The following is a 222,578-nucleotide window of genomic DNA, read 5'->3' as shown; positions in this document are numbered from 1 at the left end:
CCGAGCGCGGCGCCCTGCTACGGCGGCTGTTCACCCATCCGGTCACGGGGGAGCTGGTGGCGGGCGAGTCCCGGGCGCGGCTGTTCCCGAGGTCGATGCGGCGGTTCCTCCACTGGTGGGACACGACCTGCCGGGCCCCGTTCTGCGACGCCCCCGTGCGGCAGTACGACCACATCCTGCCCGTCGCCGCCGGCGGCCCGACCACCCTCGCCAACGGGGAGGGCCTGTGCGCACGCTGCCAGCGGAAGGAGGAGGACGCGGTGTCGGTCGAGCGGGAGCCCGACGAGCACGGAGTCGTGGATGCCGGCGCCGGGCACCAGGTCACGTGGACGAGCGCGAGCCTCGCCCGGCGCACCACCACGCCCACGCGGTTCACGGCGCCTGCGCGTGGGGTCGGGCTCAGCTCATCTCCTCAGCTCAGCCCGCCCCCTCCTCCTCCGCGAGGCGCAGGGCGATCTCCGCGGCCGAGTCCATCTCGCCGGCCTCCTGGACACAGCGGGCGAACATCCAGTCCCGAGCGCGGTGCGGGTCCAGACCCGTGCGCCGCGCCAGATCCCTCACCAGTCCCGAGGGGTCCGTGAGCAGACGCTGCTCGTGGTTCAGCAGGTACTGCAGCAGGTCGTAGTGCGGATCGCCCACGTAGGGCTTGGGGTCGATGAGCACCCAGTCGCCGTCCTCGCCCGTCCCACCGTGCTCGCGCCGCAGGATGTTGTGGGGGTGCAGGTCGGTCGCGAGCAGCACCGGCTCGCCGTCCCACTCCCGGGGCAGCTCGCGGAAGAGGCGGAGTCCCTGGGCCACCAGGTGCGCGGGGAGCAGGCCGGGCATGCGGTCCAGGCGCTCCTGCGCCTCGTCCGCCCACCACGCGCACATGTCGGCGAGGGGGCGGAACGGGCCGCCCGTCGGCGCAGGGACGTGGAGCCGCGTGACGAGTGCGGCGAACGCCTCGTCCTGCGCGGCGGGATCAGGGAGCTCGGCGAGCGGTGTCCCCGGGCGCACCTCCTCCATGAGCAGCAGGGTCGTCGAGCCCCGCTCCTCGCTGCGCAGCACCGTCGCGGCGCCGTGCCCCTGCCAGGCGGTCATCCCGGCGGCCTCGTCCCGGGCCTCGTCATGGGACATGGTCACCTTGAGCACCAGACGCCTGCCCTCGGCGTCCCGCACGGGCGCGACCCAGGAGGCGGAGCCGCCCGGGAGGTACGGATCCCCGGCGCTCAGCGACCACTCCTCGAGCGCGGCGGGCACGAGCGTGGGCAGGCCCTCGCGCCAGGCGGCCACCGGGGCGTGGGTGTTCGCGGCGAGCAGCGGCGGCAGCGGCCTGCCCAGCACGAGCAGCTCCGACGGGCTCATCGGCGTCCCTCCCCAGGTGGCCCCTGCCCCTCCTCGGGCCGGGTGACGCGCTCCGGCATCGTGAACTCGGCGCTCGCGGTCTGCAGCTGGCCGCTGCGGATCAGGCCGCGGCAGCGGAGCGTCGGGGCGCCGTCGGTGCCTTCTCCCGGACCGGGCCCGTCCACCGTCTCGAGCCGCACGAGGATCGGCTCCGCCCAGGTGCCGTAGCCCGGATCTCCCCAGGTGCGCAGCGCGATCGTGCGCGCGCCGGGCTCGTATGGGTCCGCCGCGCCGCCCGCGGTCGCGAGCTCGAGGGCCCCCGCGGCGGGGTCGAAGGCCGCGTCGTCGAGCGCGAAGAGCCGCCCGCCCAGGCGCGCCACCCGGGTGCGGCCCCACAGCGAGTCGTAGGTCCCGGCCGCGAGATCGGCGACCTCCCCGGCGGTGAGGGACCCGACACCCTCCTGCTCGGCGTCCTCCTGCTCGGCGAGCGGGAGCGGGCGCGGCCGGCCCGAGCCTCCGCCGCCCTGCGCGCCGGGCGCCTCGGCCGCGTCGGCCTGCGGGGCGGGCCGGCCCGCGGCGAGGGCGAGCAGGCCCAGCAGCCCCGCCGCGATCTCCGAGGCGGGGGCGTCCACGGCGGTGCCGATCACGGAGACGGCGAGGCGCTCCGAGGGCACCGCCCAGGTGCGCGACAGGCCGGTGGGGAACCCGCCGGAGTGGCCGACGGCCTCGAAGCCGTGCAGGCGTCCCTGCTGCAGGCCCAGCGCGTAGTGCCGCCCCTCGGCGACGGTCCACACGCGCCGCCGCATGGCGCGCCGCGCGTCCTCCCCCAGCAGCGCGTCGGTGGTGAGGGCGCGGCCCGCGACGGTCGCGATCGCGCCGGCCGTCGCCCAGAAGCCGGTCGCGGCGGCGAGCGCGCCGGTGGGGACCTGCTCGACGATCCGCCGCGGCCCGTGGAGCAGCGAGGTGTGCCCGGGAGCGAAGCCGTGGGGCGTCTCGGGGCCGGGGGCGTCCGCGGGGAGGTCCGGGCCGATGTCCTCGACGCCGAGCGGGTCGATCACGAGGCGGGTGACGGCTGCGGCGAAGTCCTCCCCGGTCACTGCCTCGATGACGAGCCCCACGAGCCCGTAGCCGATGTTCGAGTACTGCAGGTGCGTGCCGGCGGGGGCCGCGAGGGGCTCGGTGCGGGCGATGGCGAGCAGCTGCTTGCGGTCGGGGAAGGGGCGTCCGAGCCGCCACCAGCGGGCGTCGGCGCTGTCGCGGGACAGTCCCGCCGCATGGGCGAGCAGGTCGCGGAGGGTCGCGGCGGCGACGGGGGAGCCGGCGAGCTCGGGGACGTGCGCGCCGAGCGTGTCGTCCAGGCGCAGCGCGCCCTCCTCGGCGAGCCGGAGTACGGCGAGCGTGGTCATCGTCTTGGAGTGCGAGGCGATGCGCAGGCGGTGCGTGGGCAGCAGGTCGATGCCGGCCTCGGCGTCCGCCGGGCCCACGGCGACCTCGGCGACGAGCTCGCCGTCGTGCCAGATCGCCGCCTGGATGCCGGACTGCCGGTGCAGGTGGCGCACGGTCTCCAGCCACCCGGGGAGGATCGCGGCGACGTCCCGCACGGCGTCCCTGCTCAGGGACGGTGCGGTCGTGCCCTCGGGGGCGGGGGAGAGGGACGGAGGGGTGCTCTCCGGCACGGCGGGCTCCTTCGGCGCGGGGGGTGGGTCAGCAGGCGGGACGGCGGCGGGGCGGGGCATGCCGCCGTCGGGTCTAGCATTCTTCCGTGAAACCGTTCGTGCTGATCTCCACCCGCCCCGAGGACGACGTCGCCGAGCGCGAGCACGAGTCCGTGCTCCGCTTCACCGGCCTCGACGAGCGGGACCTGCGCCGCGTGCGCCTGGAGAAGGAGGAGGCCCCCGTGCTCCGCGCGGACGAGGTCTCCGGTGTCATCCTCGCCGGCAGCCCCTTCACCGTCTCCGAGCCCGCCGAGACGAAGTCCGCGCTCGAGCTCGCGACCGAGCCGAAGCTGTTCTCCGTGCTCGACCAGGTCATCGCGCAGGACCTGCCCTTCCTCGGCGCCTGCTACGGCGTGGGCGCGCTCGGCACCCACCAGGGCGCGCGGATCGACCGCACCTACGGCGAGGAGCTCTCCGCCGTGGAGGTGGCGCTCACCGAGGAGGGCCTCGCCGATCCGCTCGTGCGCGCCGCGGGGCTGCCGCCGGTGTTCACCGGGCTCGTCGGCCACAAGGAGGCCGTGCACACCCTGCCTGCCGCGGCGACGGTGCTGGCCACGGGCGAGGCGTGCCCCGTGCAGATGTTCCGCATCGGCACCCGCCAGTACGCGACCCAGTTCCATCCCGAGATGGACGTGCCGCTGCTGCTCGAGCGCGCGGCCCGCTACCAGGAGCACGGCTACTTCGACCCGGAGCAGATGGACGAGCTCTTCGGGGCCCTCGGCCAGCAGCACGCGGACGATGCGCCGCTGCTGCTGCGCGGCTTCGCGGAGCACTTCGCCCGCTGAGACCATCCTGTCCGTGCCCACAGGGTCCCCGATCGAGGCCCTGACCTCGGGTAGCGTCGACCCGTGCCCCGGTTCACTCGCGAGCAGGTCCGGCGGCGTCGGCAGATCGCCGCGGCGATCGTGGCCGTCGTCGCCCTGGTCCTCGTCGGCGGATGCACCCGGCTGGTCGTCGGCGCGCTTCGCGGCGGTGACGAGGAGGCGGCGAGCGTCCCCGTCCCCTACACGGCCGACGACGCCGCCATGACCGTCCCCGCCACCGCGCAGGACGCCGCCGCCCTCGCGCAGCTCCCCGGCGACCTCGAGCTCGGCGAGGACGAGGTGCTCGGCGTGGACGTCTCCGCGCACCAGGGCGAGATCGACTGGCAGGCCGTCGCCGGGGACGGGATCGGCTTCGCGTACATCAAGGCCACCGAGGGCGCCGGATTCACCGACTCGCGCTTCGCGGAGAACTGGGCGGGCGCCCGCGCCGCCGGGGTGACGCCCGGCGCGTACCACTACTTCACCCTGTGCTCGCCTGGCGCGGACCAGGCACGGGACTTCCTCGCCGCCGCCCCGCCGGACGATGCCGCGCTCCCGCCGGCCCTGGACCTCGAGTTCGACGGCGCTTGCGAGGAGCGCCCCTCGGCGGAGGACGCCCAGCGCGAGATCGACGCCTTCACCGCGGCGGTCGAGAAGGCATGGGGCCGGAGGCTCGTCATCTACTCCTCGAGCGACTGGCGCCGCCACTACGGGCTGCCCGTCACCGACGCGCGCCCCGACTGGCTGTTCTCCGACTCCGGCCGCCCCGACCAGGAGGACTGGTCGCTGTGGCAGCTGCGGTTCGACGGGAAGGTCGCCGGCATCGACGGCCGCGTCGACATGGACGTGGCCCGGATCGAGTCGCTGCGCGAGCACGCCGAGATCGCCGACGGCGAGGGGGCGCTCACCCACGCCCCGGCCGCGGAGGGCTAGGCGCGGAGGGTCAGCCGCGCAGGTCCTGGCTGGTCCCGCGCTCGGCGCGCAGCTGCACCACGAGCGCGTCGAGCATCGTCGTCCAGTGCTCGAGCAGCGCCTGCCGCTCCGCCGCGCCCAGCAGCCGCTCCTGATGGACGGCGAGCACCGTGCCCTCGCCGGCCTCCTGCAGCGTCACCTGGAAGACGGTCTCGTGGTCGAGGGTGCGCGGCGTCCAGCGCACCCGCACCCGGCGGCCCACGTGGCAGCCGACGATCCGCCCGTGCAGCGAACCGCCGCTGCGCAGCGGGGCCCCGACCATCTGCGGGACGGAGTCGACGCCCAGCCAGGCGGGGAGCCACTCGGAGAGCAGGCGCCGCCACACCTCGTCGACGTGCGCGGGGACGGTGCGGCGCACCCCGAGCTGCCAGCCGGCGTCGCGGGTGAGGCCGGGGGGCGTGGGCTCGAGCTCGGTCTCCATGGCTCCGACACTAGGGGCGCCCCCGGGGCGCGGCGAGGGGCGACGGGGAGGCGTCGACAGGTGTTCGAGCAGGTGTCGCCGAGGCTTCACCCCCGCGTCGTGATGGGAACGCGCGCCGGTAGCGTGAGCGTATGAGCAGCTGGACCACGCGCCCCGAGGACCCTGCCGATCCCCGTGAGGCCGCGGCGATCCGGGAGGTGCTCCTCGCCGCCTTCCCCACCGCGGAGGAGGCGGACCTCGTGGACGCGCTGCGGGCCGACGACGCCGCCTGGATCCCCGAACTGTCTCTTGTCGCCACCGGCGAGGACGGAGCCGTCCTCGCGCAGGCGCTGCTCACCCGCTGCACCGTGGGCGGGGAGCCGGCGCTCGCCCTCGCGCCCTGCGCCGTGGTGCCCGCGCACCAGCGGCAGGGCGCCGGGAGCGCCGCGATCCGGGCGGCGCTCGCCGCGGCGACCCGGCGGGCGGAGCAGGGCGGGGAGAACCTCGTCGTCGTGCTCGGGCACGCCGAGTACTACCCGCGCTTCGGCTTCACCCCTGCGGCCGATGCCGGGGTGCTCGCCCCGTTCGACGTCCCGCCCGAGGCGTTCATGTCCCTGGCCCTCGCCCCGGCGCGCCCGGTGCCGCAGGGCCTCGTCGGCTATCCGACCGCCTTCGGGATCTGAGGGGCCGCGCTCAGGGCTGCAGGCGCTCCCGCGTCCAGCCGCCCGCCCCGCGCTCGTAGGCGATCCGGTCGTGGAGGCGGCCCGAGCGGCCCTGCCAGAACTCCACGCGCTCCGCGGTGATCCGGTAGCCGCCCCAGAAGGGCGGGCGCGGCACGTCGGTCCCCTCGAAGCGCGCGGCGGCCTCCGCGAGCTGCGCCTCGAGCTCCGCGCGCGAGGCGATCGGCGCGGACTGCCGGGAGGCCCAGGCGCCGAGCTGCGAGGCGCGCGGGCGGCGCGCGAAGTAGCCGTCCGAGGCGTCGTCGTCGAGCTGCGCGACGGTGCCCTCGATCCGCACCTGCCGCTGCAGGGCGTACCAGGGCAGGAGCAGCGCCGCCCGCGGCACGGCGGCCAGCTCGCGGCCCTTCGCGGAGTCGCGGTTCGTGTACAGCGTCGCGGTGAGCGCTTCGCCGTCCTCGCCGAGGCCCTTCACGAGCACGGTCCGGGAGCGGGGCCGCGGGGAGCCGTCCGCGTCGAGCGCGACGGTGGAGAGCACGGCGGCCGTCGGGTCGGGGAGGTCGCCCTCCTGCTCGTGCCGGTCGAGCGCCTCCTGCATCCAGGTGCCGAGCAGGGCGGAGGGGCTCGGCGGGGCGTCGTCGGCGAGGGCTCCGGCGAGGTAGTCCGTGCGGGAGTCGGCGAGCGGGTCGGTCATGCCCGGGATACTAGGCGTGCCGGTGGCGGGGCTGCAGCAGCGCACCGAGCGGGTGGGCCCCGCCGCCCCGGACCTCGCCGCCGCGGGAGGTGCTCCGGTCCCGCCGGGGCCGGCGGGCCGGGCGCAGCGCGTCCACGTCGACCTCGACGAGCGAGGGGTCCAGGCCCGCGGCCTCGGCGCGGCGGCGGGCGCGGCGCACGGCGCGCAGCAGCGCGGCGTCGCCGTAGGACTCGGGCAGCGGGCGGTAGGTGATCAGGGCGCCCTGGTCGCGGGTGGGGGTGCGGCTGGTGGCGATGCGTGCGGTTCTCATGGGTCCCACCCTCCGCCGTCGGCCCCGGTCGTCGCGTCCTCCCGGCGGGGCGGACCGCTCCACCCGGGGTCTGATCCCGGGGCGGCCCCTGTCCCACCCCGTCCCGTTCGCCCGCATGTCATGAACGGCCACAGGACGTCACGATCCGGAAACAAGGTGCCGCAGGACGCCGCCGCGGTCTCCCGGGCCGCGCTCCGGTGCTAGCGTTCCCCACCACCGATGGCGTGGGACCCACGTCACACGGTCATCTGCCCCGCGTGCGTCATCCCCGCGCCACGGTCCCCTGGAGGAAACCCCATGTTCGATGCCCTCACGCCCCGCCGACGTTCGATGCTGATCGCGATGGGAGGCGTGCCGCTGCTGCTCGCCGCGTGCGCGAAGACCACGGAGTCCGGCGGCAGCGACGGGGGAGGGGCCGGCGGCTCCGCGCTCACCGTGGGCACCACCGACAAGGTCACCGCCCTCGACCCGGCCGCCGCGTACGACAACGGCTCCTCCGTCGTCTGGACCCAGGTCTACGGCTACCTGCTCAACACCAAGATCGGCTCGACGGACGGCAAGCCCGAGCCGGACCTCGCCGAGTCCGCCGAGTTCACCTCGGACACCGTCTACACCGTGAAGCTCAAGTCCGGCCTCACCTTCGCGAGCGGCAACGAGCTCACGAGCGAGGACGTCAAGCACACCTTCGACCGGCAGGTCGCGATCGCCGACCCGAACGGCCCCTCGAGCCTGCTCGCGAACCTCGACTCGGTGAACGTGGTCGACGAGCTCACCGTCGAGTTCCACCTCAAGGAGCCCGACGACCAGACCTTCCCGTACATCCTCTCGAGCCCCGCCGGCCCGATCGTCGACTCCGAGGTCTTCCCCGCGGACAAGGTGCTCTCCGACGACGAGATCGTCTCCGCGAAGGCGTTCTGCGGCCCGTACCAGCTGACCTCGTGGAAGCTCAACGAGCTCGCCTCCTTCCAGGCCTTCGACGGCTACCAGGGCCTGTACGGCACGCCCAAGACCTCCGACGTCGCGATCTCCTACTACGCGGACCAGAACAACATGAAGCTCGACGTGCAGCAGGGCAACGTCGACGCCGTCTTCCGCTCGCTCTCCGCGACCGACGTCGAGGACCTCAAGAAGGACGACGCGGTCGCCGTGCACGACGGCCCCGGCGGCGAGATCCGCTACATCGTCTTCAACTTCGACACCCAGCCCTACGGCGCGAAGACGGAGCAGGCCGACGAGAAGAAGGCGCTCGCCGTGCGGCAGGCGGCGGCGGACCTCATCGACCGTCAGGCGATCGCGACCTCCGTCTACAAGGACACCTACACCCCGCTGTACTCGTACATCCCGGAGGGCCTGCCGGGCGCCGGCACCCAGTTCCAGGACCTCTACGGCGACGGCTCCGGCGGGCCGGACGCCGCGAAGGCGAAGAAGCGTCTCGAGGACGCGGGCGTCGAGATCCCCGTGCAGCTGTCCCTGCAGTACAACCCCGACCACTACGGCTCCTCCTCGGGCGACGAGTACGCCGCGGTGAAGTCGCAGCTCGAGGCCGACGGCCTGTTCGCCGTGGACCTGCAGTCCACCGAGTGGGTGCAGTACTCCGAGGACCGCACCGCCGACGTCTACCCCGCGTACCAGCTGGGCTGGTTCCCGGACTACTCCGACGCCGACAACTACCTCTCCCCGTTCTTCATCAAGGACAACTTCCTGGTCAACCACTACGACAACGCGGAGGTGCAGGACCTCATCGCGAAGCAGCGCGGCATCGCCGACGCCGCCGAGCGGGAGAAGACCTTCGTCGAGATCCAGGACAAGGTCGCCGCGGACGTCTCGACCCTGCCGCTGCTGCAGGGCTCGCAGATCGCGGTGTCCACGAAGGACCTCCAGGGCGTCACCCTCGACTCCTCCTTCAAGTTCCGCCTCGTCCCGCTGTCGAAGTGACCGCGGCCGCCGAGACGCAGCCCGGGCCCGCCGCCTCCGCCCCCTCCCGCTCCTCCCGACGGAGCGGTGGGGGGCTGGGGCGGTACGTGCTGACCCGTTTCCTGCTCATCATCCCGACCGTGCTCATCCTCATGACGGTCGTCTTCTTCCTCATGCGGATCACCGGCGACCCGATCACGGCGGCCCTGGGCGGCCGCCTCACCCCGGACGAGCTCGCCGCCCGCCGCGCCGAGGCCGGCTACGACCGGCCGCTGATCATCCAGTACCTCGACTACCTCGGCGGGGTGCTGCGCGGTGACTTCGGCACCAGCTACACCGACGGCCGGCCGGTCTCCGCGATCCTGCTGCAGTACGGCGGGGCGACGGCGGAGCTCGTGCTCTACGCGATCGTCGTCGCGCTCGTGGTGGGCGTGCCGCTGGGCATGATCGCCGCACGGAACCGTGACCGCTGGGGCGACCTGGCCCTGCGGGTCCTCGCGATCCTCGGCTACGCGACCCCGGTGTTCTTCGTGGGCCTGCTGCTCAAGCTCGTGTTCTCCGTGGGCCTCGGCTGGTTCCCCGTCGCGGGTCGTCTCTCCACGGGCGGCGAGCGCACCATGGGCTCGATCCTCAACCCCAGCCCCTTCTACCTGCTGGACGCGATCCGGCTGGGGGACCCGGCGCTGATCGGCGACGTGCTGCGCCACGCCGCGCTGCCCGCCGTGGCGCTGGGCCTGCTCACCGGCGGGATCTTCCTGCGCCTGGTGCGCACCAACATGATCGGCACGCTCGAGATGCCGTACGTGGACTCCGCCCGCTCCCGCGGCGTCGCCGAGTCCCGCCTGACCACCCGGCACGCCCTGCGCCCGGCCCTCATCCCCATCATCACCGTGATGGGCATGCAGGTCGCGATGATGCTGGGCGGCGCCGTGCTCACCGAGACCACCTTCGAATGGCGGGGGCTCGGCTACCAGCTCGCCGAGTACATGGCGGCCCGCGACTACGTGGCCGTGCAGGGCATCGTCATGATGCTCGCCGTCATCGTCGCCGTCTCCAACTTCCTGGTCGACGTGATCGCCGCGCTCATCGACCCCCGCGTGAGGTACTGACATGACGATCCCGAACCCGGCCCCTCCCGGCGCCGACGGCGGCCTCCAGGGCGACGAGTCCGTCGCCGTGCAGGCCGGCGCGGTCGCCGCGACCGCCCACGCCCCCTGGTACCTGCGCCTGCCGATCGTCTCCCACCTGCGCCGCAGCGTCGGCCTGCAGCGGGGGATGCTGATCGCGGGTCTCGTGCTCGTCGCGGGGCTCCTGCTCACGGCGCTGCTCGCCCCGCTGATCGCGCCCTACCCCTTCGCGGCGACGTCGGCGGACGGGACCGCCTTCGGCACGCAGCAGCCGCCCTCGGCCGCGCACCCGCTCGGCACCACCGTCGCCGGATACGACGTGCTCTCGCGCGTCGTCTTCGGCACCCGCACCGCGGTCGCCGTCATGGCCTGCGCGGTCGTCGCCTCCCTGTTCCTCGGCGTGCTGCTGGGGCTGATCTCCGGCTACGTGGGCGGCTGGCTCGACCGGATCCTCGTCATGCTCGCGGACGCGATCTACGCCTTCCCGTCCCTGCTGCTCGCGATCGTCATGTCGATCGTCATCTCCGGCGGCCAGTCGAGCGCCTGGGGCGGCATCCTCGCCGCGGCCCTCTCGATCACTGTGGTGTTCGTGCCGCAGTACTTCCGCGTGATCCGCGCGGAGGTGGTGCGGTTGAAGGCCGAGCCCTTCGTCGAGGCCGCGAAGGTGATCGGCACCCCGCACCGGCGGGTCATGGGCACGCACCTGCTGCGCAACGCCACCCGCACGCTGCCGCTGATCTTCACCCTCAACAGCTCCGAGGCGATCCTCACCCTCGCCGCGCTCGGCTTCCTCGGCTTCGGCATCGAGCCGACGAGCGCCGCCGAATGGGGCTACGACCTCAACCGGGCGATGGCGGACGCCACCTCCGGCATCTGGTGGACCGGCCTGTTCCCGGGCCTCGCGATCGTCGCCGCCGTGCTCGGCGTGACCCTCGTGGGCGAGTCCGTCAACGACCTCGACGACCCGCGCCTGCGCTCCCGCCGGCGACGGAAGGGAGCCCGACGATGACCGCCGCCACGCCTCGCGCCGAGGACCGCGCACGGGTCGAGCCGCGGCTCGCGATCCGCGACCTCGACGTGCACTTCGCGACCGACGCCGGCGACGTGCACGCCGTGGACGGCGTGAGCCTCGAGGTCGCCTCCGGGGAGATCCTCGCCGTGGTCGGCGAGTCCGGCTCCGGCAAGTCCGTCACCGCCCGCTCGATCCTCGGCCTGCTCCCCGAGACGGCCGACGCGACCGGGGCCGTGCTCGTCTCCGGGACCGACGTCGTGGGCCTGCGCGGCGCCCGGCTGCGGGCCCTGCGCGGCGAGGACGTCTCCATGGTGTTCCAGGAGCCCTCGAGCGCCATGAACCCCGTCTACCCGATCTGGTGGCAGATCGGCGAGGGGCTCCGCGCGCACCGCCCGAAGCTCACCCGCAGGCAGATCCGCGCCGAGGCCGTCGAGGCGCTCGCCTCCGTGGGCGTCCCCGACCCGGAGGAGCGGATCGACCGCTACCCGCACGAGTTCTCCGGCGGCCAGAAGCAGCGCATCATGATCGCGATGGCGCTCGCCCTCGGGGCGGAGCTCATCGTCGCCGACGAGCCCACCACCGCGCTCGACGTCACCGTGCAGGCGGAGATCCTGGGCCTGCTGCGCGACGTGCGGGACCGCTTCGGCACCTCGATCATCCTCATCACCCACAACATGGGCGTCGTCGCGGACCTCTCCGACTCCGTCGCCGTCATGCGGCACGGGAAGGTGATCGAGCGGGCCGCGACCCGCGAGCTGTTCGCGAGCCCCCAGCAGGACTACACGAAGCAGCTGCTCGCCGCCGTCCCGCACCTGGGACGGAACAGCGCCTGGAGCGCGCTCCCGCCCGAGCGGCAGCAGGCGATCGAGCTGGCGGAGCCCGTCGTCACCGCGAAGGACCTCGTCATCGAGTACCCGGGGCGGCTGGGCCGGCCCGCGTTCCGCGCCGTCCATGGCGTGGACCTGCAGATCCGCGCCGGCGAGGTGTACGGCCTGGTGGGGGAGTCCGGCTCCGGCAAGACGACCATCGGCCGCGCGATCGCCGGGCTCGAGCGCACGAGCGGCGGCAGCCTGCAGGTGCTCGGCCACGAGATGAACGGGATCCGCGAGAAGGCATTCCGGGCCGTGCGCCGGCGCATCGGGTTCGTGTTCCAGGACCCGGCCACGTCGTTCAACCCGCACCTCACGATCGCCGAATGCATCGCCGAGCCGCTCGTCGTGCACGAGAAGGGCCTCGGCGCCGCGCAGCGCGAGGCGAAGGTGCAGGAGCTGCTGGACGCCGTCGAGCTGCCCGGCGCCTACGCCCGCCGCTACCCGCACGAGCTCTCCGGCGGGCAGCGCCAGCGCGTGTCCCTCGCCCGCGCCCTCGTGCTCGGCCCGGAGCTGCTCATCGCCGACGAGCCGACGAGCGCGCTGGACGTGTCCGTGCAGGCCACGGTGCTCGAGCTGTTCCGCGAGCTGCAGGAGCACCTGGGCTTCGCGGCCCTGTTCATCTCCCACGACCTCGCCGTCGTCGACTCCCTCGCCCACCGCATCGGCGTGCTCCTGCGCGGCGAGCTCGTGGAGCAGGGCCACGGCCCGGACGTGCTCCACGACCCGCAGCACCCCTACACGCGCCGCCTCATCGCCTCCCTGCCCGTGCCGGACCCGGTCGAGCAGGCGCAGCGGCGGGCGCGCTACGCGGAGGAGTTCGGCGGCACGGCGCGGTGAGACGGCGGGAGAAGCGCATCCCGCGCTGGAAGCGCGCCGAGGCGCTGCATCTCGTCGACGTGGACGAGCGTCACCGGGAGCATCCCGAGACCTTCGGGATCCTGCCTCTCGAGCAGCGTCGTGGTGCCGCGGTCGGGGACGCGGTGAAGCTCATCTGGGAGGAGCCGCTCTCCGACCGCGGCGAACGACTGTGGGTGCAGGTGACGGCGAAGGAGGCGGATCGTCTCACCGGCTACATCGACAACGATCCGGTGGACCTGGCGGGGCTCCTCAGCGCTGATCAGGTGGTCGAGTTCGGTCCCGAGCACATCGCCCAGATCTGGGAGGGGTGAGCCGACCCGGGAGACCACCGCGTTCACGCTCGCCTCCCGCGGCGCCGCCCCCGTGTTCGCCCTGCTCGGGGGACTGGTCGCGACCGGGATCGGGGCGCGCGGCGGTCTGCTCGTCGGCGTCGTCGGCCTGATCCTCTCCGGCCTGTTCCTCCCGTGGCGGGTGAGCCGACGGCAATCCGCTTGACCCCTGCCGCTCGCCCTGGTGGTCTGCTCCGATGATCACCGTCCCCGCCGCCTTCCGCGAGATGCCCCGCTGGTGGCACGACGTTGCCGGCCGGGAATGGCTGGACCGCCTCCCGTCCCTTGTCGCGGAGCAGTGCCGACGCTGGGACCTGCAGGTCGACGGCGGCCCGCTCCACGGCTCGAACGCCCTGGTCGTGCCCGTGCGGCGCGGCGCCGAGGCGGCCGTGCTGCGCCTGGCCCCGCCCGGGGACGACGTGTCCCGCGAGGCGGAGGCGCTGCGCTGGTGGGACGGGCGGGGGACCGTGCGGCTGCTCGAGGCCGACGTCCCGGCCCGCGCGATGATCCTGGAGCGGCTCTCCGCCCGCAGCCTGCAGTCGGTGCCGCTGGCGGAGGCCGTGCCGGTCATCGCGGACCTCGCCGCGCGGATGGCGGTCCCGGCGCCGCCCGGCGCGACCTCGACCGCCCGGATCGCCGCCGCCCACCTCGAGGAGTTCCCGCGCGACTGGGAGCGGCTGGGCCGCCCCGTGCCGAGGCGTCAGCTCGAGATCGCACTGGGCATCGCCGCCGAGCTCGCCGCCCTGCCGCCGGGAGGGGACGCCGTGGACGGGGACCTGCACTGCGAGCAGGTGCTCGCGGGGGAGCGGGAGCCGTGGCTCGTGGTGGACCCGGTGCTGCTGCGCGGCGACCTCGAGCACGACCTCGCCCGGGTGCTCTGGTCCCGGCTCGACGAGGTGGCGGACGACCCCGAGTTGCGCCGCCTCGTGGACCTCTTCGCGCGCCGCACCGGCGTCCACGGGGAGCGGGCCCGTGCCTGGATCGTGCTCCGCTCCCTGTCCTACCTGCTGTGGGGCCTCGACCAGGGGCTCACCCGGGACCCGCCGAAGTGCCGCCGCCTGCTCGACGTGTTCGCCTGAGGGACTCGCTCCTCAGATCCCCACGAGGTGCCCGACGTCGCTCACGCCGAGGACGGACCACTCGCCCGTGGTCCGGCGCATCAGCTCGGTGAGGCTCGCGTGCGCGATCGGCAGCTGCATCCAGGCGGCCGGCGGGGCGCCCAGCTCCCGGGCCACGAAGGAGCCCACCACGAAGGCGCGCGGGGCGAGCGGCGGGTCCTCCCCGTCGTGCCGTTCGCCTCCGCATGCCGCACCAGCAGGATCGTTTCCATCGGGTCAACGTAGCGGAGCCCCGCCCGGCGGGCCGTTGGCGCGATCCGTGCGGTGGGCGTCCGCGCGGCACATGGTGCACGGCGGGGAGCCGTAGTGGGATGGCGTCATGGACCTCGAACGCAGCGCGACGACCCCCGGCCAGGCCCCCGACGGCAGCGCCGGTGACGCCGACTACGGCCGGATCGGCCCCGGCTACTCCCGCTACCGTCGCCCCGAGCCGGCCTTCGCCGCCGCGATCCGGGAGGCGCTCGGGCCGGCGCGCACCCTCGTGAACGTCGGCGCCGGCGCCGGGTCCTACGAGCCGGACCATCTCGAGGTCACCGCCGTCGAGCCGAGCGCCGCGATGCGCGCACAGCGCCCCGCGGGCTCCGCCCCGGTGGTCGACGCGGTCGCCGAGCAGCTCCCCTTCGCGGACCGCGCCTTCGACGCCGCGCTCGCCTCCTTCACCGTGCACCAGTGGCAGGACCTGCGCGGCGGCCTCGCGGAGCTGCGGCGCGTCACCCGCGGCCCCGTCGTGGTCCTCACCTGCGATCCCGCGGCCCTGGACCGCTCGTGGATCACCGAGTACGCCCCGGAGGTGATCGCTACGGAGGCCGGTCGCTACCCCGCGATCGGTGCGCTGCGCGAGGGCCTCGGCGGGAGGGTCGAGGTGCACGCGCTGCTGATCCCGCTCGCCTGCGTCGACGGCTTCTCCGAGGCGTACTACGGGCGCCCGGAGATGCTGCTGGACCCCGGGGCGCGGCGCGCGAACTCCGCGTGGAGCTTCGTCGGCGCGGAGGTCGAGGAGCGCTTCGTGCGCACCCTGCGCGCGGACCTCGACTCCGGGGCCTGGGACGCCCGGCACGGGGACCTGCGCACCCTCCCCGCCTTCCCCGGGTCCCTGCGCCTGATCGTCGGCCGCCCGTGACCGGCGCCGACCACCGGGTGGCGGTGCTCGTCCTCGACGGCGCGAAGGCGCTCGACGTCGGCATCGCCGCGCACGTCTTCGCGAAGCGGCCCGGCATGCCCTACGAGGTGGAGGTCTGCGCGGAGCGGGCCGGCACCGTCGAGGGCTGGAACGGCCTCGCCTACGCCGTCGGCCACGGGCTCGACGCCCTCGAGCGGGCCGGGACGATCCTCGTCCCCGGGTTCCGCGACCCCGCCACCGTCACCACCCCGCCCGCCGTGATCGCGGCCCTCCGCGCCGCCCACGAGCGCGGCACCCGCATCGCCGCGATCTCCACCGGCGCCTTCACCCTCGCCGCCGCCGGGCTGCTCGACGGCCGGCGCGCCACCACCCACTGGCACTACACGCACGCCCTCCAGGAGCGGTACCCGCAGGTCGAGGTCGACGGCGACGTGCTCTTCGTCGACGCCGGGCAGGTGCTCACGAGCGCGGGCGCCGCGAGCGGCATCGACCTGTGCCTGCACCTCCTCCGGCGCGACCACGGCGTCGCCCTCGCCAACCAGGTCGCGCGGCGCCTCGTGAGCGCCCCCTACCGCAGCGGCGGGCAGGCCCAGTACGTGCCCCGCAGCATCCCCGAGCCCCTCGGCGACGACTTCGCCCGCACCCGCGCCTGGGCGCTCGAGCACCTCGACGGCGACCTCACCCTCGCGGCCCTCGCCCGGCGCGCGAACGTCTCCCCGCGCACCTTCTCCCGGCGCTTCACGGCCGACGCCGGCCTCACCCCGCTGCAGTGGGTGCTGCGTGCCCGCATCGACCGCGCCCGCGAGCTCCTCGAGGCCACCGACCTCACCGTCACCCGGATCGCGCAGGCCACGGGCCTGGGCACGGACACGAACCTGCGGCGGCACTTCGGCGTGATCGTCGGGACCTCCCCGACCGCCTACCGCGCGACCTTCCGCGACGGCGGCGGCGAGGCGGGGTGAGCCCTCGCGGCTGTCGCCTGCCTGCTCACAGGTGGAGCGAGGGTTTCCGCCCTCCGCGCGGGTCCGAGTCGGTCTCGGCGATCTTGCCGGCGATGAAGGCATCGACGTCGAAGGGCTCCGCCTCGCCGCTGTTCTCCCCGGCCTCGAGTGCGGAACGGAGTACGGCGCGGAGATCCTCGGGGCGGCTGGGCGTGCTCGTCGGTGCCATCACCTGAAACTACCGACGATGAGCGGTGCGGTGAAAGGGGTGCCGGAAGGCAGTCTCAGCAGGCGCTCACGACCGGTCCGACGTTCCCTCCGCCTCGGAGGCGCGGTGACGGGCCGGGACCCGGTCCCGGTCGTAGGTGATCTCGGTGAAGCCGTGGGGCGCGGGGCGGCCCTGCTCGTCGACGTGCACGAACACCATCTCCTCGATCGTGAGGATGCTCTTCTGCGTGAACAGGTTGCGGGCCTCCGCGCGCATCGTGAGCGAGGAGCGGCCGAAGGCGGTGGCGACGAGGCCGATCTCCACGATGTCGCCCTCGCGGGCGGAGGAGACGAAGACGATCTCGGACATGTACTTCGTGACGACGCGCTGCTGCCCGAGCTGGATGATCGCGTAGACCGCGGCCTCCTCGTCGATCCAGCGCAGCAGGCTGCCGCCGAACAGCGTGCCGTTCGCGTTGAGGTCCTCGGGGCGCACCCACTTGCGGGTGCGGAAGGACATGACGGGTTCGGCGGAGGCGTCGTTCATGGTGCCGGAGCGTAGCGCCGCCGAGGCTGTCGCGGGGCGCCGGTGTTGCGCACGGAACGTGTGGTGACCAGCACGTTCCTCCCAAGTTGAGGCTTCATCGGCCTGCTTCGAAGAAGTCCTCCCATCGCTCCACGAGGTCGCCGGGCCCTTCGAGGGTGAGGACGAGGGACTCCTCGTCGTCGGACCACCAGGCCACGGCGAACGGTCCATGCGGGGAATCCACTGTCACACGATCACCGGCACTGGTCGGCGTGTTCGCGATCTCCCGGCCAAGAGCACCCGCGCAAGGGCTGGTGATCTCCGGAGCGAGGCGTTCTCGCAGCGTCCTCCAGAAGTGCGGGACCTCATCGGCGTCAACGTTCGTGGACCACTCCGCCATCCCGTGCACATGAGGAGGGGTCCGGCGTCCCTCCAGCCGCAGACGCCGAGTCCGGGCGCGGTCGTACTCCGCCTCCCGTCGTCGTCGGCGTCGCTCCGCGTCCTCACGGATCCGGCGCACGAGGTCCTCTGGAGGGCCGACCCGCCCGGGGTCGAATGACGCATGGTGCTCCAGCGAGGGCATCGTGTCCCGCTCTTCGAGCGAGATCAGGATGACGTCCTCGCCGAGGGCGGAGAGCAGAGGAGCTCGCCACTCCCCGTCGAGCGGACTGCCGGAGTTCTCGAGTGAGTGTTCGGGTTGCTCCGTCGCACGGTGGATCACCGCTCCTCGCGGTGTCGTCGTGGAACGCTCGAGCTGCGCCAGGGCCGGGCGTCGTTCCACGAATGCCGGCCCGAGGTACTGCATCCAGTAGACGCTCCCCAGCCCCCAGGAGAGATCGGGACGGGCTGGTCCGTCCGCGTACCAGCGATTGAGCTGTTCATAGGTAGCTTCGGGGAAGATGCAGCCGTAGGCGCCTCCGATCGCGTCTCCGATCTCGCCGAGGAAGATCTCGAGGCCGTGAGCCCCCAATGCGGCGGCCCGCTCGGGGCCGATGACGATCGTCAGGGAGCTCACCGGGCGAACGACCTCCCCTGCGTCGCCTCTCCCACCGACCACGATCCATGCGGGTTCGAGCTCGAAGATCCAGGTGGCGCTCTCCTCGGTTCGAGCGCCCTCCCCGCCGAAGAGGAACAGGGGGAGGTCCGGCTGGGCGAGGTGGGGAACGAGTGTCGAGCCGACTCGTGTCCTCGGCGGGTCCTGGCCGACCTTCCCTGGCCGGAGGAGGGGGTGGGCGTCGACGACCGTGCCGATCTCCGCCCGTCTCTCCGGCGAGAGGTGCTCGACGCTCAGGAGGATGAGCACCAGTGGGGAGGAGGAGTTGGGCATGGTGCATTCCACCATGGGGTGCCGCTCAGGAGGCGAGCAGCACCCATTCGCCGTAGAACAGCCCGAGCCCGGCGGCGACGCACACCGCGGAGATGATCCAGAAGCGCACGGAGACGGTCACCTGGCTCCAGCCGAGCTGCTCGAAGTGGTGGTGGATCGGGGTGATGAGGAACAGCCGCTTGCCCACGCCGCCGTTGCGGCGCTTGGTCGCCTTGAAGACGCTCACCTGCAGGATCACAGTGACGGTCTCGAAGACGAAGAGGCCGCCGAGCACGATGAGCAGCAGCTCGGTGCGGCTGAGGATCGCGAGGCCCGCGAGCGCCCCGCCGAGGCCCAGGGAGCCGGTGTCGCCCATGAACAGGGCCGCGGGCGGGGTGTTCCACCACAGGAAGCCGATGCACGCGGCGCCGAGGCAGGCGGCGACCACGGCGAGGTCCAGCGGGTCCCGCACCGCGTAGCAGCCCGGCGCCACGGCGCTCGCGCAGCTCTTCAGTGCCTGCCAGATGCCGATCAGCGTGTATGCGGCGAGGACCATGGCGCACGCGCCCGCGGCCTGGCCGTCGAGCCCGTCGGTGAGGTTCACGCCGTTGCTGGTCGCGGTGATCATGAGGACGATCCACACGATGAGCAGCGCCGTCCCGGCGACGGCCCCGAGCACGCCGAGGTCGATCGCGGTGTCCCGCACCACCGAGATGCGATGGCTCGCAGGGGTGATCCCGTCCCGGGCGAACTGCGTGGCGAGCACGCCGAAGACGATCGCGACGAGCGTCTGCCCGAGCAGCTTCTGCCCGGAGCGCAGGCCGAGCGACCGCTCGCGGCGGATCTTCGTCCAGTCGTCGAGGAAGCCGATGAACCCCAGCCCCAGCATGAGGAAGAGGACGAGCAGCCCGGAGACCGTGGGCGGGGACCAGGTCGCCAGGTGCGCGGCCGCGTAGCCGACGAGCGTGGACGCGAAGATCGCGATCCCGCCCATCTGCGGGGTGCCGCGCTTGGAGTGGTGGCTGACGGGTCCGTCCGCGCGGACGTACTGCGCCCAGCCCTTGCGCTTCGCGAGCGCGGTGTAGGCGCGGGTGCCGACGATCCCGACGAGCAGGGCGACCATGCCGCCCACGAGCACCGGGATCACGGGCGCCGCTCCGTCCGCGCGCGGCGTGACGGTCGGGTGGGCGGCGGGGGAGTCGTCACGGGCGGGTGTCCTCGGGTGGTCGGGGGAGGGGCCGGCCGACGCGGGACCCTCCGGGCAAGGCTAGGTCACGGGGACCCGGACTCCGCGCAGGGTCCGGTGTCGTCGCCTCTTGCACGGTTATCTAGAACCGCTAGTATCGGGTACATTCGCGGTGCCCGACGGGCCCCGCGCCCGTCCAGACACCGTCGTCGAAGGAGACCCTCGTGCCCGAGGCCGTCATCGTGTCCGCCGCCCGCTCCCCGATCGGCCGGGCCCGCAAGGGCTCCCTCAAGGGCGTCCGCCCGGACGACCTCGCCGGTCAGATGATCCGGGCGGCCCTCGACCAGGTGCCCGCGCTGGACCCCGCCACCATCGACGACCTCCAGCTCGGCTGCGCGATCCCCGAGGGCTACCAGGGCGGCAACCTCGCCCGCACCGTCGCGATCCGTCTGGGCCTGGACACCGTCCCCGGCGCGACCGTCACCCGCTTCTGCGCCTCCTCGATCCAGACCACCCGCGCCGCCTTCCACGCCATCCGCGCCGGTGAGGCGCACACCGTGATCTCCGCGGGCGTCGAGTCGATCTCCACGAGCACCGGCAAGCTCATGGAGGAGGACGCCCGCGACCCGCTCTTCCAGGAGGCCTGGGAGCGCACCGAGGCCCGCGCCTCCCGCGCGATCCCCGCCCCCTGGCACGATCCGCGCGAGGACGGCCAGCTGCCCGACCCGTACATCCTCATGGGGCAGACCGCCGAGAACGTCGCCGAGCTGCGCGGCGTCTCCCGGAAGGAGCAGGACGAGTACGCCGTCCGCTCCCAGAACCGCGCCGAGGCCGCCCGCGCCGCCGGGTTCTTCGACCGCGACATCACCCCCGTCACCCTCGCCGACGGCACCGTCGTCTCCGCCGACGACTCCCCGCGCGCGGGCGTCACCTATGACGCCGTCGCCGGGCTCGACCCCGTCTTCCGCGAGGGCGGGACGGTCACCGCCGGCAACTGCTGCCCCCTGAACGACGGCGCCGCCGCCCTCGTCATCATGTCCGACGTCCGCGCGAAGGAGCTGGGCCTCACCCCGCTCGCTCGCATCGTCTCCACCGGCGTCTCCGGCCTCAGCCCCGAGATCATGGGCCTCGGCCCTGTCGAGTCCACCCGCCGCGCCCTCGACCTCGCCGGCATGAGCATCGACGACGTGGACCTCGTCGAGCTCAATGAGGCCTTCGCCGCCCAGGTCATCCCCTCCGCGGAAGATCTCGGCATCGACCACGACAAGCTCAACGTGCACGGCGGCGCGATCGCGCTCGGCCACCCCTGGGGCTCCACCGGCGCCCGCATGACCACCACCCTGATCCACGGCCTCCAGGAGCGCGACGCGAGCCTGGGCCTGGCCACCCTCTGCGTGGGCGGCGGCCAGGGCATGGCCCTCATCATCGAGAGGATGTCCTGATGACCACCGCCGAGCAGAGCACGAGCATCGGCTCCGCCCCCGTCGTGAGCGCTCCGGACCCGGCCGCCGCGACCCCCGCCGAGCTGCTCCCGCCGCCCGCGGACCACGTCGCCCTCTTCCAGCAGGTCGATGGTGAGGACCTCGAGGCGTGGGCCGACGCCCGCTCCTTCGCCGTGCACCTCGACCGCCTGAACCAGGCGTGGGAGGACTACGAGTACCCCACCGAGCTGCTCGCGGCGCTCGGCGAGAAGGACCTCTTCACCGACGGCCTCGAGCTCCCCGGCCACCGGCACCTGAGCCCGCTCGCCACCGGCCTGGTCAACATGGAGCTCTCCCGGATCGACGGCTCGCTCGGCACCATGGTCGGCGTCCAGGGCGGCCTCGCACTGCGCTCGATCGCCCTGCTCGGCTCCGACGAGCAGAAGGCCCGCTGGGTGGACCCCCTCGCCGCCGGCACCGAGCTCGGCGCCTTCGCCCTCACCGAGCCCACCCACGGCTCCGACTCCGTCTCGCTCGAGACCATGGCCCGCCGCGACGGCGACCAGTGGGTGCTCAGCGGCGAGAAGCGCTGGATCGGCAACGGCGCGGGCGGCCACGTCTCCGTCGTCTGGGCCCGCGTCCAGGACCCGTCGGACCCGGCCCTCGACGGCCAGGTCTCCGGCTTCCTCGTGGACCAGTCCCTGCCCGGCTACGACGCGGAGATCATCCGCGGCAAGGTCGCCCTGCGCGCCATCCACCAGGCGCACATCCGCCTGACCGACGTGCGCCTCCCGCTGGACGCGCGCCTGCCCGGCGCCCGCTCCTTCAAGGACACCTCGCGCGTGCTCTTCGCGACTCGCGCCGGCGTCGCCTGGGGCGCCCTGGGCCATGCGACCGCCTGCTACGAGGCCGCCCTCGAGCACGCGACCACCCGCGTGCAGTTCGGCCGCCCGCTCGCGAAGGCCCAGCACGTACAGGTGCGCCTCGCGGACATGCTGCAGACCCTCACCTCGATGCAGCTGTACTGCGTGCGCCTCGCCGAGCTCGAGGCGGCCGGGACCCTGCTGCCCGAGCAGGCGTCCCTCGCCAAGGTGCACAACACCCGCGCCGCCCGCGAGATCGCCGCCGACGCCCGCGACCTCCTCGGCGGCTCCGGGATCCTGCTCGAGAACCGCGTGGTGCGCCACCGCAGCGACCTCGAGGCCCTGCACACCTACGAGGGCACCGACACCATGCAGTCGCTCATCGTGGGCCGCCGCATCACCGGTGTCAGCGCGTTCGTGTGAGCGGTCGGGGAGCGGAGCGGGGCCGTCCCGGCCCGCTCCCTCCGTGACCCGAGGTCAGGCGGGGACGACGGGCAGCGCCGATTCCAGGTGCCGCAGCCAGGGCGCGAGGTCCCAGCCCTGCGCGGCGACCCAGTCGTCGTCGAAGTAGGTGCCCGCGTAGCGGTCGCCGCTGTCGCACAGCAGGGTCAGCACGGAGCCCTGCTCGCCCCGCTCCCGCAGCTCGGTGACCAGGCGCGCGACGGCGACGAGGTTCGTCCCCGTCGAGGCGCCGACCCGGCGGCCCAGGCGCTCGGAGAGGTGGCGCGCCGCGGCGACGGAGGCCGCGTCCGGCACCCGCATCATCCGGTCCACGACGCCCGGCTCGAAGCTCGGCTCCATGCGCGGCCGGCCGATGCCCTCGATCCGCGAGGATGCGTCCGTGGCGGCACCGCGGTCCGCGTCGCGCCAACCGGGGAAGAAGGCGGAGCCCTCGACGTCGGCGACGCACAGGCCCGTGGGCAGGCGCCGGTAGCGCAGGTACCGGCCGAAGGTCGCGCTCGTGCCGCCGGTCCCCGCGCCCACCACGATCCAGCGCGGCACCGGGTGCGGCTCGAGGCTCATCTGCTCCATCGCGGAGACGGCGATCGAGTTGTTGCCGCGCCAGTCGGTGGCCCGCTCGGCGTGCGTGAACTGGTCGAGGAACAGGCCCCCGCGCGCGACCGCGAGATCGCGGGCGGCGTCGCTCATCTGCTCGGCGTGGTCCACGTAGTGGCAGCTGCCGCCGGCCGCCTCGATGAGCGCGACCTTGCGGGCGCTCGTGCTGCGCGGGACGACGGCCACGAAGGGCACCTCGAGCATCCGCGCCACGTGCGCCTCGCTCACCGCGGTCGAGCCGGAGCTCGCCTCGATCACCGGCATCCCCGGACGCAGCCACCCGTTGACCAGTGCGTACGTGAACAGCGAGCGGGCGAGGCGGTGCTTGAGGCTCCCGGAGACGTGGGTGGACTCGTCCTTCAGATACAGGTCCACACCCCACTCCGCCGGCAGAGCGAGCCGCAGCAGGTGGGTGTCCGCGGAGCGGCGGTCGTCCGCGTCGAGCCGCCGCACCCGCTCCGCGACCCAGTCCCGCAGCGCGGGATCGCTGCGGTCCGTGTCCTCGAGCGTCGCGAGCGGATCCGGGGCGGGGGAGGGGGAGGCCATGGCGCGAACCTATCGCGGGCTTTTGGGGCCGTCGGCCACTACGAGGACGTCGCCGCCGGCGTCTCCGGCGCCCTCGCATCGAGTGGGCGAGAGTTCAGCTATCTCGCGCCGTCGCAGTCCGTGACGGAGGACGGCGGCACCTGTCTGTACCGGGCCGGCCAAGGGGAGTCGGGACAGTCGTTCGACGGGGACCTCACCGAGCGCGACCCCTGGGACGAGTACGCGGAACCGGTCGAGGAGGTCCTCGCCGAGCACGGCTTCACCGACCTGGGCCGCGTGCACCGACATGGAGCACTGCACCACCTCGTCGCGACCGACCAGCACGGTGCGCAGTTCGAGCTCGATGGGCAGGGACGCTTCTCGATCGCGGACGCTCGCGTCGACGCCGATCCGTGCACCGCGTAGACGCTCGGCATCGGCTGAGAGCGGGAGCGGCGCCCCACGCCTGCTATGCTCCACGGCGAACTCTTCGTTCACAGGATTGTCATCCACCGTGATGGTGGAGCAAGACCTGGACCGCACTGCGCGGTCCGGGTCTTTTTTTGTGCCCCGGGTACGGCCGGCGTCGTCGCCGGCACGTGCCCACGACCCGCGAAGGATGCGAGGACGCATCATGAACACCCCCAGCTCGAACACGTCGGAGGCCGAGGACATCGTCCGCGGCGTCGGCGGACCCGCGAACATCGAGAGCCTCACCCACTGCGCGACCCGGCTGCGCTTCCAGCTGCACGACGCCGAGCAGGTGGACCGCACCGCGCTCGACGCCCTCCCCGGCGTCATGGGCACCGTGCCGCAGTCCGGCGACCGCTTCCAGGTCGTCATCGGAGGCGCCGTCGCCGGCGTCTACTCCCAGATCATGAACCTGCCCTCCATGAGCGGCGGCCCCGCGCCCCGCCCGCAGAGCGACGCCGAGGTCAAGGCCGCGATCCGCGCCAAGGGCCGCGGCCGCTTCGCCTGGCTCGACAACGTCTTCGAGTACCTCTCGGACTCGTTCCGGCCGCTCATGGGCGTGCTGCTCGGCGCTTCCCTGATCGTGGCCATCGTGTCCGCACTGGACGCCTTCGGGGTCATCGACTACTACGCGGACGGCAAGTCTGCGACCTGGGTCTTCGTCGATGCGATGTGGCGCTCCGTGCTCTACTTCCTGCCGATCATGGTGGCCTACAACGCCGCGAAGAAGCTGCAGATCGACCCGTGGGTGGGAGCGGCCGTGATGGCGGCCGTGATGACGCCGAACTACACCGGCATGCTCTCCGGCGCCGGCACCATCCCGGGCGTCACCTGTACCACCAACGCGACGCTCGGCACCGAGCAGTGCACGGCGACGGTGTTCGGCCTGCCCATGCAGCTGAACGACTACGGCGGCCAGGTGTTCGTGCCGCTGCTGATGGTCGCCCTGCTCGCCCTCGTCTACAAGGGCCTGGCGAAGATCTTCCCCGCGAACGTGCAGCTCGTCTTCGTGCCGTTCTTCTCCATGCTCGTCATGATCCCGGTGACCGCGTTCCTCATCGGCCCCCTCGGCATCTGGGCCGGCAACGGGATCGGCGCGGGCCTCGCCTGGCTGAACGGCAACGCCCCGATCGTGTTCGCGGTCGTCATCCCGCTGCTGTATCCGTTCCTGGTGCCGCTGGGTCTGCACTGGCCGTTGAACGCCCTGATGCTACAGAACATCAACACCCTCGGCTACGACTTCATCCAGGGCCCGATGGGCGCGTGGAACTTCGCCTGCTTCGGCGCGACCGCCGGCGTGCTCCTGCTGTCCCTGCGCCACCGCGAGCCGGAGATGCGGCAGACCGCCACCGGCGCGCTCGCCGCGGGCCTGTTCGGCGGCATCTCCGAGCCCTCCCTCTACGGCATCCACCTGCGCTTCAAGCGGATCTACCCGCGCATGCTCGTAGGCTGCCTCGTGGGCGGCCTGATCGTGGGCCTGCTGGGCGGCGTGGACACGAGCGCCTTCGCGTTCACCTCGCTGCTGACGATCCCCGTCTTCGATCCGATCCCCGTGTACGTCATCGCGATCGCGGCGGCCTTCGTCACCGCGATGGTGCTCGTCTACTTCTCCGACTACATGCCGCGCGAGCAGCGTGCGGCGGCGAACGCCGCGCGGGACCTCCGCGAGGCCGACGAGCGCGCCGCGGCGACCGCCGCGTCGGAGTCCTCCGGTTCCGCGACGAGCACGACCTCCGCGACGACGACCGCCCCGGTCGTCGGCGCCGCCACCGCCACGACCGACGGCGCCGACGCCGCCGCCGGGACCGCGGGCGGTGCGGCCCCCACCGCGACCCTGCTCGCCGAGGCCGATCTCGAGATCGTCTCCCCGGTCGCGGGTCGCGTGCTGGACCTCGACGACGCCGGCGACCCGGTCTTCGCCTCCCGCGCCCTCGGCGAGGGCGTGGGCGTCGAGCCGGCCGACGGCACCGTCCTCGCCCCGCTCGACGGGGAGCTCATCACCGTCGCCGGCACCGGGCACGCCTTCGGGATCCGCGGCGCGGGCGGCGTCGAGGTGCTCGTGCACGTCGGCATCGACACCGTGCAGATGAACGGCGAGGGCTTCGACGTGCGCGTCGAGGCCGGCCAGCAGGTGCGCGCCGGGGACCTCCTCGCCGAGGTGGACCTCGGGGCGATCCGTGCGGCCGGGCACCCCGCCCTCACCCTGGTCACCGTCATCAACACCGCGAGCCTCGCCGAGGTGCGTCCGCTCGCCGTGGGCGAGCAGGTCGCCGCGGGCGCCCCGGTGGTGGCCGTCCGCCGCTGAGCGGTCGGGCCGGGCGCGCGCCGCTCCCCGCGGGGGGGCGGTGCGCGCCCGCGCCCGTGCTGGGAGGATGTGTCCCGAGCGCGAAGGAGGTGAGCGGGCATGAAGGTGCTGAGGGTCCTCAACAACAACGTCGTCATCTCCCGTGACGGCCAGGGCCAGGAGGTCATCCTCACCGGCCGCGGGATCGGTTTCCGCGCCCGCCCCGGCCAGGAGGTGGACCCGGAGCTGATCGTGCGGGTGTTCGTCCCCTCCGACGGCCGCGACCCCGATCATCTCGCCGAGGTCTTCGCGATGATCGACCAGGACGTCCTGCGCGGCGTCGTCATCGCCCTGCGCGCCGCCGGGATCGAGGGCCGCGAGTCCACCCGCCCCACCCTCGCGATCGCCGTCGCGGACCATGTCGCGGGCGCCCTCGAGCGGGCCCGGAAGGGCCAGGAGATCGAGTACCCGCTGCGCGCGGAGGTGCAGACCCTCTACGGCACCGAGTACGCGCAGGCGGAGCGCCTGCTGGAGGAGATCAACCTCCACGTGGACCCGCCGCTCGCGGCGGGGGAGGCCACGGCGCTCACGCTGCACCTGGTCAACGCGGGCTTCGCCTCCGGTGACCTGTCCTTCACGTACACGATGACGGGGGTCATCCAGCAGCTGCTCGCGGTGATCGGTGAGCGCTACGGCGTGGACGTCTCCCGCAGCTCGATGACCGCCGCCCGCTTCATCACGCACGTGCGCTACATGTTCGTGCGCATCCACCAGCACCGGCAGCTCGACGGTCAGGAGTCGACCATCGGCCGCTCGATCCGGGAGAGCTACCCGGAGGCCGTGCGCACGGCGGAGCAGCTCGCGACGATCGTCCAGCTGCGCCTCGGGGACCGGCTCACGCCGGACGAGGTCGCCTACCTCGCCCTGCACGTCGCGCGGATGACGATGGACCGGGCCCCGGAGGTTCCCTGAGCGCAGGGGACCTCCGGGACCGACGGCCGACGGGGATCAGGCGAAGGGCTGCGAGGCGTCGTCCAGCGCGGTGACCTCCGCGGCGTCCAGCTCGAGCGTCGCGCCGGCGATCAGCGCGGCGACCTGCTCGGGGCGGGAGGCGGAGGCGATCGGGGCGGTGACGCCCTTCGCGCGCAGCCACGCGAGGGACACCGAGGTCACCTCGACGCCGTGCGCCTCGGCGACCGCGTGCAGCGCCTCGAGCACCGCGGGGGTCCCGGGCTGGCCCAGCAGCTCCGTCGCGGCGCCGCCTCGCGGGGCGCCCTCGGCGTCCGCCGCCGTGCGGTACTTGCCCGTCAGCACACCGGAGGCGAGGGCGTAGTAGGGGAAGGTCGCGAGCTCGAACTCCGCGGCGATCGGTGCGAACTCCTGCTCGAACTGCGCGCGGTGCAGCAGGTTGTACTGCGGCTGGTGGGCGACGGGCAGCGTCACGCCCTGCTCGCGGGCGGTCTCGAGGAAGGCGCGCAGGCGCTCGGGGGAGTAGTTCGACAGCGCCAGGTGACGCGCATTCCCGGAGTCGAGCACCTCGCGCGCGGTCGCGACCTGGTCCTCGATCGAGACGTTCTCGTCGTCGAAGTGGAAGTAGTACAGGTCGACGTGGTCGGTGCGCAGGCGCTGGAGCGACTCGTCGAGCGCGGCGAGCACGTTCTCGCGGGAGAGGCCCTGGCGGTCCGGCTTCGAGGCGACCTTGGTCGCGAGGACCACCTCGTCGCGGTTGCCGCGAGCCTCCATCCAGGCGCCGAGGATCGTCTCGGACTCGCCGCCGGAGTTGCCGGGGACCCATGCCGAGTAGCCGTCGGCCGTGTCGATCGCGCTGCCGCCCGCCGCGACGAAGGCGTCGAGCACGGCGAAGGAGGCCTGCTCGTCGGAGGTCCAGCCGAAGGTGTTGCCGCCGAGGACGAGGGGCAGGATGTCGATATCGGTGCGGGGGATGCGGGCCATGGGGGCTCCTTCTGGTCGTGGTGCGTGGCGACCGCGGTGTGACGGCGCGGTGCCTTACCGTCCCCCCAACGCCTCGCGGCCCGCGGTATTCCGTCCTCTCGGGCACGGGACCCGGCCGCGTCGCCGTAGGCTGGCACGGTGACCCCCGCCGCTCGCCGTCCCACCTCCGCCGATGTCGCCGAGCGTGCCGGCGTCTCTCGGGCGACGGTCTCGATGGTCCTGAACGGCCGCACCGAGGGCACCGTCTCGACGGTGAACCAGGAGAAGGTGCTCGCGGCCGCCGCGGAGCTCGGCTACACGCGATCCGCGGTCGCCATGTCCCTGCGCGAGCGGCGCACCCGCACGATCGGCCTGATCAGCGACGAGATCGCGACATCACCGTGGGCGGGCCGGATGGTCCGCGAGGCCTCGATGGCCGCGGCCGAGCGCGGGTACATGGTGCTCACCGCGGATCTCTCCCTGCGCGAGGCGACCGTGGAGGGCGCCGTGCGGATGCTCGCGGAGCGCCAGGTGGACGGCCTGGTCTACGCGGCGATGGGCCGCACCCGCATCACGGCGCCCACCCCGCCGCCGGGCATCCCGCTCGTGCTGCTGAACTGCGACGCCCTGCCCCAGGAGGAGGCGGCGGCCCCCGTCGCGGTGGTCCCGGACGACCTCCAGGGCGCGCGCCGCGCCGCGCGGCGCCTGCTCGAGGTGGGGCACCGCCGGATCGTCTTGCTCTCCGGGGACGACGACTCCGTCGCCACGCGCGAGCGGCAGCAGGGCTTCACCGAGGTGCTCGAGGAGGCCGGGCTCGCCCCGCGGATCGTGCGCACGGGCTGGCAGATGGACGACGGCTTCCGCGCCGCCGCGGAGCTGCTCGCCGAGCCGGTACCGCCCACCGCGCTGTTCTGCATCCGCGACCGGGTGGCCGCCGGCGCGATCCATGCGGCGGCCGTCGCCGGGGTCGCGGTGCCGCGGGAGCTCTCGGTGATCGGCTTCGACGACGAGGACTTCTTCGCCGAGGTGCTCACCCCGCCGCTCACGACGATCGCCCTGCCGCACGCGGAGATGGGCCGCACCGCGATGACCGCCCTGCTCGACCTCGTCGACGCGGGCGCGGAGGAGCAGGACGGGGCCGACGGGGCCGATGCGGCCGCTGCGGCCGGGACGGTCGTCGTCGCGTGCCCGCTCGTCGAGCGCTCCTCGGTGGCGCGCCCGCCGGCCGGCTGAGCCCCGCGCCCCCGGCCTCTCCGGCGCGGTCCGGACAGGGTTCCGTCGGCCGGCCTTGACACGTGTGAAAGCTGCGCCGCATACTCATCCCACCTCACTTCGACACGTGAAGAAGTGTGGTTCCGGATCACCCCCCTGTGCCGCTGCTCGACGAAGAGGACCGCATGGCCACCCGATCACCCCTCACCCGCCGCGCGCTGCTCGGCGCCGCCGGTCTCGCCGGCGTCGCCGGCACCGCCGCCGCGTGGCCGCGCCTCACCGGGGCCGACATCCCCGGCCGCGGCGACGACGCCCTCACCGTGCTCATCCTCGGCACCGCCCAGGACGCCGCCGGCCGCCAGCAGATCGCCGACGCTTTCACGGAGGAGCACCCGGACATCCCCGTGCGCATCCAGTCCGTGCAGGCCACCGACTGGGGCGACTTCTTCGCGAAGATCCTCACCATGGTCGCCTCCGGCACCCAGCCGGACGTCGTCTACACCGCCACCGAGGGCGCCCAGCTCTTCGCCGAGCGCCTCGCCCTGCCGCTGGACGACTACCTGCTGCGCGATGCCGACGCGGTGCGCGACTACTTCGAGGACGTCCACCCCAGCCTCATCGAGGCGTTCATGTACAAGGGCTCGCTCTACCAGCTGCCCCTCGACTTCAACGCCGCGAACATGTACCTCAACCTCGACGTCCTCGAGCGCAACGGGCTGGAGATGCCGGGCGAGGACTGGAACCGCGACGACTTCACCGAGCTGCTGCGCGGCATGCAGGGCGACGCGACGCCGTACTACTGGACCAACCGCCTCTTCGGCGGGATCGTCCCCTGGCTCTACGTCAACGACACCTCCTTCCTCACCGAGGAGAGGGCGCAGGGCGGCGAGCAGCTGTGGTCCACCTTCTATCCCGGTGAGGAGCGCTCCGGCGGCTACCTCTGGACCGGCTCCAACGCGACCCACGAACGGGTCCACGAGAGCGTCGAGTACCTCCGCACCCTCGTCCAGGACGGCCTCGCCGTGCGCCCCGAGGAGGGCGGCGGCAACACCCTCGTGGGGCTCTTCGCCTCCGGCCGCATCGGCTCCACCCCCGCCGGCGGCTACTGGGTCCAGGGCCTCGCCGAGGGCGGCATGACCGCCGAGCAGTACGACGTGCAGTTCTTCCCCCGCTGGCGCACCCAGCGCCACCAGTTCGGCGCCGCCGGCTACGCGGTCATGAAGACCACGGAGAAGGCCGACCAGGCCTGGGAGTGGATCAAGTTCACCGCCTCGAAGCAGGCCATGCAGCTCGCCTTCCCGACGCCGTCGACCACGCCCACCCGGCGCTCCATGGTCACCGACTCGCTCTACACGGGCGTGGGCCCCGAGCACTGGTCCCGCTTCTACGACACCCTCGACCGCTTCCCGACCTCCGGCCCGATCCCCGCGCCGCCCCAGCAGGCCGCCGTCGAGACCGCCCTCATCCGCAACATCTCCACCGCACTCTCCGGCGGGGCCGGCGGCGTGGCCCGCGCCCTCGCCGCGCTGGACCGCGACCTGCGCGCCGTCTTCACCGAGGAGGACGCATGACCACCGACTCCCGCGGCACCCTGCTGCGCTGGATCTTCCTGGCCCCCACGATGCTCGGGGTGGGCCTGTTCGTCCTCGTGCCGATCGTCGGCTCCCTCGTCCTGGCCTTCTTCCGCTGGGACATCATCACCTCGCCGCGGTTCGTGGGCCTCCAGAACTTCACCGACCTCGCCGCGGACTCCACCGTCGCCGTCTCCTTCCTCAACACCGCCGTGTTCGTGGTCGTCGCGGTCGCCGCGCAGCTCGCGATCGCCATGCTGCTCGCGGTGCTCGTGCAGTCGCGGATGCCGGCCTGGCTGCGGGTGTTCTTCCGCTCCACCTTCTTCTTCCCGCTCGTGCTCTCCGCGGCGAGCGTCTCGATCCTCATGAAGTACCTCTTCAACGAGAGCTACGGCGTCATCAACTGGGCGCTGTCCCTCGTCGGGATCCCCGCGGTGCCCTGGCTGACCAGCCCGCAGTGGGCGATGGTCGTCGTCATCGCGGTGTACGTCTGGCAGAACTTCGGCTTCTCGTTCCTGCTGTTCATCGGCGGCCTCGCCGCGGTGCCGCAGGAGGTCTACGAGGCCGGAGCGATCGACGGCGCGACCGGGTGGCGGCGCTTCCGGCACCTCACGCTGCCGCTCGTGAGCCCCACGGTGCTCGTCGCCTCGGTGATGGCGATCATCTCCGCGCTGCAGGTCTTCGACCAGCCCTACGTGCTCACCCGCGGCGGCCCCGGCGACTCGACCCGCACGGTCGTCATGGTCATCTACGAGAGCGCCTTCCGGGAGCTCGAGTTCGGCCGCGCGAGCGCGATCGGCCTCGTGCTCATGGTGCTGATCATGCTGGTCACCGCCGCCCAGTTCCGCCTCGCCCGCCGCTTCGTCTTCTACCAGTGAGGAGCGTCCCGCCCATGACCCCTCACCCCTCTCCGTCCGGAGGCGTCCGATGACCCGCAAGCTCCCCTCCCTCGCCCGCTACGCCGCGCTCGCCGTCGCCGCGGTGCTCACCCTGGGGCCCGTCTGGTGGACCTTCACCACCTCGCTGCGGCCCGCCGCGGAGTCCTTCTCCCTGCCGCCGAGCTTCTTCCCGCTGAGCCCCGACTTCTCGAGCTACGCGGCGGTGTTCGAGCAGATCGGCGTGCCGCTGCTCGTGCTCAACAGCGCCCTGGTCACCGGGGTCATCGCCGTGGGCCAGATGATCACCGCCGCGATGGCCGGCTACGTCTTCGCCCGCATGGAGTTCCGCGGCAAGAACGCCCTCTTCGCGATCGTGCTCTCCACGATGATGGTGCCCGCGCAGGTGACGATCGTGCCCGTGTTCATGCTGATCCGCGGGATGGGCCTCTCCGACACGCTGCTCGCGCTGATCCTCCCGGCGATCCCCACGGCCTTCGGCACCTTCCTCATGCGCCAGTACTTCCTGGGCCTGCCGCTCGAGCTCGGCGAGGCCGCCGCGATCGACGGGGCGAGCCCCTGGCGCACCTTCTCCTCGATCTACGCGCCGCTGGCCCTGCCGGGCATGGCGATCGTGGGGGTGCTCGCCTTCAACTTCCACTGGAACGAGTTCTTCCGCCCGCTGATCTTCATGATCTCCGAGCAGAACTACACGCTGCCCTTGGGTCTGGTCACGCTCCAGGGCAACCTGGGCACGGGGTCGATCTCCGTGGTCCTCGCCGGGGTGGTGCTGTCGATGGTCCCCGCGGTCGTCGTGTTCCTCTTCGGCCAGCGTTACCTCCGCGAGGGCCTCACCGCCGGCGCCTCGAAGTGACCTCTGCCCACGCCGATCCCCCTCCGCCCCGCGAGAGAGACGAGACCCCCATGACCGCCCTGCACTTCCCGTCCCTGCACCGCGTCCACCCCCGCGGTTGGCTCAACGACCCCAACGGGATCCTCCACCACGACGGGCGCTGGCACGTCTACTTCCAGCACCACCCCGAGGAGCCCCGCCACCGCGACATCCTCTGGGGCCACATGTCCTCCCCGGACCTCGTGCGCTGGCGCGAGGAGCCCCACGGCCCCGTGCCCCGTGCCGGCGAGGCGGACCGCGGCGGCTGCTGGAGCGGCGTGGGCCTCGTGGACACCGCGGAGGACGGCACGGCGCTGCCCACCCTCGTCTACTCGGGCGTGGACGGCGTGCGCAACGACCTCTCCCAGGTCGTCGTCGCCCGCACCGACGCGCAGCTGCAGGGCGTCACCCGCTCCGTCGTCGCCGCCCCCGTGCCCGAGGAGCTCGACCTCGAGGGCGTGCGGGACCCGTTCGTGTTCACGCTCGACGGCCACCGCTGGGCGATCCAGGGCGCCGGGATCCGCGAGGGCGAGGACGTGGTCCCCGCGATCCTGCTCTACGACGCGACGGACCTCGAGCACTGGGAGTACCGCGGCACCCTGCTCACCGGGCACGATCCCGTCGCAGCCCAGCACGTCCACGCGGAGATCTGGGAGTGCCCGCAGCTCGTGCGCCTCGGCGACGAGTGGGCCCTGCTCGTCTCGCTCTGGTACCGCTCCGAGCGCGTCCCCGGCTCGATCACCGAATCCGCCTACCTGCTGGGCTCGCTGACCACGGGCGAGGACGGCCTGCCCCGCTTCGCGCCCCGCACCGGCGGCTCCGTGGACACGGGCCCGGACTTCTACGCGCCGCAGGCCGTCGTCGATGCGGAGGGGGATCGGGTGCTGCTGTGGGGCTGGTCCTGGGAGCACGCCGGCCGCACGCAGGAGCAGACCGACGCCCAGGGATGGGCAGGCTGCCTCACCTTCCCGCGCGAGCTGGGCCTCGACGGCGACCTGCTCGTCTCCTCCGCGCCCGCCGAGCTCACCGCCCTGCGCGGGGAGGAGATGACCGTCCAGGAGGGCACGCTCGAGGTCACCGCGCCGCTGCGGGCGGAGGTCCGCACGGCCGGCCCCGTCACCGTCACGCTGCACTGGGCGGGCGGCGCCGAGGAGGCTCTGCTCGCGCACGCGGGCGGCCCCGCGACGCTCCTGCTCGACGCGGGCATCCTCGAGCTGCTGCCCGAGGCCGGCACCCCGTCGACCGTGCGCCTCTACCCCGAGGGCGGGGACGCGGTGCGCTTCCGCGGCGAGGTCGAGCAGGCCTGGGAGCTGCGCCTGCCCTGAGCGGAGAGCGGGGCAGCGGCGGGGCTCAGGGCGTGCGCACGCCGCCGAAGACGAGCGTGCGCCGCAGCGCGAAGCCGAGCTTCTCGTAGGCCGCGATCGCGCCGGTGTTCGCGGCGCTCGCGTGGAGCAGCGCCCGGTCGCCGCGCTGCTGCACGGCGTGGGCGACGTCGAGCACGAGCGCGGAGGCGAGGCCCTGGCGGCGCTGGGAGGGGTCCACGCACACGGCGCTGATCTCGGTCCAGCCGTCGGGGTGGAGGCGCTCGCCGGCCATGGCGACGAGGCGGCCCTCGCGGCGCACGCCCACGTAGCGGCCCATCTCCACGGTGCGGGGGAGGAAGGGGCCGGGCTTGGTGCGCTCGACGAGGGCGATCATCTCCTCGGCGTCCGCGAGGCCCAGCTCCTCCGCCTCGGCGAAGGGACGCGGGGCGAGGGCGTCGGTCTGGACGAGCTGCACGCCGGGCACGCGGTACTCCCAGGTCCAGCCGTCGGGGATGACGGGATCGGCATGGGAGACGCCGACGACGGCGTCGTGCCCGAAGACCTCGAGGATCGCGCCCCAGACGCCCGGGTCCTCCCAGTCGCGGACCCCGACGAAGGGGGAGACGTCCGCGGGGTAGTGCTTGACGAGCTCGTTGCCGATCGCGAGGTGCGCATGGGCTCCGGTGAGCGCGGACCAGGCGGGGCGGTCCAGCACACTCTCCTCGGCGTACGGGGCGTCGCTCGGCGACGGGTCCTGCTGCGGCTGCTTCGGCTGCGCGACGTTCTCGATCGTGGCCACGGATCGCCCTCTCTGCGCGGTGGTGCGAGGAGCTCACCGTAGGTCCGTCCCGCGCACGCGGTCACGCGCGCGGGACGGTATGTGACGAACGCTGACCGCGGGGGGCGCCGGGTCATCGCCCGCGGGGAGCCGCTCGGGGGTCGAGCACGGCCTCGGTGCTGCGGCTCCTCGACCGGCGGGGATCTGTTCGGTGACGGGTCGGTAGCACCGTGCGAGGCGGACGGCGTCGGAAGAAATGCCCTGTGGCCTGCGCTGATGGACGCGCGTCAGAGATGTGACGATCTTGTAAAGAGACTGGCAAAGATGTTCAAGACTTCGTAAAGTTCTTTCGCGCCCGCCTCTCGGCAGGCGCACCGCGGGTCCCGGCCGTCGGCCACGGATCCCGATCCAGGGGGAACAGTCATGCATCACACCATCAGCCGCAGAGCAGGCGGCCGCCGCACCAGGATCCTCGCCCTCGCCGCCGTCGGCATCCTCGCCGCGGGCGGCGGGACGGCCGCCGGGCTCGCCGGCGGGGTCGGCGCCGCCGCCGCTCCCGCCGACGTCGCCGCCGGGACGGGGGACGTCGCCGGGGGCACGGGCGACGCCGCCGCCCCCGTCGTGGACGTCCCCGACTCGTGGGACGGCACGATCTCCGCGAGCGAGATCGGCAGCTCCTACTCCTACGTCGCCGTGGACTACCTCTACGGCGCGAGCCGTGGGGCGAGCTCGATGAGCGCCGCGACGATCGCCGGCCAGGAGTTCTTCGCCGGCTCCGACGCCGTGTGCTCCGGGAAGGCCGTGCTCGACGGCCGTGCCTCCCGCTGCACCTTCACCGACGACGACTCGGGCGAACAGCTCCGGGCGACCGTCCGCCTCGTGGCGACGCCCTTCGCCGGCCGTGCCCTGATCGTCGCCGCCGATGACCAGGACGCCCCTCGGGCGACGGTGCCCGAGGGTGCGCAGGTCGGGTACTGGGGCGCCGACGCCCCCTCGCCCGCGAGGGTCACGGCCTCCGACCTCGAGCACACCGTCATCAACGCCGTGATGATGGGCTCCAACTCCGACGGCGACCTGCCGGAGGACCTCGCCGCGGGCTGCACCGTCCTGGATCGCGGCGCCCACGGCACCTGCACGATCACCGGCTCCGGCGGCGGCGACGGCACCTACTACCTCACCCAGCAGACCGCGATCGACGGCGGGCCGGGATACGTGGTCACCGCGCTCGACGCGGGCGGCTCCGGCGTCACGCTCCCCTCGAGCTGGGCGGGCACCGTCTCCACGAGCCGGGTCGGGAACGAGGGCGGGGGCGTCGGCCTCGAGCACCTCTACCAGGATCGCGCCGTGACCTCGGTCAGCGCGAGGTCCATCGCCGGCGGTGAGTACTTCGGCGGCTACGACGCCGTCTGCACCGGGAAGGCCGTGCTCGACGGCCGCGCCTCCCACTGCACGTCCACGAACCCGGACACGGGGGAGAAGGACACGTCCACCGTGCGCCTCGTGCGGACCCCCTTCGGTCGGGCGCTGCTCGTCCTCGAGGACCCGGACGCGGCGCAGAAGCTCCCGGTCGCGAAGGGCGCCGAGATCTCGCTGTCCTGGGCCGACGCGCCCTCCGCCTCGGAGGCCACCGCGGAGGACATCGAGGAGGCCTCGATCAACGCGGTGATGCTCGGCCGGGCCGCGGACGGCGACCTGCCTGCGGGCATCACGAGCGAGTGCACCGTGCTCGACGAGGGCCACCACGCGGTGTGCACCCTCGACGGGACCGACGGCGCGGACGGCACCTACTACGCCACCTCGCAGGTCAACGAGGACCTCACCTACGTCTTCACGGCGCTGCCGGAGGACTGACACGGCCGTCGGCCCACGGGCCGGCGGAGCGGGCTCCGTCCGTACCGGGTGCGGGACGGGAGCGGAAGGGGACGGATCAGGGGGCGCGGTCGGGGGACCGCGGGATCCGGCCCCGGCCGGCGCCGACGACGAGTCGGCGCCGGCCGTGCGTCCGGGCCTAGGATCGAGGCCATGTCCGAGCGTCCCGCGCCGACCGACGCCGATCCCCTCGGGGTCCCGTCGCCGTCGGACGAGCCCGCAGGGCAGGACGGGACCGCGCTGCCCGATTACGCGGCACGCGACGTGCACGCCGCACCCGCGCCGGCGCCCGGCTTGGAGTGCGACGAGGCGGAGGCGGGGGACCGGCCCTTCCCGCCCTGGGCGATCGTCAGCGTCGTCGCCCTCCTGGTGATCGGGCTGCTCGCCGGCCTCGTGATCGTCGCCGGCGCGCTCGACACCGCCGAGCGCCTCCGCGCGGCGCCCACCACGGCCACGACACCCACGGATCCCGGCCCGCGCTCGACGCCCGCGACCGGCGACCCGTCGCTGCGTCCCGGCAGCGTCGACCGGGCGGGCGGCGGCGCCGCCCCCGACGGCAGCTTCTCCGATCCCGCGACCGTCGGCGAGGACACCCTGAGCTGGCCCACCTGGGACGGCGGCACCGTGCACGTCCGGGCCGCCGAGGTGGACCCGGACGCCGAGCTCCCGCACGCACCGGGCACCGATGTCGTCGAGGACGGCCACCAGCTCGTGCTCGTCACCCTCGAGATCTCCTACGAGGGGCCCGGGCAGTTCCAGCCGCTCTCCGAGATGTGGTTCTCCGCGCAGACCGACCTCGGCTACGCGACGGACGTCCTGCCCGGCATGGCGCCGGACGCGATCGACACCGTCGGCGCGATCCGGGACGGCCAGCACGCGAGCGCCCGCTGCGCCTTCGTGCTCGTCTCCACCCAGATGGACGGCGCACGGATCGTGCTCCAGCCCTACGACGGGGAGCCGCTGCACTATGCGCTGGGCTGATCCGGCCCGCCCCTCGCAGAACCCCATCTGACCTGCGCGCACGGTGACCGAACCGTGACTTGTGGACGGGTGTGCGCACCCCTAGCATCCGGATCATGAGCCTGCCGTCCTCCCGCGCCCCCCATGAGAGCGCCCCGCCCCTCGCGCCTGCCGTGCCGTCGGCCCCCGGAGCCGTCGCCCCGCCCTCGGCGCCCCGCGGCGGCCGGCCCGGATGGGTGCTCCCGGTGATCACCGCGACCGTCGTCGTGGGGCTGCTGCTCGCCCTCGGCATCGTCGCCGGCACCGTGCTCGTCGCGCTGCGGCTGAGCCAGGGCGACGACCTCGCCCTGGACACGTACTCCGGGAGCGACGAGGTGGGCGGGGTCGTCACCGACTCCTCGGGCACCGTGGTCGACGACGGCACGGGCGGCTACGACCACCCCGGAACCGTCGGCGAGCACACGGTCGCCTGGGGCACCTGGGACGGCGGCACCATGAGCGTGGGCATCGACAGCGCGGAGGTCGGCGGCACGATCCCCGGCCACGAGGACCTGCCGCGCACCGGCTTCACGCTCGTGAGCGTCGAGGGGACGGTGGCCTACGAGGGTCCCGGCAGCCTCGTGCTCACCGACGAGCTCTGGCTGGGCGCCGAGACCGATCTCGTCTACGTGGACGACATGTCCCCCGGGGTGGTCCAGGGCTCGCTCGGCGAGCTGCCGCCGCTCGAGGACGGCGGGACGGTCGCCTTCACGGCCGTGTTCGTCGTCCCGGCGGGCGAGGAGGACGGCGTGATCATCGATGCGTCGAGCGGCGAGGGGGACTTCTCCTGGGAGCTGCCCTGAGGCCACGGAGGGGCTGAGCCGCGGCCGCGGTGGACAAGCGGCCCGGCCGCGCGGCATGATCTATGTGAAACCCGCGGTACTACACATCCGTGGCGCACGACCTCGACGACGAGTCCGCGAAAGGCACCCCCTGATGAGCAGCTACACCGAGCACGTCACCCGCGTCCTGACGGAGGACCTCGACCACCCCGCCCTCGGCACCGTCGCCGTCCTCACGCTCGCCCCGCCGGAGGGCGAGGAGCGTCGCCCCGCGACCCTCGGCCCGCAGTCCATCGAGGCCGTGACCGGCGCGATCGACACGGCGCTCGACCGCGCGGAGGCCGGGGAGATCGGCGCGATCGCCCTCACCGGCACCGGCCGCGTCTTCCTCGCCGGCGCCGACCTCTCGATGTTCGCCGACGCGCAGGCCGCCGGCAGCGTCCCCGCCATGACCGAGCGCGCGCACGCCCTCCAGGTCCGCGTGCGCACGAGCCCCGTCCCCGTGCTCGCCCACCTCAACGGCGCCGCCCTCGGCGGCGGCCTCGAGGTCGCCCTCATGGCCGACGTCCGCACCGCCGTCCCCGGCGCCCGCGGCATCGGCCTCCCGGAGACCGGCCTCGGCATCCTCCCCGGCTGGGGCGGCACCACCCTCCTCCAGAGCGTCGTCGGCCCCGAGACCGCCGTGCGGATGGTGCTCGAGGACCCCGCCCGCGACAAGCAGCTCTCCGCTGCGCAGGCCCTCGAGATCGGGCTCGTCGACGAGCTCGCCGAGGACCTCCCCGCCGCGCTCGACGCCTTCGCCGCGATCGTCGCCGCCCATGACGACGAGGAGGCCGAGGACGGCGCCGGGAGCACGACGGCCTGGGCCGGCCGCATCTCCCCGCTGCCCGCCGCCGGCAGCCCCGAGGCGGAGGAGCTCGCCGACGCCCTCGACGCCCCGCACACCTCCGCGGAGACCCGCCGTCAGTGGGCCGCACGCCTCGAGGCGCAGGGCGCGCCGTCCGTCTCCCGCGCCCTCGACCTGCTCCAGCAGCTGCCCGGCTCGACCCTCGAGGACGCCCTAGCCCGCGAGGCGACCGCCCTCACGGAGCTCGCCGCGACCCCCGCCGCCGCCGGGGCGATCCACGCCGCGGAGCTCCTGCGCCACGGCAAGCCCGGCCGCCGGCCCGTCGAGGGCGCGCGCGAGATCCGCTCCGTGGGTGTCGCCGGCGCCGGCCTCATGGCCTCCCAGATCGCCGCGCAGCTCGCCCTGGGCCTGCAGGTCCCCGTCATCATGCGCGACCTCGACGCCGCCATCGCGGAGAAGGGCCTCGCGCACGCCCGCGAGGTCGTCGCCGAGGCCGCCTCCCGCGGCCTGCTCGACGAGAGCGCCGCGAGCGCCGTCGCCGCCGGGCTCTCCGTCACGACCGACGTCGCCGACCTCGCCGGCTGCGACCTCGTCCTCGAGGCCGTCCCCGAGGTGCTCGCGATCAAGCGCTCCGTGTTCCAGGAGCTCGAGGGCGTGCTCTCCCCGGAGGCGCTGCTCGTCTCCAACACCTCCTCCCTCTCCGTCGCCGCCATGGCGGAGGGCCTCGCGCACCCCGAGCGCGTGGTCGGCCTGCACTTCTTCAACCCGGTCGCGAAGATGCCGCTCGTCGAGGTGATCCACACCGAGCAGACGGACGACGCGACCCTCGCCACCGGCCTCGAGGTGGTGCGCCGCCTGCGGAAGTTCGGCGTGCGCAGCGCCGACGCCCCCGGGTTCATCGTCAACCGGCTCCTGTTCCGCGTGCTCGGCGCCGTGCTCGCCTCCCTCGACGCAGGCGCCGATCCCGCCGAGGTCGACGCCTCCCTGCACCCGCTGGGCCTGCCCATGCGGCCCTTCACCCTGCTCGACCTCGTGGGCCTCAAGGTCGCCGACCACGTGGGGGAGGTGCTGCGCGGCGAGCTCGGCGAGCGGTTCCACGCCTCCCCGGGCCTGCACGAGATGGCCGAGCGCGGCGGCCGCTTCACCGACCGGGTCAAGGGCGCTGTGCACGCACCGGTCTCCGCGGCCGTCGGCGAGGTCTTCGGCGCCGGCGGGGCGAGCGGCAGCGCGCCCGTGGGCGATGCCCTGCTCGAGGTGGTCCAGGACGGCCTCGCCGAGGAGATCGGCCTCATGCTCGACGAGCACGTCGTCGAGAGCCCCGACCAGATCGACCTCGGGATGATCCTCGGCGCCGGCTTCCCGCGCCATCGCGGCGGCATCACGCCGTACCTCGACCAGGTGGGCGCCTCCGAGCGCGCCGCCGGCCGCCGCTTCCACGGGGACCGCTTCGCCCGCTCCTGAGTCCCCGGAGCAGGAGCGGCACGGCCGCCGGGGCCCGCGGGCCCCGGCGGCCGTTGTCATGTCGTGACCGTGCGGGCGCGGCCTGACGGGGTGAGGGAGGTCTCCCGCCCCTTACGATGTGGCGATCGGGCCGCGGCCCGACGTCCAGGCATGACACGAGGAAGGGGACGGCGCCGTGGCATCGGCGTCGGCAGGAGCATGTCGCAGCCACCGCAGAACCCTTGGGGGCAGCCGCCGTCGGACGACGGCCTCGGCGGGCAGGACCCCGCAGGCCAGCAGGGCAGCTGGCAGCAGGATCCGGCCGCCGGCCAGGGGGACTTCGCCCAGCAGCCCGGCCAGTACGACGCCCCGGGGCAGTACGACGCCGCCGGCCAATACGGCCAGGCGGGCGGGTACGGCCAGCCGTCCGCGAACGGCTACGGCCAGCCCTCGGCGAACGGGGCGGGTCAGCCCGCCTACGGGCAGGGCAGCCCGGCGCCCGGATTCGGCGACCCGCAGAGCCCCTCCTTCGCCCCGACCTTCGGCGGCGCGCCCCAGGGCGGCGAGCCGCCCAAGAAGGGCAACGGCGGGAAGATCGCACTGTTCGTGTGCATCGGCTGCGCCGTGCTCGCGGTGCTCCTCGTCCTCGTGGGCGGCGGCATCTTCCTGTTCTCGAACAGCGGCGGCGACGATCCGACGGATCCGCCCAGCACCACCACCTCCGAGCCGGAGACCACGGACCCGACCACCGAGCCCGAGACCACGGATCCCACCACGGAGGAGACCACCACCGAGGAGCCGACCACCCAGGCCGCCGGCGACAAGGGGACGAAGGACAACCCGTACTCGATCGGCGAGACCTTCACGATGGACGACGGCAACGGCGGCACGGTCGACGTCACCATCGGGGAGATCAACTGGGAGGCCTCCGACGAGGTCAAGAAGGCCAATCAGTTCAATGAGGAGCCGGGTGACGGCAACACCTACATCCTGGTCCCGGTCACCGTGACGTACCACGGCAGCGAGAGCCTCGAGCCGATGTTCTCCGTGAGCGGCGAGTACGTCACGAAGGACGGGAACTCCTTCACCGACAACGGCACGGTCACCCCCAAGAGCTCGATCGACGTGGGTACGCTCTACGACGGAGCCTCGGGTGAATGGCAGGAGGGGATCGTCATCCCCAGCGACCAGGCCAAGACCGGCTCGTTCAAGTTCACCGTCTTCACGGACTTCACCTCGGACGGCGTCTGGGTCGCCGCGATCTGACGGCCGCGGCCCCCACAGGTCACCGTGCGGCGGCCCGCCCTCCCCTCGGGGACGGCGGGCCGTCGTGCGTCCGGCGCCCGAGCTCAGCGGCGCGGGGCCGCCCAGGCGTCGAGCCGCTCGAGGGCCTGCTCGATCGTCGGCACGTCCTTGCAGAAGGCGAGCCGCAGGTACGCGCGGGCGTCCCCACCGGGCGCCTGCGCCGCTGCGCCCTCACGGTAGAAGGCGCTGAGCGGGATCCCCACCACCCCGGCCTCCGCCGGGAGCCGCTCCGCGAGGGCCGCGGCGTCGGCCTCGCCGAGCGGGGCGGCGTCGGCGACGACGAAGTAGCCCGAGGCCGGGACGGCGACGCGGAAGCCGATCTCGCGCAGGCCTCCCACGAGCAGGTCACGGCGCGCACGGAGGTCCTCCGCGATCGCGGTGAAGGCCTCGTCGGGCAGGCGCAGGCCCTCCGCGACCGCCCCCTGGAAGGGCGCCCCGGAGGTGTACGTGAGCCACTGCTTCACGCCGGTGATCGCGGTGAGCAGCTCCGGCCGCGCCGTCACCCAGCCGATCTTCCACCCGGTCACCGAGAAGGTCTTGCCGGCGGAGGAGATCGAGACGGTGCGGTCCTGCGCGCCGGGCAGCGCGGCGAGCGGGGTGTGCACGGCGCCGTCGTAGGTGAGGTGCTCGTAGACCTCGTCGGTCACGAGCACGGCGTCGACCGCCGCGGCCTCGTCCACGAGCCGCTGCAGCACGGGGGAGGGGAGCATGAGCCCCGTCGGGTTGTGCGGGGTGTTCACGAGCACGAGCCGTGTGCGCGCGGAGAACGCGGCGGCGACCGCGGCCTCCTCGACCTCGAGCACGAGGTCCCCGCGCTCGTCCGTGCGGGAGGAGACGGGGATCGTGCGGTGCACGCCGCCCGCGAGCGCGATCACCGCCGCGTACTGGTCGTAGAACGGCTCGAGCGTCACGACCTCGTCGCCGGGCCGGACCAGCGCGAGCAGGGTCGCGGCGAGCGCCTCGGTGGCCCCCGTCGTCACGAGCACCTCGCTCGCGGGATCCCAGACGAGGCGGTGGAAGCGCTGCTGGTGCTCGGCGACGGCCTCCCGCAGCACCGCCTCGCCCGCCCCCGGCGGGTACTGGTTGCGGCCGGCCCGGATCGCGGCGACCGCTGCCTCCGCGACGACCTCGGGCGGGTCCGTCTCAGGGAAGCCCTGACCCAGGTTCGCGGCGCCCGTGCGGGCGGCGAGCGCGGACATCCGCGCGAAGACGGTGGGGCGGGCCTGCCCGTCCACGAGCAGTCCGGCGGCCTGCGAGGCCCGGGTCCAGGGTCCGTTCACGTCCATGCCCGGCAGTGTCGCAGAGCCGTCGCGCGGCGGGCCTCAGCGCTCGCGGGGGAAGACGAACCGGCCGTAGGTGACGTAGCGGAACGACGTCGAGACGACCTGGCCGATGAGCGTGCCGGAGATGTTGTCCGCGAGCGGGGAGTCGAGGCCCAGCACGTAGCGGGAGAAGCCGAGGCACGCGAGCTGCAGGCCCGCGGCGATCACGTTGACGATCACGAAGGCGAGGATCGAGCGGGTCGTGTGCGGCGCCGGCCGGTCGCCGAAGGTCCACAGCCGGTTGCCGACGTAGGTGAAGCACGAGGCGACGGCGATCGTGAGGATCTTCGCGGGGATCGGGTGCGCGTGCAGGACGCCCTCGCCCCAGCCGCCGCCGGGCGTCCAGAACACGAGCAGGTTGTACATCGCGGCGTCGAGCAGGAAGACGATCCCGCCCACGGTGAGGAAGGCGAGGGACGGCCGCAGGTGCGAGAGCAGGAACGCCCCGAGCCGTGCGGAGCGGGAGGCGGGCGGGGCCGACGGGGCCGCGGCCGGAGCGCTCTGGCTGTTCCCGGCCGGCGCGCTCTGGCGGGTCCCGGGCTTCGACACGCACGGCACTGTACCGGAGGGCGCGCGCTACCCTGGGAGTCCTGCCGCTGCGACGGGACCGGAACGGACGTCCCTGGGAGCGCGCGGCAGATCCGCAGCGACGGGACCCCGTCCTGCCGGCGCCGGTCATGACCGCGCGCCCGGCGGGGACGCGGCTCCCTGGGAGCGCGCGGACACCCGGACCAGGGGCCCGCCACGGGCCCCGGAGGCCGGGGACCACCTCTTCACGGAAGGCCACCATGACCCACGTCGCCCTCGCCATCGCCGGATCCGAGGCCACCGGAGGCGCCGGCGCGCAGACGGACCTCAAGACGTTCCACCAGCTCGGCACCTTCGGCACCGCGGCGCTCACCTGCATCGTCTCCTTCGACCCGAAGAACGACTGGGGCCACCGCTTCGTCCCCGTCGAGCCGCAGGTCATCCGCGACCAGATCGAGGCGACCACCGCGGTGCACGACATCGACACGGTGAAGATCGGCATGCTCGGCACGCCCGCCACGATCGACGCGGTCGCCGCCTCCCTCGCGGAGCGCGACTTCACGAACGTCGTCCTGGACCCGGTGCTCATCTGCAAGGGTCAGGAGCCCGGCGCCGCGCTGGACACGGACAACGCGCTCAAGGAGAAGATCCTGCCGCTCGCCACGTTCGTCACCCCGAACCACTTCGAGACGCTCTCCCTCTCCGGCATGGAGTCGATCGAGACCGTCGAGGACCTCACCGAGGCCGCGAAGCGCATCCACGACACGTACGACGTCACCGTCCTCGCCAAGGGCGGCGTGGTCCTCCCCGGCGTCGACGCGGTGGACGTGTTCTACGACGGCGAGCAGATCGTCCAGCTGTCCAGCCCCAAGATCGGCGAGGAGCGGGTCTCCGGCGCCGGCTGCACCCTCGCCGCCGCCGTCACCGCGGAGCTCGCCAAGGGCGCCAGCGAGCTCGAGGCCGCGCGCACCGCGAAGGCCGTGGTCACGAGCTCGATCGAGAACCGCCAGGGCGGCCACGCCCCCTTCGAGGCCGTCTACCAGGGCGCCTACCGGGCCTGACCCGCCACGGCCCGGCGCGGCCCGCCGGCCCGAACCGGCCCGCCGGCCCGGCGACCGGCCACGGGACGTCTTCGCGCAGGTTCCCTCGATTTCGGGGACATCTGCGCGAAGACGTCCCGTCGTCATGTCGGGAACCCGTCATGCCCGCCCGCGGCCCAGCCCGGCCTTCCCCGCGCTCCCGCCCACCCCGCCGTCGGGGCCGCGGGACGTCCTCGTACGGGTCCCCTCGTTTTCGGGGGTGACCCGTACGAAGAGGTCCCGTACCCCTCTGCCCGCCCCTGCCCGCCCCGCCGCCTCCCCGCGCCGGCCCGCCGAGGTCACGGAAGCGTCCCGGATCCCGGCCATCCGGCCACACAAGTGGACAAGCGCCCTCGAACTGCCCAGGATCGGGACATGGATCACAGCCTCCCCGACGCCGATCCCGCCGCCCAGGGCGCGGGCCCGGACCCTGCGCCGCCGCTGATCTCCGTGCGCGGCGTGAGCAAGCACTTCGGGGACTTCGTCGCGCTGAACGACGTGGACCTCGACGTGCGCCGCGGCGAGGTCGTCGCGGTGATCGGCGCCTCGGGCTCGGGCAAGTCGACCCTGTGCCGCTGCATCAACCGCCTGGAGACGATCACCTCGGGCGAGATCCGCATCGACGACGAGCTGCTGCCGGAGGAGGGTCGCGAGCTCACCCGGCTCCGCTCCGACGTCGGCATGGTGTTCCAGTCCTTCAACCTCTTCCCGCACCTGCGCGCGATCGACAACATCACGCTCGGCCCGCGCAAGGTGCGCGGCGCCTCGAAGGCGGAGGCCGAGCAGCGGGCGCGCGAGCTGCTCGAGCGGGTGGGCCTCGCGGACAAGGCGCACAGCCTCCCCGCGGAGCTCTCCGGCGGGCAGCAGCAGCGCGTCGCGATCGCCCGGGCGCTCGCGATGGACCCCAAGGCGCTGCTCTTCGACGAGCCGACGTCGGCCCTGGACCCCGAGGTGATCAACGAGGTCCTCGACGTCATGGGCTCCCTCGCCGAGCGCGGCATGACGATGCTCGTGGTCACGCACGAGATGGGCTTCGCCCGCCACGTGTGCGACCGCGTGGTGTTCATGGACCGCGGCGAGATCGTCGAGGAGGGCGAGCCCGAGCAGTTCTTCACCGCCCCGCGCACGCAGCGGGCCCGGGACTTCCTCTCCACGATCCTCCCGCACTGACCCCACCCGATCCCTCGACCCCAGGAGCCCCTCATGACCCGCAAGATCCGTCCCGGCCGCCGTTCCCTGCTCGCCGCCGCGGCCGCCGTGCCCGCGGTCGCCGCCCTCGCCGCCTGCTCCTCCGACTCGACCGACGCCCCGTCCCTGGGAGGCTCCGGGGCGAGCGACGGCGGCGCGGCGAGCGGCGAGTACGACGCCGTCATCGCCGGCGGCCCCGTCGCGGAGGACTCCGCGATCTCCGGCAGCGCCTGGGCGACCGCGATCAAGGAGAAGGGCAAGCTCGTGCGCGGCGGCACCACCGCCAACCAGGTCTTCTCGATCATCGACCCGGCGACCGACAAGGTCACCGGCTTCGACGCCGGCATCACCCAGCTGCTCGCGCGCTACATCCTCGGCGAGGGCGGTGAGGAGAAGGTCGAGTACATCGACACGACCGTCGAGACCCGCGAGACGATGGTCCAGAACGACACCGTGGACTGCGTCATCGCGACGTACTCGATCACCGCCGAGCGCCTCGAGAAGATCGACTTCGCCGGCCCCTACTACCTCTCCGGCACCTCCATCCAGGTGCGCACCGAGGACAAGGACTCGATCACCGGCCCCGCGGACCTCACCGGCAAGAAGCTCGTCACCCAGTCCAACTCGACCGGCATCCAGGCGATCGAGGACAACGTGACGGACCCGGGCGACGTCGAGACCCTCGCGGACAACGAGTCCTGCGTCGCCGCGCTCAAGCAGAAGCGCGTGGACGCGTACGTGCTGGACCAGGGCGTGCTGCTGGGGAACTCGAAGGCCGACCCGGACGTCACCGTGGTGGGGGAGCCCTTCACCGAGGACCCCTACGGGATCGGGCTGAACAAGGAGCACGCGGACGCCCTCGAGCTCGTCAACGCCTTCCTCGAGGCGATCGAGTCCGACGGCACCTGGAAGAAGCTCTACGAGGCGACCATCGGCCAGGTCATCGAGGGCGACGCCCCCGAGCCGCCCACCGTCGGCGACCTCCCCGCCTGAGGCGACCCGGATGCAGATCCTCGTCGAGAACTGGCCCCTGCTGCTGCAGGGCATCGGCACCACGATCGCCCTGACGCTGCTCGGCTACGCCTTCGCGCTGGTCCTGGGCACCGTGGTCGCGGTGTGCCGGGTCAGCCCGATCCCGCCGCTGCGCTGGGCGGGGACGGTGTACGTCGAGATCTTCCGGAACATCCCGCTGCTGAGCCTGCTGATCCTGCTCGCCTTCGGGCTGCCGGACGCGGGCCTCGTGCTGCCGTACTTCTGGTGCGGCGTGCTGGGCCTGACTCTCTCGAGCGCCGCGTTCGTGGGCGAGAACATCCGCTCGGGCATCAACACGGTGCCCGTGGGCCATGCGGAGGCGGCCCGCTCGATCGGCCTGGGCTTCTTCGGGGTGCTGCGCTTCGTGGTGCTGCCGCAGGCGTTCCGCACGATGGTCCAGCCGCTCGTGAACGTCTTCATCGGCACGCTGATCGGCTCCTCGCTGTGCGCGGCGATCTCCGTCGGCGAGACCACGTACGTCACGCAGCAGCTGAACATCCGCTCGGCGGAGGCGGTGCTGCTGTTCCTCGTGGCGGGCGTCGTCTACCTCGCGCTGTCGCTGCTCGCGGCCTACGGCGGGCGCCGCCTCGAGGCGCGCCTCGCGCCGGGCGGCTCGGGCCGGCTGCGCCCGTCCGTGCGGCTCCAGGGGGCGGCGCAGGCATGAGCACCCGCAGCGCGAGCGCCACCCAGGTGCTCTTCGACGCGCCCGGCCCCCGCGGCCGGGCCAGGATCCGTCTCCTCTCCGTCCTCTCGGTGCTGGCCATCGCCGCCGTGCTCGGGCTGGGGCTGTGGCAGTTCGGCCGCAACGGGCAGCTCGCGGCCGACAAGTGGCTGCCGTACCTGCGCCGCGACTACCTCGCCTTCCTCGGTGAGGGTCTGCTGGGCACCCTGCGGGCGACGGCGGTCGCGGCCGTGGTCGCCTTCCCCTTCGGCCTGCTGCTCGCGCTCGGCCGGCTGTCCCGGCTGCGGGTGCTGAGCGCGGTCGCCGCGGCGTGGATCGAGTTCTTCCGCGGCATCCCGATGCTGCTCGTGGTCTACGCGTTCCTGCTGGCCCTGCCCGCCTACGGGGTGACCTTCCCGCGCTTCTGGATGCTCGTGATCCCGATGATCCTCGTGAGCTCCGCGACGACGGCGGAGGTGTTCCGGGCGGGGATCCGGGCCGTGGACCGCGGCCAGCACGAGGCGGGCGCGGCGATCGGCCTGACCTCGGGGCAGACCATGAGCGCGGTGATCCTGCCGCAGGCGGTGCGGCTCGTGCTGCCGAGCCTCGTGCTCGCGCTCGTGAGCCTGCTGAAGGACTCGACGCTCGGGTACGTGGTGAGCGTGAACGAGCTGCAGTTCCAGGGCAAGACGATGGTCTCGATCACCCGCTATCTCGTGCAGACGTATCTTGTGGTCTCCGGGATCTACATCGTGCTGAACATCCTGCTCACGCGCGCAGCGCACCTGCTCGACGCCCGTATGCGGCGCCGTGCCGCGACGGGCTGACCCGGCCTGACGGAAGGACCTCCCCATGTGCCGACTCCTCGGCGTCGTCAGCTCCACCCCGCGCCCGCTCGAGCGGATCGTGCCGGCGGAGCTGCCCCTGTTCACCGCGCTCTCCGAGCGGCACAAGGACGGCTGGGGCGTGGCCTGGTACCCGGATCCGCACCGCTCCCGCACGCCGGAGCTGCGCAAGGGAACGGACACGGCGCTCGCCTCGAACGCCTACGGGGACGCGGTCGCGGAGGCCCACGGCGAGGTGATCGCGGTGCACCTGCGCCGGGCGAGCGTGGGCCTCGCCCTCGAGCTCACGAACACGCATCCCTTCGTGGAGGGGGAGGTGACCTTCAGCCACAACGGCCAGTTCGACCTCTCCCCGGAGCTGCGGGAGCGGATCCTCGCGCGCGGCGGGCGCCGCCCCGAGGGCACCACGGACTCGGAGCTGTTCCTCTCGCTGATCACCGCGCACGCGCGGGAGGTGGGGGCCGACGGTCCGATGCCGCAGGACTGGGCGCTCGCCGTGCAGCGCGCCGCGGCGGAGCTCACCGCCTGGCTCGAGGAGATCGCGGGCCGGCCGCCGGAGTCCCTGAACTGCCTGCTCACGACGCCGGACGCGCTCATCGCCTACGCCCAGCACGATCCGGCGCAGGCCCCCGCGGATCAGCCCCGCGAGGTGTACGACCTGCGCTGGCGCCAGGACACCGAGCGCGTGCTCGTGAGCTCCACCGGCTACGAGCAGGCGGACTTCGCGACCCTGCCGCAAGGCGGGGCGCTGAGCATCGGCCGCACCACGCTCGCCGTCACCGAGCACCCGCCGCTCTGAGCCCGTCCCCACGGCGCAGCGCGACAGGTGGATCAGCGGCCCCGGGCGAGGCGGTACACCGCGGAGTCGTCGCCGGCCATGTCCTGCCGCGAGGGCGACGATGCAGTAGTGTCGGCTGCGCACGTCCCTCGAACATCTGTACGACGCCCTGAACCGCACCCCGCACGGGAGGCCCCGTTGATCGCCTTCGAGAACGTCGGCAAGACCTATCCCGACGGGACCACTGCCGTCGAGGACTTCAGCCTCGAGATCGCCTCCCACGAGGCCGTCGTGCTCGTGGGCACCTCCGGCTCCGGCAAGACCACCCTGCTGCGCATGATCAACCGCATGGTCGATCCCAGCAGGGGTCGCGTCGCGATCGACGGCGAGGACGTCGCCGGCCTCGACCCCGTGCGCCTGCGCCGCTCGATCGGCTACGTCATGCAGGCCTCCGGGCTGCTCCCGCACCGCAGCGTGCTCGACAACGTCACCACCGTCCCCGTGCTGCGCGGCACCTCCCGGCGCGAGGCCCGCTCCCGCGCCCTCGAGCTGCTCGAGACGGTGGGCCTGGACCCGGCCCTCGCCCGCCGCTACCCCTCCCAGCTCTCGGGCGGCCAGCAGCAGCGCGTGGGCGTCGCCCGCGCCCTCGCCGCGGATCCGAACATCCTGCTCATGGACGAGCCCTTCGGTGCGGTGGACCCGATCGTCCGCGCGGACCTCCAGCAGGAGATGCTGCGGATCCAGAAGGAGCTGCACAAGACGATCGTCTTCGTCACCCACGACATCGACGAGGCCTTCCTGCTCGGCGACCGCGTCGTGCTGCTGCGCCCCGGCGGCGTCGTCGCCCAGCAGGGCACCCCGCAGGAGATCCTCGCCGCCCCGGCGGACGACTTCGTGCGCAGCTTCGTCGGCGCGGACCGCGGCACCCGCACCCTCCACGTCGAGGAGATCGAGGGCCGCCGCATCGTCGTCGACGCCGACGGCCGCGCCGCAGGCGTCCTCGAGCCCCCAGCCGGCGGGGCGGCCCGCGCATGACCTGGGTCCTCGAGAACCTCGACCTGCTCGGCTCCCGCCTGCTCGCCCACGTCCTCCAGGCGATCCCGCCGATCCTGCTCGCCTTCGTCCTCTCGCTGCCGATCGCGAAGCTCATCGCCGTGCGCGGCTGGCTGCGCACCTCCCTCACCGCGGGTGCCGGTCTGCTCTACGCGATCCCCTCGCTGCCCCTGTTCATCGTGCTCCCGCTGTTCCTCGGCACCTCGATCCGCAGCCCCCTGAACATCGTCGTCGCGCTCACGATCTACGGGCTCGCCCTCATGGTGCCGAGCGCCTCGGAGGCCCTGCGCGCCGTCAGCGGGGACACGCTGCGCGCCGCGACCGCCCAGGGCTACGCCCCCCTCCAGCGGTTCTGGCAGGTCGAGCTGCCGCTCGCCGGTCCCGCCCTCGTCGCCGGGCTGCGCGTCCTCGCCGTCTCCACCGTGTCCCTCGTGACCGTGGGCGGCGTGCTCGGCGTGCCGAGCCTCGGCATGCTCTTCATCGACGGCTTCCAGCGGGGCATCCTCGAGGAGATCCTCTCCGGGATCGTGCTCACCGTGGCCCTCGCCCTGCTCCTCGATCTGCTGATCGTCCTCGGCGCCCGGGTCGCTCTGCCCTGGGCGCGCACCCCGCGCCGGAAGGGGGCGCGAGCATGACCCAGCTCCTCGAGGCCCTCGCCTGGATCGCCGACCCCACCCGCTGGTCCGGCCCCGGCTCGATCCCCGTGCGCCTGCTCGAGCACCTCTGGTACACGCTCCTGGGCGTCGGCATCGCCGCGCTCGTCGCGATCCCGGTGGGACTGCTTGTCGGCCACACCCGCCGCGGCCGCGGTCCCGTCGTCGCGCTCAGCGGCGCCGCCCGCGCCCTGCCCACCCTGGGCCTCGTGACCCTCTTCGGGCTGTGGCTCGGGATCGGGCTCACCGCGCCCGTGCTCGCCTTCGTGATCCTCGCGATCCCCTCGCTGCTCGCCGGCGCCTACTCCGCGTGCGAGGCCGTGGACCCGCGCACCGTGGACGCCGCCCGCGCCCAGGGCATGACCGAATGGCAGATCCTCACCCGGGTCGAGGTGCCGCTGGGCCTCCCGCTGCTGATCGGCGGGGTGCGGCTCGCGGCCGTGCAGGTCGTCGCGACGGTCATGCTCGCGAGCTACATCGGCAACGGCGGCCTGGGTCGCTTCATCTTCCTGGGCCTGAACCTCTCCGACTACCCGCAGATGCTCGGCGGGTCGATCCTCGTGGTCGCCCTCGCGCTCGTCATCGACCTCGCCCTGCGCCTCGTGGAGCGGCTCACCGCCCCGCGCGGCGCCGCCCGCACCTGACCCGGCTCCACCCGCCCCTCACCCGATCCGCACCGCCCGCGTCCAGGAGGACACCATGACCGCATCCCGCACCCCCCGTCCCTCGCGCGGCCCCGCCCTGGGCCGGCGCTCCTTCGCCGCGCTCGCGGGCACCGGCCTCGTTGCCGCCGGCGCCGCGGCCTGCTCGAACGAGGACCCCCTCGCGAAGGAGTCCGGCTCCGCCTCCGGCGGGTCGTCCGACGGCGGCGGCCCCGCGACCGGCGCCCTCGTCATCGGCTCGCAGCAGTACTACTCCAACGAGATCATCGCCGAGCTGTTCGCGCAGGTCCTCGAGGACTCCGGCGCGAGCGTCGAGCGGCAGTACCAGATCGGTCAGCGGGACGTGTACATGCCGGAGCTCGAGTCCGGGGCGATCGATCTGCTCCCCGAGTACCTCGGGAACCTCCTGCAGTACCTCGACGAGTCCGCCGCGACCGGCACCGCGGACGATCTCGCGACCGCCCTCGGCGAGGCCCTCCCGGACGGCCTGCGCGTGCTGCCCCACGCGGAGGCCACCGACCAGGACTCCTACACGACGACCAAGGACTTCGCCTCCCAGAACCAGCTCGCCGCCATCGGCGACCTCGCCGGGGTGGAGGACCTCAGGATCGCCGCGAACCCCGAGTTCGAGGAGCGCCCCTACGGCCCCCAAGGCGCGAAGAGCGTCTACGACGCCGACATCACCGTCGTCCCCGTCTCCGACTCCGGCGGCCCTCTCACCCTGCAGGCGCTGCTCGACGGCACCACGCAGCTCGCGGACATCTACACCGCGGACCCGTCCATCGCCGCGAACGACCTCGTCACCCTCGAGGACCCGGAGTCGATGATCCTGCCGCAGAACGTCGCCCCGCTCGTCTCCGAGCGGATCGACGAGGACGCCGCCGCCGCGATCAAGACCGTCACCGACGTCCTCACCACCGAGGAGCTCATCGCGCTCAACACCAAGAGCGTCACCGACAAGCAGGACTCCGCGACGATCGCGAAGGCCTGGCTCACCGAGAAGGGTCTGCTGGGCTCATGAGCACGCCGGGCACCACCGGCACGGACGACGGCGCGGGCGACGGCGCGGTCGCCGGGACTGTCGACGGCGCCGCGGCGCCGGTGCACGCGCGGATCGCCGTCACCGGCGCGAGCGGGCAGCTCGGCGGCCGGGTCGCGGCGCTCCTCGCGCAGGCGGGGCTGGGCGCCGACCTGCGGCTCGTGGTCCGCGCCTCCGAGCGCGCCCCGCGGATCGACGGGGCCGAGATCGCCGTCGCGACCTACGGGGACCTCGAGGCCTGCACCGCCGCCTTCGCCGGGGTGGAGACGCTGCTGCTCGTCTCCGCCGGGGAGAGCGCGGACAGGGTCGACCAGCACCGCACGGCGGTCACGGCCGCCGCGGCGGCCGGCGTGCGCCACCTCGTCTACACCTCGTTCACGGGCGCGTCCTCGGACGCCGAGTTCACCCTCGCCCGGGACCACGGCGCCACCGAGGACGCGATCCGCGAGGCGGCGGAGGCCACCGGCATGCGCTGGACCCTGCTGCGGGACTGCTTCTACCTCGACGTGCTGCAGCCCTGGGCGGGGGAGGACCGCACCCTGCGCGGCCCCGCCGGCGAGGGGCGCTGCGCCTTCGTCGCGCGGGAGGACGTCGCCCAGGTCGCCGCACGGATCCTCGCGGCCCCGTCTGCCTTCGCGGGGAGGGTCCTCGAGCTCACGGGCGCCGAGGCGCCCACCCTTGGCGAGGTCGCCGCGCGGCTCACGGCCGCGACCGGGCTCGAGCACCGCTACGTCGACGAGACGATGGAGGAGGCCCGCGCCTCCCGCGCGCCCTACGGGGCGCCGGACTGGGAGGTCGATGCCTGGATCAGCACGTACACCGCGATCGCCTCCGGCGCGCTCGCCGCGGTGAGCGGGCACGTGGCGGAGGTGCTGGGCCGCGAGCCGCTGCGCCTCGAGGACGTCGTGCGGGCATGAGCCGGTGACCCCCCGCTGACCAGCGAGAACGACCTGGTGGTCGGGATTCGTGTGACAGCGACCGGGGACTGCGGCAAGGTGGGGGTATGACGACCTCCGACACGCACGTGACCGTCTCCCGCATCATCGACGCCCCCGCGAAGGACATCTTCGCGCTGCTCACGCTGCCGGCGAAGCACCCGTCCTTCGACGGCTCCGGCAGCGTCCGGTCCTCTGAGGACACGGAGCGCATCACGAAGTCCGGCGAGAAGTTCGTGATGAACATGCACCGCGAGGACCAGGGCGGCGACTACCGCATCCACAACCACGTCACCGCCTTCGACGAGAACAAGATGGTGGGCTGGCAGCCCGCGAACGACGACGCCCCGGACGCCCCGAAGGGCTGGGAGTGGCTCTACGAGCTGCGCGCCCAGGACGCCTCGACCACCGAGGTCGTGCTCACCTACTCCTGGGACAAGGTGACCGACAAGAAGCTGCTCGAGAAGGTGGGCTTCCCGCTCATCACCGAGGCCGAGCTCGAGCAGTCGCTGAACCTGCTCGCGGCCGCCGTCAGCGAGGCCTGAGCCGCCGAGGAGCCCGTAGTGCAACAAATGGGTTGCACTACGGGCTCCGTCATGCCACGCTGAGGTCACGCGGGACAGGTCCCGCCCGACCGAGGAGCTCCTCATGACCGGATCCGACCCCACCGCGCTCACCGCCGAGGACGTCCCCGACGAGATCGTCCGCTCGATCGCGATCGCCGCGAGCGCCGAGCGCGTCTTCGTCCTCGTCAGCGAGCCCGGATGGTTCATCAACGACGGCACCTACCGCGAGCACGAGCTCACCGACCTCGGCGGCGGCCGCACCCGGGTCCTCGATCCCGTGCACGGCGCCTTCGTCATCGAGACCGTGACCCTCGAGGCGCCGCACCGCGCCGAGTTCCGCTGGATCGACGGCGACGGCGAGGGCGAGGCAGGGGACGCCGAGTCGGCGAGCACCACCGTCGAGTTCACGATCGCCCCGCACGCCGACGGCGTGGAGCTCACCGTCCGCGAGAGCGGCTTCGCGAGCCTCCCCGGGGACGCGGCCACCCGTCGGCGCCGGTTCGAGGAGAACACCGACGGCTGGATCGAGGAGCTGGGCGTCGCCCGCGCCGTGTGCGAAGCGGCCGAATGAGCACCCCGTCGGCCGCGCTCGCGCTCCTCGACCCCGCGGCGGACCTCCTGCTCCCCGCCCTCGCGGACCGCACCCGCCGCCGGATCCTCGTGCGCCTCGCCGAGCGGCCGGACGACGCCGGCGCCGTCGCCCGGGACCTCGAGCTCACCCGCCAGGGCGTCGCCAAGCACCTCACGGTCCTCGAGCAGGCCGGGCTCGTGCGCGCCGAGCGCAGCGCCCGCCGGCGCGTCCACACCGTGACCCCGGAGCGGGTGCGCGAGGTCTCCGACCTCCTGGGCCTCGTCGCGACCGGCTGGGAGGGCCGCCTCGCCGGACTCAAGGCGGCCGCGGAGCAGACGGAGGGTCGCGAGGGCCCCGCCTGGATGTCCCCCTGACGTGCCCGCCGCGACTATCCTCGAGGGATGGGCAGGGTCACCGACACCGCGCGCGTGCGCACCGTCCGCGTCCGCGACGGGAAGCTGTACGCCGGCCGCAAGGGCGACCACGTCGCCGTCGAGGAGCCGCTGGACATCCGCCTGAACGGGCAGCGGCTCTCGCTCACGATGCGCACCCCGGGCCACGACGTCGAGCTGATCCACGGCTTCCTCCACGGCGAGGGGCTCATCGAGCGCCGCGAGGACGTCGCCGAGGCCCGCTACTGCGACGGCGCCGTCGTCGAGGACGAGACCGGCCTGCCCCGCAACACCTACAACGTCATGGAGTTCACGACCGCGCGGCCGCAGCTGCTGCCCGTCGCCTCCCGCGCCTTCACCACCTCCTCCGCGTGCGGCGTGTGCGGGGCGGAGAGCATCGAGGCGGTCCGACGGCGCGGCCGCTTCACCCTCGGGGCCGACTGGCGGATCGACCCGCGCGTCGTGCTGCAGGCGGCGCGTGAGCTGGGGGAGCGCCAGCCCGTCTTCGCCCGCACCGGCGGAGTCCACGCGGCCGCGCTCGTGGGCCGCGACGGCGAGATCCTCGTGGTCCGGGAGGACGTGGGCCGTCACAACGCGGTGGACAAGGTCATCGGCTGGGCGCTGCTCGAGGACCGCCTGCCGCTCGCCGACTGCTTCCTGCTCGTCTCCTCCCGTGCGAGTTTCGAGATCGCGCAGAAGGCCGCGCTCGCCGGGGCGCCGCTGCTGGCCTGCGTCTCCGCCGCGAGCTCCCTCGCCGTGGACACCGCCGAGGCCTTCGGCATGACGCTCCTCGGCTTCACCCGCGCGGCCGACGACGGCGACGGCCGCCTCAACGTCTACACCGGCGAGGACCGCCTCGACCTCTCCGCCGTCGAGGGCTGAGCGCACCTTCTCCCTCCCCCCTGATGGTCCGAGTTCGTTCCATCTCTGGCGTCGATCTGGAACGGAATCGGACCATCGTGGGCGTGGGCGTGGGCGTGGGTGCGGCGTGCAGCGCGCCTCTCCTCCCCACCGCGCCTTTCTCCACAGCCGCAGCCCCCGCCGGCGCGGAGCCCTGGTCCGCACATAGCGTCGGCCCATGCCCCCTGCCCTGAGTCGCTTCGCCGGCGTCCTGGAGCACCGCTCCGTCTGGATCTCGCTCGGCATGCACCCGCGCGATCTCGCCTCGGACTCCTTCACGACCGTCTTCCCCGGCTACCTCACGCCCACCGCGTTCCCGTGCTCGCTGAACGCGATGGCCTGGGTGCTGCAGAACAGAGCGCTGCCGGGGAGCGTGCCGAGCCACACGACGGCCGCGCTGCTGTGGGGACTGCCGCTCCCGGCTCGGGTCCAGGGCGGGATCGGGATGCTCCCGGTGACGGAGCGGCCGGACGACGGGACCCTCGTGGTCCCCGCCGTGCCGCCCGGCATCGCCCGCGGTGACGATGCGACCCTGCCCGTGCTGCACTGCCTCCTCCCTCGGGGCGGGCGCACTCGGATCGGGCGCGGGGCGGTGGTCCATCGTGGCGGCCCGGTGGCGACGTCCCAGGTGGGCAAGCTTCGCCTCCCGGTCCAGGGCGAGGTGCTCCGGCAGCTCGGGACGGTGCTGCGTCCGTGGGACCTCGTCGCCGTGGCCGAGGCGATGATCGGACCGCAGGCCCGCTTCCCGGGACAGAGCGTCGAGGCGCTGCGGGCCGTGCTCGCGTCGACACCCGGTCGAGCAGGGACGCCGGCGGCGCGCCGTGCGCTCGGGATGGCACTGCCGGAGGTTCGCTCCCCGGGCGAGACGGTGATGCGCCTGGTGATCGCGGCCGTCGGGCTCCCTCGGCCGGTGCCGAACCTGCGTGTCACCGATCCCCGCGACCGGAGCGTGCGCTACATCGACCTGGCCTGGGAGGAGGTCCGGCTCGGGCTCGAGTATGACGGCGACGGGCATCGGACCACGAAGGGGCAGTGGCGCCGTGACGAGGAGCGGCGGGACCAGCTGGCGGGGTTGGGGTGGACGCTCATCCGCGCGAACGGCGATGACCTCCGGCGGCCGCTGCGGATCCTGCTGCGGGTCCGGGACGCCCTCGCGCGTCACGGCGCGGCGGTGCCCGACGCCGCGCGGATCCGACGCCGGCTCGCCGCGGTCATCGCGACGCACCCCTCGGCACGCATGGATCGGTGACGGCAGCGTGGCCCGGCTCCTGCTCCGGTGCGCGCGCCCCGGAAAGCGACCCGCCTCTCGTGGCCGATGGTCCGATTCCGTTCCAGATCAGAGCCCGCAACGGAACGGAATCGGACCTTCGCGGGAGCTTCCCTAGGATCGCGGGGTGACCTCCGACGGCGCTGCTCCCGCCTCCGCCTCCGACTCCGTCTCCGCTCCTGCCGCTCCTGCCGCGGCTGGCGCCGACGCCGGTGCCGTCCCCGTCGCGTCGGACGCCGCCGTCCGCAGCTTCTGGGCCGAGGCTCGTGCCGCCCACCCCGAGCTGCCGGCCGATCCGCCCGAGGCCTGGGCCTTCGGTGCGACGCCCGAGCATGCCGACGGCCTGCTGGCCCTCGTGCTCGACGGGACGAAGACCGCCACCGCGAGCTCCCTCGCGGACTACGACGAGCCGGACAGCGAGCCGTTGCCCGTCGTCGGCCTCCTCTCCGTGATCCTCGACGGTGCGGGAGCGCCGCGTGCGGTGCTCGAGGTGACCGGCGTCGACGTGGTGCCCTTCGACGAGGTGACGGCCGTGCACGCGCACGCCGAGGGGGAGGGGGACCGCAGCCTCGCTGCCTGGCGCGAGATCCACGAGCGCTTCTGGCGCGACTACTCGGCCGCCGGCTTCGCGCCGGACATGCCCGTGGTCTGCGAGCGCTTCCGCGTCGTGCATCCCGCCCGTCCGGAGAGCTGACCCCGATCTCGTCACGGCTCGCGCACCCTGCCTATCCGGCGCTGCTCGCCGGGCTCACGGCCTGATCGCTCCCCGTCCGGCTCACGGATGGTCCGATTCCGTTCCAGATCGGTGCCCCGGATGGAACGGAATCGGACCATCGACGGAGGAGCGGCGGGACAGGGGCGCGAGGGCGGGCCGGCGATGCGGAGGACTGCCGGGCTGCGCCGGCCCCGCCCGCTCACCCCAGGGCGAGCAGGCTCTGGGCGGTGACCTCGTCGACGACGAGGTCGGTGGCGACGCCCGCGCGGAGGGCGGCGCGCAATGGCACGGCCTTCCGGCTGCCGGCGGCGAGGAGCAGGCGGCGGGGGATGCGGGCGAGCTGGGCGGGGCTCGGGCCGGTGCCGCGGTTGTTCATGCCGATGCCCTTCCAGGTGCCGTCCGCGCGGAGGAAGACGGTGCACACGTCGCCGACGGCGCCGTCGGCGCGCAGGGAGCGGCGGTCCTCCGGGGTGAGGTAGTTGTTCGTGTAGACGTGGCTGGGGACCTCCGCGTCGAAGGCGCCCACGCTGAAGACGGCGAGCGTGCACTGGCGCTGCACGTGGAGGACCCGCTGCACGGAGCGCTCCTGCCACATGGCCTGGCGGGTGGAGGCGTGGTCGAAGAAGGCGGGCACGGGGAAGTGGTGGACGGTCGCGTCCCAGAGCCCGGCGGCCTTCGCGAGCACCGAGGACACGTAGGTCATGCCGGAGCCCTCGGTGTTGATGGCACCGTTGAGTTGGACGATGCGCAGTCCGGGGGTGGGGGCGGGGCGCAGGCGGGCCACGAGGTTTGAGGTGGTGGTGCCCCAGGCGAGGCCGATGGTCATGTCCGGCTCGAGCATCTCCTCGAGCAGCGCGGCGCCGGCCTGGGCGACGGCGGCGAGGCGCTCGCGCTCGCCGGGCTCGGGCGCGGCGACCACGTGGGCGCGCACGCCGTAGCGCTCGGCGAGGCGGTGGCGGAGCTCATCGGCCCGGTAGGCGCCGGGCGGGTGGAGGGAGATGGTGACGAGGCCTTCGTCGCGGGCGTCGCGCAGGAGGCGGGAGACGGTGGAGCGCGAGACGGCGAGGGACTGGGCGATGGTCTCCATCGTCTGGCCCTCGTCGTAGTACATCCGTGCAGCCGCGAAGGCATGCTCGAGGCGGTTCCCGGCGCTCATGGCACCAGTCTTGCACGTTCGTGCACCGCGCTTGCCAACGCTGCACGACAGTTCCACGATGGTCGGCGAACACGGCAACAGCGAAGGAGCTCCTCGAATGTCCGCACTGCAGCGGTCCGCCCTCACCCCCGAGAACCGTGCCGAGCACCTGGCCCGGCTCCGCGCCGCCACCTCCGAGTCGCCGCTGGACGTCCTCGTCGTGGGCGGCGGCGTCAACGGCGCCGGCGCCGCGTTCGACGCCTCGACCCGCGGACTCTCCGTCGGCCTCGTCGAGCGCCACGACTGGGCCTCCGGCACCTCGTCCCGCTCCTCGAAGCTCATGCACGGCGGCCTGCGCTACCTGCAGATGCTCGACTTCAAGCTCGTCGCCGAGGCCCTGCGCGAGCGCGACCTGCTGCTCGAGACGACGGCCCCCCACCTGGTGCGGCCCATCAAGTTCGTCTTCCCGTTCTTCCGCAAGGTGATCGACCGCACGTACATCGGCGCCGGCGTGACCCTCTACGACGCCATGCAGTCCGTGGGTCGCAAGCGCGCGGTGCCCTTCCACCGCCACCTCATGCACGAGAAGATGCTCGAGGTGTTCCCGGGCCTGGACGGCGAGAAGATCGTCGGCGCCCTCGAGTACTTCGACGCGCAGGTGGACGACGCCCGCTTCGTCATGATGCTCGTGCGCTCCGCCGCCCAGCACGACGCCGCGGTCGCGAACTACACCTCCGTCGTCTCCTACCTCCACGAGGGCGAGCGAGTCGTCGGCGTGCGCGTGCGCGACGAGGAGACCGGTGAGGAGTTCGACGTCCACGCCCGCGAGGTCATCCTCGCCGGCGGCGTCTGGACCCAGGACCAGCAGGAGCTCGCCGGGGCCGACGCCGGCCTCGAGGTCCTCGCCTCCAAGGGCATCCACATCACCGTCGCCCGCGACACCATCCGCGCCGTGCCGGACACCGGCATCATCACGCAGACCGAGAAGTCCGTCCTCTTCATCATCCCGTGGGACGAGTACTGGGTCATCGGCACCACGGACACCCCGTGGAAGGAGGACCCGACGGCCGTCGGCGCGACCTCCGACGACATCGACTACGTGCTCGAGCACGCGAACGCGGTGCTCTCCCACGACCTCACCCGCGAGGACGTCATCGGCGTCTACACGGGCCTGCGGCCGCTGCTCCAGCCGGTGAAGAAGGGCTCGGACGGCTCGACGTCCACGAAGGTCTCCCGCGAGCACACCGTCATGGAGGTGGAGCCGGGCCTCACCGCGATCGCGGGCGGCAAGTACACCACCTACCGCGTCATGGCGGAGGACGTCGTCGACTTCGCGATCCGCTCGAGCTTCCCGGGCCGCCCGAGCCTCACCCGCACGGTCCCCGTGATCGGCGCGCAGGGCCTCGCGGAGCTGAAGCGGGACAAGGGCGCGATCGCCGTGCAGCACGGCTGGGAGGAGATCCGGATCGACCGCCTGATCTTCCGCTACGGCACCCTGCTGCGGGACGTTCTCACGCTGATCGACAAGGACCCCTCGCTCGCGACCCCGCTCGAGCACGCCCCCCGCTACGTGCGCGCCGAGGCCGTCTACGCGGTGCGCGCCGAGGGCGCCCGCCACCTGGCCGACGTCCTCCAGCGCCGCACCCGCCTGGACTACGAGACCCGGGACCGCGGCGTCGCGGCGGCCGAGGAGATCGCCGCCCTCATCGCCCCCGAGCTCGGCTGGGACGAGGCCACCGCCCAGCGCGAGGTCGAGACCTACCGCGCCTACATCGACGCCCGCCTCGCCGGCGAGGCGACCCATACCGACGCGGAGGTCGCCGCGGCGATCGCCGCGGTCCCGGAGGTGCCCGTCAGGGCCTGATCCGGTCGGCGCCGGGGACACCCCTCCCCGGCGCCCCGAGGGCGGGCACGGAGCCCGCCCTCGCCCCGCCCCCGCGCCAGCGTGCGCACCCCGCCCCGGCACCACCGGGGCCCCCGGCCCGCCACCTGCGGGACGGCTCTCGACGAGGAGAACCTATGGGAACCATCGGAACGATCCTGCTCTCGGAGATCGCGGGCACCGCGATGCTCATCGTGCTGGGCGTCGGCGTGGTCGCGAACCACGCCCTGAACAAGACGGGCGGCCATGGCGGCGGCCCGCTCATGATCCACTGGGGCTGGGGCCTCGCGGTCTTCGCGGGCGTGTTCGTCGCCTACAAGACCGGCGCGCACCTCAACCCCGCGGTCACCGTGGGCCTGCTGGCCAGCGGCGCCGCTGAGTACGCCCCCGGCATCCCGGTCACCTTCGGGACCACGATCGCCTACTTCGCGGCGGAGATGATCGGCGCGATCCTGGGCGCGGTCATCGTGTACCTCGCCTACAAGAAGCACTACGACGAGACCCCCGACGGCCCCACCAAGCTCGGCACCTTCTCCACCGCCCCCGGCATCCGCGCCTACGGCTGGAACCTGGTCACCGAGATCATCGCGACCTTCGTGCTCGTCTTCGTGATCATCCAGTTCGGCAACACCCCGAGCGGCCTCGGCCCGCTCGCCGTCGCGCTGCTGGTCGTCGCGATCGGCGCCTCCCTCGGCGGCCCCACCGGGTACGCCATCAACCCCGCCCGTGACCTCGGCCCCCGCATCGCGCACGCGCTGCTGCCGATCAAGGACAAGGGCTCCTCGGACTGGGGCTACGCGTGGGTCCCGGTCGTCGGCCCCGTGATCGGCGGCATCCTCGCCGGTGTGGCCTCGCTCGTGTTCTTCTGAGCCGCAGCACCCCTCTCCTGAGCCCCGCGGCGGCGGCGATCCGTCCCCGCCGCCGCTCCCACCCCCTACCGTGAAACCATCCGACGAAGGAGTCACCATGTCCGACGCCCCGCAGTACATCCTCGCGATCGACCAGGGCACGACCTCGACCCGTGCGATCGTCTTCGACCACGGCGGCCAGATCGTCGCCTCCGGTCAGAAGGAGCACGAGCAGATCTTCCCCAAGGCCGGCTGGGTCGAGCACGATCCCGCCGAGATCTGGAAGAACACCCGCGACGTCGTGGGCCAGGCGCTCGTCAACGCCGACATCAACCGTCACCAGCTCGCCGCCGTCGGCATCACCAACCAGCGCGAGACCGCGGTGGTGTGGGACAGGACCACCGGCGAGGCCGTCTACAACGCGATCGTCTGGCAGGACACCCGCACGCAGCGCATCTGCGACGAGCTGGGCGGCGACGAGGGCGCGGACAAGTACAAGGAGCGCGTGGGCCTCCCGCTCGCCACCTACTTCTCCGGCCCCAAGGTCAAGTGGATCCTCGACAACGTCGACGGCGCCCGCGAGAAGGCGGAGAAGGGCGACCTGCTCTTCGGCAACACCGACTCGTGGCTCGTCTGGAACCTGACCGGCGGCGTCAACGGCGGCGTGCACGTCACCGACGTCACCAACGCCTCCCGCACGATGCTCATGAACATCGACACCCTCGACTGGAACGAGGACATCGCGAAGGACATGGGGATCCCGCTCTCCATGCTCCCCGAGATCAAGTCCTCCTCCGAGGTGTACGGCAAGGGCCGCAAGAACGACCTGCTCATCGACACCCCGATCGCCGGCATCCTCGGCGACCAGCAGGCCGCGACCTTCGGCCAGGCCTGCTTCGAGGTGGGCCAGGCCAAGAACACCTACGGCACCGGCAACTTCATGCTCATCAACACCGGCGAGGAGCTGGTGCGCAGCGAGAACGGTCTGCTCACGACCGTCGCCTACAAGATCGGCGACAGCAAGCCGGTCTACGCGCTCGAGGGCTCGGTCGCCGTGACCGGCTCGCTCGTGCAGTGGGTGCGCGACAACCTCGGCCTGATCAGGACCGCCCCGGAGATCGAGGACCTCGCCAAGCAGGTCGACGACAACGGCGGCTGCTACGTCGTCCCCGCCTTCTCCGGTCTCTTCGCCCCGTACTGGAAGGCCGACGCGCGCGGCGCGATCGTGGGCCTGACCCGCTACATCACCAAGAACCACATCGCGCGGGCCACCCTGGAGGCGACCGCCTACCAGTCCGCCGAGCTGCTCGAGGCGATGAACGCGGACTCCGGCGTGGACCTCACCGAGCTCAAGGTCGACGGCGGCATGGTCATGAACGAGACGCTCATGCAGTTCCAGGCCGACATCCTCGGCGTGCCCGTGGTGCGCCCGAAGGTCATCGAGACCACCGCCCTCGGCGCCGCCTACGCGGCCGGCATCGCGGTGGGCTTCTGGTCCGGCGAGCAGGACGTCATCGACAACTGGGACGAGGACAAGCGCTGGGAGCCGGACATGGACCCGGAGACCCGTGAGCGCAGCCTCCGCCTCTGGAAGAAGGCCGTGGAGCGCACCTTCGACTGGGTGGACGAGGACGTCGAGGCTCTGAACGGCTGATCGACGTGCTGCGAGGGACGAGCGGTAGGAGATCAGCCATCCAGTACGGCTGATTCATTGATCTGCTGATCGACCGCGTCCGACGCCAGGGGTCGGCGGTCACCTCCCGAGGGAGGTGACCGCCGGCCCTCGTCGTGCCCGCCTCAGGCCTCCCGCTGCCGCCGGGCGAGGGCGTGGGTGACGTCCCGGGTCGCGGGGTAGAGGTCCCGGTACAGGCCGTAGAGCTCGTCGTACGTCTCCCGCAGGGCGGGGTCGGGGCGCACCTCGTGGTCCGTGCCCTGCCAGGGGCCGGTGTCGATGCCGTGGGCGAGCTCCGCGGCGAGCATCGCCCCGCCGTAGCAGGCGCCGATCGTGCAGCGGGGGATGCGCTGGGGGAGCCCGGTGACGTCGGAGACGATCTGCGGCCACAGGTCCGTGCGGGCGCCGCCGCCCACGGCGACGACCCGGTCGATGCGGGCGCCGGCGGCGGCCATCGCCTCGAGGTGGTGGCGCACGCCGAGGGCGGCGGCCTCGAGAGCGGCGCGGTAGAGGTCGCCGCGGGTGTGGGAGAGGGTGAGCCCGGCGATCACGCCGCGGGCGTCGGGGTCGTGCAGCGGGGAGCGCTCCCCGGCGACGTAGGGGAGCATGAGCAGGCCGCGCGCGCCGGGCCCGCTCGCGGCGGCCTCGCCCACGAGGTCGCCGTAGTCGTCCCCGCCGGTGAGCTCGCGCAGCCAGCCGGTGATCGCGCCGGAGGCCGCCATGCCGCCGGAGAGGGTCCAGCCGCCGGGCGCGGTGCCGGCGGTCGCCCAGAGCTCGCGGCCGGGGAGCAGCTCCGCGGTGCGGGCGACGAGGAAGGTCGTGGTGCCGTACATGAGCATCATGTCGCCGGGGTGCTCGGTGCCGGCGCCGCGGGCCTCGGCCCAGGCGTCGATGGTGCCGGCGATGACGGGGGTGCCCGCGGCGATCCCGGGGAGCGCCGCGGCGGCCTGCGCGGTGACGGTCCCGGCGGCCTCGCCGGCCCAGCGCAGCTCGGGCAGCTCGATGCCGGGGGCGACGCGCGCGGCCCATTCCTCGTCCCAGCGCCCGGACCGCAGGTCGTAGAGGGGTGCGGCCTGGCTCGCGGAGGCGTGGTCGAGCACGTACTGCCCGGTGAGGCGGAAGGCGAGGTGGCTCGCGGTCATGAAGAGCCGACGGGCGCGAGCGTAGACCTCGGGCTCCTCCTCGGCGACCCAGGCGATCTTGGGTCCGGCGGCCTGGGCGGTGAGCACGCAGCCGCAGCGCTCGAGGATCGCGTCGTCGCCGAGCTCGGCGCGCAGGCGGTCGATCTGCATGCCGGAGCGGGTGTCCACGCCATAGAGGATCGCGGGACGCACGGGGGTGCCGTCGGCCCCGGCGAGGAGCACGCACGGTCCCATGCCGGAGAGCCCGATCCCGGTGACTTCGACGCCGTCGCCGGCGGGGCCGGTGAGCAGCTCGGCGGCCATGGAGACGAGCTCGTCCCACCAGATCCCGCCGTCCATCTCGACGTGCCCGGGGCGGGGCCGGTCCACGGTGTGCTCGCGCACGGCGGTCGCGAGGACGGTGCCGTCGAGCGTCACGAGGATCGCCTTGCTCGCGGAGGTGCCGACGTCGACCCCCAGCACGGCGGGGGTGGCCCCGCGCGGTGCGTCCGTGCGCGGTGCCCGCGTCACGCCTGCTCGCATGCCCTGTCCTCCGTCTCGGGACGGCATCGGGCAGGACGGCCTCGACGCCGCCCCTATCCTGTCACCGTCGGGGTGCCGCCCCGTGACCCCGCTGCGGAGGAGAGCCCGTGCTCGAGACGACGATGGACGTGCAGCTGCTGCACCGCGCCGCCTCGGCGTACTACCTCGACGATCTGCGCCAGGCGGAGATCGCGGAGCTGCTGCACGTCTCGCGGCCCACGGTCTCCAAGCTCATCGCGGAGGCGCGGCGCATCGGCATGGTGCGCTTCGAGGTGCTCGACCCGAGCACGGGGGATCTCGCGGACCTCGAGCTGCGGCTGCGGGAGCGCCTGGGCGTCGCCCGGGTGCGGATCGCGGCGGGGGACCAGGTGCAGCGGGGCTTCCGGGGGATCGGCGACCTGCTGGGGGAGGAGCTGCGGGGGCTGGGCCTGCGGCGCGGGGACGTGCTGCTGCTGTCCTCGGGGAAGACGACCTATGCGGTGAGCGGCATGGCGGGGCTGCCGGAGCTGCCGGGCGTGATCGTGGCGCCCACGGTGGGCGGGCAGCAGGAGCCCGATCCGTCGTTCCAGACGAACGAGATCGTGCGGCGCTTCGCGGATCGCACGCATGCGGAGCCGCGGTTCATGTTCGCTCCGGCGCAGCCCTCGCCGAGCCTGTGGGACTCGCTGCAGGCGGATCCGAGCTTCCTCGCGATCACGGACCTGTGGCGGCGGGCGCGCGCGGTGGTGGTGGGCGTCGGCGAGCCGTACCGCGGCCGTGAGTCGCTGACCTCCGTCGTGCCACGGGACGAGCCGCTGCTCGAGCCGGCGGTGGGGGACATCAACCTCCACTTCTACGACGCCGCGGGCGAGGCGGTCGCCTTCCCGGGCTCGGACCGCCTGGTGCGGCCCTCGCGGGAGCTGATGCGGGACATCCCGGACGCGATCGCGCTCGCGGCGGACGTCCGCAAGGCACCGTCGATCCTCGCGGGCGCCCGGGCGGGGCTGTTCTCGACGCTGATCACCGACGAGCCGACGGCGCTCGCGGTGCTCGCGCATCCCGACTCCGCGGTCTGAGCCTCCTGATTCCTCCTCTGACCTGCGGCGCCCTCAATCGGAACATTTGTGCTTGACGAATGTTCGTAGGTTTGCCTAGTCTCGACACGTCCGCGCCGCCGGGCCGGAACGTATCGAAGGAGATGTGTCCCCCATGAGCCAGTCCCCCCAGATCCCCAGCACGATGCAGGCCGTCGTCATGCACGCGCCGGAGGACTACCGCCTCGAGGAGATCGACGTCCCGCGCCCCGCCGCGGACGAGCTCCTGCTGCGCGTGGAGGCCGTGGGCGTCTGCGCGAGCGACCTGAAGTGCTACCACGGCGCCGCGAAGTTCTGGGGCGACGAGAACCGCGACCGCTGGGTCGAGCCCGGCATCACCCCCGGCCACGAGCTCGTCGGCGAGGTCGTCGCCGGCTCGGAGGAGGCCCTCGCCCACCACGGCGTGCAGATCGGCGACCGCATCGCCTGCGAGCAGATCGTCCCCTGCGGCGAGTGCATGTACTGCCGGCGCGGCTGGTACTGGATGTGCGGCCCCCACGACATGTTCGGCTTCAAGCACTACAGCGGCGCCATGGCGGAGTACATGATCGTCCCCTCCCTCGCCCGCGCCCACCAGGTCAGCAAGGACCTCCCGCCCCACCACGCGGCGTTCTCCGAGCCGCTCTCCTGCTCGCTGCACGCCGTCGAGCGCGCGCAGCTCACCTTCGACGACGTCGTCGTGGTCGCCGGCTGCGGCCCGATCGGCCTCGGCGCGATCATCGGCGCGAGCCACAAGACCCCCAAGCAGGTCATCGCCCTCGACTTCGACGACGACAAGCTCGCCCTCGCCGCGAAGTGCGGCGCGGACCTCACCCTGAACCCCTCGAAGGTCGATGTCGTCGCCGAGATCAAGGCGCTCACCGGCGGCTACGGCGCGGACGTCTACATCGAGTGCACGGGCCACCCGAGCGCCGTCTCCCAGGGCCTGAACCTGCTGCGCAAGCTCGGCCGCTTCGTCGAGTACTCGGTCTTCAAGGACGACGTCACCGTCGACTGGTCGATCATCTCCGACGACAAGGAGCTCGACGTCCTCGGCGCCCACCTGGGCCCGAACTGCTGGCCCGCCGCGATCGGGATCATCGAGTCCGGCGTGCTGCCCATGGAGGAGATCTGCACCCACCAGTTCGGCCTCGGCGACGTCCAGAAGGCCCTCGACACCGTCGGCGACTCCTCCGGCGCCTCCGTGAAGGTCTCGATCGTCCCCGGCCTCTGATCCGCCCCTTCCCCCTTCCCCCGTGCACGAAGGAGTGCAGACATGACGTTCCCCTCGACCACCTCGTCCTCGGCGGGCACCGCCCCCGGGGCCGGGCGCGAGACCTTCCTGGACCGCCTCGGCATCCCCCACGTCCTGCGCTGGGGCTTCCTCGGCGTGCTGCTGTTCATGACGGGCAACGGCGTGGAGTCGAACTTCGTCTCCACGCACATCGCCGAGGCCTTCGGCGGCGGCGACGACAAGATCGACCTCGCCGCGAAGATCATCGCGGCCTACTCGCTCGCGGTGCTCGTGGGCTCCTACCTCGCCGGCGCCCTCTCGGACCTCTTCGGGCCGCGCCGCGTGATGGCGCTCGGCGTCGGGGTGTGGGTCGTCTTCGAGCTCGCCTTCCTCGGATCCCTCGCGATCGAGTCGGTGCCGCTGGTGGCGCTGAGCTACTTCCTGCGCGGCTTCGGCTTCCCGCTGTTCGCCTTCGCGTTCCTCGTGTGGATCAACCACGTCGTGGACAAGGAGCGCAACGGCGCGGGCGTCGGCTGGTTCTACGTCATGTTCACGGGCGGTCTGCCCACCCTCGGCTCCCTCGTCGCGGCGTTCCTCATCCCGCGCCTCGGCGGCGGCTTCGCCGGCGAGTCCGCCGCCATGCTCGGCTCGAGCGTCCTCGTGATCGCCGGCTTCCTCGTCGCCTGGTTCGGCGTCCGCGAGGGGCACGGCTCGCGCCGCCTCGCCCCCGCGGGCGAGACCGCGAGCCAGGTGATCACCGCGGGCGTGCGCCTCACCTTCACGAACAAGCGCATCGCGATGGGCTTCCTGACCCGCCTCATCAACACCGCTCCTGAGTTCGGCATGTTCATCATCCTGCCCAACGTCATCGCGGGCTCCGTGGCCGACGGCGGACTGGGCTGGAGCCAGTCCCAGTGGCTCGTCATGACGTCGATCGTCTACGCCGGCAACATCCTGTTCAACGCCGCCTTCGGCGCCCTCGGCGACCGGGTCGGCTGGGTGACGACCGTGCGCTGGTTCGGCATCCTCGGCTCCGCGATCGGCCTGCTGCTGTGGTGGTACGTGCCGCACATGGTCACGGCCGGCTCCGACTGGGGCTTCGCCGTCTCGGTCGCCGCAGGCACCGTCTTCGGCATCATGCTCGCCGGCTTCGTGCCGCTCGGCGCGATCATGCCGGCGATCGCCCCGGAGCACACCGGCGCCGCGATGGCCATGTACACGACCGCCGCGGGCGGGGCGACCTTCCTGGGCAGCGCCGTCGTCGCGATCGTCCGCCCGCTCGGCGGGAACGTGGCCGTGGTCTGGGCGTTCGTGGCCCTCTACGCGTGCGCCTTCGCCATGACCTACTTCCTCAAGGTCCACCAGCCGCGGCTGCACGGCCCCGTCCTCGAGTCGGCCGACGAGGCCGCCTGACCCCACCCGGCACCACCCTCTCCGCAGCACCTCACGAAGGAGCACCCCATGAGCACCACCCCCACCCCGTCCCCGCTGTTCGACCTCACCGGCCGCACCGCCCTCGTCACCGGCGGCGCGAAGGGCCTGGGCCTCGCCATGGCCCGCGGCCTCGCCCAGCACGGCGCCCCGATCGTCCTCGCCGACATCGACGACGAGACCGGCGAGCAGGCCGCCCGCGGCCTCGCCGCCGAGACCGGCGTGCGCGTGGACTACCGCCACCTCGACGTCACCGACCAGGCGGAGGTCGAGCAGACCGTCGCCGCGATCGACGACGAGGTGGGCGGCATCGAGATCCTGCTGAACAACGCGGGCCGCACGATCCACCACCCCCTCGAGGACGGCGACGCCGAGAAGTGGCGCGCGGTGATGACCCTCAACCTCGACGGCGTGTACCACGTGCTCTCCGCCGTCGGCCGGAGGATGCTCGAGCGCGGCCACGGCAGCATCATCAACACCGGTTCGATGAGCGGCATCATCGCGAACGTCCCGCAGACCCAGGCGTCCTACAACGCCTCGAAGGCCGCGGTCCACAACCTCACCCGCTCCGCGGCCCTCGAGTGGGCCGAGCGCGGCGTGCGCGTGAACGCGATCGCCCCGGGGTACATGCGCACCGAGCTGACCCGCGGCTTCTACGAGGCCGGCGGCCCGCAGATCGACCAGTGGAACCTCATGACGCCGATGAAGCGCCCGGGGGAGCCGCACGAGCTCGCCGGCGCCGCCGTGTACCTCGCCTCCGACGCGAGCTCCTTCGTCACCGGCTCGGTCCTCTCGATCGACGGCGGCTACACGGCCGCCTGAGCTCCGGCCCCGTTCCCCGCACCCCTGACCTGGAGACGCTCCCATGACGTACCTGTTCGACGATCCCCTGTCCTTCCCCTCCGACGCCGTCGAGGGCCTCGTCGCGGCGCACCCCGAGGAGCTGCTGCGCGTGCACGGCGGGGTGGTCCGCGCCGCGGCCACCCCGGCGGGGCAGCCCGCTCTCGTGGTGGGCGGCGGCTCGGGGCACTACCCGGCCTTCGCCGGCTGGGTGGGGCCGGGCTTCGCGCACGGCGCGCCCTGCGGGAACGTGTTCTCCTCGCCGTCCTCGGACCAGGTCCACGCGGTCGCGCGGAACGCGGAGAACGGCGGCGGTGTGATCCTCGGCTTCGGCCATTACGCCGGGGACGTGCTGCACTTCGGCGTCGCGGCGGAGAAGCTGCGCGCCGAGGGGATCGACGTGCGCATCGTCGCCGTGAGCGACGACATCGCCTCGGGGCAGGGCGGGGACCACCGCGACCGGCGCGGCATCGCCGGCGACCTCACCGTCTTCAAGGTCGCGGGCGCCGCGATCCAGGAGGGCGCGGACCTCGACGAGGCGGAGCGCCTCGCGTGGAAGGCGAACGACGCGACCCGCTCGCTCGGCGTCGCCTTCGACGGCTGCACCCTGCCGGGTGCGGAGGACGCCCTCTTCCACGTCCCCGAGGGGCGGATGGCGATCGGCCTGGGCATCCACGGCGAGCCGGGCATCGACGAGGTTGACATGCCGAGCGCGGCGGATCTCGCCCGCGTGCTCGTGGACGGCGTGCTCGAGGAGACCCCCGAGCTCGACTCGGACCGCGTCGCCGTGGTCCTCAACGGCCTCGGCACCGTGAAGCACGAGGAGATGTTCGTGGTGTGGAAGCACGTCGCGGGGCTCCTCGCCGAGCGCGGCCTCACCGTGGTGCGCCCCGAGGTGGGGGAGCACGTGACGAGCCTGGACATGGCGGGCCTCTCGCTCACGGTGATGCGCCTGGACGAGGAGCTCGAGCGGCTGTGGCTCGCCCCGGCGGACGCCCCGGCCTTCCGCCGCGGCGCCGTCGTAAAGGGTCCGCTCGGCGAGGAGCGCGGGGAGGTCTACGCCCCGGGCGAGGACCCGATCCCGGAGGCCTCGGCGGAGTCACAGGAGGGCGCCGCGCGCGTGCTCGAGGTGCTCGGCGCGGTGGAGGAGCTGCTCACGGGGCTCGAGCCGGAGCTGGGGCGCATGGACCAGGTCGCCGGGGACGGCGACCACGGGCAGGGCATGCTGCTCGGCATCCGTGCCGCGCGCGCGGCCGCGCAGCGCAGCGTCGTGGGCGGCGCGGGCGCCCGCACGGTCCTCGTGCAGGCCGGGGCGGCGTGGTCTGCGGAGGCCGGCGGCACCTCCGGTGCGCTGTGGGGCGCGGCGCTCACGAGCCTCGGTCGGGCACTCGCCGACGACGCCGCCGTCACGGGCGACGCCCTGCGCACGGGGCTGATCCAGGCGGTCGAGGCGATCGAGCGCCTCGGCGGCGCGCAGGTGGGGGACAAGACGATGGTTGACGCGGCCGTCCCGTTCCGCGAGTCCCTCGCCGCGGCGGGCGGCGCCGACGGCGGGGCGGCGGGCTCCACCGGTGCCGCGATCACCGAGGCCGCGGCGAAGGCCACGGCGGCCGCCGAGGGCACCGCCGAGATCGCGGCGGCCAAGGGCCGCGCCCGCAACCACGGGGACAAGTCCGTGGGCACGCCGGACCCGGGCGCGATCTCCTTCTCCCGCATCGTCACGCTGCTCGGCGAGCAGCTCTCCTGACCCCGAACATCCACCCTCACCTGGAAGGTCCTCCCATGGCTCTGCGCATCATCACCGGATCCGACAATGCCGGATACGGCCACAAGTCCGCCCTGAAGGAGCTGCTCGAGAACGACCCCCGCGTCGCCTCCGTGACCGACGTCGGCGTCGGCGGCCGCGAGGACGGCGAGCTCTACCCCAACGTTGCCGTCGCCGCGGCGGAGAAGGTCGCCGCCGGCGAGGCGGACCGCGCCCTGCTCGTCTGCGGCACGGGCCTCGGCGTCGCGATCGCCGCGAACAAGGTGAGCGGCATCCGCGCCGTCACCGCCCACGACCTCTACTCGGTGCAGCGGTCCGTGCTGTCGAACAACGCGCAGGTCCTCTGCATGGGTGAGCGGGTCATCGGTCTCGAGCTCGCCAAGGAGCTCGTCAAGGTCTGGCTCGACCTCGAGTTCGACCCCACCTCCTCCTCCGCGGAGAAGGTCGACGCGATCTGCGCCTACGACGGGTCGCTCAAGAAGGGCTGAGCCCGGCCGGTCCCGTGGGCTCGGGGCCGGGGCGGCTTGGTAGGTTCGCACGATGGACCTCGTCGCCCCGGACCCCGCCCTGTTCCCGTCCTTCCGCACCTCGATGCGCGAATGGGACGGCGCCCACCAGGACGGCGCGGGCATCCGCGACGCGGCCTCGCTGCTCGAGCGGGACGGCTTCGAGACCTGGGTGGCGCAGCTGCTCGCCGAGGAGGCGGAGCCCGCCGGACCGGGCTTCGTCACCTGCACCTACCGCTGGCTGGTCGAGGACGGCGAGTACCTCGGCAGCGTGGCCCTGCGGCACGAGCTGAACGACTTCCTCGCACGGTTCGGCGGGCACGTCGGCTACGGCGTGCGACCGTCGGCCCGCGGCCGCGGCCTCGCGACGCAGGCCCTGCGAGAAATCCTCCCCTTCGCCCGCCGCCGCGGCATCGACGAGGTGCTCGTGATCTGCGACGAGCAGAACCCCGCCTCGCGCGCGGTCATCGAGCGCTGCGGCGGCCGCTTCGAGGACGCGGTGCAGGACGACGACGGCCGCACCCTGCGGCGCTACTGGATCGGGACCAGCCTGAGCGCCTGAGCGAGCGGCACCGCGCTCGCGGCCGCCCACGCCTGGGGGCGGCAGGAGGCGGGGTAGGGGGGCGGCGGACCGGTCGATCGTGGTCATGGGGGACTCCTCGGGCGGGGCGCGGGGCCGGACGCTGCCGGCTGCTGACCCGAGAAGTGGACCGCGGAGGGGTGAGGCCGCGATGAGCGGCCGATGAGAGCTCTCTCAGACGGAGAGGCGCCTGGTCAGGCCGCCAGTCCGAGGCGGGCGAAGGCGCCGCGGAAGATCGTCAGCCCCTCGAGGCCGGGCATCTTCTGGACGCGCTTGTCGAGCTTGTCGAGCTCGTCGAAGTGCCCCTCGAAGAGGTGGCCCATGACGTGCTTGACCTCGGAGTCGTCCATGACGCCGGAGCCGACGGGCCGCCACACCTTCGCGAGGATCATGCGGGTGAGCTTCTGCGCGGCGGTCGAGGCCTCGAGCCGCTCGCGGCCCTGCGTCGTGTAGAAGGCGACGTGCCGGGTCTCCTGCTGGGCGATGCGCTGCAGGAGCGGGGAGAGCACCGGGTGCTCGACCATCGCGGCGAGGCGGCGGTAGGCGGCGACGGCGGAGAGCTCGTTCGCGGCGCCCCAGGTCATGTGGACGGCGACGAAGTCGGTGCCCGCGAGGTTCGTCAGCGCGGACTGCTTGAAGGCGGCGAGGGAGCTGTACCAGCCGAGCTTCACGCGCTTGGCCTTCACCTCGTCGTAGTCCACGAGGATGCCGTGGCGGGCGAGGACGTCCGCGAGGGCCTTGCCGTGCCAGAACTCCTCGCGGTTCCACATGGTCATGAAGCCGCCGGCGTCCTCCTCGTGATGGGAGGGGGTGACGAGCATGTCCCGCAGGTAGCAGCTGGTGTGGAACTCGACGTCGCACATGTAGCGCAGGTCCCGCAGCGTCGCCTCGTCCAGCGGCTGGCTCTCGAAGAGGGAGAAATCGAGGTCGTCGTACTGGAGCGGCTCGGAGGTCGTCGTGAACTTGTCGAGGTCGAAGGCCATCTCAGGCTCCTGTTCCGGAGTCGCGAGCGGTGAGCGAGGGGAGGGCGGCGCGGGTGCGCGCGCTCACGCGGGAGGAGGGGCCCAGGGGGAGGTCCGCCCCGGGCAGGAGGCGCACCAGGTCGTGGCGCGCGCGGTCGAGGGCGGCGAGATCGGCGGGGTCGGCGCCGAGCTCGGCGAGGGCGGCGGGGAGGTCCGGGTCGGGGACGCCGCCGCCGTGCAGGGGATCGTCGAGGGTGAGCACGAGCCGCGCGGCGATCGCCTCGCGGCGCGAGCGGGTGACGCGGGCGGTCGCCTCCGCGCGGAGGAACGCGATCGCGTCGTCGTGGCGGCCGGCGACCTCCAGAGCGACCCGTCGGGCCTCCCCGTCGAGCCGTCCCGCGAGCAGGGTGAGGGCCTCGCGCAGCCAGGTCTCCTGGATCGCGAGGCGCATCATGTGGCCGGCGGTGACGGCCTCGCCGGCGAGCACCGTCCACAGAGGGGAGAGCAGGGGCTGCACGCGGGCCACGTGGATCCGGCGCAGCGTCGTGGCCGGGCCGGCGGCGGCGAGCGGGCGGGGGCGCTCGACGGGGTCGTCGAGGGTGAGCACGTCGCGCAGGGCCCGGGCCTGCCAGTAGCGCTCCACGAGCCAGGTCGCGAGGAACGCGGTCACGCGCGCCTCGTTGCCGGTCCAGGTGGCGAGCATGGCGCGGGACTCCGCGAGCGCGGATCCCTCGAGCCGCTGGATCACGCCGAGCGTGCGCGCGACGGCCGGGTCGAGGGGCTGGGCGGCCACGGCGGCCGTGTCCACGGGGAGCCGACGGTGGGGCGTCTCGAGGTAGCCGTCGAGGTCGACGTCGGTCACGACCACGCGGTCGATGCTGTCGTCGAGGTGGAGGTGCCCGTCGTGGAGCCCGCGTGCGGGGTCCGTGACAGGTCGGATCGTCGCGCCCGCGCTGATCGTCACGAAAGGGGCTCCTCACCATGCCTGCCGACGGTGCCCGGACGAGCCCCGGGGGCCCTGGGCACCGCGTCCATCCTACGGCTCCGGAGGTTCGGCGTCGCGCCCGGTGAGGGGCGTTCTCGGGTGGTCCCCGTCTCCCCAAGATGCGCGAAGGGTTCGTTGGTAGGTTCGTCGCGTGATCGTCCCCGGTGCCTCCTCCCTCCCGGAGACCGGCGGCCGCGACGACCAGGTCGGCCTCCCCGATCCCGAGGAGCTGCGGGTCGCGCTGCGGCCACCGGAGCTCCCGCTGCCTGCCCCGCGCACGCCGCTCGAGCTCGCCCAGCGTGTGAGCGATCTCACGCACGCGGAGCGCTATCGCGAGGCGGTGGCCCTCGCCGCCATGCCGCTCCCGGGGGGCGGCTCCGTCGTCGGCCATGCCCCTGTTCCCGCTCCTGTCGCCGCGGACCTCGCCGTGCTCGCCTCCGCCCGCCTCGCGGCGCTCGCGCGCGTGGGCACGGACGAGGAGGTCGCCGCCGCCGCCGGCGATCTGCTGCGCGCGCAGCGCCGGGCCGGCCACGCGGCCCAGGCCGTGGCGACCGCGCAGGTCCTCCTCGAGCGGGGCGTGCTGCGGGAGCCGGCCGACGGCGGCGAAGGGTCCGACGGCCCCCGCGCCGGCCGGCGTCGCGCCGCCCCGGCGACCGTCACACCGGAGCTGCTCGCCGTGGTCCGCGAGCTCGACGTCCCGCATCGCCGGGCCCGCGGCGCCGTCGGCCCCGCGTGCGCGGATCTCGCGGGCCCCGCGGGCCCCGCGGACCCCGCCGCGACCGCGACGGATCCCCGTCGGCGGATCCGCGTCCTGCGCGCGGCCCTCGACGCTCTGCCCGCGGCGCGCGCGGACCTCCTCGGCGCGCCCGAGCCGCTGCTGCGCCTGCGGCTCGCCCAGGCGCTCGAGGCCGCGGGTCTCACGGACTCCGCGACGACGGCGGCGCTCGACGCCCTCGAGCTGCTCGAGGAGGTGGACGCCGATCCCGAGGCGGAGGCCTCGCGCCGGGCCGACCCGCACCGGGTGCGCATCGCCGCCCACGCCGTCCTCGCCCGTACCCTGCGCGCCTCGCACCCGCTCGCCGCGGTGCGCCACGCCCTCGATGCGCTCGGCGTCATGCGCCGCGTCGAGGACGCGCCGCTGCGCGTGGGCCTCGTGACGGACCTGCTCGAGGCGCTGACCGCGGCCGGCCTCGAGCGGGATGCCTCCTTCGCGGCGGGCCGCCTGGCCTCCCTGCAGCGCTCACTGCGGCGGGACGAGCTGCGCACGGGACCGCTGCTCGCGGTCGCCGGCCAGCGGATCCGTGTGGGTCGGGCCGACGAGGCCCGCGACGCGCTCGAGGAGGTGCGTCGGATCGCGCGCGAGCATCGCGACCGGTCGACCGATCTCGAGGCCGCGCGCCTGCTCGCGACGCTGTACGAGCGCGAGGGTGACCTGCGCGGCTCCCTGCTCCAGCTGCGCCGGGTCGCGGCGGACGCCCGCTGGCTGAGCGACGACCTCGCGACCCCCGCCCCGCGGCGCGGGCCGTTCCTGCGGATCGAGCTCGAGGCGCTCGCGCTCGTGCTGCGCCGTGCGATGGACCTCGGCGAGACCCCGACCGCGCGCGCCGCCGCCCGCGCGATCGAGCGCCGCACCCGGCCCGACGGCGGACGCCTCCTGCTGCCCTCGGCCCTGCTGTGGGACCACCGGGTCGATGCGCGGGTGGGGGAGCTCGTGGCGGTCGCCGCGGCAGAGCCCGATGCCGAGGAGCTGCCTGAGCTGCTCGACGGCGCCCGCGAGGTGATCGGCCTCGCCCCGGGCGGTCATGAGGAGCGGGCGCTGTACTGGCGCGCCTACCTCGACGAGCAGCATGCGCTGCTGCTCGAGCGTCGCGGGGAGCGGGAGGCGGCGCTCGCCGCCGCGCTGCAGGCCCAGGCGCAGTGGCGCAATCAGGACGCCGAGGCCGACGACCTCGAGCGGATCGACGCCCTCGTCGCCCGGCTCGCCGCGGAGGCCTGAATCCCGCCGCCTTTCCTTCCCACTCGACGTTATCCACAATTTCGATGGGTTCTCTCGATGTGCTCGCCTTCGTCGATCAGACGTTCTAAAATAAGGGGAGCGGAACGGTGGGGATTCATGGGGATCCCCGGCCGCGATGAGCACGAGGAGGTGTGGGGATGTCGGCTCCGGTCAAGGCTGTCTCCGGGCAGGCCTCTGCTTCCCAGCACCCCCTGGCGTCCGTCCTCGCGGTCCCTTCGGTGCCCGTCCCGCCCGACTCCTCGGCGCCTGCCCCGCAGGCTTCCTCGGGCGCCGCCACCCCTCCCGTCGCCCTGGACGCTCGCTCCCTCCCGCGCCGTCTGCGGGGTTCCGTGCGAGGGCGCAGCGGGGTCACGGAGGAGAACCTCGATGCCCGTGCGGAGGTCGAGGAGGGCTCGCCCGAGTCGGCGGCGTTGCAGCGGATCCTGCGCCGGCGTCGCGAGGTGCAGGCGGCCGCCTATGTCGCGGAGCTGACGGACCTCGCGGAGCTCTGGGTGGAGGACGCGGGGGACGACGGCGACCTGAACGCCGTCGCGGTCGGTGTGGTGCTGCGCGCCAAGCTCGGCCGCGCCGCCGGCCGCCTCCGTGATGCGCGCATGGCCGTCGCCGATCTCCCGCGATGCCTCGCCCAGGTCGGGTCCGGCGCCCTGCCGCCGGAATGGTGCGATCACCTGCTCCGCTCCGTCCGCAGTCTCACCGCTGCTCAGCGTACTTTCGTCGACGAGCAGGTCTCGTCCTGGCAGCTCGAGACGCTCCCGGCGGACAGGTTCTGGACCCTGCTGCGGCAGCTCGTCGCCTGGGTCGACACAGCCGCCGCGGCGGGCGGCACCGCCGAGTCCAAGCGGGACGTCGAGCTCGTCCTCCCCAGCGAGGACGACGGCACCGCGCAGCTCACCGTGACCGGCCCCGCCCCGGAGATCCTCGACCTCGCCAAGCGCCTCGACCGCGCCGCGCATGCCGTCCAGGATGCGCAGCGCCACGCGCTCGCCCGCATCGGCGCCGGCGAAGCGGGGGTGGCGATCCCCTGGGACGTCCACGGTGACGCCGCCCGCACCGGGGCTCCGATGCCGCTCGGTGCGATCCGCTACGTCCTCCTGACCCGCTCCGAGATCGGGACCGACGGCGTCCCCGTCCCCGCCGCCGCGGTGCGGATGAACCTCGTCGTCCCCGTCCTGTCCCTCCTCGGCGTGACGGATGCGCCGGGGATGCTGGACGGGACGGTGCCGATCCCTCCTGCCATGGCCCGTGACCTCGCGGCGAACGCGACCGCCTGGCACCGGGTTCTGACGGATCCGGTCACCGGGGAATTCCTCCCCGTCGCGGCGACGACGTACCGGCCGTCCACGGCGATGGTGGAATATCTCAAGGTCGTCGACCCGATATGTGCCGTGCCCGGCTGTTCGCGGCGGGTCGTGGATATCGGGGAATCGGACCATATCCAGGAATTCGACCATATCCGTCCGGGCAGAGGCGGTGCCACGAGCCCGGAGAACCTGCACCGGCTGTGCCGCACCCACCATCGGATGAAGACCAGCAGGGCTCTCGACCCGGAACGCACCGACACCGGCAGCACGAGGTGGACGGTGGGGGAGCTGACCTCCACGGAGGTCGAGGCGCAGCGTGACCTCGTGACACAGGTCCTCGCCGCGGACTTCCGCACGGCCTGGGACCGCTACCAGGCGGGGCTCCGCGCGAAGCGGGACGCCGCCCTCGAGCGGGAGCTCGAGGCGGCGGGGTTCTTCGCCCGCTCCGTGGAGGACGAGCTCCACGAGGAGTACCTGCTCCGTCGCAGCGCCCAGCTCGTCGAGTACTACGAGGACTGGCAGGGGCCCGCCGGGATCGACCCGCCGCCCCCGCCGCCGCTTCCCCCGCTCCCGCCTCCGCCACCCGATCCGTTCGACGTCCCGCCGCCGTTCTGACCCGGCGGAGCCCTGACATGGCGCGCCGAACTGCCGTAGCGTAGGGAGCCCGGCCCGAGGAGACGGCCATGACCGCCGAGGCAGACACCTCCTACGACCCCGACAACCGGCCCACCACCGAGCGCCCGCCGCCCGGCCCACCCGGTCGCGTGCAGGTGCGGGACAACACCGGGGCACGCCGCTTCGAGGCGGTGCGCGACGGCGAGGTCGTCGGCATCACCACCTACGAGCGCCGGCGCGGCCGCATCGAACTGCTCCACACCGTCACCGACCCCGCCCAGCGCGGCGGGGGAGTGGCCTCCGTGCTCGCCCGCACCGCCCTCCGCGAGTCCCGCGCCGCCGGCCTCAGGATCATCATCGTGTGCCCCTTCATCGAGAGCTGGCTCCAGCGCCACCCCGAGGAGTCCGCCGGTGTCATCGCCCCCGACTGACCCCGACTGACCCGGGCCCCGACCGCTCGACGGTCCCACCCGCGGAGTAGCGTCGTCACCATGACGCGCAGCTCCGGAACCCTCGCCCGCCGCATCCTGCTCGACCTCGCCTCCCGCCCCCGCGACGCCGCCGAGGCGCTGCGCGGGCAGCTCGACCCCGCCGTGCTCAACGCCCACCCCGCCGGCCACCCGAACTCCCTCGCCTGGCTGCTCTGGCACACGGGCCGCGAGATCGACGTGCAGCTCGCCCACCTCTCGGGGCAGCCCGAGGTCTGGAACGCCCAGGGATTCGGCGAGAGGCTCGGCCTCGGGGAGGCCGGCCGCGCCGTCGGCTACGGGCACAGCGAGGGGGAGGCCCGCGCGATCGTCGTCGAGGACGGCGACGCCCTCATCGACTACGTGCTCGCCACCGCCGACGCGCTGCACGACTACCTCGGCACGCTCGCCGACGCCGACCTCGACGAGGCCATCGGGGAGTACGACGGCGCCCCCATCACCCGGGCGGTGCGCCTGGTCAGCATCATCGACGACGCCGCCCAGCACCTCGGCCAGGCCGCCTACGTGCTCGGCACCACCGACCGCGGCTGAGACCGTCCCGCCGCCGGTTCCCTTCCGCGCGGACGGTCCTCTTCCCCGCCCGACGGGCCGCGAGTAGCGTTCGCGGCGACGACCCGCGCCCACCGGGGCGCAGCTGACCCATCGAGGAGCAGTCATGTCCGAGCAGAGCCCGACGACGCCGCAGGACCCCGCCGCCACCGACTCCCGTCCCGCGCCGCGCGCCGGGACGCCCTGCTGGATCGACCTGTTCACCCATGACATCGAGGGGGCGAAGACCTTCTACGGGGAGCTCTTCGGCTGGGACCTCACGGATACCGGCGAGGAGTTCGGTCACTACACGATGGCGACCCGCGACGGGCACCCCGTCGGCGGGCTCATGGCCGCGATGAACCCGGACGGCAGCGTAACCGACCCCGCCGAGCAGCCCACCGCCTGGACCGTCTACCTCGCGACCGACGACGCCGCCGCGACCGCCGAGGCGATCCCCGTCGCGGGCGGCACCGTGCTGTTCCCGCCGATGGAGGTGCCGGGCCTCGGCCACATGTCCGTCGGGCAGGACCCCTCCGGCGCCGCCGTCGGCTTCTGGCAGGCGGCCCCCTTCGCCGGCTTCGACAAGCCCGGCACCCCCGGCACGCCCGCCTGGTTCGAGCTCATGACCAAGGACTTCGACGCCGCCGAGCCGTTCTACCGCGGCGTGTTCGGCTGGGACGCGGTGCGCATGCCCTCGGACGACGACTCCTTCCGCTACGCGACGGACCAGGGCGGCGAGGGCGCGAGCGCCGGGCTCTGCGACGCCTCGCCGTGGCTCCCCGAGCAGGTGCCCAGCTACTGGCGCCCCTACATCGCCGTCGAGGACTGCGACCGGGCCGCCGAGCAGGTCGCGGCCCTGGGCGGCAGCGTGCTCGACGGCCCGATGGACAGCCCCTTCGGCCGCGTCGCGACGATCGCGGACCCGCAGGGCGGATCGCTGCAGATCATCGACTCCTCCCGCGCCCAGCAGGGCTGACAGGAGGGCGGGCCGCCCCCGAGGGGACGACCCGCCCGGTGTCGCCGCGCCACGGCCTGCGACGGGATCCTGCGGATCAGCCCTGCGGACCGCCGCCCATGCCGCCCATGCCGCCGGAGCTGAGATCGTCCGCAGAGGTGATCTCGGTGCCGTTCGCGGTGAGGGTCGCGCCGTCGAAGGTGATGTCGCCGTTCGCGTCGACGGGGGAGTCGCCGCCGTTGTCGGCGCTCGTGATGTCGAGCGTGCCGCCGGTCAGCGAGATCGAGCCGTTGGAGTCGAGGCCGTCGAAGCCCGCGTCGATCGTGAGGGTGCCGCCGGAGACCGACAGCCACGAGCCGTCGTCCTCCTCGCCGCCACCGCCGCCGCCGGGGCCGCCGGTCTCGCCCGAGTCCGCGGTGGTGCCGTCGGTCGAGTCGGCGGTGTTCGCGGCGGTCGCGTTCACGCCGTCGTCGGAGGCCGTAATCGAGGTGGTGCCGCCCACGAGCATCACGTCCTGCGCCTCGATACCCTCGACCGACTGCGAGATGGTGAGCGTCCCGTCGAGGACCTCGACCGCCTGCTCCGCGTCGATGCCGTCGTCGCCGGAGTCGATCGTGATGTCGCCGGCGCTGATGAGCACCCAGCCGCGGTCCTCGTCCTCGTAGTTGTCGGACTTGATGGCGTCGCCGCCGCTCGTGAGGTCGAGGGTGCCGTCGAGGATCGAGACGTAGTCCTTGCCGCGCACGGCGTCGTCCGCCGCGTTCACGGTGACGGTGCCGCTCGCGATGACGACGCCGTCCTTGGTGGAGATGCCGTCGTTCGTGTTGCCGGTGACGGTGAGCGAGCCGCTGCCCGCGATCGTGAGGTCGGAGGCGGAGGCGATCGCCGCGACGGGCGTGGAGTCGTCGGAGACCTCGTAGCCGGAGCCGTCCTCGACGGAGTTCTCGGTGCCCTCCTCGAGGGACAGGGTGACCTCGTCGGCGCTGGTCACGGCGATGCCGGTGCCGGAGCTGTTCGTGATCGAGACGCCGTCCATGATGATCGTGACGGTCTCGTCGTCCGGCGCGGCGACGACGAGCTGGCCGTCGGAGAGCGTCCCGGAGACCCGGTACACGCCGCCCTCGGTGATCGTGACGGTCGAGCCGTCCACGGTGACCCCGTCGGAGTCCGAGGTGGAGCCCGAGTCGGAGAGCGTGATCGCCTGCTCCCCGGAGGAGTCCCAGGTGAGGTCGTCCTCGTCGTAATGGGTGTCGAGGCTCGTGAGGTCGAGGCTCGAGAGCAGGTCGTTGGTGCGGCCCTCGTCCGAGGCCGTGGTGGCGACGGCGGACGAGCTGCTGCTCGTGGAGGTGGTCGATTCGCTCGAGGAGTCCGCGCCCGTGATGGCGGTCGCGGCGCCGCAGGCGGCGAGGGCGAGGGTCGCGGCGCCGGCGACGGCGGCGGTGGTGAGGCGGCGGAGGCCGCGGCGGCGAGGGGTCGTGGAGGTCATGGCGGGGTCCTTCCGGGAGTGATGGGGTCAGGCGGCGGTGTGGAGGTGCTGCGCGGTGTCGAGCCGCGACACCGTGCGGTGCCAGCGGTTGGCGGGGAGCTCGGGGTCCAGCAGGGCCAGTCCCGTCGCGTACTTCGAGAGGCGCTGCGGGCGGTGGCCGGCCCGCCACAGCGCCCGGTCGACGCTGCTGGGGCGGGTGCCGGCCTTCGTCTCGACGACGACCTGGTCCGCGAGCCGGCGGGCGTCGCCGCCGGGGCCGGTCCAGACGAGCGCGTCGTCGAGGGTGAGCCGGGCGTCCTCCTCCGCGAGCAGCACGGTGGAGCGGTCGTAGGTGGTGGCGAGCACCGGGACGAGCGGTCCCTCCGGGGTGGCGCAGCCGGCCTCCGCGAGGGTCTCGAGCACGAAGTCGAGCGCAGGTCCCGCGAGCGGATCGGTGAGCGGGTCCGACGCCGCGATCCCGGTGACGGCCCCGTCCGTCTCCGCCGGGAGGGCGATCCGGAGCTTCGAGGACTCCCCGCGGCCGGTGCGGGTCTTCACCTCGAGGAACGAGGCGCCCGAGTCCACGTACACCCGTCGGCGCACCTTCCAGCGGCGACGTCGGCCCGTGGCCGCCGCCCGGTAGGCGGCGAGGTCCTCGGTGTCGTAGTAGAGGGAGAGGTAGGCCTGGCGGCGTCGGCCGTCGATCTCGAGGGCCCGCAGCTCGGCGGGGGAGCCGGCGAGCAGCTCGTCGACCTCCGCGCGCGGGACGAGGTACTTGCGGTCCACGCGGGTCATGAGGGCGGCGCGCTCGGTGATCTCCTCGAGGCCCACCGCGGGCAGGGTGTCCAGGGCGGTCATCGCGCCATCACCGGGGCCTCGGCGGTGCGGGCGGCGAGCGCGGGCTCCTCGGCGGGGGCGGTGAGTCGATCGGCCGACGGGGCCAGGTGCCCGGCGGAGCGGCGGCCCGGGCGCACCCGGTAGCGGACGTCCACGAGGGTCGTGTCGGCCACGGTGTCGAGGCGCTGCACGGTGAGGGCGGTGACGTCGGCCCCGAGCATCTCCTCGAGGTGGGCGCGGAGGGTGGGCTCGTCGGCGATCGCGCGGTCCACCATGATCAGCTGGCGGCGGTGGCTGCCCAGCAGCGCCGGGTGGTCCACGATCGCCATCGTCGCGACGATGAGCACCATGAACACGACCGCGAGGACCGAGGGTGTGGTGGAGAGCCCGGCGACGAGGCCCAGGGCGAGCACTGCGAAGTAGTAGGCGATCTCGTGCTGGGCGAGCTCGTCGGAGCGCAGGCGGATGATCGAGAGGACGCCGAACAGGCCCAGGCCCAGGCCCGCGGAGACCGCGGATCCGGCGAGCAGCGCGGCGACGGCGAGCACGCCCACGTTGATCCCGAGGAAGGCGACGACGAGGTCGCGGCGGCGGTGGCGCGGCCAGTACACGCCGAAGGTCAGCGTCAGCACGGCCGCGAGGTCGAGTGCGTACAGGAGGTAGGCGGACATCGGGGGCTCCTCGGGGTCGGGGGTTGATGGGAGCAACCCTCCGGGGCCTGCCTATGGATCTCCTATGACCGCCCTGTCGTACCTGTATGAGAGATGAACAGCGGGTGACCTCGACCTACTCCGAGCCGTTGACCTGCGGGAACGCGTGGCGGGCGCCGGCGCGGAGCGGTCGGCGGGCACGCACAGGCACGGCACAGCATCCGTGGGCACCGCCGCATAGGCACGCGGCGGAGTCTTCAGGGCATGAGAACTCCACCGGACCCCGCCAGCCCTCCCACCCCGCCCCCGACGGGCGGGTCGACCACCACGACCCGCACCCGCCGCCGCACCGTCACCCGCCGTGCCCTGATCGGCGGCGGCGTGGCGGTGCTCGCCGGCACCGGCGGCTCCGCCGCCTGGGCCTACGACCGCTTCCTGCGGGAGAAGGTCGAGGTCTCGAGCGTCTCCGCCGCGGAGGAGGCCGCCGGCACCTCCGCGACCACTGCCGCCCTCGCGACCGACGGCGCGTACACCGAGACCGGCTACACCTCCTCGACCACGACGATCACGCTCACCTCCACCGCGACCGGCACCGGCTCCGAGGCCCTCGCCTGGTACGCGGCGGAGATCGAGGTGGACGACGCGAGCATCATCCGCTCCGCCTTCGCGCAGGACGAGTTCGGCCAGAACATCACCGACAATCCCAGCACCATGGCCTCGGACCACGACGCCGTGCTCGCCATCAACGGCGACTACTACGGCTTCCGCGACACCGGCATCGAGATCCGCAACGGCGTCATCTACCGCGACGAGCCCGCCCGCGACGGCCTCGCCTTCTACGCCGACGGCCACGTCGAGGTCTACGACGAGACCGCCACGAGCGCCCAGGAGCTGCTCGACGCCGGCGTCTGGCAGACCCTCAGCTTCGGCCCGGCCGTCCTCGTCGACGGCGCCGTGCCGGACGGCGTCGAGGACATCGAGATCGACACCAACGTCGGCAACCACTCGATCCAGGGCGAGCAGCCGCGCACCGCGATCGGCGTGATCGGCGACAACCACCTGGTGTTCCTCGTGGTCGACGGCCGCAGCGAGGGCTACTCGCGCGGCGTGGGCCTGCCGGAGCTCGGCGAGATCCTCGCCGGACTCGGCTGCACCACCGGCTACAACCTCGACGGAGGCGGCTCGAGCGTCATGATCGTCGACGGCGCGATCCTCAACCAGCCCAGCAACGGTGGCGAGCGCGCCACCAGCGACATCCTCTACGTGGCGGGGTGACGACATGACCATCCAGTTCCAGAAGCGACCCACCGAGACCTCCCGCACGGCCCCCGCGCCGGCCCCGTCCCGCCCCGACGCCCCGACGACGCCCTCCGCGGTCGTCGTCATCCCGGCGCTCGAGCCCGGCCCGGAGCTCGTCGAGCTCGTCGCCGCGCTCGCCGCCCACGGCGTCGAGTCCGTGGTCGTGGACGACGGCTCCGGCCCCGACCACGCCGTCACCTTCGACGTGTGCGAGGTGCTCGGCGCGCGCGTCCTGCACCTGCCCGTGAACCGCGGCAAGGGGGCGGCCCTCCGCGCCGCCTTCACCCTCGTGCAGTCCGAGCTGCCCGGTCGCGGCGTCGTCACCGCGGACGCCGACGGGCAGCACACCCTGGCCGACGTGCTCCGCGTGATCGAGGCGCTCGACGCCCCGCGCACGGCCACCGGCCCCGGGGGGATCGTGCTCGGCGTGCGCTCCTTCGCCCGCGGCGAGGTGCCGCTGCGCTCGTGGTTCGGCAACGCCGTGAGCGCCCGCCTGTTCGAGGCCGTCTCCGGGGTGCGCCTGGGCGACACCCAGACGGGCCTGCGCGGCATCCCCGCGACCCTGCTCGACTGGGCCGGGACCGTGCCCGGGGACCGCTACGAGTACGAGTACACGATGCTCGTCGCCGCCGCCCGCCAGGGGATCACCCTGCGGCAGCTGCCGATCGCGACCGTGTACGTCGACGAGAACGCGACGAGCCACTTCCGCCCGCTGCGGGACTCCCTGCGCGTGCTCGCCCCCGTCCTCACCTTCGCGGGCAGCGGCCTCGCCGCCTTCGCGATCGACACGGGGCTGCTTCTCGGCGCCGTCGCGCTCGGGGCGCCCGTCTGGCTCGGCATGACCCTCGCCCGGGTGGTCAGCGGCGGCGCGAATTTCGCGATCAACCGCCACCTCGTGTTCCGCTCCGGCCGCCGCGCCCCGCTGCGCCGCGCGCTGAGTGGCTACGTCGCGCTCGCCGCGGTCGTGCTCGCGGGCGGCGTCGCGATCGTCGGCGCCCTCACCGCGCTCGGCATGCCGCTCGTGGCCGCGAAGATCACCTCCGACCTGCTGCTGTTCGCGCTCAGCTATGTGGTCCAGAAGCTGATCGTGTTCCGGCGGCGGGAGCACGGGTGAGGGCGCCTCAGACGAGCTCGCGCTCGATCCGCTCGAGGTAGTCGCGGCCGACGGCGGTGAGCGAGAAGTCCTGCCGCTTCGCACCCGTGCGGGCCACGTCGACCCGCTCCATGGCGAGCACCCCGGACTCCGCGAGCCGCCGCAGCGTGCGGTAGAGCCCGCGCTCGGTGAGGGTCCAGCCCGTCGTCTCCTCGAAGAGCGGGGCGAGGCCCGCCGCGGGGAGCGGGCCGTGCGCGTCGATCAGGCGCAGCAGCGCGAGCGTGGTCGCCGACTTCTTGTAGACCTCGACCCAGGAGCGCGCGAGCTCTCCCGCCCATTCGGCGTCCTCGGGGCCGAGGCCCGCCGCGCCGGTCATCGGCGCGGCGCCTCGAAGCCGCGGTCCAGCACGGCGCCGACGCCGTGGAGGATCAGGCCCAGGCCCCAGAGGCCGGCCATGCCGAGGGAGGCGCCGAGCCACGTCGGATCGATCGCCGTGCCGCTGCCGCTCCCGGCGATCGCGGGGGAGCCGAGGCCGATCAGCAGGTAGGCGTGCAGGAGGTAGCCGACGTTGACGGTCGCGTAGCAGAGCGCGTGCGCGACGAAGCGCCCGTAGCGCACCCGGCCCAGCGCGCGGCCGCTCGTGAGCAGGTAGATCGCCGTGCCGATCGCGACGGCGAGGAGGGGGAGCGTGGTGAGGACGGTGATCCGGTTGCCCGCGAGCACGAGGATCACGTGCACCGCCGCGTTCGCGGCGATCAGGGCGAGGGCGAAGGGCAGCAGGCTCGCGTGGGCCCGCGTGGTCGTGGTCGCGTCCGAGCTCATGGTCGTCTCCGATCCGGTGCATGGGATGTGTACCAGTGGTCTAATGCGTGTCAGCACTGTACCTCCGGTGCACTGCCCGGCTTCAAGGGGCGATGCGGGCATCGTCGACCGTGGTCCTTCCTCCCCAGACGCACATCACCCCCATCGGCCGCCCCCTGGGGCCCGAGGATCCGCCCGGGTTCCTACACTGGTCCGGTGACGACAGCAGAAGCCTTCGAAGCCGGTCCCGATCGCGGCCTGGAGCGCACCCCGCCCCAGGACCTCAACGCCGAGCGCGGCGTGCTGGGCGGCATGATGCTGTCCAAGGACGCGATCGCCGACGTCGTCGAGACGGTGCGCGGCAACGACTTCTACCGCCCCGCGCACGAGCTGATCTTCGAGGCGATCATCGACCTCTACGGCCGCGGCGAACCGGCGGACCTCGTCACCGTCTCCGACGAGCTCTCCAAGCGCGGCGAGCTGCAGCGCGTGGGCGGCGGCGCCTACCTCGCGGACCTCATCGACATGGTCCCCACCGCGGCGAACGCCGGCTACTACGCCGAGATCGTCGTCGAGCGGGCCACCCTGCGCCGCCTCGTCGAGGCCGGCACCCGCATCGTCCAGCTCGGCTACGCGACCGACGGCGGCGAGGTCGAGGAGGTCATCAACGAGGCGCAGGCGCAGGTCTACGCCGTCACCGAGCGCGGCCAGAGCGAGGACTTCGTGCCGCTCGGCGAGGTCATCGACGAGACCCTCAACCAGATCGAGGCGACCCAGAACCGCGGCGGCCAGGTCACCGGCGTGCCCACCGGCTTCGCCGAGTTCGACGACCTCACCCAGGGCCTCCACGGCGGCCAGCTGATCATCTTCGCCGGCCGCCCCGCGATGGGCAAGACGACGCTCGGCATGGACGTGCTGCGCTCCGCCTCGATCCACAACGGCAAGTCCAGCGTCATCTTCTCCCTCGAGATGGACAAGACCGAGATCACGATGCGTCTGCTCTCCGCCGAGGCGCAGGTGCCGATGAACCGCATGCGCGACGGCTCCATGGACGACCGCGACTGGCAGGCCATGGCCCGCGCCATGAGCCGCATCGCCGACGCCCCGCTGTTCATGGACGACTCCGCGAACATGTCGCTCATGGAGATCCGCGCGAAGTGCCGGCGCCTGAAGCAGAAGCACGACCTCTCCCTCGTCGTCATCGACTACCTGCAGCTCATGAGCTCGGGCAAGAAGGTCGAGTCCCGCCAGCAGGAGGTCTCGGAGTTCTCCCGTGCGCTCAAGCTGCTCGCGAAGGAGATCGAGGTCCCCGTCATCGCGATCTCGCAGCTGAACCGTGGCAGCGAGCAGCGACAGGACAAGAAGCCGATGATGAGCGACCTGCGCGAGTCCGGCTCGATCGAGCAGGACGCCGACCTCATCCTCCTCATCCACCGCGAGGACTACTACGAGAAGGAGTCCTCCCGCGCCGGCGAGGCGGACCTCATCGTCGCCAAGCACCGCAACGGCGCGACCGCCACCATCCCGGTCGCCTTCGAGGGCCACTACTCGCGCTTCAAGGACATGCCCGGTGGCGGGGGCGGCTTCAGCGGCTGATCCGGCCTGACAGGGCTGTCGATCCGGGGGAGGCTGTGCGACGACAGGGTGAGAGCCGGCGAGAGGCGCCGGACCGAGGGAAGGATCCCGCCATGCCCCGCTACACCGTCTTCATGTACCACCCGGAGGATCGGCGCACCACGGACGAGGCGCAGCTCGCCGCCGAGCTCGCCGAGCACGACACCTACGCCCAGGAGATGGTCGCCGAGGGCGTCATGACCTTCGGCAGCCCGCTCGCGGCGCACACCGCGACCACCTCCATCCGCGCCGGCGGCCTCGTCGACGGCCCCTACCTCGAGGCGAAGGAGACGGTCGTCGGCTTCTACGTGCTCGACGTCCCGGACCTCGACGCGGCGATCGCCGTGGCGCGCCGCAACCCGATCCTCCACCAGGGCGGCGGCGTCGAGGTGCGGCCCATGACCGCATGAGGGGGCCGACGGGCGCGCCCGCCGATCGGGCCGCCGTCGACCGTGCCGTCGCCGCGGCGCACCGCGACCACTGGGCCGCGGTGCTCGCGGCGACGGCCGGCGCCGTGCGGGACCTCGACCTCGCCGAGGACGCCACCGCGGAGGCCTTCGCCCAGGCCCTCGAGCAGTGGGCGCGGGACGGGGTGCCCGAGCGGCCCGGCGCCTGGCTCACCGTCACCGCCCGGCGCCGCGCGCTCGACGCCCGCCGCCGCGAGCAGACCCTCCGGCGCAAGCTCCCGCTGCTGCTCTGGGACACCGGGGGAGGGGCCGACGGCGGCGCGGCCGACGGGGGCACGTCCGACGGCGACCCCCGCGTGATCGACGAGTCCGAGGTCGTGGTCCGCGACGAGCGGCTGCGCCTGCTGTTCCTGTGCGCGCACCCCGCCCTCGCCCCCGAGTCCCGCGTGGCGCTCGTGCTGCGTCTCGTGCTGGGCCTGAGCACCGAGGAGATCGCGGCGGCGTTCCTCGTGCCCGTGCCGACGATGGGCGCCCGCCTCACCCGGGCGAAGCGGCGCATCGCGCTCAGCGGCATCCCCTGCCGCGTCCCCGAGCCGGAGGAGCTTCCCGGCCGCCTCACCGCGGTCCTCGACGCGATCTCCCTCGTGCTCGCCGCCGGTCACACCGCCCCCGCCGGGGAGCGGCACGACCGCCCGGACCTCGTGGGGGAGGCGGTGCGGCTGCTCGAGCTGCTGAAGCGCCTCCTGCCCGGGCAGGGCGAGGTGCACGGCCTCCTCGCCCAGGCGCTGCTCGTGCAGGCCCGCGCCGGGACCCGCACCGACGCGGAGGGGCTGCCGGTCCCGCTCGACGCGCAGGACCGCACGCGCTGGGACCGCTCTGCCGTGGACCGGGCGGACGAGCTCGTCCTCGACGCCCTGCGCGGCGGGCACCGCGGCCCCTACCTGCTGCAGGGCGCGATCGCGGCCGCCCGCTGCGTGCCCGAGCGCGCCGAGGACGTCGACGGGGACGAGGTCGTCGAGCTCTACGACCACCTGCTGCGGCACTGGCCGGGGCCGATGGTGCAGCTGAACCGCACCGTCGCCCGCGCCCGCCGCGGCGACGATCCCACCCTGCTCCTCGCGGAGCTCGACGGGGTCGCGGAGGACCTCGCCGACTACCGTCCCTTCCACGTGGCCCGCGCCGAGCTGCTGCGGGTGGCGGGGCGCGAGGAGGAGTCCGCCGCCGCGACGCAGGAGGCGCTGCGCTGCCCGGGCAACGCCGCGGAGGACGCGCTGCTCAGGCGAGGGGCAGGCCCGAGTCCGCTCCCGTGAGTCGGTCGTGGTGGGCGAGCTCAGAGCCGCAGCTGCAGGTGCACCAGGTCCCACCAGCGGTCGAACTTCCAGCCCGCCTCGACGAGGCGCCCCGCCTCGACGAAGCCGAAGCGCTCGTGGAGCCGGATCGAGGCGGTGTTCCCCGCCTCGACGAGCGCGACCACGGAGTGCATGCCGTGCTCGCGGCACAGGTCCAGCAGCGCCCCGAGCAGGGCCGTGCCCAGCCCGCGGCCCTGGGCCTCGGGCCGCAGGTACACGGAGTTCTCCGCGGTGAAGCGGTAGCCGTTCTTCGGCACGAGCGGACCGTAGGAGGCGTAGCCGAGCACGGCCTCCGGTCCCTCGAGGGCGGGATCGACCGCGACGAGCATCGCCCCGCGCTCGAGGTGCTCGCGGAACCACGCCTCGAGCTGGGCGGGGGTGGGCAGCTCGTCCGTCCACAGCCCGGTCGAGGTGCGGATCGCGTGCTCGCGGATCCCGCCGACGCCCGCGAGGTCCTCCGTGCAAGCGGCGCGGATCAGGGGACGCGGGGCGGCGGTCGTGCCGGGGTCGGTGCTGGTCATGGAGGGGTCCTTCGGGAACGGGGAGAGGAGCAGGCTAGCCCGCGGGCGTCCCCGGGCGCCGCCGCGGTCCACACCCTCCCGCGTGACCGGCATCACGCCTGCTAGGTTCGGTGCCGTCCGAGGACTCCTCACCTCGGACCCGCGCAGAACGAAGGAGTTGTGCCCGCGATGACGTCATCGACGCCCGTGCCTCCCCACGGCCCGGCCCCCGAACCCTCCCCGGAGCGCTACCGGGAGGTGCAGGACTCCGCGGACTTCCGCGAGCTGCGCACCTCCTTCCGCAGCTTCGCCTTCCCCATGACCGCCGCCTTCCTGGTCTGGTACCTCGCCTACGTGCTGCTGTCCACGTACGCGGAGGGGCTCATGGCGATCCCCGTGATCGGCCACGTGAACCTCGGCATCCTGCTCGGCATCAGCCAGTTCGTCATGACCTTCCTCATCACCTGGCTGTACATCCGCCACGCCAACCGGAAGCTCGACCCGCTCGCGGAGCGGCTGCGCGTCGAGATCGAGGGGGAGGACTGACATGGACGTCGGCAACCCCGTCCTCAACATCGCGATCTTCCTCGCCTTCGTCGTGGTCACCCTCGCGGTCGTCATCCGGGTCTCCCGGCAGAAAACGAGCGCCGCGGACTTCTATCACGGCGGCCGCAGCTTCTCCGGGCGCCAGAACGGCATCGCCATCGCCGGCGACTACCTCTCCGCCGCGTCCTTCCTCGGGATCGTCGGCTCCGTCGCCCTCTACGGCTACGACGGCCTGCTCTACTCCGTCGGCTTCCTCGTCGCCTGGCTCGTCGCGCTGCTGCTCGTCGCCGAGCCGCTGCGCAACACCGGCAAGTTCACGATGGCCGACGTCCTGTCCTTCCGCATGCGCCAGCGGCCCGTGCGCACCGCCGCCGCGAGCTCGACCCTCGCCGTGACCTTCTTCTACCTGCTCGCGCAGATGGCCGGCGCGGGCGCGCTCGTCTCCCTGCTGCTCGGCATCGACGGCCGGGTGGGGCAGAGCGCCGTGATCGTCGTCGTGGGCATCGTGATGATCGCCTACGTGCTGATCGGAGGGATGAAGGGCACCACCTGGGTGCAGATCATCAAGGCCGTCCTGCTCATCTGCGCGGTGGGCGTGACGACCGTCTGGATCCTCGCGCTGAACGGCTTCAACTTCTCGACCGTGCTCGAGCGGGCCGTCGAGGCCCACCCGGACGGCACGAAGATCCTCGACCCGATGCTCCAGTACGGCGAGACCGGATCGAGCAAGCTCGGCTTCGTCTCCCTCGCGATCGCGCTCGTGTTCGGCGCCGCCGGGCTCCCGCACGTGCTCATGCGCTTCTACACGGTGCCCACCGCGAAGGAGGCGCGCCGCTCGGTGACCTGGGCGATCGCCCTCATCGGCTTCTTCTACCTGTGCACCCTCGTGCTGGGCTTCGCGGCCGCCTCGATGGTGGGCGTGGACGTCATCGGCTCGCTGCCCGGCGGCTCGAACTCGGCGGCCCCCGCCCTCGCCTACGCCCTCGGCGGCTCGGTGCTGCTCGCGATCATCTCCGCGGTCGCCTTCGCGACGATCCTCGCGGTGGTCGCGGGCCTCACGATCACCGCCTCCGCCTCCTTCGCGCACGACATCTACAACGGCGTGCTCAAGCGCGGCGAGGCGGATCCGGCGCGCGAGGTGAAGGTCGCCCGCACGGCGGCCGTCGTCATCGCGGCGATCTCGATCGTGGGCGGCGTGCTCGCCGCGGAGCAGAACGTCGCCTTCCTCGTCTCCCTCGCCTTCGCGGTCGCGGCGAGTGCGAACCTGCCCTCGATCCTGTATTCCCTGTACTGGAAGCGGTTCTCGACCCGCGGCTCGCTGTGGAGCATCTACGGCGGCCTCATCAGCGCGGTCGTGCTGATCCTCTTCTCCCCGGTGGTCTCCGGCGGCGAGAAGGCCATGTTCCCGGGCGTGGACTTCGCCTGGTTCCCGCTGACGAACCCGGCGATCGTCTCGGTCCCGCTCGGCTTCCTCCTCGGCTGGCTCGGCTCGATCACCTCCGGGCCGGGCGACGAGCTGAAGCAGGCGGAGATGGAGGTCCGCTCGCTCACCGGCGCGGGCTCCGAGAAGGCCGCCGTCGACCACTGAGCGGCCCTCCCGCCGTCCGCACGACGACGTCGGCCCCGTCCCCCGAGGGGGCGGGGCCGACGGTCCTCTGCGGTCCGGCTGCGCGGGCCGCCGCGGTGACCGCTCAGGCCTCCGCGGTCGCGGAGGAGCGGGCCGCGGAGCGCCGACGGCGGGAGCCGCCGCCCAGCGCGTCGAGGGCGAAGCGGCCCGGGCCGGCGGCGGCGAGGGCGAGCGCCCCGGCGCCGAGCGCGCCCACGAGCTCCCAGCCGCCCGCGTCGACGAACACGCCGTTCTGCGCATGGACGAGCACGACGGCGCCCACCATGTCGATCGCGAGCAGCACGCCGGCCACGCGCGTGAGCAGGCCCAGGATCAGCAGGGCGCCGCCCACGAGCTCGAGCACGGCGACGACGGGGCCGGTGATCCCCGGCATCGGCGCGCCCATGCCGGCGAAGGCGTCGGTGACCGCGGGGAAGCCCCACTGGACCACCTTCTGGTAGCCGTGGAGCAGGAAGATGACGCCGAGCACGAGGCGGGCGATCAGGAGACCCAGGTGGGAGGTCGTGGAACGGGCGGCGTGCGAAGACATGGTCGTCCTTCCGGAGGGGAGTGCGGAGCGGCCACGATAGATGAAAAGGCAACCAATCCTGGGGAGTCGTCCGCGCGGCGCGGCGCGGATCACAGCGGGGACCGGACGCACCCCCGCGAAGCGGACGCCTCCACCACGGCGTGCCCACGGGGTGTAGAAGGGACGGGTGACCCCCTCCTCCCGTCGCGCCGTCGGCCCCCTGCTGGCCGTGATCGCCGTCGGGCTCCTCGCCCTGAACCTCCGCCCCGGGGCGACCTCCGTGGGCCCTCTCATGTCGGAGATCGTCGCGGACTACGGACAGGGCGCCGTCGCCTCCGGCCTGCTCACGGCCCTGCCCTGCCTCACCTTCGGCATCGTCGGCTCGCTCGCCGTGCCGGTCGCGCGGGTGCTCGGCCTCACCGGCACCGTGCTCGCCTCCTTCGTGCTCGTCGCCCTCGGCCTGCTGCTGCGGCCCACGGTCGACGGCTTCGGCCTGTTCGTGCTGCTCTCCGTGGTCGCCCTGCTGGGCCCCGCCCTCGGCAACGTGCTGCTGCCCGCCTGGATCAAGCAGCACGGCGGCACCCGCGTGGTGGGCCTCATGACCCTCTACTCTGTCGTCCTCGCGAGCGGCGCCACGGCCGCCGCGATGCTCGCCGTGCCCCTCGCGGGCGGTGAGGCCGACGGCTGGCGCCACTCCCTCCCGCTGTGGGGGCTCATCGGGGTCGCGCCCGTGCTCGTCTGGGCCGTCGTGCTCACGCGCACCGGCCACGACTTCCCGCCTCCCCCGCCGGAGGGGCAGGTGAAAGGGCGGATCCTGAGCTCGCCGCGCGCGATCGCGCTCACCGTCATGTTCGGCATGCAGTCGCTCAACGCCTACTGCCAGTTCGGCCTGCTCCCGCAGATCCTCACCTCGGAGGGCACCTCGCCCGCGACCGCCGGGGTCGTCGTCGGCGTGCTGAGCGCCTTCGGCATCGTGGGCGGCCTGATCGTCCCGACCCTCGTCTCCCGCTCCCGCCGCCTGCCCTGGATCTGCGCGGGCTACGGCGTGCTCACCGCCGCCGGCTACGGGGGTCTCATGCTGTTCCCGCAGGTGAGCCCCTTCGTGTGGGGGACCGTGCTCGGCATCGCCGGCCTCGCCTTCCCGACCGCGATCGCGCTCATCCCCGCGCGCACCTGCGCCGTCGCCGTGACCGCCCGGCTCTCGGGGATCGCGCAGCCGCTCGGCTACGTCCTCGCGGCCGTCGGCCCGCTGGTCGCCGGCGGCCTGCTCGACGCGACCGGCTCGATCCCCGCGGTGCTCTCCTTCCTCGCCCTGACCGGCGTCGTGCTCGGCGTCGCCGGGTTCGTCGCCGCGCGGCCCGGCACCGTGGACGACGACCTCGCCCTCCGCGCGACCCCGGCCGACGGCGCCTGACGCAGGTCCCTGCCCTCCGGGAGGGTCTCGTGCGAGGATTCCTCCCATGAGCATCGGCACGCTTGGCGCCCTGAGGATCCTCGCCACCCAGTCCCCGACCACGCCCCCGCGATCGGTCGCGAGCCGCGACCGCGTGCGCCGGCGCCGCCACGGACACGTCCCCGTGACCTGGATCGATGAGCAGAAGGCCGCGCGGGGCGTGATCGTGCACCTGCACGGCGGGAGCTACCTGCGCGGCGAGCGCGCCGAGCACTGGACCTGGCTCGAGGAGGTCGCCCGGCGGGCCGACGTCGCCGCCGCGATGATCCACTACTCGCTCGCTCCGCGGCACCCCTTCCCGCGGGCGGACGAGGACGTGCTCCACGCCCTCCACGCCCTGGACCGCGCCGCGCTGCTGCCCGCGGGGCGCTGGGTGCTCTCGGGTGACGAGGCCGGCGCCGGCCTCGCCCTCGGCGTGCAGGCCCAGCTCGCGACGCTCGGCGTGACCGAGCCGTCCCTGCTGCTGCTCTCCGTCCCCTGGGCGGACCTCACCGCGGAGCACCGCCTCGACGGCGAGCACCGGCAGGCCGCGCGGATGTACGCCGACGGCGCGGACCGCGAGGACCCGCGGATCAGCCCGCTGCGCGGTGATCTCGAGGGGCTCCCGCCCGTGCACCTCGCCGTGGGCGGGGACGACCTGCTCGCCCCGGACTCCCGCGCGCTCGTCGAGCGGATCGCCGCCGCGGGCGGCGAGGCCGTGCTCCATGAGGAGCCCGGCCACGGCGACGGCTTCCCGATCGTGCGACCGGGCGTCGCCGCGCAGCGCGCCTGGCGTTCCCAGATCGCGGCCGTGCGCGCCGCCGTGGGTGCCCGTCCCGCGACCGCGGACGCGCACTGAGAACGGCCCGACCGCTCGGTAGGATGGGGCCGTGGCCAGCACCTTCCCACCTGATCCGGATGAGATCGACGCCCCGGACGAGGCCTCCGCACCGGAGGCGACCGTCGACCCCCTCGAGATCGGCACCACCGTCCCCTGGGACGGCAGCTCCCCGGCGACGGCCGCGCTCGCCGCGCTCCTCGGCACCGTCGCGCCGGAGGGCACCCTTCGCCTCGTGATCCAGCGCCTCGCGCTGCACGAGCACGGGGAGCGCCGCGGCACCCACCACGTCGCGGACGCGATCACCGACGTCGGCGGCAACCTCGTGGTCATCCCGCTGCGCGAGCGGGTGCTCGCGGAGCCGGACCTCGCCGAGCGCCTCACCGCGGCGATGGACCGCCTGCAGGCCGACGTCGACGCGGAGCTCCACCTGCCCGGCGGCGCAGGGGCCGACTCCCTCGAGGTCGTCCTCGACGCCGACGGCGAACGGCGCGTGGCGCTGGGCCTCGGCATCGAGGTCACGCCGCAGGAGGCCGACGCCTTTCCGCCGCATCCCGCGGTGCACGACGGCGCCCACCACATCGCCTACGACGCGCCCGCTCTCGACGAGCTCCGCGACCGCCTTCGCCCGCCGGAGCCCGGGCTGCTCCCCCGCCTCTGGGCCCGACTGCGCGAGCGCTGAGCCCTCAGGCCGGCGCGGGGGAGCGCAGCGCCCGGCCCGTCGCGGCGGGCAGCGGGAGGTCGAGCGCGGCGGCGAGGGTCGCCCCGAGATCCGCCCAGCTCCCCTCGACGGGCGAGGTGGGCAGGCCCGGCCCCGCGAGCAGCGCCGTCGAGACCGCGGAGGGGTCGGTCACCGCGCGCGGCCCCGCGTAGTACGGATCGTCCCCGTCCACGAGCGGCCGGTTCGTGGGGGACAGGCCCACGACGGTCCCCGGCGCCCCCTCGAGCACCGCGATGACGTCGGTCTGCCCCGTGGCGCCCACCCCGTCGTCGACCTCGCGCAGCGTGAGGTGATGGTGCTCGGCGAGCTCGCCGAGCACGTCGAGGGCCAGGCGGCGCACCGCCTCCCCCTCCTCGCGCCGCACGTGCAGCGCCCCGCGCGGGCCGTCGGGCCAGACCAGGGCGCGGAAGGACGCGAGCCGCGGGCCGTCCGTGCGGATCAAGCCGCGGGCGGCGAGCGCCGTGTTCGGGTGCACGAGCAGCACCGTCGGCACGAGCGGGCGCCCCGGGACCAGGACGGTGCGATCGTCGCGCCCCGCCCCGAAGGCCGCGGCGATCTGGGCGACCGCGTCGAGCAGGTCCGCGAGGGCGCGGCGCACGGCGGGGGAGCCGATCCCGTCCTCCCGGCGCGCGCGGGCGAGGCCCGTGAGCCGCACGGCCGCGAGGCCGACGGGGGAGCGGGTGAGCACCTCCGCCGCGATCTCGGCGACGAGGGCGTCCGGGGGGACCTGCGAGAGCTGCACCCCGGCCTCGCGGCGCGGCGCGAGGTGCTCGGCGACCATGCGCGGCGAGCTCGTGGACTCCGCCATCTCCCAGCGGTTGCGGTAATGGCGCACGTCCTCCACGAGCGGGAGGCACAGGGACACGCCGGCGCCGGCCGTCGCGGGCCATTGCAGGGCGGCGGTCACGGCGCCCTCGCCCTCGGCGGCGTCGAGCAGGGTGGGGGCCGTGAGCGCGGAGGCGTACCAGGCGGAGACGACTCCCGGGGCGCCCGGTAGGAAGGGCATCTCCGAGGCGACATGGGTGCGGGCGACCGTCGTCCCCGTGAGCACGGAGGCGAGCGCGGGGGCCGGCTCGGAGGGTCCGCCGGGGCGGACGGTCAGCTCCCCGGCCATGGCCGGCACGCGGGCGGCCTCGCGCAGCGGCGCGGCGTCCTCCGGGGCGAGACCGTCCACCGCGAGGAGAAGGGTGCGTCCTGACCTCATCGCCATCCCTCCCCCGTCCGCCGGCGCCTGTGCGGAGCACGCTAGGGAGCGGGGATTTCCGCGGTGCGAGGACCGGATGAGCAGGGAGGGGCGCGGGGGTGAACACGAGGTGCGGAGCGGGCGGATGCCCTCACCCCGGGCGTCGGGCGACGGGCCTCAGCGCAGCTCGGGCGCCGTGGTGTCGGTGCGGCCGGCGTCCGCGTCGAGGCGGCGGCGCATCAGCGCGGCGGCCTCCCGGTCCCGGCGCACGGCGTCGTCCACGAGCGGGGTCGTGTCGAGCTCGGGCTCGTCGGGCTGCAGCAGCATCCAGACCGCGGAGCCGATCGTGAGCAGGAGGGTCCCCAGCAGCAGGAGCAGCAGGATCATCCAGGAGAAGGCCACGGGGTCCAGGAAGCCTGCGAGGCCGTCGCCGCCCATCGGATCCCCTCCTCCTGCGTCCACACCGGAGCTGCCAGGATAACGCCGGGGCGACGCCGCCGATATGCTGGCCCCCTTATGGCAGATGTGATCGTGGGGCGGTTCGCGCTCATCGACCTGATCGCCACCGGCGGTTCCGGGTCGGTGTGGCGCGCCTGGGACGCCAAGGCGCAGGCGGTGTGCGCGGCGAAGGTGCTGCGCCAGCGCGACTCGGCGGACCTCATGCGCTTCGTGCGCGAGAAGGGCGTCAGCTTCGACCACCCGCACCTGCTCACCCCCTACGGCTGGGGCGCGGAGGACGAGCACGTCGTCATCGCCATGCCGCTCGTGAGCGGCGGGACCCTCGAATCGGTCGTCAAGCGCCGCGGGAAACTCTCCGAGCCCGCCGTCGTCGTCATCCTCGACCAGCTCCTCGACGGCCTCGCGCACGTGCACCGCGAGGGCTGGATCCACCGCGACGTGAAGCCTGCGAACATCATGTTCGAGGCCCGCGGCGCCGCGAGGCCCCATGCCCGGCTCGCGGACTTCGGCATCGCCGTGCACGAGTCCGACGTCCGCTTCACGCACGTCGGCATGGTCAACGGCACCCCCGGCTACATGGCGCCCGAGCTGTTCTCGATGGCCGAGCCCACCCCCTCCCACGACCTCTACGCGGCGGGGGTGGTCGCGCTCGTCGCGCTCAACGGGCCGCTCAAGCTGCACGACGGCGCCTTCCGCCCGGAGGAGCTCGACCAGCACCTGCGCGGCGTGACCCCCAAGCTCTCCGCCGTGATCCGCGGGCTGCTCGCCGCGCAGCCGGACCAGCGCTACCAGGACGCCGAGGCCGTGCGCCGCGACCTGCCGCGCGTGCCCTCGGGATACCCGCTCACCCTCGCCGACGGCACCCCGCTGCGCTTCGACGACACCCTCGCACCGATGCCGGAGAACGCCCCCGGCGTCGCTCGCCCCGAGCGGCCCGCGCAGTCCGCCGCCGCGCCGTCCCTCGAGGCGATCCGCGCGGGCCGGGTGCAGCAGGGGTACGTGCCGACGACGGCCTCCGCCGCTCCCGCTCCGCAGGGCCGGGCCCAGCACTCCCCGGGGGTGCCGTCGCCGGGGGTCGGCTCCCCGCAGACCGGCCAGCAGTGGGCCGGGACCGGCTACACGGGGACGGGCGCCACCGGCACGGGGACCGGCCAGCGGCCCGCGGACCGCACCGGCACCTACATGGCGATCGGGATCGGCGGCGGCTCCGCCCTCGTGCTCGGCGCGATCGTCGCCGCGGTGCTGCTGTCGGTGTTCTGAACCCTGTCTTCTGAACCCTGTCTTCTGACGCCCCTCACCGCGCGACGGCGGTGACGTCGAGCGCCTGCAGCAGCGCCTCCCGGCGCGGGTCCAGCAGCAGGTCCACCTGCACGTCCACCGGAGCGGTCCCCGGCACGCCGTCCCCGCGGCCCGCGAGGCGCCAGCGCAGGTGGGCGCGGCTCAGAGCCCGCGCCGAACCCGGGGTCAGCGTCTCGAGGTCCGCGGCCGAGAGCCCGGCCGCGGCGAGGGAGGCGTCGAGCCGACGACGGCGCTCGACGAGCGGAACGTCCAGCAGCATCGAGTCCGCGAACCACGCCTCCACGAGGGCCGGGTCGTCGGTGCGCAGCCACTCCAGGGCGCCGGCCGCCGCCTCGAGGGCGCGCGGAGCGGCCTGCGGGGCGCGGCGCGCGAGCAGGGCGGGGCTGTGGCGGCGCAGGATCCGCAGCGCCTCCATCGACAGCGGGGTCGCGGGGGCGTACTTGCTGTTCGCGAGGGCCACCATGCCGACGCCGCTGTCGCGGTGCCACACCATGAACGAGCCGTAGCCGGGGTAGCCGCCCGAATGGGAGATGACCTCGCCGAGGTCCGGGAAGGTCTCGACGACGAGGCCCATGCCGTAGGCGCGCACCCGGTCGAAACCGGGGGAGCGGCCGTCCTCCCCGGCGGGCAGGGCGGCCCACGGCTGGAGCCGGTGGCCCTGCTGCATCTCCCGGCGGGAGGCGATCGAGAGCAGCCCCGCGTGCTCGCCCGCGGCGGGGGCTACTGCAGGGGCGTCGGCCGCGGCGAGGAAGCGCGCCCAGGCGGCGACGTCGTCCACGGTCGAGAACAGGCCGGCCATCGCGCCGTACACGCCGGGGGAGTCGAGCGGCACCTGCTCGAAGCGGGTGGCATCGGTGCGGTCCGCGAGGCGGTGCCCGGTGGCGAGATGGGCGACGTCGACCTCCGCGGCGGACCACCCCGTCGCGTCGAGCCCGAGCGGCCCGAGGAAGCGGCGCCGGATCTCCTCGGCGTAGGGGGTCCCGGTGACCTCGTCGATCACGCGGCCCAGCAGGGCGTACCCGGTGTTGGAGTACTCGAAGCCGGTGCCCGCCGCGTGCACGTGGCCGAGGCCCCCGGCCAGCACCTCTGCGAAGCGCTCCCGGGTCATCGCCTCCTGCCGGTCGCCCCAGGGGTTGTCCGTGACCAGGCCCGCGCTCATCGTGAGCAGGTGGCGCAGGGTGACCTCCGGGTCGTCCGGCTCCTGCTCGAAGGCGCCCGCCGCCTCGGGGACGTGCACAGAGACCGGGTCGTCCAGGCGCAGGCGGCCCTCGTCGCGCAGCGCGAGCACGGTCGCCGCGGTGAAGGACTTCGTCATCGAGGCGATGCGGGAGACCGTCGAGCGGTCCATCGGGGAGGAGCCCGCGGCCGGGCTGCCCGCCTCGAGCGCCCGGTGCCCCGCGGCCCCGTGGGCGAGCACGGCGTCGGTGTGCGCGTGACCCCCGATCACGGCCCAGGTGATCCCCGCAGTGCGGTGCGTCGCGACGGCCTCCTCGAAGAGCGCGGTGATCTCGCGGAGCGCCTCCTCGGGGACGGTGCTTCCTGCGGCGGAGGGGTCGGGCGCGACGTTCGGGGAGGTCATGGCTCCACTGTAGGGGGATCCGGAGTGGTGCCCTCGGGCTCGCCGTCCTCGAGCTCGGCGGCCGCGAAGAAGCTCGCGAGCAGCGCCGCCGGGGGCTCGCCGATCACGGCGGCGAGCGGCGCCGGGTCCAGGCGCCGCGGATCCACGGCGCCCTGCCCCGGAGTGCCCTCGCCCCCGGCGCCCGGGGAGCCCGGCTCCGCCTCCGACGCATCCTCCGGGTCGTCGGCCCCTGCGCCGGAGGGGACGCCGCCCGCCGGAGCCTCGTCCCGCGGCGCGATCAGGTCGCCGAGGGACAGGCCGCGCAGGGTCAGCAGGCCCGTCGGGTCCTCGTCCACGGACTCCACGAGCACGTAGACGAGCGCCGCGACGTGCCGGCACGGGCCCGGCCAGTCGAGGCACGAGCAGTCGTGGGAGAGCTCGGAGGCGCCGCGCGGCAGCAGCGAGACCTCCTCGCGGGCGAGCTCCCGCTCGATCTCCTCGGGGTACGTGCCGCTCGCGAGCCGCGCCGGCAGCTCCGGGTGCGCGCGGGCGATGCGCAGCACCACCGCGCGGTCCGCCCCGACCAGCGGCGCGAGGTCGAGCTGCGCCTCGTGGACCTCGCCGTCGGCGCCGAGCACCGCGCCGCGGGCCCGGCCGGGGGACAGGTCCAGCCACTGCACGCGGCCCGCGCGGGCGTCGGCCCGGCCGCCGCTCGCCCGGCCCGGGCCCAGCAGCAGCTCCGCGGCGGTGCGGAGGGCGACGGCGTGCCAGCCCTTCCCGATCGCGCCGCGCCGTGATCGCAGCGGGATGCTCATCCGTCGCCCTCCCAGGAGTCGGCCGCGTCGAGGCTCAGCAGGTCGCGCAGGGCCGCGTCGTCGAGGGAGGCGATCCAGTCCTCCCCGGGGGCGATCGTGAGATCCGCGAGCTGCTGCTTGTCCGCGAGGACCCCGTCGATCCGCTCCTCGACGGTCCCAGCGGAGACGAGCTTGTGCACCGTGACGTCGCGGCGCTGCCCGATCCGGAAGGCGCGGTCCGTCGCCTGGTTCTCGACCGCCGGGTTCCACCAGCGGTCCAGGTGCACGACGTGGTTCGCGGCGGTGAGGGTGAGCCCCGTGCCGCCCGCGCGCAGGCTCAGCAGCATGAGCCCCGGCTCGTCCGTGCGCTCCTGGAACCGCGCCACCATCGCGTCCCGGTCCGGTTTGGCGACGCCGCCGTGGAGGAAGGGCACGTCGATCCCGTAGCCCGCGAAGCGCTCCTCCCAGTACGGGGCGAGCAGGTGCCCGAACTGCGTGAACTGCGTGAACAGCAGCACCTTCTCGCCGTCCGCGAAGGCGTTCTCGAGCAGGTCGTCGACGAGCTCGAGCTTCCCCGAGCGGTGCGCACCGCCCCGCACGAGCGCGGAGCCGTCGCCGAGGTAGTGCGCGGGATGGTTGCAGACCTGCTTGAGGCGGGTGAGCGTCGAGACCACGAGCGCGCGGCGCTGGTTCTCGGCGGCGCCGTCGACCGAGGCCATGAGCTCCTCGACGATCGCCTCGTAGAGCCCGGCCTGCTCGGGGGTCAGGTTCACGACCCGGGTGAGCTCGGTCTTCTCGGGGAGGTCCTTGATGATCGAGCGGTCCGTCTTGACCCGTCGCAGCACGAAGGGCGAGGTGACGAACTTCAGCCGTGCGAGCGCACCCTCGTCCCCCTCCTCCTCGATCGGGTCGGCGATGCGCTCGGCGAACTGCGCGGCGCTGCCCAGCAGGCGCGGGTTCACGACCTCCATGAGCGAGTGCAGGTCCCCGAGCCGGTTCTCGACCGGGGTGCCCGTCATCGCGAGCCGGTGCGGGGCCTGCAGGCTGCGGGCGGCGCGCGTGACCTGCGTGCCCGGGTTCTTCACGTGCTGCGCCTCGTCCAGCACGATCCGGTGCCAGGGCACGGAGCGCAGCAGCTCGAGGTCCCGGGCGAGCAGCGAGTAGGTCGTGAGGACCACGTCGTGCCGCCTCGCGAGCTGCGCGAAGCCGGCGTCGCGCAGCCGCGCGCCCCCGTGGTGGACGTGCACCCGCAGCTGCGGGGCGAAGCGCGCGGCCTCCCGCTGCCAGGCGCCGACGACGGACATGGGGCACACGAGCAACGTCGGCCCCGGCGCCGGTGAGTCGTCACCCTGCTCGCGCTCGCGGCACAGCAGGGAGAGCACCTGCATCGTCTTGCCGAGGCCCATGTCGTCGGCGAGGATCCCGCCGAGGCCCAGCCGGTCCAGCGCCCACATCCAGTCCAGGCCGTCCTGCTGGTACGGCCGCAGCGTCGCCTGCAGCGTGGCGGGGGAGGGCAGCGTCTCGGGACCGCGGCCGCCGGGGAGGAGCCGCGCGAGGCCCTCGCCGCCCGTCGAGGTCATCGCGTCGTAGGCGAAGCCCATGTCCGCGGCGTCGGGGGAGAGCAGCAGGGAGAAGATCTCCGCCCAGGTGGTGTCACCCGTGAACTCCGCCGGGGTGAGCCGCGGCTCCGGCTCCGGCTCGGGTGTCCCGGGTCCTCCGGCCTCGCCCTGCCGTCGGGCATCCTGCGCGCGCCGCCATTGCTCACGGCGACGCTCCGCGGCGGCCTGCTCCTCGGGTGTGCGCGGTCGTCGCGGCTGTCCCGTGCGGGCGGCGAAGGCGTCGAGGAAGCGCTCCGCGGCGCGCAGGGTCGTCGTGTCCAGCCGCACCCACTGCCCGCGCAGGTGGACGATCTCCGACTGCGCCTCGCGTATCTCCTCCATCTCCTCCTCGGTGAGCTCCGTGTCCCCGACGGCGACCCGCCAGCGGAAGCTCGCCATCGCCCCGATCCCCACGCCGGAGCCCTTCTTCCGGGCGTCCTCGGGCTCGTCCGCCTGCTCGGCGCGCACGGTCGTGCGCTGGGCGGTCCAGCCGCGGGGGAGGAGCACGGTCACGGCGGCCCGCTCGAGGGCGGCGGCGTCCTCCGCGAGCAGGGTGGAGACCTCGGGGGTCGTGAGGACCCAGTCCAGCCCCGTCGTGTCCACGCGGGCGCCCCGCACCACGGGGGAGCGCTGCATGATCGCGGCGGCCGCCTCCGCGGCGCCCGCGGCGGTGAGGCCGCCGACGGCGCGCAGCGCGTCCACCGGGTGCACGGTGCCGTCCTCCTGGCGCAGGCAGGTCTGCAGCAGCCAGTCGGTGCTGCCGGGCTCCGGCTCGAACAGGCGCACCACGAGCTCGTCGTCCGTCGAGGCGAGCACGACCGCCCGGCCGGAGTCGCGGAACGCCTCGAGGGCGGCGGCGACGGCCCGCTGCGCCGGCAGGTCCCCGCCGAGCTCGCCGTCGGCCGTGAGCGCGGGCAGCACGCCGAGCGGGTCCTGCTCGTCCCCGTCCCTGTCCTCGGCGCCTACGCTCCCGACATGCGCGGCGAAGGCGGCGCGGGCGCGGGCGTCGACGAGCGCGTCGAGCAGCGGGGGCCGGTCCGGGTCCGGTCCCCGCCAGACCAGCCCCGCCAGGCCGTGCCGCTCCGTGCCGAGGATCCGCAGGTCGCGGCGGGCCACGAGCCGGGCGGCCTCGACGTCGAGCACGGTCGCCGCCTGGAGATCGGGCATGGCGGCGACGTCCTCGCCGAGCAGCACCGGGGTGCCCTGCGCGATGAGGGCGCTCACCCTCTCGAGGGCGTCCTCGCCGAACCGCGCCTCGAGCAGGGCGCGCACCGCCTCCACGAGCCCCACGAGCTCGGGGCCGGTGAGCGCGGCGGCCGGCACGCGGCGGTCCGGTGCTCCTGCGCGGCCGCGCAGCCGCACCCGGTGGCGCAGACGATCGGGGAGCACGGCGAGCGCCGCGGCGAGCGGCTCGGGGGCCGTCTCCTGCAGCGCGGTGAGGTCCTCGGCGGCGCGGGCGCGGCCCGGTGCCGTCTGCTCCCGCACCCACAGGGCGGGGCCCAGGTCGTCGTCGACGACGAGGTGCAGGTGACGGGAGGGCATCGCAGCAGTGTGGCCGTCGGGTCCGACGGACGGGCTCAGAGGCCGTCGATGATGAGCGCGGTCGCGTCGAGCCAGGCGTCCTTGGTGCGCGGGTGGATCCGCGACCAGTCCAGGTGCGAGCCGTCCACGAACTGCTTCTCGAAGGGCACCTCGACGACCGCGCGGGTGTGCGCGCCGAAGTGCGCGAGCAGGCGCTTGCGCAGGGTCGGGTCGAACTTCCCGGCGGAGCCGTGGGACAGGATCGTCACGGCGTGGTCGACCTGGCCGGCGAGCCCCGTGGCGCGCAGCTCGTCGATCATCCAGGCGGCCGCGTTGAAGGTGTCCTCGCGGACGGTCGAGACGATGACCAGCTGGTCCGCGTTCTCGACGGCGGCGAGCCAGTTCGAGGCGCGCACGTTGTTGCCGGTGTCGATGACCTTGATCCGGTAGAAGCGGGAGAGCGAGTCGTTGAGCTCGCTGAACGCCTCCGCGTCGATCGAGGCCATCGAGCCCGGGTCCTCGTCCGAGGCGAGGATGTCGAAGCGCATGCCGCCCTGGGGGCGCACGTAGGGGTCGAGATCCGCGGCGCTCGCGTGCGGGCCCTGCATCCTCTCGATGTCGTGGAGCAGGTCGACGACGGTGCGGTGGTGGTCCGTGGGCACGCCGCGCCAGCCGAGCGTCCCGCGGGTCTCGTTGTTGTCCCAGGCCAGCACGTTGCCGCCGCGGGTCACGCCGAGCGTCGCCGCGATCATGAGCGAGGAGGTGGTCTTGTGGGCGCCGCCCTTGAGGTTCACCACCGCGATGTTGCGGGGGCCCTCGAGGGGGCGGCGGATGCGCTCGAGGCGCTCGTGCTCGAGGCGCTCCTTGCGACCCGGGCGCGGGGAGATCCGGCCGCCCGTGAGCTTGGTGAGCGTGCCCTGCCATCCCTGCGCGGCCTTGACGTGCACGCCCTTCGCTGTCGAGGACTGGAGGTCCTGCAGCGTGGGTCGCGAGGCGGCGGCGGCCGTGACGGAGGGGAGCGGGCGCGCGGCGGGAGCGGGGGCGGCCGTGGGGGCGGCGGTGGTCGACGCGGCGGGGCGCCCCGGGACGGCCGACGGCGCGGGCGCCGCGGAGCTCGCCGATGCGGCCGACAGAGCCGAGCCCGCCGATGCGGCCGAACGGGCCGAGCCCGCCGATGCGGCCGAACGAGCCGACGCCGCGGAGCGCGCCGCGGCGGGGGCCCACGGCGAGGGGGCGTCGGCCGCGGAGGCGGTGGTGTGCTCGCCGTCCTGGTCTCCCGCGGGCGGGAGCGCGGCGGCGCGGCGGCGGTGGGCGCGGCTGGGGCGCACGCTCCCGTCCTCGTCCAGGGCGGGGTGCTCGTCGGTCGCGGGGGAGCCGATCGCGGCGTGCTGACCCGTGGTCTCCGCGGCGGAGGGGGCCTCGAGGGGGGTGTCGGCGGAGGGGCCGTAGAAGGGGCGGTCGTCCGCCTCGCGGCCGGTGATCCGGCCCGAGGGCTCGACCCGCAGGTGGTGGTGCACGTCCGGCTCGACGATGACGACGTCGACGGGGGCGTCGGCCTCCTGGGCGGCGGTGATGAAGACCTGCTTGACCCGGGACCGGATCTCCACCAGATCCTCGCCCTCGAGCTCGACCGTCCCCGCGGGGAGATGCACGGTGGCAGAGGTGTCGGAGGTGATCCGCGCCTGCGCGATCATCGATGGTCCCTTCCCAGGTCCGGACGGCCGGCGCCCGGACGGCGCGACACGCGTACCGCACCACTGTACGGGCGCCCGGCCCCCGCGTGCCCGCCCGGGGCGCCGATGGTGGACGGCGCCACTCCCGCGGCCGTCGGCTAGCGTGACGCCATGCGCGCCCGCCTCCTGACCCGAGCCGCCGCCCCCGAGGACCCGGAGCGTCCGAACGAGGACGTGGCCGGGGTGCTCGGCGCCGCGGCCGTGCTCATCGACGGGGCCGGGATGCCGGCCCGGTTCCGCGCCGGCTGCTCCCACTCGGTGGCCTGGTACGCCCGCACCCTGACCGCCCGCCTCCTGCTCGCCCTTCAGGACGAGGGCGCGGACCTGCAGGGCAGCCTCGCCCGCGCGATCGGCGAGGTCGCCGCGCTGCACGCGGGCACGTGCGATCTGGACCGCGGTGGCCCCTCCGCGACGGTGCTCGCCGTGCGCGTGCGCAAGGGTCTCCTCGAGCACCTCGTCCTCGCGGACTCCTCCGTCCTGCTCGAGCGCGCCGACGGCACGATCGAGCGGATCAGCGACGAGCGGGTCGAGGAGACGGTCCGCGCGCACCGTGACCCGGAGGTGGTCGAGTCGCTGCGCAACGCCCCGGGCGGCTTCTGGGTCGCGCGGCACGAGGTGGAGGCGGCAGGGGAGGCGCTCGTGGGCGCCGTCCCGCTCGCGGACCTGCACCGCGTGCACCTCGTCTCCGACGGGGTCACGCGCGCGGTGGACCTGCTGGGGCTCGTGGACGACGACGGCCTCGCCGCGGCGCTGCGCACCGATCCCGAGGCTCTGCTCGACCGGATCCGGGAGGCGGAGCTCGGGCTCGATCCCGCGCGCCGCCAGTGGAAGATCCACGACGACGCGACGCTCCTGGTGCTCGAGGGCCTCGACGAGGCCTGAGCGCCCACAGCCGGGACGATCGCCCTCTGTGGCGAAGGGCACGCCGCGCCCGCGGGCGTCCCGGGCGGCCGGCCCCGCCGAGGGCTCGGCAGAGCGGGAGGAGTCCAGGCCGGGCGTCGTTTCTGACGACTGCCCACGAGTCCGGGCCGCTGCTCACTTTTTCAACGTTTTCTCAGTTACTGGGTGCTACCTGCGAAAACATGTCGGCGTCATGCGTTGTCACGAGGCGCGGAGGGGCATAGACTCGCTACCGAGCGGACGGCCCGGAGGGGTCTTCGGGGGAGGCCCCGGAGGATCCGGGACGAACTGCTCGAGGGGGCTCCTCCGCGGCGCCCCCGGTGATAGCTTCATAGATGTGCCGCTTCTCAGGACCCCCCTCATGGGGAGCGGCCGGACGGGCTCTGTGCCAGGTTCCCCCACCTTTGGCTGCCCGTCCTGCCTGTTCGCCCGCACCCACCCCTGACGGACGACAGGCCTGATGAGCGGTCCGTGAGCCCCCGCCTCGTGCGGTTGAGCGCTCCGGGCCGCTCATCTCTTTCTTCTCCACCCCGTCGCGCACGCGCGCGAGCCACGACGGCGGCCGCCCCGGGACCCGATCCCGGGGCGGCCGCCGTCGTCCTGCGCTCAGGCGCCGAGGATGCTCACGTCACTGCCGGGATCCAGGCGATAGCCCGCCCCGCGCACCGTCGAGATGAGCTTGCGGTAGCGACCGAGCTTGGTGCGCACACGACGCACGTGCACGTCCACCGTGCGCTCACCGGTCTCCTCGGGCGCACCGGCCCAGACCGTCTCCATGAGCTCCTCGCGGGAGACGGTGCGTCGCGCGTTGCGTGCGAGATGGGCCAGCAGCTCGAACTCCTTGTAGGTGAGGTCGACGTCCGTGCCGTCGATCCGCACGCGGCGGCCGTAGAGGTCCGCGATGAGCGAGTCGTCCGGGGCGGAGGAGGCGCTCGACGGGCTCACGGCCGTGGCCTGCAGGGCGCGGCGGCGTGCGGCCTCCGCGTCCCGGCGGGCCGGGGAGTTGGGCGAGACGACCCCGCCGCGGCGGGGACGCAGCGGGCTGATCGCCGCCTCGCCGGTGCGGCGCGGCGGGAGCGAGCGCACGGCGCCCGTGGCGCGGAACGTGTGCGGGCTGTTCACCGAGACCGACGTGCGGCCCTGGCGGGTCGCGGTCTGGCGCTGGGCGTGGCTGCGGAGCTCGTCGGCGATGAGCGCCGCCTCCACGTCGCCGGTGCCGGCGGGGAGGGTGAGGGTCAGGGTGATGGTGACGCCGTCCTCCACGGGGGCGGCGGCCCGCTGCAGCGGACGGCCGGTGACCGGGCGGGCATGCGTGCGGTCGAGGGTGGCGGGGCGATCGAGGGCGATGGTCATGATGCGGATCTCCAGGGTGCGGCGCGGTGCGCGGCGGGTGGTGGATCCGGGATCCCTGCGTGATCCTGCCGGTGGCGGATCGAAGGGGCTGTACTCCCGGGGGCACCTGGAGCCCGCGCCTTCCGGCCGGCTCCTGTCAGCCGACCCCGTGGGTGTCTCGAGCGATCAGAGGCTCGGCTGACGGCGCATCATGCGCATCATCATGCACATCATCATCATCGAGCACATCATGGCGCGGGCAGCCCGGAGGGCGGCCGGCGCGGGGCGCACTACGGTGCGCGTGCTGATCGATGACATGCCAGGAAGCATGCCGGGAAGCCGCCCCGGGAGCAAGGGGCTGTTCACATTCCGGGACCGCGAGAGGGTCAAAAGGGCTCTGACCTGTGAGTTCCCTGGAGCCTGATGTGTCACGCCGGCCCGGACGCACAGCGCCCGCCGTCCCCGGGGTGGGGACGGCGGGCGTGCAGGGGGAGGTGCGGGGGTCGCGGCAGGGGGTCTGGGACCTCGCTCAGCGCTTCTCGTAGGAGAGGCAGTCCGCGGCGTCGGCGCCGGCGCCCACGCGCACGGACTCCGCCGTGCATTCGAGGTCCTGGTTATGGATGCAGTCCGCCTTCTGGCAGGCGCCCACCTGGGTGACGACCTTGCTGAGGCCGCCCTTGACGTCCAGCGGGATGAAGGTCGCGCAGGAGGTGTCCTGGCCGACGGTCACGGCGAAGGCGCCGCAGGCGTGCTCGTGGTTGTAGGAGCATCCCGAGACGGTGCACTCGGAGACGCGGGGCATGTCGACGGCGGTCATGGCTCCTCCTGGGGGTGGCGGTGCTGCGGATCGCGCCGGGGGCGCTGGCGCCAGTGTGGACCCGTTCCGCCGAGAATTCCAGGAAGGAATGCATTGCCTGCGTCCATTCGGAAACATTCTCCGAATAGAAAACGGTGACCTTTTTGAAAAGATCGATCTTGCGGGAATCCGTGCAGGTTGCCGCAGAGCTCAGCGCCGGCGCAGGACGATCAGCGCATCGAGCAGCGCCGCGGGGGAGCCGTCGGGTGCGGTCGCCGGGCGCGAGCGGTCCTCCGCGACCTCGACCTCCCAGTCCTCCTCCGCGGGGGCGAGCAGCTCGAGCTCCTCGGCCGCGCCGAGCATCCGCGGGCCGTGGCCCTCGTGCAGGGCGGCGGACCATGGCGGCGGTGCCGCATGGGACAGGATCGCCAGGCGCCCGCCCGCGGTGACGGCGCTGCCCGCCCGGCGCAGGATGCCCGTCCGGTCCAGCGCGACGTCGGAGTGCAGGAAGGACGCCGTCACGAGATCCGCGCTCCCCGCCGCCGGCTCCCAGGCGGAGAGGTCCTGCGCCTCGAAGCGGGCGCGACCGGTGATCGCGGCGCCCCGGCGGGCGGCCTCCTCGCGTGCGCGGCCGATCGCCGTGGGGGAGAGGTCCAGGCCCAGGGCGTCCCAGCCGTGCTCGGCGAGCCAGAGGACGTCCCCGCCCTCCCCGCAGCCCAGGTCGATCGAGCGGCCCGGGGTCCACGCGGCGGCGACGTCGGCCAGGGTCGCGTTGACCTTCCCCGACCAGATCGGGGCGGAGCCGTAGCGCTCCTCCCAGTGCTCGAGCGGGGAGCGGTCCGGGTGCGGGGAGGGGTGCGTCATCAGTCGACGACGCCGAAGAGGCGGTCGCCCGCGTCGCCGAGGCCCGGGACGATGTAGCCCTTCTCGTTGAGCTTCTCGTCGATCGAGGCGGTGACGATCGTCAGGTCGATCGCCGGATCGATCTGCGCCTCCATCGCGGCGAGGCCCTCGGGCGCGGCGAGCAGGGTCACGCAGGTGATGTCCCGGGCGCCGCGCTCGTGGAGGTAGTCGACGGCCGCGATGAGCGTGTGCCCGGTCGCGAGCATCGGGTCCAGCACGAAGCACTGGCGACCGGAGAGGTCGTCCGGGAGACGGTTCGCGTAGGTCGTGACCTCGAGGGTCTCGTCGTTGCGGACCATGCCGAGGAAGCCGACCTCCGCGGTGGGCAGCAGGCGGGTGAGGCCGTCGAGCATGCCGAGGCCGGCGCGCAGGATCGGCACCACCATCGGCTTGGGGTTCGCGAGCTTCGTGCCGGTCATCGGGGTCACCGGGGTCTCGAGCTCGACGGGGGCCACGGCGACGTTGCGGGTCGCCTCGTAGGCCAGGAGCGTCACGAGCTCGTCGGCCAGCTGGCGGAACACCGAGGAGTGGGTCTCCTTGTTCCTCAGCACCGTGAGCTTGTGGGCGACGAGGGGATGATCGATCTCGAGGGTGCGCATGGGGGCGAATCTACCGGAGGCTCCCGGACGTCGGGCATCGACCGGATACTCGTCACCATGACCCGCTACCGCTTCTTCACGGCCGTCACCCTCGACGGGTTCCTCGCGGACGAGCACGACAGCCTCGACTGGCTGCTGTCCCAGCCCACCGGGGAGGAGAGCGTCCTGCCCTACGACGCGTTCATCGCCGACGTGGGCGCGATCGTCACCGGGCGCTCCACCTACGACTGGGTGCAGGCGCACGAGGGTGCCGTCGAGGGCGCCTGGGTCTACACCGAGCCCACCTTCCTGTTCACGCATCGTGCTCCCGCGGAGGTCCCGGAGGGGATCACGGTCGTCTCCGGTCCGCCCGCCGAGCACCGCGTCGCGATCGAGGCGGCCGCCGGCGGGAAGGACGTCTGGATCGTCGGCGGCGGGGACCTCGCGGCCGCCTTCGCCCGGGCCGGGATGCTCCACGAGCTGTTCGTCTCGATCGCCCCGGTCACGCTCGGAGCGGGGAAGCCGCTGCTGGGCGGACGGTTCGACCTCGAGCTGCTCGAGACCGGACGCAACGCCGGCTTCCTCGAGGCGCGGTACCGGGTGGTGGAGGCGCGCTCCTGACACGGGGGAGGATGGTCCCATGACCGACGACGAGCTGATGGGCCTCGCCCTGGCCCAGGCGCGCGCCGCCGCGGACCGCGAGCCGGCGGACGTCCCCATCGGCGCCGTCGTCGTCGGCCCCGGCGGCGAGGTGCTCGCCGTGACCGGCAACCGCCGTGAGGCCGACGAGGACCCCACCGCCCACGCCGAGGTGCTCGCCCTGCGCGAGGCCGCCCGTGTGCAGGGCCGCTGGAACCTCACCGGCTGCACGCTCGTCGTCACCCTCGAGCCGTGCACGATGTGCGCCGGGGCGATCGTGCTCTCGCGCGTGGAGCGGGTCGTCGTGGGGGCGATGGACCCCAAGGCCGGCGCCGCGGGCTCCCTCTACGACCTCGTGCGCGAGCCGCGGTTGAACCACCGGGTCGAGCTCACGACCGGCGTGCGCGGGCAGGAGTGCGGGGACCTGCTGCGGGAGTTCTTCCGCGCGCGCCGCCGGCGCTGAGGTCCCGCCCGCGGGACGCCGCCGGGCCGCCCGCCGCCCGTGTCGTACGATCCTGGCCTGTGATCCAGCTCACCGGCGGGCTCGAGGCCCCGCCGCCGAGGACAGGGGACCCGCCGTGGCCGCACCGATCATCCGCGAGATCCGCTCCGACGACCTGGGCCGCCTGGTCGCCCTCTGGGACGCGACCCGCGCCGCGGACGTCAGCGAGCGGGAACCCGTCTACGGCCTCTCCGAGGTCCTCGCCTCCGCGCAGGCCGACGTCGCCGTCGTCGCCCTCGCCGACGAGGACGGCCCGCTGCTCGGCGCCGCCGTCGGCCGCGCCGCCCACGAGCAGGGCTGGATCGTCTACCTCGGCGTCCACCCGGACCACCGGGACGGCGACCTGGGCCGCACCCTCCTGGACGCCCTCGAGCGGCGCCTCGCCCTGAGCGGCATCGCGACCCTGTGCAGCCTCGTCCCCGCCGATGACCCGCTCGCGCGGGACGTGCTCGCGGGCGCCGGCTTCACGCTCGAGCAGGAGCTGCGCTACGCCGAGCGCCGCATCCCCGTCCAGGCGCGGGACCTCGCCCTGCTGCGCGAGCTCGGCGGCCGGATCCTGCCCCGCGGCGCCTGGGACGCCGTGGGCGGCATGACCGCGGAGAAGGAGCTGCTCGAGCGCCGGCTCGTCATGCCGCTCTCGCAGCCCGAGGTCGCCGAGCGCTTCGGCGTGGTGCCGCCGCGGGCCGTGGTGCTCTTCGGACCGCCGGGGACCGGCAAGACCACCTTCGCGAAGGCCGTCGCCTCCCGCCTGCAGTGGCCCTTCGTCGAGGTGTTCCCCTCGCGGCTCGGCGGGGACCCGGCCGGGCTCGCCTCCGCCCTGCGCGAGACCTTCTCGCGGATCTCCGAGCTCGAGAAGGCCGTCGTCTTCATCGACGAGGTCGAGGAGATCGCCTCCCACCGCAAGGGCGACCCGCCCTCGCCCACGCAGGGCGTGACCAACGAGCTGCTGAAGATCATCCCCGCCGTGCGCGACCAGGACGACCGCCTGCTGATCTGCGCCACGAACTTCATCCGCTCCCTCGACAGCGCCCTGCTGCGCCACGGCCGCTTCGACTACGTGCTCCCGATCGGCCTGCCCGACGCCGCCGCCCGGCACGCGATCTGGGGCCGCTACGTGCCGCCCGCGGTCGCCGCCGAGGTGGACCTCGAGGCGCTCGTCGCGGCGAGCGAGGGCCTCACCCCTGCGGACATCGAGCACGGCGCCCGCCGTGCCGCCCAGCGCGCCTTCGAGCGGGCCGTCGAGGCGCCGTCCGACGGTGAGCAGGGGTCCGGGCCGTCGACCGCGGACTACCTCGAGGCGCTCTCCGGCCTCCGCCCGACCGTGAGCGCGGAGGTCGTCTCCGACTTCTTCGAGGACATCGAGGCGCTCGGGCGGCTGTAGCGCCGCCGCCCTCAGATCCAGCCGTGGCGGCGGGCGATCGCGGCGGCTTCGTGCCGGTTCGCGGCCTGCAGCTTCGCCTGCGCGCTCGAGAGGTAGTTGCGCACCGTCCCCTCGGCGAGGTGCGCGCGGCGGGCGATCTGGTCGACCGGGGCGCCGTCGGCCGCGTACTCGAGGACGTCGGCCTCGCGGGGGGTGAGCGGGGAGTCGCCCGAGGAGATCGTCTCCGCGGCGAGCTCGGGGTCGATCGCCCGGCGGCCCGCGGCGACGGTCCGCACCGCGGCGGCGAGCTCCCCGGCGGCCGCGGTCTTGGGCAGGAAGCCCAGCACCCCCTCGGCGAGGGCGCGCTTGAGGTAGCCGGGCCGCGCGTGCGAGGTCACGACCAGCACCCGCGTGGCGGGGGAGACCGCCGCGACCCGCCGCGCGAGCTCGAGGCCGTCGCCGTCGGGCATCTGCAGGTCCAGCAGCGCGACCTGCGGCTGAAGGCGCCGCGCGAGCGCCTCGCCCTCGGCGCAGCTCGACGCCTCGCCGACCACGTCGAGGTCCTCCTCGAGCGAGAGCATCGTGGCGAGCGCCGAGCGGATCAGGTGCTCGTCGTCGACCAGGATCACCGTGGTCCTCTCGATCCCTTCCGTCATCGCTCCCTCGCCTCCGTGGTCCCCGTGAACGCGGCGCGGAGGACGAAGCGCTCGCCCTCCCGGCCCGCGGTGATGCGCGCCCGCTCGCCGAAGCGCTCCCGCAGGCCCGTGATCCCGCTGCCCTCCATGTGCTCCTCCTGCTCGGCCCGCTCCGGCTGCGGGCGCAGCCCGTCGTTGTCGACCTCGACGCCGTCGCCGCCCAGGCGGATCCGCACCGACCGGGCGTCCGCATGGCGCAGCACGTTCGTGCCGCCCTCGCGCAGCACCCAGGCGGCGGGCTCCGCGAGCGCGGCGGGGACGTCCTCCGCCCCGCCGATCACCGTCACCGACGCCCCGGCCGAGCGGAGCAGCGACACCGTGCCCCGCAGCTCGGCGGCGAGGTCCACCTCGCGGTACCCGCGCACGAGCGCCCGCGTCTCGGCGAGGGAGCCGCGGGCGATCCGGGCCACCTCCCGGCTGTGCTCGGCCGCCCGCGGATCGCCCCGCTCGACCAGCTGGGCGACGAGCTCCCCGGTCACGGCGATCGCGGAGAGGTCCCGGCCGGTGACGTCGTGCAGGTCGCGGGCGAAGCGCAGCCGCTCCTCGGCGACCGCGAGCCGCGACTGAGCGACCCGGGCGAGGTCCAGCTCGCGCACCAGGGCGGCGAGCCACAGGGAGCTGCGGCACGCGCCCACGAGGCTCGTGAGCACGACTGCGAGGATCACCGCGGCGAACAGCGAGAGACCCAGCGGCACCATGAGCAGGGCCGCCACGGTGATCGCGCCGCCCGCCCAGGTCCACGGGACGCGCAGGGCGAGCGTCGAGACCCCGCCGACCACGCACCCCACCGCGACGTTCACCGTCGTCGCACCGAGGGCGAGCACCACGAGCGAGGCGATGGCGGGGAGCACGGGCAGGACCAGGGTGTGCAGCGGGCCGCGCATCCAGCCCACGCGGGGGAGGGAGCCGGCCGGGCCGGGAGCGGCGGGGCGCCGGGCCCAGGCGGCCGTCACCTGCCACCCGGCCACGCTGCAGAGCACGGTCGAGACCCCCACCAGGGCGACGGTCGTGACGGTCCCCGGGACGCCCTCGCCGGCCGCGCGGAGGAAGAGCGCGGCGAGCGCCGGGATGGAGCCGACGAGGAGCGCGACGGACCAGATGGTGTAGTCGCGGAACACCTCCCACGGCCGGCCGACGCCCGGCGCCTTCCCCTCGATCGTCCGCGTCATGATGGTCATCCTCTCAGGTCAGGCGGTCCGCAGGTGTTCCGGGCCGGATCAGCCGCGCGGCTCCCAGCGCATCTCCCGCCGCACCGCCCACAGGCCGAGCACGAGCCAGGCGACGAGCACGCCGAGGGGCTTCAGCGCCGCGGACCACGGATCCTCCGCGAGCCAGCCGAGCTGGAGCAGGTCGTCCATCGCGGCCGAGGGGATGAGGGAGATCGCCCGCTGCGCGACCTCGGGCAGGCCGTCCGTGGGGATCGCGCCGGCGCCGATCACGAGCAGGGCGATCACGGGCAGGGAGGTCACGCCCGCCGCCTCGACGGTGCGGGTGCGGTTCGCGGTGAGCAGGGCGAACGGGACCATGACGAGCGCGCCCGCGGCGATCCCGGCGATGACGAGCACCGGCCGCTCGGGCAGCGGCAGGTCCATGAGCACGATCGCGAGCACGGTCATGAGCACGGTCATGACCGCGGCGATCGCGAGCGCGGGCACGGCGGCCGCGGCGAGCACGGTCGCGTCCGAGGCCTCGCCGGTGCGCAGGCGCTTCAGCACGAGCTCCTGGCGCCGCGCGACATAGGTGGAGAGCAGGTTGTAGTAGACGATGAACACGAGCGCGATGACGAACTGGGCGCCCAGCAGGGGGATCAGCTGGGCGGGCGCGAGCTGCTGGTCCTTGAGCAGCGCGGCGAAGAAGACCGTGATCGCGGGCGGGAACGCGAGGGCGAGGAAGAGCTGGGTGCGGTTGCGCACCAGGAGCGTGAGCTCGGCGCGGGAGAGGCCGACGATGGCAGGCATGGGAGGTCCTTCCGTGGGTGGGGCAGGGGTCAGGAGGCGAGGGCGAGGAACACGGACTCGAGGCTCGCGGCGCGCGCGTCGAGGCCGCGCAGCGGGACCTGCTCCGCGCGGGACCAGGTGAGCAGCGTGTGGAGGTCCTCGGCGAGGGACTCGGTGGAGACCTCGAGCCGGCCGCCGCGCAGCACGGCCTCTCCGTGCAGCGGCGGAGGGAGCGGGGCGTCCTCGGGGAGGTCGGCGCGGATCCGCGAGGGATGCCCGGCGACGACCTCGTCCACCGTGCCCTCGCGGACGATCCGGCCCTGGTGCATGATCGCGAGCCGGTCCGCGAGGGACTCCGCCTCGTCGAGGTAGTGGGTGGTGAGCACGATCGTGGTGCCCTGCTCCTTGAGGCCCCGCACGAGCTCCCAGGCGCGGGAGCGGGACTCGGGGTCCAGGCCCGTGGTGGGCTCGTCGAGGAAGAGCAGCTCGGGGTCCCCGGCGATCGCGCAGGCCAGGTCGAGGCGTCGCACCTCGCCGCCGGAGAGGGAGGAGATGCGGGTCCCGGCGCGGTGGGTGAGGTCGACGGCGGCCAGCAGCTCGCCGACGGGGCGCGGGGCCGAGAGCGTCGAGGTCCACAGGCGCAGCGCCTCCGCGGCCGTGAGGTCTGCGGGGAAGCCGCCGCTCTGGAGCATGAGGCCCTGGCGGGGGCGCACCGCGCGGCGGTCCGCCACGGGATCCATGCCGAGGACGCTCACGGTGCCGGCGCTCGCCGGGGCGAGGCCCTCGAGCACCTCGAGGGTCGAGGTCTTCCCGGCGCCGTTGGTGCCGAGCAGCGCGAAGAGCTCGCCGCGGCGGACCTCGAGGTCGATGCCGTCGACGGCGGTGTAGGCGGAGGTGCCGCGGCCGTAGCGGCGGGTGAGCCCCCTGGCGGAGAGGACGGGGTCTGCGGTGCTGTTCGTCATGGGGACCAGCCTTCCGCCGCGGGCGGCGGGGCGGCAGGGCGCCCGGTCATCGGCTCCGGTGCGATCCTCACGCCCCGGTCATGACATTCCTCAGGTCGCGGGGTACAGCGCCCGGAAATGGTCGCAGCGGCCGGGCACGTAGTCCGGCTCGAAGCTGATGGCCGTCACGTCCCCGCGCGTGCGCGAGGCGACCAGGCGGTCGAGGTAGAACTCCCAGCCGGGGCCGATCATCGCCGCGGCCTCCGCCTCCGCGACCCGCTGGCGCAGCGTCACCGCCGTCCACCCGGGGCCCGCCTCCTCGACCGTGAGCTCGAGGACCCACGGGTCGCCCGCCTCCCCGGTCTCGAGCTCGAGCCGCCGCGGGCCGTCGCACACGAGGACCCTCGCCTCCATCCACGGCCGGCCATCCTCGGCGTCCATCTGCACCTCGATCCCCGTGGCGGGGTCGCCGCGCCAGGTGCCGAACCAGGTCGCGGTCTGCGCCGGGTCGGTGAGGGCGCTCCAGGCGTCCTCGACGGTGCCGGGGAGCAGGCGACGGATCGCCAGGCGACCGTCCGGATCGAGGGTCGAGGAGGGGCCGGCGGGGGCGTCGCCGAAGCGGGGCAGGTGGTCGCTCATGGGCCGAGGGTAGTCCTGTGAACTTCGTTTCTCCGTATGAACAGGGGTGCCGGAAAGGGGCGCTTGGATGCTTCACTGCCTGACGTGATCACTCTCGACGGACTGCGCAAGGTCTTCCCCGCCCCCGGCGGCGGAGACCCCGTCGTCGCGCTCGACGGCATCGACCTCCACCTGGACGCCGGCCGCATCCACGGCATCGTCGGCCGCTCCGGCGCGGGCAAGTCCACGCTCATCCGCTGCCTGACCGGCCTCGAGAAGCCCACCTCGGGCCGCGTCGAGATCGACGGCACGGACGTGGCCGCCCTCGACGGCGCCGCCCTGCGCGGCGCGCGGCGGAACCTCGGCATGGTGTTCCAGCACGCGAACCTGCTGGACTCCCGCACCGCCGCCCAGAACATCGCCCACCCGCTCGAGATCGCCGGCGTGCCCCGCGCCCAGCGCGAGGCGCGCGTCGCCGAGCTCGTGGAGCTCGTGGGCCTCTCCGGCCGCGAGCACAACCACCCCGCCCAGCTCTCCGGTGGCCAGGTCCAGCGCGTCGGCATCGCCCGCGGCCTCGCCGCGGAGCCCAAGGTGCTGCTGTGCGACGAGCCCACGAGCGCCCTGGACGGCGGCACCACCCGCCAGATCCTGCGGCTGCTCGCGGACCTCCGCGAGCGCCTCGGCATCACGGTCGTCATCATCACGCACGAGATGGCGGTGGTCCGCGAGGTCTGCGACACCGTGACCCTGCTGCAGGACGGCCGCGTCACCCAGACCGGCGACCTCGTCGACGTCGCCGCGGATCCCCACGGCCCGCTCTCCGGCGAGCTGATCCCGCTGCCGCCCGTGCCCACGGGCGTGGTCGGCACGATCCTCACCTGCGACTACGGCGACTCCGGCACGCTCCGCACGAGCGAGGACCTCGTGCGCGCCGCCGAGCGCCACGGCGCCCAGGCGCAGATCGTCGCCGGGACCATCGAGACCATCGGCGGCCGCCAGGTGGGTCGCGTGCAGCTCGCGCTGCGCGGGGCCGACGGCCGCCCCGCGGGGCCCGAGCTCCTCGCCGCCCTCACCGCCGAGCTCACCGAGGCCGGCGTCGTCGCCCGGGAGGTGGCCGCATGATCGAGACCCTGCAGGAGTGGGCGCAGAACCGCGCCTTCACCGAGTGGACCGGCACCGGCAGCCTCTGGTGGTCGATCCTCGTCACGCTCTACATGACGGCCGGCACGATGGTGCTGACCGTGCTGCTCGGGCTGCCGCTCGGCGTCGCGCTCTTCGAGACCGAGTCCTCGCCGCGCCCCGCCGTGCGCGCCGCGAACCGGGTCGTGGGCTTCGTCGTGAACGTGCTGCGCTCGTTCCCCTTCTTCATCCTCATCATCGCGCTGATCCCGCTCAGCCAGCTGCTGCTGGGCCGCTCGACCGGCCCCAACGCGGCGATGCTCGCCCTGGTCATCGCCTCCGTGCCCTTCGCGGCGCGGCTGTTCGAGCTGAACCTGCGCGAGATCCCCGCCGGGAAGATCGAGGCGGTGCAGATGATGGGCGCGACCCGCTGGCAGGTGATCCGCCAGGTGCTGATCCCCGAGGCGCTGCCCGGCATCATCGGCTCGATCACCACCACCACGATCGCCGTCATCGGCTACACCGCGATGGCCGGCTCCGTGAACAGCGGCGGCCTCGGCCAGCTCGCCTACAACCGCGGCTACACCGGCTACCAGAGCGAGATCATCGTCGCGACGGTGATCCTGCTGGTCCTCATCGTCATCGCCGTGCAGTGGATCGGCTCGCGCCTCGGGCGCGCCGTCGACCACCGCGCCCGCACCGCCTGAGCCCCCTCCCCACCCCTCCTCGGAAGGTCCACCCCTCATGAGCATCCTGAACCGTCGCTCCCTGTTCGCCGTCTCCGGCGTCGGCCTCGCGGCCGCCGGCCTCGCCGCCTGCGGCGGCGGCTCCTCCGACGGTGACTCCCTCGCCTCCGACGGCGGCGTCACCACGATCCGCGTCGCCGCGACCCCCAAGCCGCACCTGGAGATCCTCCAGTTCGTCTCCGACAACCTCGCCGAGGGCGCCGGGCTGAAGCTCGACCTGCAGGAGCAGTCCGACTACAAGGTCCCCAACCGCCTGCTCTCCGACGGCGAGGTGGACGCGAACTACTTCCAGCACAAGCCGTACCTCGACACCGAGATCAAGGAGAACGGCTACGAGATCACGGCCTTCGAGGGCGTGCACATCGAGCCGCTGGGCCTGTACTCCGACGCGCTGAAGAGCATCGACGAGCTGCCCGACGGCGGCGAGATCGCGATCCCGAACGACCCGACCAACCGCGGCCGCGCCCTCGCGCTGCTCGCGGACAACGACGTCATCACCCTCACCGACGGCATCGAGCCCACCGAGGCCACCCCGGACGACGTCGCCGAGAACCCCAAGAACCTCACCTTCTCCGAGGTCGACGCCGCGCTCATCGGCCGCACGCTCGCGGACTACGACGCGGCCGTCGTCAACGGCAACTACGCGATCGAGGCGGACCTCGTCCCCTCCGAGGACGCGCTCGTGCTCGAGGCCGGCGAGGGCAACCCCTACGCCAACTTCCTTGCCGTGCGCACCGAGGACAAGGAGAACGCGGCCCTGAAGAAGCTCGACGACCTCCTCCACTCGGAGGACGTCAAGAACTTCATCACGGACACCTACAAGGACGGCTCGGTCATCCCGGCGTTCTGATCGGCGCGGACATCGTTCCGACGCGCCACGACGGAGGGCCCGCCTGCAGCTGCAGGCGGGCCCTCCGTCGTCCCCGGGGGCGGGTGCTCAGACCCGCGCGGTCGCCCCGAGCTGGTCGAGCAGCCAGGCGAGCTCGTCCGCCCGCTGCTCCCACTTGCGGTAGCGGCCCGAGCGGCCGCCGTGCCCGGCGACCATCTCGCAGCGGAAGAGGATCGGCCGCTCGGCCTGGTCCGAGGTCACCGTCTCCCGCAGCCGCGCGACCCACTTCGCCGGTTCGACGAAGAACACGCGGGTGTCGTTGAGGGAGGTCGAGGCGAAGATCGCCGGGTACTCCACGGGGCGCACGTTCGCGTAGGGCGTGTACTCCTTCATGTACCGGTAGACCTCCTCGCTCTCGAGCGGGTTGCCCCACTCCTCCCACTCGCCGACCGTGAGCGGCAGGCTCGGGTCGAGGATCGTGGTCAGCGCGTCGACGAAGGGCACGCCGGCGATGATCGCCCGGAAGCGCTCGGGCGCGAGGTTCGCGACGGCGCCCATGAGCAGGCCGCCCGCGCTGCGCCCCTCGGCGGAGAGCCGGTCCGGCGCCACGAGGCCCTGGTCCACGAGGTGCGCGGCCGCGGCGACGAAGTCGAAGAACGAGTTCTTCTTCGCGAGGATCTTGCCCTGCTCGTACCAGTCACGACCCATCTCGCCGCCGCCGCGCACGTGCGCGATCGCGACGACGAGTCCGCGGTCCAGGAGGGACAGGCGCGTGGGCACGAAGGACGGGTCGATGCTCACCTCGTAGGAGCCGTAGCCGTAGAGGTAGCCCGGGGCGGTGCCGTCCACGGGCACGTCCTTGCGGGCCACGAGCGAGATCGGCACGGCGGTGCCGTCCTCGGCGGTCGCCCAGAGCCGCTGCTCGCGGTACAGCTCGGGGTCGTAGCCGGGCACGGGGGTGAGGCGCAGCACCGTGCGCTCCCCGGAGGCCACGTCCACCTGGGCGACCGTCGCGGGGGTGAGCAGGCTCGTGAGCTGGTAGCGCAGGGCGGGGGAGTCCCAGGCGGGGTTCGTGTCGAGCTCGACCACGTCGAGCTCCCCGCCGTGGTCCACGTCCCAGGCGGCCTCGACGTCGAGGGAGCCGTCGGCCCGGCGGGGGATGACGCGCACCGCGGCGAGGCCTCCCGCGCGCAGCTCGAGGGCGACGCAGCCGGCGAAGGACTCGACACCCAGCAGGCGCTCGCCCTCCCCGGCGCTCAGCAGCGGCGTCCAGGCGGAGGAGTCCGCGGCGTCGAGCGGCGCCTCGGCCAGCGCGAAGCCCTCCACCCCGTCGTTGTGCACGACGAGGAGGCGGTCACCGGCCCATTCGACCGTGTAGTCGACGCCGTCGCGGCGCCCGCCCGCGGGGCGCGGGGCGGCCGTCGGGTCGGCGAGGTCGAGGATCCAGGCCTCCGCGGTCGTCGTCGAGCTCGACTGCAGCACGAGGGCCTTCCCGTCGCGGGAGCGCTCGAACCAGACGGTGAAGCGCTCGTCGGGCTCCTCGAGCACGAGCTCGTCGGCCGACGGGTCGCCGCCGATCCGGTGCCGCCAGATCTGGTGCTGGCGCCAGGCGTCGTCCACGCGGGCGTAGAAGATCCACTGCTGGTCGGCGGAGAACGCGAGGCCGTAGCCGGTGCCGGTGACGGACTCGTCGATCACGGTCCCGGTCGTGAGGTCGGTGACGACGATCGTGAAGCGCTCGTCGCCCGCGAGGTCCACGGCGTGGGCGAGCAGGTCGTGCTCGGGGGAGGGGGCGAGGCCGCCGAGCGAGAAGAACTCGGCGTCCTTCGCGGCGGCCTGGGCGTCGAGCAGCATCTGCTCGCCGGGCAGCAGCTCCCCGGGCTCGATCGCGGGCACGCCGCCCGCGCCGCGGGGCAGCTCCGGCGACTCGGCGACGCGCGTGAAGGCGGGGTAGTCGTCCCCGGCGGTGGTGCGGGTGATGTACCACCAGTCGCCGCGGCGCACGGGGACGGAGAGGTCGGTCTCCTGGGTGTGGCCCACGAACTCCTGCACGAGCTCCTCTCGCAGGCCCGCGAGGTGCGCGGTGCGGGCGTCCGCATAGGCGTTCTCCGCCTCGAGGTGCGCGATGACCTGGGGGTCCTCCTTGTCACGGAGCCATTCGAAGGGATCGGTGACGGTGTCCCCGTGGTGCGTGCGGAGGGTCTCGCGGTGGGCGGGGCGCGGGGCGTCGGGGCCGGCGGCGGCGCCCGGGGCGGTGGAGGTCGAGGTCATGACGGCGAGCCTATCCGCGGCGCGCGGGCGGTGGTGCGCTGTGAGCCCGCTCGCAGGTGGGGAGGACGGATTGAACGGCGGGCGGGCGGGCCGGTAGGGTGATCGGCGGTAGCGTGTCCGAGCGGCCGAAGGTGCATCACTCGAAATGATGTGTACGGTAACCCCGTACCGCGGGTTCAAATCCCGCCGCTACCGCTCGTGACCAGGGACGCCGTCCCGGTCCGCGAAGGCCCCCACCGCACGGTGGGGGCCTTCGTCGTGTCCGGGCCCCGCGACGGTCTCGTGAGGCGGACAAGCGCGTCCCGGAGCGTGGTCGTGGTGCCCGTCACCAGAGCGGTCCGGGGGTCTCGCCAGCACGGAACCTCCGGGTGGAGGATTTCCCCATGGCATCGTCCCCCTCCTCCTGCGAGACGGGCACCCCCGCTCCCGCCGTCCCCACCACGACCCTCGAGGTCCCCGTGATCATGCCCGGCGCCCTCACGGAGGACGCCGCCGCGGGCCGCACCCGCCACCCCGTGGTCATCGCCCTCGCGCTCTCCGCCGGGACCGCCGCGCTGGTCAGCGCCGAGTTCATCCCCGCGGGCGTGCTGCCCGGCATGGCCGCGGACCTCTCCGTCACCGAGGGGCGTGCGGGGCTCACCGTCGGCGCGACCGCCCTCGCCGGTGCCCTCACCGCCCCCACGATCGCCTCGATCGTGCCGCGCGCGGACCGTCGCACCGTGCTCCTGGCCCTGCTGGGCCTCGCCGTCCTCTCCAACCTCGTCGTCGCGATCGCGCCGAGCCTCGCCGTGGTGCTCCTCGCCCGCGTGCTGCTGGGCGCCGCGATCGCCGGCTTCTGGTCCTTCGCGCTCCCCGTCGGCGTGCAGGTCACCGGTCGCGGCCCGCTCGTCTCGACGACCGTCGCCCTCGGCACGAGCACCGCGACGATCGTCGGCGTGCCCGTCTCCTCGGTGCTCGGCGACGTGATCGGCTGGCGCGCCGTGTTCGCGCTCGTCGCCGTGGTCACCGCGCTCGCGGGCGTGATCCTCGCGCTGCTGCTGCCGCGGGTCCCGGCCTCGCCCGGCGCGGGCTTCGCCATGATGCGCGCGGCCCTCGCCAACCGCCGCCTCGTCGCCGGCGTCGCGGTCATCATGGTCGCGGCCTTCGCGAACTTCGCCGCCTACCCGTACATCCGTGTCGCGATCGAGGCGGTCGACGCCTCCGCGGTCGCCGTGCTGCTGCTCGCCTGGGGCCTCGGCGGTCTCGCCGGGAACCTGCTGGGCGGCTGGGGCAGCCGCCGCCTGCGCCCCGCGCTCGTCGCGGCGCTCTCCCTGCTCGCCCTCGCCCTCGTGGGCATGGCGCTCACCGAGCACACGGCCGTCCTCGCCCTCGCGGTCGTCGCCTGGGGCGTCAGCTTCAACATGGTCCCCGTGCTCACCCAGCTGTGGGTCGCCACGACGGAGCCCACGCGCGTCGAGTCCGCCGTGGCGCTGCAGGTCACGGCCTTCCAGATCGCGATCATGATCGGCGCGGTCGTGGGCGGCGCGATCGTCGACGCGCGCGGCCCTGACTCGGCCATGCTGCTCGGCGCGGGCTCCGCGCTCGTCGCGGTCGTCGGCTTCGCGGCGATCCGGGTGCGTCCGCGCACCGCCTGACCGCTCGTGAGGGTGGGCTCAGTACTCCTCGTCGAGGTTCTTCTCGAGCAGCGCCGCGAGCGCGTCGACGGCCTCGTCGGCGCCCTCGCCCTCGGCCCGCAGCGTGACCTCGTCGCCGTGGTCGGCGCCGATCGTCAGGAGCATGAGGATGCTCCGCGCCGGGACGGCGTCGCCCCCCTGCTTCTGGACGGTGACCTCGACGGACTGCTCCGTCGCGGCCTGGGAGAAGATCGCGGCGGGGCGGGCGTGGAGCCCGCTCGTGCTCGCGATCCTCACGGTGCGCTGTGCCATCGGCAGTGCCTCTCTGTGCTGCGGCGGTCCGGGAAAGGGTACCGCCGTCGCGCCCTGTCCCGGTTCCCCAAGAACCGGCCTTACGATGTGCGAATGGCATCCGATGAGCGCGCCCCGGACCCCCGTCCGGCCCGTACCCGCGCAGCGATCTACGCCGCCGCCCGCGAGCTGAGCGCCGCGGACGGCGAGGTCACCGTCAACGCACTGGCCAAGCGGGCGGGCGTCAGTCGTGCCGCCTTCTACAGCCACTTCGGAGGCCTCGACGACCTCATCGGCGCGATGGTCCACGAGCTGCTCGACGGGATCCGCGTCGAGACGGTCGCCCTGTTCCACCAGGGCCGCAGCGTGCAGGAGATCGTCCAGTACTCCGCCGCGGTGACCTCCGCCTACGTGGTCGAGCACCATGCCTTCCTGCGCGGTGCGATCGACTGGAAGTTCACCCAGCGCCCCTACATGGGGCTCGTGCGGATCTACGCCGAGCTCTTCGAGCACGCCTTCCAGGTGCTCGGCGACGAGGTGCCCTCGCACCTCCCGCAGCGGGAGATGTCCCGCTTCCTCGCGGGCGGCTACATCCACGTCATCGCCGCGTGGCTGCTGGACACCGAGGAGAAGGCCCTCGCCGGGGAGGAGCTCGACCCGCGGGAGCTGCTCACGATCCTGCTGCGCGTCCTCCCGTTCTGGTTCACGGGCGTCGGCCCCGAGGACCCGATCCCCGAGGTCCCCGTGCGCGTCGACGACGAGCCGGGGCCGACGGCGGCGCCGACGGCCTGACCGGCCCGCCCGCGCGCCTCAGCAGTCGCGCACGAGGCGCAGCAGCACCCGCGCGCCGAAGCGGATCGCGTCCACCGGCACCCGCTCGTCGATGCCGTGGAACAGCGGCGCGAAGTCGAGATCCGCGGGGAGCTGCAGCGGCGTGAAGCCGTAGCCGGCGATGCCCAGCTGGGTCAGCGGCTTGTTGTCGGTGCCCGCGCTCAGGCAGTACGGCAGCACCTTCGAGCCCGGGTCCTCCGCCTGGAGGGCCGCCGCCATCGCGTCGTACAGCGCGCCCTCGCGCGGGGCGTCGGTGTCGACGCCGAGGTTGTCGATCACGACCTCGACGTGCTCCCCCGCGAGCTTGCGCAGCAGATCGAGCACCTCGTCGAGGTGCCCGGGCAGGTAGCGTACGTCGAAGCCCGCCTCCGCCGTCTGCGGGATGACGTTGACCTTGTATCCCGCGTCGAGCTGGGTGATGTTCGCGGAGTCCCGCAGGGTCCCCGTGACGAACTGCCGCGCCCCGCCCAGCAGCGGCAGGAACGCGTCGACGTCCTCCTCGTCCCAGGCGGTGCCGGTGATCTCGGTGACCCCGTCGAACAGGGCCCGCACGCTCGCCACGTACTCGATCGGGAACTCGTGCTCGTCGATCGCGGTGATCGCCCGTGCAAGGCGCACGATCGCGTTCTCGGCGTTGGGCACGGAGCCGTGGCCGGCCCGGCCCGTGGCCCGCAGCCGGCCCCACGCGTAGCCCTTCTCCGCCGTCTGCACGAGATAGGCGCGCACGTCCTCGCCGGTCGCCTGCTCCGGCAGGGTGATCGAGTAGCCGCCCACCTCGCTGATCGCCTCGGTGTACCCCTCGAACAGCTCGGGATGCTCCGCGACCAGCCACTTCGCGCCCCACACGCTGCCGTTCTCCTCGTCCGCGAAGAAGATCAGGCGCAGGTCCCGCGGGGGAGTGGCGCCCGTGCGGGCGATGTGACGGACGAGCGCGAGCATCATCCCGACCATGTCCTTCATGTCCACGGCGCCGCGGCCGTAGAGCATCCCGTCGCGGATCTCCCCGCCGAACGGGTCCACGCTCCAGTCCTCCGCCCGCGCGGGGACCACGTCGAGGTGGCCGTGGATGATGAGCCCGCCCCGCTCGCGGTCCTCACCGGGGAGGGTGACGACCACCGTCGGCCGGCCCGGCGCGGACTCGTACACCTCCGGCTCGAGCCCCACCTCGCGCAGCTGCGCGACCACGTGGTCGGCGGCCTCCGTCTCGCCCTTGCCCCAGGTCTCCGGATCGTTCCCGCCGAAGTTCGAGGTGTCGATGCGGATGAGCTCCTGGGTGAGCCGCACCGCCTCGTCCTGCAGCTGTTCGAGCTCGGCGGCGGTGGGATCGGCGATGGGCATGGAGGGGGCTCCTGGAGGTGCTGGCCGGCGGGTTCGGACGTGCTCCCGCCACGGTAGCGCCCCCCGCACTGCGCGGCCCACAGCCAGGTCACCCGGCGTCACGGGAGCGGGCCGCCCTACGATGGGGGTCCAGGCCGATCCCGGAGGTGACCCGATGTCCCCGCGACGTCTCCCGCTGCCCCGCACGCTCCCGTCACTGCCGCTCGGCGCCGCCGCCCGTGAGCGCTCGCGCCTGCTCGCCGAGGCGCGCGCGATCGACCCCGACCTGCCCCGCTCCGCCGACGCGGCCGCCGTGGTCCGCTCCGCCCGTCGACTCGCCCGCCGCGCCGCGCAGGACGAGTTCGCGCGCGACGGCGTGCGCCACGTGACCCTGCCCCCGGACTTCGGCCGCGCCGAGCTGCGTCGCGCCGACATCCCCGGCGACGCCGAGTTCCAGCTGTTCACGCAGGACGTCATCGGCGCCCTCGACATCGCCCCGAGCACCCTCGAGGCGGACGACGCCCGCGCCCTGCTGCGCTCCGCGACCGCTCGGGACGGCTACGGCCTGGGACCCGAGGCCGCCGCCGATCTGGTCTCTTACCTGCTGGGCCGCGCCTGGGCGCTGCAGCAGGCAGAGCTCGCCGAGCGAGACTCCCGCGGCGAGGCGACCCTGCTGCCCGAGGGCACCCCGCGCAGCGAGGAGGAGTTCGTGGCGAAGGAGGCCGCGACGATCCGCGAGGAGGTGCGCGAGGCGCTCGTGCGGCTCGTGCGCACGCCGCTCGAGCTGCAGATCGCCCGACGTCGCCACGAGGAGATCGAGGCCGGCCGCTGCGACCCCGCCCCCGCGGCGGAGCGCGAGGGGCGCCCGGGTCGGGGCGAGCCGTCGGGGACGTCGCCGTCGGCCGGCACCACCGACGCCGACGGCGGCCGCGGCACCGCCGGCGCGCAGGGCGCGAAGGTGCCCCTCGACGCGGCCTGGCGCTTCGCGAACTCGGAGACCGGCCGCCGGGCCTTCGGCGCCGCGAACGACTTCTACCGCTCCGAGGCGGGTCAGAAGGTGTTCCACGCCGCGAAAAACGGTGCCGGGAAGCTGCGGAATGCCTACGACCGCCGCGGCGACCGCAGCTGACCCGGGCTCGCCCGGCGCGGGCTCAGGCCCCGGCCTTCTCCACCAGCTGACGCTTGATGCGGGCGAGCATGCCCGCCATGCCGTTCAGCCGCAGCGGGCTCACGACCTCCGCGAGGCCCAGCCCCCGGGTCACGCCCTCCGGGGTGTCGAGCACCTCGCCCACGGTGCGCCCGTCGAGCGCCTCCGCGAGGATCGAGGCGAAGCCGCGGGTCGTCGGCGCCTCCTGCGGGGCGGAGAAGAACAGGTGCGCGATCGCCTCGCGACCGCTGCCCTCCACCTCCGTGACCAGGAAGATCGGCGACTGGCACTCGGGGACCGGCTCGAGCAGCTCGGGGTGCTCCGCGTAGCGCTCGGGCAGCTCCGGCAGCGACTGCGAGAACTCCAGCAGCAGCTGCAGGCGGTCCTTCGGGCCCAGGGCGTGGAAGTCGTCGGCGATCTCCTGGAAGGCCTCCGGCAGGGCGTCCTGGGCGTCGGGCACGGTGTGGTCGATCGGGCTCATCGGGCCGGCGCCTCGCCCGGCTCGGTGCCCACCGCGACGGGCAGGCGCACGCCGTTGCCCCACTCGGTCCACGAGCCGTCGTAGTTGCGGACGTCCTCGAAGCCCAGGAGGTACCGCAGCACGAACCAGGTGTGGGAGGAGCGCTCCCCGATCCGGCAGTACGCGATCGTCGGCTGCGCGGCGTCGTAGCCGAGCTCCTGCAGGTAGATCGCCTCGAGCTCGGCGCGCGGCTTGAAGCGTCCGTCCTCCGCGGCGGCGCGGGCCCACGGCACGGAGCGCGCGGTGGGGATGTGCCCGCCGCGCACGGTGCCCTCCTGCGGGTAGTCCGCCATGTGGGTCCGCTCGCCGGTGTACTCGGCGGGGGAGCGGACGTCGATCAGCTGCCCGCCGAGGAAGCCGAGCACGTCGTCGCGGAAGGCGCGGATCGGCGCGTCCTGGCGCTCGATCACGGGATACCCGCTGCTCGCGGCGCGCGTGGGCTCCGCGGTGGTCAGCTCGCGCCCCTCGGCCTGCCAGGCGGCACGGCCGCCGTCGAGCAGACGCACGTCCTCGTGGCCGAACAGCTCGAACACCCACAGGGCGTAGGCGGCCCACCAGTTCGACTTGTCGCCGTAGAGCACGACGGTGGTCCCGCGCGTGATGCCGTGGCGGTCCATGAGCGCCGCGAAGGCCTCGCCGTCCACGTAGTCGCGGGTGACCTGGTCGTTGAGGTCGAGGTGCCAGTCGATCTTCACGGCGCCGGGGATGTGCCCGGTCTCGTAGAGCAGCACGTCCTCGTCGGACTCGACGACGACGAGCTCGGGGCCGTCGGCCTCGCCGGCGGCGATCCGCTCGGCGAGCCACTCGGTCGTCACGAGCTTCTCGGGATGCGCGAACTCCTGCAGTGCGGGACTCGGGTCGAGGGCGATGGGCATGGGGCCTCCTTCGATGCGGCGCGGCGTGAGGGCCGGGAACGGACGACGGGGCGCCGTCCGGGGCCGCTCGCGCGCCGGCGATGCGGACCCCACCAGTCTGTCACCCGGGAGGCGGCGATGGTGCCGCGGGGTGCTCGTGTGAACAGCGTGCGTCCCCGGGGCGTCCGGCGGGCGACGCTGCGGGCCGGAACCTGCGAAGTGCCTTCCCGGAGCACTCCTCGCGCCCTACCGTGTCGTCATGGAGAACCTGGACCAGGACCCCGTCATCCCCCGCCTCGACCTCGTCGTCCTCGACTGCCCGGACGCGCTCGAGCTCGGGACCTTCTACGCGAAGCTGCTGACCTGGCGCATCGAGGAGGGCTCCGACCGCGATTGGACGACCCTCACCCCGCCGCGCGGCGGCATCACCCCGGAGAACCTCGAGGGCGAGGCGACCCTGGCCTTCCAGCGGATCGACGACTACGTCGCCCCGACCTGGCCGACGGGCACCCACCCCCAGCAGTTCCACCTCGACTTCTCCGTGAGCGACGTCGAGGAGGCCGAGCCGCGCGTCCTCTCCCTCGGCGCGACGGTCCACGAGCACCAGCCCTCCGCCTCGGGGTCGTTCAAGGTCTACCTCGACCCGGCCGGGCATCCCTTCTGCCTCGTGCGGCACTCCGTCGTCTGACGCCGAGAGCCCTCCCGGCCCCCGGCGCTACGCTTCGCCGCATCGGTCGCAGCCTGCGCCGGGGGAGGGGAGTCGGCATGGTCGCCACGAGTCCGCACGCCCATCGCTCCCGCCCGGTCCTGGACCTCGTCTTCCTCGTCGGCGTGGTGGGGAAGGGCATCGACGGCCTGCTCGAGCTGATCGGCGGGGTGCTGCTCCTCGTCACGACCCCCGCGCAGCTGCAGCACCTCGCCCGTCTGCTCACCGCGGGGGAGCTGCGCGAGGACCCCGACGACGCGATCGCCCGCGCGCTCCTGCACTCCCTCGCCCACCTCGACACGGGGACCACGACCTTCCTCGCCGCCTACGTGCTCCTCCACGGCGTCGTGAAGGTCGCGATCGTCGCCGCCCTCCTCCTGGGGTCCCGCCGGGTCTACCCCTGGGCGATCGGGGCGCTCGGCGTGTTCCTCGTCTACCAGGTCTATGCCCTCGTGGTGGGGCCGACGTGGGGCATGGCGCTGCTCACCGTGCTGGACCTCGCGATCATCCTGCTGACCTGGCGCGAATGGCGCCACGGGCGCACCCTCCACGAGACCTGGCGCAGCACCCTCGCCGCCTTCCGTCCGCGCCGTGGGACGGACGCGACGTCTTCGCTCCGGGGCGGCAGCGGGTCCTGACCCCGCCCCCGTGCGCTGAGCGTCGCGGCTCCGCGGCTCCGCGGCTCGATCGGCCCCCGATCCCGCCGTTCCTCCCCATAGCCGAGGAGCCGGCCAGGGGAGGAGCGATGAATCGTTCCTCCCCACTCTGTGGTTATCCACAACTTCATGTTACTGGCGAGTAGGCGTTGTTGTCGAACGGGTGTTCTGGGAGAATATATCCACTGGACGACGCAGGTCAGATCGATGGGTGTGTGTCGACGTGGATAATTGATCTGACGCTTGGGGGAGGGGGAATGATGGTCGAAGAATGGATGCGTGACATGGCGGATCTGCTCGCCGGTGCGCCCTCGTCGGAGCAGCTCTCCGCGATCCCCGGTGTCGTCCAGATCGACCTCATCGCCGCGCTCGAGTCGGCGAAGGCCTCGCTGAGCGCGGTCCAGGCGCGGGCGGAGGTCGCCTTCCGCGACGCGCAGCTGGAGGAGCAGAGCCGGCTCGGCGTGCCCCGCAAGGACCTGGGCAGGGGGATCGCGGATCAGCTCGCCCTCGCCCGCCGGGTCACCCCCAAGCAGGCCTCGGACCAGCTCACCTTCCATCGCGTGCTGGTCGAGAGCCTTCCCCGCACCCTGCGCCTCCTCGAGGGCGGCCGGATCAGCGACTGGGGTGCGAGCCAGGTGGCGCGGAACGTCCTGCTCCTGGACGAGGAGGACCGCGACCGGATCGACGAGGCCCTCGCCCCGGTCCTCCCGTCCCTGACGGCCGGAGCCGCCGGCCGCCGGGCCCTCGCCCTCGCGCAGTCCCTGGATCCGGAGGCCGCCGTCCGCCGCCGCTCCCTCGCGGTCGCCTCCCGGCGTGTGGGCCTGCGGCCGGCCCCGGACGGCATGAGCCATCTCCACGCCCTCGTCCCCGTCGAGGACGGCGTGGCCATGATCGCCGCGCTCCGCTCCGCGGCGGCGACCGCCCGGGCCACGGGGGAGAGCGGCTCGCTGCCCGCGGGGGCCGTCATGGCGGATCTCCTCGTGGAGCGCGTGACAGGTCGGTCCCCCATGGTCGGGGTGCCAATCGAGATCCAGCTGCTCATGACGGACCGCACGCTGCTCGCCGGCGCGGAGGAGACCGCCACCCTCGACGGCATGCCCCTCCCCGGCGGCGTCGCCCGCGGCCTCGCGCTCGGGGCGACCGCGGCGCTCCGCACCCCGCATCGCGGCACGCCCCCACCCGGCACGCTTCCGCCCGGCACGGTCCTGCCGCCGCCCGGCACTGCCCTGCCGCCGCCTGGCACGGCCGCGTCCCCACCCGGCGCTGGATCGCCGCTCCGCTCACCGCAGTCACCACCGGCGGACCGTCAGGGCGCCACCCTGCCGATCGCCCCGCCGGAGGAGGCCTCGCGCTGGATCCGGCGGCTGTACACGGATCCCGCCACCGGGGAGCTGAACGGCATGGACACCCGCCGTCGCTTCTTCACCGGCTCCGTGCGCCGCTTCATCAGCCTGCGCGATCAGCACTGCCGCACGCCCTGGTGCGATGCGCCGATCCGGGACATCGACCACGTGCACCGCGCGGCCGACGGCGGCGCCACCGACCTCAGCAACGGCGTCGGCCACTGCGAGCGCTTCAACCACGTGCGGGAGATGCCCGGCTGGGACTCGCGCCTCGAGCCCGGCCTCGTGCCCGGTGCCACCCTCGTGCCCAGCGCCGCCATCGTGCCCGGTAGTGCCGATGCCGATGGCGCCGTCGCCGCGTCGGGGAAGGTCCTGCGCATCACGACCCCCACGGGCCACGAGTACACCTCGCTCGCCCCGTCGCTGCGGGACGCCGCGGTCTAGCGCCGACCCCTCAGGAGCCGAAGCCGGCGAACGCCTCCCGGATCCCCGCGGCATCGGCGCCGGTGGCCAGCAGCACCTGCAGTAGGAGACGCGCCTTCTGCGGGGACAGCAGACCCGCCATGACGATGCCGCGCGCCACCAGATCCGCGCCCGCGCCGGGGTAGGCGTAGTGGGTCTCCGAGGTGCCGCCGCTCGCCACCCGCGTCGCGACGACCACCGGCACCCCGGCCTCGAGCAGGGCCGTGAGCCGCGGGACGGCGCCCGCCGCGACGTGGCCCATGCCGGCGCCCGCGACGACGAGGCCCCGCAGTCCCGCCGCCGACCCGTTGCTCGCCAAGGCATCGAGCAGCGTGAGGTCGTCGCCGAGGCCGCTCATCACCGTCGCCACCGTCGGCAGCTTCGTCGGCAGGTCGCCGTCCACGAGCGCCGGCCGCGTCGGCGCCGGGAACAGGGGGCGCAGCAGCGGCCCGTCGACCAGCGCCACCGGACCCGACGGCTCCGAGGCGAAGGCCGAGACCGACCGCGAGGATGACTTCGTGACCCGGTCCGCGAGATGCAGCGCGCCGTCGAAGGCGACGAGCACGCCGAGCCCCCGGGCGAGCGGCGACGCCGCCGCATGCACCGCGTCCTGCAGGTTCGCGGGCCCGTCGGCCCCCGCGGCGTTCGCGGGGCGCATCGCGCCGGTGACCACGAGCGGCGCGTCCCGGTCCCAGAACCGGTTCAGCAGGAACGCCGTCTCCTCGAGCGTGTCCGTCCCGTGGGTGAGGACCACGCCGAGGGCGCCCGCGTCCACAGCGGCGCGCGCCCGCTGCAGGACCGTGCGCAGGTGGGAGGGCCGCACCGAGGCGGAGGAGACGTTCGCGATCTCCTCGTGCACGAGCTCGATCCCGCCGTCGCCGCCCGCGCCCCGGAGCCCCGCGGCGAGGCGGGCGCCCGCATCGTCGGAGGGCACGGCACCCTGGCCGTCCGCGTCCTGGTGCATGAAGATCGTGCCGCCCAGGGACAGCAGCTGGACGCGGGCGGCCTCGGCGGCCGGGGCGGTGGTCATCGGGGATCCTTCGGGTGGGGGACGGCGGCGGGGGTGCGGCGCAGTCGCACGATCACCTCGGCGTGCTCCGTGTGCGGGAACATGTCGACGTAGCGGGCGGCGACGATCCGCAGCGAGGGCATGGCGGCGAGGTCCGCGGCGAGCGTGGCCGGGTTGCAGCTGGAGTAGACGACGTCGGCGACGCCGGAGCCCTCGAGCCAGGCGGCGAGCTCGGGGCCGATCCCGCGCCGCGGCGGGTTGACGATCGCGGCGTCCGGCGGACCCTCGGGACCCTCCGCCTCGTGGCGCGCCCAGGCGGTCGCGTCGTCGGCGAGGAAGGTGACCGCGAGGCCGTGCGCCGTGGCCGCCTCGCGGGCGCCGTCGATCGCCTCGGGCGTGACCTCGACCCCGGTGATGCGGGCGGCGGGCGCGGCGAGGGCGGTGTGCAGGGCGAAGCCGCCGAGGCCGCAGTAGAGGTCCCAGACGCGGGGCGCGGGGGCGGAGAGCGCCTCGGCGATCCAGGCGGCACCCTGGCGGTACAGCCGCCCCGCGACCTCCGTGTGGGTCTGCAGGAAGGACCGCGGCCGCGCCCGCAGCACCACGTCCCCGGTGCGCACACCGATCGAGGCGGCGCCCCACAGGGGCACCTCCTCCTCGCCCTCCACCCGCGTGGTGTGCTCGGGGTGGAGGTTCGCGGAGACAGCGACGATCGAGGGGTGCTCCTCCAGCAGCCGCGGCAGGTGCTCGCGGATCCGGTCCAGCGCGGAGTCCGTGCGGAGCACCAGGCGCACCACGTGCTCCCCGTCGGGCGAGGCGGTGACCAGGACGTTCTTGAGCTCGCCGCGACGTCGGGCGACGCTGTAGGGCGGCACCTGCGCGCGGCGCACGAGGGCCTTCACGCCCTCGAGCACGGCCTCGACGCCCGCGGGGTAGAGGGGGCAGTCGCAGAGGTCCGCACCCTCGGCCTGACCGGGCAGGCCCAGCACGGGCTCCTGCGCGGTGCCGGAGACGGCCATCTTGCCGCGGGCGCGGAAACCGGACTCGGCGCCGACGATCGGCGGCCCCCACACGTCACCGGCAGCGGGGTCGACGACGGGGGAGAGCAGCTCCTGGATCCGTGCGCCGGCCTCCTGCACCTGACGGGTGCGAGGGAGGGGCAGCAGGGTGCAGGAGCGGCATTCCCCGGCGTCGAAGTGGTGGCACTGCACCGGGGAAGTCTACGGGCGGTCGCGGAGGGCGATCAGCTCCCGGGAGGGCCCACCACGAGCATCGCGGAGAACACCACGGCGACCAGCACCACGGCGATCACGGCCGACGGGACCGGGCGGCGCACGGCGAGCGAGACGAGCTTCTCCGGCGCGGTGCGCGCGGGCTCCTCCCGCAGGCGCCACTGCTCGCCGACCTTCCCTCGGCGCAGCAGCCAGCGCTCCGCGGGGATCGTCGCGAAGGGCACGATCGCGGAGGCGAGGCCCAGCAGCAGCTCGCCGACCCGCCAGCGCTGGTCGATCGCGACGACGACGGTCGCGACGACGAAGGCGAGGAACACGAAGCCGTGCAGGCCGCCGCCGATCCGCACGCCGAGCTCGGTGACCTGCGGCCCGTACTTGAGGAACATGCCGATCAGCAGGAGGGCCCAGGTCACGGCCTCCGCGAGGGCGAGGGTGCCGTAGAGGCGGGCGGGGGAGAAGGCAGAGCGCATGGGGTCCTCGGGTCGGGGCGGGAGGGCGTCCGGCCGATCCTGCCAGGCACGGCTGGAGGTTCACCGGGACCTCGGGCCCGGGGCCGACGGGCGTCGGGCAGGACCCCGACGATCGGGTGGTGACCTCGCGCACGCCCCGGGGCACACTGGGGGCATGACCTCGATCCCCGGCGAGATGTTCCTGCTCCTGACTCACGAGTCCGGCCGCCAGGAGGCGACGCAGTACCGCCGCCAGGCGCTCGTCGCTGCTGTGCTGACCGAGCTGCTGCTGCGCGAGCGGATCGCCCTGACGGAGGGGCGCAGTCCCCGCGTCGACGTGCTCGACCCGGCCCCCACCGGCGTGGCGGAGCTGGACCAGGTCCTCGCGCACCTGACCACGCTGCGGTCCCCGAAGATGGGCTCCCTGCTCGGGAAGCGTGACTGCGACGTCACGGAGACCATCGGCGACGCGTTCGCGGCCGCCGGCGAGGTGCGGCGCAAGGACGGCTGGTTCCTCACCTCGTGGCCCGCCGGCAGCTCGGTCCTCGAGGCGGAGCTCCGCGCCCGTCTGGGCGCCGTCCTGCAGGGGACCCGGCGGGCGAGCCTGCAGGACGCCGTGCTGCTGGAGATCCTGAAGGCCCTCCGGGTGGGGCAGAGGATCCTGCGCGAGGAGTCCGGCGGCATGTCCCGGCGACAGCTCGACCGGACCGTCGAGGCGCTCGACGTCGACGTGCCGGCCGCCGCCGCCCTGCGCCGCATGATCGACGCCCTCAACGCCGCCATGGCGACCACCGCGAGCACGACCACGATGGCCGGCGGGTCCTGACCCTCCTCAGCTCCGCCGCGTGGTGCGGGCCGTCGCCGGCGCGGTCCACGGGTCCTCCGGCCAGGGATGCTTCGGGTAGCGGCCGCGCATCTCCTTGCGCACGTCCTGGTAGGGCCCGTCCCAGAAGGAGCGCAGGTCGTCGGTGACGGCGAGCGGCCGGCGGGCCGGGGAGAGCAGGTGGAAGAGCACCGGCACGCGCCCCTGCACGAGCCGCGGGGTCTCCGCGAGGCCGAACAGCTCCTGCAGCTTCACGGCGACCACGGGGCGGGCACCCGGGTCGTCGGGGTCCGGGTAGTCGATGCGGGCGCTGCTGCCGGAGGGGACCGCGAGCCGCGGCGGCACCAGCTCGTCGAGCGCGGCGGCCTCCGGCCAGGGCAGCAGGGTGCGGAGTGCGGCGGTCACGTCGATCGTGTCGAGGCGGGTCGCGGCGCGGCCCCGTCGGCCGGAGAGCTGCGGCCCGAGCCAGGTGTCGAGCGTGTCCAGCAGGGACGCCTCGTCCATCGCGGGCCACGGATCGCCGAGCTCGCGGTGCACGAGCGCGAGGCGGGCGCGCAGGTCACGTGCGGTCTCCGGGAGACGCAGGGCCCCGAGCCCCTCGGCCCGCACGGCGGCGAGCACAGCGGGGGCGGCATCCTCGGCGGTCGCGGCGACCGGGGTGGAGGACAGCTCGATCGCGCCGAGGCGCCGCCGTTCCCGCACGCGCACCGCGCCGTCCTCGAGGCGGGCGTCCCGGTCGCGCACGAGCAGGCCGGCGCCGATCGTCAGGGCATCGGCCTCGGTGAGCGGTGCGGCGGCGCGGATGACGGCGCCGGTGCCGTCGGCCGCGCGTCCCTCCGCCCGCTGCACCTCCCACACGGCGAGCCACGGGGCGCCGCGCAGGGTCGATTCCGCGGGCAGCGCCGCACGGGTGCCGGAGGCGAGCAGGTAGCTGCGGTGCTCGCCGCGGGGGCCGTCGTCGACCCGGCGGGCGATCCGCTCCGGCCGGCCGAGCGCGAGGACGGCGCCCACGCGCTCCTCCTCGCCGCCCGCGGTGAGCGACGGCAGGGCCGACGGGGGCGCGTCCCGACGCTCGCCGCGCACGAGCCGCTCGAGCCGCTCGACCTCCCGGCGCCATGCGGCCGACGACGTCGCGCGCCCAGCACGCAGGTCCCGCAGCAGGCGCGGGAGGTCCGCGCCGACGGGCCGGTGGTCGCCGGAGAGCGCGGCGACGGCCTCCGCCGCGGGACGCGGGGCGCCGAGGGCGAGGGCGCCGTCCGCGAGGGCGCGCGCCTCGCGCACCCCGACGGGCCAGCGGGAGGCGCGCTCGCCCGCGGGCGTCGCCCGGCCGTCCTCGTCGACGAGGCTCATCGCCCGCAGGGTCTCCTCGGCGGCGCGGATCTCCCGCTCCGGCGGCGGCGTGAGAAGGGCGAGCCCCTCGCCGCGGGGCGTGCCCCAGCAGGCGAGCTGCAGCGCCGCGTCGGTGAGGTCCGCCGCGGTGATCTCCGGGGCGGAGTGCGCGGGCATGCCGGCGAGGTCCGCGGGGGAGAGCACCCGCACCGCGCGGCCGGGGCCGGTGCGGGCGGCGCGGCCCGCCCGCTGCTCGATCGCGGCCCGCGAGGCGCTCACCGTGACCAGGCCCGTCATGTCCCGGCCGCGGTCGCGGCGCACCTCGCGGGACAGGCCCGCGTCGACCACGAGGTGCACGCCCGGCACGGTCAGGGAGCTCTCCGCGATCGCGGTCGAGACCACGATCCGCGGCGGCTCGCCCGGGCGCCGGCCGCCCGTCGCGCGATCCTGCGCGGCGGCGTCGAGGCGGCCGTGCAGGGGCAGCACCTCGACCCCGTCGCCGACGAGGCCGCGCAGGCGGGAGACCGTCTCGTCGACCTCCCGCGCGCCGGGCACGAAGACGAGCGCGTCGCAGTCCTCCTCCGCCCGGGTGCGGGCGGCGGTGCGGGCGAGGTGGTCGAGGTACTCGCGAGTCACGCCCCGGGCGTCGAGCCGCGGGGTGGGCGGCGGCGCGAGGTCCAGGCGCAGCGGGTGCAGGGCGCTCGGCACCTCGACGATCGCGGCGCCGCCCAGCAGATCGGCGACCGCCGCGGCGTCGAGCGTCGCGGACATCGCCCCGACCAGCAGGTCCTCCCTCAGCAGGCGCACCTCGGCGAGCATGCCGAGCAGCAGGTCCGTCTCGAGGGAGCGCTCGTGCACCTCGTCGAGCAGCACCGCGCCCACGCCGGGCAGCTCGGGATCCGCGAGCAGGCGCCGCAGCAGCACACCCGGGGTGAGCATCTCCAGGCGCGTGGACGCCCCGACCTCCCGCTGGCCGCGCACGGTGAAGCCGACGGGGCCGCCCGGGCGGCTGCCGTCGAGCTGGGCGATCCGGCGCGCGGCGGCGCGCACCGCCACCCGCCGCGGCTGCGTGACCAGGGTCGATGCGGCGGCCGACGGGGACCGCTCGGCGAGGAGGTTCGCGATCAGCGGCGGCAGCAGGGTCGTCTTGCCGGTGCCGGGCGGCGCGGTGACGACGAGCGCACCCGTCGCGGCGGCCGCCTCGAGCTCCGCGCGGGCGGCGGCGACGGGCAGGCCCTCGCCGATCCGGTCGAGGTCGAAGCGATGCGGCGCGGTCACCGTGGAAGGCTAGCCGAGCGGTCCGCGCCGGTGCGGGGTCAGTCGATGAGGTCGAACTCGACCTGGTCCGTGTCCCCGCAGACGCTCGTCACGGAGATCGTCCACTGGTCCTCGATCGAGACGGTCTCGCCGATCGCCGCCGGCTCGATCGCGCGGGTGCCGCCGTCGACGGTGGCGCTGAGCACCGCCTTGTCCCCGTCGATGGAGGTGGCCTCGATGCTCAGCGACTCGCCGCCGCGCTCGGGGAGGTCCGGCGTCGACGGCGAGCCCACCTCGGTGAGATAGGCGCCCTCGCCGGTGCAGGCGGCGGGCGGCTCGAAGCCCTCGGGCGCCGGGGTGACCGGATACGGGTCGCTCGATACCTCGACGGTGGCCTGCCCGGTGCCGCCGTCGGAGGGCTCGAGGACGACGGTGCCGCCGCCGCCGTCGGAGGCGCCGCTCACGCCGCCCGCATCGGAGGCGGAGGAAGAGGCGACCGGGTCCTCGACGCCGCTCGTGCAGCCGGCCGCGATCAGGCCCACGGCGAGCACGGACGTGAGGACGCCCAGGCCGGAGCGGTGGAAGGGGCGACGGGCGGCGGTGCGGGTCACGCGGGGAGTCCTCCGGGGTCAGGGGCCGCGGCGGGACACCGCGACGGGCCGACCCTATCCCCGGGTCCCGTCCGTGGCACCATCGGGGGAGTGGCAGGACCTGCCGGAACACGGAGGAACGCCGCGAACACGGCGGGAGTGACGAGGAGGGGAGCGCATGGCCAGGACACCGCGACCGACGCCGGCGGCGCTCGCCGGGAGCACCCCGCCCGCGCAGCGCGTGCGGCCCGTGGACTGGAGCGCCCGGCCCGCCGGTGCCGGCAGTGCGGAGGGAGCCGACGGCGGGGATGTCGCTGCCGCCGCCGATCCGTCGCGCAGTCCGTCGGCCCCGCTGCCCCGCCGCCGCGCCCGCACCGTCGAGCTGCCGCGCCCCGAGCCGGCGCCGCCCGCGGAGGCCGTGCACTCGCTGCGCGCCGACGACCCCCGTCCCCTGCCGAGGCCGCTGCGGATCGACGAGGGGCTCGTGCGCACCGTCGGCGTGGACGGGGTGGACAGCGAGCAGATCGTGCTCGCCGTCGCGGACCCCGAGGACGCCTGGACCGCGGACGCCGGGACGAGCGACCACTTCCGCCGCGGCGGCATCGTGGTGCAGGTGCGGCGCGCGGACAACGCGGTGATCGGCCTGTTCTCGACGCCCTACGCCCTGTCCGTGCGGCCCGAGGAGTACGAGCCCGCGCTCGACCTCGCCGATCTCGCCGCCGGCCGCAGCGCCCGCGGCGGCACCGGCACCCGCCACCCCACCTCCCGCCGCGAGCTGCTCGTGCGCATGCAGGAGGCCGGGTTCGTGGTGACCCCGGGATCCGGCCACGGCCGCGTCACCCATCCCGATCATCCGGGGCTCTTCGTGCCCTTCGCCTCGACCCCGTCGGACCGCCGCTTCACCCGGCACGCGGTCGCGCAGATCCGGCGCGTGTTCGGCATCGACCTGCGCCGCTGAGCACGTCCGACGGCACCACGCGCCGTTCACAGTCCGTGACAGGCGGCGGGCGTCGGCGCCGCAGCTCCTAGCCTGGGACCGCCCGCCCGCGCCCCAGGAGGAACCGCCCGCATGACCCGCTACGACTTCGAGACCCTCGTGGACCGCACCGCCATGGGCTCCTCCAAGTGGGCGGCGATGCACCGCGCGGCCGCCGCGCACGGCACCGACCTCACGGCCCACGACGGGCCGATCGCCCCGTTCTCGGTGGCGGACCTCGACCTGCCCAACGCGCCCGAGATCATCGAGGCCCTGCAGGAGGCGCTCGCCGGCGGGCTCGTGCTCGGCTACACGGTCCCGACGGAGGCCTACCTCGACGCGGTGACCGGCTGGTTCGCGCGGCGCCACGACTGGCACGTGGAGCCGGAGTGGGTGCGCGTGACGCCCGGCGTGATCCCCGCCTTCACCCTTGCGATCCGCGAGTTCACCGCGCCCGGCGACGGCGTCATCGTGAACACGCCCGCCTACTACCCGATGTTCCCTTCGATCGAGTCGAGCGGCCGGCGCGTGGTGCGCAACCCGCTCGTGGAGCGCGAGGGCCGCTTCCGGATCGACCTCGACCTGCTCGAGGAGCAGGCCCGGGACCCGCGCACCACCGCCCTGCTCTTCGCGAGCCCCCACAACCCCACCGGCCGGGTCTGGGAGCGGAAGGAGCTCGAGGCCGTCGCCCGGATCGTCGTCGAGCACGACCTGCTGCTGATCAGCGACGAGATCCACCACGACCTCGTCCAGCCCGGCCACCGGCACACCGTCGTCACCGAGGTGGACCCCGCGCTCGCGGAGCGTACCCTCGTGCTCAGCTCGACGAGCAAGTCCTTCAACATCGCCGGCCTCGGCATCGCGAACGCGGTCATCCCGGACCCGGGGCTGCGGGACCGCTTCACGCGGGCGCGCGACGACCTCGGCTTCGACAACCCCGACGTGCTCGGCGCGGTCGCCGTCCAGGCCGCGTACACGCGCGCCGAGGGCTGGCTCGACGAGCTCATCGCGCTCGTGGGCCGCAACCAGGCCGTGCTCACGGCGTTCTTCGCCGAGCACGTCCCGAGCGCACGTGTCGCACCGCTCGAGGGCACCTTCCTGAGCTGGGTGGACCTGCGGCCGCTGGGCCTGGACGCCGAGCGCCTCGCGCGTCTCACCGCGGGGGAGGCCGCCCTGTTCCTCGACGAGGGCACCGTGTTCGGGCCCGAGGGGGCGGGCTTCGAGCGCTTCAACATCGCGACCCCCACGCCCGTGCTCGAGGCCGGTCTCGAGCGGCTCCGGCGGGCGCTCGACGCGGCCCTCGCCTGACGGGCGGGGGAGCGGCGGCTCAGAAGGAGTCGGCGATCGCCTGCAGCCGGGCCCGGTAGGCGACGAGGTCGTAGTCCGCGCCGGGCAGGTTGTCCCCGGCGCCGCGCAGCCCGGCGGCGCCGTCCACCTGCTCCCGGAGGATGTCCGCGTGCCCGGCGTGGCGGGCGATCTCCGTGGCCACGTGCACGAGGATCCGGTGCAGGGTGACCTCGCCGCGCTCGCCCCACCAGGGCACGTGCCCGGCCGCGTCGAGGGGCAGGAGGGCGATGGTCTCGTCGGCGAAGGCGCGCACCCGCGCGTACGTCGCGAGCACCTGCACGGCGCTCTCCTCGGGGCCGACGACCCAGTCCGCCTGCGGATCGGCGTCGACCGCCTCCTCCGGCACGAGCTCCTCGGGTGCCGGGTAGGTGCGGCCGAAGGTCTCGCCGAAGTAGCCAGCCTCGACGTTCGCCATGTGCTTCACGAGGCCCAGCAGCGTGGTGCCGGTGGGGGTGCGGGGCAGGCGCAGCTCCCGCTCGGGGAGGCCCTCGACCTTGCTCACGAGGGCCGTGCTCGCCTCGCGGAGGTAGCGGTGCAGGGTGTCCTTGGCGTCGTCGCGCGGCGGGGTGGGATCCGGTGTCGTCATCGGGACAGTGTGCGCCGAGAGGGGTGACAGGACGTGTCCGCACAAAAAGGTGCCCCGGCTCGTCCCCACGAGCCGGGGCCATCCCTTTCCCCCGCGTCCCGGAACCGTGGACTCTGCCTCCTCCTCAGTCAGCAGGTCCTCCGTGACGCGATGGGATTACTACACACGGGCTCCCGGAAGGTTCGCTGGAGCACCCCTGCCAAGAACCTGAGAGCGGGTGCCCCCAGCTGGGCAGGCGCTGGCCATCGCGGCATCACCGCAGGTCAGCGGCTTATGCGTGAACGGGGGATCCGGCGGAATGTGACCCAGCACACCGGGCCTGAATCGGGCGGGATCGGCGTGGATCAGGCGTCGGTGGAGGGGGTCCCAGCGCGCGCCGGCGTCGCGGCGTCGTCGTCCGTGCCGAAGCGGCGGTAGATCATCGCGAGCACCGCGCCGGAGAGGTTGTGCCAGATCGAGAACACGGCGCCCGGCAGCGCCGCGGCGGGCGAGAAGTACTGGGCGGCGAGGCCCGCGGCGAGGCCCGAGTTCTGCATGCCCACCTCGATCGAGACGGTGCGGGCGGAGCGCACGGGCTGCTTGAGCACGCGGGCGAAGCCGTAGCCCAGGAGGTAGCCGAGCACGTTGTGGAGGATGACGGCGAGCAGCACGACCGCGCCGGCCTCGAGGACCTTGTCCGCGCTGTTGCCGACCACGGCGAGCACGACCATCGCGATGGCGATCGTGGAGAGCCAGGGCAGCACCGGCAGGATCCGGTCCACGACCTTCGACAGCAGCAGGCGCACCACGAGGCCCAGCACCACGGGCACGAGCACGATCTTCACGATCGACAGCGCCATCTCGCCGCCGTTGACCGGCATGTACTGACCGGCGAGCCACAGGGTCAGCAGCGGCGTGAGGATCGGGGCGAGCAGCGTGGAGATCGAGGTCATCGTGACCGAGAGCGCCGTGTCCGCCTTGGAGAGGTAGCTGATGACGTTCGAGGAGGTGCCGCCGGGTGCGCAGCCCACGAGGATCACGCCCGCGGCGAGCTCCGGCGGGAGCTGCAGCAGCACGGTCACGCCGAGGCCCAGCAGCGGCATGATCACGTACTGGGCGACGACGCCGATGAGCACGGGCAGCGGGCGGCGCACCACGAGGGCGAAGTCGGGGATCGTCAGCGTGAGCCCCATGCCGAACATGATGATGCCGAGCAGCAGGTTCACGTAGGGGACCAGCTGCTTCGTGGTGTCCGGCAGCAGGAAGCCGGCCGCGGCGGCCGCGAGGACGAGCAGCGGGAACACCGTCACGGCGATGCGCGCGGAGCGGTCCTCCTTCGCGCGGTCGGCGGCGGCGCCGGCGGGGGAGGAGCCGGAGGGGGTCGAGGAGGGGGAGGGGGAGTTCTCGGTCACCCGCTCACGATAGGGCGCCCGCCCAGGATCCGAGACGAGATCTCGGATCCTGGGCGGGCCTCAGGCGCGGTGCGCCGCGGCGGGCGGCGCCTCAGCCGCGGTGGCGGCGCACGCTGCGTGCGAGGCGTGCGGGGACGGCCGGCTTGCGGCCCGCCCACTCCACCGGTGAGAGCGCCGGGGCCGACGCGGGCGCCGCGGCGGCCGGTGCGCCGTCGGCGGCAGGGCCGACGGGGGCGCCGTCGGCGATGTCCTCGGGGTCGACGGGGTCGACAGCGGGGTGGACGCCGACGGTCGGGGCGGGAGCGTTGTGCACGGTGGAGAAGGCCATGGCACGACGGTGCGACCGCGAGCTGTCGATCCGCTGTGCGGGGCACGGGCCGGGCGTGGGCACGGCGACCTCCGGCTGCGGGCGTGGTGAGCGTGGTCACCGCGCCACCTGCGCCGATGGGCTCTCATCAGCACCATGGGCGCCGCACAGCAGATGCATAGGGTCCGCGCCGACGCTCGTGGACATGACGACCACACCTCCGTCCGTCGAGCCCTCGTCGGCCCCGACGACCCCGACCTCGACCGACGCCGCACCTCCCGCGCCGCCGGGCCGCGCGCACCGCGCCGGGCTCCGCGACCGCCTGCGCCCCACCGACCCCTGGTGGGCGGTCGCGGCCTTCGCCGCGCTGCTCCTGGGCACCGCCGTCCTGTACTTCTGGAACCTCACCGTCAACGGCTACGCCAACGAGTTCTACGCCGCCGCCGCGCAGGCCGGCTCCGAGAGCTGGACGGCCTTCTTCTACGGCTCCCTCGACGCGGGCAACGCGATCACGGTGGACAAGCCCCCGGCCTCCCTGTGGTTCATGGCGATCTCCGTGCGGATCCTGGGGCTGAGCTCCTTCGCGATCCTGCTCCCGCAGGTGCTCATGGGCATCGCGACGGTCGCCGTCGTCGCCCGCACCGTGCGCCGCCACTCCGGGATCGGCGCCGGCCTGCTCGCCGGGCTCGCCATGGCGCTCACCCCGATCGCGGTGCTCATGTTCCGCTTCGACAACCCCGACGCGCTGCTCGTGCTGCTCATGACCCTCGCGGCCGCGGCGACCCTGCGGGCGATCGAGAAGGGCTCGATCCGCTGGATGGCGGTCGTGGGCGCGCTCATCGGGTTCGCCTTCCTCACCAAGACCCTGCAGGCCTTCCTCGTGGTGCCGTTCTTCGGCCTCGCCTGGACGCTCTTCGCGGCGACGACCCTGCGCCGCCGCATCCTCGGCCTGCTCGCGGCCGTCGCCGCGCTCGTGGTCGGCGGCGGCTGGTGGGTCGCGATCGTCGAGCTCGTCCCCGAGAGCTGGCGGCCCTACGTGGGCGGCAGCCAGACGAACTCCTTCCTCGAGCTGACCTTCGGCTACAACGGGTTCGGCCGCCTCACCGGCGACGAGACGGGCTCCGTGGGCGGCGGCGGTGGCGGCAACAGCGGCGGCGGCTGGGGGAGCACGGGCCTGCTGCGCATGTTCGGCGACTCCAGCGGCGGTCAGATCTCCTGGCTGCTGCCCGCCGCGCTGCTGCTGCTCGTCGCCGCCGTCGCGCTGCGCTTCCGCGCCCCGCGCACCGACCTGCGCCGCGCCGCGCTCATGGTGTGGGGCGGCTGGCTGATCGTCACGATGCTCGTGTTCAGCTTCATGGCCGGCATCTTCCACGACTACTACACGGTGGCCCTCGCCCCCGCGATCGCCGCCCTCGTGGGCATCGGCGCCGGGGAGCTGTGGGAGCGCCGCGGCCGCTGGTGGGTGCGCGCGATCCTCGCGCTCGTCATGCTCGTGACCGCCGCCTGGGGCTGCGTGCTCCTCGAACGGACCGGCGCCTACCCGGTCGCGCTGCCGATCGTCGTCGGCGTCACCGGCGTGCTCGCCGCGATCGGCATCGTGCTCGCGCCGCGGCTGCGGCGCAGCATGCTCATCGGCGTCGCGGCGCTCGCCCTCATCTCCGCCTTCGCGGGGCAGGCGGCCTTCGCCGCGAACACGGTGAGCACCGCGAAGACCGGCTCGATCGTCACCGCCGGCCCCGCCTCCCAGGGCGGCATGGGCGGCGGTCCCGGGGGCGGCATGCCCGGTGGCGGCGGTCAGGGCGGGGGCCCCGGCGGCGGCATGGGCGGAGGCCAGGGCGGCGGCCAGCCGCCCAGCCAGACGGGCCAGGGGCAGGGCCAGATGCCCGCCGCGCCCGGCGGCCAGACCGGCCAGACGCAAGGCCAGGGCCAGACCGGCCAGTCCCAGGGACAGACCGGCCAGATGCCCTCCGCTCCCGGCGGGCAGTCCGGCACGGGCGAGACGGCCACGGGCGGCGCCGGCGGAGGCGGCGGCATGAGCGGCCTGCTCGACGGCGAGACCCCCTCCCAGGAGGTCGTCGACGCGCTGCTCGAGGACGCGGACCAGTACACCTGGGTCGCCGCGACCATCGGCTCGCAGAACGCCGCGGCGCTGCAGCTCGCCACCGAGCGGCCCGTCATGGCGATCGGCGGCTTCAACGGCAGCGACCCGAGCCCCACCCTCGCCGAGTTCCAGCAGGACGTGGCCGACGGCGAGATCCACTACCTCGCCACCAGCAGCGGCTTCGGCGGCCAGCAGAACGGCGGCGCGGACACGGGCTCCGAGATCCAGGAGTGGGCCGCGGAGAACTACGAGACCGTCACCATCGGCGACACGCAGTTCTACGACCTCACCCAGCCGCTCTCCGGGGCCGACGCCACCGGGACGGCCTCGTGAGCGCGGGCGCCGTGACCGACCCCCGGCCGCAGGTGGTCGCCGAGCCGCCCGTCGGCACGACCGTCCTGGACGTCGTCGTGCCGGTGCTGAACGAGGCCCACACCGTCGGCGCCTGCGTGCAGCGGCTCCTGGGGCACCTCGAGGCGACGTTCCCGTACCCCTACCGGGTGACGATCGCGGACAACGGCTCCGACGACGGCACCGCGGAGATCGCCCGCGAGCTCGCCGCCGCCCACCCCGAGGTCGCCGTCGTCGAGCTCACCGAGCGGGGCCGGGGGCGGGCGCTGCGCCGCACCTGGTCCGACTCCGACGCGCTCGTGCTCGCCTACATGGACGTGGACCTCTCCACGGACCTCGACGCGCTGTGGCCGCTCGTCGCGCCGCTGATCTCCGGGCACAGCGACCTCGCGATCGGCACGCGCCTGCACCGCTCCTCCCGGGTGGTGCGCGGCACGAAGCGCGAGTTCGTCTCCCGCTGCTACAACGCCCTGCTCTCCGTGCTGCTGGGCGCCGGGTTCACCGACGCCCAGTGCGGTTTCAAGGCGATCCGGGCGGACGTCGCCGCCGAGCTGCTGCCCCTCGTCGAGGACGACGCCTGGTTCTTCGACACAGAGCTGCTCGTGCTCGCCGAGCGCTGCGGGCTGCGTATCCACGAGGTGCCGGTGGACTGGTACGACGACCCCGACTCCCGGGTCGACGTCGTCGGCACGGCCCGCGACGACCTGCGCGGGGTGGCCCGCGTGCGCCGCTCCCTCACCTCCGGCCGCCTCCCCGTGGAGGACATCCGTGCCCGCATGGGGCGCACGCGGCCCTCGCACCAGACCGGCGGGCAGGTGATCCGCTTCGCGCTCGTCGGCGGTCTCACGACGGTCCTGCACCTGGGCGGCTTCGCGCTGCTCCACGCGCTGGGGCTGCTGGGCTCCCAGGGCGCGAACCTCACGGCCCTCGTGATCGCGACCGTCGTGAACACCGCGCTGAACCGGCGCTGGACCTTCGGGGTCCGCTCGAAGGAGGGGGCGCTGCTGCACCAGCTGCAGGGATTCGCGATCCTGGTGCTGACCTGGGCGCTCACCGCCGGATCGCTCGCCGTGCTGGGCGGGGTGTGGCCCGCCGCGCCGACCGGCGTGCAGACCGTCGCGCTCTTCGCCGCGACCGTGATCGCCACCGTCACGAAGTTCGTCGTCATGCGGCGCTGGCGGGACTGAGCCGCTGAGCGGTCAGGGTCCCGCGGGACGGGGCCGGGCGGCTCAGACCCGCGGGGTGCGGGCGGGGACGGGCCACTCGTGCACGGGGTCCCCGGAGTCGACGCCCGCGCGGTAGCGGCGGGTCATCTCCGCGAGCGCCGCAGGGCGGTCCATGCCGCGCAGCTCGAGCGAGGTGACCGTGTCGATCTGCCAGCGGGCGCCGTTGCGGCCGGAGCGGGCGCGCGCGGTGAGGATCGACTCGTAGCGGTCCACCACCGCCGAATCCGCGCCGAGCTCCCGCAGGCCGGCCATGGCCTGCGGGATCAGCTGTTCGAGCAGCAGATCGGCGACGCGCACGCGGCCCGTGACCCGCGGCCAGCGGATCCGCGCCTCGAGGCCCCAGCGGGCGCACTGCTGGAAGGCGTCGTCCGCCTGCTCGAAGCTCATGCGGGACCACAGCGGTCGCCGCTCGAAGACGAGCGCGTGGACGATCCCGTAGAAGAACGCGGCGTTCGCGGCCATGTCCGCGGCCGTCGGCCCCGCCGGCAGGAGACGGTTCTCCAGCCGCAGGTGGGGGACGTCCGTGCCGGGATCGTAGATCGGCCGGTTCCAGCGCCAGACGGTGCCGTTGTGGAGCATGAGCTCGTGCAGGCGCGGCGAGGCGCCCTCGGTGAGCAGCGGCTCCTCCGCCATCTGCCGCGACTCGGGGATGAGCGCCGGGAACAGGCGCACGTTCTCCTCGAAGAGGTCGAACATCGAGGTGATCCAGCGCTCGCCGAACCAGACGCGCGGCCGCACGCCCTGGGCCGCGTACTCGGGCGGCCGGGTGTCGAGGGCCTGCACGAAGGCGGGGATGCGGGTCTCGTGCCACAGCCGCTTGCCCAGCAGGAACGGGGAGTTCGCGGCGAGGGCGACCTGCGGCCCGGCGATCGCCTGCGCCGCGTTCCAGGCGGCCGCGAACTGCTCGGGCGGGACCTGCAGGTGCAGCTGCAGCGAGGTGCACGCGGACTCCGGGGCGATCGAGTCGAAGGTCGCGTCCAGGCCCTTGCCCTCGCCGTTGATGCGCAGCGCGATCTCCTCTCCGCGCGCCTCGAGCACGCTCGCCTCGAGCGCCGCGTAGCGGTGGCCGGGTGCGCGCCACTCCTCGCCCTCGTAGAGCTCGGCGGAGATCGTGGGGAGGTGGCCGACGGGCACCACGCGCGCCCCGTGCTCCTGCGCCGCGGAGTCCGCGCGCTGCATGCGCTCGCCGAGCGACCGCTCGAGATCCGCGAGGCCGCGGCCGTGCGGGGCGGAGACGGGGAGGTTCGCCTCGACGTTGTAGCGGCCGATCTCGTGCGTGAAGTCGCCGTCGTCGGCGTCGGCCCCGGCGCGCTCGGCGAGGGTCGCGAGGACGTCGTCCGCGGTGAGCGAGGGCGCCATGGTCTCGGCGTCGGCGAGGTTCAGCTCGAGCTCGACCCCGATCGTGCCCTCGTCGACGAACTCGGCGGTGTCGAGGAAGGTCTCGAAGAGGTCGAGGTTCCTCCGCAGCTCGTGGCGGTAGTGCGTGCGCTGGCCGCGCGTGTACTCGGTCGAGCCGATCTCGCGTCCCATGGTGACCTCCCGGCGGTGCGTGGATGCGCTGGCCAATCCTGGCACGCCGGGCGGGCCGATCGCGCCCCGCGCCCGCGGGCCGTCACCGGTGCTGGGCGGCCATCCACCCCCAGAGGCTCTCGCCCTCGGCGCGCGGGTCGTTGCGGGCGGCGTAGATCCAGGACCAGTGCCCGGGGTAGGAGACGCCGTCGTAGGTGACGTCGTCGTACAGGCTCAGCAGGGAGTCCTCGATGAGCTCGTGCGCGTGGACGGTGTTCGCCTGCGGGTCGACGGTGGTGTCGTCCGCGGCGGCGATCAGCCAGGTGGGGGTGCGGATGGCGGCGAGCTCGGCGTCGCTGACCAGAGGGTCGGTCGAGCCGTAGAAGGTGTCGACGACGCCGCAGATCGGGACGGCGGAGGCGAACTCGCCGCCGTTCTCGACCACCATCTTGAGTGTCATGTAGCCGCCGTTGGAGCATCCCATGACGTGGATGCGGTCCGGGTCCACCCGGCGGGTGCGCTGCACCTCGGCGATGACCTCGGAGACCAGCGGCGCGAAGGCGGGGCCGTCGAGCATCCAGGCGGAGGTGCACTGCGGGGCGACGACGTGCGCGCCGCCCAGGATCTCCTGCGCCTCGGCGGTCGCGGGGCCCAGGGCGCCGCGGTTCGCGCGCAGGTGGACCTCGTTGTCGTAGCGCACCGCACCGCCCTCGCCGATGCCGCCCTCGCCGCCGCCGTGGAGCCAGATGACGAGCGGGAGCGCGCGGGACCGCCCGCGGGTCGCGGGGGAGAAGAGGCGGTAGTTCATGCCCGAGTCGGTGACGTGGGAGGTGAAGGCGTCCACCTCGGGGGAGACGAGGTCGCCCTGGGTGAGCTCGCCGAGCCAGGCGGAGCCGGCGCCCTTGCCGTTCGCCGGCAGCGGGGAGTGCTGCAGGACGGTGTACTCGAGGTCGAGCTGGACGTTGCGGCCCTCGTCGGCCAGGTAGTCGAGCGTGGACGCGCCCTCGACCCCGTAGCCGTGCTCGAGGGTGATCGTCACCGTGCCCGCGCGGTCCACGGTGACGGCGGTGACCGTGCGCTCGGTGTCCACGACGACCGCACCGGAGACGGGGTTCGTGCCGCGCACGGAGACGGAGAAGGTCGAGGGGAGCGCGTCGCCGGCGAGCAGCCGGCCGCGGCGGGTGGCGTCGATGACCAGGGTGGTGACCTGCTCACCGCTGTCGAGGACCTCGCAGTGCAGGTCGAAGGTCGTGGAGCGCCCGGTGGGGCCGGTCGCCCGCGCGACGGGGGCGCCGGCGGTCGCGACGAGGCCCAGCGGCGCGGCGACGGCCGCGGCGGCGAGCACCGAGCGGCGCGCGGGGCGGCGCGAACCCGTGGGGTGGGCGGAACGAGCGGGACGAGCGGGGCCGACGGCCATGCGAACTCCTGTGTCCGGGGGTGACCGGGGAATGGTGAAACGTGTCACCTGAGGGGAGAACCTAGACCTCGGAGGGGTGGAGGGCAAGTGCCGCGGGCCCGCTGTGGACGGGTCAGTCGTGGTCGGGGTCGCGGCGCGCGGTCAGCAGCCACAGGGCGAGCCGGAGCGCACCGACGCACACGGCGAGGAAGATCCCGATGACGAGCATGGTCCCGACCTCGTTGCCGCGGAGGCGGCCGTCGATCCGGGACATCACGAGGCCGAAGAGCATCGGGAGGGTGATCAGCAGGCCGAGTGTCACGGGGATGGCGACGAGGGGGTGCACCTTCCGGCGCAGGGCCGTGAGGTCGGTGTCGGGGGCCGGCGCGGTCGCCACGGAGGCCCGGGCGGGGGCGGGCACGGACGGGGCCACCGAGGTGACACCGGCCATGGCGGTCGCCCGGGCGGCGAGGATGTCGACGAGCGTGAAGGCCCGGGTGAGCTGATCCGTCGAGCCGACCTTCAGCCACCGCGTCCCGAGCACGGTCAGGTCCCGCCGTTCGCCCGGGCGAAGGCGTCCAGGCGGGCGGACGACCTCACGGGGACGGCGAGGATGCCGAGCACCCCGAGGCCGAGGGCGAGCAGGATCGTCAGGAACCAGAGCACGCCTGCCTGCGCGTGCATCCCGAGCGCGGCGGGAAGTGCGATCGTCGGGGCGAGCACCATGAGGGCGCCGCAGGTGACGCCCATGAGGAGCTGGGGGTCGCTCGCGAGAGCCCGCCACCACGACGCCACGGGGACTCGTCGGCGGAGCGGCGTGAGGTCGAGGTCGTGCTGCATGGAGGCCCTTCATCGGCGGCGCCGCCCCCTGCGACGCCGCAGAAGACCCTCGAGGATCAAGCCTCCAGCCTGCCCATCCGTCCGGCGCCGATCGCGGCGGCGAGGGTCACGACGGAGAGGGCGATCAGCACGAGCGCCGGGTGCCACCAGGCCTGCCCGGTGAGGCCGCCGAGCGCACCGGTGAGCAGCGGGACGAAGCCGCTCACGGTCGCCGCGACCGCGTAGGCGACGGAGAGCGCGGAGGCTCGGAAGCGGCCGGGGAACATATCGGCCATGAGCCCGCCGAGCGCCGCCCACGACATGGTGGGCAGGATCCCGCCGATCACCATCATCGCGACGAGCACGCCGAAGGTCGCCGAGCCCAGCAGCGCGTACATCGGCAGGGCGATGAGCGCCGTGCCCGCGGCGCCGATCGCGACGACCAGCCAGGAGCTCGTGCGGGCCGCGAGCGCCCCGAACAGGGGCACGGTGACCAGCTGCAGCAAGGCGCCGATCGTCGCGGCCGTCAGCAGCTCGGTGTAGGGGAAGCCGAGCACGGCTGCGCCGTAGTTCATCGTGTACGTGTTCATGAGCGCGTAGGAGCCGATGCCCAGCTGGGCGGCACCGATCGCGAGCACGAGGGCCAGCGGCCGCGAGCGCAGCAGCTCGGAGACGGGCATGCGCTCGCGACGCTTCTCGCGGGAGAGCCGCGCGAACTCGGGGGTCTCCTCGACCGTACGGCGCAGGTACAGCGAGATGAGCAGCAGTGGGAAGGCGATGAGGAAGGGCACGCGCCAGCCCCAGTCCGCCATCGCCTGCTCCGTGAGGAGCGTGGGCAGCACGAGGAACAGCGCCGCGGAGAGGATCGAGCCGATCGGTGAGCCCAGCTGGGGGATCGCGGCGGCGAAGGCGCGGCGCACCGGGTGCGCGTGCTCGGTCGCGAGCAGCACGGAGCCGCCCCATTCCCCGCCCAGCGACATGCCCTGCGCGAGGCGCAGCACCACGAGTCCGATCGCGCCGAGCCAGCCGGCCTGCGCATAGGTGGGCAGCAGGCCGATCAGGCCGGTCGCGACGCCCATGATCGACACGGTCCACAGCAGCGTGGCGCGCCGGCCCAGGCGGTCGCCCATGTGGCCGAAGAGGATCGCGCCCACGGGGCGGATGACGAAGGAGACGGCGATCGTGCTGAAGGAGGCGAGGGTGGATCCGGCCGGGCCTAGCGGGTCGAAGAACAGCGGGCCCACGAAGAACGCCGCGAAGTAGGCGTAGAGGTAGAAGTCGAACTGCTCGAGCGCGGTGCCGATCATCGAGGCGGCCGCGATCCGGCCGGGCCTGCGGCTGCCGGGTGCCGGGCGCGCGGGGGCGGTGGTGGTCATGGTCCTCGCCTTCTGCCGTGCGCGGGCCTTCGGGCCCCGGGGCGGACGGCCCCACCGAGCCTAGGGAGGTCAGACGGCGGATGGGGTGCGGGGCGACGGGCCTCACACGCCGCGGGCGGCGAGGGGAGCGGGCGGGTCGGGGCGCCGTCGGTCCGGGGAGTTCGAGTCATCGGAGCTGTGATCCGGATCACGAGATCTGGGTCATCCCTCCGGCTTCTGGTCCGCCTGAGCCTAAGCTCCTCGCCACACGTAAAGGTGCCGGTGACTTTAACAGGAGGTGGACGGCCATGAGCGATCCCGCGACCCCGGACGAGCAGCAGCGCGTCGCGCTCGCCGTCTCCACGGTCATCTTCGCGCTGCGCCCGCACCCCACCACGCGCCGCCTCGCCGTGCACCTCCCGCTCGTGCGCCGCATCCGCGCCCCTCACCAGGGGCGATGGGCGCTCCCCGGGGGCCCGCTCGGGGCCAGCGAAGGGCTCGGCGCCGCCGCGAGCCGCACCCTCGGGGAGACCACCCGGCTGCGCCCGCGCTACCTCGAGCAGCTCTACGCCTTCGGCGGCCCGGACCGCGCCCCGAGCGCCGCCGAGCGCACCGTCTCGATCGTCTACTGGGCGATGGTGCGCCCGGAGGAGGCCGACGCGGGCGTGGCCGGGGTCAACGTCCAGTGGTTCCTCGCCGACGAGCTGCCCGAGCTCGCCTTCGACCACAACCTCATCGTCGAGTACGCCCTGTGGCGCCTGCGCAACAAGCTCGAGTACTCCCGCATCGCTGCCGCCTTCCTCGGGGAGACCTTCACCCTCGCCGAGCTGCGCGGCGTCCACGAGGCCGTGCTGCAGCGACCGCTCGACCCCGCGAACTTCCGGCGCCAGATGGAGGCGTCGGGCCGGCTCGTCCCGACCGACGAGTTCCGCACCGGCGGGCGGCACCGCCCCGCCCGGCTGTTCCGCCACGACGAGTCCATCCACCTCGCCGACAACGGCCCGCTCACCCGGGCCTGACCCGCCGTCCCACCACCCCTGAACCACGGAGGCCACCGATGACCACCACCGCCTCGGTCGAGCTCACGCTGCGCGACATCTCCGCCGGCGCCGCCGCCGGCAGCTCCTGCTCCACCCGCCTGCTCGACGCCCCCTGGGACGTGGACCGCGAGGACCCCGGCTACGGTCCCGGCGCCTCGATGGCCGATGCGATCCCCGCCGTCGCCCCGCGTCAGGGCGAGATCCCCGCCGAGTACCGCGAGGCGGGCGCCGAGGAGCTCGACCGTCGGATCCGCGCGGCGAAGGCGGAGCTCGGCGACCGCGTCGTCGTGCTCGGCCACTTCTACCAGCGCGACGAGGTCGTGCAGTACGCCGACTACGTGGGCGACTCCTTCCAGCTCGCGACCGCGGCGAAGGCCCGCACCGAGGCGGAGGCGATCATCTTCTGCGGCGTGCACTTCATGGCGGAGACCGCGGACCTCCTCTCCACCCCCGAGCAGGCCGTGATCCTCCCGAACCTCGCCGCCGGCTGCTCGATGGCGGACATGGCGGACATCGACCAGGTCGAGGAGTGCTGGGAGCAGCTCATGGAGGTGCTCGAGGACGAGGGCGCCGACGGCGACGCTCTGGCTCCCGTCATCCCGGTGACGTACATGAACTCCTCCGCCGCGATCAAGGGCTTCGTGGGCCGCCACGGCGGCATCGTCTGCACCTCCTCGAACGCCTCCACCGTGCTCGCCTGGGCCTTCGAGCGGGGCCGCCGCGTGCTCTTCCTGCCGGACCAGCACCTGGGCCGCAACACCGCGAAGGCCATGGGGACCGGCCTCGACGAGATGGCCATGTGGAACCCGCGCCGGCCGCTCGGCGGCAACGACGAGCAGACCGTGCGCGACGCGAGGGTGCTGCTCTGGCACGGCTTCTGCTCCGTCCACAAGCGCTTCACCGTCGCCCAGATCGACAAGGCCCGCGCCGAGCACCCGGACGTGCGCGTCATCGTCCACCCCGAGTGCCCGATGGAGGTCGTCGACGCGGCCGACGAGGCCGGCTCGACGGACGTCATCCGCCGCGCGATCGAGGGCGCGACGGAGCCGACGACCTTCGCGATCGGCACCGAGATCAACCTCGTCCAGCGGCTCGCAGCCCAGCACCCGCAGCACGAGATCTTCTGCCTGGACCCCGTGGTGTGCCCGTGCTCGACGATGTACCGCATCCACCCCGGCTACCTCGCCTGGACGCTCGAGGCGCTGCTGCGCGGCGAGGTCGTCAACCAGGTGAGCGTCTCCCCGCACGTCGCCGAGCCCGCCCGCGTGGCCCTCGAGCGGATGCTCGCCGCGAAGCCCGCGCCGCTCGCCGGGAGCGCCCGGTGACGACCCGCGGGGCGCCGCACGCCGACGTCCTGCGCGCCGAGGTGCTGATCGTCGGCTCCGGGATCGCCGGGCTCACCGCTGCCCTCGAGATCGACGGGGACGCGGACGTGCTGCTCGTGACCAAGGGCGCGCTCGCCGCGGGCGCGACCCTCCACGCTCAGGGCGGGATCGCCGCGGCCGTCGGCCCCGGGGACACCGCCGCCGACCACGCCCGGGACACGCTCGCCGCCGGGGCCGGCCTCGCCGAGGAGGCGGCCGTGCGCCTGCTCTGCGAGGAGGGGCCCGCCGCGATCGCCCGCCTCGTGGAGCGCGGCGTCGTCTTCGACCGGGACGAGGACGGCGCCCCCGCGCTCGGCCTCGAGGGCGCCCACGGTCGCCCGAGGATCCTCCACGCCGGGGGTGACGCGACCGGCCGCGCGATCGAGCTCGCGCTCGTCGCCTCCGTGCGCGAGCGCGGGATCCGCGTGCTCGAGCGCACCGCGCTGGCGGACCTGGTCGTCCACGACGGGCGCGTGCGCGGGGCGCGGCTCCTCGGGGCCGACGGACGCTCGGTACTGGTGCGCGCCGGAGCGGTGCTGCTCGCGACCGGCGGCGCCGGCCAGCTCTTCGCCCACACCACGAACCCGCAGGTCGCGACCGGTGACGGGGTCGCGGCAGCGGCCCGCGCGGGCGCGGCCCTCGCGGATCTCGAGCTCTACCAGTTCCACCCCACCTCGCTCGCCGTGCCCGGCGGCTTCCTCGTCTCCGAGGCCGTGCGCGGGGAGGGCGCGGTGCTGCGCGACGCCGACGGCCGACGCTTCCTGCCCGCCGTCGATCCGCGCGCCGAGCTCGCCCCGCGGGACGTCGTCGCCCGCGCGATCGCGCGCACCATGGCCGCCCAGGGCGGGCTGCCCGTGCGGCTCGACGCGACAGGGATCGGCGGGGACCGGCTGCGCGAGCGGTTCCCGACGATCGACGCCGCTGTGCGCGCCGCGGGCCTGGACTGGGGGCGCTCGCCGATCCCCGTCACCCCCGCCGCCCACTACTGGATGGGCGGGATCCGCACGGACCTCGACGGCCGCACGAGCCTGCCGGGGCTGCTCGCCGCAGGGGAGTGCGCCCGCACCGGCGTGCACGGCGCGAACCGCCTCGCCTCCAACTCCCTGCTCGAGGGTGCCGTGCTCGGCGCGCGCGCCGGGGTCGCCGCCGCGGAGGACGCCGCCGCCGTCGCCGTGGCGGAGGCCGCGGACGACGGGGCCGGGTCGGGCCCCGCTGCCGCTGCCGCTGGTGCCGGGGGCCCCGTGACCTGGACCCGTGCCGATCTCCAGCAGCTGATGTGGTCCCGTGCGGGCCTGCTGCGCAGCGGTGAGCAGCTCCGGGAGGCCGCCGCGGTGCTCGAGGGCTGGCAGGCCCCCGCGCCCCGCACGATCAACGCGCTCGAGGACCGCAACCTCCTCGAACTGGGCCGCCTGCTCGTCGCCGCGGCGCTCGCCCGGCCGCGCTCCGTGGGCGCCCATCACCGCCTCGACGACCCCTGCGAGGCCGCGACCGTCGGCCCCGCCGGCACGTCCGCCGCTCCCGCCTCCCTGCACCCCCTGGAGACCCGCTGATGCTCACCCGCGCCCAGATCGACCCCGTCGTCACCGCCGCCCTCGCCGAGGACGCCCCCTGGGGCGACCTCACCGGTCAGGTGTTCCTGCCCGCCGGCGCGAGAGCCGCCGCGCAGCTCGTGGCGCGGGAGGACGGCGTGCTCGCCGGGATCGACGTGCTCGAGGCCGCCTTCCGCCTCACCGACGGAACCGTGCAGGTCACGCCTCGGGCGGCCGACGGCGACCGCTTCCCCGCCGGCACGGTGCTCGCCGACATCACCGGCCCCGCCCGGGCCGTCGTGCAGGCGGAGCGGGTCGCGCTGAACCTCGTCCAGCGGCTCTCCGGGATCGCGACCCGCACCCGCGTGCTCGTGGACGCGGTCGCGGGCACGGGCGCCCGCATCACCGACACCCGCAAGACCACGCCCGGCCTGCGCGCCCTCGAGCGCCACGCCGTGCGCTGCGGCGGCGGCGTCAACCACCGCTTCTCCCTCTCCGACGCCGTCATGGCGAAGGACAACCACCTCGCCGTGCTCCGCGAGCAGGGCATCGACCTCACCGCCGCGATCCTCCGGGCGCGCGAGCAGCTGGGCCACATGACCCGCATCGAGGTCGAGGTGGACCGCCTCGACCAGATCGAGCCGGTGCTCGCGGGCGGCGTGGACGTCATCATGCTCGACAACTTCTCCCTCGAGGACCTGCGCCGCGGCGTCGAGCAGGTCGCCGGTCGCGCGATCGTCGAGGCGAGCGGCACGATCACCGAGGAGACCGTCGCGGAGGTCGCCCGCACCGGCGTCGACATGATCTCCTCCGGCGCGCTCACCCACTCCGTGCGCAGTCTCGACCTGGGGCTCGACATGGCCGTCTCCGCGTGAGCGGGAGCCGCGCGTGATCTACCTCGACGCCGCCGCGACGCTGCCCGTGCGGCGGGAGGCCCTCGAGGCGGCCTGGCCGTACCTGACCGGCACCTTCGGCAACCCCTCGAGCCATCACGCGGTGGGGGAGGCCGCCGCCGCGGGGCTCGAGGACGCCCGCCGCCGGGCCGCGGCCGTGCTCGGCGCGCGCCGCAGCGACATCGTGTTCACCGCGGGCGGGACCGAGGCCGCGAACCTCGCGATCAAGGGCCTGGCACTGGCCTCCCCGCGCGGGAAGCATCTGGTCACGTCCCCCCTCGAGCACGAGGCGGTGCTCGAGTCGGTCGACTTCCTGCGCCGCGTGCACGGCTTCTCGGTGACCGTCGTGGACCCCGGGACCGACGGCGTCATCACCCCCGCCGCACTCGGGGACGCGCTGCGGGAGGACACGACGCTCGTCTCCCTCGCCGCCGCGAACAACGAGATCGGTGCTGTCTCCGATGTCGCGGCGCTGGCCGCGGTCGCCCACGACGCGGGCGCGCTGTTCCACACCGACGCGGTGCAGGCCGCCGGGTGGATCGACCTGCGCGGGCTCGGTGCGGACGCCCTCACCCTCGCGGGCCACAAGATCGGCGCCCCGAAGGGGACCGGCCTCGCGATGATCCGCGGCCGCCTGCCGATCGAGCCGCTCGTCCACGGCGGCGGGCAGGAGGGTGGTCGACGCTCCGGCACGGAGAACGTCGCCTTCGCGGTGGCGCTCGCCGTCGCCCTCGAGCTCGCGGAGGCCGAGCGGGAGGAGAAGGCCGCGCGGATCGCGCCGCTGCGGGACCTGCTGCTCGAGGCCGCCGAGCGCGCGGGGGCCGTGCTCACGGGGCCACGTGAGGCGCGCCTGCCGGGTCACGCCTCCTTCCTGGTCCCCGGCCGCAGCGGCGAGTCCGTGCTGCTGGACCTCGAGCGGCGCGGCGTCGTCGCCTCCTCCGGTTCCGCGTGCGCCGCCGGCAGCGACGAGCCCTCGCACGTGCTCACCGCCCTCGGCATCGACCGGGAGGCCGCGCAGACCGCCGTGCGGCTCACCCTCCCCGGGGACCTCACCGCCGCGCAGGCGGAGCAGGCGGTCGGTGCCCTCGCGGCGGTGCTGGGCGAGGGCTAGGGTGGCGGCGTCCGCCTCGCGAAGGAGCCACCATGACCTCGTCATCGCCCGCCCTGCAGAGCAGCTACGACCACGTCGTCGTCGGAGGCGGCATCGCCGCGGACAAGGCCGCCCGCGCGATCCGCGAGCAGCAGGAAGGGGCGAGCATCCTGCTCGTCTCCGCCGCGGAGGACGGCCCCGTGTACCGGCCCGCCCTCACGAAGGACCTCTGGACGGGAGAGGACCCGGACCCCGCCTCGCAGGACCTCGGCACCGCCGATGACACCGGCGCGACCCTGCTCACCGGCACCGAGGTCACCGCGATCGACCCGCAGGCGCGCACCGTCACCCTGAGCACGGGGGAGAGCGTCGGCTACGGGGAGCTGCTGCTCGCGACCGGGTCCGCCGCGCGGGCCCTCGACGGCGCCCCGGAGGACCCGCGGATCGTGACCCTCCGCGAGGTCGCCGACTACCGCCGCCTGCGCGAGCTCGTGGGCGAGGGCACCGAGGTGGTCGTCGTGGGCGGCGGCTACCTCGGTACCGAGATCGCCGCCGGGCTCAGCGTCGCGGGCGCCTCCGTCACCCTCGTGATCTCCGGGCAGGCGATCGGTGAGAGCCTCTTCCCGCCCTCGATCACCGCGCACCTCGGGCGCGTGTACGGCGGCCACGGTGTGCGGCTCGAGAAGGGCTTCCGCCTCGCCGGCCTCGAGGCGGGGGAGCGCCTCACGCTGAGCGGCGAGGACGGCCGCACCCTCACCGCGGAGGTCGCCGTGCTCGCCCTCGGTGCCCGCCTGCGCACCGAGCTCGCCCGGGACGCCGGCCTCGAGCTCGACGATCAGGGCGCGATCGTCGTCGACCCCCACCTGCGCACCTCCGCCCCGCACATCCACGCCGCCGGGGACGTCATCCGCTTCGAGGACCCCCTGCTGGGCGCCCGCCACGTCGAGCACATCGACCACGCCGAGGCCTCCGGGACCGCCGCCGGGACGGCCATGGCGGGCGGGGACGCCGAGTACGCGTACACGCCGCTGTTCTACTCCGACCTCTTCGACGACGGCTACGAGGCCGTGGGCCGGCTCGACGGCCGCGGCGAGAACGTCGAGCTGTGGGACGAGGAGGGCGGCGCCGCCGTCGTCCACCACGTCGAGGACGGCCGGATCGTCGGCGTGCTGCTGTGGAACACCTGGGACTCCGTGCCCGCCGCCCGCGAGCTGATCGCGGACTCCCGCGACGGGAAGATCGACGTGGCCGACGTCGCCGCGCTGCGGGAGCGGATCGCCCCGGGCGGCTGAGCCGGCGAGCAGGGACCGCTGAGGGGTACCGGCGGACACTCCCTCGCGCCGTTGTGACGGAGGATCCTGGACGGTGACGCGGGCCCGTCGGCCCCGCCCGTCCCGCGTCACCGCGAGAACCCACCCTGCTCGACCCCCCTGGAGCCCCATGCCCGCCGCCCCCGCGCAGCCCGTCACCGCCACCGTTCCCGGGACGGAGCACCGCGCCTCCCCGCGCGCCCTCGTCGCCGCGACCCTCACCCTCGTGCTCGCCTTCGCGGTCTCCTCCTCACCGGTGCCGCTGTTCACGACCTACCGCCGGGCCGACGGCCTCACCGACGGGGACTTCTCCCTCGCCACGGTCGCCTACTTCGCCGGGACGATCCTCGCGCTGCTCGTGCTGGGCCGGCTCTCCACCCACCTGGGCCGCCGCCCGCTCGCCCTCGCCGCCGCCGCGCTGCTGCTCGCCGGGGCGCTGGTCATGCTCCGCGTGGACTCCCTCGCCCCGCTCGCCCTGGGCCGCTTCCTCTCGGGCCTCGGCTGCGGGATCGCGAGCAGCGCCGTCATGAGCTACGTGGTCGACGCCGCACCCCGCCGCCCCGCCTGGCTCGCCACGATGATCACATCGCAGTCCCCGATGGTCGGGCTCACCCTCGGGGCGCTCGGCTCCGGGCTGATCGTCGAGCACGGCCCGCGCCCCACCACGACCGTGTTCCTCGTGGGCGCGGGCGCGATGACGCTGTGCCTGATCGCGCTCGCGATCGCCCCGGAGACCGGCCCGCGCCTGCGCGGCGCCCTCGCCTCCCTCCGACCCCGGGTCGCCGTGCCCGCCGCCGCCCGCCCGCTGCTGCCGGCGCTCGCCGCGGTCGTCGTCTCCACCTGGGCGATGGGCTCCTTCTACCAGGCCTTCGGCCCGTCGGTCGTCGCCGACGGCCTCGGCACCGACGACGCCGTCGTCTTCGCGGTCGTGTTCTCCGCCTACATGCTGCCGAGCGTGCTCGGCGCGCCGATCGGCGGGCGGATGCGCGCCGCGACCGCGCAGCGCACCGGCATGACCGTCTTCGCGATCGGAGTGCTCGGCGTGCTCACCGCGCTCGCCCTCGACAGCGTGGTCCTGTTCATCGCGGCGAGCGTCGTCGCGGGCGCAGGCCAGGGCATGGCGATGAGCGCGAGCGTGCGCTCCGTGCTCTCCACCGCGACCCCCGCGGAGACCGCCCCCACCATGGCCGCCGTCTACCTGCTCTCCTACAGCGGCGCGATGGCCGCGAGCCTGATCTCGGGCCAGCTCACCCGCTGGTACGGGGTGGAGCAGATCGTCATCGGCTACGGGGTGCTCGCCGTCGCCGCCGCCGTGGTCACCGCGCTCTGCGCCCGCGAGCCGCGGCCCGTGGAGGCCCCCGCGGCGTGAGCGCCCGGGCTCAGCGCCGGGAGGGCTCGCGCGGGCGGGCGTCGAGCCGGAAGGCGAGGAGCAGCAGCGCCGCCACGACGATCAGCAGCGGGAACCACAGCGGCGCGTGGATGCTCTCGATCACGAGCGCGGAGAGCACCGCCAGACCGATGACCCCCACGAGGATCATCCGCGAGGCGACGGGCGTGGGGGCGGCGCCCGCCCGCGGCAGATCCGCCCGCCGGATCGCGATCCCGTAGACCAGCAGCCCCGCCGCGAGCAGCGCCACCATGACGACCACCCGCGCCACGCCGTTCGGGATCAGCCACGGCGCGTACGGCATGAGCACGCCTCCCGCGAGGAGCAGCGAGGTGACGGCCTGCCCGATCCACCGGCGAGTGCTCGTCGACGCCTGCTCCGTGCTCATTCCCGGCCTCCTGGAATCTGATGCTTCCGGTCGCCCCGAGCCTAGGCGTCCTCCGGACGGGACGGTCGCCCGGCGGCGCTGCCGGCGGGGTGGCGGGAGCTCTCCCGCGGCCGGGGCGCTCCGTAGACTCGGCGGGGTGAGCCACGACACCGAAGACAACGACACCGTCCGCCGCGCCGTGATCCTCGCGCGGGGGCTCGGCACCCGCATGCGCCGCGAGGACGCGGACGCCGATCTCGACGAGGCGCAGGCGAGCGTCGCCGCGAGCGGGGTGAAGGCCCTGATCGACGTGGGCCGGCCGTTCCTGGACTACGTGCTGTCCACCCTCGCGGACGTCGGCATCACCGAGGTGTGCCTCGTGATCGGCCCCGAGCACGACGTGCTGCGCGAGTACGCCGCCTCCCGCAGCGGCGGCCGCCTCACCGTCACCACCGCCGTCCAGGAGGAGCCGCGCGGCACGGCCGACGCCGTCGCCGCCGCCGCGGACTTCGCGGGCGACGAGCGGATCGTCGTGCTGAACTCGGACAACTTCTACCCGCGCGAGGCGCTCGAGGCGCTCGTCGCCGTGCAGGGCGCCGGGCTCGTCGGCTTCGACCGGGACGCCCTCGTCGCCGGCTCCAACATCGCCGAGGACCGGATCAGCGCCTTCGCCGTCGCCGCCGTGGACGAGCACCGGCAGCTGCGCAACATCATCGAGAAGCCGGACGAGGAGACCCTCGAGAACCTCGGCCGGGACTGCCCGATCTCGATGAACGCGTGGCTGTTCACCGCCGCGATCTTCGAGGCCTGCACCCGCATCGAGCCCTCCGTGCGCGGCGAGCTCGAGATCCTCGACGCCGTGCGCCTGCTCATCAGCGAGGGGGAGCCGTTCACCGTCGTCCCCGTCGAGGCCGGCGTGCTCGACCTCTCCTCCCGGGCCGACGTCTCCGCCGTGGCCCGCGCGCTCGAGGGCGTGGAGGTGTCCCTGTGAGCACGGTCCTCGAGCAGCTGCGCCGCGAGGCGGAGGAGCCCACCCACGCGGACTGGTCCAGCCCCCGCACCGCGACCTGGTTCGTGCCCGGCCGCATCGAGGTGCTCGGCAAGCACACCGACTACGCGGGCGGCCGCTCCCTGCTCGCCGCCGTCGACCTCGGCCACACCGTGCGCGCCGTCGAGCGCACCGACCGCGAGCTGCACGTGACCAGCGCGCTCGCGGGCGATCCCGTCGTCGTGGATCTCGACGCCCCCGCCCGCCATCCCTCCCCGCCCGGGCATTGGGGCGGGTACGTGCGCACCGTCGTCGAGCGCCTCGAGACGAACTTCCCGGGCCGCCTGCGCGGCGCCGAGGTGCACGTGACCTCGACGCTCCCGCTCGCCGCGGGCATGTCCAGCTCCTCCGCGCTCGTGGTGGGCCTCGCCCTCGCCCTGCTCGACCTCGCGGGCGTCGCCGACGAGCCGCCCTTCACCACCGAGATCACGACCGACGAGCAGCTCGGCGAGTACCTGGGCTGCGTGGAGAACGGGCAGAGCTTCGGCTCCCTCGCGGGGGACCACGGGGTGGGCACCTTCGGCGGCAGCGAGGACCACACGGCGATCCTGTGCGGCGTCGAGGGGGCGCTCGTGCAGTACTCCTTCTGCCCCGTGCGGCGCGAGCGGGAGGTGGCGCTCCCCGCGGGGCTGTCCCTCGTGGTCGCCGTGAGCGGCGTCGACGCGGAGAAGACGGGCGCCGCCCTCGCGGACTACAACCGCATCTCCCTCGCCGCCCGCGAGATCGTCACCCGCTGGCAGCAGGCGACCGGCCGCACCGAGAGCACCCTCGCCGATGCCCTCGCGACGGGCCCGGCGGCGCTCTCCCGGCTGCGGGAGCTCGTGGGGGAGGACAGCCCGCTCACCGGCCGGCTCGAGCAGTTCGTCGCCGAGTCGGAGCGGATCGTGCCCGCCGCCGCGCTCGCCCTCGAGGACGGCGACCTCGAGGAGCTCGGCTCGCTCGTGGACGAGTCCCAGGCGGGTGCGGAGACGGGCCTCGGCAACCAGATCCCCGAGACGGTGCGCCTGCAGCGGCTCGCCCGGGAGCTCGGCGCGCACGCCGCGAGCGCCTTCGGCGCCGGCTTCGGCGGCAGCGTGTGGGCCCTCGTCGGCCGTCCGGAGGCGCCCGACGGGGCCGCCGGGGCCGACGGAGCCGACGGGGCGGACGGCGCGCAGGCGGAGGAATCCGCTGAGGAGTCCGCCGAGCAGTTCGCGCGGCGGTGGCTCGCCGCGTACCGCGAGGAGTTCCCCGAGGCCGGTGCCCGCGCCACGACGCTCGTCACCCGGCCCGGGCCCGGCGCGCACCGCCTCGACCCCGAGGAGTGAGCCCTGCGCGGACAGGCCCTCCCGGCAGGGTGATCGCGGGGGCGGCTGTGCCACGATGAGCGCATGACCGCGCCCGTCCCCTCGCACCTGTCCTGGCCCGCCCCCGCCGCCGTCCTGCCCATCAGGGACCTGCGCCCGATCGTGGACCGCCTCAGCTCGACCGCGACCTCCCACGCGCAGGACGTCACCCTCCTGCCGGGCCTCGCGACCGGCGAGGAGGAGGTCGCCGCGGATCCGCCGCCCGCGCTCGAGCAGATCGTCGACGAGATCGGCGGCATCGAGGCCGGCGGGTTGCGTGTGCTCGACCTCCTCGTCGAGGAGCGCGTGGACGTGGGCCCGTACACGCTGCTCGGCGAGCACACCACCTACTACCCCCTGTACGAGGGGGAGGACGTGGCCGTGGTGCTCACCCTCGACGACGCCGGGACCCCCGGTGCGGTGCACGGGATCGGCGAGGACCTCGCCCTGACCCTCGCCGCGGAGGACCTCGCCGGCTGGATGACCCAGGTGGCCGACGCGCTCGAGGCCGCCCTCGCGCAGCTCGACGCGCGCGTGGTGGAGCTGCACGGGGAGGACGCCGCCGGCAAGGACACCCTGCGCGCGGAGGTGCTCGGCGAGCTGCTCGAGCAGCACCTGCTCGCCGACGTCCTCGGCCTCGGCGCGGAGGACGACCCGGAGCGGGAGGCCGCGCTCGCCGCCCGCGAGCTGCCGATCGTGGCGGCCGCCGACGCCGGCGCCGGCCCCCTGCCCACGCTGCCCGAGGGCGCGACCGCCGTCGCGGACCTGCGCGGCGCCCCGCTCGGAGCTCGCGTCGCCGTCATCGACGCGGAGCTGCCCGGGGACCCGCTGGACTGGCACGTCGCCTGGCGTGCGGGCGGTCGCGTGCTCGCCGTCGTCCCCGACTGAGCAGGACGGTCGGCCGGGAGGCGCCCGTCAGACCCGCCGGGGCCGCGAGGCCGTGACCCCGGCGGCGACGAGCGTGAGCACCGTGCCCGCGATCGTGAACGGCGTCAGATGGCCCGGCGCGGCGATCGCGTCGATCACGACGGAGCCGATGATCTGCCCCGCGATCGTGGACATCGCGAGGGTCAGCACGCCGAGCGGACCCGCGAGATGCGCCGCGAGGGCGATGAAGGCGACGCCCAGCGCCCCGCCGATGTAGAGCAGCGGGTTCGCGGGCGGCGGCTGCGGCGCCCCCACGACCGCCACGTGCACGAGCGCGGCGATGACCAGCGCCGTGGTGCCGACGACGAAGTTGCCGAGCGTCGCGACCATGAAGTGGCCGCTGTGCTGGGACACCCGGCCGTTGACCCCCTGCTGGAGGCCCACCGCGACGCCCGCGACCATCGGCAGGGCGAGCAGGTACCAGGGCGCGTCGGTCGCGATCCCGCCGGACATCGCCAGGGCCACCGAGGCGACCATGAGCAGGGCGCCCACGAGCCGGGTAAGCGTCAGGTGCCGCACCCCGCCGGGGCCCAGGCCCGTGCGGTCCACGACGAGCCCGGTGGCCGTCTGCCCCGCGACGACGCACACGATGAACAGGGCCACGCCCACCAGGCCCACCGTGAGGCCCTGGCCCAGCACGAAGCTCGCACCGCCCAGCCCGCCGAGCGCGAGGTACCAGGGGAAGGCGCCGCTGCGCAGGTCACCCACGAAGGCCCGGGCGAGCGTGCGCACGCGCGGGAGGAACACGAGCAGCACTAGGATCAGCACGAGCCCCGAGCCGAAGGAGATCGCCGCCGCGACGAAGCCGTCGTCGAGGGCGGCGGCGAGATCCGCGTTCACCCGGGACTGGATCGCGCCGAGCACACCGCCGGCGACGGCGGCGGGCAGGGCCCATCGAGGCACGTGGTGGTGGGATGCGGGCCGTTCGGCGGCGGGTGGCTCTGTCGTCATCACGGCGTCCATGGCGTGCTGGGGGAGGTCACGACCGACCACTGTATGCCCCGGGAGGGGGTGGCCGTGCCGGTGCTCAGCGCGCCCCGTCGATGGGGAGTGCTCCCCATCGCCGGGGGCGGGGGACCGCCGCTACGGTGAGCGGGACCGGGGGACGACCAGGGCCGAGGCAGGGGAAGAGGACGGATGAGCACCTTCATCGGGGCGGACACGGAGGCGCTGCGCGCCTTCGGTGCGACGGTCTCGCGCCGGGCCGACGAGATCGACGGCCTGTACGCGCAGCTGCGCTCCGCGATCGACGGGACCGAGTGGACGGGTGAGGACGCGGACCGCTTCCGCGCGCGCTGGAGCGGGAGCGTGCGCGCGGGCCTCGAGGACAGCGCGGTCGAGCTGCGCCTGCACGCCCGTCGCCTGCTGCACCACGCGGAGGAGCAGGATGCCACCTCGGCGCCGGACGCCCCGGGCGGGGGCTCCGGGTCGGGCGGCGGCGGTGCGGGATCGAGTGCCGGCGGGGGTTCCGGTGCCGGTGGCGGCGCGGGAGCCGGCTCCGGTGACGGCGGCGCGTCCGGCGGATCCGGTGGGGGCTCCGGGGCCGACGGCGACGCGTTCGCCGCGTTCTCCGAGGCCCTCGCCTCGGGCGACCCCGCGGCGATCCTCGACGCGCTGCTCGGCGACCGCGGCAGCCCGCTCCAGCAGGCGCTCGGCGAACTCCTGGACACCCCGGAGGGGCAGTCAGGCCTGCTCGCGGGGCTGCTCGGCGGGCTCATCGGCTCCGCACTGAGCGACATGCTCGGCGGGGGCATGGGCGGCGCGGGCGGTGAGGGCCTGGACCTCGAGAGCTTCCTCGCGGGCGTGGGCGCCGGCATGGGGCTCGCGCAGCTCCTCTCCGGTGCGGGCGGCGGGCTCGGCAGTGACCTCGGGGCCGGGCTCGGGGTCGGGGACGCCCTGGGCATCGGCGACGAGCTCGGCGCCGGCGGCGGCACAGGCTCCGCGGGCGGTGGCGCGGCGGAGGGGTCCGCCGGTTCGCCCTCGCAGGAGGGTGCGGGGTCCGAGGGATCCGGCGCCTCGGGCGGGGGCTCCGGCTCCTCCGGCGGTTCCGGTGGGGGCTCCGGCTCGGGCGGCGGCGGCGGGTCCGGTGGCGGCTCCGGCTCCGGAGGCGCGGGCGACAGCGGTGCCGATGGTGGCGGCTCGGGCAGCGGGTCCGGCGGTGGCGCATCGGGCGGCACCGGCGGCGGGACCGCCGAGGGCGCCGGCCAGAGCGGCGGCAGCGTCGCCTCCCACGTCGGAGTCCGGACCGAGGAGGGCGGCATGAGCCTGCTCGAGCGGATCCTGCAGATGATGGGTGAGGCCATGGGGCCGGGCAGCTCCCGGGCCGGCGGTGCCGGGGCGGAGATCGGCCGCTCCTGAGCCTGCCGGGCCGGGTCTACCCTGGACCCGGCCGCGCGCACCCCCGCGGCCGCGCCGACAGGAGGAACCGATGACGTCCACGACCGCCGCCCAGCCCGGCACCGACCAGGCCCGCCCCGAGGGCGCCGCACCCGCCCCGGTGCTGATCCTCGTCGAGGGCGCCTACGGTCCCGCCGCAGGCGGCGCACCGGACTTCCGCGAGGCGGACCCGTCGGCTGCGCAGCTCCTCGTCACCGACTTCGTCGCGACCCGCGGCGACGGGGTCTTCGAGACCCTCGGCGCCTTCGACGGCACGCTCGCGAACGTCGGCCCCCACCTGGACCGCCTCACCCGCAGCGCCGCCATGATCGACCTGGCGGGCCCCGACCACGACGTGCTCCGCGCCGCGCTCGAGGCGGCCGTCGCCGCCCACCCGCCGGTGCCCGAGCTGACCGTGCGCCTCTCGCTCACCCGCGGCGTCGAGGGCAGCGGCGTGCCCAGCTGCTGGATCCACGCCCGCGTCGCGGACGACTACGCCCCCGCCCGCGCCGGGCTGAGCGTCGTCTCCCTGGACCGCGGACTGCCCACCACCGCGCCGGCGTCGAGCCCCTGGCTGCTCGCGGGCGCCAAGACCCTCAGCTACGCCGTGAACATGGCCGTGCTGCGCGAGGCCCAGCGGCGCGGCGCGGAGGAGGTCCTCTTCGTCTCCTCCGAGGGCTACGCCCTCGAGGGGCCGACGTCGACCCTGCTCGTGCGACTCGGTGACCGCTGGGTGACGACCCCCGTGGACGCGGGCGTGCTGCCCGGCACGAGCGTGGCCAGCGCGTTCGCACTGCTGCGGGCCGAGGGTGCCGAGTGCGGCGAGGAGCTGCTGACCATCGAGCAGGTGCGGGAGGCCGACGCCGCCTGGCTGCTCTCCTCGGGCCGTCTGGCCGCGCCGATCCGGCAGCTCGACGGGGTGGACCTGCCCGTGGACGCCGCGCTCACCGCCCGCCTCGGCGACGCGATCGCCGGGCGCGCCTGAGCGCGGAAGAGGAGGAGATCAGGCCCGCTCGAGCATCGCCCGGGCGAGGTCCGTGTCCACCACGAGCGTGTGGATCGCGCCCGAGCGCAGCACGCCGATGACGCCCGGGGCCTTCTCCGCGCCCGCCGCGACCCCGAGCACCTCGGGGACCCGCAGCAGCTCGGAGAAGGTCACCGCGAGCACCCGCTGATCCGTGGGCGCGCCGAGCGGCACGCCGTCGCCGTCCACGAAGCGCCCGCACACGTCCCCCGCAGGGCGCTGGGCGAGGAACCGCTCGCGCTCCGCGGCGTCCAGGCGCATGAGCTCCACGATGTGCGGGGAGGAGTGCACGCCCGCGGAGCCGATGCCCACGAGGGCGAGCTCCACCTGCGCGGCCGCCTCGAGCACCGAGCCGATGCTCGACTCCCCGCGCAGCGTCGCGACCGCCGTCGCGGATTCGAGCACCGCCGGGGCGTAGAGCGTCTCCGCGCGGGCGCCGAGCCGCGAGGCGAGCGTGCGCAGCACCGACTCGCCCGCGTCGAGCTGGTCCAGGGCGCTGTGCCCGCCCACGAGCGGCAGCACCCGCGGGGCCGGCCGCAGGTGCAGCGACTCGAGCGCCGCGACGACGCTCTGGACCGTCTGCCCCCAGGAGACGCCGATACTCCCCACCTGCGGCGCGCGCCGGGAGAGCAGCGCCGCGCCCTCGCGTGCCACGGCGTCGATCCCGGGGGTGCGGGGCGCGGAGACCACGTGCACCTCCCGCAGGGAGAACGCGGAGCGCAGCGCCGCCTCGAGCGTCTCGTCGCGGCGGGGCGGGCCGTCCGGGTCGTGGATCGTGATCTCGACGATCCCGCGGTCCCGGGCCTGCGTGAGGATGCGGGAGACGTTCGAGCGGGACAGCCCCAGCTCCTCCGCGACCTCCGTCTGCGAGCGGCCCAGCTCGTAGTAGAGGCGCGCCGCCCGGACGACGACGGCGGTGTCACGGGGCGCGGGCATCGAGGCTCCAGGGGATCGGCGCGGCGGGGACGGGCCCAGCGTACGCAGGGCTCCCCGTCGCGGCGCCGATGGTGCCAGAATCAGGGCACCGCCCGAGGCCAGACGAGGGAGAGCGATGCCGCCCACCGAACCGCGACCGGAACCCCCCGTGCCCGAGGGGGAGATCGACATCGTCCTCGCGCTCAGCGGCCTGCGCGCCGCGGACGCCGAGGACGCCCTGCGCACCCTCGCCGCGCACCTGCTGGACGAAGGCTCCGTCGCCGAGGGCTTCCCCGCCGCGCTGCTCGAGCGGGAGCGCAGCTACCCCACGGGCCTGCCCACCCCGCTGCCCACCGCCATCCCGCACGCCGACCCGGAGTTCGTGCATCGGCCCGGCCTCGCGATCGCGACCCTCGCCGAGCCCGTCGGCTTCGGCGAGATGGGCGGCGGCACGGACGAGGACGGGCAGGTGCGCCGCCTGCCGGTGCGGCTGATCGCCATGCCGCTGCTCACCGACGCCCGCGCCCACCTGCGCGCCCTCCAGCACCTCATGGCGGTGCTGCGGGACGAGGCGCAGGTGACCCGGCTGCTCGACGCGGCCGACGACACCGATCTCGCCGGGCGCGCCTCGCGCCTGCTCGCCGGGGAGGAGGACGCATGAGCTCACCGCGACTGGGCGTGAAGGCGCTCGTGGTCCGCGACGGCCACGTCCTCATGAACCAGGTCCTCACCACCGACGGCGAGGAGCTGTACGGGCCGCCCGGCGGCGGCCAGGAGCACGGCGAGACCCAGGAGCAGGCGCTGCGGCGCGAGTGCCGCGAGGAGATCGGCGCCGACGTCGACGTCTTCCAGGTGGCCTGCGTGTACGAGGTGCAGCTGGGCCGGCGGCTCGTCGACGGCGCCCCGATCCCGCCGTTCCACCAGGTCAACGTCGCCTACTGGTGCGGCCTCGCGGAGGGGGAGGAGCCGGGGCTGGGCACCGATCCCGATCCCGGCCAGGTGGGATCGGTGTGGCTGCCGATCGACCGGCTCCACGAGTTCGACGTGCGCCCCCGGGAGCTGGGGGCCTGGCTGCAGGACGATCCCAGCAGCAGGCCCGTCGGCATCGGACCCACCGCCCCCTGAGGACCGGACGGTCGGAGATTCCTGGGAGCGTTCCCTCCGGCGTGGCTAGGGTGGATCCCGTACCTGCTGATCACCATCGACGTTCACGGAGGACACCCCCATGACCACGACGCCCCGCATCGACTTCCACGACGGCCGCTCCATCCCGCAGCTCGGCTTCGGCGTGTGGCAGGTGGGGAACGACGAGGCCGCCGAGGTGGTGGGCATCGCCCTCGAGACCGGGTTCCGCCACATCGACACCGCCCGCGGCTACAACAACGAGCAGGGCGTGGGCCGCGCCCTCGCCGCCTCCTCGCTGGCGCGCGACGACATCTTCGTGACCTCGAAGTGCCCCAACCAGGACCAGGGCCGCGACGCGACCCTGCGCTCCTTCGACGCGACCATGGCGGATCTGGGCCTCGACGAGCTGGACCTCTACCTCATCCATTGGCCCGCGCCCGGCAAGGGCCTCGCCGTGGAGACCTGGAAGGCCTTCGTCGAGCTCCACGAGCAGGGCCGCATCCGCTCGATCGGCGTCTCCAACTTCCGCGCCGAGGACCTCGAGAAGCTCGAGGCGGAGACCGGCGTGCTGCCCGTCCTCAACCAGATCGAGCTGCACCCCTACTTCACCCAGCCCGAGCTGCGTGAGCTGCACAGGAGCAAGGGCATCGTCACCGAGTCCTGGTCGCCGCTCGGTCAGGGCGGCGGCGAGCTCGAGGACCCGGTGATCGGCGCGATCGCCCAGGCGCGCGAGGTGAGCCCCGCCCAGGTGATCCTCGCCTGGAACCTCGCGCTCGGGAACGTCGTCATCCCGAAGTCCGTCACCCCGGAGCGCATCGCCCAGAACCTCGCCTCCCTCGACGTGGAGCTCACCGAGGACGAGATCGCGCAGATCAGCGCCCTGCACAAGGGCGAGGACGGCCGCCAGGGCCCGAACCCGAGCGAGTTCGGCGGCCACCAGGGCGCCTGAGCCGAGGCCACCGCCCGCAGCATCCGCAGCACCGAGAACCAGGAGGATCAGATGAGCGAGAACCCGTACGACGAGGTCACCACCGACGGCGGCGAGGACCGCCCCGAGGTCGACCGCGACTTCACCGGCCCCGACGGGGTCCAGGACGCCGACGCGATCCTCGAGCTCGAGCGCGAGCGGGACGTCTCCGAGCGCACCGACTCCGCCGCGGACTTCCCCGTCGAGCTCGGCGAGGAGGACGTCGCCGCCGCGGAGCAGGGCAACCGCGACGGTGACGAGATGGTCGCCGAGGGCGAGGACCCCCGCGAGGTCGCCGAGCTCGACGGCGACGACGAGGACGTCGACGCCTTCGAGGACGAGCCCTTCACCGAGGACGATCCGCTGCGCCGCGAGCGCTGAGCGGCCCTCGGCCATACCGATGGCACCCCAGGGGGCATGACCCGACCGGCATGCTCCCTGGGGTGCCGATTCTTCTCTGGTGCGGGGCCCGTCGGCCGTAGGGTCGGGGCATGAGCACCGAGGGAGCGGGAGAGCTGATCCATGTCGCGGCACCGCCGGGCACGGGGAAGAGCACCGTGCTGCCCCACCTCATCGCGCTGGCCCGAGGCTCCGCTGTCATCGCGGACATCGACGAGGTGCTCGAGGACGGGGCCCTGCTGGGTGTCCGGATCGCCGACCCGTCCGCGGCATCGCTCTGGCCGGCCTACGACCGCCACTGGGAGCGGATCTCTGCCCTGGTGACGCGCGCCGGGTTCGACATGGTGCTCCTCGTGCAGGTGCCGGACGAGCTCCCGCCGCCCGATCAGGTCACGGTCCTCGGCTGGGAGATCGACGACGCCGCCCGGGCATCCCGGCTCCGTGGCCGCGGCGAGCCGGAGCCGCTCGTCGCCGATGCGCTCTCGGACGCCGCCGCGCTCCGCGAGCTCCTGCCGCCGGCGTCGATCATCCGCACCGAGGGTGACACGTCGCCGCAGGACTGCGCCCGCCTCCTCTGGGAACGGGTGGAGCCCTGTCTCCGGGGGCACGAGTCGCCGCAGACCCCCGCCGGAGCGCACGACGGCTCGAGCCGGTGACACGCCCGGCGGGATGCCGGACAGGAACGGGACGTGACGACACCACAGGGCTCCGAGGACCAGCAGCGATTCGTCGCGCTCTTCGAGGACGCGTACGACCAGGTGCTGCGATTCGTCCGCCGTCGCCTCGAGGACGGTGCTGAGGACGTCACGGCCGAGGCGTTCCTCGTCGCTTGGCGCCGGCTCGACGACCTGCCCGCCGACCACGGCGACGCACGTGCCTGGGTGTTCGGCATCGCGCGCGGGATCATGGCGAACTCGCGTCGCGGCGCGAGCCGCCGGGACGCGCTCGCGGTGCGACTCGTGGACAGCGGCTCCGCGCGAGGGATCGTCGACGACGAGGACGACGCCGCCGTGCTGCGGATCGACCTCGCGACGGCATGGAACTCCCTCGCCGCCGCCGAGCAGGAGGTTCTCGCCCTCGCGGTGCTCGACGGCCTCACCTCGGCCCAGGCCGCCGAGGTCCTCGGGATCAGCGCGGTCGCGTTCCGGCTGCGCCTGTCCCGCGCGCGCCGTCGGCTCCGCGCCTCGATGGAGGCGCGGCCCGCCCCGTCACCGCCGAGGAGGGACTCGCTCCCCGTCGCCGCCCGTCGTCCTGCCACCCAGGAGCCCGCCTCATGAAGACCGCCGATCTCGACGCCGCCGCCCGCAGCCTCGATCCCGCCCCGCCCGCCGCTCGACCGCAGCGTGCCCGGGCGGACCTCGAGAGCATCCTCGCCACGCCCCGGACGACGCCCCGGCGCGTCCTTGCCGCCGTGCCGCCGCGTCGGGGGAGGCGCGTGCGCCGGTTCGCCCTCGCGGCCGTCGTCGCGGGCGTGCTCGGCGTCGGCGCCGCCGCCGGGCTGGGGGCGCTGCGACCCACCACCGCTGCCGCCTCCTGGACCGCCGCCGGGTCACCGGCCGCCCCGGACAGCGCCGGTGCCCAGCAGTGCCTCACCTGGTGGAGCACGCCGAACCCCGAGACCGGTCCGGTCGAGCCGCGACTGCGGGTACAGGAGCAGCGAGGAGACACCACGCTCGCGATCGGCGAGGACGGCGACGGCGACGAGCTGCTCTGCCTGGCGACGCTCGTGCCGGGACAGGAGCCCGTCGGAGGGACCACCTCGGCCCTCGAGCCGCCCGGGGCGGGGGAGGTGCCGGCCGACGGGGCGATCGCCGTCGTCGTGGACACCGCCTTCTCCTCCGCCGAGGCGCAGAACGGATGGCAGCCCTCCGGACACACCGCCGTCGCCGGCCATGTGGGCGATCAGGTGGAGAGCATGGTCCTGGAGACCTCGGCCGGGCCGGTCGAGGCCAGCATCGACGACGGGCTGTTCCTGGCCTGGTGGCCGATCACCGACGACGGCGACCCCCACCCGACCCCGGAGGCCACGCTCACGCTCGAGGACGGCACGACCCGGACCGTGCAGCTCTCGGCGCCGTGAGCGGGCGCGGTGCCGTCGGCCGTAGGGTCGAGGCATGAGCGCCGAGCCCCTGCCCACCGCCGCCGCGAGCACCGAGGAGCATGTGGCCGTGTGCCTGCTGGACGGGGCGGGCCGGGTGCTGCACGAGCGAGACGCGGATCGTCCCTTCTACGCGGCGAGCACGATCAAGCTGCACGTCCTGCTCGCCGCGCTGCAGGCGGCGCAGGGCGGCGCACTCGACCTCGACGCCGAGGTCCCCGCGACGCGCGGCTTCGTCGGCGCCGACGGCCGCCCCTTCACCCTGGGCGGCGACCACCTCGACCCCACGCACCCGGCCGAGGGGGCGCCGATCGCGGTGCGCGAGCTGCTCGTGCGGATGATCGACCGCTCGAGCAACGAGGCGACGGACCACACCGTGGCCCTGCTCGGCGGCGGCGTCGGCGCACCCCCGGAACAGGGCCTCGCCGCTGTCGCCCGCACCATCGCGCGCCTGGGCCTCACGGCGACGCGCGTCGAGCGGCTCATCGGGGACGCCTCCGCGATCACGGCGGGCGCCACGAACGAGACCTCCGCCCGGGACCTCGCCCGCACCGTGCACGCCCTCGCCGGGGACCCCGACCTGCTCGGGGACGCCGCGCGCACGCTCGCGCTGGACGCCCTGCGCGCCCAGCGGATCCGCGTGATCACCACCGTGCTGCGGGACGGCGTGGACGCCGGCTCGAAGACGGGATGGGTGGAGGGCTACCGCCACGACGTCGCCGTGATCGGCGAGGCGGGCTCGCCCGAGCGGCGCGTGCTCGCCGTGCTCACCTCCGGGCTGCCGCAGGACGAGGCCGATGCACGGATCGTCGCGGCGGCGCGGGAGCTGCTGCCGCCCGCCGTGCTCGCGCCGGCCTGAATGGCGACGGGGCCCGCAGTCGGTCGATGACCGGCCACGGGCCCCGTTCCCTCCCAGATCAGCCGGCGAGCGGGACGCGTCGCGCGCCCGCGTACTCGCCGTCCGTGTCGTACTCCTCGAGGGACATGATCTCGACGCTGCGGGACGCGTTCGGCGCCTGCATGATCATCCCGTCGCCCACGTACATGGCGACGTGGCGGATCGAGGTCGCGCCCGGCTTCGTCAGGAAGAACACCAGGTCACCGCGCTGGAGATCCTCGCGGGCGACCTCCTCGAGACCCGAGTTCCGCATCTGCGGGCCGGCGTCGCGGTGCAGGGTGATGCCGTGGTGGTGGAAGAGCGTGTACGTGAACCCGGAGCAGTCGAAGCCCCACGCGCTCACGCCCGCCCACAGGTAGCGCAGGCCCAGGAACCGCTCACCGGTCGCGATGACCTCGTCGGCCGTGGGCAGCGGCGGCGTCCCGCCCGGCTCACGGACCACGACGTCGGCGGCGGGGAGATAGGCGGGCTCGCCGCCGGGGACGGCCACCTGCACGGCCTTCGCGGTGCGCCTCAGCACCGGCAGGACCGTGTCGAAGGAGACGGGGATCCCCGGGTGGTTGCCCGACGGGGTGCCGGTGAGGCGGCTGGTCAGCGCGGTCACGGTCGCCGTCGGCGCGGTCTCGGCCCGCTCGAGGAAGCGGTCGTCGGGGACGAGCTGTGCGAGCGGCACCCAGCCGGGGTAGCCGCGCTCGTCGCGCGGGGTGGGCTGCGCGGTGACGACCACGTGCGCCCAGTCGCCGTCGACCTCGTCGACGATCACGCGGCTGCCGAGCACCGCCTGGGACTCGAGCTCGCCGGTGAGCCAGCGCCGCGTCTCCGTGTCCTGCATGTTCGCGTTCCACGCGTCGAGATCCACGGGGTTCGTGAGCGACGGGTCGTCGATGCCGGGCCGGTTCGTGCGCGGCTCCACCCAGAGCGTGGTCGCGGAGACCGCGACGACGGCCTCCTCCCCGGCGCGGGGAGCGCGGGTGGTGGCGGCCGACGGGCCTGCGACGGCCGACGGGGCCGCGAGGGCGCTCGAGGCGCCGGCGGCGGTCGCGAGGCCGGCCGCGCCGAGGCCCGCGGCGCCGAGCGCGGCGGCGCGCAGACCGGCACGGCGGGAGAAGCCGGCGTCGGCGCCGGTCAGGGGAAGAATGCTGCGGGGAGTGCTGTCGTTCCGGGACATGAGAGGTCCTTCCGGTGGGGCCGCGGCGGGTGGTCCGCCGCGACGGGGATCGGGATGAGGTCCGGGTTCCAGGTCCTGCGGGGAGGAGGTCAGTGCTCACCCCCGTCAGGATCGCTCGACGGGTCCAGGAGGTCGAGGCCCAGCCCGGGGCCGCCCAGCAGGCGGAGACGAGCACCGTCCTGGACGTAGCCGCCGCCGGGCAGGGGCGAGGCGAACCAGGCGGGCGGGTCGAGGTCGATGAGCGTGATCGCCGGATGCGCGACGGCGAGGTGCGCGGCCGCCGTGATCGAGATCCGCGGCTCCATCATCGCGCCGATCATGCAGGTCAGGCCTGCTTCCTGGGCGACGTCGGCGATGGCGAGCGCCTCCCGGACCCCGCCCGTCTTCGCGAGCTTGATGTTGAGGAGGTCCGCGGCGCCCGCGTCGACGAGACGGCGCGCGTCGGCCGCGGTCCACACGGCCTCGTCGGCCATGATCGGCAGACCCACCGCGGCCCGCACCCGGGCGAGGCCGTCGACGTCCGCGGCCGGGACCGGCTGCTCGACGAGGTCGATCGGCAGGGCGTCCGCCTCGAGCCCGGTGAGGATGCGGATCGCCTCCTCGGGGCTCCAGCCCTGGTTCGCGTCCAGGCGCAGGCGCACCCCGGGAGCCGCCTCGAGGACCGCGTCGAGCCTCCGACGGTCCTCCTCCGGGTCGCGGCCCAGCTTGATCTTGAGGATCTGCTCGCCGGAGTCCACGGCCTCGCGGGCGCGCCGCGCCATGACCTCCGGCTCCTCGAGGGAGACGGTCATGTCGTTGAGCAGCTCGCCCCCCGTGGAGCCGCCCAGCAGCTCCACGAGCGGGACCTCGGCGGCACGGGCGGCCGCGTCGTGCAGGGCGACGTCGAGCGCGGCCTTCGCGCTCGTGGCCCCGGGGAGGGCGCCGGCGATCCGCGCGGCGAGCTCCGGCAGGGTGCCGCGGGCCCCGGTGAGGGCCGCGCCGAGCGGGCCCGTGAGCGCCTCGTGGATCGTGGCGGCGGACTCGCCGGTGACCGCGACGGTCTCCGCCGCGGAGCCCTGGCCGACGACGCCGCCGTCGAGCTCCACCTCCGCGACGACGAAGGCGACCGAGTCGGTGCGGCGGGCGGCGGTGACGAAGGGGCGCAGCAGCGGGGAGCGGTGGCGGTGCGCGCGCACCGCCACCACGTGCAGGGGAGCGGCGGGGGAGCGGTCGTCGATGCTCACAGCGCGGACATCACCTGCGCCGCGATGAGCCCCACGAACGTTCCGATGAACGAGCCGATCAGCGCGAACAGCACGCCCACGGGCACAAGCTGCCGGTTGAAGGCGCTCGCCACGACCGGCGCGGAGGCGATGCCGCCGATGTTCGCCGTCGAGGCGACGGCGAGGGAGAACAGCTCGACCTTCGCGATCTTCGCGTAGGCCAGCATGATCACGATGTGCACGACGAGCACGAGGACGCCCATCAGCAGGTACAGCGGCGCCTCGGTGATCGCGGAGAAGTCCGAGCCCGAGGCGATCTGGCCGATCACCACGAACAGCATGAGGCTCGCGATCTCGCTCGCGCCGGCCGTGGTGCCGAGCGGCGTGAGCGCCACGACGAGGCCCAGCACGGAGACGATGAGGATCGACCAGGTGGTGCCGTTGACGACCGCACCGAACTCCGGCAGCAGGCCGCCGATCCAGATCGAGAGCGTCGAGACGAAGATGGCGCCGAAGGCGACGATCGCGAGGGAGGTGCCGGTGATCGGCTTCTTCTCCTCCTCCGCGGCGCCCGCGTGCACGTCGAGGTAGGCGGTGTTCGCCTTCGTCCAGCGGTTGAAGCGCGGCGAGATCGCGACCGAGGCGAACATGAGCATGAGCCACACCGAGTACATGATCGTGTCGGTGATCAGGGCGTAGCCGAAGATGTTCTCGGGCGCCTGCAGGATGTCCTGCACGGCGACCATGTTGGCGCTGCCGCCGGTCCAGGAGGCCAGCAGCGCGCCGAGCACCTTCCACGCCTCGGGGTGCAGCGCGCCCTGGAACAGGGCGTACACGAGCACCATGCCGATGAACAGGGACGCGGAGGCGACGAACATCGTCAGCAGGAGCTTGGGGCCCAGCTTGATGATCTTGCGCAGGTCGCAGCCGAAGAGGAACAGGAAGATCATCGCCGGCAGCAGGACGTTCTTGACCTCGGTGATGGGGGCGCGGGTCGCCTCGTCCTGACCGAACACGCCGATCGAGTTGAGGGTGGCGCACAGCAGGTACATCAGCACCATGCCGGGGACGTACTTGAACAGCTTCCAGCCGGTGGTGCGTTCCAGGACGATGAGCACGCACGACAGTCCGAGCAGGACGCCGAGCATGAGCAGGCCGTCGGTGATCACGGGGACTCCTCAGAGGGGGAAGGGCTCCGGCCGGTTCCGGGGACAAAAAAATCGGAAGCATCGCACAGGGCGCCGCGAGGGCGCGCTGCGGATGCTTCCGACGGGTTCCGGTTCGGTGAGGTCCCGGGCGGACGGAGCGGGTATGCGGTTGTGGTCAGGCGGAGGAGCCGGCCGCCAAGTCGCGGTACTTCGCTGCTGCGCTGCGCACGGAGGCGGCGAGCGCCCGCTGCGAGGAGCCGTGGTACCTGTCGGTGATGGTTCCCACCAGGGCGTCGTCGTCGAGGAGGGAGCGCCCCACCAGGAGCTCCCGCACGAACTCGGTCGTCAGCGGGAGGGTGGCGGAACAGTCCGCAGCTCGTATGACGTGGGTCTCAGTATCGACGACGAGGCCCACGAAGAACAAACCCCACTGCGTCGTGATCGGATTGTTGCTCGGCGCCTTGGCCTCGCCGGTCAGATAGATCGTGGTCCCCATCCCGCGAGTCTATGCAGGTCGGGAGCCGAGCGCTCGGTGTCGGCGCGCCTGCGGATCACCGGGTCGCCCGGGGTCGGCAGGTGTGTGGTCGTGGCGCTCCAGGCGTGGTCGATTTTAGAGCCATAGCCCTGGCCCCGGGCCCTTGGCTCATTTTCAAGCCATCTCTGGAGCGTCCCGGCACAGGCACAGGCACGGGCACGGGCACGGGCACCGGCACCGGCACCGGCACCGGCACCGATGCTCGACCGTGCCCGGGGGTCCTGGCACGTCAACCGGCGCGGATCGCGCCGGCGGGGCGCTCCAGCAGGACGGTGCGGAAGGTCGGGAAGTCCTTCGCGCCCACCTCGGTGAAGCCGAGCGGCAGGTAGTAGGGGAGGAGATGCGGCGCGAAGTCCAGGCGCAGCAGTCGTCGGGACCGACGCTCGGCCTCCGCCTCGGCGAGGTCGAGCACCAGTGCGCCCAGGCCGCGGCCGGAGGCGGCCGGATCGGTCATGAGCCCGTGCGCGTAGAGCGCGGGGTCCGCGGCGCGCTCGTGCTCGCCCCAGAACAGCGGGTCCGCGTCGACCAGGCGCACCGCGGCCTCGAACGCGCCGGGCCCCGTCGGCCCACCGGCGTCGAGGGCGTGCCACTCGGCGCGGCCCACCTCGGCATGGATCGTGGCGTCGTCGAGCGAGCCGACCGCCCACTGCACCACGCCCCGACGCTCCATCCACCGCTCCCGTGCACGACGCATCGTGGCGAGGCGAGGCACGTCGGCGGGGGAGCAGCGGCGGAGCCTGACGGGCGCGTCCGCCGGCGTCACAGGGGCAGGCGCACGTAGGTCTTCTCGAGGTACTCGTCGAGCCCCTCGTGGGAGCCCTCGCGGCCCAGCCCCGACTCCTTCACCCCGCCGAAGGGGGCGGCGGCATCGGAGGCGACGCCGAGGTTCACGGCGACCATGCCGGACTCGATGCGGCCCGCGACCGAGGTGACCTCGGCGAGGTCGGAGCCGGCGACGTAGCTCATGAGCCCGAACTCGGTGCGGTTCGCGGCGCGGACCATCTCGTCGACGTCGTCCATCACGGTGATCGGGGCGACCGGACCGAAGATCTCCTCGCGGTGCACGCGCGCCTCGAGCGGGACGTCCGCGAGGACGGTCGGCAGATAGTAGTAGCCGCCCTCGCAGCCCTCCGGCAGCTCCTCCGGGGTGGGGCGTCGGCCGCCCGCGAGGACCTTCGCGCCGCGGTCCACGGCGTCGGCGACGAGCTCCTCGATCTTCTCGAGCGCCTTCTCCTCGATCATCGGGCCCATCGTCGTGCCCTCCGCGATCCCCGGCCCCACCTGCAGGGCCTTCGTCCGCTCGGCGAGGCCCGCGGTGAACTCCTCCGCCACCGAGGCGTGCACGTAGAAGCGGTTCGCGGCCGTGCAGGCCTCGCCGTTGTTGCGGAACTTCGCGGGCACAGCCGCCTCGAGCGCCGCCGCGGGATCCGCGGAGGGCAGCACGAGGAAGGGGGCGTTCCCACCCAGCTCCATCGACGCCTTCAGCACGTGCTCCGCCGCCTGGCCCAGCAGGGTGCGGCCCACGCCCGTGGAGCCCGTGAAGGAGACCTTGCGCAGGCGCGGATCCGCCATGAGCGTGCTCGAGAGGCCCGTCGAGTCCGAGGTGACCACGGCGTTCACGACACCGCGGGGCACGCCGGCGTCGGCGAGGATCTGGATCAGCGCAAGGCTCGTGAGCGGTGTGAGCGAGGCGGGCTTGAGCACGACGGTGCACCCGGCCGCGAGGGCCGGGGCGATCTTGCGGGTGCCCATTGAGAGCGGGAAGTTCCACGGCGTGATCGCGAGGACGGGGCCGACGGGCCGGACGGTCGTGAGGATCGCGTGGTCCGCGGCGGGCGCCCGGCGGAACTCACCGCCCGCTCGCACGGCCTCCTCCGCGAACCAGCGCAGGAACTCCGCCCCGTAGACGACCTCGCCGCGGGCCTCCGCGAGCGGCTTGCCCATCTCGAGGGTCATGAGAAGGGCGAGGTCCTCCGCCCGCTCGTGGCACAGCGTGTAGGCGCGCTGCAGGATCTCGGCGCGCTCGCGGGACGTGGTCGCGGCCCACTCCTCCTGGGCGGCGGCCGCGGCATCGAGGGCGCGCAGGCCCACCGTGGGGGCGTCGGCGTCGACGACCTGGGTGAGGGGGCGGCCGGTCGCGGGGTCGACGACGTCCAGCGCGGGCGTGCCGCCCAGGAACGCGCCGTCCACGAAGGAGCTGCGCGGCGTGCGCTCGAGGAGCTCGGCGATGCGGGCGGGGCTGACGGCGGTGGTCACGGTGCTCTCCTCCGGGACGGGATCGGGCGGACGCCTCCATCCTGCACCCACGACGGCCCGCGCGGTGGACCGTGGGGAAGGCCCGCACCGGGCCCGACGAGCGCGGCCCCGCTCCCGGAGAGGGGAGCGGGGCCGCGCCGCGGTGGGACGGGTGTCGCGGTGGGGCGAGCGTCAGAGGGCCGCGATGTCCTTCTTGTCCTCGGCGCCCGGCTCGTTCTCCCGGACCACGATCCGGATCGGCTCGAGCTTCGCCCACAGCAGGAAGGCGGCGCCGACGACGGCCATGCCGATCCCGGCCCACAGGTTCGCGTTCATGCCGTCGGTCTTCGCGGACTCCGCCGGGTCGAAGGCGAACAGCCCCATGAGCACCAGCACCACGCCGAAGATGCCGACGAGGAGGCCGATGAAGTTGCGGATGTCGAAGGCGCCGGCGGTCTGGACCGTCGCGTCGCCGGGGACGTCGGCCGCCGAGCCGTCGGCCGCAGCGGCATCGGCCGCAGGGCTCGTGTCCTTGTGCGAGTTCATGTCAGGTTCTCCTTGGTCCGCGGTCACGCGAAGACGACGTTGAGGATGATGACGAGGGCCAGCGCGATCCCGGCCATCGGCACCGGACGGCGGAAGAACGGCAGCGCCTTCTCGTCCGGGTCCACGAGATCGGCGCGCGGGGTCTCGGAGTAGACGAGGCCCTTGAGCTCGTGCGCCGGCTTCGGCGTCGTGAACTGGGTGACGATCACCGAGACCACGATGTCCACCACGAAGGCGGTCGCCGCGGAGAGGAACGCGAGGCCCTGGCCCGGCAGCGTGAAGACCTCGAAGAAGGTCGAGCTCGCCCACAGCACGATCGCGGAGAGGGTGCCCGCCACGAGGCCCGCCCAGCCGGCCGTCGGCGTCATCCGCTTCCAGAACATGCCGAGGATGAACGTCGCGAACAGCGGCGCGTTGAAGAACCCGAAGAGGGTCTGCAGGTAGTCCATGAGGTTCGAGAACTGCCCGGCGATGAGCGCGGTGAAGATCGCGACGATGCAGGCCACGAGCGTCGCGAGGCGACCGATCTTGATGTAGTGGTCGTCCGGCGCGTCCTTCTTCACGTACTGCTGGTAGAGGTCGTAGCTGACCACCGTGTTGAACGCCGAGATGTTCGCGGCCATACCGGCCATGAACGCGGCGAGCAGGCCCGCGATCGCGACGCCCAGCAGGCCGTTGGGGAGCACGTCCCGCATGAGCAGCAGCAGCGCGTCGTTGTAGGTGACGCCCGTGGCGGCGGCGCCCGCGGCGTCCTTCGCGTAGTCCATCTGCTTGAACTGCGCGAGGTCCGTGACCAGCACGCCGGCGATCATGCCCGGGATGATGACGATGAAGGGGATGAACATCTTCGGGAACGCGCCGAGGATCGGCGTCATCCGCGCGGCGGTGATCGACTTGCTGGCCATCGCGCGCTGGACCTCGACGAAGTTCGTCGTCCAGTAGCCGAAGGAGAGCACGAAGCCCAGGCCGAACACGATGCCGACGACGGAGAGGATCGGGCTGTCGAAGCCGGAGAGCTGCTCGCCCGGCCAGGTGTGCAGCTCCGAGGAGCCGAGCATGCCGTTGCCGGAGATCTTCTCCGTGAGTCCCTGCCAGCCGCCCACGCGGTGCAGGCCGATCAGCGTCAGCGGCAGCAGCGCCGCGACGATCACGAAGAACTGCAGCACCTCGTTGTAGATCGCGGCGGAGAGCCCGCCGACGGTGATGTAGAAGAGCACGAACGCGGCGGCGAGGATGAGCCCCACCCACATCGGCCAGCCCAGCAGGCGGTTCACGATCGTCGCGAGCAGCGACAGGTTCACGCCCGCGATGAGCAGCTGCGCCACGGCGAAGCTGATCGAGTTCACGAGGTGGGCGCCGGTGCCGAAGCGCATGCGCATGAACTCGGGGACCGAGCGCACCTTCGAGCCGTAGTAGAAGGGCATCATCACGACGCCCAGAAACAGCATCGCCGGGATCGCGCCCACCCAGAAGTAATGCATGGTGGGCAGGCCGTACTGGGCGCCCGTCGCGGACATGCCCATGATCTCCACCGCACCGAGGTTCGCGGAGATGAAGGCGAGGCCGGTGACCCAGGCGGGCAGCGAGCGGCCGGAGAGGAAGAACTCGATGGAGTTGGAGACGCCGCGCTTGGCGAACCACCCCACACCGAGGACGAAGACGAAGTAGAGCGCGATGATCGCGTAATCGATCCACTGCGCGTCCAGGCGGACGTCGACCATGGGGACTGCTTTCGAGGGAAGGAATGGGGGAGCGCCCTGGGCTCGGGACGCGCTGTTGCGTCGGCCGCGGGGCGATGGCGGGGTGCCGCCGGGCGGCCACGCTACCACCGAGTTCGCTCACAGGGGAGAGCCACCTGCGGCGAACGGGGACACGGGTGGGGTCGGGATGTTAGTGCCACGTCGGCTGACCTGAGCGGGTTAGCCTGTCGACGGCCGCGATCCCCGGCGGCCGGTCGACGACGACCCCAGGAGGTCCCCCTTGTCCCCCGCTTCCCCCGGCCCCTCCTCGCACGCCGGCCCGCCGCCGGACGCCGCGCCCTCCGCGGGCGCCACGGCCACCACCACCCCGCCGCCCGCCGCCGTGGACCCCGCCGCGCGCCGCGAGGAGCGCCGCTGGACCCCGCCGAAGATCGCCCTGTGGGTCGGCATCTCCCTCGTCGGCGCGCTCGGCTGGCTCATGCTCGCCCTCGCCCGCGGCGAGGCCGTCAACGCCATCTGGTTCGTCTTCGCCGCCGTCGCCACCTACCTCGTGGCCTACCGCTTCTACGCGAAGTTCATCCAGGACAAGCTCGTCCGGCCCGACGACACCCGCGCCACCCCCGCCGAGACCTCGTACGACGGCAAGGACTACGTCCCCACCGACCGTCGGATCCTCTTCGGCCACCACTTCGCGGCGATCGCCGGCGCCGGCCCCCTCGTGGGACCCGTGCTCGCCGCCCAGATGGGCTACCTCCCCGGCACCATCTGGATCATCGTCGGCGTCATCCTCGCGGGCGCCGTCCAGGACTTCCTCGTCCTCGTCATCTCCATGCGCCGCCACGGCCGCTCGCTCGGCCAGATGGCCCGGGACGAGCTCGGCATCGTCGGCGGCATCGCCGCGTTCATCGCGACCCTCACGATCATGCTGATCATCGTCGCGATCCTCGCGATGGTCGTCGTGAACTCCCTCGGCGAGAGCGCCTGGGGCGTCTACTCCGTGGGCCTCACCATCCCGATCGCCGTGTTCATGGGCATCTACCTGCGCTACCTCCGACCCGGCAAGGTCTTCGAGGTCTCCATGATCGGCGTCGTGCTGCTGCTCGCCGCGATCGTCTCCGGCCGCTGGGTCGCCGAGAGCGACTGGGGCCAGGCGATCTTCCACCTGGACCGCCCGGTCCTCGCCGCGGCGATCATCGTCTACGGCTTCCTCGCCGCCGTGCTGCCCGTGTGGGTGCTGCTCGCGCCCCGCGACTACCTCTCCACCTTCATGAAGATCGGCACGATCGTCATGCTCGCCGCGGCGATCGTCCTGGTGCGCCCGCAGATCGACACCCCCGCGATCTCCGAGTTCGCCTCCCGCACCGACGGCCCCGTCTTCACCGGCGCCCTGTTCCCCTTCCTCTTCGTCACCATCGCCTGCGGCGCCCTCTCCGGCTTCCACGCGATGATCGCCTCCGGCACCACCCCGAAGCTCGTCGAGAAGGAGTCGCAGACCCGGATGATCGGGTACGGCGGCATGCTCATGGAGTCCTTCGTCGCGATCATGGCGCTCGTCGCCGCCGTCTCGATCGACCGCGGCATCTACTTCGCCATGAACTCCTCCGCCGCCGCGACCGGCGGCACCGTCGAGGGCGCCGCCCAGTTCGTCAACTCCCTGGGCCTCATGGGCGTGAACCTCGACCCCGCGACCCTCGAGGAGACCGCGAAGCAGGTGGGGGAGGAGTCGATCGTCTCCCGCACCGGCGGCGCCCCCACCCTCGCCGTGGGCCTCGCCGGGATCATGCACCGCCTGATCGGCGGCCCCGGCATGATGGCGTTCTGGTACCACTTCGCGATCATGTTCGAGGCGCTGTTCATCCTCACCAGCGTCGACGCCGGCACCCGCGTCGCCCGCTTCATGCTCTCCGACGCCCTTGGCGGCATCAACCAGCGCTTCCGCGACCACTCGTGGCGGCTCGGCGCCTGGCTCACCACGGCGATCATGGTCGCCGGCTGGGGATCGATCCTGATGATGGGCGTGCTCGACCCGCTGGGCGGCATCAACACGCTGTTCCCGCTGTTCGGCATCGCCAACCAGCTGCTCGCCGCGATCGCCCTGTCGATCTGCCTCGTCGTCTTCGCCCGCAAGGGCCGGCGCCGCTCCCTGCTCGTGATCGCCGTGCCGCTGCTGTTCACCGCGGTCGTCACGATCACCGGCTCGTTCCAGAAGATCTTCTCCGCCGATCCAAAGGTCGGCTACTGGGCGAACCACATGGCCTACCGCGACGCCCTCGCCGCCGGGAAGACCGAGCTGGGCCTCGCCAAGACGGCCGAGGACATGCAGGCCGTCGTCTTCAACACCGCCGTGCAGGGCTCCCTCTCGATCCTGTTCGTGGTGTGCACGATCATCGTGCTGATCGTGTCCCTGTGGCGCACCCTCCAGGCCCTGCGCGGCGTGAACCTGCTGGACACGGAGGCGCCGTACGTGGAGTCCGAGTACTTCGCCCCCTCCGGCATGGTGCCGACGGCATCGGAGAAGGAGCTCGGCGGGCAGTGGAAGTCGTACCTCGCCGAGCACCCGGAGAAGGACCTCGCCGGGGGAGGCCACTGATGAGCGGGGCCGCGCTGGTCGCGGCGCTGCGGGAGGTCCGACGGCTCGCGCGCGGGGTCCTCGGCTCCGACGCCTACGACCTCTACCTCCACCACCACCGCATCACCGGCTGCACCCACCCGCCGCTCACCGAGCGCGAGTTCTGGCGCGCGAAGTACGCCGAGCAGGACGCGAACCCCGGCGCCCGCTGCTGCTGAGCGGCGCGGCGTGGGGCCGGCCCGCAGCCGGTGGGCGGCGGGGCGCGGCGGGGCCGCTGAACGCACGGGACGTCCTCGCGCAGGTCCCCGCCCTGAGGGGCACACCTGCGCGAGGACGTCCCGTGGGCTCTGAGGCGGCCGGTGCTCTCGGCGTACGGGACGTCTTCGTACGGGTCTCCGCCCTGAGGGGCCGACCCGTACGAAGACGTCCCGTGGCCTGTGCGGCGGCGGGGAAGCCGGGGCCCGGGGCGGTCAGCGGAGCTCGGCGAGCACCTCGGGGAGCGCGCGCCCCTCGTGGTCGAACATGGCCTGGTTCTCCCAGGCGTTGCCCGAGGCGGGGTCGTGCAGGTCCCAGCCGGCGCCCTCGACCGCGGTCCAGGCGGGCTCCCAGTAGACGGCGCCCCGGCCGTGGCCGCCCGCGGCGGAGACGGTCACGTCCTGCACCGCACGGAAGAACGCCGCCTGCCCCGACGGGGTCGCCGGATAGCCCTCCGGCAGCGGGGTCTCCTCGGTGACGATGTTCGGGTAGGGCACGCGCGGGTCGTCCTCGAGGGTGAACGGGTAGGCGGTCTCGACGACGATCACGTCCCGGTCGTACCGCGCGCCGAGCACGGCCACCGCCTCCTGCAGGTCGGCGAGCGTGCCGTGCCAGTAGGGGTAGTAGGAGAGGCCGATGAGGTCGAAGGGCACGCCGCGGCCCTGGGCCTCGTCGAGCCACCAGGTCAGGCCGTCGATGCCGTCGTGGATGTTGGTCAGGTGCAGCATCACGGCGGCGTCGGGGTACACCTCGGTGACGGCGCGGGAGCCGGCCGTGAGGAAGCGGGCGAGGTTCTCCCACTGGGCGCCCGCGACGCCGTCGGACTCGTCGATGTCCCAGGTCTGGCCGAGCGGCCACAGCATCCCGGGGTTGATCTCGTTGCCGACCTGCACCATCGCGACGTCGACCCCGGCCTCGCGCAGCAGGGTCAGGGTGCGGCGCGTGTGCTCGGCGACGGCGGTGACGAGACCGTCCGCATCGAGCCCCGCCCAGGCCGCGGGCACGTGCTGGGCTCCCGGGTCCGTCCACTCGTCGGAGTAGTGGAGGTCCACGAGCACGTCCATCCCCGCCGCGCGGATCCGGCGCGCCATCGCGAGCGTGTGCTCGGGGGTGCAGTAGCCGTCCGCCGGATCGACCCAGACCCGCAGCCGGCCCAGGTTCGCGCCGTGCGCACCGAGCACCTCGACCGGGTCCACGGCGGCGGAGCCGTCCGCCGTCGTGTACTCCGCGCCGTGGGCCTCGTTCTTCGGCACGCCGGAGAGGTCCACGCCGCGCACGGAGCGCTCGACGGCGCCGGCTTCGAGCTCGAGGTCGTCGAACTCCGCCCACGCCCCGTCGCGGCCCGTGACGGTGAGGGACACCTCGAGGGTGCCGCGCGCCTCGGGAGCGCCCACGGCGAGATCCAACCAGAGGCCGTCGTCCCCGGTCACCGGCACGGAGGTGCGATGCACCCGGCCGCGCGTGCGCAGCTCGAGAGCGGCGCCGCCCTCCCCGCCGGCGCGGACCCGGGCGCGCAGCACCGTGTCCCCGCCGCGGCCCAGCTGCACCCGCTGGCGCGCGGTGACCTCGGCGCCGTCGGTCGGCTCGAGGCGGAGCACGTCGGGCCGACGATCGCCCGTCGGGCCGCCCGCGCCGACGGAGGCGGCCGACGGCGCGCCGGAGACGCTCCAGCCGGAGAGCTCGTCCGTGAACCCTGCGTTCACGAGGCCGGATCCGCCCCCGGGGCCGGGACGCACGGACGGGGGAGCGGCGAGGGTCGTGCCGTCGACGGCGGCCGTGGCGCCGATCGCCGCGGCGCCGCCGACGGCGAGCCGGGACAAGCCCCGGCGCGAGATCGAGGAGCCGGGGGAGCCGGTCGGGATGCGGTGGGCGGGGTGCGGGGTGGACGTCATCGTTCTCCCTTGTCGTGGTTCTGCGGTGGTGCGGTGCAGGGCTGTCAGGCGCCCGCGGCGAGCCGTGCCGTGGCGACGCCGCCGGCAGGCACCTCGAGCCGGTCCCCGTCACCGACGGGGATGCGCGCCGGCTCCGCGGTGTGGTTGATCGCGATGAGGTGGCAGGTACCGTCCCCGTGGGTGCGCTCGAGCAGCTCGACGTCCTCGGGGAGGTCCCGCACGGTGAGGCCGGCGGCGGCGTAGGGCTCGCGCAGCACGGCCGCGAGGTCCTCGACGTCGACGTCCGAGGCCACGTACCAGGCGTGCCCCTCGCCACGGGCGTGGTGCGTCGCGGCGACGCCGCCGGGCACGGGGCCGTCGACGTAGGTGCCGACGGGCTCGGCCCCCTCCAGGTGCAGGTCCTCGCACCAGATCCGGGCGCGCAGCGGGCTCCCGTCGAGGACGATCCGTGCCTCGTCGCCCTCGCGCAGCGGGCAGAACTCGTGCACGGCGACTCCCAGCACCGGGGCGAGCGCGGCGTTGAGACCGCCGGCGCGCACGCCGTCCTCGGCGTCGACCACGCCGGAGAAGGGTCCCACCACGAGGCGGCCGCCCTCGCGGACGTAGCGGTCGATGTTCGCCGCCGCGGCGTCGGTGAGCAGGTAGGAGGCGGGGGCGAGCACCAGGCGGTACCGGCTGAGGTCGTCCTCGGGGTGCGCGAAGTCGACCGCCAGGTGGTCGCGCCACAGTCGCTCGTACCAGGTCTGGATCTGCGCCCGGTGGCGGAGGGCGTCGGAGGGGCGCCAGGGGAGGTCCTGCGCCCAGTGCGACTCCCAGTCCCAGAGGATCGCGACGTCGGCGCGGACCCTCGATCCGCGGATCGCCGCGAGGGACCCGAGGGTCGCGCCGAGCTCGGTGACCTCGCGCCAGATCCGGCTGCCGGTCCCGGCGTGCGGGAGCATCGCCGAGTGGAACTTCTCGGCGCCCTTGCGGGAGGCGCGCCACTGGAAGAACATCACCGCGTCCGCACCGCGGCCCACGTGGGACAGCGAGTTGCGGGCCATCTCGCCGGGGCGCTTCGCGACGTTGCGGCCCTGCCAGTTGACCCCGGAGGTGGAGTGCTCCATGAGCATCCAGGGACGCCCGCGGGACAGCGACCGGGTGAGGTCGGCGTCGAGGGCGAGCTCGACGAAGTTCCGCTCGTCTGCCGCGATGAGGTAGTGGTCGTTGGCGACGACGTCGACCTCGTCGGACCATTTCCACAGGTCGATGTTGGGGCAGGTGTGCGCCATGAAGTTCGTGGTCACGGGCACGTGCGGGGTGATCTCTCGGAGCACGTCCCGCTCGGCGCGGAAGCAGTCGAGGATCTGCTCGGAGCTGAAGCGGCGCCAGTCGAGCTCGAGCGAGGGGTTCTGCATCGAGGGCGTGGGCAGCGGGGCGTGGAGGTCCTCGCGGGTGCCGAGCACCTGGCCCCAGAAGGCCGTGCCCCAGGCGGTGTTCACGGCGTCGAGCGAGCCGTGGCGTGCGAGCGCCCAGTCGCGGAAGGCCTCCTGCGCGGCATCCGAGAAGCTCTCGCCGACGGGCGCGCCGTACTCGTTGTGGACGTGCCAGAGAGCGAGCGCCGGGTGGTCGCCGTACCGCTCGGCGAGCGCGCGGGTGATCCCGGTGGCCGCGGCGCGGTAGGCGGGGGAGGAGGGGCAGGCCATGCCGCGGGATCCCGGCCCGAGGGCCCGGCCCTCGCGGTCGATCACCCGTGCTTCGGGATGCTCGCGGAAGAACCACGCGGGCGGGGCCGCGGTGGGGGTGCCGAGGTCGATGCGGATGCCGTTCTCGTGCAACAGGTCGAAGACCTCGTCGAGCCATTCCCAGTGGAACTCGCCGCGTCGTGGCTCGAGGCTCGCCCAGGAGAAGATCCCGACGCTCACGAGGTTCACGCCGGCCTCGCGCATGAGGCGGGCGTCCTCCGCCCAGGTCTCCCGGGGCCACTGCTCAGGGTTGTAGTCCCCGCCGTGGACGAGGCCGTCCACGCCGAGCGGCCAGGTGGGGCGGGGTCCTGCGCCGTCGCGAGGTCCCGTTCCGGGGGCGGGGAGGGCGTCGGCCGGCGAGGCCGGAGCCGTCGGGCCGGAAGGCTGGAAACGATCACGGTGCATGACGACGAACTCTGACACGGTCGCTCGTCGCGTGCAAGCCTGACGTGGAGCGCTTGACTGTAATCGATCACAGTCCTACGCTTCCCGCCAGCGCCGTCCGAGCCCGGACGGTCCGCCCATCGCAAGGAGGCGACGATGCCCAGTGCTCCACCCCGCCGACCCGGCCGCCAACTTTCCCGTCGCACGGTCCTGGCCGCGGGAGCGGCGCTCGCCGGCACCGCCGGACTCGCCTCCTGCGGGACGTCCTCCGGCAGCGACGTCATCCGGCTGACCTTCTGGACCTGGGCCCCCGGGATCGAGGACGTCGTCGCCCTGTGGAACGCGCAGAACCCGGACGTGCAGGTCGACGTGAGCCGCCAGGACGCCGGGGACGCCGCGGTCACCAAGCTGCTCACGGCCGTCCGCGCCGGCAACGGCGCCCCCGACCTCGTCCAGGCCGAGTACCAGGCGATCACCTCGCTGGTCTCCGCGAATGCCGTCGCGGACATCTCCGCCGACCTCGCGCCGAGCACGGCGGGACACTTCGCCGAGGGGATCTGGTCCTCCGTGCAGCTTCAGGGCGACAGCGTCTATGCGATCCCCCAGGACACCGGGCCGCTGCAGTTCTACTACCGCGCCGACATCTTCGAGCAGCACGGCCTGGGCGTCCCCACCACCTGGGACGAGTATGCCGAGACGGCCCGCGCCCTTCACAGCGCGGATCCGTCGCTGTACCTGGGGACCTTCTCCTCGACCGACCCCGGCCTGTTCATGGGCCTCGCCCAGCAGGCGGGCGCCTCCTGGTGGCAGATCGCGGGCGACCGCTGGAAGGTGGACGTCGACTCCGAGCCCGCACGCCGCGTCGCCGAGTTCTGGGGCGGCCTCGTCGAGGAGGGCGTCATCGCCCGGGACCCGATGTACACCCCGCAGTGGAACGCGGCGCTGAACAACGGCACACAGGCGGGATGGGTCTCCGCGGCGTGGGCACCCGGAGTGCTCGCGGGCAACGCGGGCTCCACCGCCGGCTCCTGGCGGATGGCGACGCTGCCGCAGTGGGAAGCGGGGGAGACGGCCACCGGCAACTGGGGAGGCTCCACGACCGCCGTCACGGTCGGCTCGCCGCATCGCGCCCAGGCCGTGCGCTTCGCCGAGTGGATGAACACCTCGGCCGACGGCGTCCGCGCCCTCGTCGAGAAGAGCGGCGTCTTCCCCGCCGATCAGGCCGGCGCGGCCGAGGCCCTCTCCGCACCGCCCGAGTTCTTCGCCGACCAGCCCGACTTCTACGAGCTCTCGACCTCGAACGCCGAGGGCGTCCGCCCCCTCACCTTCGGACCGAACGTCAATGTCGCCTACTCGATCTTCAACGACGCCTTCGGCACCGCGACCCAGAGATCCACGGCCGCAGCCTTCGTCGACGCCCTCGCCACCATCCAGGCGGGCACCGTCGCCGACCTCGAGAACCAGGGGTACGACCTCGCATGAGCTCCACGAATGCCTCCACCCTGCGCCGGCGCACGGACCGCTTCGGCTACGTCTTCGTCGCCCCTGCCGCGGTGTGCTTCCTCGCCTTCCTCGCCATCCCGATCCTCTACGCCCTCTACGTCAGCGTGCGCCGTGAGCAGGTCGTCGGCCTCGGCCTCGGCGAGGGCGGGCGCCACCAGGAGTGGGCGGGCCTGCGCAACTACGCACAGGTGCTCGCCGATCCGGAATTCCTCGGCAGCGCCGGCCGCGTGCTCCTGTACGGGCTCGTGCTCGTCCCGGTCATGCTGGGTCTCGCCCTGCTCTTCGCGCTCCTGCTGGACTCGAAGCGCGCCCGGCTGCGACGCATCGCCCGGATCACGATCTTCCTGCCCTACGCCGTCCCGGCGGTGATCTCCTCGCTGCTGTGGGGCTTCCTCTACCTGCCCGGCACCAGCCCTTTCCACTTCGTCGCGGACGCCCTCGGCGGCAGCCTGCCGGACGTGCTGTCCCCGCAGCTCGTGCTCCTCGCGATCGCGAACATCGGGATCTGGGGCGGCACCGGCTTCAACATGGTCGTCCTCTACACCTCGCTGCGCTCCGTGCCCGGCGAGCTCTACGAGGCGGCGACCCTGGACGGCTGCTCCGAGCTGCAGATCGCCCTCCGCGTGAAGGTCCCGATGATCCTGCCCTCGCTGATCATGACCTGCGTCTTCTCGATCATCGCGACGCTCCAGGTGTTCGCCGAGCCGATGCTCCTGCGACCGCTGACCAGCTCGATCTCGACGACCTGGTCGCCGCTGATGCTGATCTACAAGGACGCCTTCACGGAGAACGACATCTACTCCGCCTCCGCGGGCTCCGTGCTCGTGGCCCTCGCGACCTTCGTCATCTCCTTCGGCTTCCTGCGCCTCGTGCGCGGCCAGGCCTTCGCCCAGGAAGAGCGGTGAGCCCCACCATGAGCACCTCAGCCATCCCCGCGACCGGCCCGTCGGCCGGAACGACCGCGCGACCCGCCGCGACGGCACGATCTTCCCGAGGCGGACGTCCCGTCGACGGCCGTTCGGCACCCTCCGGCGGGGTCGGCGCCGAGCGCCCCTCGATCCTCGCCACGGCGGTCCTCCTGCTCGGCGCGCTGTACTGCCTGCTCCCCGTCGTCTGGGTGCTGGTGGCCGCGTCCAAGAGCCCGGACGAGCTGTTCTCCACCTTCACGCTCGCCCCCTCGACCCACCTGATCGAGAACCTCCGGGACCTCTTCGCCTATCGCGACGGCCTGTTCGTGCGGTGGGCCGGGAACACCGTCCTGTACGCGGTGGGCGGCGCGCTCGTCTCGACCGTGGTCTCCGCCGCCGCCGGCTACGGCCTCGCCCTGTTCGACTTCCGCGGCAAGAAGCTCTTCTTCAACGTCATCCTCGCCGGTGTGCTGCTCCCGGCCGTGATCCTCGCCGTCCCACAGTACCTGCTGTTCGCGGAGGTGGGCCTCGCCAACACGTACTGGGCGGTGCTGCTGCCCAGCATCCTCAACCCCTACGGCATCTACCTCGCCCGCATCTACGCGGGGGCGTCGATCCCGCGGGAGATGATCGAGGCGGCCCGGACGGACGGCGCCGGTGAGCTGCGCATCTTCGCCCGGTTCGCCGTGCCGATGATGATGCCGGGCCTGGTCACCGTGTTCCTGTTCCAGTTCGTCGGCGTGTGGAACAACTACATGCTCCCGTACATCATGCTCGGCGACGACAGCCTGTTCCCGATCACGGTGGGCCTGTCCACGCTCATGAACCAGGGCGCCTCCCAGCCCGCGATGTACACGACGGTGGTCACCGGGGCGCTCGTCTCGATCCTGCCGCTGATCGCCCTGTTCCTCCTGCTGCAGCGCTACTGGCAGTCCGATCTCACCGGCGGCGCCGTCAAGGGCTGATCTGCGGGCGGCGCGCCGCTGGGCGATACTGGCGAGCGGACGCCGCCCTCCCCGCGGCACCCGCCCCGAGGAAGGAGCCACGTGGCCACCCCACGACCCAGCGGTTCGGGCAAGCGCCCGACGATCACCGAGGTCGCCCGTCGCGCCGGCGTCTCCACGGGCACCGTCTCCCGGCACCTCAACGGCGGGCACTGGGTGTCCCCGGACTCCGCCAAGGCCATCGCTCGGGCGATCCGCGAGACGGGCTACGTCGCGAACTCCACCGCGCGCCGGCTCCGCACCGGCCGCAGCGGCACCGTCGCCTTCGTGATCGACGAGCCGCCCGCGAGCTTCTTCGAGGACCCCACCTTCGAGTCCCTCGTGATCGAGGTGGGCCAGGCCCTCGCGGCCCGCGACCAGTCGATGGTGCTGCTCCTCGCGGGCGACGAGGACAGCGCCAAGCGCGCGGAGAACTTCCTGCTCACGAGCGGTGTCGACGGTGCCGTGACGGCCTCCGCGCAGCCGCAGCACCATCTCTTCGAGCGGATCCAGGCGGCCGGCATCCCGCTGGTCAACGTGGGCAGTCCGGCGGGCCTCGAGGACCGCGTCGCCTTCGTCGCCGCGGACGACCGCGAGGGCGCCCGGATGATGGCCCGGCACCTCCTGGAGCGCGGGGCCCGCCGCCTCGCCGTGATCGCCGGCCCCGCGCACACACCCGGCGGCAGCCTGCGCCCCGAGGCGTTCGCCGACGCGGTCCGTGACGCCGGCAGGACGGGCGGGGCCGGTGGGACGGGCGCGGCCGATGGGCCCGAGGGCGCTGACGGGTCCGTCGCGGAGGGGGCCGCGGCGCGGATCGTCACCGTCCGCCACGGGGACTACTCGGAGCGCAGCGGAGAGGACTGCGCCGCCGAGATCCTCGCCGAGCACCCCGACGTCGAGGCGATCTTCGCCGCGAACGACCGCATGGCGCGTGGGGCGATCGCCGCCCTGCGCGCGGCGGGCCGTGCTGTGCCCGAGGACGTGCTCGTGGGCGGCTTCGACGACTCCGCCGGAGCCGTGGCGGAGGACCCGCCGCTCACCACCGTGCGTCAGGACTTCCGCCGGATCGCCGTGGAGCTGGTGGACGCCCTCGGCAAGCAGATCGACGGTGGGGTGCGTGCGAACGTCGTGGTCCCGGTGCAGCTCGTGGTCCGCGACTCGACCTCGCCGGCCCGTCCCTGACGGGCGCCTCCCTGGGTCCGGTGCACGGCTGCGCGCCTGGGCGCACGGGACGTCATCGCGCAGGTCCCTGCCGTGAAGGGCACACCTGCGCGAGGACGTCCCGTGGCAGGTGGGGGGCCGGGGCCGGGCGCAGGGCCGGGCACCGGGGGCCGGGGTGTACGGGACCTCTTCGTACGGGTCCCCGCCCTGAGGGGCCGACCCGTACGTAGAGGTCCCGTCGTCGGTGGGGTGGCCGGGCGCAGCGAGTGGGTCGGCCCGGTCGGCGCCCCCTCCGGCCCCTGTGCCGCCCCTCGAGTCGGACCGTCGTGGACGGGTCGACGGGTGCCGATGCGGAGGCGCCGCGGAGGTGCCGTGCGCGGGAGGTGGAGTGCTCGTGCGGAGCCGGCGCGGACCGTGAGGACGTTCCGCCTGTGACGATGCTCATCGGCTGCATCGGTGCAGGTCAAGGTGGTGATCGTGAGACTTTCAGGGTTCTCTGAGGAAGGCTCTGGGGAACGCTGACGAAAGCGTTCCACGGTGGTGCCATGTCCTCCTCCGTGCATCACCAGACGTCGCCCGCCGCGAGTTCCGAGTCCGCCCGGCCGCCCGCCGTGGTGGTCGTGGGGCAGGGGGACGCGGCACGGGCCGGGACCGACCACATCACCGGTGCGAGGCCGAGCGGCCCGCCTCCCGGGAACGGTACGGGCGGGGCACCCGCGCCCGACGGCGGCGACGGCAAGGAGCGCGACTCGGCGCTGCGGAGCCTCTCGCCGACGAGCCTGCTCGCGGGCGGTGCTGCCGCGGCCACAGCCTCCGTGGTCGGCGGGCACCTCGGCGTGGCCGGCACCGTCGTCGGCGCCGCGCTCACCTCCGTGATCTCCGCCGGGGCCGTCGCGATCTACACGGACTCCGTCAAGCGCAGCGCCGCCGCGCTGAAGACCGTCCAGCGGGTGACGACCCTGCGGGGGCGGCGGCGGAAGCGCGGGGCGGATGCACAGGCGGCGGCCGACGGTGGTGCGACCGTCGTGGCGGACGGCACCGAGGACGGGCTCGCCGTGCGCAGCGCCGAGGACGGGCTCGCCGCGCTCGACGCTGACGGTCCCCCCCTCGAGGGTGACGGCCGCGCCGCGGCCCGATCGCCGCGCCGGCGCTGGACGACGATCGCCGCGACCACCCTCGCCATGGGGCTGATCGGTCTCGCCGCCGTCTTCGGCGTGCAGCGGGCGATCGGCGTCGAGCTCTCCCCGGGGACCGGCGAGATCCAGCGCTCGGTGACCGGGAGTGACGCCGTGCAGTCCCGCACGAGCAGCGACGACTCCGGCGGCACGGACGACTCGAGCGGCACCGATGACGACAGCACGACCACCGACGGGACGAGCACCGACGGGACCGGTGAGGACTCCACGAGCACGGACACGTCCACCACGGACGGCACGGGCACCGACGGCTCGGGCTCGGGTTCCTCGACCGACGGCTCGAGCTCGGGCTCCTCGAGCACGGGCGACACCGACACGGACGGCTCGAGCTCGGGCTCCACGAGCACGGACGGTTCCGGTACGGGCGACTCGAGCTCCGACTCCTCGAGCACCGACAGCTCGAGCACGGACAGCGGCTCGAGCTCGAGCTCCGGGGACTCCGGCTCGTCGAGCTCGACCGACAGCGGTTCCAGCCGCTCCGGCTCGAGCAGCAGCGGGTCGAGCTCCTCGAGCGGATCCAGCTCCTCCGGCAGCTCGAGCAGCGGCAGCACCCAGGGTGGGGCGGCGACCGGCTCCGGCAGCAGCTCCGGGACCGCCGCGGGCTGAGCCGGCGCGGCGGCAGGATCCGCCGTCGGCCCGTCGGCCCGTCGGCCCGTCGGCCGGTCGGCCTGCTCAGCTCAGACGCCGTCGGACCGCTCGGACCAGGCGCCGACGGCCCCGCGGACCAGGTCCGCGAGGTGCTCAGAGAGCGCGAGGCGGCTCGGCTCGTGGCAGTACATCATGTGCCCGGCCTCGTAGTACTCGACGCGGATCCGCTGCTCGGCGACCTCGCGCGGGATCTGCAGGTGCGCGAGCACGTGCTCGCTCGCATGGAACGGCGTCGCGGCGTCGTGGTAGCCGTGGGAGACGAGCACCCGGGTGTGCGGGCTGCGGCGCAGCAGTCGGGAGAGGTCCGTCGCGACCTCGACGGAGCGGCCTTCGAAGTCCTGGTAGCTCCACGGGTGCACGCGGCCGGCCATGATCTCGTAGACCACGTCGTCGCGGTAGCCGAGCTCGGTCGCGAGGTACTGGTTCAGCGCGCCCGTGTAGGCCGGGGCGAGCTGGTCGATCGAGGGGTCCGTCTCCATCTGGGCGGCATTGCGGTCCCCGGCGGGGGCGGTGAAGCGACCGTCGATCCGGCCCGTGACCAGGCCCTGGTCCCGCAGCAGCTCGGCGAGGAAGGCCATGTGCTCGACGCGCAGATCCGCCCGCTCCACCCAGTCCGGGTCCACGCCGATCAGCGCGCCGATCCGGGCGGCGGCCTCGGCGACCTGCTCGGGCCCCAGGCGCAGGCCCGCCGCGAGCAGCGCCGGGTACTCCTGCTCCGCGAAGGCCTCCGCCTCGTTGACCACGTCCTGCAGGAGGCGCCCCTCGTGCTTGCCGTGCGCGTGCGCGATCGCGGCGTAGGTGGGCAGGTAGTGCACGAAGGGGCGGTCGTTGCCGGCCGTGAACTCGAGCGTCCCGAAGTCCAGCACTGGGGAGATCAGCGCGATGCCGGCGACCGCGACCCAGTACCGCTCGAGCAGTCGGGCGGCGACCGCGGCGGCGCGCGTGGTCCCGTAGGACTCGCCGGCCAGGTGCACCGGGGAGCTCCAGCGGTCGTGGCGGGTCAGCCAGTCCACGACGAAGGAGGCGATGAGGTCGCGGTCCGCGGCGAAGCCGTGGTGGCGGTCGTGCTTCGCGCCGGGGACGGGGCGGGAGTAGCCCGTCGTCATCGCGTCGACCATGACGAGGTCCGCGTCGCGCAGCAGCGTCTCGGGGTTGTCGACCAGACCCCAGGGCGGGCCGACGGGGGAGCCGGCGTCCCCGGCGACCACCCGGCGCGGGCCCAGCACGCCCAGGTGCAGCCACACGGTCGAGGCGCCCGGGCCGCCGTTGAAGGCGAAGACGACGGGCCGGGAGGCGGTGTCGGCAGCGGTGCCGTCGGCCCCGTCGGCCGGCCGGGCGAGGTAGCTGACGGAGAACATCTCGGCGTAGGCGCTCGCGCGGCCGTACTCGCCGCCCTCGGGCTCCTCGCGCAGCACGACGGTGCCGGTCACGGCGCGATAGCGGAGGGGGCCGCCCGGGAGGTCGATGCTGTGCTCGGTGGTGACGAGGCGGTCGGCCGGGTTGCTGCGGTCGGCGGCCGATGTCGCGGCCGACGCGGCGGCGTCGCGGGTGGGAGCGGCGGGGGAGTCGTCCTCGGCGGGGGAGGGGGTGGCGGGCTCGGCGTTCACGGGGCTCCTTCGCGCGGGTGGGTGCGCCTCGAGCCTACGACGGCCCGCGTCCCGGGTGCGGCGGTGCCGCGGTGCGGCGGGCCCCACGTGGTGAACGTTCCCGAACCGTGACTCCGGGGAGGCCGGGCAAATAGTGCATGCACACGGATTCGTGGGTAGTGTTGCCGCGACCTCGAGGACGAGGAACGAGAAGGAGAGCGATGAAGCCCCGTCTGACCCGGCGCTCCGCGCTGGTGGGAACAGGAGCGGCCCTGACGGCCGCCCTGGCCGCCTGCGCGCCGCCCAACCCCGGCGACGTCAACGCCGAGTCCACCATCCCCGCGAGCGACGGCCCCGTCACCATCACCTACTGGGCCTGGCTGAAGGACCTCCAGAAGGTCGCGGACGTCTACAACGCGAGCCAGGACCGCATCCGCGTCGAGACGACCTGGATCCCCGGCGGCAACTCCGGCGGCTACGCCAAGATCCTCTCCGCGGTCTCCGCGGGCGGCGGTCCCGACATCGCCCAGGTCGAGCTGCGCTCGGTGCCCGAGTTCGCGCTCGCCGGCGCGCTCGTGAACCTCTCCCGCTACGGCTTCGACGACAAGCTCTCCGCCTTCGACCCCGGCGCGATCAGCCAGGCCAAGGTCGGCGACAACGTCTGGGGCGTCCCGCAGGACACCGGCCCCGTCGCGACCTTCTACAACCGTGAGGTCCTCGAGGGCGAGCTGGGCCTGAAGGCCCCCTCCACCTGGGACGAGTTCCGCGAGACCGCGGGCGCCGTCCAGGAGGCCGGGAAGACGCTCATCACCCTCGACCCCTCCGACGGCTCCCACCCCGTCGCCTGGGCCATGCAGTCCGGCGCCGTCTGGTACAAGCCCGAGGGTGACGGCTGGATCGTGAACATGGTCGACGACGCCTCCATGCGCGTCGCCGAGTTCTGGGACGGGATCCTCGAGGACAAGCTCGTCGGCACCGGCTACGGCGCCATGACCACCCCCTGGTACGCGGCGGCCGGCGACGACAAGGTGCTCGCCTCGATCTCCGGGTCGTGGTCCGACGCCCTCATCGAGACCGTCCCCGGCGGCTCCGGCAAGTGGGCCGTCGCCCCGATGCCCACCTGGGAGGACGGCTACGCCTCCGGCGCGCACGGCGGCTCCTCCGCCGCGGTGCTCTCCACCGCGAAGCACCCTGCCGAGGCGCTCGAGTTCCTCACGTGGATGTGCACCGACCCCGCCGGGATCGACGCGATGATCCAGTACTCCGGCATCGGCTGGTCGCCGGCGAAGGACTACATCGGCAAGATCCGCCAGCAGCCCTCGGAGTTCTTCTCCGGCCAGAACTACAACGAGGACGTCATCGTCCCCATGGCCGCCGGCCAGAACCTCGAGTGGACCTGGGCGCCGCTCATGCAGCGCGCCATGGCGATGATCGGCGACGGCATGACGAAGGCGGTCAGCGGCGAGGTGCCGCTCGTGGACATGCTCCCCGCCGTGCAGAAGGAGATCGTGGAGATCATGCAGGGCATGGGCCTGAACGCGGAGGAGGCACGATGAGGTCGAAGACCGCACCCTGGATCCTCATGGCACCGTTCCTGGTGCTCTTCCTCGGCACCGTCGTGGTGCCGATCATCATGGCCGTCGGCTACAGCTTCACCACCGTCGAGCGCAGCGGGCTGCTGGGCGAGGACGGCGTGAAGAGCGTCTTCGCCGGCTTCGAGAACTACGCCGCGGCGCTGTCCAACGCGAACTTCATCGCCTCGATCGGGCGCATGATCCTGTTCGGCGTGGTGCAGGTGACCGTCATGATCGTCGCCGCGACCGTGCTCGCGCTGCTGCTCGAGAGCGCGAGCGCGAAGTGGCCGGGCTTCTTCCGCTCGACCTACTTCCTGCCCTACGGCATCCCGGGCGTCATCGCGACGATCCTGTGGTCCTTCCTCTACATCCCGGGCCTCAGCCCCATCGTGGACACCCTCGGGATCATCGGGATCGACGTCGACTTCCTCGCCCCGGGCGTGGTGCTGTGGTCCATCGCGAACATCGTGACCTGGACCTACACGGGCTACAACATGCTCATCATCATCGCGCAGCTGAAGGCGATCCCCGGTGAGCTCTACGAGGCGGCCCGCATCGACGGCGCCGGCACGTTCCGGGTGGTCAAGGACATCCAGCTGCCGCTGATCCGCCCGGCCCTCATGCTGACGATCATCTTCTCGATCATCGGCACCCTGCAGCTGTTCGCGGAGCCCCGCCTGCTGCAGACCATGAGCGCGGGCATCACCTCCGAGTACACGCCGAACATGTCGGCCTACGCCTACGCGTTCCAGTACAACGAGATCGGCATGGCGGCCGCGCAGGCCGTGATCATCGCCGTCTCCGCCTTCGTCCTCTCGGCCGTCGCCCTGGGGATCTCGCAGTGGATGGAGAAGCGCCGATGAGCACCACGACCAGCCCCCGTCCCGCGCAGAAGCCGGCCAAGCGCCGCACCCCCGCCGAGGACGGCCGCTCCGGCAGCCGCTCCGCCGGCCGGAACCCTGCCGTCACGATCATCGTCACGGCGATCCTCGCGATCGTCGCGATCTACTTCCTGGTGCCCGTGTACTGGGTGATCGTCAACGCCACGAAGTCCACCGACGCCCTCTTCGGGACGAACGGCTTCTGGTTCGGCGGCGGCTTCCAGCTGTTCGAGAACCTCGGCAACGTGCTCACCGCCAACGGCGGGATCTTCCCCCGCTGGGCGCTGAACTCGCTGATCTACTCCGGCCTCGGCTCCGCGCTCGCGACCTACTTCGCGGTCGCCGCCGGCTACGCCCTCGCGAAGTACGACTTCCGGGGCAAGAAGCTCGTCTACGCGATGGTGCTGGGCGGTGTGCTCGTGCCCGGCACGGCGACCGCGCTGCCGCTGTTCTTCCTGTTCAGCTCCGTGGGCCTGACCAACTCCTACTGGTCGGTGCTCATCCCCTCGCTCGTGAGCCCCTTCGGCCTGTTCCTCTCCTCCATCTACGCGAACGCGGCGGTGCCGGACGAGGTGCTCGAGGCCGGGCGGATCGACGGCGTGGGCGAGATCGCGCTGTTCCACCGGATCGCCCTTCCGCAGCTGGTGCCGGCGATCGTCACCGTGCTGCTCTTCCAGTTCGTGGGCATCTGGAACAACTACTTCCTGCCGCTGGTCATGCTCGCGGACGAGAAGCTGTACCCGATCACCCTGGGCCTGGACAACTGGCGCGCGCAGACGGACCGCCTGCCCGAGTTCTACCAGCTCACCGTGGGCGGCGCGCTGCTCTCGGTGATCCCGCTGGCGATCCTCATCCTGGTGCTGCAGCGCTTCTGGCGCGGCGGCCTCACGGAGGGCTCCGTCAAGGGCTGACGCCCCGACGGGCCCGGCACGGCCCCTGCCCTGCGACTCCCACGAGCCGCCGGGGCAGGGGCCGTCCTGTGTCGCGGGAGGGGCGGGGCGGGCAGGATGGGGGCATGGACGCCGCACCGCTGCCCTCCACCCGCTCCTCGCGATCACCGCTCGCGATGGCCCGACGGCGCAGCGTGCTGGGCGCCGGGCTCGTGCTCCCCACGCTCGCGCTGGGCCTCGCGGCCTGCAGCGACGAGGGCTCCGCCGCCCAGCCGGACCTGCGCGCCGAGGTGGATCGCGAGCCGGCGGGCCCCGCGGAGGAGGTCGCGGCCGCCGTCCTCCCCTTCACCGCCCGGCTGCTCGCCGCGGCGGACCGCGAGGCCGTGAACCTCGTGTGCTCCCCGCTCTCCGCGCAGATCGCGCTCACCATGGCCGCGCTCGGCGCCGCGGGCAGCACCCGGGAGCAGATGGAGCAGGTGCTCGGCGGGGACGCCGAGACCATCGCCGCCGCCGCGAACACCCTCGACCAGGTGCTCGCCGCCGTGGGGGAGGTGGAGCACGAGGAGGACGATCCGGACGCGGCGGAGCCCGCCGTGGCCTCCCTCGCCTGCGCCACCTGGGCGCAGGAGGGCTTCGACGCCGGGCAGGACTACCTCGACGCGCTCGCCCGCTGGTTCGGCAGCGGCGTCTGGACCGCGGACTTCACCGCCGACGGCCCCCGCGAGAAGGCCCGCACCCGCATCAACGACTGGGTGGAGGAGGAGACCGCAGGCCTCATCGAGGAGCTCGTGCCGCAGGGCATGCTCACCGAGGCCACGCGGCTCGTGCTCGTGAACACCCTGCACCTCAAGGCCGCCTGGCCCAGCCCGCTCACCCTCGAGGACAGTCCGTTCACCCTCGAGGGGGGCGAGGAGGTGACGACGCCGATGCTCCACGGCGACGCGCACGGCTGGTACGAGGACGAGCTGTGCACCGCGACCGCCCTGCCCACCGAGGGCGACGACCTCGGTCTCGCGCTCGTGCGACCCGCCGGCACCGCGCAGGAGCTGCTCGACGCCTGGGCGGAGACGGCCGACGGCGCCGCGGATCCCACCGCCGAGGGGCTCGGCGCGGTGCTCGCCGGGATCCGCGACTCCTCGGCCACGGTCGCCCTCACCGTCCCGAAGATCGACCTCGGCTGGGACGGGGACCTCGTCCCGGTGCTGCAGGAGCTCGGGATGGACGCGCCGTTCACCGACGACGCGGACTTCACCGGCATCACGTCGGAGGAGCAGCTCCGGATCACCGGTGTGGTGCAGAAGGCCGTGATCACCGTCGACGAGGAGGGCATGGAGGCGGCCGCAGCGACGGCCGTGAGCGTCGGCGCGACCTCCGCGCCCGCCGAGCCGAAGGAGCTCGTGATCGACGCGCCCTACGTGCTCGTCGCCTTCGAGACCTCGACCGGTGCGCCGCTCGTCGCGGGCCGGGTCGGGGACCCCCGCGCGACGCGCTGAGCGCCGCGGTCCCCCGGAACGCGGTCCCCCGGAACGCGGTCCCCCGCTCCTCGCAGCGGACCGCGCTGATCCGCTCCGGCACAGGGGAGGGCGCCGGCACGCTCGCGCAGATCATCGGCCGCCTGAGTCGAACGCAGGGCTTTGACCTGCGTCGATGGTCTGTCCCGTGTCGATGTGCGGATGTCCCTTCCGGACGTCGGGGCAGCCTGCTACGGTCCCGCAGCAAGCCGGTGACCGATGAGTAACGTGGCTCTCGGATGCTCCCGGCGGACCAGGAGATCACCATGACCGCACCGTCCCCGACCCTGCCCCGACCGCTGCTGCGACGGCGTCCCTCGCGCCCGCTGCTCGCCCTCCTCGCGGCGATCCTCGCCGTCCTCGCCCTCGCCGCCGCGCCGACGACGCGCGCCGACGCCCTCGGCATCAGCCCGCCCGGCGCGAACGACTGGGACTGCGTTCCCTCCGCCGAGCACCCCGAGCCCGTGGTCCTCGTCAACGGCACCTTCGAGACGATGGCGAAGAACTGGTGGACTTTCGCGCCCGTCCTCGCCGACGCCGGCTACTGCGTCTACGCCTTCGACTACGGCGTCACCCACGTCGTCCCCGCGACCGGTCCCGTGCGCGACTCCGCGACCGAGCTCGGCACCTTCGTGGACCGCGTGCTCGGCGCGACCGGCGCGCAGGAGGTGGACCTCGTGGGCCACAGCCAGGGCGGCATGATGCCCCGCTGGTACATCGGCTTCCAGGGCGGCGCCGCGAAGGTCGACGACCTCGTCGGCATCGCCCCCTCGAGCCACGGCACACAGGGCCTGATCGTCCGCGACGACGACGGCGAGGGCAGCGCGCTCGCCCACGCCGACCAGGGCATCGCCTACAGGACCTGCGCCGCCTGCATCGACCAGCAGGCCGGAAGCGACTTCATGCAGGAGCTCGCCTCGATCCCTGACACGGTCCCCGGCGTCGACTACACCGTCATCTCCACCGAGCACGACGAGATCGTCACTCCCTACACCTCGCAGGCGCTCGACGGCCCCGAGGAGCAGGTCACCAACCTCGTCCTCCAGGACCTCTGCCCGCGCGACCCCTTCGCGCACGACCAGAGCCCCAACGACCCCGTGGTGCACCAGATCGTGCTCGACGCCCTCGACCAGGACGGCCCCGCGAGCAAGGACGTGAGCCCCACCTGCTGAGCGTCATCGGCCGACGGGGCCCCGGGGGAGCGGGGGCCCGTCGGCCGATCGCCGAGGTCGCGGGTCAGCCGAGCGTCGCGGGGCGCTCCGTGTGCTCGCCGCGCACGTGCTCGTCGAGGAAGGCCAGGAACGTCTCGTACCAGACCTGCGCGTTGCCGCGGCCCAGCACCCAGTGGCCCTCGTCGGGGAAGTACAGGAAGCGGTGGCGGGTGCGGCCGTGCTCGTCCTTGGGCGTCGCGGAGAAGGTGAGCAGGTCGTACCAGAGGGCGTGGCCCTGGGAGATCGGCACCCGGTAGTCCTTGTCGCCGTGGATGACGAGCATCGGCACCTCGATGTCGGCGACGCTCGCGCTCGGGTCGAAGCGGTCGTTCTGGGTGCGCATCGGCGGCTCCCAGCCCGCGTTGTCCGTGGTGCGGCCCATGACGCGCGTGTCCCACAGGGACGCGTGGGTGACGATGCAGCGGAAGCGGTCACCCGTGTGCCCGGCGACCCAGTTCGCCATGTAGCCGCCGTAGCTGCCGCCCGCGAAGGCGGTGCGCTCGGCGTCGACGTCCTCCCGGGCGATCACGGCGTCGGTGAGCGCCATGACGTCGGTGAACGGGGCGCCGCCCAGCTCGTGCTGGCCGCGCTCGATCATCGACTGCCCGTAGCCGGTGGAGATCGCCGGGTCCGGCAGCAGCACCGCGTAGCCGGCAGCGACGAACGGGTCCGGGTTCCAGCGCCAGGTCCACGCGTTCCACGACCCCCAGGGGCCGCCGTGCGCGAAGACGACGAGCGGGTGCGGGCCCTCGCCCTCGGGGAGCCGCAGCCAGGCGCGCACGCCCGTGCCGTCCACCCCGGTCGCGGTGACCTCGGTGAGCGTGCCCGGGGAGACGGGCTGCGGGGAGGAGGCGCCGGCGGGGTGGGGGAGGTCCGTGACCGTGCCGCTCGCGGGATCCACCCGCACGGGGCGCGGCGGGGAGGCGACGCCGGAGACGGAGGCGATGATCGCGCCGCCCGCCACGGAGATCCCTGCGGGGCTGAGCTCCTGCTCGGGGCCGAAGGCGAGCAGGCGCGGGGCGGCGTCCTCGAGGCCACCGATCCACAGCGAGCCGCGTCCGGTGTCGTCGCTCTCCGCGACGAGGGTCGCGTCGTCCAGCCAGATCGGCTGCACCCAGCGGTCCAGCTCCGGCCAGAGCTCCGTGAGGTCCCCGGTGCGGAGGTCCAGCAGCAGGGGACGCACGTCGAGGGAGGCGCTCCCGCTCCAGGTCTGCTCGCGGGAGACGACGGCGCGGCGGCCGTCCGGGCTGAAGGAGACGGGGGAGTGCTCGACCTCGGCGGTGCCGGGGAGGATCAGGCGCGGCGCCTCGGCGCCGGTGAGGTCCACGAGGTGCAGGTGCGGCACGCCCACCAGCTCGCCCACGGAGTCCTGCATCGAGACGAGGGCGCGGGTGCCGGCGTCGTCCGCGACCCAGTCGACGAGGCGGCCCGGGGGCAGGGCCACGTGCCGGAAGCGCAGCACCGAGCGGGAGGTGTCCTTCGCGTCGGAGCTCTCGGCGTCCGTGTCGCCGTCCTCCGCGACCGCGGCGGCGGTCCAGAGGTCGCGGGGGAGCTCGGCGACGGCGAGCACCTCGCGCGCCGGCCCCAGGTCGTCGCTCCAGTAGCGGGTGGGGAAGCCGTCGTGCAGCACGGCGGTGACCTTCGCGTCCTCGCGCCGGCTCGACAGCTCGCGGTGCTCGGCCTCGGTCGTGGCCTGGGAGTGCACGGAGAGCTGGGCGACGAGCACGTCCTTGCCCAGGTGCAGGTCGCCGAAGCCGCCGGGCCGGGAGGCGAGCTCGCGGGCCTCGCCGCGCGGCGGCAGCGCCCACAGCTGGGCGTCCTCCGCCTCGGAGCCGTCCTCGCCGGTGCGCTTCGCGGTGAAGAAGGTGGTGCCGTCCTCCGCGAGGGCGACGGTGCCCACGGAGGCGTCGCCGCGCGTGAGGGTGAGCAGGCCGGCGTCGGTGATCTCGACGAGCCCCGTGCGATAGGCGGTGCCCTTGGCGTCGGGCCGGGAGACCTTCGCGACGACCCTCCCGCCCCGGGTGGTAAGCAGCGCGCCCAGGCGGGCGGCATCGAGCAGAGCGGTGAGCGGGCTGGATGACATCGGGGGTGAGGACCTCTCCGGAGCGACGGCACTGACCCGTCGACACTACGACCGACGGCCCGGCGGGGTGCGGGCGCCCGGGGGACCGTGACCACTCCGGGACCTCGGGCGGTGGGGCCGACGGCGCGGCGGAGGGTCCCGGCCGGATCGAGTGGGCCCGCGAGCCTCGGGAGGATCCCGGCCGGATCCCTTGACCGCCCCCGGGAGCGCCGATAGCGTCGCGTGAAAGGTTGTGCGCCAGTCGGTGCGATCCGCCGTCGGACACAGAGAAGGACCTCGCCATGACCCCGCTCGACCCCGCCACCCCAGCCGAGCCCACCGAGGACCTGCGCATCGGCGTCATCGGATTCGGCATGCGCCACTCCGTCGCGCTCCACGCCCATCGGCCGGGGGCGGGGTCACGGATCACCGTGGTCGCCGATCCCAGCGAGCGCGGCCGCGAGACCGCGAGGGAGGAGATCGGCGCCGAGGTCGCGACCGTCGGGAGCGTCGAGCAGCTGCTCGCCGAGCACGAGGTCGACGCGGTCATGATCCTCACCCCGGACTTCGCGCACGCCGAGGTCGCCCTCGCGACCCTCGGCGCGGGCCTGCCCACCTTCTGCGAGAAGCCGCTCGCGATCCGGCTCGAGGACGCGGACGCGATGCTCGCGCTCGCTGTGGAGAAGCGGGCCCGGCTGTACATCGGCCACAACATGCGGCACATGCCCGTGGTGCGGCAGATGAAGGCGATCGTGGACTCGGGGCGGATCGGCCGGGTGCGCGCGATCTGGTGCCGCCACTTCGTGGGGACCGGCGGCGACTTCTACTTCAAGGACTGGCACGCCGAGCGGGCGAAGGTGATGAGCCTGCTGCTGCAGAAGGGCGCGCACGACATCGACGTCATCCACTGGCTCGCGGGCGGCTACACCCGCCGCGTCTCCGGCATCGGCGACCTCGCCGTCTACGGCGACATCGAGGACCGTCGCGACAACACCGACCGCCGGATGTGGGACTGGTACGACGAGGACATCTGGCCGCCCACCGCGCAGAAGGAGCTGAACCCCGTGGTCGACGTCGAGGACATCTCCATGCTGCAGATGACCCTGGACAACGGGGTGCTCGCCTCGTATCAGCAGTGCCACTTCCCCCCGGACTACTGGCGGAACTACACGGTGATCGGGGACGCCGGGCGGATCGAGAACATGGGGGACGGCAGCGGCGACCAGATCCACCTCTGGGAGTCCCGCCGCTCGGGGCCCGGCCGGCCGGACGCGGTCGAGGTCGTCGCGCGGGCGGAGGACACCGACGGCGGCCACGGCGGCGCGGATCCGCGGCTGGTCGCCGAGTTCCTGCGCTTCGCCCGCAGCGGCGGCGCGACCGACGTCTCGGCCCTCGCGGCGCGCGAGGCAGTCGCGACCGGGATCCGCGGCGCGGAGTCGATCCGCAGCGGCGGTGTGCCGCTCGAGGTGCCGCCCGTGCCGGAGGAGCTCCGCGCCTACTTCGACGGCGGGCAGGCGTGAGCCGTCGGTCAGGCGGCGAGGGCCGCTGACGTGCCCGGATGACGGGGTGCGTCACCCTGCCTTCAAGGTGGGCTTGGGGGAGTGCTAACGTGCGCTTCGGGCGACCGGGAGGTCGGCGACGGCGCTCCCGCCGCCCCGCCGTGACCGCACCCGGAAGGACCCACCCCGTGACCGCACTCGACACCGAGCCCCGCAACGCCACCAGCGTCCCCCTCGCCCCGCTGCTCGCCGAGCGCTGGAGCCCCCGCGGGTTCGCGACCGGTCACGAGCTGAGCGACGAGGAGCTCACGAGCCTCGTCGAGGCCGCCCGCTGGACGCCCTCCTACTTCAACCAGCAGCCCTGGCGCCTCGCGGCCGCCCGCCGCGGCACCGCGCTGTTCGACGACATCGTCGACACTCTCGCCGAGTTCAACCAGCTGTGGATGCGGCGGGTCTCCGCGCTCATCGTCCTCGTGACGGAGACCGAGCGGGACGGCGAGACGGTCCCCTACGCCCTCTACGACGCCGGTCAGGCCGCGGCACACCTGAGCGTGCAGGCCGCCCACCTGGGCCTCTGGGCCCACCAGGCCGCCGGCTTCGACAAGGATGCGATCGCGACCCTGCTGGACCTCGACCCGGCCCAGCTCCCGCTGACGGTCATCGCGATCGGCGAGCACACCACCGCCGAGGACGTCCCCGAGAAGATCCGCGAGCGGGACGCCGCCCCGCGCGCCCGGCGCCCCCTCGACGAGGTCCTGCTGGCGCCGCTCGCCTGAGCTCAGACGCCTGCCGCGGCGCCGTCGGCCGCCTTCTCGTACCGGAACCACTTGCCGGTGACCGCCTCGACGGGGTCGATGCCCATCTGCCCCGCGTAGACGAGGCACATGCCGAGCACGTCGCCCACCTCGTCCCGCAGCGCCTGCTGCTTCGCCGCGTCGTCGAGCCCGCGCTCACGGCTCTGACCGGAGGCATTCAGGTGCGCCTGGGCGAGCTCGCCCACCTCCTCGGTGAGCTTGAGCAGCGCCCACTCGGCCGAGCGGTCCACGCCGTGGACCTCCGCGTACTGGGTGGAGAGCTTCTCGATGCGGGCGGTGATCTCGTGGAGGTCCATCCCCGGACCCTATGCCGGGCGCCCGCCGTACCCGCGACGGCGCCACGGGGGACCCGGCGTCAGCCCCGGAAGCCGTGGGCCGTGAGCGCGGCGGTGACGTCGGAGGTCGCGGCGGCGCCCGCGTGCAGCGGCCAGGCCGCCGCGACGTAGCCGTCCGGCCGCACGAGGTACAGCTGGTAGGAGCGGAGCCGGCCCCGCGGATCCGCCGGGAAGGCGAACGGGCCGTCCACGGCCTCCGGCACGGCAGGGCGCTCGGCGATCGCGCCGCCGTAGGTGTGCAGCTGCCAGCGGCCCGAGCGCAGCGCCTCCCGGTTCACCGCGAGCACCGGCAGTCGGCGCCCCACCGCGGGATCCGAGGCCCACTGCGGCAGCACCGCCCCGCGCGGCACCGGGTGGTAGTGGATCCGGTACTGGCCCAGCAGCCCGCCCAGCCATGGCCCCGCCGCCGAGCGCAGCACCCGCGGGGCGAGCACGGCGATCACGTCCCGCGCGCGCCGGCGCAGGAACCCGGGGCCCCTGCCGGGCCGTGCGATGAGGCCGAATGCGCGGTCCACGGCCGTGATGAGGGAGAGCGCGACCGGCCGGCGCTCCTGCTCGTAGCGCGCGAGCTGCGCGGGATCCCGCAGGCCGGAGGAGACATCCGCGAGCAGGTGCGCGAGATGGTGGGCGTCCTGCAGGCCCGTGTTCATCCCCTGCCCGCCCACCGGGGAGTGCACGTGCGCGGCGTCCCCGGCGAGGAGCACCGGCCCCACGCGGAAGCGGCTCGCGAGGCGGTGGTGCACCCGGTAGGAGGAGAACCAGTCCACCCGCCCGTAGCGGATCCCCAGGTCGTCGCGGGCCCCGGCGAGGGCCTCCTCCTGGTCCGGAGTGGTGCCGTCGTGCAGCCAGATCAGGCGCGCGTGACCGCCCGGGCCCAGCGGGAACAGGATCGCGAAGCGCTGCTCACCGACGTACGCGGAGAGGGCGTCGTCCGGGGCGCCCTCCACGTCGTGGAGATCCGCGACGCAGAAGGTCGCCTCGTCGGTGTCGCCGTCGAAGGAGAGCCCCATGCGGTGGCGCACGGGCGAGCTCGCGCCGTCCGCGCCGATCAGCCAGCGGGCGTGCACGCGCGTCGCGGTGCCGGCGGCATCGGTGGGGGAGGAGGCCAGCCGCGCCTCGAGACCCTCCTCCGCAGGGCCGTCGGCCGTGAAGGACTCGAGCTCCATGCCGTACCGCACCGGGCAGCCCTCCGAGGCGAGCGCCTCCGAGAGCAGGGCCTCGGTACGGGACTGCTCGAAGATGCGGGCGCCCGGGAACAGGGTGTCCCGCTCCTGCGCGCGGGCGAAGTCCGCCTCGACGGGGCGGTCCCCGCCCTTGATGCGGATGCGGCCGGCGAGCTGCGCGCTCTCGAGCACGGGGCCCGCGAGCCCCAGCTGGTCGAGGATCTCGACGCTGCGCGCCTGCACCACGATCGCGCGGGACTCCCGCGTGGGGCCCGGCTTCGGATCCACCACGAGCACCCGCAGGCCGCGGCGGTGCGCGACGAGCCCGGCCATGAGGCCGGTGGGGCCGGCGCCCGCGACGAGCACGTCGACCTCGGCGGGAAGGGCGTCCGCGGTGCGCGTCATCGGGGCCTCGTCTCGGGTGGAGCGGATGATGCGTCCACGGTAGACCCGGGGCGGGCCGACGTCGGCCCCGGGTCGTGGGGCCCGGCGCGAGGGCCGGGCCCCACGTCAGCAGGGCGTCAGCCCTTCTGGCGGCCCTTAAAGCGGGGCTCCTGCTTGTTGATGACGTAGAGGCGGCCGCGGCGCCGCACCACCTGCGCTCCCGGGCGTGCGGCCAGGGAGCGCAGGGAGCTGCGGACCTTCATCGGGCGCTCTGCCCGTAGCGGCGGCGGAACCGCTCCACGCGGCCGGCGGTGTCGAGCACCTTCGCCTGGCCCGTGTAGAACGGGTGCGAGGCGGAGGAGACCTCGACGTCGATCACGGGGTAGACGTTGCCGTCCTCCCAGGTGATCGTGCGCTCCGAGGTCGCGGTGGAACGGGTGAGGAAGGCGAAGTCGGCGCTCGCGTCGCGGTAGACGACGGGCCGGTAGTCGGGGTGGATGGACTGCTGCATGGGGTGTCCTCCTGTGAGGGTGGGGTGAGCGGGGCTCACCAGCTGGACTTCGTGATGCCGGGCAGCTCGCCGCGGTGGGCGAGCTCCCGGAAGCGCACGCGGGAGAGGCCGAAGGTGCGCAGGTGGCCGCGGGGGCGGCCGTCGACCGCGTCGCGGTTGCGCACCCGGGTGGGGCTCGCGTCCCGCGGGAGCCGCTGCAGCGCCCGTTGGGCGAGGAGCTTCTCCGCGAGGGGGACGGCGGGGTCCTTGATCGTGCGCTTGAGGGCGTCGCGCTGCTCGGCGTGCCGGGCGACGGTCGCGCGGCGGCGCTCGTTCGCCGCGATCTTCGAGGTCTTCGCCATCTCAGCGCTCCTCGCGGAACTCGACGACGGCCCGCACCCGCGGATCGAACTTGCGCATGGTGAGCCGGTCCGGCGTGTTCCGGCGGTTCTTGCTGGTCATGTAGGTGAATCCGGTGCCGGCCGTGGAGCGCAGCTTCACGGTGGTGCGCACGTCGTTCTTCCTGGCCATGGGGGCCTCCGTTCAGGGGGTGGGGCGGGTGTCAGATCTTCTCGCCGCGGGCGCGGATCCGGGCGACGACCGCCTCGATGCCGTGGCGGTCGATGGTGCGCAGGCCCTTGGCGGAGACCTGCAGGCGCACGGTGCGGCCCAGCGAGGGGACGAAGAACCGCTTGGACTGGATGTTGGGGTCGAAGCGCCGCGGGCTGCGGCGGTTCGAGTGGGAGACGGACCGGCCGAAGGAGGGGACCGCTCCCGTGACTTGACAGCGCGTGGACATGACCCCAGATACTAGTAATGAGAATGATTATCGTCAAGCGAGGAGGTGCTCGGATGACCGGGAGCCAGAAGGACGGACGTCGGGCCGACGGGAGCCGGGCCGGGACGGGCCCGAACGAAGGGGGACGGACTGACGGGGAGCGGGCCGAGGCGGGTCGCGAGGTCGGGACATCGGGTCGCGAGATCCCACAACGGTCCGCGGGCCCCGCGCATTCCCGGGACGGCGCCGCACCCACCCTGCCTGTCGCCGTCGTCACGGCGATCGACCCCGTGCTGCGCGGCGAGCTCGTCGCGAGCCTGCTGCTGGACGTGCCCGGCGCCGTCGAGCTGCGCTACACCGTGGTCACCGAGGCCGGCTCGCTGCGCCGGCTGATCGTCTCGGCGGCCGGCGTGATCGAGGAGCAGGAGGTCGAGCTGGACCACCCGTGCGTCTCCTGTGCCATGCGGGAGGACGCCGTCCCCGCGCTCGACCGCCTCGCCGGGGATCCGCGGATCCAGGCGGTGCTGCTCTCACCGCCGCTGAGCGCCGAGCCGGAGATCGTGGTCGGGACGCTCCTCGCCCACCAGCGCCGCTGGCACCTCTCCGGCGCCGCCGTCGTGCTCGCCGCCGCGAGCGCCCGCGAGGACCTCCTCGGCGACGAGACCCTCGCCGAGCGCGGCGTGACCTGGGCACTCGAGGATCATCGCAGCGTGGGGGAGGCGCTCGCCGCCCAGCTCGAGTACTCCCCGCTCGTCGTCGCGGACCTCGCCCCGAGCGCCGAGGCCGAGGCCGGGCTCGAGCTCGTCGAGCACCTCCGCGCCGCCGATCAGCTGCTCGCCACCGACCCCTACGCGGTGGACCCCGCCCTGCTGCTCGGCGGGCTGCTCGGCCACGCCGCGGGGCTGCGCCGTCGTGATCCCCGCAGTGTCGAGTCCCACGGCGGGCCCACCGCCCACGGCACCTGGACCCTCGACCTCTCCTCCGAGCGCCCCTTCCACCCCGAGCGGCTGCTCGAGCACATCGAGGCCCTCGGCGGCGGAGCGCTGCGCAGCCGCGGGCGCTTCTGGGTACCGGACCGTCCCGGCACCATCGCCCGCTGGGACGGCGCCGGCGGCCAGGTCTCCGTGGGCGCCCATGCGGACTCCGGCCGCGACCTGCCCACCACGCGGCTCGTCGTCACCGGAGTGGTCGCGGCAGATGCCGACCGGGTGCACCGCGCCTTCGTGCGCAGCCTCGTCACCCCGGAGGAGTGGGCGCGCGGTCTCGCGCCCTGGATGGACCGGGAGGACCTGCTCGCCCCCTGGCTCGGGGAGCGCGGCGCCCGCGTCTGAGCGAGTGAAGCGGGGTGGGGTGACGCCGACTCGCGAGGCGCGTCAGCCCGGATGGGCGCGGCGCGCCTCGCGGTCGAAGACCATCACCACCTCGCAGGGGCGGGAGTCCGCGGCGCCCAGGGCGTGCGGGAGCATTGTCGGGAACTCGGCCACGTGGTCCCGCTCGACCCGCACGCTGCGGGTGCCCAGGTGCAGCAGCGCCGTGCCGGAGAGGACGAGCAGCCACTCCCGGCCGGGGTGGGCGCGCTGGGCGGAGGCCATCGTGGCCGGTGCGCCCGTCGCGGCGCTCGTCGCTCCCGCGGGGGTGCCGGGCGGGGCGGTGAAGCGACGACGCAGCACCGTCGTGTCCGGGCTGTCGCGGAGCGTCCAGCGCAGCCCGCCGTCCTGGCCGTGGTCGCGCACGGGGGCGATGACGACGTCCTCCGCCTCGGCCGCGACGAGCTGGTCCAGGCTCGTGTCCAGGGCGCGGGAGAGCAGCACCAGCTGGTCCAGGGCCAGGCGCCGGGAGCCCGTCTCGAGACGGGAGAGGGTCGCGGGGGAGAGGTGCGTGCGCTCGGCGAGGTCGCCGAGGCTCAGGCCGCGGGCGAGGCGCAGCGCCCGCAGGCGTTTGCGCACGAGGTCGTCGACGACCGAGGTCTCTTGCGTCATGCGCAATAGCGTAGTCCTGTGGCGCAAAGCGGGGCTAGCGTCGGAGCATCCGCCCGTCGCCCCAGGAGGCCACCATGACCGCACCCGTCCCCACCACCGCTCCCGCTCTCCCCGAGCTCGTCGACGTCGCCGTGATCGGCGGCGGCGCCGCCGGCCTCAACGCCGCCCTCCAGCTGGGCCGCTCGCTGCGCAGCGTCGTCGTCCTCGACGCCGGCACCCCGCGCAACGCCCCCGCCGAAGGCGTGCACGGACTCCTCGGCCACGAGGGCACGCCGCCCCTCGAGCTGCTCGCCCGCGGCCGCGAGGAGGTGCGCTCCTACGGCGGCGTGATCCTCGAGGACGCCGTGCTCGCCGCCCGCCCCGCCGATCCCGTCGACGGCGACCTCCGCTTCGACCTCGACCTCGCCTCCGGCGCCCGCCTCACGGCCCGCCGGATCATCGTCGCGACCGGCGTGCGCGACGAGCTCCCGGAGCTCCCTGGCCTCGCCGAGCACTGGGGCCACGGCCTCGTCCACTGCCCCTACTGCCACGGCTACGAGGTGCGCGACCGCGCGATCGGCATCGTCGCCGTGGGCCCCGGGTCCGTGCACCAGGCGCTCATGTTCCGCCAGCTCAGCGAGGACGTCATCTACCTCGTGCGCGGCACCGAGCTGCCCGAGGACGGCCGCGCCCTGCTCGCCGCGCGCGGCGTGCGGATCATCGAGGAGGACGTGGTCGAGGTGCTCGCCGCGGAGGAGGCCGACCCCGTCACCGGCTCCCGCGTCGCCGGGGTGCGCCTCGCGAGCGGGGAGACGCTCGCGCGCGAGGTGCTCGCCGTCGCGAGCCGCGTGCACCCCCGACTCGACGGTCTCGAGGGCCTCGGCCTCGGGATCGAGGAGATGCCCGGCGGGTTCGGCGAGAAGGTCCCGACCGCCATGGCCGGCGTGACCGCGGTGCCGGGCGTCTGGGCCGCCGGCAACGTCGCGGAGCCGATGGCGCAGGTGGGCGCCTCCGCCGCGGGCGGCGCGCTCGCCGGCGCGCACGTGAACGGCGACCTCGTCATGGCCGAGGCGCAGGCCGCGGCGGTGTCCGCGGCCTCGGCGAACTGAGGCGGTCGTCTCCGCCGACGACCTACCGGCCGGAGCCGGGCAGCGCGGCGATCAGCAGGCCGATCGTGAGCGCGGCCCCGGACAGCAGGTTGAGCACGAGGAAGCGGCGCCAGGCGGCGTGGGCGCGCGGGCTCTCCGCATCGGGCAGCGAGCGGAGCGGCCAGGCGCTCAGCGCGTAGGGGAGCACCAGTAGCGCGGTGAGCCGGAGCGGTCCGGGCAGGGTCACGAGCAGCGCTCCGGCCACGAGGTACAGCGCGATCACGCCGCGGACCGTCCACCGTGCGCCGAGGGCGGTCGCGACCGATCCGATCCCCGCCGACCGATCGGCGAGGACGTCCTGGACCGCGCCGAGGGCGTGGGAGGCCATGCCCCAGGCGAGGAACGCGGCGAGCACGACGAGCGCCGTCCGGTCGATGCCGCCGCCCGTCATCAGCAGGCCCACGAGCGCGGGTCCCACGAAGTGCACCGACGAGGTGAGCGAGTCGAGGACCGGCCGCTCCTTCAGGCGCACCCGCGGCGCCGAGTACCCGACCACCGCCGCGAGCACGACGACGAGGGCGAGGGACGACCACGGGTTCCCGAGCGCGAGGAGAGCGAGGACGAAAGGGACGCAGACGAGGCCGGCGGCCCAGAGCATCGTGCGGTGCAGCCCGGGATCCAGGACGATCCCCTCGACGCCGCCCTTGCGCGGGTTGCGGAGGTCCGACTCGTGGTCGAAGACGTCGTTGACCCCGTACATCAGCAGGTTGTAGGGGAACAGGAAGAACAGGGTGCCGACGGCGAGCACCGCATCGACCCCGCCACCCCCGGCCAGGTAGCCGAGAGCGAAGGGGTAGGCGGTGTTGACCCAGCTCAGAGGGCGGGACGAGGCCAGCAGGCGAAGCACGGCACCGGGGGCGAGGGCGGTCGTCATGAATCCTCCGCAGGGGCGAGCAGCAGGTGCAGGGCGGGCAGGAGCAGGCCGGCGGCGATCGGCCAGGCGAGGTCCTCGAGGGGCATGAGACCGATCCGGACCCCCAGCAGCAGCGAGGGCTCGAAGCGGAACAGATCGGCCGCGATCATGAGGTTGTCGAACACCGTGGTGAGCACGAGCAGGCCCAGGATCGTCGCCGAGGTCGCGATCCACCACGACGCACCGGGACGACGTCGGTGCACGGCGAGGGCGAGCACGAGCAGCGGCGGCAGCAGGAAGCAGCCGGCGAGGGCGGCGTAGGTCATCGCGCGGGATCCGCTGCGCGCCGACGGGCGAGGGCGCGCGCGACGAGGGCGTGCAGGACCAGCGTGGTGTAGGCGAGGACGACGATGAAGACGAGCTCCTCCACGGGCAGGTGAGGTGCGAGCATCAGCCCGCTCAGGGCCGGGCTGCGCCCCAGCCCGTAATGGCCTGCGGCGATGGCCGCGAGGTCCCAGCCGAGGAAGTACACGGCGCCGATGGCGAGGACGGCGAGGGCGGGCCGCGCTGCGCGCCCCAGCACGAGGCGGTACCGCGCGTCGAGCGCGCCCATGCCGGCCAGCGGCACGCACAGGCACAGCAGGTACAGCCCGCCGATCATCGTTCCCCCGCCCGTGCCGCGGCCGCTCCCGGGGCGGCAGGCCGGGGGAGGGGTTCGGGCAGCGGCGAGGACGAACGGTCGCCCCGCACCCGTTTGGCCACGAGCTCCCCGCTGATGAGGCACATCGGCACTCCGATCCCGGGGATGGTCGAGGACCCCGCGTACAGCAGCCCGTCGACCTTCCGAGAGGCGTTGCGTGCCCGGAACATGGCGCTCTGGCGGAGAGTGTGCGCGGGGCCCAGCATGCTGCCCCGCCAGGCGGAGAGGTCCGCGGCGTGGTCCCCCGGTCCCACCGTGCGTCGCACCACCACCCGTGAGGCCAGGTCCGGGATGCCTGCCCACGCGGAGACCTGGGAGATCGCGGCGTCCGCGATCGCCTCGATGCGCGGATCGCCCCCGCCGTCGATCCCACCGCGTCCCAGCTCGGCATCGGCGGGCACGGGGACCAGCACGAACAGGTTCTCGTGGCCCGCGGGCGCGACCCCGGGATCGGTGGCCGACGGACGGCACACGTAGCTCGAGGCGGGATCGGGGACACGCCCCTGCGCGATCGCCCCGAAGTTCTCCGTCCAGTCGCGGGTGAAGAAGAGGCTGTGGTGGGCGAGCTGGGGGAGCGCGCCGCGGACCCCGAGCATGACGAGGACGGCGCCCGGCCCCGGTGTGCGGCGACGCCACCAGCGCTCGGGATAGGTGCGCAGCGACGGGGGCAGGAGGGCGGTCTCCACGTGGTGGAGGTCAGCGGCGGCCACGACGAGATCCGCGGGGATGTCCTCCGTGCCGCCCTCGGCACCCACGCGCACACCGGTCACGTGCGGGCGTCGTCGCGTCCTGGTGTCGACGAGGATCTGCTGCGCGCGGGCACCCATGCGCAGGTCCACTCCTTCCCTCCGAGCGAGCGAGGTCATCGCCTCGATGACGCGGGCGAAGCCGCCGAGGGGGTACTGGACCCCACCGGTGAGGTCGAGGGCGCTCATGAGGTGGTACATGCTGGGTGCGCGATCCGGGGAGGTCCCCAGGAAGACGGCGGGATATCCCAGCACCTGACGGAGGCGTCGGTCCCGGAACCGCCGCCCGACCAGGGAGTCCAGCGGCTCCACGAGCAGACGCGCCAGGGTCGGCGCATGCCGCAGCACCTCCGGGTGGGCGAGGGAGGCGGGGGAGTCGAACGAGGTGTAGAGGAACCGTCGCAGGGCCATGTCGTAGGTGCGCCGGGCCGAGGTGAGGTGGCGGTCCAGGGCACGTCCCGCTCCCGGCTCCCTCCGCTCGAACGCCTCGGCATTGCTCGCCGCGGAGCGGCTCACGTCCAACGGCTCCTGCTCGCCCTCGAAGCGCACGCGGAAGGCGGGCTCAGGATGGCGGAGCTCCAGCTGCTCGGCGGCGGAGGTGCCCAGCAGGCGGAAGTAGTGGTCGAACACCTCGGGCATGAGATACCAGGACGGGCCGGTGTCGAAGCGGAACCCGCCCTGCTCCCATGTGCCCGCGCGCCCGCCCAGCTCCTCGCGGGCCTCGAGCAGGGTCACCCGGTGTCCGTCCCGCGCGAGCAGCGTCGCCGCGGCGAGACCCGAGACGCCCCCGCCGATGACGACCACGCGGCGCGCGCCGGGCAGTCCGCCCCGCGCGCTCATCGTCCACCTCCCAGGAGCGCGGAGGCGAGCACGCGGGCCTTGACGGGGCCCGGGACGCGCACGCGACGCACCCGGATCTGCGCGGAGGGCGTGCGTCGCAGTCGGAGCGCCAGCTCGCGATACAGGCCGTGCGCGGCGGCGACGGCACGGCGGCTGCTCGGGGGGAGCTGCGGGATCCCCTGCGCGGCGGATCGGAGGTCGGCGTCGATCTGGTCGAGGGCCGCGTCGCGTCGGGCGTCGTCGAACACGTCGAGGTCCAGCTCGGGCCCGTACGTGCGGCCCAGGTGGGAATGGTCCTCGGCGAGGTCGCGCAGGAAGTTGACCTTCTGGAAGGCGGCGGCCAGATGCACCGCCGGGTCCCGGAGCCGGGTGAAGGAGCTCTCGTCGCCGCCCACGAAGACGCGCAGGCACATGAGCCCCACGACCTCCGCGGAGCCGTGGATGTAGGTGTCCAGGCTCGCCGCATCGTGCGCGGTCACGGTGAGGTCGGCCCGCATCGAGCGGAAGAACGGGTCCACGAGTCCCGCATCGATGCCGTGCTCCCGGGCCGCGAGGGCGAAGGCGTGCACCACGAGGTTGGTGCTGCGCTCCCCGGCGAGAGCGGCACCGGTCTGCTGCTCGAGCTCCGCGAGCAGTCGGGCGCGGTCCTCCGGCCGGAGCCGTGGATCCGGGTCGTCCACGATCTCGTCGGCGAGCCGCACGAGGGCGTAGATGCTGCGCACGTCGGTGCGGACGGGCTCGTCGAGCAGGCGACTCGCCCAGCCGAAGCTCGTGGAGTAGCCGGCGATGACGCGGGACGCGCTGTCGCGTGCGACCCGGTCGTAGAGCGCGCCGGGTGCGGCATCGGATGCGCTCATGACGCGTTCCGGATCGCGCGGATCCGCTCCTGCGCCGTGGTGATCCCGGCGATGACCACCCCTGCGGCGGCGACGGCTGCCGTCCCGCCGACGAGCGTGGAGGCGGGTTCACCGGCCAGGCGCCCCACGGCGATCCACGCGAGCCCCCACCCCACCGCCAGGACGGCGGCGAGCGGGGCGACCGCGCCGGCGGAGCGGCGGCCGGAGAGGGCCAGGCCCGTGCCCACGGCGGCGGCGACGATCACCACGCCGGCGGCGAGCGGGCCGGGTGATCCTGCACCCGTCGTGGAGAAGCCGCGGAAGCCCGCTCCGAGCAGGGCCGCGGCGATGTTCGCGCAGGTCGCCACGCACACCCATCCGAGGTAGAGGCCGAAGGTGCCGTGCAGGGCGACCGCCTCGACCGGCCCGCGGGGCGCACTCGCGGTGAGGCGGCGGACGATCACCGCGAGGACCGTGAGCAGCACGATGATGACGAGGACGGACAGGGAGAGCATGCCCGCCTGCACGACGAGGATCCACAGGGCGTTCAGCAGCATCGAGAGGATCGCCGCGACCCGGATCCGGTGCCGGTCCGTCGGGTCCCACCACTGGACGATCGTGTAGGCGGCGAGGCCCAGGTAGATCAGCGACCAGATGGAGAAGGCGCCGCCGGCGGGCGCGAGCGGGGTCGCGTCGGCCGAGAGCAGTCCGCCTCCGGCGCCCTGGACCGGCGTGCCGCCGAACGCGCCGACACCCACGGCGGTGCCGACGACCGTGAGGGCGAGTGCCGCGGTGGTGGCGAGGCGGGGGAGGACGCCGTGCGGGCGGGGAGCGCGTGGCGCCGTGGACGTGGTCATGAGCGGTCCTCCGCGAGGAAGAGGGGACGGGGGTGGCGATCGTGCGGGATCATGCGCCGACCTCCCGCACGCCCACGAGCTGTGCGTGCGCCGTCTCGAGCATCCGGCGGCGCGTCGCATCCAGCACGACGACCAGCCCGTCCGGCACGCCGCTGGAGACGGCGAGCTCGACGGCGAGATCCAGCTGCTCCTCGGCGAGAGCCTCGGCGCGCGCGCGGGCCCCGCAGTCCTCGAGCAGTCGGCGCGCCTCCTGCAGGGAGCTCTCGTCCGCATCGGGGTCCCCGATGAGGGGGAGGAGCAGTGGCCAGGTGTCCGTCGACTCCGCATGGGCGATCAGACCCGTGCGCGCCCCGTCCCGGAGGTCGGAGAGCGCGCTCTTGCCGGTGCGGGACTCGTCACCGAAGATGCCGACGAGGTCGTCGAGCAGCTGGAAGCCGATGCCGAGCGGGCGGCCGACGGCGGCGAGCGCCTCGTCGACCTGCTCGTCGGCTCCGGCGAGCACGGCTCCGGCGCGCAGCGGCAGCTCGGTCGTGTAGGCGGAGGTCTTGAGGGCGGCGACCCGCAAGGAGGCGGTGACCGGGGTGGGCGAGGGCCCGCCGGCAGGCGCGACGGCCGTCGGCGCGACGTCGGCGAGCTCGCCCGCGGCGCTCGCGTGCACCGCGCTCTCCAGGAGATCGACGAGACGGTCGACCGTCGTCGCGGGAGCGCCGCAGCGCAGGACGGCCGTGAGCGCGGTGATCAGCCCGAGGTCCCCGGCGAGGGTCCCTCCGGCGTCGCCGTAGCGTCGGGCGCCGCGCAGGGGAGCGCCCTCGGCGAGAGCGGCGGTCGTCAGCGCGGCGTGCGCCGTGGGGGCCCCGCGGCGGACGGGATCGGCGTCGATGACGTCGTCCTGGAGGACGAAGGCGGCGTGGAGGATCTCGATCGCGGCGGCGACGCGGAGGGCGGGGCCGTCGGGATCGCCGCCGAGGGCTCGGCAGGTGTCCAGCAGGAGCTGCGGGCGGAGCCGGCCGCCGCCGCTGCACGCGTGGGACAGAGCAGCCATGAGCTCGACGTGCTCGTGGTCGGATCCGGGGGCGGCGCGCCGGGCCGTGGCGGTGAGGGTCTCGGCGATGGTGGCGTCGAGAGAGGGTCGCTGCGACTGCGCGTCCGTGCTCATCGATCGGTCCTGGAGGCGGAGAGGTGCGCCCCGAGCAGCGGGACCTGGGCGGCGCACCAGGGGCTGAGAGTCCAGGGCGCGGTCCGCACGAGCTGGTGGAGCTCGCCCGGGGTGACCCAGCGCAGGTCCATCACCTCCTCGGGGCGGGGGTCGGGTGCGGTCGCACAGCGTGCCACGGCGACCGGGCAGAACTCGTTCTCGACGATGCCGGAGGCATCGGTGGCGACGTAGTGGAAGTCGGGGAGGGCCGTCCTCGGCGAGTGCAGCGCCATGCCGAGCTCGTCCTCGGCCCGTCGGGCGATGGCGTCGGGGAGCGACTCTCCGAGACGGGGATGGCCGCAGAGGGAGTTCGTCCACACGCCCGGCCAGGTGCGCTTGTCCAGGGCCCGTCGCGTCAGCAGCACCCGGCCGTCCTCGCGGATCACGTAGCAGGAGAAGCCGAGGTGGCGCGGGGTGCTGGTCGAGTGCACCTCCGCGCGGAGGGCGAGCTCCCCGGTGGGGCGCCCGTCCGCATCGACCAGGACGACGTGGTCCTGGGTTGAGGTGACGGTCATGGGCTCTCCTGTCCCCTCGGCGCCGACCGCGGTCCGGCGGAGCGTCACCGTGTCCTCGGGTGGCCGGCGTGCGGCGCTCTGTCCCGTCGCACTCGGCAGCGTTGTCGACATACCAATGTTGATAGCCTGGCTATGTAACCAAAGCGTAGCATCGAGAACCATGGATGCGCACACGACCGCCGGTGACCCCCAGCGCCGCGGCTACTGGTACGACGAGGAGGAGGACGACTCGGCGATCACGATGCTAGCCGCGGTCCGCCGCCTCCGCCAGGCCGATCACGACCTGCGCCGACGCATCAGCGCAGGCATGGACATGAACACCACGGACCTCGAGGCGCTGCGCCACGTGATCGCCCACGAGGCCGCCGAGGACCCGCTCACCCTGCTGCGCCTCGCACGGCTCCTCGGGATCTCCGGGGCCTCCACCAGCAAGCTGCTGGACCGGCTCACCCGCTCCGGGCACCTTCGCCGCACCCCTCATCCCACCGACCGCCGCGCCCTCGTCGTGCTCGCGACGGACCATGCCCACGAGGAGGTCCGCGACCGCCTCGCCGTGATGCACGAGCGCATGCTCGAGGCGGCGCAGCAGGTTCCCCCGGACTCCCGTCGCGCGGTCGCGGAGTTCCTCGACGCCCTCACCGAGCAGATCGACGAGCAGTCCGTCCCCGAGCCCCTGACCCCGGCGCCGCGCGGCCGGCGCTGACCTGCTGACCGCGCGCCCGCGTCACGCCGCCGGTCACCGGCGGCGCGGACGCCGCGAGGGCGGCCCGCCGTGCAGGACCGCCCTCGTGCTCGCCCGGCCACGGTGGTGGCCGGTGCGTCAGCTGATCAGTCCTTCTTCACGCCCTTGAGGGCACCGGTCACGGTGTCCTTGGCGTCCTGGACCTTGTCCTTCAGCCCGGCCTTGGACTGGTCGACCTGCCCCTCGGTCTCCAGCTCCCTGTCGCCGGTGAGCTTGCCGACGCCCTCCTTGGCCTGGCCGCCCAGCTTCTCGGTCGCGTTGTCGAACTTGTCCTCGGTGCTCATACGTGCCTCCTCGACGTGGTCCACCGCCGGGTCCGGCGATGCTGCGAGTGTAGACACGCGAGGACGGGACGTGCAGTGATCATGTCGCACTGCGACCGGGCGGTCCGACGAGGCCTCGCCGTCCACGCTCTCACAGGTGCTCCGGTGCCCACGCTCACGTCCGGGCGTCGAGGGGAAGGGATGCTCGCCACGTCCGGGGGTCATCCCCGTGGTCGAGCGTCCGGGAGCGGGCGTACATTCTCGGAGGCACCCGCGCCGGGCGCCCCCAGCACGTCCCCCGGAGGTCCCCATGGCCGAAGCCGCCCCGTCCGTCGCCGAGTCCGGGCAGGCGGAGCGCGACCCGCGCCTGGACCGTCCCTGGCCCGCCCTGTGGTCGATCGTCCTGGGGTTCTTCATGATCCTCGTGGACACCACGATCGTTACCGTCGCGATCCCGCGCATGCAGGAGGACCTCGACACCGAGCTCTCGAGCCTGCTGTGGGTCACGAGCGCCTACCTGCTCGCCTACGCCGTGCCGCTGCTCATCACCGGCCGTCTCGGCGACCGGCTCGGCATGAAGACCATGTACATGGCCGGCCTCGCCGTCTTCACCCTCTCGAGCCTGTGGTGCGGCCTC

The 222,578-nt window shown here is 73.9% G+C and carries 218 protein-coding genes and 1 tRNA gene (1 of these 219 only partly in view); 127 read left to right on the top strand and 92 right to left on the bottom strand.

Annotated features, from left to right (window positions below):
* Positions 1-417 precede the first annotated feature (417 nt).
* Together C1N80_RS02030 and C1N80_RS02025 are read right to left on the bottom strand one after the other, a co-directional pair.
* Positions 418-1,344 carry an aminoglycoside phosphotransferase family protein gene (locus tag C1N80_RS02030; protein WP_137769247.1) on the bottom strand — a complete coding sequence of 309 codons (927 nt, stop codon included), beginning with the start codon at positions 1,342-1,344 and terminating at the stop codon, positions 418-420.
* Positions 1,341-2,999 (bottom strand): beta-lactamase family protein, encoded by a 1,659-nt coding sequence (locus C1N80_RS02025; protein WP_240811198.1) that lies wholly within the window; start codon positions 2,997-2,999, stop codon positions 1,341-1,343. The genes C1N80_RS02030 and C1N80_RS02025 overlap by 4 nt, the downstream gene beginning before the upstream one ends.
* A gap of 86 nt (positions 3,000-3,085) precedes the next feature.
* On the opposite strand from C1N80_RS02025, the gene C1N80_RS02020 reads away from it, so the two are divergent.
* Positions 3,086-3,823 (top strand): glutamine amidotransferase, encoded by a 738-nt coding sequence (locus C1N80_RS02020; RefSeq protein ID WP_137769245.1) that lies wholly within the window; start codon positions 3,086-3,088, stop codon positions 3,821-3,823.
* 63 nt (positions 3,824-3,886) lie between these two features.
* Entirely contained in the window at positions 3,887-4,774 is an 888-nt protein-coding gene (locus C1N80_RS02015) for a GH25 family lysozyme (RefSeq protein WP_137769244.1), read from the top strand.
* A 10-nt stretch (positions 4,775-4,784) separates the two neighbouring features.
* Here the strand turns inward: C1N80_RS02015 and C1N80_RS02010 are convergent, their stop codons facing one another.
* On the bottom strand, positions 4,785-5,234 hold the full coding sequence (locus C1N80_RS02010; RefSeq protein ID WP_137769243.1) for an SRPBCC domain-containing protein: 450 nt from the start codon (positions 5,232-5,234) through the stop codon (positions 4,785-4,787).
* A gap of 131 nt (positions 5,235-5,365) precedes the next feature.
* Here C1N80_RS02010 and C1N80_RS02005 point away from each other — a divergent pair, with 131 nt between their 5' ends.
* A complete protein-coding gene (locus C1N80_RS02005; protein WP_137769242.1) occupies positions 5,366-5,896 on the top strand; it encodes a GNAT family N-acetyltransferase in 531 nt (176 codons plus the stop codon).
* 10 nt (positions 5,897-5,906) lie between these two features.
* Here the strand turns inward: C1N80_RS02005 and pdxH are convergent, their stop codons facing one another.
* On the bottom strand, positions 5,907-6,584 hold the full coding sequence (gene pdxH / locus C1N80_RS02000; RefSeq protein ID WP_137769241.1) for a pyridoxamine 5'-phosphate oxidase: 678 nt from the start codon (positions 6,582-6,584) through the stop codon (positions 5,907-5,909).
* A gap of 10 nt (positions 6,585-6,594) precedes the next feature.
* Positions 6,595-6,894, bottom strand: coding sequence for a hypothetical protein (locus tag C1N80_RS01995; protein ID WP_137769240.1), 300 nt, complete (start codon positions 6,892-6,894; stop codon positions 6,595-6,597).
* A 297-nt stretch (positions 6,895-7,191) separates the two neighbouring features.
* Here C1N80_RS01995 and C1N80_RS01990 point away from each other — a divergent pair, with 297 nt between their 5' ends.
* From C1N80_RS01990 to C1N80_RS01965, 7 genes are all read left to right on the top strand, one after another.
* Positions 7,192-8,829, top strand: a complete 1,638-nt coding sequence (locus C1N80_RS01990; RefSeq protein WP_137769239.1) for an ABC transporter substrate-binding protein — start codon at positions 7,192-7,194, stop codon at positions 8,827-8,829.
* 86 nt (positions 8,830-8,915) lie between these two features.
* A complete protein-coding gene (locus C1N80_RS01985; protein ID WP_240811197.1) occupies positions 8,916-9,917 on the top strand; it encodes an ABC transporter permease subunit in 1,002 nt (333 codons plus the stop codon).
* A gap of 1 nt (position 9,918) precedes the next feature.
* Positions 9,919-10,944 carry an ABC transporter permease gene (locus tag C1N80_RS01980; protein ID WP_137769237.1) on the top strand — a complete coding sequence of 342 codons (1,026 nt, stop codon included), beginning with the start codon at positions 9,919-9,921 and terminating at the stop codon, positions 10,942-10,944.
* A complete protein-coding gene (locus C1N80_RS01975) occupies positions 10,941-12,656 on the top strand; it encodes an ABC transporter ATP-binding protein (RefSeq protein WP_137769236.1) in 1,716 nt (571 codons plus the stop codon). Before C1N80_RS01980 ends, C1N80_RS01975 begins: the two co-directional genes overlap by 4 nt.
* Positions 12,653-12,988, top strand: coding sequence for a hypothetical protein (locus C1N80_RS01970; protein WP_137769235.1), 336 nt, complete (start codon positions 12,653-12,655; stop codon positions 12,986-12,988). The genes C1N80_RS01975 and C1N80_RS01970 overlap by 4 nt, the downstream gene beginning before the upstream one ends.
* A 52-nt stretch (positions 12,989-13,040) precedes the next feature.
* On the top strand, positions 13,041-13,172 hold the full coding sequence (locus C1N80_RS15875; protein ID WP_255430897.1) for a hypothetical protein: 132 nt from the start codon (positions 13,041-13,043) through the stop codon (positions 13,170-13,172).
* 31 nt (positions 13,173-13,203) lie between these two features.
* Positions 13,204-14,085 (top strand): aminoglycoside phosphotransferase family protein, encoded by an 882-nt coding sequence (locus tag C1N80_RS01965; RefSeq protein ID WP_137769234.1) that lies wholly within the window; start codon positions 13,204-13,206, stop codon positions 14,083-14,085.
* A gap of 12 nt (positions 14,086-14,097) precedes the next feature.
* On the opposite strand, the gene C1N80_RS15375 is transcribed toward C1N80_RS01965, so the two are convergent.
* Complete coding sequence (locus C1N80_RS15375; protein WP_168197992.1) at positions 14,098-14,241, bottom strand: hypothetical protein; 144 nt, start codon at positions 14,239-14,241, stop codon at positions 14,098-14,100.
* 202 nt (positions 14,242-14,443) lie between these two features.
* Here C1N80_RS15375 and C1N80_RS01960 point away from each other — a divergent pair, with 202 nt between their 5' ends.
* Positions 14,444-15,244 carry a class I SAM-dependent methyltransferase gene (locus tag C1N80_RS01960; protein WP_137769233.1) on the top strand — a complete coding sequence of 267 codons (801 nt, stop codon included), beginning with the start codon at positions 14,444-14,446 and terminating at the stop codon, positions 15,242-15,244.
* Positions 15,241-16,206 (top strand): GlxA family transcriptional regulator, encoded by a 966-nt coding sequence (locus C1N80_RS01955; RefSeq protein ID WP_240811196.1) that lies wholly within the window; start codon positions 15,241-15,243, stop codon positions 16,204-16,206. Before C1N80_RS01960 ends, C1N80_RS01955 begins: the two co-directional genes overlap by 4 nt.
* A 25-nt stretch (positions 16,207-16,231) precedes the next feature.
* On the opposite strand, the gene C1N80_RS01950 is transcribed toward C1N80_RS01955, so the two are convergent.
* The 4 genes from C1N80_RS01950 to mraY all read right to left on the bottom strand — a co-directional run bounded on the left by C1N80_RS01950 (position 16,232) and on the right by mraY (position 19,371).
* Positions 16,232-16,414: a type II toxin-antitoxin system ParD family antitoxin gene (locus C1N80_RS01950; protein ID WP_137769232.1), complete on the bottom strand. Its 183-nt coding sequence runs from the start codon at positions 16,412-16,414 to the stop codon at positions 16,232-16,234.
* Between the two features lie 66 nt (positions 16,415-16,480).
* Positions 16,481-16,939 carry an acyl-CoA thioesterase gene (locus C1N80_RS01945; RefSeq protein ID WP_240811195.1) on the bottom strand — a complete coding sequence of 153 codons (459 nt, stop codon included), beginning with the start codon at positions 16,937-16,939 and terminating at the stop codon, positions 16,481-16,483.
* A 94-nt stretch (positions 16,940-17,033) separates the two neighbouring features.
* A complete protein-coding gene (locus tag C1N80_RS01940) occupies positions 17,034-18,245 on the bottom strand; it encodes a hypothetical protein (protein ID WP_137769231.1) in 1,212 nt (403 codons plus the stop codon).
* A gap of 25 nt (positions 18,246-18,270) precedes the next feature.
* On the bottom strand, positions 18,271-19,371 hold the full coding sequence (gene mraY, locus C1N80_RS01935; protein ID WP_137769230.1) for a phospho-N-acetylmuramoyl-pentapeptide-transferase: 1,101 nt from the start codon (positions 19,369-19,371) through the stop codon (positions 18,271-18,273).
* A gap of 263 nt (positions 19,372-19,634) precedes the next feature.
* On the opposite strand from mraY, the gene C1N80_RS01930 reads away from it, so the two are divergent.
* Positions 19,635-20,852 (top strand): acetyl-CoA C-acetyltransferase, encoded by a 1,218-nt coding sequence (locus C1N80_RS01930; protein WP_137769229.1) that lies wholly within the window; start codon positions 19,635-19,637, stop codon positions 20,850-20,852.
* A complete protein-coding gene (locus C1N80_RS01925; RefSeq protein ID WP_137769228.1) occupies positions 20,852-22,117 on the top strand; it encodes an acyl-CoA dehydrogenase family protein in 1,266 nt (421 codons plus the stop codon). Before C1N80_RS01930 ends, C1N80_RS01925 begins: the two co-directional genes overlap by 1 nt.
* Before the next feature lie 54 nt (positions 22,118-22,171).
* On the opposite strand, the gene C1N80_RS01920 is transcribed toward C1N80_RS01925, so the two are convergent.
* Positions 22,172-23,296, bottom strand: a complete 1,125-nt coding sequence (locus C1N80_RS01920) for a PLP-dependent cysteine synthase family protein (protein ID WP_137769227.1) — start codon at positions 23,294-23,296, stop codon at positions 22,172-22,174.
* A gap of 120 nt (positions 23,297-23,416) precedes the next feature.
* On the opposite strand from C1N80_RS01920, the gene C1N80_RS01915 reads away from it, so the two are divergent.
* The 3 genes from C1N80_RS01915 to C1N80_RS01905 all read left to right on the top strand — a co-directional run bounded on the left by C1N80_RS01915 (position 23,417) and on the right by C1N80_RS01905 (position 27,002).
* On the top strand, positions 23,417-23,701 hold the full coding sequence (locus tag C1N80_RS01915) for a hypothetical protein (protein ID WP_137769226.1): 285 nt from the start codon (positions 23,417-23,419) through the stop codon (positions 23,699-23,701).
* Between the two features lie 208 nt (positions 23,702-23,909).
* Positions 23,910-26,051, top strand: coding sequence for a glucose PTS transporter subunit IIA (locus C1N80_RS01910; protein WP_137769225.1), 2,142 nt, complete (start codon positions 23,910-23,912; stop codon positions 26,049-26,051).
* A gap of 99 nt (positions 26,052-26,150) precedes the next feature.
* Complete coding sequence (locus tag C1N80_RS01905) at positions 26,151-27,002, top strand: PRD domain-containing protein (protein ID WP_137769224.1); 852 nt, start codon at positions 26,151-26,153, stop codon at positions 27,000-27,002.
* 36 nt (positions 27,003-27,038) lie between these two features.
* Here the strand turns inward: C1N80_RS01905 and C1N80_RS01900 are convergent, their stop codons facing one another.
* On the bottom strand, positions 27,039-27,983 hold the full coding sequence (locus C1N80_RS01900) for an aldo/keto reductase (RefSeq protein WP_137769223.1): 945 nt from the start codon (positions 27,981-27,983) through the stop codon (positions 27,039-27,041).
* A gap of 138 nt (positions 27,984-28,121) precedes the next feature.
* Between C1N80_RS01900 and C1N80_RS01895 the strand changes: the two genes are divergently transcribed.
* The 5 genes from C1N80_RS01895 (at position 28,122) to C1N80_RS01875 (ending at position 33,837) form a co-directional block, all read left to right on the top strand.
* Positions 28,122-29,195 carry a LacI family DNA-binding transcriptional regulator gene (locus C1N80_RS01895; RefSeq protein WP_137769222.1) on the top strand — a complete coding sequence of 358 codons (1,074 nt, stop codon included), beginning with the start codon at positions 28,122-28,124 and terminating at the stop codon, positions 29,193-29,195.
* Between the two features lie 164 nt (positions 29,196-29,359).
* On the top strand, positions 29,360-30,745 hold the full coding sequence (locus tag C1N80_RS01890; RefSeq protein WP_137769221.1) for an extracellular solute-binding protein: 1,386 nt from the start codon (positions 29,360-29,362) through the stop codon (positions 30,743-30,745).
* Positions 30,742-31,623: a carbohydrate ABC transporter permease gene (locus C1N80_RS01885; RefSeq protein ID WP_137769220.1), complete on the top strand. Its 882-nt coding sequence runs from the start codon at positions 30,742-30,744 to the stop codon at positions 31,621-31,623. Before C1N80_RS01890 ends, C1N80_RS01885 begins: the two co-directional genes overlap by 4 nt.
* Positions 31,624-31,672: 49 nt before the next feature.
* Positions 31,673-32,494, top strand: a complete 822-nt coding sequence (locus C1N80_RS01880; protein WP_137769219.1) for a carbohydrate ABC transporter permease — start codon at positions 31,673-31,675, stop codon at positions 32,492-32,494.
* A gap of 50 nt (positions 32,495-32,544) precedes the next feature.
* Complete coding sequence (locus C1N80_RS01875; RefSeq protein ID WP_137769218.1) at positions 32,545-33,837, top strand: glycoside hydrolase family 32 protein; 1,293 nt, start codon at positions 32,545-32,547, stop codon at positions 33,835-33,837.
* Positions 33,838-33,862: 25 nt separating this feature from the next.
* On the opposite strand, the gene C1N80_RS01870 is transcribed toward C1N80_RS01875, so the two are convergent.
* On the bottom strand, positions 33,863-34,606 hold the full coding sequence (locus C1N80_RS01870) for a GNAT family N-acetyltransferase (RefSeq protein WP_168198135.1): 744 nt from the start codon (positions 34,604-34,606) through the stop codon (positions 33,863-33,865).
* A 411-nt stretch (positions 34,607-35,017) separates the two neighbouring features.
* Between C1N80_RS01870 and C1N80_RS01865 the strand changes: the two genes are divergently transcribed.
* From C1N80_RS01865 to C1N80_RS01845, 5 genes are all read left to right on the top strand, one after another.
* Positions 35,018-36,445: a hypothetical protein gene (locus C1N80_RS01865; RefSeq protein ID WP_137769217.1), complete on the top strand. Its 1,428-nt coding sequence runs from the start codon at positions 35,018-35,020 to the stop codon at positions 36,443-36,445.
* A gap of 171 nt (positions 36,446-36,616) precedes the next feature.
* Positions 36,617-37,444: a hypothetical protein gene (locus C1N80_RS01860; protein ID WP_137769216.1), complete on the top strand. Its 828-nt coding sequence runs from the start codon at positions 36,617-36,619 to the stop codon at positions 37,442-37,444.
* A 95-nt stretch (positions 37,445-37,539) separates the two neighbouring features.
* Positions 37,540-38,265 carry a hypothetical protein gene (locus tag C1N80_RS01855; RefSeq protein ID WP_137769215.1) on the top strand — a complete coding sequence of 242 codons (726 nt, stop codon included), beginning with the start codon at positions 37,540-37,542 and terminating at the stop codon, positions 38,263-38,265.
* A 133-nt stretch (positions 38,266-38,398) separates the two neighbouring features.
* Positions 38,399-40,552 (top strand): 3-hydroxyacyl-CoA dehydrogenase NAD-binding domain-containing protein, encoded by a 2,154-nt coding sequence (locus C1N80_RS01850; protein ID WP_137769214.1) that lies wholly within the window; start codon positions 38,399-38,401, stop codon positions 40,550-40,552.
* Positions 40,553-40,750: 198 nt separating this feature from the next.
* Complete coding sequence (locus C1N80_RS01845) at positions 40,751-41,797, top strand: proline-rich domain-containing protein (protein WP_137769213.1); 1,047 nt, start codon at positions 40,751-40,753, stop codon at positions 41,795-41,797.
* A gap of 83 nt (positions 41,798-41,880) precedes the next feature.
* Here C1N80_RS01845 and C1N80_RS01840 read toward each other — a convergent pair whose 3' ends face one another.
* Entirely contained in the window at positions 41,881-43,122 is a 1,242-nt protein-coding gene (locus C1N80_RS01840; protein WP_137769212.1) for an aminotransferase class I/II-fold pyridoxal phosphate-dependent enzyme, read from the bottom strand.
* Between the two features lie 36 nt (positions 43,123-43,158).
* On the bottom strand, positions 43,159-43,707 hold the full coding sequence (locus C1N80_RS01835; protein WP_168197991.1) for a GtrA family protein: 549 nt from the start codon (positions 43,705-43,707) through the stop codon (positions 43,159-43,161).
* Between the two features lie 239 nt (positions 43,708-43,946).
* Here C1N80_RS01835 and C1N80_RS01830 point away from each other — a divergent pair, with 239 nt between their 5' ends.
* The 17 genes from C1N80_RS01830 to C1N80_RS01750 all read left to right on the top strand — a co-directional run bounded on the left by C1N80_RS01830 (position 43,947) and on the right by C1N80_RS01750 (position 58,001).
* Positions 43,947-44,747, top strand: a complete 801-nt coding sequence (locus C1N80_RS01830; protein WP_137769210.1) for a hydroxymethylpyrimidine/phosphomethylpyrimidine kinase — start codon at positions 43,947-43,949, stop codon at positions 44,745-44,747.
* Between the two features lie 393 nt (positions 44,748-45,140).
* A complete protein-coding gene (locus C1N80_RS01825) occupies positions 45,141-45,935 on the top strand; it encodes an amino acid ABC transporter ATP-binding protein (RefSeq protein ID WP_137769209.1) in 795 nt (264 codons plus the stop codon).
* 33 nt (positions 45,936-45,968) lie between these two features.
* Positions 45,969-46,946, top strand: coding sequence for a glutamate ABC transporter substrate-binding protein (locus C1N80_RS01820; RefSeq protein WP_137769208.1), 978 nt, complete (start codon positions 45,969-45,971; stop codon positions 46,944-46,946).
* 10 nt (positions 46,947-46,956) lie between these two features.
* Entirely contained in the window at positions 46,957-47,649 is a 693-nt protein-coding gene (locus C1N80_RS01815; protein ID WP_137769207.1) for an amino acid ABC transporter permease, read from the top strand.
* Positions 47,646-48,473 (top strand): amino acid ABC transporter permease, encoded by an 828-nt coding sequence (locus C1N80_RS01810; RefSeq protein WP_137769206.1) that lies wholly within the window; start codon positions 47,646-47,648, stop codon positions 48,471-48,473. The genes C1N80_RS01815 and C1N80_RS01810 overlap by 4 nt, the downstream gene beginning before the upstream one ends.
* Before the next feature lie 25 nt (positions 48,474-48,498).
* Positions 48,499-49,290: a class II glutamine amidotransferase gene (locus C1N80_RS01805; protein WP_137769205.1), complete on the top strand. Its 792-nt coding sequence runs from the start codon at positions 48,499-48,501 to the stop codon at positions 49,288-49,290.
* A gap of 177 nt (positions 49,291-49,467) precedes the next feature.
* Positions 49,468-50,304, top strand: coding sequence for an ABC transporter ATP-binding protein (locus tag C1N80_RS01800; protein ID WP_137769204.1), 837 nt, complete (start codon positions 49,468-49,470; stop codon positions 50,302-50,304).
* Positions 50,301-50,957 (top strand): ABC transporter permease, encoded by a 657-nt coding sequence (locus C1N80_RS01795; RefSeq protein ID WP_137769203.1) that lies wholly within the window; start codon positions 50,301-50,303, stop codon positions 50,955-50,957. The genes C1N80_RS01800 and C1N80_RS01795 overlap by 4 nt, the downstream gene beginning before the upstream one ends.
* Positions 50,954-51,619, top strand: a complete 666-nt coding sequence (locus C1N80_RS01790) for an ABC transporter permease (protein WP_137769202.1) — start codon at positions 50,954-50,956, stop codon at positions 51,617-51,619. Before C1N80_RS01795 ends, C1N80_RS01790 begins: the two co-directional genes overlap by 4 nt.
* A gap of 55 nt (positions 51,620-51,674) precedes the next feature.
* Positions 51,675-52,658: an ABC transporter substrate-binding protein gene (locus C1N80_RS01785; protein ID WP_137769201.1), complete on the top strand. Its 984-nt coding sequence runs from the start codon at positions 51,675-51,677 to the stop codon at positions 52,656-52,658.
* Positions 52,655-53,593 carry an SDR family oxidoreductase gene (locus C1N80_RS01780; protein WP_137769200.1) on the top strand — a complete coding sequence of 313 codons (939 nt, stop codon included), beginning with the start codon at positions 52,655-52,657 and terminating at the stop codon, positions 53,591-53,593. Before C1N80_RS01785 ends, C1N80_RS01780 begins: the two co-directional genes overlap by 4 nt.
* Positions 53,594-53,679: 86 nt before the next feature.
* Complete coding sequence (locus tag C1N80_RS01775; protein WP_137769199.1) at positions 53,680-54,156, top strand: SRPBCC domain-containing protein; 477 nt, start codon at positions 53,680-53,682, stop codon at positions 54,154-54,156.
* A gap of 103 nt (positions 54,157-54,259) precedes the next feature.
* On the top strand, positions 54,260-54,748 hold the full coding sequence (locus C1N80_RS01770; RefSeq protein WP_137769198.1) for an SRPBCC domain-containing protein: 489 nt from the start codon (positions 54,260-54,262) through the stop codon (positions 54,746-54,748).
* Positions 54,745-55,122, top strand: coding sequence for a helix-turn-helix transcriptional regulator (locus C1N80_RS01765; protein WP_137769197.1), 378 nt, complete (start codon positions 54,745-54,747; stop codon positions 55,120-55,122). Before C1N80_RS01770 ends, C1N80_RS01765 begins: the two co-directional genes overlap by 4 nt.
* 27 nt (positions 55,123-55,149) lie before the next feature.
* Entirely contained in the window at positions 55,150-56,022 is an 873-nt protein-coding gene (gene fdhD, locus C1N80_RS01760; RefSeq protein WP_137769196.1) for a formate dehydrogenase accessory sulfurtransferase FdhD, read from the top strand.
* A gap of 196 nt (positions 56,023-56,218) precedes the next feature.
* The gene (locus C1N80_RS01755) at positions 56,219-57,289 is read left to right on the top strand and encodes a hypothetical protein (protein ID WP_137769195.1); all 1,071 of its coding nucleotides are present in this window, start codon (positions 56,219-56,221) and stop codon (positions 57,287-57,289) included.
* Between the two features lie 301 nt (positions 57,290-57,590).
* Positions 57,591-58,001, top strand: coding sequence for an ASCH domain-containing protein (locus tag C1N80_RS01750; RefSeq protein ID WP_205750697.1), 411 nt, complete (start codon positions 57,591-57,593; stop codon positions 57,999-58,001).
* A 220-nt stretch (positions 58,002-58,221) separates the two neighbouring features.
* Here C1N80_RS01750 and C1N80_RS01745 read toward each other — a convergent pair whose 3' ends face one another.
* Complete coding sequence (locus tag C1N80_RS01745; RefSeq protein WP_168197990.1) at positions 58,222-59,178, bottom strand: sugar-binding transcriptional regulator; 957 nt, start codon at positions 59,176-59,178, stop codon at positions 58,222-58,224.
* A gap of 97 nt (positions 59,179-59,275) precedes the next feature.
* Between C1N80_RS01745 and C1N80_RS01740 the strand changes: the two genes are divergently transcribed.
* From C1N80_RS01740 to glpK, 3 genes are all read left to right on the top strand, one after another.
* Positions 59,276-61,021 (top strand): glycerol-3-phosphate dehydrogenase/oxidase, encoded by a 1,746-nt coding sequence (locus tag C1N80_RS01740; protein WP_137769193.1) that lies wholly within the window; start codon positions 59,276-59,278, stop codon positions 61,019-61,021.
* Between the two features lie 155 nt (positions 61,022-61,176).
* Complete coding sequence (locus C1N80_RS01735; RefSeq protein WP_168197989.1) at positions 61,177-61,908, top strand: MIP/aquaporin family protein; 732 nt, start codon at positions 61,177-61,179, stop codon at positions 61,906-61,908.
* Positions 61,909-62,005: 97 nt separating this feature from the next.
* Entirely contained in the window at positions 62,006-63,541 is a 1,536-nt protein-coding gene (gene glpK, locus C1N80_RS01730) for a glycerol kinase GlpK (protein WP_137769192.1), read from the top strand.
* Positions 63,542-63,684: 143 nt separating this feature from the next.
* Here the strand turns inward: glpK and C1N80_RS01725 are convergent, their stop codons facing one another.
* Positions 63,685-65,223: an FGGY-family carbohydrate kinase gene (locus C1N80_RS01725; protein WP_137769191.1), complete on the bottom strand. Its 1,539-nt coding sequence runs from the start codon at positions 65,221-65,223 to the stop codon at positions 63,685-63,687.
* Positions 65,224-65,330: 107 nt separating this feature from the next.
* Between C1N80_RS01725 and C1N80_RS01720 the strand changes: the two genes are divergently transcribed.
* From C1N80_RS01720 to C1N80_RS01690, 7 genes are all read left to right on the top strand, one after another.
* Entirely contained in the window at positions 65,331-66,278 is a 948-nt protein-coding gene (locus C1N80_RS01720; protein ID WP_137769190.1) for a sugar-binding transcriptional regulator, read from the top strand.
* A gap of 133 nt (positions 66,279-66,411) precedes the next feature.
* On the top strand, positions 66,412-67,509 hold the full coding sequence (locus C1N80_RS01715) for a zinc-binding dehydrogenase (protein ID WP_137769189.1): 1,098 nt from the start codon (positions 66,412-66,414) through the stop codon (positions 67,507-67,509).
* A gap of 42 nt (positions 67,510-67,551) precedes the next feature.
* Positions 67,552-68,922 carry an RbtT/DalT/CsbX family MFS transporter gene (locus C1N80_RS01710; protein ID WP_137769188.1) on the top strand — a complete coding sequence of 457 codons (1,371 nt, stop codon included), beginning with the start codon at positions 67,552-67,554 and terminating at the stop codon, positions 68,920-68,922.
* A 48-nt stretch (positions 68,923-68,970) separates the two neighbouring features.
* Positions 68,971-69,762 carry an SDR family oxidoreductase gene (locus C1N80_RS01705; protein WP_137769187.1) on the top strand — a complete coding sequence of 264 codons (792 nt, stop codon included), beginning with the start codon at positions 68,971-68,973 and terminating at the stop codon, positions 69,760-69,762.
* A 43-nt stretch (positions 69,763-69,805) separates the two neighbouring features.
* The gene (locus tag C1N80_RS01700) at positions 69,806-71,527 is read left to right on the top strand and encodes a dihydroxyacetone kinase family protein (protein ID WP_137769186.1); all 1,722 of its coding nucleotides are present in this window, start codon (positions 69,806-69,808) and stop codon (positions 71,525-71,527) included.
* Positions 71,528-71,562: 35 nt separating this feature from the next.
* Positions 71,563-72,033, top strand: a complete 471-nt coding sequence (locus tag C1N80_RS01695) for a ribose-5-phosphate isomerase (protein WP_137769185.1) — start codon at positions 71,563-71,565, stop codon at positions 72,031-72,033.
* A 52-nt stretch (positions 72,034-72,085) separates the two neighbouring features.
* On the top strand, positions 72,086-72,613 hold the full coding sequence (locus C1N80_RS01690) for a GNAT family N-acetyltransferase (RefSeq protein WP_137769184.1): 528 nt from the start codon (positions 72,086-72,088) through the stop codon (positions 72,611-72,613).
* A gap of 212 nt (positions 72,614-72,825) precedes the next feature.
* Here C1N80_RS01690 and C1N80_RS01685 read toward each other — a convergent pair whose 3' ends face one another.
* Positions 72,826-73,614, bottom strand: coding sequence for a ferritin-like domain-containing protein (locus C1N80_RS01685; protein ID WP_137769183.1), 789 nt, complete (start codon positions 73,612-73,614; stop codon positions 72,826-72,828).
* Position 73,615: 1 nt separating this feature from the next.
* Positions 73,616-74,557 carry a hypothetical protein gene (locus C1N80_RS01680; protein WP_205750661.1) on the bottom strand — a complete coding sequence of 314 codons (942 nt, stop codon included), beginning with the start codon at positions 74,555-74,557 and terminating at the stop codon, positions 73,616-73,618.
* Positions 74,558-74,729: 172 nt separating this feature from the next.
* Between C1N80_RS01680 and C1N80_RS01675 the strand changes: the two genes are divergently transcribed.
* From C1N80_RS01675 to C1N80_RS01655, 5 genes are all read left to right on the top strand, one after another.
* The gene (locus C1N80_RS01675) at positions 74,730-76,574 is read left to right on the top strand and encodes a hypothetical protein (RefSeq protein WP_137769182.1); all 1,845 of its coding nucleotides are present in this window, start codon (positions 74,730-74,732) and stop codon (positions 76,572-76,574) included.
* Between the two features lie 350 nt (positions 76,575-76,924).
* On the top strand, positions 76,925-78,511 hold the full coding sequence (locus C1N80_RS01670; RefSeq protein ID WP_168197988.1) for an HNH endonuclease signature motif containing protein: 1,587 nt from the start codon (positions 76,925-76,927) through the stop codon (positions 78,509-78,511).
* A 68-nt stretch (positions 78,512-78,579) separates the two neighbouring features.
* Positions 78,580-78,942, top strand: coding sequence for a GNAT family N-acetyltransferase (locus tag C1N80_RS01665; RefSeq protein ID WP_137769181.1), 363 nt, complete (start codon positions 78,580-78,582; stop codon positions 78,940-78,942).
* Positions 78,943-79,002: 60 nt separating this feature from the next.
* Positions 79,003-79,530, top strand: coding sequence for a DinB family protein (locus C1N80_RS01660; RefSeq protein WP_137769180.1), 528 nt, complete (start codon positions 79,003-79,005; stop codon positions 79,528-79,530).
* A 124-nt stretch (positions 79,531-79,654) separates the two neighbouring features.
* The gene (locus C1N80_RS01655) at positions 79,655-80,506 is read left to right on the top strand and encodes a VOC family protein (RefSeq protein ID WP_137769179.1); all 852 of its coding nucleotides are present in this window, start codon (positions 79,655-79,657) and stop codon (positions 80,504-80,506) included.
* A gap of 76 nt (positions 80,507-80,582) precedes the next feature.
* Here the strand turns inward: C1N80_RS01655 and C1N80_RS01650 are convergent, their stop codons facing one another.
* Genes C1N80_RS01650 through C1N80_RS01640 form a run of 3 tightly spaced genes read right to left on the bottom strand, consistent with a single transcriptional unit; the run spans position 80,583 to position 83,458 of the window.
* Positions 80,583-81,971: a carbohydrate-binding domain-containing protein gene (locus C1N80_RS01650; protein WP_137769178.1), complete on the bottom strand. Its 1,389-nt coding sequence runs from the start codon at positions 81,969-81,971 to the stop codon at positions 80,583-80,585.
* 27 nt (positions 81,972-81,998) lie between these two features.
* The gene (locus tag C1N80_RS01645; RefSeq protein WP_137769177.1) at positions 81,999-82,808 is read right to left on the bottom strand and encodes a VTC domain-containing protein; all 810 of its coding nucleotides are present in this window, start codon (positions 82,806-82,808) and stop codon (positions 81,999-82,001) included.
* Positions 82,805-83,458, bottom strand: coding sequence for a DUF4956 domain-containing protein (locus C1N80_RS01640; RefSeq protein WP_137769176.1), 654 nt, complete (start codon positions 83,456-83,458; stop codon positions 82,805-82,807). The genes C1N80_RS01645 and C1N80_RS01640 overlap by 4 nt, the downstream gene beginning before the upstream one ends.
* Positions 83,459-83,701: 243 nt before the next feature.
* On the opposite strand from C1N80_RS01640, the gene C1N80_RS01635 reads away from it, so the two are divergent.
* Together C1N80_RS01635 and C1N80_RS01630 are read left to right on the top strand one after the other, a co-directional pair.
* Entirely contained in the window at positions 83,702-84,712 is a 1,011-nt protein-coding gene (locus C1N80_RS01635) for a phosphodiester glycosidase family protein (RefSeq protein WP_137769175.1), read from the top strand.
* Positions 84,713-84,716: 4 nt separating this feature from the next.
* Positions 84,717-85,850 (top strand): bifunctional glycosyltransferase family 2/GtrA family protein, encoded by a 1,134-nt coding sequence (locus C1N80_RS01630; protein ID WP_137769174.1) that lies wholly within the window; start codon positions 84,717-84,719, stop codon positions 85,848-85,850.
* A 7-nt stretch (positions 85,851-85,857) separates the two neighbouring features.
* Here C1N80_RS01630 and C1N80_RS01625 read toward each other — a convergent pair whose 3' ends face one another.
* Together C1N80_RS01625 and C1N80_RS01620 are read right to left on the bottom strand one after the other, a co-directional pair.
* Entirely contained in the window at positions 85,858-86,205 is a 348-nt protein-coding gene (locus C1N80_RS01625) for a helix-turn-helix transcriptional regulator (protein ID WP_137769173.1), read from the bottom strand.
* Positions 86,202-86,651 carry a hypothetical protein gene (locus tag C1N80_RS01620; protein ID WP_137769172.1) on the bottom strand — a complete coding sequence of 150 codons (450 nt, stop codon included), beginning with the start codon at positions 86,649-86,651 and terminating at the stop codon, positions 86,202-86,204. The genes C1N80_RS01625 and C1N80_RS01620 overlap by 4 nt, the downstream gene beginning before the upstream one ends.
* 195 nt (positions 86,652-86,846) lie before the next feature.
* Here C1N80_RS01620 and dnaB point away from each other — a divergent pair, with 195 nt between their 5' ends.
* The 3 genes from dnaB (at position 86,847) to C1N80_RS01605 (ending at position 89,961) form a co-directional block, all read left to right on the top strand.
* Positions 86,847-88,226, top strand: coding sequence for a replicative DNA helicase (gene dnaB / locus C1N80_RS01615; protein WP_168197987.1), 1,380 nt, complete (start codon positions 86,847-86,849; stop codon positions 88,224-88,226).
* A gap of 92 nt (positions 88,227-88,318) precedes the next feature.
* Complete coding sequence (locus C1N80_RS01610) at positions 88,319-88,654, top strand: YciI family protein (RefSeq protein ID WP_137769171.1); 336 nt, start codon at positions 88,319-88,321, stop codon at positions 88,652-88,654.
* A complete protein-coding gene (locus C1N80_RS01605) occupies positions 88,651-89,961 on the top strand; it encodes an RNA polymerase sigma factor (RefSeq protein ID WP_137769170.1) in 1,311 nt (436 codons plus the stop codon). The genes C1N80_RS01610 and C1N80_RS01605 overlap by 4 nt, the downstream gene beginning before the upstream one ends.
* A 20-nt stretch (positions 89,962-89,981) precedes the next feature.
* On the opposite strand, the gene C1N80_RS01600 is transcribed toward C1N80_RS01605, so the two are convergent.
* Positions 89,982-90,521 carry a GNAT family N-acetyltransferase gene (locus tag C1N80_RS01600; protein ID WP_137769169.1) on the bottom strand — a complete coding sequence of 180 codons (540 nt, stop codon included), beginning with the start codon at positions 90,519-90,521 and terminating at the stop codon, positions 89,982-89,984.
* A 168-nt stretch (positions 90,522-90,689) separates the two neighbouring features.
* On the opposite strand from C1N80_RS01600, the gene C1N80_RS01595 reads away from it, so the two are divergent.
* Both C1N80_RS01595 and C1N80_RS01590 read left to right on the top strand, forming a co-directional pair.
* The gene (locus C1N80_RS01595; RefSeq protein WP_137769168.1) at positions 90,690-91,046 is read left to right on the top strand and encodes a DUF485 domain-containing protein; all 357 of its coding nucleotides are present in this window, start codon (positions 90,690-90,692) and stop codon (positions 91,044-91,046) included.
* A 1-nt stretch (position 91,047) separates the two neighbouring features.
* Positions 91,048-92,634, top strand: a complete 1,587-nt coding sequence (locus C1N80_RS01590) for a cation acetate symporter (RefSeq protein WP_137769167.1) — start codon at positions 91,048-91,050, stop codon at positions 92,632-92,634.
* Positions 92,635-92,737: 103 nt separating this feature from the next.
* On the opposite strand, the gene C1N80_RS01585 is transcribed toward C1N80_RS01590, so the two are convergent.
* Positions 92,738-93,202 carry a DoxX family protein gene (locus C1N80_RS01585; protein WP_137769166.1) on the bottom strand — a complete coding sequence of 155 codons (465 nt, stop codon included), beginning with the start codon at positions 93,200-93,202 and terminating at the stop codon, positions 92,738-92,740.
* 166 nt (positions 93,203-93,368) lie between these two features.
* Between C1N80_RS01585 and C1N80_RS01580 the strand changes: the two genes are divergently transcribed.
* The 3 genes from C1N80_RS01580 to C1N80_RS01570 are packed head-to-tail and all read left to right on the top strand — an operon-like array spanning position 93,369 to position 96,133.
* Positions 93,369-94,595 (top strand): MFS transporter, encoded by a 1,227-nt coding sequence (locus tag C1N80_RS01580; protein WP_137769165.1) that lies wholly within the window; start codon positions 93,369-93,371, stop codon positions 94,593-94,595.
* Positions 94,596-94,641: 46 nt separating this feature from the next.
* A complete protein-coding gene (locus C1N80_RS01575; RefSeq protein WP_137769164.1) occupies positions 94,642-95,472 on the top strand; it encodes an alpha/beta hydrolase fold domain-containing protein in 831 nt (276 codons plus the stop codon).
* Between the two features lie 31 nt (positions 95,473-95,503).
* Positions 95,504-96,133 carry a hypothetical protein gene (locus tag C1N80_RS01570; protein WP_137769163.1) on the top strand — a complete coding sequence of 210 codons (630 nt, stop codon included), beginning with the start codon at positions 95,504-95,506 and terminating at the stop codon, positions 96,131-96,133.
* A gap of 4 nt (positions 96,134-96,137) precedes the next feature.
* Here C1N80_RS01570 and C1N80_RS01565 read toward each other — a convergent pair whose 3' ends face one another.
* Together C1N80_RS01565 and C1N80_RS01560 are read right to left on the bottom strand one after the other, a co-directional pair.
* Positions 96,138-97,376, bottom strand: a complete 1,239-nt coding sequence (locus C1N80_RS01565) for a phosphodiesterase (RefSeq protein WP_137769162.1) — start codon at positions 97,374-97,376, stop codon at positions 96,138-96,140.
* Between the two features lie 156 nt (positions 97,377-97,532).
* Positions 97,533-97,793: a hypothetical protein gene (locus C1N80_RS01560; protein ID WP_137769161.1), complete on the bottom strand. Its 261-nt coding sequence runs from the start codon at positions 97,791-97,793 to the stop codon at positions 97,533-97,535.
* Between the two features lie 78 nt (positions 97,794-97,871).
* On the opposite strand from C1N80_RS01560, the gene C1N80_RS01555 reads away from it, so the two are divergent.
* A complete protein-coding gene (locus tag C1N80_RS01555) occupies positions 97,872-99,074 on the top strand; it encodes a serine/threonine-protein kinase (protein ID WP_137769160.1) in 1,203 nt (400 codons plus the stop codon).
* Between the two features lie 34 nt (positions 99,075-99,108).
* Here C1N80_RS01555 and C1N80_RS01550 read toward each other — a convergent pair whose 3' ends face one another.
* Genes C1N80_RS01550 through C1N80_RS01535 form a run of 4 tightly spaced genes read right to left on the bottom strand, consistent with a single transcriptional unit; the run spans position 99,109 to position 106,278 of the window.
* A complete protein-coding gene (locus C1N80_RS01550; RefSeq protein ID WP_137769159.1) occupies positions 99,109-100,692 on the bottom strand; it encodes a serine hydrolase in 1,584 nt (527 codons plus the stop codon).
* Positions 100,689-101,486 (bottom strand): SWIM zinc finger family protein, encoded by a 798-nt coding sequence (locus C1N80_RS01545; RefSeq protein ID WP_137769158.1) that lies wholly within the window; start codon positions 101,484-101,486, stop codon positions 100,689-100,691. The genes C1N80_RS01550 and C1N80_RS01545 overlap by 4 nt, the downstream gene beginning before the upstream one ends.
* Positions 101,483-104,605: a DEAD/DEAH box helicase gene (locus C1N80_RS01540; protein ID WP_137769157.1), complete on the bottom strand. Its 3,123-nt coding sequence runs from the start codon at positions 104,603-104,605 to the stop codon at positions 101,483-101,485. The genes C1N80_RS01545 and C1N80_RS01540 overlap by 4 nt, the downstream gene beginning before the upstream one ends.
* Positions 104,606-104,640: 35 nt before the next feature.
* The gene (locus C1N80_RS01535) at positions 104,641-106,278 is read right to left on the bottom strand and encodes a chromosome partitioning protein (RefSeq protein ID WP_137769156.1); all 1,638 of its coding nucleotides are present in this window, start codon (positions 106,276-106,278) and stop codon (positions 104,641-104,643) included.
* 150 nt (positions 106,279-106,428) lie between these two features.
* On the opposite strand from C1N80_RS01535, the gene C1N80_RS01530 reads away from it, so the two are divergent.
* Positions 106,429-107,199 (top strand): protein phosphatase 2C domain-containing protein, encoded by a 771-nt coding sequence (locus tag C1N80_RS01530; protein WP_137769155.1) that lies wholly within the window; start codon positions 106,429-106,431, stop codon positions 107,197-107,199.
* A 624-nt stretch (positions 107,200-107,823) separates the two neighbouring features.
* On the opposite strand, the gene C1N80_RS01525 is transcribed toward C1N80_RS01530, so the two are convergent.
* The 5 genes from C1N80_RS01525 to upp form a co-directional block, all read right to left on the bottom strand.
* The gene (locus tag C1N80_RS01525) at positions 107,824-108,570 is read right to left on the bottom strand and encodes a winged helix-turn-helix domain-containing protein (RefSeq protein WP_137769154.1); all 747 of its coding nucleotides are present in this window, start codon (positions 108,568-108,570) and stop codon (positions 107,824-107,826) included.
* A 165-nt stretch (positions 108,571-108,735) separates the two neighbouring features.
* Positions 108,736-108,867, bottom strand: coding sequence for a hypothetical protein (locus C1N80_RS15870; RefSeq protein ID WP_255430893.1), 132 nt, complete (start codon positions 108,865-108,867; stop codon positions 108,736-108,738).
* A gap of 211 nt (positions 108,868-109,078) precedes the next feature.
* Positions 109,079-109,366 carry a DUF1540 domain-containing protein gene (locus C1N80_RS01520; protein ID WP_137769153.1) on the bottom strand — a complete coding sequence of 96 codons (288 nt, stop codon included), beginning with the start codon at positions 109,364-109,366 and terminating at the stop codon, positions 109,079-109,081.
* A gap of 189 nt (positions 109,367-109,555) precedes the next feature.
* Positions 109,556-110,209 carry a bifunctional 2-polyprenyl-6-hydroxyphenol methylase/3-demethylubiquinol 3-O-methyltransferase UbiG gene (locus C1N80_RS01515; protein WP_137769152.1) on the bottom strand — a complete coding sequence of 218 codons (654 nt, stop codon included), beginning with the start codon at positions 110,207-110,209 and terminating at the stop codon, positions 109,556-109,558.
* Entirely contained in the window at positions 110,209-110,847 is a 639-nt protein-coding gene (gene upp, locus C1N80_RS01510) for a uracil phosphoribosyltransferase (RefSeq protein WP_137769151.1), read from the bottom strand. Before upp ends, C1N80_RS01515 begins: the two co-directional genes overlap by 1 nt.
* A 57-nt stretch (positions 110,848-110,904) precedes the next feature.
* Here upp and C1N80_RS01505 point away from each other — a divergent pair, with 57 nt between their 5' ends.
* From C1N80_RS01505 to C1N80_RS01495, 3 genes are all read left to right on the top strand, one after another.
* Positions 110,905-111,447, top strand: coding sequence for a dihydrofolate reductase family protein (locus C1N80_RS01505; RefSeq protein ID WP_137769150.1), 543 nt, complete (start codon positions 110,905-110,907; stop codon positions 111,445-111,447).
* A 19-nt stretch (positions 111,448-111,466) separates the two neighbouring features.
* Complete coding sequence (tadA, locus tag C1N80_RS01500; protein WP_137769149.1) at positions 111,467-111,928, top strand: tRNA adenosine(34) deaminase TadA; 462 nt, start codon at positions 111,467-111,469, stop codon at positions 111,926-111,928.
* A gap of 115 nt (positions 111,929-112,043) precedes the next feature.
* Entirely contained in the window at positions 112,044-113,348 is a 1,305-nt protein-coding gene (locus C1N80_RS01495; protein WP_137769148.1) for an ATP-binding protein, read from the top strand.
* A gap of 11 nt (positions 113,349-113,359) precedes the next feature.
* Here the strand turns inward: C1N80_RS01495 and C1N80_RS01490 are convergent, their stop codons facing one another.
* The 5 genes from C1N80_RS01490 to C1N80_RS01470 all read right to left on the bottom strand — a co-directional run bounded on the left by C1N80_RS01490 (position 113,360) and on the right by C1N80_RS01470 (position 117,539).
* Complete coding sequence (locus C1N80_RS01490; RefSeq protein WP_137769147.1) at positions 113,360-113,983, bottom strand: response regulator transcription factor; 624 nt, start codon at positions 113,981-113,983, stop codon at positions 113,360-113,362.
* Complete coding sequence (locus C1N80_RS01485) at positions 113,980-115,191, bottom strand: sensor histidine kinase (RefSeq protein ID WP_137769146.1); 1,212 nt, start codon at positions 115,189-115,191, stop codon at positions 113,980-113,982. Before C1N80_RS01485 ends, C1N80_RS01490 begins: the two co-directional genes overlap by 4 nt.
* A gap of 48 nt (positions 115,192-115,239) precedes the next feature.
* Positions 115,240-115,980: an ABC transporter permease gene (locus C1N80_RS01480; protein WP_137769145.1), complete on the bottom strand. Its 741-nt coding sequence runs from the start codon at positions 115,978-115,980 to the stop codon at positions 115,240-115,242.
* A gap of 29 nt (positions 115,981-116,009) precedes the next feature.
* On the bottom strand, positions 116,010-116,921 hold the full coding sequence (locus tag C1N80_RS01475) for an ABC transporter ATP-binding protein (protein WP_137769144.1): 912 nt from the start codon (positions 116,919-116,921) through the stop codon (positions 116,010-116,012).
* 90 nt (positions 116,922-117,011) lie between these two features.
* Positions 117,012-117,539 (bottom strand): SRPBCC domain-containing protein, encoded by a 528-nt coding sequence (locus tag C1N80_RS01470; RefSeq protein ID WP_137769143.1) that lies wholly within the window; start codon positions 117,537-117,539, stop codon positions 117,012-117,014.
* Positions 117,540-117,623: 84 nt separating this feature from the next.
* Here C1N80_RS01470 and C1N80_RS01465 point away from each other — a divergent pair, with 84 nt between their 5' ends.
* From C1N80_RS01465 to C1N80_RS01455, 3 genes are read left to right on the top strand one after another with little or no spacing between them, the layout of a single operon-like run.
* Complete coding sequence (locus C1N80_RS01465) at positions 117,624-118,640, top strand: methionine ABC transporter ATP-binding protein (RefSeq protein ID WP_168197986.1); 1,017 nt, start codon at positions 117,624-117,626, stop codon at positions 118,638-118,640.
* The gene (locus tag C1N80_RS01460; protein ID WP_137769141.1) at positions 118,637-119,344 is read left to right on the top strand and encodes a methionine ABC transporter permease; all 708 of its coding nucleotides are present in this window, start codon (positions 118,637-118,639) and stop codon (positions 119,342-119,344) included. Before C1N80_RS01465 ends, C1N80_RS01460 begins: the two co-directional genes overlap by 4 nt.
* A 37-nt stretch (positions 119,345-119,381) precedes the next feature.
* The gene (locus C1N80_RS01455) at positions 119,382-120,233 is read left to right on the top strand and encodes a MetQ/NlpA family ABC transporter substrate-binding protein (RefSeq protein ID WP_137769140.1); all 852 of its coding nucleotides are present in this window, start codon (positions 119,382-119,384) and stop codon (positions 120,231-120,233) included.
* An 87-nt stretch (positions 120,234-120,320) separates the two neighbouring features.
* On the opposite strand, the gene C1N80_RS01450 is transcribed toward C1N80_RS01455, so the two are convergent.
* The gene (locus C1N80_RS01450; RefSeq protein ID WP_137769139.1) at positions 120,321-122,483 is read right to left on the bottom strand and encodes a S9 family peptidase; all 2,163 of its coding nucleotides are present in this window, start codon (positions 122,481-122,483) and stop codon (positions 120,321-120,323) included.
* 107 nt (positions 122,484-122,590) lie between these two features.
* On the opposite strand from C1N80_RS01450, the gene C1N80_RS01445 reads away from it, so the two are divergent.
* Positions 122,591-122,678: transfer RNA gene (locus tag C1N80_RS01445), tRNA-Ser, on the top strand.
* A 188-nt stretch (positions 122,679-122,866) separates the two neighbouring features.
* Positions 122,867-124,117 (top strand): MFS transporter, encoded by a 1,251-nt coding sequence (locus tag C1N80_RS01440; RefSeq protein WP_240811194.1) that lies wholly within the window; start codon positions 122,867-122,869, stop codon positions 124,115-124,117.
* A gap of 18 nt (positions 124,118-124,135) precedes the next feature.
* On the opposite strand, the gene C1N80_RS01435 is transcribed toward C1N80_RS01440, so the two are convergent.
* Entirely contained in the window at positions 124,136-124,408 is a 273-nt protein-coding gene (locus tag C1N80_RS01435) for an HPr family phosphocarrier protein (RefSeq protein ID WP_137769138.1), read from the bottom strand.
* A 93-nt stretch (positions 124,409-124,501) separates the two neighbouring features.
* Here C1N80_RS01435 and C1N80_RS01430 point away from each other — a divergent pair, with 93 nt between their 5' ends.
* Entirely contained in the window at positions 124,502-125,179 is a 678-nt protein-coding gene (locus C1N80_RS01430; protein WP_137769137.1) for a TetR/AcrR family transcriptional regulator, read from the top strand.
* A gap of 18 nt (positions 125,180-125,197) precedes the next feature.
* Here C1N80_RS01430 and C1N80_RS01425 read toward each other — a convergent pair whose 3' ends face one another.
* Positions 125,198-126,556 carry a M20/M25/M40 family metallo-hydrolase gene (locus tag C1N80_RS01425; RefSeq protein WP_137769136.1) on the bottom strand — a complete coding sequence of 453 codons (1,359 nt, stop codon included), beginning with the start codon at positions 126,554-126,556 and terminating at the stop codon, positions 125,198-125,200.
* 154 nt (positions 126,557-126,710) lie between these two features.
* On the opposite strand from C1N80_RS01425, the gene C1N80_RS01420 reads away from it, so the two are divergent.
* Positions 126,711-127,664, top strand: a complete 954-nt coding sequence (locus C1N80_RS01420; RefSeq protein ID WP_137769135.1) for a hypothetical protein — start codon at positions 126,711-126,713, stop codon at positions 127,662-127,664.
* A gap of 22 nt (positions 127,665-127,686) precedes the next feature.
* On the opposite strand, the gene C1N80_RS01415 is transcribed toward C1N80_RS01420, so the two are convergent.
* Positions 127,687-128,163 carry a SufE family protein gene (locus C1N80_RS01415; RefSeq protein ID WP_137769134.1) on the bottom strand — a complete coding sequence of 159 codons (477 nt, stop codon included), beginning with the start codon at positions 128,161-128,163 and terminating at the stop codon, positions 127,687-127,689.
* Positions 128,160-129,077: a sulfurtransferase gene (locus C1N80_RS01410; RefSeq protein WP_137769133.1), complete on the bottom strand. Its 918-nt coding sequence runs from the start codon at positions 129,075-129,077 to the stop codon at positions 128,160-128,162. The genes C1N80_RS01415 and C1N80_RS01410 overlap by 4 nt, the downstream gene beginning before the upstream one ends.
* Before the next feature lie 238 nt (positions 129,078-129,315).
* On the opposite strand from C1N80_RS01410, the gene C1N80_RS01405 reads away from it, so the two are divergent.
* The 3 genes from C1N80_RS01405 (at position 129,316) to C1N80_RS01395 (ending at position 132,205) form a co-directional block, all read left to right on the top strand.
* Complete coding sequence (locus C1N80_RS01405) at positions 129,316-129,744, top strand: VOC family protein (protein ID WP_137769132.1); 429 nt, start codon at positions 129,316-129,318, stop codon at positions 129,742-129,744.
* Positions 129,745-129,821: 77 nt separating this feature from the next.
* Complete coding sequence (locus tag C1N80_RS01400) at positions 129,822-130,400, top strand: DUF2127 domain-containing protein (protein ID WP_137769131.1); 579 nt, start codon at positions 129,822-129,824, stop codon at positions 130,398-130,400.
* 302 nt (positions 130,401-130,702) lie between these two features.
* Positions 130,703-132,205, top strand: a complete 1,503-nt coding sequence (locus C1N80_RS01395) for a DUF222 domain-containing protein (protein ID WP_168197985.1) — start codon at positions 130,703-130,705, stop codon at positions 132,203-132,205.
* Positions 132,206-132,215: 10 nt separating this feature from the next.
* On the opposite strand, the gene C1N80_RS01390 is transcribed toward C1N80_RS01395, so the two are convergent.
* From C1N80_RS01390 to C1N80_RS01380, 3 genes are read right to left on the bottom strand one after another with little or no spacing between them, the layout of a single operon-like run.
* Positions 132,216-133,253 carry an asparaginase gene (locus C1N80_RS01390; protein WP_137769129.1) on the bottom strand — a complete coding sequence of 346 codons (1,038 nt, stop codon included), beginning with the start codon at positions 133,251-133,253 and terminating at the stop codon, positions 132,216-132,218.
* Positions 133,250-134,440: a methyltransferase domain-containing protein gene (locus C1N80_RS01385; protein ID WP_137769128.1), complete on the bottom strand. Its 1,191-nt coding sequence runs from the start codon at positions 134,438-134,440 to the stop codon at positions 133,250-133,252. The genes C1N80_RS01390 and C1N80_RS01385 overlap by 4 nt, the downstream gene beginning before the upstream one ends.
* A gap of 32 nt (positions 134,441-134,472) precedes the next feature.
* Positions 134,473-134,931, bottom strand: a complete 459-nt coding sequence (locus tag C1N80_RS01380; RefSeq protein WP_137769127.1) for a DUF3817 domain-containing protein — start codon at positions 134,929-134,931, stop codon at positions 134,473-134,475.
* A gap of 154 nt (positions 134,932-135,085) precedes the next feature.
* Here C1N80_RS01380 and C1N80_RS01375 point away from each other — a divergent pair, with 154 nt between their 5' ends.
* Positions 135,086-135,736 carry a GPP34 family phosphoprotein gene (locus C1N80_RS01375; RefSeq protein WP_137769126.1) on the top strand — a complete coding sequence of 217 codons (651 nt, stop codon included), beginning with the start codon at positions 135,086-135,088 and terminating at the stop codon, positions 135,734-135,736.
* Between the two features lie 6 nt (positions 135,737-135,742).
* Here the strand turns inward: C1N80_RS01375 and hrpB are convergent, their stop codons facing one another.
* Positions 135,743-138,340: an ATP-dependent helicase HrpB gene (hrpB, locus tag C1N80_RS01370; protein ID WP_137769125.1), complete on the bottom strand. Its 2,598-nt coding sequence runs from the start codon at positions 138,338-138,340 to the stop codon at positions 135,743-135,745.
* Between the two features lie 38 nt (positions 138,341-138,378).
* The gene (locus tag C1N80_RS01365) at positions 138,379-138,930 is read right to left on the bottom strand and encodes a hypothetical protein (protein ID WP_137769124.1); all 552 of its coding nucleotides are present in this window, start codon (positions 138,928-138,930) and stop codon (positions 138,379-138,381) included.
* A gap of 157 nt (positions 138,931-139,087) precedes the next feature.
* Here C1N80_RS01365 and C1N80_RS01360 point away from each other — a divergent pair, with 157 nt between their 5' ends.
* Complete coding sequence (locus tag C1N80_RS01360; protein ID WP_137769123.1) at positions 139,088-139,867, top strand: hypothetical protein; 780 nt, start codon at positions 139,088-139,090, stop codon at positions 139,865-139,867.
* A 111-nt stretch (positions 139,868-139,978) separates the two neighbouring features.
* Positions 139,979-141,193 (top strand): MalY/PatB family protein, encoded by a 1,215-nt coding sequence (locus tag C1N80_RS01355; protein WP_137769122.1) that lies wholly within the window; start codon positions 139,979-139,981, stop codon positions 141,191-141,193.
* 19 nt (positions 141,194-141,212) lie between these two features.
* Here C1N80_RS01355 and C1N80_RS01350 read toward each other — a convergent pair whose 3' ends face one another.
* From C1N80_RS01350 to C1N80_RS15370, 3 genes are all read right to left on the bottom strand, one after another.
* Positions 141,213-141,818, bottom strand: coding sequence for a DinB family protein (locus C1N80_RS01350; RefSeq protein WP_137769121.1), 606 nt, complete (start codon positions 141,816-141,818; stop codon positions 141,213-141,215).
* Between the two features lie 344 nt (positions 141,819-142,162).
* A complete protein-coding gene (locus C1N80_RS01345; RefSeq protein WP_137769120.1) occupies positions 142,163-143,209 on the bottom strand; it encodes a bile acid:sodium symporter family protein in 1,047 nt (348 codons plus the stop codon).
* Between the two features lie 91 nt (positions 143,210-143,300).
* Positions 143,301-143,537: a hypothetical protein gene (locus C1N80_RS15370; protein ID WP_168197984.1), complete on the bottom strand. Its 237-nt coding sequence runs from the start codon at positions 143,535-143,537 to the stop codon at positions 143,301-143,303.
* A 184-nt stretch (positions 143,538-143,721) separates the two neighbouring features.
* Here C1N80_RS15370 and C1N80_RS01335 point away from each other — a divergent pair, with 184 nt between their 5' ends.
* Together C1N80_RS01335 and C1N80_RS01330 are read left to right on the top strand one after the other, a co-directional pair.
* Positions 143,722-145,950, top strand: coding sequence for a glycosyltransferase family 39 protein (locus C1N80_RS01335; RefSeq protein ID WP_137769118.1), 2,229 nt, complete (start codon positions 143,722-143,724; stop codon positions 145,948-145,950).
* An 11-nt stretch (positions 145,951-145,961) separates the two neighbouring features.
* Positions 145,962-147,155: a bifunctional glycosyltransferase family 2/GtrA family protein gene (locus tag C1N80_RS01330; protein WP_137769117.1), complete on the top strand. Its 1,194-nt coding sequence runs from the start codon at positions 145,962-145,964 to the stop codon at positions 147,153-147,155.
* Positions 147,156-147,197: 42 nt separating this feature from the next.
* Here the strand turns inward: C1N80_RS01330 and C1N80_RS01325 are convergent, their stop codons facing one another.
* The 5 genes from C1N80_RS01325 to C1N80_RS01305 all read right to left on the bottom strand — a co-directional run bounded on the left by C1N80_RS01325 (position 147,198) and on the right by C1N80_RS01305 (position 152,294).
* On the bottom strand, positions 147,198-148,724 hold the full coding sequence (locus C1N80_RS01325; RefSeq protein WP_137769116.1) for a glutamate--cysteine ligase: 1,527 nt from the start codon (positions 148,722-148,724) through the stop codon (positions 147,198-147,200).
* An 82-nt stretch (positions 148,725-148,806) separates the two neighbouring features.
* Complete coding sequence (locus C1N80_RS01320; RefSeq protein WP_137769115.1) at positions 148,807-150,120, bottom strand: prolyl oligopeptidase family serine peptidase; 1,314 nt, start codon at positions 150,118-150,120, stop codon at positions 148,807-148,809.
* A gap of 112 nt (positions 150,121-150,232) precedes the next feature.
* The gene (locus C1N80_RS01315; RefSeq protein WP_137769114.1) at positions 150,233-150,643 is read right to left on the bottom strand and encodes a hypothetical protein; all 411 of its coding nucleotides are present in this window, start codon (positions 150,641-150,643) and stop codon (positions 150,233-150,235) included.
* A gap of 2 nt (positions 150,644-150,645) precedes the next feature.
* A complete protein-coding gene (locus C1N80_RS01310; protein WP_137769113.1) occupies positions 150,646-150,939 on the bottom strand; it encodes a hypothetical protein in 294 nt (97 codons plus the stop codon).
* A gap of 56 nt (positions 150,940-150,995) precedes the next feature.
* Positions 150,996-152,294, bottom strand: coding sequence for an MFS transporter (locus C1N80_RS01305; protein WP_240811193.1), 1,299 nt, complete (start codon positions 152,292-152,294; stop codon positions 150,996-150,998).
* A gap of 287 nt (positions 152,295-152,581) precedes the next feature.
* Between C1N80_RS01305 and C1N80_RS01300 the strand changes: the two genes are divergently transcribed.
* From C1N80_RS01300 to C1N80_RS01270, 7 genes are all read left to right on the top strand, one after another.
* Positions 152,582-153,292: an NUDIX domain-containing protein gene (locus C1N80_RS01300; protein WP_137769112.1), complete on the top strand. Its 711-nt coding sequence runs from the start codon at positions 152,582-152,584 to the stop codon at positions 153,290-153,292.
* Positions 153,293-153,330: 38 nt separating this feature from the next.
* Positions 153,331-154,638, top strand: a complete 1,308-nt coding sequence (nadA, locus tag C1N80_RS01295) for a quinolinate synthase NadA (RefSeq protein ID WP_137769111.1) — start codon at positions 153,331-153,333, stop codon at positions 154,636-154,638.
* A complete protein-coding gene (gene nadB / locus C1N80_RS01290) occupies positions 154,635-156,227 on the top strand; it encodes an L-aspartate oxidase (RefSeq protein WP_240811192.1) in 1,593 nt (530 codons plus the stop codon). Before nadA ends, nadB begins: the two co-directional genes overlap by 4 nt.
* The gene (gene nadC / locus C1N80_RS01285) at positions 156,227-157,081 is read left to right on the top strand and encodes a carboxylating nicotinate-nucleotide diphosphorylase (protein ID WP_137769110.1); all 855 of its coding nucleotides are present in this window, start codon (positions 156,227-156,229) and stop codon (positions 157,079-157,081) included. Before nadB ends, nadC begins: the two co-directional genes overlap by 1 nt.
* 13 nt (positions 157,082-157,094) lie before the next feature.
* The gene (locus C1N80_RS01280) at positions 157,095-158,210 is read left to right on the top strand and encodes a cysteine desulfurase family protein (RefSeq protein WP_137769109.1); all 1,116 of its coding nucleotides are present in this window, start codon (positions 157,095-157,097) and stop codon (positions 158,208-158,210) included.
* A gap of 32 nt (positions 158,211-158,242) precedes the next feature.
* Entirely contained in the window at positions 158,243-159,481 is a 1,239-nt protein-coding gene (locus tag C1N80_RS01275) for an NAD(P)/FAD-dependent oxidoreductase (RefSeq protein WP_137769108.1), read from the top strand.
* Between the two features lie 148 nt (positions 159,482-159,629).
* On the top strand, positions 159,630-160,868 hold the full coding sequence (locus C1N80_RS01270) for an MFS transporter (RefSeq protein ID WP_137769107.1): 1,239 nt from the start codon (positions 159,630-159,632) through the stop codon (positions 160,866-160,868).
* Between the two features lie 10 nt (positions 160,869-160,878).
* On the opposite strand, the gene C1N80_RS01265 is transcribed toward C1N80_RS01270, so the two are convergent.
* Positions 160,879-161,274, bottom strand: coding sequence for a hypothetical protein (locus C1N80_RS01265; RefSeq protein ID WP_168197973.1), 396 nt, complete (start codon positions 161,272-161,274; stop codon positions 160,879-160,881).
* A 136-nt stretch (positions 161,275-161,410) separates the two neighbouring features.
* On the opposite strand from C1N80_RS01265, the gene C1N80_RS01260 reads away from it, so the two are divergent.
* From C1N80_RS01260 to C1N80_RS01250, 3 genes are all read left to right on the top strand, one after another.
* Entirely contained in the window at positions 161,411-162,244 is an 834-nt protein-coding gene (locus C1N80_RS01260) for a sugar phosphate nucleotidyltransferase (protein WP_240811191.1), read from the top strand.
* The gene (locus tag C1N80_RS01255; protein WP_205750659.1) at positions 162,241-163,605 is read left to right on the top strand and encodes a galactokinase family protein; all 1,365 of its coding nucleotides are present in this window, start codon (positions 162,241-162,243) and stop codon (positions 163,603-163,605) included. The genes C1N80_RS01260 and C1N80_RS01255 overlap by 4 nt, the downstream gene beginning before the upstream one ends.
* 63 nt (positions 163,606-163,668) lie before the next feature.
* Positions 163,669-164,511, top strand: coding sequence for a hypothetical protein (locus C1N80_RS01250; protein WP_137769104.1), 843 nt, complete (start codon positions 163,669-163,671; stop codon positions 164,509-164,511).
* Between the two features lie 27 nt (positions 164,512-164,538).
* Here the strand turns inward: C1N80_RS01250 and C1N80_RS01245 are convergent, their stop codons facing one another.
* Positions 164,539-165,501: a DMT family transporter gene (locus C1N80_RS01245; protein WP_240811190.1), complete on the bottom strand. Its 963-nt coding sequence runs from the start codon at positions 165,499-165,501 to the stop codon at positions 164,539-164,541.
* Between the two features lie 186 nt (positions 165,502-165,687).
* Here C1N80_RS01245 and C1N80_RS01240 point away from each other — a divergent pair, with 186 nt between their 5' ends.
* Positions 165,688-166,908: a WXG100 family type VII secretion target gene (locus tag C1N80_RS01240; protein ID WP_137769103.1), complete on the top strand. Its 1,221-nt coding sequence runs from the start codon at positions 165,688-165,690 to the stop codon at positions 166,906-166,908.
* A 70-nt stretch (positions 166,909-166,978) separates the two neighbouring features.
* On the top strand, positions 166,979-167,911 hold the full coding sequence (locus C1N80_RS01235) for an aminotransferase class IV (RefSeq protein ID WP_137769102.1): 933 nt from the start codon (positions 166,979-166,981) through the stop codon (positions 167,909-167,911).
* Between the two features lie 18 nt (positions 167,912-167,929).
* On the opposite strand, the gene C1N80_RS01230 is transcribed toward C1N80_RS01235, so the two are convergent.
* On the bottom strand, positions 167,930-168,886 hold the full coding sequence (locus C1N80_RS01230) for a sugar-binding transcriptional regulator (RefSeq protein WP_240811189.1): 957 nt from the start codon (positions 168,884-168,886) through the stop codon (positions 167,930-167,932).
* A 148-nt stretch (positions 168,887-169,034) separates the two neighbouring features.
* On the opposite strand from C1N80_RS01230, the gene C1N80_RS01225 reads away from it, so the two are divergent.
* From C1N80_RS01225 to C1N80_RS01190, 8 genes are all read left to right on the top strand, one after another.
* Complete coding sequence (locus tag C1N80_RS01225; RefSeq protein ID WP_240811188.1) at positions 169,035-169,526, top strand: PTS sugar transporter subunit IIA; 492 nt, start codon at positions 169,035-169,037, stop codon at positions 169,524-169,526.
* Positions 169,523-169,990 (top strand): NUDIX domain-containing protein, encoded by a 468-nt coding sequence (locus tag C1N80_RS01220; RefSeq protein WP_137769099.1) that lies wholly within the window; start codon positions 169,523-169,525, stop codon positions 169,988-169,990. The genes C1N80_RS01225 and C1N80_RS01220 overlap by 4 nt, the downstream gene beginning before the upstream one ends.
* A 100-nt stretch (positions 169,991-170,090) precedes the next feature.
* Positions 170,091-170,939: an aldo/keto reductase gene (locus C1N80_RS01215; protein WP_137769098.1), complete on the top strand. Its 849-nt coding sequence runs from the start codon at positions 170,091-170,093 to the stop codon at positions 170,937-170,939.
* 51 nt (positions 170,940-170,990) lie between these two features.
* Complete coding sequence (locus C1N80_RS01210; RefSeq protein ID WP_137769097.1) at positions 170,991-171,338, top strand: hypothetical protein; 348 nt, start codon at positions 170,991-170,993, stop codon at positions 171,336-171,338.
* A gap of 110 nt (positions 171,339-171,448) precedes the next feature.
* Positions 171,449-172,012 carry a hypothetical protein gene (locus tag C1N80_RS01205; RefSeq protein WP_137769096.1) on the top strand — a complete coding sequence of 188 codons (564 nt, stop codon included), beginning with the start codon at positions 171,449-171,451 and terminating at the stop codon, positions 172,010-172,012.
* Between the two features lie 33 nt (positions 172,013-172,045).
* Entirely contained in the window at positions 172,046-172,633 is a 588-nt protein-coding gene (locus C1N80_RS01200; protein WP_137769095.1) for an RNA polymerase sigma factor, read from the top strand.
* Positions 172,630-173,436: a hypothetical protein gene (locus tag C1N80_RS01195; protein ID WP_137769094.1), complete on the top strand. Its 807-nt coding sequence runs from the start codon at positions 172,630-172,632 to the stop codon at positions 173,434-173,436. The genes C1N80_RS01200 and C1N80_RS01195 overlap by 4 nt, the downstream gene beginning before the upstream one ends.
* Positions 173,437-173,470: 34 nt before the next feature.
* On the top strand, positions 173,471-174,313 hold the full coding sequence (locus C1N80_RS01190; RefSeq protein ID WP_137769093.1) for a serine hydrolase: 843 nt from the start codon (positions 173,471-173,473) through the stop codon (positions 174,311-174,313).
* A 58-nt stretch (positions 174,314-174,371) separates the two neighbouring features.
* On the opposite strand, the gene C1N80_RS01185 is transcribed toward C1N80_RS01190, so the two are convergent.
* The 8 genes from C1N80_RS01185 to C1N80_RS01145 form a co-directional block, all read right to left on the bottom strand.
* Positions 174,372-175,520, bottom strand: a complete 1,149-nt coding sequence (locus C1N80_RS01185; protein WP_137769092.1) for a C40 family peptidase — start codon at positions 175,518-175,520, stop codon at positions 174,372-174,374.
* Positions 175,521-175,609: 89 nt separating this feature from the next.
* The gene (locus tag C1N80_RS01180) at positions 175,610-176,743 is read right to left on the bottom strand and encodes a dipeptide epimerase (RefSeq protein WP_137769091.1); all 1,134 of its coding nucleotides are present in this window, start codon (positions 176,741-176,743) and stop codon (positions 175,610-175,612) included.
* Positions 176,740-177,891: a DUF819 domain-containing protein gene (locus C1N80_RS01175; RefSeq protein ID WP_137769090.1), complete on the bottom strand. Its 1,152-nt coding sequence runs from the start codon at positions 177,889-177,891 to the stop codon at positions 176,740-176,742. The genes C1N80_RS01180 and C1N80_RS01175 overlap by 4 nt, the downstream gene beginning before the upstream one ends.
* Positions 177,892-178,045: 154 nt before the next feature.
* On the bottom strand, positions 178,046-178,366 hold the full coding sequence (locus C1N80_RS01170; RefSeq protein WP_137769089.1) for a DUF3870 domain-containing protein: 321 nt from the start codon (positions 178,364-178,366) through the stop codon (positions 178,046-178,048).
* Between the two features lie 268 nt (positions 178,367-178,634).
* On the bottom strand, positions 178,635-179,075 hold the full coding sequence (locus C1N80_RS01160; RefSeq protein ID WP_205750658.1) for a GNAT family N-acetyltransferase: 441 nt from the start codon (positions 179,073-179,075) through the stop codon (positions 178,635-178,637).
* A gap of 89 nt (positions 179,076-179,164) precedes the next feature.
* The gene (locus tag C1N80_RS01155; protein WP_137769086.1) at positions 179,165-180,661 is read right to left on the bottom strand and encodes an NAD-dependent succinate-semialdehyde dehydrogenase; all 1,497 of its coding nucleotides are present in this window, start codon (positions 180,659-180,661) and stop codon (positions 179,165-179,167) included.
* Between the two features lie 171 nt (positions 180,662-180,832).
* Positions 180,833-181,186, bottom strand: coding sequence for a hypothetical protein (locus C1N80_RS01150; RefSeq protein ID WP_137769085.1), 354 nt, complete (start codon positions 181,184-181,186; stop codon positions 180,833-180,835).
* Positions 181,187-181,209: 23 nt separating this feature from the next.
* Positions 181,210-182,907 (bottom strand): sodium:solute symporter family protein, encoded by a 1,698-nt coding sequence (locus tag C1N80_RS01145; RefSeq protein WP_137769084.1) that lies wholly within the window; start codon positions 182,905-182,907, stop codon positions 181,210-181,212.
* A 259-nt stretch (positions 182,908-183,166) separates the two neighbouring features.
* Between C1N80_RS01145 and C1N80_RS01140 the strand changes: the two genes are divergently transcribed.
* Together C1N80_RS01140 and C1N80_RS01135 are read left to right on the top strand one after the other, a co-directional pair.
* Entirely contained in the window at positions 183,167-185,476 is a 2,310-nt protein-coding gene (locus C1N80_RS01140) for a carbon starvation CstA family protein (RefSeq protein ID WP_370297125.1), read from the top strand.
* Positions 185,476-185,673: a YbdD/YjiX family protein gene (locus tag C1N80_RS01135; protein ID WP_137769083.1), complete on the top strand. Its 198-nt coding sequence runs from the start codon at positions 185,476-185,478 to the stop codon at positions 185,671-185,673. Before C1N80_RS01140 ends, C1N80_RS01135 begins: the two co-directional genes overlap by 1 nt.
* Before the next feature lie 252 nt (positions 185,674-185,925).
* On the opposite strand, the gene C1N80_RS01130 is transcribed toward C1N80_RS01135, so the two are convergent.
* A complete protein-coding gene (locus C1N80_RS01130; RefSeq protein WP_137769082.1) occupies positions 185,926-187,602 on the bottom strand; it encodes a glycosyl hydrolase 53 family protein in 1,677 nt (558 codons plus the stop codon).
* 44 nt (positions 187,603-187,646) lie between these two features.
* Positions 187,647-189,731: a beta-galactosidase gene (locus tag C1N80_RS01125; protein WP_137771596.1), complete on the bottom strand. Its 2,085-nt coding sequence runs from the start codon at positions 189,729-189,731 to the stop codon at positions 187,647-187,649.
* 135 nt (positions 189,732-189,866) lie between these two features.
* Here C1N80_RS01125 and C1N80_RS01120 point away from each other — a divergent pair, with 135 nt between their 5' ends.
* From C1N80_RS01120 to C1N80_RS01100, 5 genes are all read left to right on the top strand, one after another.
* Complete coding sequence (locus C1N80_RS01120) at positions 189,867-191,192, top strand: ABC transporter substrate-binding protein (protein WP_137769081.1); 1,326 nt, start codon at positions 189,867-189,869, stop codon at positions 191,190-191,192.
* The gene (locus C1N80_RS01115) at positions 191,189-192,118 is read left to right on the top strand and encodes a carbohydrate ABC transporter permease (RefSeq protein WP_137769080.1); all 930 of its coding nucleotides are present in this window, start codon (positions 191,189-191,191) and stop codon (positions 192,116-192,118) included. The genes C1N80_RS01120 and C1N80_RS01115 overlap by 4 nt, the downstream gene beginning before the upstream one ends.
* Positions 192,119-192,126: 8 nt before the next feature.
* The gene (locus C1N80_RS01110; protein WP_137769079.1) at positions 192,127-193,086 is read left to right on the top strand and encodes a carbohydrate ABC transporter permease; all 960 of its coding nucleotides are present in this window, start codon (positions 192,127-192,129) and stop codon (positions 193,084-193,086) included.
* Between the two features lie 81 nt (positions 193,087-193,167).
* Complete coding sequence (locus C1N80_RS01105; RefSeq protein WP_137769078.1) at positions 193,168-194,286, top strand: LacI family DNA-binding transcriptional regulator; 1,119 nt, start codon at positions 193,168-193,170, stop codon at positions 194,284-194,286.
* 524 nt (positions 194,287-194,810) lie between these two features.
* Positions 194,811-196,067, top strand: coding sequence for a hypothetical protein (locus C1N80_RS01100; protein WP_137769077.1), 1,257 nt, complete (start codon positions 194,811-194,813; stop codon positions 196,065-196,067).
* Between the two features lie 71 nt (positions 196,068-196,138).
* On the opposite strand, the gene C1N80_RS01095 is transcribed toward C1N80_RS01100, so the two are convergent.
* Positions 196,139-197,716 carry a S10 family peptidase gene (locus C1N80_RS01095; protein ID WP_137769076.1) on the bottom strand — a complete coding sequence of 526 codons (1,578 nt, stop codon included), beginning with the start codon at positions 197,714-197,716 and terminating at the stop codon, positions 196,139-196,141.
* A gap of 200 nt (positions 197,717-197,916) precedes the next feature.
* On the opposite strand from C1N80_RS01095, the gene C1N80_RS01090 reads away from it, so the two are divergent.
* From C1N80_RS01090 to C1N80_RS01070, 5 genes are all read left to right on the top strand, one after another.
* The gene (locus tag C1N80_RS01090; RefSeq protein WP_137769075.1) at positions 197,917-199,251 is read left to right on the top strand and encodes an ABC transporter substrate-binding protein; all 1,335 of its coding nucleotides are present in this window, start codon (positions 197,917-197,919) and stop codon (positions 199,249-199,251) included.
* Entirely contained in the window at positions 199,248-200,132 is an 885-nt protein-coding gene (locus C1N80_RS01085) for a carbohydrate ABC transporter permease (RefSeq protein ID WP_137769074.1), read from the top strand. The genes C1N80_RS01090 and C1N80_RS01085 overlap by 4 nt, the downstream gene beginning before the upstream one ends.
* A complete protein-coding gene (locus C1N80_RS01080) occupies positions 200,129-201,061 on the top strand; it encodes a carbohydrate ABC transporter permease (protein ID WP_137769073.1) in 933 nt (310 codons plus the stop codon). The genes C1N80_RS01085 and C1N80_RS01080 overlap by 4 nt, the downstream gene beginning before the upstream one ends.
* Before the next feature lie 104 nt (positions 201,062-201,165).
* Positions 201,166-202,533: a serpin family protein gene (locus tag C1N80_RS01075; RefSeq protein WP_240811187.1), complete on the top strand. Its 1,368-nt coding sequence runs from the start codon at positions 201,166-201,168 to the stop codon at positions 202,531-202,533.
* 284 nt (positions 202,534-202,817) lie between these two features.
* Positions 202,818-203,723 (top strand): alpha/beta fold hydrolase, encoded by a 906-nt coding sequence (locus C1N80_RS01070; RefSeq protein WP_137769072.1) that lies wholly within the window; start codon positions 202,818-202,820, stop codon positions 203,721-203,723.
* A 64-nt stretch (positions 203,724-203,787) separates the two neighbouring features.
* Here C1N80_RS01070 and C1N80_RS01065 read toward each other — a convergent pair whose 3' ends face one another.
* Positions 203,788-205,845: an alpha/beta fold hydrolase gene (locus tag C1N80_RS01065; RefSeq protein ID WP_137769071.1), complete on the bottom strand. Its 2,058-nt coding sequence runs from the start codon at positions 205,843-205,845 to the stop codon at positions 203,788-203,790.
* Between the two features lie 281 nt (positions 205,846-206,126).
* Between C1N80_RS01065 and C1N80_RS01060 the strand changes: the two genes are divergently transcribed.
* Entirely contained in the window at positions 206,127-207,344 is a 1,218-nt protein-coding gene (locus C1N80_RS01060) for a Gfo/Idh/MocA family protein (RefSeq protein WP_137769070.1), read from the top strand.
* 167 nt (positions 207,345-207,511) lie between these two features.
* On the top strand, positions 207,512-208,099 hold the full coding sequence (locus C1N80_RS01055) for a nitroreductase family protein (RefSeq protein WP_240811186.1): 588 nt from the start codon (positions 207,512-207,514) through the stop codon (positions 208,097-208,099).
* A gap of 2 nt (positions 208,100-208,101) precedes the next feature.
* Here the strand turns inward: C1N80_RS01055 and C1N80_RS01050 are convergent, their stop codons facing one another.
* The 7 genes from C1N80_RS01050 to rpmB all read right to left on the bottom strand — a co-directional run bounded on the left by C1N80_RS01050 (position 208,102) and on the right by rpmB (position 211,309).
* The gene (locus tag C1N80_RS01050) at positions 208,102-208,434 is read right to left on the bottom strand and encodes a MazG nucleotide pyrophosphohydrolase domain-containing protein (RefSeq protein WP_137769068.1); all 333 of its coding nucleotides are present in this window, start codon (positions 208,432-208,434) and stop codon (positions 208,102-208,104) included.
* Between the two features lie 59 nt (positions 208,435-208,493).
* Positions 208,494-210,041 (bottom strand): FAD-dependent monooxygenase, encoded by a 1,548-nt coding sequence (locus C1N80_RS01045; RefSeq protein ID WP_137769067.1) that lies wholly within the window; start codon positions 210,039-210,041, stop codon positions 208,494-208,496.
* 116 nt (positions 210,042-210,157) lie between these two features.
* Entirely contained in the window at positions 210,158-210,283 is a 126-nt protein-coding gene (ykgO, locus tag C1N80_RS01040; RefSeq protein ID WP_137769066.1) for a type B 50S ribosomal protein L36, read from the bottom strand.
* Positions 210,280-210,531 carry a type B 50S ribosomal protein L31 gene (locus C1N80_RS01035; RefSeq protein ID WP_137769065.1) on the bottom strand — a complete coding sequence of 84 codons (252 nt, stop codon included), beginning with the start codon at positions 210,529-210,531 and terminating at the stop codon, positions 210,280-210,282. Before C1N80_RS01035 ends, ykgO begins: the two co-directional genes overlap by 4 nt.
* Positions 210,532-210,566: 35 nt before the next feature.
* The gene (gene rpsN / locus C1N80_RS01030; protein WP_137769064.1) at positions 210,567-210,872 is read right to left on the bottom strand and encodes a 30S ribosomal protein S14; all 306 of its coding nucleotides are present in this window, start codon (positions 210,870-210,872) and stop codon (positions 210,567-210,569) included.
* A gap of 1 nt (position 210,873) precedes the next feature.
* The gene (rpmG, locus tag C1N80_RS01025; protein ID WP_137769063.1) at positions 210,874-211,041 is read right to left on the bottom strand and encodes a 50S ribosomal protein L33; all 168 of its coding nucleotides are present in this window, start codon (positions 211,039-211,041) and stop codon (positions 210,874-210,876) included.
* Positions 211,042-211,072: 31 nt separating this feature from the next.
* Positions 211,073-211,309 (bottom strand): 50S ribosomal protein L28, encoded by a 237-nt coding sequence (rpmB, locus tag C1N80_RS01020; protein ID WP_137769062.1) that lies wholly within the window; start codon positions 211,307-211,309, stop codon positions 211,073-211,075.
* A gap of 269 nt (positions 211,310-211,578) precedes the next feature.
* Here rpmB and C1N80_RS01015 point away from each other — a divergent pair, with 269 nt between their 5' ends.
* Complete coding sequence (locus C1N80_RS01015; protein ID WP_137769061.1) at positions 211,579-212,619, top strand: GTP-binding protein; 1,041 nt, start codon at positions 211,579-211,581, stop codon at positions 212,617-212,619.
* A 42-nt stretch (positions 212,620-212,661) separates the two neighbouring features.
* On the opposite strand, the gene C1N80_RS01010 is transcribed toward C1N80_RS01015, so the two are convergent.
* The gene (locus C1N80_RS01010) at positions 212,662-213,267 is read right to left on the bottom strand and encodes a helix-turn-helix transcriptional regulator (protein ID WP_137769060.1); all 606 of its coding nucleotides are present in this window, start codon (positions 213,265-213,267) and stop codon (positions 212,662-212,664) included.
* Between the two features lie 74 nt (positions 213,268-213,341).
* Between C1N80_RS01010 and C1N80_RS01005 the strand changes: the two genes are divergently transcribed.
* Positions 213,342-214,355 (top strand): NAD(P)/FAD-dependent oxidoreductase, encoded by a 1,014-nt coding sequence (locus tag C1N80_RS01005; protein WP_137769059.1) that lies wholly within the window; start codon positions 213,342-213,344, stop codon positions 214,353-214,355.
* A 22-nt stretch (positions 214,356-214,377) separates the two neighbouring features.
* On the opposite strand, the gene C1N80_RS01000 is transcribed toward C1N80_RS01005, so the two are convergent.
* From C1N80_RS01000 to idi, 8 genes are read right to left on the bottom strand one after another with little or no spacing between them, the layout of a single operon-like run.
* On the bottom strand, positions 214,378-215,268 hold the full coding sequence (locus tag C1N80_RS01000) for a prenyltransferase (protein ID WP_137769058.1): 891 nt from the start codon (positions 215,266-215,268) through the stop codon (positions 214,378-214,380).
* Positions 215,265-215,573 carry a lycopene cyclase domain-containing protein gene (locus tag C1N80_RS00995; RefSeq protein WP_137769057.1) on the bottom strand — a complete coding sequence of 103 codons (309 nt, stop codon included), beginning with the start codon at positions 215,571-215,573 and terminating at the stop codon, positions 215,265-215,267. Before C1N80_RS00995 ends, C1N80_RS01000 begins: the two co-directional genes overlap by 4 nt.
* On the bottom strand, positions 215,570-215,908 hold the full coding sequence (locus C1N80_RS00990; protein WP_137769056.1) for a lycopene cyclase domain-containing protein: 339 nt from the start codon (positions 215,906-215,908) through the stop codon (positions 215,570-215,572). Before C1N80_RS00990 ends, C1N80_RS00995 begins: the two co-directional genes overlap by 4 nt.
* Positions 215,905-217,533, bottom strand: a complete 1,629-nt coding sequence (crtI, locus tag C1N80_RS00985) for a phytoene desaturase family protein (protein WP_137769055.1) — start codon at positions 217,531-217,533, stop codon at positions 215,905-215,907. The genes C1N80_RS00990 and crtI overlap by 4 nt, the downstream gene beginning before the upstream one ends.
* Positions 217,530-218,390, bottom strand: coding sequence for a phytoene/squalene synthase family protein (locus C1N80_RS00980; RefSeq protein WP_137769054.1), 861 nt, complete (start codon positions 218,388-218,390; stop codon positions 217,530-217,532). Before C1N80_RS00980 ends, crtI begins: the two co-directional genes overlap by 4 nt.
* Positions 218,387-219,226 carry a TspO/MBR family protein gene (locus C1N80_RS00975; protein ID WP_137769053.1) on the bottom strand — a complete coding sequence of 280 codons (840 nt, stop codon included), beginning with the start codon at positions 219,224-219,226 and terminating at the stop codon, positions 218,387-218,389. Before C1N80_RS00975 ends, C1N80_RS00980 begins: the two co-directional genes overlap by 4 nt.
* A gap of 49 nt (positions 219,227-219,275) precedes the next feature.
* Positions 219,276-220,382, bottom strand: coding sequence for a polyprenyl synthetase family protein (locus C1N80_RS00970; protein WP_137769052.1), 1,107 nt, complete (start codon positions 220,380-220,382; stop codon positions 219,276-219,278).
* Positions 220,379-220,936 carry an isopentenyl-diphosphate Delta-isomerase gene (gene idi, locus C1N80_RS00965; protein WP_137769051.1) on the bottom strand — a complete coding sequence of 186 codons (558 nt, stop codon included), beginning with the start codon at positions 220,934-220,936 and terminating at the stop codon, positions 220,379-220,381. Before idi ends, C1N80_RS00970 begins: the two co-directional genes overlap by 4 nt.
* Before the next feature lie 160 nt (positions 220,937-221,096).
* On the opposite strand from idi, the gene C1N80_RS00960 reads away from it, so the two are divergent.
* Positions 221,097-221,639: a MarR family winged helix-turn-helix transcriptional regulator gene (locus tag C1N80_RS00960; RefSeq protein WP_137769050.1), complete on the top strand. Its 543-nt coding sequence runs from the start codon at positions 221,097-221,099 to the stop codon at positions 221,637-221,639.
* A gap of 125 nt (positions 221,640-221,764) precedes the next feature.
* Here the strand turns inward: C1N80_RS00960 and C1N80_RS00955 are convergent, their stop codons facing one another.
* Complete coding sequence (locus C1N80_RS00955; RefSeq protein WP_137769049.1) at positions 221,765-221,962, bottom strand: CsbD family protein; 198 nt, start codon at positions 221,960-221,962, stop codon at positions 221,765-221,767.
* A gap of 289 nt (positions 221,963-222,251) precedes the next feature.
* On the opposite strand from C1N80_RS00955, the gene C1N80_RS00950 reads away from it, so the two are divergent.
* Positions 222,252-222,578 carry the 5' end (the start) of a DHA2 family efflux MFS transporter permease subunit gene (locus C1N80_RS00950; RefSeq protein ID WP_137769048.1) on the top strand. Its footprint extends 1,248 nt past the window's final position, so the window shows 327 of its 1,575 coding nt (coding positions 1-327); the start codon lies at positions 222,252-222,254; its stop codon lies off the right edge, out of view.

Origin of the sequence: Brachybacterium sp. SGAir0954, from assembly GCF_005490785.1 — a bacterium.
GTDB classification, from domain to species: domain Bacteria; phylum Actinomycetota; class Actinomycetes; order Actinomycetales; family Dermabacteraceae; genus Brachybacterium; species Brachybacterium rhamnosum.
This window is presented reverse-complemented; position numbering and strand designations above follow the sequence as displayed.

Coding starts and splice junctions, on each gene's coding strand:
- C1N80_RS01900 (WP_137769223.1), bottom strand. CDS start 27,983: ATGGCCCGCATCCCCCGCACCGATATCGACATCCTGCCCCTCGTCCTC.
- C1N80_RS01475 (WP_137769144.1), bottom strand. CDS start 116,921: ATGACGAACAGCACCGCAGACCCCGTCCTCTCCGCCAGGGGGCTCACC.
- C1N80_RS01520 (WP_137769153.1), bottom strand. CDS start 109,366: ATGACCGCCGTCGACATGCCCCGCGTCTCCGAGTGCACCGTCTCGGGA.
- nadA (WP_137769111.1), top strand. CDS start 153,331: ATGACCACCACCGCCTCGGTCGAGCTCACGCTGCGCGACATCTCCGCC.
- C1N80_RS01090 (WP_137769075.1), top strand. CDS start 197,917: ATGAAGCCCCGTCTGACCCGGCGCTCCGCGCTGGTGGGAACAGGAGCG.
- C1N80_RS01310 (WP_137769113.1), bottom strand. CDS start 150,939: ATGCAGCACGACCTCGACCTCACGCCGCTCCGCCGACGAGTCCCCGTG.
- C1N80_RS01600 (WP_137769169.1), bottom strand. CDS start 90,521: ATGACCAGCACCGACCCCGGCACGACCGCCGCCCCGCGTCCCCTGATC.
- C1N80_RS01075 (WP_240811187.1), top strand. CDS start 201,166: ATGGACGCCGCACCGCTGCCCTCCACCCGCTCCTCGCGATCACCGCTC.
- C1N80_RS01430 (WP_137769137.1), top strand. CDS start 124,502: ATGGCATCCGATGAGCGCGCCCCGGACCCCCGTCCGGCCCGTACCCGC.
- C1N80_RS01380 (WP_137769127.1), bottom strand. CDS start 134,931: ATGCGCTCTGCCTTCTCCCCCGCCCGCCTCTACGGCACCCTCGCCCTC.
- C1N80_RS01575 (WP_137769164.1), top strand. CDS start 94,642: ATGAGCATCGGCACGCTTGGCGCCCTGAGGATCCTCGCCACCCAGTCC.
- C1N80_RS01850 (WP_137769214.1), top strand. CDS start 38,399: ATGAGCAGCTACACCGAGCACGTCACCCGCGTCCTGACGGAGGACCTC.
- C1N80_RS01965 (WP_137769234.1), top strand. CDS start 13,204: ATGATCACCGTCCCCGCCGCCTTCCGCGAGATGCCCCGCTGGTGGCAC.
- C1N80_RS01195 (WP_137769094.1), top strand. CDS start 172,630: ATGAAGACCGCCGATCTCGACGCCGCCGCCCGCAGCCTCGATCCCGCC.
- C1N80_RS01560 (WP_137769161.1), bottom strand. CDS start 97,793: ATGGGCGGCGACGGCCTCGCAGGCTTCCTGGACCCCGTGGCCTTCTCC.
- C1N80_RS01080 (WP_137769073.1), top strand. CDS start 200,129: ATGAGCACCACGACCAGCCCCCGTCCCGCGCAGAAGCCGGCCAAGCGC.
- C1N80_RS01205 (WP_137769096.1), top strand. CDS start 171,449: ATGAGCACCGAGGGAGCGGGAGAGCTGATCCATGTCGCGGCACCGCCG.
- C1N80_RS01415 (WP_137769134.1), bottom strand. CDS start 128,163: ATGAGCCCGATCGACCACACCGTGCCCGACGCCCAGGACGCCCTGCCG.
- C1N80_RS02005 (WP_137769242.1), top strand. CDS start 5,366: ATGAGCAGCTGGACCACGCGCCCCGAGGACCCTGCCGATCCCCGTGAG.
- C1N80_RS01435 (WP_137769138.1), bottom strand. CDS start 124,408: ATGGCACAGCGCACCGTGAGGATCGCGAGCACGAGCGGGCTCCACGCC.
- C1N80_RS01535 (WP_137769156.1), bottom strand. CDS start 106,278: ATGATCGCGCAGGCGCGGATCACCTCCGACACCTCTGCCACCGTGCAT.
- C1N80_RS02010 (WP_137769243.1), bottom strand. CDS start 5,234: ATGGAGACCGAGCTCGAGCCCACGCCCCCCGGCCTCACCCGCGACGCC.
- C1N80_RS01505 (WP_137769150.1), top strand. CDS start 110,905: ATGACCCGCTACCGCTTCTTCACGGCCGTCACCCTCGACGGGTTCCTC.
- C1N80_RS01805 (WP_137769205.1), top strand. CDS start 48,499: ATGTGCCGACTCCTCGGCGTCGTCAGCTCCACCCCGCGCCCGCTCGAG.
- C1N80_RS01100 (WP_137769077.1), top strand. CDS start 194,811: ATGTCCTCCTCCGTGCATCACCAGACGTCGCCCGCCGCGAGTTCCGAG.
- C1N80_RS01780 (WP_137769200.1), top strand. CDS start 52,655: ATGAGCACGCCGGGCACCACCGGCACGGACGACGGCGCGGGCGACGGC.
- C1N80_RS01190 (WP_137769093.1), top strand. CDS start 173,471: ATGAGCGCCGAGCCCCTGCCCACCGCCGCCGCGAGCACCGAGGAGCAT.
- C1N80_RS01085 (WP_137769074.1), top strand. CDS start 199,248: ATGAGGTCGAAGACCGCACCCTGGATCCTCATGGCACCGTTCCTGGTG.
- C1N80_RS01605 (WP_137769170.1), top strand. CDS start 88,651: ATGAGGGGGCCGACGGGCGCGCCCGCCGATCGGGCCGCCGTCGACCGT.
- C1N80_RS01865 (WP_137769217.1), top strand. CDS start 35,018: ATGCATCACACCATCAGCCGCAGAGCAGGCGGCCGCCGCACCAGGATC.
- C1N80_RS01425 (WP_137769136.1), bottom strand. CDS start 126,556: ATGCCCATCGCCGATCCCACCGCCGCCGAGCTCGAACAGCTGCAGGAC.
- C1N80_RS01275 (WP_137769108.1), top strand. CDS start 158,243: ATGACCTCGTCATCGCCCGCCCTGCAGAGCAGCTACGACCACGTCGTC.
- C1N80_RS01050 (WP_137769068.1), bottom strand. CDS start 208,434: ATGGACCTCCACGAGATCACCGCCCGCATCGAGAAGCTCTCCACCCAG.
- C1N80_RS01950 (WP_137769232.1), bottom strand. CDS start 16,414: ATGGCACCGACGAGCACGCCCAGCCGCCCCGAGGATCTCCGCGCCGTA.
- C1N80_RS01995 (WP_137769240.1), bottom strand. CDS start 6,894: ATGAGAACCGCACGCATCGCCACCAGCCGCACCCCCACCCGCGACCAG.
- C1N80_RS01065 (WP_137769071.1), bottom strand. CDS start 205,845: ATGTCATCCAGCCCGCTCACCGCTCTGCTCGATGCCGCCCGCCTGGGC.
- C1N80_RS01635 (WP_137769175.1), top strand. CDS start 83,702: ATGAGAACTCCACCGGACCCCGCCAGCCCTCCCACCCCGCCCCCGACG.
- C1N80_RS01270 (WP_137769107.1), top strand. CDS start 159,630: ATGCCCGCCGCCCCCGCGCAGCCCGTCACCGCCACCGTTCCCGGGACG.
- C1N80_RS01005 (WP_137769059.1), top strand. CDS start 213,342: ATGACCGCACCCGTCCCCACCACCGCTCCCGCTCTCCCCGAGCTCGTC.
- C1N80_RS01485 (WP_137769146.1), bottom strand. CDS start 115,191: ATGACGCGGACGATCGAGGGGAAGGCGCCGGGCGTCGGCCGGCCGTGG.
- C1N80_RS01125 (WP_137771596.1), bottom strand. CDS start 189,731: ATGCACCGTGATCGTTTCCAGCCTTCCGGCCCGACGGCTCCGGCCTCG.
- C1N80_RS01395 (WP_168197985.1), top strand. CDS start 130,703: ATGGCGGATCTGCTCGCCGGTGCGCCCTCGTCGGAGCAGCTCTCCGCG.
- C1N80_RS01890 (WP_137769221.1), top strand. CDS start 29,360: ATGGCCACCCGATCACCCCTCACCCGCCGCGCGCTGCTCGGCGCCGCC.
- C1N80_RS15370 (WP_168197984.1), bottom strand. CDS start 143,537: ATGGCCTTCTCCACCGTGCACAACGCTCCCGCCCCGACCGTCGGCGTC.
- C1N80_RS01840 (WP_137769212.1), bottom strand. CDS start 43,122: ATGGACGTGAACGGACCCTGGACCCGGGCCTCGCAGGCCGCCGGACTG.
- C1N80_RS01685 (WP_137769183.1), bottom strand. CDS start 73,614: ATGGCCTTCGACCTCGACAAGTTCACGACGACCTCCGAGCCGCTCCAG.
- C1N80_RS01725 (WP_137769191.1), bottom strand. CDS start 65,223: ATGCGAGCAGGCGTGACGCGGGCACCGCGCACGGACGCACCGCGCGGG.
- C1N80_RS01785 (WP_137769201.1), top strand. CDS start 51,675: ATGACCGCATCCCGCACCCCCCGTCCCTCGCGCGGCCCCGCCCTGGGC.
- C1N80_RS01820 (WP_137769208.1), top strand. CDS start 45,969: ATGACCCGCAAGATCCGTCCCGGCCGCCGTTCCCTGCTCGCCGCCGCG.
- C1N80_RS01350 (WP_137769121.1), bottom strand. CDS start 141,818: ATGACGACACCGGATCCCACCCCGCCGCGCGACGACGCCAAGGACACC.
- rpmG (WP_137769063.1), bottom strand. CDS start 211,041: ATGGCCAGGAAGAACGACGTGCGCACCACCGTGAAGCTGCGCTCCACG.
- C1N80_RS02030 (WP_137769247.1), bottom strand. CDS start 1,344: ATGAGCCCGTCGGAGCTGCTCGTGCTGGGCAGGCCGCTGCCGCCGCTG.
- C1N80_RS01375 (WP_137769126.1), top strand. CDS start 135,086: ATGACCTCGATCCCCGGCGAGATGTTCCTGCTCCTGACTCACGAGTCC.
- C1N80_RS01235 (WP_137769102.1), top strand. CDS start 166,979: ATGACGTCCACGACCGCCGCCCAGCCCGGCACCGACCAGGCCCGCCCC.
- C1N80_RS01640 (WP_137769176.1), bottom strand. CDS start 83,458: ATGTCCGCCTACCTCCTGTACGCACTCGACCTCGCGGCCGTGCTGACG.
- C1N80_RS01335 (WP_137769118.1), top strand. CDS start 143,722: ATGACGACCACACCTCCGTCCGTCGAGCCCTCGTCGGCCCCGACGACC.
- C1N80_RS01775 (WP_137769199.1), top strand. CDS start 53,680: ATGACGACCTCCGACACGCACGTGACCGTCTCCCGCATCATCGACGCC.
- C1N80_RS01250 (WP_137769104.1), top strand. CDS start 163,669: ATGACCGCGCCCGTCCCCTCGCACCTGTCCTGGCCCGCCCCCGCCGCC.
- C1N80_RS01790 (WP_137769202.1), top strand. CDS start 50,954: ATGACCCAGCTCCTCGAGGCCCTCGCCTGGATCGCCGACCCCACCCGC.
- C1N80_RS01210 (WP_137769097.1), top strand. CDS start 170,991: ATGAGCGAGAACCCGTACGACGAGGTCACCACCGACGGCGGCGAGGAC.
- C1N80_RS01265 (WP_168197973.1), bottom strand. CDS start 161,274: ATGAGCACGGAGCAGGCGTCGACGAGCACTCGCCGGTGGATCGGGCAG.
- C1N80_RS00970 (WP_137769052.1), bottom strand. CDS start 220,382: ATGAGCACGGACGCGCAGTCGCAGCGACCCTCTCTCGACGCCACCATC.
- C1N80_RS01150 (WP_137769085.1), bottom strand. CDS start 181,186: ATGAACTCGCACAAGGACACGAGCCCTGCGGCCGATGCCGCTGCGGCC.
- C1N80_RS01490 (WP_137769147.1), bottom strand. CDS start 113,983: ATGACGGAAGGGATCGAGAGGACCACGGTGATCCTGGTCGACGACGAG.
- tadA (WP_137769149.1), top strand. CDS start 111,467: ATGACCGACGACGAGCTGATGGGCCTCGCCCTGGCCCAGGCGCGCGCC.
- C1N80_RS01875 (WP_137769218.1), top strand. CDS start 32,545: ATGACCGCCCTGCACTTCCCGTCCCTGCACCGCGTCCACCCCCGCGGT.
- C1N80_RS01135 (WP_137769083.1), top strand. CDS start 185,476: ATGAGCGGGGCCGCGCTGGTCGCGGCGCTGCGGGAGGTCCGACGGCTC.
- C1N80_RS00955 (WP_137769049.1), bottom strand. CDS start 221,962: ATGAGCACCGAGGACAAGTTCGACAACGCGACCGAGAAGCTGGGCGGC.
- C1N80_RS01115 (WP_137769080.1), top strand. CDS start 191,189: ATGAGCTCCACGAATGCCTCCACCCTGCGCCGGCGCACGGACCGCTTC.
- C1N80_RS01795 (WP_137769203.1), top strand. CDS start 50,301: ATGACCTGGGTCCTCGAGAACCTCGACCTGCTCGGCTCCCGCCTGCTC.
- C1N80_RS01590 (WP_137769167.1), top strand. CDS start 91,048: ATGGACGTCGGCAACCCCGTCCTCAACATCGCGATCTTCCTCGCCTTC.
- C1N80_RS01740 (WP_137769193.1), top strand. CDS start 59,276: ATGTCCGCACTGCAGCGGTCCGCCCTCACCCCCGAGAACCGTGCCGAG.
- C1N80_RS01690 (WP_137769184.1), top strand. CDS start 72,086: ATGGACCTCGTCGCCCCGGACCCCGCCCTGTTCCCGTCCTTCCGCACC.
- C1N80_RS01360 (WP_137769123.1), top strand. CDS start 139,088: ATGGCCAGGACACCGCGACCGACGCCGGCGGCGCTCGCCGGGAGCACC.
- C1N80_RS01655 (WP_137769179.1), top strand. CDS start 79,655: ATGTCCGAGCAGAGCCCGACGACGCCGCAGGACCCCGCCGCCACCGAC.
- C1N80_RS01455 (WP_137769140.1), top strand. CDS start 119,382: ATGAGCATCCTGAACCGTCGCTCCCTGTTCGCCGTCTCCGGCGTCGGC.
- C1N80_RS01410 (WP_137769133.1), bottom strand. CDS start 129,077: ATGCCCATCGCCCTCGACCCGAGTCCCGCACTGCAGGAGTTCGCGCAT.
- C1N80_RS01480 (WP_137769145.1), bottom strand. CDS start 115,980: ATGCCTGCCATCGTCGGCCTCTCCCGCGCCGAGCTCACGCTCCTGGTG.
- C1N80_RS01525 (WP_137769154.1), bottom strand. CDS start 108,570: ATGACCATCGCCCTCGATCGCCCCGCCACCCTCGACCGCACGCATGCC.
- C1N80_RS01945 (WP_240811195.1), bottom strand. CDS start 16,939: ATGAACGACGCCTCCGCCGAACCCGTCATGTCCTTCCGCACCCGCAAG.
- C1N80_RS01185 (WP_137769092.1), bottom strand. CDS start 175,520: ATGTCCCGGAACGACAGCACTCCCCGCAGCATTCTTCCCCTGACCGGC.
- C1N80_RS01160 (WP_205750658.1), bottom strand. CDS start 179,075: ATGGAGCGTCGGGGCGTGGTGCAGTGGGCGGTCGGCTCGCTCGACGAC.
- C1N80_RS01585 (WP_137769166.1), bottom strand. CDS start 93,202: ATGTCTTCGCACGCCGCCCGTTCCACGACCTCCCACCTGGGTCTCCTG.
- C1N80_RS01145 (WP_137769084.1), bottom strand. CDS start 182,907: ATGGTCGACGTCCGCCTGGACGCGCAGTGGATCGATTACGCGATCATC.
- C1N80_RS01440 (WP_240811194.1), top strand. CDS start 122,867: ATGGCATCGTCCCCCTCCTCCTGCGAGACGGGCACCCCCGCTCCCGCC.
- C1N80_RS01130 (WP_137769082.1), bottom strand. CDS start 187,602: ATGACGTCCACCCCGCACCCCGCCCACCGCATCCCGACCGGCTCCCCC.
- C1N80_RS01700 (WP_137769186.1), top strand. CDS start 69,806: ATGACGTACCTGTTCGACGATCCCCTGTCCTTCCCCTCCGACGCCGTC.
- C1N80_RS01830 (WP_137769210.1), top strand. CDS start 43,947: ATGACCCACGTCGCCCTCGCCATCGCCGGATCCGAGGCCACCGGAGGC.
- fdhD (WP_137769196.1), top strand. CDS start 55,150: ATGGGCAGGGTCACCGACACCGCGCGCGTGCGCACCGTCCGCGTCCGC.
- C1N80_RS01710 (WP_137769188.1), top strand. CDS start 67,552: ATGACGTTCCCCTCGACCACCTCGTCCTCGGCGGGCACCGCCCCCGGG.
- C1N80_RS00980 (WP_137769054.1), bottom strand. CDS start 218,390: ATGAGCGCATCCGATGCCGCACCCGGCGCGCTCTACGACCGGGTCGCA.
- C1N80_RS15870 (WP_255430893.1), bottom strand. CDS start 108,867: ATGTCATCGATCAGCACGCGCACCGTAGTGCGCCCCGCGCCGGCCGCC.
- C1N80_RS01975 (WP_137769236.1), top strand. CDS start 10,941: ATGACCGCCGCCACGCCTCGCGCCGAGGACCGCGCACGGGTCGAGCCG.
- C1N80_RS01545 (WP_137769158.1), bottom strand. CDS start 101,486: ATGAGCATCCCGCTGCGATCACGGCGCGGCGCGATCGGGAAGGGCTGG.
- C1N80_RS01630 (WP_137769174.1), top strand. CDS start 84,717: ATGACCATCCAGTTCCAGAAGCGACCCACCGAGACCTCCCGCACGGCC.
- glpK (WP_137769192.1), top strand. CDS start 62,006: ATGTCCGACGCCCCGCAGTACATCCTCGCGATCGACCAGGGCACGACC.
- C1N80_RS01325 (WP_137769116.1), bottom strand. CDS start 148,724: ATGGGACGCGAGATCGGCTCGACCGAGTACACGCGCGGCCAGCGCACG.
- C1N80_RS01300 (WP_137769112.1), top strand. CDS start 152,582: ATGAGCGATCCCGCGACCCCGGACGAGCAGCAGCGCGTCGCGCTCGCC.
- C1N80_RS01170 (WP_137769089.1), bottom strand. CDS start 178,366: ATGGGGACCACGATCTATCTGACCGGCGAGGCCAAGGCGCCGAGCAAC.
- C1N80_RS01990 (WP_137769239.1), top strand. CDS start 7,192: ATGTTCGATGCCCTCACGCCCCGCCGACGTTCGATGCTGATCGCGATG.
- C1N80_RS01320 (WP_137769115.1), bottom strand. CDS start 150,120: ATGGCCGTCGGCCCCGCTCGTCCCGCTCGTTCCGCCCACCCCACGGGT.
- C1N80_RS01540 (WP_137769157.1), bottom strand. CDS start 104,605: ATGCCCTCCCGTCACCTGCACCTCGTCGTCGACGACGACCTGGGCCCC.
- C1N80_RS01120 (WP_137769081.1), top strand. CDS start 189,867: ATGCCCAGTGCTCCACCCCGCCGACCCGGCCGCCAACTTTCCCGTCGC.
- C1N80_RS01620 (WP_137769172.1), bottom strand. CDS start 86,651: ATGAGCTCGGACGCGACCACGACCACGCGGGCCCACGCGAGCCTGCTG.
- C1N80_RS01390 (WP_137769129.1), bottom strand. CDS start 133,253: ATGACCACCGCCCCGGCCGCCGAGGCCGCCCGCGTCCAGCTGCTGTCC.
- C1N80_RS01745 (WP_168197990.1), bottom strand. CDS start 59,178: ATGAGCGCCGGGAACCGCCTCGAGCATGCCTTCGCGGCTGCACGGATG.
- C1N80_RS01855 (WP_137769215.1), top strand. CDS start 37,540: ATGAGCCTGCCGTCCTCCCGCGCCCCCCATGAGAGCGCCCCGCCCCTC.
- C1N80_RS00990 (WP_137769056.1), bottom strand. CDS start 215,908: ATGATCGGCGGGCTGTACCTGCTGTGCCTGTGCGTGCCGCTGGCCGGC.
- upp (WP_137769151.1), bottom strand. CDS start 110,847: ATGCGCACCCTCGAGATCGATCATCCCCTCGTCGCCCACAAGCTCACG.
- C1N80_RS01860 (WP_137769216.1), top strand. CDS start 36,617: ATGTCCGAGCGTCCCGCGCCGACCGACGCCGATCCCCTCGGGGTCCCG.
- C1N80_RS01845 (WP_137769213.1), top strand. CDS start 40,751: ATGTCGCAGCCACCGCAGAACCCTTGGGGGCAGCCGCCGTCGGACGAC.
- C1N80_RS00960 (WP_137769050.1), top strand. CDS start 221,097: ATGGATGCGCACACGACCGCCGGTGACCCCCAGCGCCGCGGCTACTGG.
- C1N80_RS01715 (WP_137769189.1), top strand. CDS start 66,412: ATGAGCCAGTCCCCCCAGATCCCCAGCACGATGCAGGCCGTCGTCATG.
- C1N80_RS01245 (WP_240811190.1), bottom strand. CDS start 165,501: ATGACGACAGAGCCACCCGCCGCCGAACGGCCCGCATCCCACCACCAC.
- C1N80_RS01215 (WP_137769098.1), top strand. CDS start 170,091: ATGACCACGACGCCCCGCATCGACTTCCACGACGGCCGCTCCATCCCG.
- C1N80_RS01555 (WP_137769160.1), top strand. CDS start 97,872: ATGGCAGATGTGATCGTGGGGCGGTTCGCGCTCATCGACCTGATCGCC.
- C1N80_RS01035 (WP_137769065.1), bottom strand. CDS start 210,531: ATGCAGCAGTCCATCCACCCCGACTACCGGCCCGTCGTCTACCGCGAC.
- C1N80_RS01550 (WP_137769159.1), bottom strand. CDS start 100,692: ATGACCTCCCCGAACGTCGCGCCCGACCCCTCCGCCGCAGGAAGCACC.
- C1N80_RS01010 (WP_137769060.1), bottom strand. CDS start 213,267: ATGACGCAAGAGACCTCGGTCGTCGACGACCTCGTGCGCAAACGCCTG.
- C1N80_RS01925 (WP_137769228.1), top strand. CDS start 20,852: ATGACCACCGCCGAGCAGAGCACGAGCATCGGCTCCGCCCCCGTCGTG.
- C1N80_RS01000 (WP_137769058.1), bottom strand. CDS start 215,268: ATGACGACCGCCCTCGCCCCCGGTGCCGTGCTTCGCCTGCTGGCCTCG.
- rpsN (WP_137769064.1), bottom strand. CDS start 210,872: ATGGCGAAGACCTCGAAGATCGCGGCGAACGAGCGCCGCCGCGCGACC.
- C1N80_RS01355 (WP_137769122.1), top strand. CDS start 139,979: ATGACCCGCTACGACTTCGAGACCCTCGTGGACCGCACCGCCATGGGC.
- C1N80_RS01940 (WP_137769231.1), bottom strand. CDS start 18,245: ATGCCCAACTCCTCCTCCCCACTGGTGCTCATCCTCCTGAGCGTCGAG.
- C1N80_RS01705 (WP_137769187.1), top strand. CDS start 68,971: ATGAGCACCACCCCCACCCCGTCCCCGCTGTTCGACCTCACCGGCCGC.
- C1N80_RS01460 (WP_137769141.1), top strand. CDS start 118,637: ATGATCGAGACCCTGCAGGAGTGGGCGCAGAACCGCGCCTTCACCGAG.
- C1N80_RS01695 (WP_137769185.1), top strand. CDS start 71,563: ATGGCTCTGCGCATCATCACCGGATCCGACAATGCCGGATACGGCCAC.
- C1N80_RS01770 (WP_137769198.1), top strand. CDS start 54,260: ATGACCGGATCCGACCCCACCGCGCTCACCGCCGAGGACGTCCCCGAC.
- C1N80_RS01665 (WP_137769181.1), top strand. CDS start 78,580: ATGACCGCCGAGGCAGACACCTCCTACGACCCCGACAACCGGCCCACC.
- C1N80_RS01110 (WP_137769079.1), top strand. CDS start 192,127: ATGAGCACCTCAGCCATCCCCGCGACCGGCCCGTCGGCCGGAACGACC.
- C1N80_RS01060 (WP_137769070.1), top strand. CDS start 206,127: ATGACCCCGCTCGACCCCGCCACCCCAGCCGAGCCCACCGAGGACCTG.
- C1N80_RS01220 (WP_137769099.1), top strand. CDS start 169,523: ATGAGCTCACCGCGACTGGGCGTGAAGGCGCTCGTGGTCCGCGACGGC.
- C1N80_RS01595 (WP_137769168.1), top strand. CDS start 90,690: ATGACGTCATCGACGCCCGTGCCTCCCCACGGCCCGGCCCCCGAACCC.
- C1N80_RS01515 (WP_137769152.1), bottom strand. CDS start 110,209: ATGACGCACCCCTCCCCGCACCCGGACCGCTCCCCGCTCGAGCACTGG.
- C1N80_RS01565 (WP_137769162.1), bottom strand. CDS start 97,376: ATGAGGTCAGGACGCACCCTTCTCCTCGCGGTGGACGGTCTCGCCCCG.
- C1N80_RS01530 (WP_137769155.1), top strand. CDS start 106,429: ATGCGCGCCCGCCTCCTGACCCGAGCCGCCGCCCCCGAGGACCCGGAG.
- C1N80_RS01305 (WP_240811193.1), bottom strand. CDS start 152,294: ATGACCACCACCGCCCCCGCGCGCCCGGCACCCGGCAGCCGCAGGCCC.
- C1N80_RS01645 (WP_137769177.1), bottom strand. CDS start 82,808: ATGACCGCCCTGGACACCCTGCCCGCGGTGGGCCTCGAGGAGATCACC.
- C1N80_RS01765 (WP_137769197.1), top strand. CDS start 54,745: ATGAGCACCCCGTCGGCCGCGCTCGCGCTCCTCGACCCCGCGGCGGAC.
- C1N80_RS00975 (WP_137769053.1), bottom strand. CDS start 219,226: ATGACCACGTCCACGGCGCCACGCGCTCCCCGCCCGCACGGCGTCCTC.
- C1N80_RS01755 (WP_137769195.1), top strand. CDS start 56,219: ATGCCCCCTGCCCTGAGTCGCTTCGCCGGCGTCCTGGAGCACCGCTCC.
- C1N80_RS01045 (WP_137769067.1), bottom strand. CDS start 210,041: ATGACGCGCACCGCGGACGCCCTTCCCGCCGAGGTCGACGTGCTCGTC.
- C1N80_RS01825 (WP_137769209.1), top strand. CDS start 45,141: ATGGATCACAGCCTCCCCGACGCCGATCCCGCCGCCCAGGGCGCGGGC.
- C1N80_RS01880 (WP_137769219.1), top strand. CDS start 31,673: ATGACCCGCAAGCTCCCCTCCCTCGCCCGCTACGCCGCGCTCGCCGTC.
- pdxH (WP_137769241.1), bottom strand. CDS start 6,584: ATGACCGACCCGCTCGCCGACTCCCGCACGGACTACCTCGCCGGAGCC.
- C1N80_RS01450 (WP_137769139.1), bottom strand. CDS start 122,483: ATGACCTCGACCTCCACCGCCCCGGGCGCCGCCGCCGGCCCCGACGCC.
- C1N80_RS01815 (WP_137769207.1), top strand. CDS start 46,957: ATGCAGATCCTCGTCGAGAACTGGCCCCTGCTGCTGCAGGGCATCGGC.
- C1N80_RS00995 (WP_137769057.1), bottom strand. CDS start 215,573: ATGACCTACGCCGCCCTCGCCGGCTGCTTCCTGCTGCCGCCGCTGCTC.
- crtI (WP_137769055.1), bottom strand. CDS start 217,533: ATGAGCGCGCGGGGCGGACTGCCCGGCGCGCGCCGCGTGGTCGTCATC.
- C1N80_RS01910 (WP_137769225.1), top strand. CDS start 23,910: ATGAACACCCCCAGCTCGAACACGTCGGAGGCCGAGGACATCGTCCGC.
- C1N80_RS01470 (WP_137769143.1), bottom strand. CDS start 117,539: ATGAGCGACCACCTGCCCCGCTTCGGCGACGCCCCCGCCGGCCCCTCC.
- C1N80_RS01650 (WP_137769178.1), bottom strand. CDS start 81,971: ATGACCTCCACGACCCCTCGCCGCCGCGGCCTCCGCCGCCTCACCACC.
- C1N80_RS01400 (WP_137769131.1), top strand. CDS start 129,822: ATGGTCGCCACGAGTCCGCACGCCCATCGCTCCCGCCCGGTCCTGGAC.
- nadC (WP_137769110.1), top strand. CDS start 156,227: ATGCTCACCCGCGCCCAGATCGACCCCGTCGTCACCGCCGCCCTCGCC.
- C1N80_RS01735 (WP_168197989.1), top strand. CDS start 61,177: ATGGGAACCATCGGAACGATCCTGCTCTCGGAGATCGCGGGCACCGCG.
- C1N80_RS01905 (WP_137769224.1), top strand. CDS start 26,151: ATGAAGGTGCTGAGGGTCCTCAACAACAACGTCGTCATCTCCCGTGAC.
- C1N80_RS01885 (WP_137769220.1), top strand. CDS start 30,742: ATGACCACCGACTCCCGCGGCACCCTGCTGCGCTGGATCTTCCTGGCC.
- C1N80_RS01240 (WP_137769103.1), top strand. CDS start 165,688: ATGAGCACCTTCATCGGGGCGGACACGGAGGCGCTGCGCGCCTTCGGT.
- C1N80_RS01920 (WP_137769227.1), bottom strand. CDS start 23,296: ATGGCCTCCCCCTCCCCCGCCCCGGATCCGCTCGCGACGCTCGAGGAC.
- C1N80_RS01405 (WP_137769132.1), top strand. CDS start 129,316: ATGGAGAACCTGGACCAGGACCCCGTCATCCCCCGCCTCGACCTCGTC.
- C1N80_RS01070 (WP_137769072.1), top strand. CDS start 202,818: ATGACCGCACCGTCCCCGACCCTGCCCCGACCGCTGCTGCGACGGCGT.
- C1N80_RS01980 (WP_137769237.1), top strand. CDS start 9,919: ATGACGATCCCGAACCCGGCCCCTCCCGGCGCCGACGGCGGCCTCCAG.
- C1N80_RS01810 (WP_137769206.1), top strand. CDS start 47,646: ATGAGCACCCGCAGCGCGAGCGCCACCCAGGTGCTCTTCGACGCGCCC.
- C1N80_RS01660 (WP_137769180.1), top strand. CDS start 79,003: ATGACGCGCAGCTCCGGAACCCTCGCCCGCCGCATCCTGCTCGACCTC.
- C1N80_RS01230 (WP_240811189.1), bottom strand. CDS start 168,886: ATGCCCGCGCCCCGTGACACCGCCGTCGTCGTCCGGGCGGCGCGCCTC.
- rpmB (WP_137769062.1), bottom strand. CDS start 211,309: ATGTCCACGCGCTGTCAAGTCACGGGAGCGGTCCCCTCCTTCGGCCGG.
- C1N80_RS01960 (WP_137769233.1), top strand. CDS start 14,444: ATGGACCTCGAACGCAGCGCGACGACCCCCGGCCAGGCCCCCGACGGC.
- C1N80_RS01420 (WP_137769135.1), top strand. CDS start 126,711: ATGTCCCCGCGACGTCTCCCGCTGCCCCGCACGCTCCCGTCACTGCCG.
- C1N80_RS01610 (WP_137769171.1), top strand. CDS start 88,319: ATGCCCCGCTACACCGTCTTCATGTACCACCCGGAGGATCGGCGCACC.
- idi (WP_137769051.1), bottom strand. CDS start 220,936: ATGACCGTCACCTCAACCCAGGACCACGTCGTCCTGGTCGATGCGGAC.
- ykgO (WP_137769066.1), bottom strand. CDS start 210,283: ATGAAGGTCCGCAGCTCCCTGCGCTCCCTGGCCGCACGCCCGGGAGCG.
- C1N80_RS01625 (WP_137769173.1), bottom strand. CDS start 86,205: ATGACCGGCGCGGCGGGCCTCGGCCCCGAGGACGCCGAATGGGCGGGA.